Origin of the sequence: Methanobacterium subterraneum (assembly GCF_002813695.1) — an archaeon.
Lineage (GTDB): Archaea > Methanobacteriota > Methanobacteria > Methanobacteriales > Methanobacteriaceae > Methanobacterium > Methanobacterium subterraneum.
The window spans coordinates 634,387-865,072 of the sequence record NZ_CP017768.1; the positions used below are offsets into that span (position 1 = coordinate 634,387).

The 230,686-nt window shown below is 36.0% G+C and carries 214 protein-coding genes and 3 pseudogenes (2 of these 217 running past the window's edge); 114 read left to right on the forward strand and 103 right to left on the reverse strand.

Going from position 1 to position 230,686, the window contains the following annotated elements; translation table 11 throughout:
* From BK009_RS03035 to BK009_RS03065, 7 genes are all read left to right on the forward strand, one after another.
* A protein-coding gene (locus BK009_RS03035; protein ID WP_100908997.1) for a hypothetical protein crosses the window boundary here: on the forward strand, positions 1–553 show its 3' portion. The gene continues 305 nt to the left of window position 1, outside the view; the window shows 553 of its 858 coding nt (coding positions 306–858); its start codon lies off the left edge, out of view; its stop codon occupies positions 551–553.
* A gap of 222 nt (positions 554–775) precedes the next feature.
* Positions 776–997, forward strand: coding sequence for a TRAM domain-containing protein (locus tag BK009_RS03040; protein WP_100908998.1), 222 nt, complete (start codon positions 776–778; stop codon positions 995–997).
* A gap of 451 nt (positions 998–1,448) precedes the next feature.
* A complete protein-coding gene (locus BK009_RS03045; protein WP_100908999.1) occupies positions 1,449–2,135 on the forward strand; it encodes a cobalamin B12-binding domain-containing protein in 687 nt (228 codons plus the stop codon).
* Positions 2,136–2,139: 4 nt separating this feature from the next.
* A complete protein-coding gene (locus tag BK009_RS03050) occupies positions 2,140–2,568 on the forward strand; it encodes a hypothetical protein (RefSeq protein ID WP_100909000.1) in 429 nt (142 codons plus the stop codon).
* Between the two features lie 32 nt (positions 2,569–2,600).
* Positions 2,601–3,719, forward strand: coding sequence for a sensor histidine kinase (locus BK009_RS03055; RefSeq protein WP_100909001.1), 1,119 nt, complete (start codon positions 2,601–2,603; stop codon positions 3,717–3,719).
* Positions 3,720–3,774: 55 nt separating this feature from the next.
* On the forward strand, positions 3,775–4,323 hold the full coding sequence (locus BK009_RS03060) for a hypothetical protein (protein WP_100906363.1): 549 nt from the start codon (positions 3,775–3,777) through the stop codon (positions 4,321–4,323).
* Between the two features lie 143 nt (positions 4,324–4,466).
* Positions 4,467–4,628 (forward strand): AbrB/MazE/SpoVT family DNA-binding domain-containing protein, encoded by a 162-nt coding sequence (locus BK009_RS03065; protein ID WP_157809686.1) that lies wholly within the window; start codon positions 4,467–4,469, stop codon positions 4,626–4,628.
* Between the two features lie 46 nt (positions 4,629–4,674).
* Here BK009_RS03065 and BK009_RS03070 read toward each other — a convergent pair whose 3' ends face one another.
* On the reverse strand, positions 4,675–6,702 hold the full coding sequence (locus tag BK009_RS03070) for a cell surface protein (RefSeq protein WP_232728013.1): 2,028 nt from the start codon (positions 6,700–6,702) through the stop codon (positions 4,675–4,677).
* A 741-nt stretch (positions 6,703–7,443) separates the two neighbouring features.
* Here BK009_RS03070 and BK009_RS03075 point away from each other — a divergent pair.
* Positions 7,444–9,837 carry a DUF362 domain-containing protein gene (locus tag BK009_RS03075; RefSeq protein WP_211290141.1) on the forward strand — a complete coding sequence of 798 codons (2,394 nt, stop codon included), beginning with the start codon at positions 7,444–7,446 and terminating at the stop codon, positions 9,835–9,837.
* A gap of 222 nt (positions 9,838–10,059) precedes the next feature.
* Here the strand turns inward: BK009_RS03075 and BK009_RS03080 are convergent, their stop codons facing one another.
* The 3 genes from BK009_RS03080 to BK009_RS03090 all read right to left on the reverse strand — a co-directional run bounded on the left by BK009_RS03080 (position 10,060) and on the right by BK009_RS03090 (position 16,957).
* Complete coding sequence (locus BK009_RS03080) at positions 10,060–12,153, reverse strand: beta strand repeat-containing protein (protein ID WP_100909003.1); 2,094 nt, start codon at positions 12,151–12,153, stop codon at positions 10,060–10,062.
* 380 nt (positions 12,154–12,533) lie between these two features.
* Complete coding sequence (locus tag BK009_RS03085) at positions 12,534–16,259, reverse strand: COG1361 S-layer family protein (RefSeq protein WP_100909004.1); 3,726 nt, start codon at positions 16,257–16,259, stop codon at positions 12,534–12,536.
* Between the two features lie 302 nt (positions 16,260–16,561).
* Positions 16,562–16,957, reverse strand: coding sequence for a TIR domain-containing protein (locus BK009_RS03090; protein WP_232728014.1), 396 nt, complete (start codon positions 16,955–16,957; stop codon positions 16,562–16,564).
* 163 nt (positions 16,958–17,120) lie between these two features.
* On the opposite strand from BK009_RS03090, the gene BK009_RS03095 reads away from it, so the two are divergent.
* Entirely contained in the window at positions 17,121–18,023 is a 903-nt protein-coding gene (locus BK009_RS03095) for a succinylglutamate desuccinylase/aspartoacylase family protein (protein WP_100907733.1), read from the forward strand.
* 98 nt (positions 18,024–18,121) lie between these two features.
* Here BK009_RS03095 and BK009_RS03100 read toward each other — a convergent pair whose 3' ends face one another.
* Positions 18,122–18,337 carry a hypothetical protein gene (locus tag BK009_RS03100; RefSeq protein WP_100909005.1) on the reverse strand — a complete coding sequence of 72 codons (216 nt, stop codon included), beginning with the start codon at positions 18,335–18,337 and terminating at the stop codon, positions 18,122–18,124.
* A gap of 243 nt (positions 18,338–18,580) precedes the next feature.
* Between BK009_RS03100 and BK009_RS03105 the strand changes: the two genes are divergently transcribed.
* Both BK009_RS03105 and BK009_RS03110 read left to right on the forward strand, forming a co-directional pair.
* A complete protein-coding gene (locus BK009_RS03105) occupies positions 18,581–19,408 on the forward strand; it encodes a carbon-nitrogen hydrolase family protein (protein WP_100907735.1) in 828 nt (275 codons plus the stop codon).
* Between the two features lie 98 nt (positions 19,409–19,506).
* Positions 19,507–19,980, forward strand: a complete 474-nt coding sequence (locus tag BK009_RS03110; protein WP_100909719.1) for an N-acetyltransferase — start codon at positions 19,507–19,509, stop codon at positions 19,978–19,980.
* Here the strand turns inward: BK009_RS03110 and BK009_RS03115 are convergent.
* From BK009_RS03115 to cofH, 8 genes and pseudogenes are all read right to left on the reverse strand, one after another.
* Positions 19,938–20,948: a transposase gene (locus BK009_RS03115; protein WP_169923151.1), complete on the reverse strand. Its 1,011-nt coding sequence runs from the start codon at positions 20,946–20,948 to the stop codon at positions 19,938–19,940. The two genes, BK009_RS03110 and BK009_RS03115, sit on opposite strands and share 43 nt — an antisense overlap.
* 313 nt (positions 20,949–21,261) lie before the next feature.
* The gene (locus tag BK009_RS03120; RefSeq protein ID WP_100907736.1) at positions 21,262–21,837 is read right to left on the reverse strand and encodes a HEAT repeat domain-containing protein; all 576 of its coding nucleotides are present in this window, start codon (positions 21,835–21,837) and stop codon (positions 21,262–21,264) included.
* Between the two features lie 203 nt (positions 21,838–22,040).
* Positions 22,041–24,770 (reverse strand): PAS domain S-box protein, encoded by a 2,730-nt coding sequence (locus tag BK009_RS03125; protein ID WP_100909007.1) that lies wholly within the window; start codon positions 24,768–24,770, stop codon positions 22,041–22,043.
* 272 nt (positions 24,771–25,042) lie between these two features.
* Positions 25,043–25,462 (reverse strand): annotated as a pseudogene (locus BK009_RS03130) (IS1595 family transposase); the annotation flags it as partial.
* Between the two features lie 13 nt (positions 25,463–25,475).
* Positions 25,476–25,934 carry a transposase gene (locus BK009_RS03135; protein ID WP_100905792.1) on the reverse strand — a complete coding sequence of 153 codons (459 nt, stop codon included), beginning with the start codon at positions 25,932–25,934 and terminating at the stop codon, positions 25,476–25,478.
* Between the two features lie 89 nt (positions 25,935–26,023).
* Positions 26,024–26,890, reverse strand: a complete 867-nt coding sequence (locus tag BK009_RS03140; protein ID WP_100907738.1) for a response regulator — start codon at positions 26,888–26,890, stop codon at positions 26,024–26,026.
* A 205-nt stretch (positions 26,891–27,095) separates the two neighbouring features.
* Positions 27,096–27,932 (reverse strand): NAD(+) diphosphatase, encoded by an 837-nt coding sequence (gene nudC / locus BK009_RS03145; protein WP_100909009.1) that lies wholly within the window; start codon positions 27,930–27,932, stop codon positions 27,096–27,098.
* Positions 27,933–28,058: 126 nt separating this feature from the next.
* Positions 28,059–29,108 (reverse strand): 5-amino-6-(D-ribitylamino)uracil--L-tyrosine 4-hydroxyphenyl transferase CofH, encoded by a 1,050-nt coding sequence (gene cofH / locus BK009_RS03150; protein ID WP_100909010.1) that lies wholly within the window; start codon positions 29,106–29,108, stop codon positions 28,059–28,061.
* Positions 29,109–29,380: 272 nt separating this feature from the next.
* Between cofH and BK009_RS03155 the strand changes: the two genes are divergently transcribed.
* Entirely contained in the window at positions 29,381–30,391 is a 1,011-nt protein-coding gene (locus BK009_RS03155) for a transposase (protein ID WP_169923151.1), read from the forward strand.
* 264 nt (positions 30,392–30,655) lie between these two features.
* Here BK009_RS03155 and BK009_RS03160 read toward each other — a convergent pair whose 3' ends face one another.
* The 4 genes from BK009_RS03160 to BK009_RS03175 form a co-directional block, all read right to left on the reverse strand.
* Positions 30,656–31,411, reverse strand: coding sequence for a transposase (locus tag BK009_RS03160; protein ID WP_100907740.1), 756 nt, complete (start codon positions 31,409–31,411; stop codon positions 30,656–30,658).
* 6 nt (positions 31,412–31,417) lie between these two features.
* Positions 31,418–31,852 carry a hypothetical protein gene (locus BK009_RS03165; protein ID WP_157809687.1) on the reverse strand — a complete coding sequence of 145 codons (435 nt, stop codon included), beginning with the start codon at positions 31,850–31,852 and terminating at the stop codon, positions 31,418–31,420.
* 14 nt (positions 31,853–31,866) lie between these two features.
* Positions 31,867–32,208: a transposase gene (locus tag BK009_RS03170; protein WP_100909012.1), complete on the reverse strand. Its 342-nt coding sequence runs from the start codon at positions 32,206–32,208 to the stop codon at positions 31,867–31,869.
* A 214-nt stretch (positions 32,209–32,422) separates the two neighbouring features.
* The gene (locus tag BK009_RS03175) at positions 32,423–32,665 is read right to left on the reverse strand and encodes a hypothetical protein (protein ID WP_100907743.1); all 243 of its coding nucleotides are present in this window, start codon (positions 32,663–32,665) and stop codon (positions 32,423–32,425) included.
* Positions 32,666–33,032: 367 nt separating this feature from the next.
* On the opposite strand from BK009_RS03175, the gene BK009_RS03180 reads away from it, so the two are divergent.
* The 4 genes from BK009_RS03180 (at position 33,033) to BK009_RS12770 (ending at position 36,316) form a co-directional block, all read left to right on the forward strand.
* Positions 33,033–33,242, forward strand: coding sequence for a DUF1697 domain-containing protein (locus BK009_RS03180; RefSeq protein ID WP_157809688.1), 210 nt, complete (start codon positions 33,033–33,035; stop codon positions 33,240–33,242).
* Between the two features lie 243 nt (positions 33,243–33,485).
* Positions 33,486–34,124, forward strand: a complete 639-nt coding sequence (locus tag BK009_RS03185) for an MBL fold metallo-hydrolase (protein WP_236951020.1) — start codon at positions 33,486–33,488, stop codon at positions 34,122–34,124.
* Positions 34,125–34,730: 606 nt separating this feature from the next.
* On the forward strand, positions 34,731–36,062 hold the full coding sequence (locus BK009_RS03190; protein ID WP_100907745.1) for an ATP-binding protein: 1,332 nt from the start codon (positions 34,731–34,733) through the stop codon (positions 36,060–36,062).
* 122 nt (positions 36,063–36,184) lie between these two features.
* On the forward strand, positions 36,185–36,316 hold the full coding sequence (locus BK009_RS12770) for a hypothetical protein (RefSeq protein ID WP_257790622.1): 132 nt from the start codon (positions 36,185–36,187) through the stop codon (positions 36,314–36,316).
* A 248-nt stretch (positions 36,317–36,564) separates the two neighbouring features.
* Here the strand turns inward: BK009_RS12770 and BK009_RS03200 are convergent, their stop codons facing one another.
* Positions 36,565–37,224, reverse strand: a complete 660-nt coding sequence (locus tag BK009_RS03200) for an MFS transporter (protein WP_100909015.1) — start codon at positions 37,222–37,224, stop codon at positions 36,565–36,567.
* A gap of 417 nt (positions 37,225–37,641) precedes the next feature.
* Between BK009_RS03200 and rnc the strand changes: the two genes are divergently transcribed.
* Positions 37,642–38,307: a ribonuclease III gene (rnc, locus tag BK009_RS03205; RefSeq protein WP_100907748.1), complete on the forward strand. Its 666-nt coding sequence runs from the start codon at positions 37,642–37,644 to the stop codon at positions 38,305–38,307.
* 569 nt (positions 38,308–38,876) lie between these two features.
* Positions 38,877–39,221, forward strand: a complete 345-nt coding sequence (locus BK009_RS03210) for a hypothetical protein (protein WP_100907749.1) — start codon at positions 38,877–38,879, stop codon at positions 39,219–39,221.
* Positions 39,222–39,632: 411 nt separating this feature from the next.
* Here BK009_RS03210 and BK009_RS03215 read toward each other — a convergent pair whose 3' ends face one another.
* Both BK009_RS03215 and BK009_RS03220 read right to left on the reverse strand, forming a co-directional pair.
* The gene (locus tag BK009_RS03215) at positions 39,633–40,634 is read right to left on the reverse strand and encodes a magnesium transporter (protein ID WP_100907750.1); all 1,002 of its coding nucleotides are present in this window, start codon (positions 40,632–40,634) and stop codon (positions 39,633–39,635) included.
* Positions 40,635–41,041: 407 nt separating this feature from the next.
* Complete coding sequence (locus tag BK009_RS03220) at positions 41,042–41,248, reverse strand: hypothetical protein (RefSeq protein ID WP_100906343.1); 207 nt, start codon at positions 41,246–41,248, stop codon at positions 41,042–41,044.
* A gap of 884 nt (positions 41,249–42,132) precedes the next feature.
* On the opposite strand from BK009_RS03220, the gene BK009_RS03225 reads away from it, so the two are divergent.
* On the forward strand, positions 42,133–42,666 hold the full coding sequence (locus BK009_RS03225; protein WP_100909016.1) for a hypothetical protein: 534 nt from the start codon (positions 42,133–42,135) through the stop codon (positions 42,664–42,666).
* A 12-nt stretch (positions 42,667–42,678) separates the two neighbouring features.
* On the opposite strand, the gene BK009_RS03230 is transcribed toward BK009_RS03225, so the two are convergent.
* The 3 genes from BK009_RS03230 to BK009_RS03240 form a co-directional block, all read right to left on the reverse strand.
* Positions 42,679–45,492 (reverse strand): DEAD/DEAH box helicase, encoded by a 2,814-nt coding sequence (locus BK009_RS03230; RefSeq protein ID WP_100907752.1) that lies wholly within the window; start codon positions 45,490–45,492, stop codon positions 42,679–42,681.
* 83 nt (positions 45,493–45,575) lie between these two features.
* Positions 45,576–46,058 carry a DUF488 domain-containing protein gene (locus BK009_RS03235; RefSeq protein WP_100907753.1) on the reverse strand — a complete coding sequence of 161 codons (483 nt, stop codon included), beginning with the start codon at positions 46,056–46,058 and terminating at the stop codon, positions 45,576–45,578.
* 118 nt (positions 46,059–46,176) lie between these two features.
* Positions 46,177–46,500 carry a hypothetical protein gene (locus tag BK009_RS03240; protein ID WP_100907754.1) on the reverse strand — a complete coding sequence of 108 codons (324 nt, stop codon included), beginning with the start codon at positions 46,498–46,500 and terminating at the stop codon, positions 46,177–46,179.
* Positions 46,501–46,966: 466 nt separating this feature from the next.
* Between BK009_RS03240 and BK009_RS12335 the strand changes: the two genes are divergently transcribed.
* The 3 genes from BK009_RS12335 to BK009_RS03250 are packed head-to-tail and all read left to right on the forward strand — an operon-like array spanning position 46,967 to position 48,481.
* On the forward strand, positions 46,967–47,815 hold the full coding sequence (locus BK009_RS12335; RefSeq protein ID WP_157809689.1) for a PQQ-binding-like beta-propeller repeat protein: 849 nt from the start codon (positions 46,967–46,969) through the stop codon (positions 47,813–47,815).
* Complete coding sequence (locus tag BK009_RS12855) at positions 47,764–48,012, forward strand: PQQ-binding-like beta-propeller repeat protein (RefSeq protein ID WP_100909017.1); 249 nt, start codon at positions 47,764–47,766, stop codon at positions 48,010–48,012. Before BK009_RS12335 ends, BK009_RS12855 begins: the two co-directional genes overlap by 52 nt.
* Positions 47,972–48,481, forward strand: coding sequence for a PQQ-binding-like beta-propeller repeat protein (locus BK009_RS03250; RefSeq protein ID WP_100909018.1), 510 nt, complete (start codon positions 47,972–47,974; stop codon positions 48,479–48,481). Before BK009_RS12855 ends, BK009_RS03250 begins: the two co-directional genes overlap by 41 nt.
* Before the next feature lie 527 nt (positions 48,482–49,008).
* Here BK009_RS03250 and BK009_RS03255 read toward each other — a convergent pair.
* Positions 49,009–49,533 (reverse strand): phospholipase D-like domain-containing protein, encoded by a 525-nt coding sequence (locus BK009_RS03255; RefSeq protein ID WP_100907756.1) that lies wholly within the window; start codon positions 49,531–49,533, stop codon positions 49,009–49,011.
* Between the two features lie 186 nt (positions 49,534–49,719).
* On the opposite strand from BK009_RS03255, the gene BK009_RS03260 reads away from it, so the two are divergent.
* Positions 49,720–50,910, forward strand: coding sequence for an AAA family ATPase (locus BK009_RS03260; RefSeq protein ID WP_100909019.1), 1,191 nt, complete (start codon positions 49,720–49,722; stop codon positions 50,908–50,910).
* 375 nt (positions 50,911–51,285) lie between these two features.
* Entirely contained in the window at positions 51,286–52,752 is a 1,467-nt protein-coding gene (locus tag BK009_RS03265) for an MFS transporter (protein WP_257790626.1), read from the forward strand.
* A 323-nt stretch (positions 52,753–53,075) separates the two neighbouring features.
* Here the strand turns inward: BK009_RS03265 and BK009_RS03275 are convergent, their stop codons facing one another.
* Positions 53,076–53,516 carry an Hsp20/alpha crystallin family protein gene (locus BK009_RS03275; RefSeq protein ID WP_100907760.1) on the reverse strand — a complete coding sequence of 147 codons (441 nt, stop codon included), beginning with the start codon at positions 53,514–53,516 and terminating at the stop codon, positions 53,076–53,078.
* A 1,120-nt stretch (positions 53,517–54,636) separates the two neighbouring features.
* Here BK009_RS03275 and BK009_RS03280 point away from each other — a divergent pair.
* Both BK009_RS03280 and BK009_RS03285 read left to right on the forward strand, forming a co-directional pair.
* The gene (locus tag BK009_RS03280) at positions 54,637–55,413 is read left to right on the forward strand and encodes a peptidoglycan-binding protein (RefSeq protein WP_236951022.1); all 777 of its coding nucleotides are present in this window, start codon (positions 54,637–54,639) and stop codon (positions 55,411–55,413) included.
* A gap of 289 nt (positions 55,414–55,702) precedes the next feature.
* The gene (locus BK009_RS03285) at positions 55,703–56,488 is read left to right on the forward strand and encodes an AIM24 family protein (RefSeq protein WP_100907762.1); all 786 of its coding nucleotides are present in this window, start codon (positions 55,703–55,705) and stop codon (positions 56,486–56,488) included.
* A 396-nt stretch (positions 56,489–56,884) separates the two neighbouring features.
* Here BK009_RS03285 and BK009_RS03290 read toward each other — a convergent pair whose 3' ends face one another.
* On the reverse strand, positions 56,885–57,952 hold the full coding sequence (locus BK009_RS03290; RefSeq protein WP_100909022.1) for a nuclease-related domain-containing protein: 1,068 nt from the start codon (positions 57,950–57,952) through the stop codon (positions 56,885–56,887).
* A gap of 320 nt (positions 57,953–58,272) precedes the next feature.
* Here BK009_RS03290 and BK009_RS03295 point away from each other — a divergent pair, with 320 nt between their 5' ends.
* Positions 58,273–58,920, forward strand: a complete 648-nt coding sequence (locus BK009_RS03295; protein ID WP_100909023.1) for a SatD family protein — start codon at positions 58,273–58,275, stop codon at positions 58,918–58,920.
* Between the two features lie 112 nt (positions 58,921–59,032).
* Positions 59,033–59,383, forward strand: a complete 351-nt coding sequence (locus BK009_RS03300) for a hypothetical protein (RefSeq protein ID WP_100909024.1) — start codon at positions 59,033–59,035, stop codon at positions 59,381–59,383.
* A gap of 254 nt (positions 59,384–59,637) precedes the next feature.
* Here BK009_RS03300 and BK009_RS03305 read toward each other — a convergent pair whose 3' ends face one another.
* Positions 59,638–60,123 (reverse strand): TspO/MBR family protein, encoded by a 486-nt coding sequence (locus BK009_RS03305; RefSeq protein ID WP_100906327.1) that lies wholly within the window; start codon positions 60,121–60,123, stop codon positions 59,638–59,640.
* Positions 60,124–60,515: 392 nt separating this feature from the next.
* On the opposite strand from BK009_RS03305, the gene gdhA reads away from it, so the two are divergent.
* Positions 60,516–61,850, forward strand: coding sequence for an NADP-specific glutamate dehydrogenase (gene gdhA / locus BK009_RS03315; RefSeq protein ID WP_100909025.1), 1,335 nt, complete (start codon positions 60,516–60,518; stop codon positions 61,848–61,850).
* Positions 61,851–61,899: 49 nt separating this feature from the next.
* On the opposite strand, the gene BK009_RS03320 is transcribed toward gdhA, so the two are convergent.
* The 3 genes from BK009_RS03320 to BK009_RS03330 form a co-directional block, all read right to left on the reverse strand.
* Positions 61,900–62,595, reverse strand: a complete 696-nt coding sequence (locus BK009_RS03320) for a methyltransferase family protein (RefSeq protein WP_100909026.1) — start codon at positions 62,593–62,595, stop codon at positions 61,900–61,902.
* A 99-nt stretch (positions 62,596–62,694) separates the two neighbouring features.
* On the reverse strand, positions 62,695–64,461 hold the full coding sequence (locus BK009_RS03325) for a helicase C-terminal domain-containing protein (protein ID WP_100909027.1): 1,767 nt from the start codon (positions 64,459–64,461) through the stop codon (positions 62,695–62,697).
* A 188-nt stretch (positions 64,462–64,649) separates the two neighbouring features.
* Positions 64,650–65,471 (reverse strand): HEAT repeat domain-containing protein, encoded by an 822-nt coding sequence (locus BK009_RS03330; RefSeq protein ID WP_100909028.1) that lies wholly within the window; start codon positions 65,469–65,471, stop codon positions 64,650–64,652.
* A gap of 209 nt (positions 65,472–65,680) precedes the next feature.
* Between BK009_RS03330 and BK009_RS03335 the strand changes: the two genes are divergently transcribed.
* From BK009_RS03335 to BK009_RS12345, 4 genes are all read left to right on the forward strand, one after another.
* Positions 65,681–67,003, forward strand: a complete 1,323-nt coding sequence (locus BK009_RS03335) for an ATP-binding protein (protein WP_236951023.1) — start codon at positions 65,681–65,683, stop codon at positions 67,001–67,003.
* A gap of 148 nt (positions 67,004–67,151) precedes the next feature.
* Positions 67,152–67,364 (forward strand): hypothetical protein, encoded by a 213-nt coding sequence (locus tag BK009_RS03340; protein ID WP_211290142.1) that lies wholly within the window; start codon positions 67,152–67,154, stop codon positions 67,362–67,364.
* The gene (locus tag BK009_RS12775) at positions 67,354–67,476 is read left to right on the forward strand and encodes a hypothetical protein (protein ID WP_257790623.1); all 123 of its coding nucleotides are present in this window, start codon (positions 67,354–67,356) and stop codon (positions 67,474–67,476) included. The genes BK009_RS03340 and BK009_RS12775 overlap by 11 nt, the downstream gene beginning before the upstream one ends.
* A gap of 198 nt (positions 67,477–67,674) precedes the next feature.
* Positions 67,675–67,815: a hypothetical protein gene (locus tag BK009_RS12345; RefSeq protein ID WP_157809690.1), complete on the forward strand. Its 141-nt coding sequence runs from the start codon at positions 67,675–67,677 to the stop codon at positions 67,813–67,815.
* Here BK009_RS12345 and BK009_RS03345 read toward each other — a convergent pair.
* Positions 67,812–68,261, reverse strand: coding sequence for a hypothetical protein (locus BK009_RS03345; protein ID WP_100909030.1), 450 nt, complete (start codon positions 68,259–68,261; stop codon positions 67,812–67,814). The two genes, BK009_RS12345 and BK009_RS03345, sit on opposite strands and share 4 nt — an antisense overlap.
* A gap of 422 nt (positions 68,262–68,683) precedes the next feature.
* On the opposite strand from BK009_RS03345, the gene BK009_RS03350 reads away from it, so the two are divergent.
* Positions 68,684–70,567: an SWIM zinc finger family protein gene (locus BK009_RS03350; protein WP_100909031.1), complete on the forward strand. Its 1,884-nt coding sequence runs from the start codon at positions 68,684–68,686 to the stop codon at positions 70,565–70,567.
* Positions 70,568–70,753: 186 nt separating this feature from the next.
* Here BK009_RS03350 and BK009_RS03360 read toward each other — a convergent pair whose 3' ends face one another.
* From BK009_RS03360 to BK009_RS03370, 3 genes are all read right to left on the reverse strand, one after another.
* Positions 70,754–71,089, reverse strand: a complete 336-nt coding sequence (locus tag BK009_RS03360) for a nucleotidyltransferase domain-containing protein (protein WP_100909033.1) — start codon at positions 71,087–71,089, stop codon at positions 70,754–70,756.
* Between the two features lie 499 nt (positions 71,090–71,588).
* On the reverse strand, positions 71,589–72,497 hold the full coding sequence (locus BK009_RS03365; protein ID WP_236951024.1) for a Fic family protein: 909 nt from the start codon (positions 72,495–72,497) through the stop codon (positions 71,589–71,591).
* A gap of 696 nt (positions 72,498–73,193) precedes the next feature.
* A complete protein-coding gene (locus tag BK009_RS03370) occupies positions 73,194–73,643 on the reverse strand; it encodes a hypothetical protein (protein ID WP_100909035.1) in 450 nt (149 codons plus the stop codon).
* A gap of 374 nt (positions 73,644–74,017) precedes the next feature.
* On the opposite strand from BK009_RS03370, the gene BK009_RS03375 reads away from it, so the two are divergent.
* Both BK009_RS03375 and BK009_RS12350 read left to right on the forward strand, forming a co-directional pair.
* Positions 74,018–74,341: a hypothetical protein gene (locus tag BK009_RS03375; RefSeq protein ID WP_100909036.1), complete on the forward strand. Its 324-nt coding sequence runs from the start codon at positions 74,018–74,020 to the stop codon at positions 74,339–74,341.
* 371 nt (positions 74,342–74,712) lie between these two features.
* Positions 74,713–74,874 (forward strand): hypothetical protein, encoded by a 162-nt coding sequence (locus tag BK009_RS12350; RefSeq protein WP_157809691.1) that lies wholly within the window; start codon positions 74,713–74,715, stop codon positions 74,872–74,874.
* Between the two features lie 107 nt (positions 74,875–74,981).
* On the opposite strand, the gene BK009_RS03380 is transcribed toward BK009_RS12350, so the two are convergent.
* Both BK009_RS03380 and BK009_RS03385 read right to left on the reverse strand, forming a co-directional pair.
* Positions 74,982–75,161, reverse strand: a complete 180-nt coding sequence (locus BK009_RS03380) for a hypothetical protein (protein WP_100909037.1) — start codon at positions 75,159–75,161, stop codon at positions 74,982–74,984.
* 279 nt (positions 75,162–75,440) lie between these two features.
* Positions 75,441–76,430, reverse strand: a complete 990-nt coding sequence (locus BK009_RS03385) for a nuclease-related domain-containing protein (protein ID WP_100909038.1) — start codon at positions 76,428–76,430, stop codon at positions 75,441–75,443.
* Positions 76,431–76,690: 260 nt separating this feature from the next.
* Here BK009_RS03385 and BK009_RS03390 point away from each other — a divergent pair, with 260 nt between their 5' ends.
* The gene (locus BK009_RS03390; RefSeq protein WP_100909039.1) at positions 76,691–77,113 is read left to right on the forward strand and encodes a YkvA family protein; all 423 of its coding nucleotides are present in this window, start codon (positions 76,691–76,693) and stop codon (positions 77,111–77,113) included.
* Here BK009_RS03390 and BK009_RS03395 read toward each other — a convergent pair.
* Complete coding sequence (locus BK009_RS03395; RefSeq protein WP_100909040.1) at positions 77,110–79,707, reverse strand: hypothetical protein; 2,598 nt, start codon at positions 79,705–79,707, stop codon at positions 77,110–77,112. The genes BK009_RS03390 and BK009_RS03395 overlap by 4 nt on opposite strands.
* A gap of 376 nt (positions 79,708–80,083) precedes the next feature.
* On the opposite strand from BK009_RS03395, the gene BK009_RS03400 reads away from it, so the two are divergent.
* Genes BK009_RS03400 through BK009_RS03420 form a run of 5 tightly spaced genes read left to right on the forward strand, consistent with a single transcriptional unit; the run spans position 80,084 to position 86,618 of the window.
* On the forward strand, positions 80,084–80,638 hold the full coding sequence (locus BK009_RS03400) for an EVE domain-containing protein (RefSeq protein WP_157809692.1): 555 nt from the start codon (positions 80,084–80,086) through the stop codon (positions 80,636–80,638).
* A gap of 10 nt (positions 80,639–80,648) precedes the next feature.
* The gene (locus tag BK009_RS03405) at positions 80,649–81,896 is read left to right on the forward strand and encodes a BREX system ATP-binding domain-containing protein (protein WP_100909042.1); all 1,248 of its coding nucleotides are present in this window, start codon (positions 80,649–80,651) and stop codon (positions 81,894–81,896) included.
* Positions 81,886–84,054 carry a DEAD/DEAH box helicase gene (locus tag BK009_RS03410; RefSeq protein ID WP_100909043.1) on the forward strand — a complete coding sequence of 723 codons (2,169 nt, stop codon included), beginning with the start codon at positions 81,886–81,888 and terminating at the stop codon, positions 84,052–84,054. Before BK009_RS03405 ends, BK009_RS03410 begins: the two co-directional genes overlap by 11 nt.
* Positions 84,023–84,244, forward strand: a complete 222-nt coding sequence (locus BK009_RS03415; protein WP_100909044.1) for a hypothetical protein — start codon at positions 84,023–84,025, stop codon at positions 84,242–84,244. The genes BK009_RS03410 and BK009_RS03415 overlap by 32 nt, the downstream gene beginning before the upstream one ends.
* Positions 84,234–86,618 (forward strand): AAA family ATPase, encoded by a 2,385-nt coding sequence (locus BK009_RS03420; protein ID WP_100909045.1) that lies wholly within the window; start codon positions 84,234–84,236, stop codon positions 86,616–86,618. The genes BK009_RS03415 and BK009_RS03420 overlap by 11 nt, the downstream gene beginning before the upstream one ends.
* Positions 86,619–86,629: 11 nt before the next feature.
* On the opposite strand, the gene BK009_RS03425 is transcribed toward BK009_RS03420, so the two are convergent.
* The 3 genes from BK009_RS03425 to BK009_RS03435 all read right to left on the reverse strand — a co-directional run bounded on the left by BK009_RS03425 (position 86,630) and on the right by BK009_RS03435 (position 91,205).
* On the reverse strand, positions 86,630–88,729 hold the full coding sequence (locus BK009_RS03425; RefSeq protein ID WP_100909046.1) for an endonuclease NucS domain-containing protein: 2,100 nt from the start codon (positions 88,727–88,729) through the stop codon (positions 86,630–86,632).
* A 152-nt stretch (positions 88,730–88,881) separates the two neighbouring features.
* Positions 88,882–89,913 carry a hypothetical protein gene (locus tag BK009_RS03430; RefSeq protein WP_100909047.1) on the reverse strand — a complete coding sequence of 344 codons (1,032 nt, stop codon included), beginning with the start codon at positions 89,911–89,913 and terminating at the stop codon, positions 88,882–88,884.
* A 338-nt stretch (positions 89,914–90,251) separates the two neighbouring features.
* Positions 90,252–91,205, reverse strand: coding sequence for a DUF4268 domain-containing protein (locus tag BK009_RS03435; RefSeq protein WP_100909048.1), 954 nt, complete (start codon positions 91,203–91,205; stop codon positions 90,252–90,254).
* 185 nt (positions 91,206–91,390) lie between these two features.
* On the opposite strand from BK009_RS03435, the gene BK009_RS03440 reads away from it, so the two are divergent.
* From BK009_RS03440 to pglX, 4 genes are read left to right on the forward strand one after another with little or no spacing between them, the layout of a single operon-like run.
* On the forward strand, positions 91,391–91,978 hold the full coding sequence (locus tag BK009_RS03440; RefSeq protein ID WP_157809693.1) for a DUF1819 family protein: 588 nt from the start codon (positions 91,391–91,393) through the stop codon (positions 91,976–91,978).
* 13 nt (positions 91,979–91,991) lie between these two features.
* Positions 91,992–92,573 (forward strand): DUF1788 domain-containing protein, encoded by a 582-nt coding sequence (locus tag BK009_RS03445; RefSeq protein WP_100909050.1) that lies wholly within the window; start codon positions 91,992–91,994, stop codon positions 92,571–92,573.
* 59 nt (positions 92,574–92,632) lie between these two features.
* Positions 92,633–96,226: a BREX system P-loop protein BrxC gene (gene brxC, locus BK009_RS03450; protein ID WP_100909051.1), complete on the forward strand. Its 3,594-nt coding sequence runs from the start codon at positions 92,633–92,635 to the stop codon at positions 96,224–96,226.
* Positions 96,227–96,237: 11 nt separating this feature from the next.
* Positions 96,238–99,807: a BREX-1 system adenine-specific DNA-methyltransferase PglX gene (gene pglX / locus BK009_RS03455; RefSeq protein WP_100909052.1), complete on the forward strand. Its 3,570-nt coding sequence runs from the start codon at positions 96,238–96,240 to the stop codon at positions 99,805–99,807.
* 60 nt (positions 99,808–99,867) lie between these two features.
* Here pglX and BK009_RS03460 read toward each other — a convergent pair whose 3' ends face one another.
* A complete protein-coding gene (locus tag BK009_RS03460; RefSeq protein ID WP_169923152.1) occupies positions 99,868–102,702 on the reverse strand; it encodes a tetratricopeptide repeat protein in 2,835 nt (944 codons plus the stop codon).
* 634 nt (positions 102,703–103,336) lie between these two features.
* Here BK009_RS03460 and BK009_RS12610 point away from each other — a divergent pair.
* The 7 genes from BK009_RS12610 (at position 103,337) to BK009_RS03495 (ending at position 113,853) form a co-directional block, all read left to right on the forward strand.
* A complete protein-coding gene (locus BK009_RS12610) occupies positions 103,337–104,305 on the forward strand; it encodes a transposase (protein WP_236951025.1) in 969 nt (322 codons plus the stop codon).
* Positions 104,306–104,459: 154 nt separating this feature from the next.
* The gene (gene pglZ, locus BK009_RS03470; protein ID WP_100909054.1) at positions 104,460–106,973 is read left to right on the forward strand and encodes a BREX-1 system phosphatase PglZ type A; all 2,514 of its coding nucleotides are present in this window, start codon (positions 104,460–104,462) and stop codon (positions 106,971–106,973) included.
* A 25-nt stretch (positions 106,974–106,998) separates the two neighbouring features.
* Positions 106,999–109,071: a protease Lon-related BREX system protein BrxL gene (gene brxL, locus BK009_RS03475; RefSeq protein ID WP_236951026.1), complete on the forward strand. Its 2,073-nt coding sequence runs from the start codon at positions 106,999–107,001 to the stop codon at positions 109,069–109,071.
* Positions 109,072–109,106: 35 nt separating this feature from the next.
* Positions 109,107–111,230: a tetratricopeptide repeat protein gene (locus BK009_RS03480; protein ID WP_100909055.1), complete on the forward strand. Its 2,124-nt coding sequence runs from the start codon at positions 109,107–109,109 to the stop codon at positions 111,228–111,230.
* Positions 111,231–111,328: 98 nt separating this feature from the next.
* Positions 111,329–111,844 (forward strand): DUF1802 family protein, encoded by a 516-nt coding sequence (locus BK009_RS03485; protein ID WP_100909056.1) that lies wholly within the window; start codon positions 111,329–111,331, stop codon positions 111,842–111,844.
* 11 nt (positions 111,845–111,855) lie between these two features.
* Positions 111,856–112,860 carry a restriction endonuclease gene (locus BK009_RS03490; RefSeq protein WP_100909057.1) on the forward strand — a complete coding sequence of 335 codons (1,005 nt, stop codon included), beginning with the start codon at positions 111,856–111,858 and terminating at the stop codon, positions 112,858–112,860.
* Positions 112,861–112,902: 42 nt separating this feature from the next.
* On the forward strand, positions 112,903–113,853 hold the full coding sequence (locus BK009_RS03495; RefSeq protein WP_100909058.1) for a DUF2400 family protein: 951 nt from the start codon (positions 112,903–112,905) through the stop codon (positions 113,851–113,853).
* Here the strand turns inward: BK009_RS03495 and BK009_RS03500 are convergent.
* Positions 113,835–115,670, reverse strand: coding sequence for a DUF2357 domain-containing protein (locus BK009_RS03500; protein ID WP_100909059.1), 1,836 nt, complete (start codon positions 115,668–115,670; stop codon positions 113,835–113,837). The genes BK009_RS03495 and BK009_RS03500 overlap by 19 nt on opposite strands.
* Before the next feature lies 1 nt (position 115,671).
* Positions 115,672–118,656 carry an MrcB family domain-containing protein gene (locus tag BK009_RS03505; protein WP_100909060.1) on the reverse strand — a complete coding sequence of 995 codons (2,985 nt, stop codon included), beginning with the start codon at positions 118,654–118,656 and terminating at the stop codon, positions 115,672–115,674.
* Between the two features lie 78 nt (positions 118,657–118,734).
* Between BK009_RS03505 and BK009_RS03510 the strand changes: the two genes are divergently transcribed.
* The 5 genes from BK009_RS03510 to BK009_RS03530 all read left to right on the forward strand — a co-directional run bounded on the left by BK009_RS03510 (position 118,735) and on the right by BK009_RS03530 (position 123,982).
* The gene (locus BK009_RS03510) at positions 118,735–119,787 is read left to right on the forward strand and encodes a hypothetical protein (RefSeq protein WP_100909061.1); all 1,053 of its coding nucleotides are present in this window, start codon (positions 118,735–118,737) and stop codon (positions 119,785–119,787) included.
* Between the two features lie 32 nt (positions 119,788–119,819).
* A complete protein-coding gene (locus BK009_RS03515; RefSeq protein ID WP_100909062.1) occupies positions 119,820–120,611 on the forward strand; it encodes an exodeoxyribonuclease III in 792 nt (263 codons plus the stop codon).
* Between the two features lie 33 nt (positions 120,612–120,644).
* Complete coding sequence (locus BK009_RS03520) at positions 120,645–121,946, forward strand: ADP-ribosylglycohydrolase family protein (protein ID WP_236951027.1); 1,302 nt, start codon at positions 120,645–120,647, stop codon at positions 121,944–121,946.
* A 422-nt stretch (positions 121,947–122,368) separates the two neighbouring features.
* Positions 122,369–123,025 carry a double zinc ribbon domain-containing protein gene (locus BK009_RS03525; RefSeq protein ID WP_100909063.1) on the forward strand — a complete coding sequence of 219 codons (657 nt, stop codon included), beginning with the start codon at positions 122,369–122,371 and terminating at the stop codon, positions 123,023–123,025.
* Between the two features lie 21 nt (positions 123,026–123,046).
* A complete protein-coding gene (locus BK009_RS03530) occupies positions 123,047–123,982 on the forward strand; it encodes a M48 family metallopeptidase (protein WP_100909064.1) in 936 nt (311 codons plus the stop codon).
* A 259-nt stretch (positions 123,983–124,241) separates the two neighbouring features.
* Here the strand turns inward: BK009_RS03530 and BK009_RS03535 are convergent, their stop codons facing one another.
* Positions 124,242–125,444, reverse strand: a complete 1,203-nt coding sequence (locus tag BK009_RS03535; RefSeq protein ID WP_100909065.1) for a hypothetical protein — start codon at positions 125,442–125,444, stop codon at positions 124,242–124,244.
* Positions 125,445–125,680: 236 nt separating this feature from the next.
* Between BK009_RS03535 and BK009_RS03540 the strand changes: the two genes are divergently transcribed.
* Positions 125,681–126,781 (forward strand): hypothetical protein, encoded by a 1,101-nt coding sequence (locus BK009_RS03540; RefSeq protein WP_211290143.1) that lies wholly within the window; start codon positions 125,681–125,683, stop codon positions 126,779–126,781.
* A gap of 529 nt (positions 126,782–127,310) precedes the next feature.
* On the opposite strand, the gene nikR is transcribed toward BK009_RS03540, so the two are convergent.
* Positions 127,311–127,724 (reverse strand): nickel-responsive transcriptional regulator NikR, encoded by a 414-nt coding sequence (gene nikR, locus BK009_RS03545; protein WP_100909066.1) that lies wholly within the window; start codon positions 127,722–127,724, stop codon positions 127,311–127,313.
* Between the two features lie 348 nt (positions 127,725–128,072).
* Here nikR and BK009_RS03550 point away from each other — a divergent pair, with 348 nt between their 5' ends.
* Complete coding sequence (locus BK009_RS03550; protein WP_157809695.1) at positions 128,073–128,642, forward strand: hypothetical protein; 570 nt, start codon at positions 128,073–128,075, stop codon at positions 128,640–128,642.
* 20 nt (positions 128,643–128,662) lie between these two features.
* Here BK009_RS03550 and BK009_RS03555 read toward each other — a convergent pair whose 3' ends face one another.
* Entirely contained in the window at positions 128,663–130,114 is a 1,452-nt protein-coding gene (locus tag BK009_RS03555; RefSeq protein WP_100909068.1) for an ATP-binding protein, read from the reverse strand.
* 170 nt (positions 130,115–130,284) lie between these two features.
* On the opposite strand from BK009_RS03555, the gene BK009_RS03560 reads away from it, so the two are divergent.
* Together BK009_RS03560 and BK009_RS03565 are read left to right on the forward strand one after the other, a co-directional pair.
* Positions 130,285–130,773, forward strand: a complete 489-nt coding sequence (locus BK009_RS03560) for a helix-turn-helix domain-containing protein (RefSeq protein WP_157809696.1) — start codon at positions 130,285–130,287, stop codon at positions 130,771–130,773.
* Positions 130,774–131,036: 263 nt separating this feature from the next.
* Positions 131,037–131,594, forward strand: coding sequence for a transposase (locus BK009_RS03565; protein WP_100906223.1), 558 nt, complete (start codon positions 131,037–131,039; stop codon positions 131,592–131,594).
* Positions 131,595–131,713: 119 nt separating this feature from the next.
* Here BK009_RS03565 and BK009_RS03570 read toward each other — a convergent pair whose 3' ends face one another.
* Positions 131,714–132,946: an LL-diaminopimelate aminotransferase gene (locus BK009_RS03570; RefSeq protein ID WP_100909070.1), complete on the reverse strand. Its 1,233-nt coding sequence runs from the start codon at positions 132,944–132,946 to the stop codon at positions 131,714–131,716.
* A 532-nt stretch (positions 132,947–133,478) separates the two neighbouring features.
* Here BK009_RS03570 and BK009_RS03575 point away from each other — a divergent pair.
* Positions 133,479–134,879, forward strand: coding sequence for a Mur ligase family protein (locus tag BK009_RS03575; protein WP_100907839.1), 1,401 nt, complete (start codon positions 133,479–133,481; stop codon positions 134,877–134,879).
* 331 nt (positions 134,880–135,210) lie between these two features.
* A complete protein-coding gene (locus BK009_RS03580; RefSeq protein ID WP_100909071.1) occupies positions 135,211–136,638 on the forward strand; it encodes a HEAT repeat domain-containing protein in 1,428 nt (475 codons plus the stop codon).
* Positions 136,639–136,731: 93 nt separating this feature from the next.
* Here BK009_RS03580 and BK009_RS03585 read toward each other — a convergent pair whose 3' ends face one another.
* Complete coding sequence (locus tag BK009_RS03585; protein WP_100909072.1) at positions 136,732–138,222, reverse strand: MBL fold metallo-hydrolase; 1,491 nt, start codon at positions 138,220–138,222, stop codon at positions 136,732–136,734.
* Positions 138,223–138,839: 617 nt separating this feature from the next.
* Here BK009_RS03585 and BK009_RS03590 point away from each other — a divergent pair.
* The gene (locus tag BK009_RS03590; protein WP_100907836.1) at positions 138,840–139,754 is read left to right on the forward strand and encodes a 3'-5' exoribonuclease YhaM family protein; all 915 of its coding nucleotides are present in this window, start codon (positions 138,840–138,842) and stop codon (positions 139,752–139,754) included.
* A gap of 235 nt (positions 139,755–139,989) precedes the next feature.
* Positions 139,990–140,151, forward strand: a complete 162-nt coding sequence (locus BK009_RS12355) for a hypothetical protein (protein WP_157809495.1) — start codon at positions 139,990–139,992, stop codon at positions 140,149–140,151.
* A gap of 486 nt (positions 140,152–140,637) precedes the next feature.
* Here BK009_RS12355 and BK009_RS03595 read toward each other — a convergent pair whose 3' ends face one another.
* Entirely contained in the window at positions 140,638–140,853 is a 216-nt protein-coding gene (locus BK009_RS03595; protein WP_100906230.1) for a TIGR04165 family Cys-rich peptide, read from the reverse strand.
* A gap of 963 nt (positions 140,854–141,816) precedes the next feature.
* Between BK009_RS03595 and BK009_RS03600 the strand changes: the two genes are divergently transcribed.
* From BK009_RS03600 to BK009_RS03620, 5 genes are all read left to right on the forward strand, one after another.
* Positions 141,817–142,527: a peptidoglycan-binding domain-containing protein gene (locus BK009_RS03600; protein ID WP_232728026.1), complete on the forward strand. Its 711-nt coding sequence runs from the start codon at positions 141,817–141,819 to the stop codon at positions 142,525–142,527.
* A 401-nt stretch (positions 142,528–142,928) separates the two neighbouring features.
* Positions 142,929–143,429 (forward strand): NUDIX hydrolase, encoded by a 501-nt coding sequence (locus BK009_RS03605; protein ID WP_100907835.1) that lies wholly within the window; start codon positions 142,929–142,931, stop codon positions 143,427–143,429.
* Positions 143,430–143,624: 195 nt separating this feature from the next.
* On the forward strand, positions 143,625–143,918 hold the full coding sequence (locus BK009_RS03610; RefSeq protein ID WP_100906232.1) for a hypothetical protein: 294 nt from the start codon (positions 143,625–143,627) through the stop codon (positions 143,916–143,918).
* A 632-nt stretch (positions 143,919–144,550) separates the two neighbouring features.
* Entirely contained in the window at positions 144,551–145,381 is an 831-nt protein-coding gene (locus BK009_RS03615) for a peptidoglycan-binding domain-containing protein (RefSeq protein ID WP_335645300.1), read from the forward strand.
* Between the two features lie 412 nt (positions 145,382–145,793).
* A complete protein-coding gene (locus BK009_RS03620; protein ID WP_100907833.1) occupies positions 145,794–146,285 on the forward strand; it encodes a hypothetical protein in 492 nt (163 codons plus the stop codon).
* A gap of 130 nt (positions 146,286–146,415) precedes the next feature.
* Here BK009_RS03620 and BK009_RS03625 read toward each other — a convergent pair whose 3' ends face one another.
* Complete coding sequence (locus BK009_RS03625; RefSeq protein ID WP_100906235.1) at positions 146,416–146,946, reverse strand: PsbP-related protein; 531 nt, start codon at positions 146,944–146,946, stop codon at positions 146,416–146,418.
* Positions 146,947–147,191: 245 nt separating this feature from the next.
* Between BK009_RS03625 and BK009_RS03630 the strand changes: the two genes are divergently transcribed.
* Positions 147,192–147,692, forward strand: coding sequence for a HEPN domain-containing protein (locus tag BK009_RS03630; RefSeq protein WP_100906236.1), 501 nt, complete (start codon positions 147,192–147,194; stop codon positions 147,690–147,692).
* Positions 147,693–147,730: 38 nt separating this feature from the next.
* On the opposite strand, the gene BK009_RS03635 is transcribed toward BK009_RS03630, so the two are convergent.
* The 3 genes from BK009_RS03635 to BK009_RS03645 form a co-directional block, all read right to left on the reverse strand.
* Positions 147,731–147,934 carry a hypothetical protein gene (locus BK009_RS03635; RefSeq protein ID WP_100907832.1) on the reverse strand — a complete coding sequence of 68 codons (204 nt, stop codon included), beginning with the start codon at positions 147,932–147,934 and terminating at the stop codon, positions 147,731–147,733.
* Positions 147,935–148,181: 247 nt separating this feature from the next.
* Entirely contained in the window at positions 148,182–148,412 is a 231-nt protein-coding gene (locus BK009_RS03640) for a hypothetical protein (protein WP_100906238.1), read from the reverse strand.
* Positions 148,413–148,890: 478 nt separating this feature from the next.
* The gene (locus tag BK009_RS03645) at positions 148,891–149,628 is read right to left on the reverse strand and encodes a zinc ribbon domain-containing protein (protein ID WP_100909074.1); all 738 of its coding nucleotides are present in this window, start codon (positions 149,626–149,628) and stop codon (positions 148,891–148,893) included.
* A gap of 694 nt (positions 149,629–150,322) precedes the next feature.
* Between BK009_RS03645 and BK009_RS03650 the strand changes: the two genes are divergently transcribed.
* Positions 150,323–151,918 (forward strand): sensor histidine kinase, encoded by a 1,596-nt coding sequence (locus BK009_RS03650; RefSeq protein WP_169923153.1) that lies wholly within the window; start codon positions 150,323–150,325, stop codon positions 151,916–151,918.
* Positions 151,919–152,051: 133 nt separating this feature from the next.
* Here BK009_RS03650 and BK009_RS03655 read toward each other — a convergent pair whose 3' ends face one another.
* The 3 genes from BK009_RS03655 to BK009_RS03665 all read right to left on the reverse strand — a co-directional run bounded on the left by BK009_RS03655 (position 152,052) and on the right by BK009_RS03665 (position 154,098).
* A complete protein-coding gene (locus tag BK009_RS03655; protein WP_157809698.1) occupies positions 152,052–152,537 on the reverse strand; it encodes a hypothetical protein in 486 nt (161 codons plus the stop codon).
* Between the two features lie 308 nt (positions 152,538–152,845).
* Positions 152,846–153,133, reverse strand: coding sequence for a hypothetical protein (locus BK009_RS03660; RefSeq protein WP_100906242.1), 288 nt, complete (start codon positions 153,131–153,133; stop codon positions 152,846–152,848).
* Positions 153,134–153,438: 305 nt separating this feature from the next.
* The gene (locus BK009_RS03665; protein WP_100909077.1) at positions 153,439–154,098 is read right to left on the reverse strand and encodes a DUF998 domain-containing protein; all 660 of its coding nucleotides are present in this window, start codon (positions 154,096–154,098) and stop codon (positions 153,439–153,441) included.
* A gap of 365 nt (positions 154,099–154,463) precedes the next feature.
* Between BK009_RS03665 and BK009_RS03670 the strand changes: the two genes are divergently transcribed.
* A complete protein-coding gene (locus BK009_RS03670) occupies positions 154,464–155,831 on the forward strand; it encodes an MFS transporter (RefSeq protein ID WP_100909078.1) in 1,368 nt (455 codons plus the stop codon).
* A 114-nt stretch (positions 155,832–155,945) separates the two neighbouring features.
* On the opposite strand, the gene BK009_RS03675 is transcribed toward BK009_RS03670, so the two are convergent.
* Both BK009_RS03675 and BK009_RS03680 read right to left on the reverse strand, forming a co-directional pair.
* Positions 155,946–156,629, reverse strand: a complete 684-nt coding sequence (locus BK009_RS03675; RefSeq protein WP_100909079.1) for a hypothetical protein — start codon at positions 156,627–156,629, stop codon at positions 155,946–155,948.
* A 108-nt stretch (positions 156,630–156,737) separates the two neighbouring features.
* Positions 156,738–157,187 (reverse strand): hypothetical protein, encoded by a 450-nt coding sequence (locus BK009_RS03680; protein WP_100906246.1) that lies wholly within the window; start codon positions 157,185–157,187, stop codon positions 156,738–156,740.
* Between the two features lie 140 nt (positions 157,188–157,327).
* Between BK009_RS03680 and BK009_RS03685 the strand changes: the two genes are divergently transcribed.
* Positions 157,328–158,017: an MFS transporter gene (locus BK009_RS03685; protein ID WP_236951029.1), complete on the forward strand. Its 690-nt coding sequence runs from the start codon at positions 157,328–157,330 to the stop codon at positions 158,015–158,017.
* A 71-nt stretch (positions 158,018–158,088) separates the two neighbouring features.
* Entirely contained in the window at positions 158,089–158,307 is a 219-nt protein-coding gene (locus tag BK009_RS03690; RefSeq protein WP_100907824.1) for a hypothetical protein, read from the forward strand.
* Positions 158,308–158,315: 8 nt separating this feature from the next.
* On the opposite strand, the gene BK009_RS03695 is transcribed toward BK009_RS03690, so the two are convergent.
* The 8 genes from BK009_RS03695 to csa3 all read right to left on the reverse strand — a co-directional run bounded on the left by BK009_RS03695 (position 158,316) and on the right by csa3 (position 164,872).
* A complete protein-coding gene (locus BK009_RS03695) occupies positions 158,316–159,221 on the reverse strand; it encodes a M48 family metallopeptidase (RefSeq protein ID WP_100906249.1) in 906 nt (301 codons plus the stop codon).
* Positions 159,222–159,233: 12 nt separating this feature from the next.
* Complete coding sequence (locus BK009_RS03700) at positions 159,234–159,788, reverse strand: LemA family protein (RefSeq protein WP_100906250.1); 555 nt, start codon at positions 159,786–159,788, stop codon at positions 159,234–159,236.
* Between the two features lie 426 nt (positions 159,789–160,214).
* The gene (locus BK009_RS12360; protein WP_157809493.1) at positions 160,215–160,352 is read right to left on the reverse strand and encodes a hypothetical protein; all 138 of its coding nucleotides are present in this window, start codon (positions 160,350–160,352) and stop codon (positions 160,215–160,217) included.
* Positions 160,353–160,388: 36 nt separating this feature from the next.
* Positions 160,389–162,200 carry a DUF2207 domain-containing protein gene (locus BK009_RS03705; protein ID WP_100906759.1) on the reverse strand — a complete coding sequence of 604 codons (1,812 nt, stop codon included), beginning with the start codon at positions 162,198–162,200 and terminating at the stop codon, positions 160,389–160,391.
* Between the two features lie 40 nt (positions 162,201–162,240).
* A complete protein-coding gene (locus BK009_RS03710; protein ID WP_100906251.1) occupies positions 162,241–162,792 on the reverse strand; it encodes a LemA family protein in 552 nt (183 codons plus the stop codon).
* Positions 162,793–163,050: 258 nt separating this feature from the next.
* Entirely contained in the window at positions 163,051–163,392 is a 342-nt protein-coding gene (locus tag BK009_RS03715; protein ID WP_100906252.1) for a hypothetical protein, read from the reverse strand.
* A gap of 52 nt (positions 163,393–163,444) precedes the next feature.
* The gene (locus tag BK009_RS03720) at positions 163,445–164,152 is read right to left on the reverse strand and encodes a PsbP-related protein (protein ID WP_100906253.1); all 708 of its coding nucleotides are present in this window, start codon (positions 164,150–164,152) and stop codon (positions 163,445–163,447) included.
* A 126-nt stretch (positions 164,153–164,278) separates the two neighbouring features.
* Entirely contained in the window at positions 164,279–164,872 is a 594-nt protein-coding gene (gene csa3, locus BK009_RS03725) for a CRISPR-associated CARF protein Csa3 (RefSeq protein WP_100906254.1), read from the reverse strand.
* A 264-nt stretch (positions 164,873–165,136) separates the two neighbouring features.
* Here csa3 and BK009_RS03730 point away from each other — a divergent pair, with 264 nt between their 5' ends.
* The 4 genes from BK009_RS03730 to BK009_RS03745 all read left to right on the forward strand — a co-directional run bounded on the left by BK009_RS03730 (position 165,137) and on the right by BK009_RS03745 (position 167,352).
* On the forward strand, positions 165,137–165,472 hold the full coding sequence (locus BK009_RS03730; RefSeq protein ID WP_100906255.1) for a hypothetical protein: 336 nt from the start codon (positions 165,137–165,139) through the stop codon (positions 165,470–165,472).
* Between the two features lie 30 nt (positions 165,473–165,502).
* On the forward strand, positions 165,503–165,913 hold the full coding sequence (locus BK009_RS03735; RefSeq protein ID WP_100909081.1) for a hypothetical protein: 411 nt from the start codon (positions 165,503–165,505) through the stop codon (positions 165,911–165,913).
* 67 nt (positions 165,914–165,980) lie between these two features.
* Complete coding sequence (locus BK009_RS03740; protein WP_100906257.1) at positions 165,981–166,355, forward strand: response regulator; 375 nt, start codon at positions 165,981–165,983, stop codon at positions 166,353–166,355.
* Between the two features lie 19 nt (positions 166,356–166,374).
* Entirely contained in the window at positions 166,375–167,352 is a 978-nt protein-coding gene (locus BK009_RS03745) for an ARPP-1 family domain-containing protein (RefSeq protein ID WP_100907823.1), read from the forward strand.
* A 51-nt stretch (positions 167,353–167,403) separates the two neighbouring features.
* Here BK009_RS03745 and BK009_RS03750 read toward each other — a convergent pair whose 3' ends face one another.
* Entirely contained in the window at positions 167,404–167,637 is a 234-nt protein-coding gene (locus BK009_RS03750; RefSeq protein ID WP_100906260.1) for a hypothetical protein, read from the reverse strand.
* 345 nt (positions 167,638–167,982) lie between these two features.
* Between BK009_RS03750 and BK009_RS03755 the strand changes: the two genes are divergently transcribed.
* Positions 167,983–168,321 carry a hypothetical protein gene (locus tag BK009_RS03755; RefSeq protein WP_100906261.1) on the forward strand — a complete coding sequence of 113 codons (339 nt, stop codon included), beginning with the start codon at positions 167,983–167,985 and terminating at the stop codon, positions 168,319–168,321.
* A 52-nt stretch (positions 168,322–168,373) separates the two neighbouring features.
* Positions 168,374–169,303, forward strand: a complete 930-nt coding sequence (locus tag BK009_RS03760; RefSeq protein WP_198517186.1) for a DUF4405 domain-containing protein — start codon at positions 168,374–168,376, stop codon at positions 169,301–169,303.
* A 229-nt stretch (positions 169,304–169,532) separates the two neighbouring features.
* Here the strand turns inward: BK009_RS03760 and BK009_RS03765 are convergent, their stop codons facing one another.
* Together BK009_RS03765 and BK009_RS03770 are read right to left on the reverse strand one after the other, a co-directional pair.
* Positions 169,533–170,711, reverse strand: coding sequence for a PD-(D/E)XK nuclease family protein (locus BK009_RS03765; protein WP_100907821.1), 1,179 nt, complete (start codon positions 170,709–170,711; stop codon positions 169,533–169,535).
* A gap of 18 nt (positions 170,712–170,729) precedes the next feature.
* Complete coding sequence (locus tag BK009_RS03770) at positions 170,730–173,081, reverse strand: ATP-dependent helicase (RefSeq protein ID WP_100909082.1); 2,352 nt, start codon at positions 173,079–173,081, stop codon at positions 170,730–170,732.
* A gap of 311 nt (positions 173,082–173,392) precedes the next feature.
* Here BK009_RS03770 and BK009_RS12365 point away from each other — a divergent pair, with 311 nt between their 5' ends.
* The 5 genes from BK009_RS12365 (at position 173,393) to BK009_RS12550 (ending at position 175,011) form a co-directional block, all read left to right on the forward strand.
* Positions 173,393–173,566: a hypothetical protein gene (locus BK009_RS12365; protein ID WP_157809699.1), complete on the forward strand. Its 174-nt coding sequence runs from the start codon at positions 173,393–173,395 to the stop codon at positions 173,564–173,566.
* The gene (locus BK009_RS03775; protein WP_100909083.1) at positions 173,556–173,813 is read left to right on the forward strand and encodes a type II toxin-antitoxin system RelE family toxin; all 258 of its coding nucleotides are present in this window, start codon (positions 173,556–173,558) and stop codon (positions 173,811–173,813) included. Before BK009_RS12365 ends, BK009_RS03775 begins: the two co-directional genes overlap by 11 nt.
* A 223-nt stretch (positions 173,814–174,036) precedes the next feature.
* Positions 174,037–174,606: a nucleotidyltransferase domain-containing protein gene (locus tag BK009_RS03780; RefSeq protein WP_100909084.1), complete on the forward strand. Its 570-nt coding sequence runs from the start codon at positions 174,037–174,039 to the stop codon at positions 174,604–174,606.
* The gene (locus tag BK009_RS12545; protein ID WP_198517185.1) at positions 174,596–174,781 is read left to right on the forward strand and encodes a hypothetical protein; all 186 of its coding nucleotides are present in this window, start codon (positions 174,596–174,598) and stop codon (positions 174,779–174,781) included. The genes BK009_RS03780 and BK009_RS12545 overlap by 11 nt, the downstream gene beginning before the upstream one ends.
* A gap of 8 nt (positions 174,782–174,789) precedes the next feature.
* Entirely contained in the window at positions 174,790–175,011 is a 222-nt protein-coding gene (locus BK009_RS12550) for a hypothetical protein (RefSeq protein ID WP_204249864.1), read from the forward strand.
* A gap of 20 nt (positions 175,012–175,031) precedes the next feature.
* On the opposite strand, the gene BK009_RS03790 is transcribed toward BK009_RS12550, so the two are convergent.
* On the reverse strand, positions 175,032–177,731 hold the full coding sequence (locus BK009_RS03790; protein WP_100909085.1) for an AAA family ATPase: 2,700 nt from the start codon (positions 177,729–177,731) through the stop codon (positions 175,032–175,034).
* The gene (locus BK009_RS03795) at positions 177,728–178,927 is read right to left on the reverse strand and encodes a metallophosphoesterase family protein (RefSeq protein ID WP_236951049.1); all 1,200 of its coding nucleotides are present in this window, start codon (positions 178,925–178,927) and stop codon (positions 177,728–177,730) included. Before BK009_RS03795 ends, BK009_RS03790 begins: the two co-directional genes overlap by 4 nt.
* Positions 178,928–179,213: 286 nt before the next feature.
* Here BK009_RS03795 and BK009_RS03800 point away from each other — a divergent pair, with 286 nt between their 5' ends.
* The 5 genes from BK009_RS03800 to BK009_RS03815 all read left to right on the forward strand — a co-directional run bounded on the left by BK009_RS03800 (position 179,214) and on the right by BK009_RS03815 (position 182,003).
* A complete protein-coding gene (locus BK009_RS03800) occupies positions 179,214–179,933 on the forward strand; it encodes a hypothetical protein (protein ID WP_157809701.1) in 720 nt (239 codons plus the stop codon).
* 21 nt (positions 179,934–179,954) lie between these two features.
* Positions 179,955–180,410 (forward strand): hypothetical protein, encoded by a 456-nt coding sequence (locus BK009_RS03805; protein ID WP_100909088.1) that lies wholly within the window; start codon positions 179,955–179,957, stop codon positions 180,408–180,410.
* Between the two features lie 501 nt (positions 180,411–180,911).
* On the forward strand, positions 180,912–181,511 hold the full coding sequence (locus tag BK009_RS03810) for a nucleotidyltransferase domain-containing protein (protein WP_100909089.1): 600 nt from the start codon (positions 180,912–180,914) through the stop codon (positions 181,509–181,511).
* The gene (locus BK009_RS12370; protein WP_157809702.1) at positions 181,477–181,653 is read left to right on the forward strand and encodes a hypothetical protein; all 177 of its coding nucleotides are present in this window, start codon (positions 181,477–181,479) and stop codon (positions 181,651–181,653) included. Before BK009_RS03810 ends, BK009_RS12370 begins: the two co-directional genes overlap by 35 nt.
* A gap of 68 nt (positions 181,654–181,721) precedes the next feature.
* On the forward strand, positions 181,722–182,003 hold the full coding sequence (locus tag BK009_RS03815) for a hypothetical protein (RefSeq protein WP_157809703.1): 282 nt from the start codon (positions 181,722–181,724) through the stop codon (positions 182,001–182,003).
* Between the two features lie 237 nt (positions 182,004–182,240).
* Here the strand turns inward: BK009_RS03815 and BK009_RS12375 are convergent, their stop codons facing one another.
* A complete protein-coding gene (locus BK009_RS12375) occupies positions 182,241–182,378 on the reverse strand; it encodes a ribbon-helix-helix protein, CopG family (RefSeq protein ID WP_157809489.1) in 138 nt (45 codons plus the stop codon).
* A 200-nt stretch (positions 182,379–182,578) separates the two neighbouring features.
* Here BK009_RS12375 and mntA point away from each other — a divergent pair, with 200 nt between their 5' ends.
* Together mntA and hepT are read left to right on the forward strand one after the other, a co-directional pair.
* Positions 182,579–182,998, forward strand: coding sequence for a type VII toxin-antitoxin system MntA family adenylyltransferase antitoxin (gene mntA, locus BK009_RS03820; protein WP_100909090.1), 420 nt, complete (start codon positions 182,579–182,581; stop codon positions 182,996–182,998).
* Positions 182,995–183,420 carry a type VII toxin-antitoxin system HepT family RNase toxin gene (gene hepT, locus BK009_RS03825; RefSeq protein WP_100907811.1) on the forward strand — a complete coding sequence of 142 codons (426 nt, stop codon included), beginning with the start codon at positions 182,995–182,997 and terminating at the stop codon, positions 183,418–183,420. The genes mntA and hepT overlap by 4 nt, the downstream gene beginning before the upstream one ends.
* Before the next feature lie 72 nt (positions 183,421–183,492).
* Here hepT and BK009_RS03830 read toward each other — a convergent pair whose 3' ends face one another.
* The 4 genes from BK009_RS03830 to BK009_RS03845 form a co-directional block, all read right to left on the reverse strand.
* On the reverse strand, positions 183,493–184,530 hold the full coding sequence (locus tag BK009_RS03830) for a virulence RhuM family protein (RefSeq protein ID WP_100907810.1): 1,038 nt from the start codon (positions 184,528–184,530) through the stop codon (positions 183,493–183,495).
* 397 nt (positions 184,531–184,927) lie between these two features.
* A complete protein-coding gene (locus BK009_RS03835) occupies positions 184,928–185,632 on the reverse strand; it encodes a hypothetical protein (protein WP_100909091.1) in 705 nt (234 codons plus the stop codon).
* Positions 185,633–185,642: 10 nt separating this feature from the next.
* Positions 185,643–186,341 (reverse strand): pseudomurein-binding repeat-containing protein, encoded by a 699-nt coding sequence (locus tag BK009_RS03840; RefSeq protein WP_100909092.1) that lies wholly within the window; start codon positions 186,339–186,341, stop codon positions 185,643–185,645.
* 3 nt (positions 186,342–186,344) lie between these two features.
* Complete coding sequence (locus BK009_RS03845) at positions 186,345–186,962, reverse strand: zinc ribbon domain-containing protein (RefSeq protein ID WP_100906276.1); 618 nt, start codon at positions 186,960–186,962, stop codon at positions 186,345–186,347.
* 218 nt (positions 186,963–187,180) lie between these two features.
* Between BK009_RS03845 and BK009_RS12380 the strand changes: the two genes are divergently transcribed.
* The 6 genes and pseudogenes from BK009_RS12380 (at position 187,181) to BK009_RS03870 (ending at position 191,517) form a co-directional block, all read left to right on the forward strand.
* Positions 187,181–187,366 (forward strand): hypothetical protein, encoded by a 186-nt coding sequence (locus BK009_RS12380; protein ID WP_157809704.1) that lies wholly within the window; start codon positions 187,181–187,183, stop codon positions 187,364–187,366.
* 223 nt (positions 187,367–187,589) lie between these two features.
* Entirely contained in the window at positions 187,590–188,279 is a 690-nt protein-coding gene (locus BK009_RS03850) for an endonuclease/exonuclease/phosphatase family protein (protein WP_100909093.1), read from the forward strand.
* A gap of 169 nt (positions 188,280–188,448) precedes the next feature.
* Positions 188,449–189,037 (forward strand): annotated as a pseudogene (locus BK009_RS12835) (DJ-1/PfpI family protein).
* Positions 189,038–189,196: 159 nt separating this feature from the next.
* Entirely contained in the window at positions 189,197–189,760 is a 564-nt protein-coding gene (locus BK009_RS03860; RefSeq protein ID WP_100909094.1) for a YdeI/OmpD-associated family protein, read from the forward strand.
* A 442-nt stretch (positions 189,761–190,202) separates the two neighbouring features.
* Positions 190,203–190,595, forward strand: coding sequence for a GNAT family N-acetyltransferase (locus BK009_RS03865; protein WP_236951031.1), 393 nt, complete (start codon positions 190,203–190,205; stop codon positions 190,593–190,595).
* Between the two features lie 148 nt (positions 190,596–190,743).
* A complete protein-coding gene (locus BK009_RS03870) occupies positions 190,744–191,517 on the forward strand; it encodes a class I SAM-dependent methyltransferase (RefSeq protein WP_100909096.1) in 774 nt (257 codons plus the stop codon).
* Positions 191,518–191,747: 230 nt separating this feature from the next.
* On the opposite strand, the gene BK009_RS03875 is transcribed toward BK009_RS03870, so the two are convergent.
* Positions 191,748–192,305, reverse strand: a complete 558-nt coding sequence (locus BK009_RS03875; protein ID WP_100909097.1) for a transposase — start codon at positions 192,303–192,305, stop codon at positions 191,748–191,750.
* Between the two features lie 263 nt (positions 192,306–192,568).
* Entirely contained in the window at positions 192,569–193,057 is a 489-nt protein-coding gene (locus BK009_RS03880) for a helix-turn-helix domain-containing protein (RefSeq protein ID WP_157809705.1), read from the reverse strand.
* 68 nt (positions 193,058–193,125) lie between these two features.
* Here BK009_RS03880 and BK009_RS03885 point away from each other — a divergent pair, with 68 nt between their 5' ends.
* On the forward strand, positions 193,126–194,172 hold the full coding sequence (locus BK009_RS03885; protein ID WP_232728027.1) for a site-specific integrase: 1,047 nt from the start codon (positions 193,126–193,128) through the stop codon (positions 194,170–194,172).
* Positions 194,173–194,355: 183 nt separating this feature from the next.
* Here BK009_RS03885 and BK009_RS03890 read toward each other — a convergent pair whose 3' ends face one another.
* Genes BK009_RS03890 through BK009_RS03900 form a run of 3 tightly spaced genes read right to left on the reverse strand, consistent with a single transcriptional unit; the run spans position 194,356 to position 199,092 of the window.
* Positions 194,356–194,757 (reverse strand): hypothetical protein, encoded by a 402-nt coding sequence (locus BK009_RS03890; RefSeq protein ID WP_100906220.1) that lies wholly within the window; start codon positions 194,755–194,757, stop codon positions 194,356–194,358.
* Positions 194,754–195,362 (reverse strand): hypothetical protein, encoded by a 609-nt coding sequence (locus BK009_RS03895; RefSeq protein ID WP_100906219.1) that lies wholly within the window; start codon positions 195,360–195,362, stop codon positions 194,754–194,756. The genes BK009_RS03890 and BK009_RS03895 overlap by 4 nt, the downstream gene beginning before the upstream one ends.
* A gap of 4 nt (positions 195,363–195,366) precedes the next feature.
* On the reverse strand, positions 195,367–199,092 hold the full coding sequence (locus BK009_RS03900; RefSeq protein ID WP_100906218.1) for an Ig-like domain-containing protein: 3,726 nt from the start codon (positions 199,090–199,092) through the stop codon (positions 195,367–195,369).
* 888 nt (positions 199,093–199,980) lie between these two features.
* On the opposite strand from BK009_RS03900, the gene BK009_RS03905 reads away from it, so the two are divergent.
* The 3 genes from BK009_RS03905 to BK009_RS03915 are packed head-to-tail and all read left to right on the forward strand — an operon-like array spanning position 199,981 to position 200,842.
* Positions 199,981–200,205 carry a hypothetical protein gene (locus tag BK009_RS03905; protein WP_157809497.1) on the forward strand — a complete coding sequence of 75 codons (225 nt, stop codon included), beginning with the start codon at positions 199,981–199,983 and terminating at the stop codon, positions 200,203–200,205.
* Between the two features lie 48 nt (positions 200,206–200,253).
* On the forward strand, positions 200,254–200,502 hold the full coding sequence (locus tag BK009_RS03910; RefSeq protein ID WP_100906216.1) for a tetratricopeptide repeat protein: 249 nt from the start codon (positions 200,254–200,256) through the stop codon (positions 200,500–200,502).
* Positions 200,486–200,842 (forward strand): tetratricopeptide repeat protein, encoded by a 357-nt coding sequence (locus BK009_RS03915; RefSeq protein WP_100906215.1) that lies wholly within the window; start codon positions 200,486–200,488, stop codon positions 200,840–200,842. Before BK009_RS03910 ends, BK009_RS03915 begins: the two co-directional genes overlap by 17 nt.
* Positions 200,843–201,027: 185 nt before the next feature.
* On the opposite strand, the pseudogene BK009_RS03920 reads toward BK009_RS03915, so the two are convergent.
* From BK009_RS03920 to BK009_RS03970, 11 genes and pseudogenes are all read right to left on the reverse strand, one after another.
* Positions 201,028–201,447 (reverse strand): annotated as a pseudogene (locus BK009_RS03920) (IS1595 family transposase); the annotation flags it as partial.
* Between the two features lie 13 nt (positions 201,448–201,460).
* Positions 201,461–201,919 (reverse strand): transposase, encoded by a 459-nt coding sequence (locus BK009_RS03925; protein ID WP_100905792.1) that lies wholly within the window; start codon positions 201,917–201,919, stop codon positions 201,461–201,463.
* 95 nt (positions 201,920–202,014) lie between these two features.
* Entirely contained in the window at positions 202,015–202,851 is an 837-nt protein-coding gene (gene rfbD / locus BK009_RS03930; RefSeq protein ID WP_100907841.1) for a dTDP-4-dehydrorhamnose reductase, read from the reverse strand.
* A gap of 192 nt (positions 202,852–203,043) precedes the next feature.
* Positions 203,044–204,237 (reverse strand): bifunctional ornithine acetyltransferase/N-acetylglutamate synthase, encoded by a 1,194-nt coding sequence (argJ, locus tag BK009_RS03935; RefSeq protein ID WP_100907842.1) that lies wholly within the window; start codon positions 204,235–204,237, stop codon positions 203,044–203,046.
* A 166-nt stretch (positions 204,238–204,403) separates the two neighbouring features.
* The gene (locus BK009_RS03940; protein WP_100906210.1) at positions 204,404–204,730 is read right to left on the reverse strand and encodes a hypothetical protein; all 327 of its coding nucleotides are present in this window, start codon (positions 204,728–204,730) and stop codon (positions 204,404–204,406) included.
* A gap of 106 nt (positions 204,731–204,836) precedes the next feature.
* Positions 204,837–206,045, reverse strand: coding sequence for a hypothetical protein (locus BK009_RS03945; protein ID WP_100906209.1), 1,209 nt, complete (start codon positions 206,043–206,045; stop codon positions 204,837–204,839).
* Positions 206,046–207,068: an NYN domain-containing protein gene (locus tag BK009_RS03950; protein ID WP_100906208.1), complete on the reverse strand. Its 1,023-nt coding sequence runs from the start codon at positions 207,066–207,068 to the stop codon at positions 206,046–206,048.
* A 4-nt stretch (positions 207,069–207,072) separates the two neighbouring features.
* Positions 207,073–207,819 carry a metallophosphoesterase family protein gene (locus tag BK009_RS03955; protein WP_100906207.1) on the reverse strand — a complete coding sequence of 249 codons (747 nt, stop codon included), beginning with the start codon at positions 207,817–207,819 and terminating at the stop codon, positions 207,073–207,075.
* Positions 207,820–208,173, reverse strand: a complete 354-nt coding sequence (locus BK009_RS03960; RefSeq protein WP_100906206.1) for a nascent polypeptide-associated complex protein — start codon at positions 208,171–208,173, stop codon at positions 207,820–207,822.
* Entirely contained in the window at positions 208,173–210,140 is a 1,968-nt protein-coding gene (gene tgtA, locus BK009_RS03965) for a tRNA guanosine(15) transglycosylase TgtA (protein ID WP_100907843.1), read from the reverse strand. Before tgtA ends, BK009_RS03960 begins: the two co-directional genes overlap by 1 nt.
* A 117-nt stretch (positions 210,141–210,257) precedes the next feature.
* Positions 210,258–211,523 carry an MnmC family methyltransferase gene (locus tag BK009_RS03970; protein ID WP_100909099.1) on the reverse strand — a complete coding sequence of 422 codons (1,266 nt, stop codon included), beginning with the start codon at positions 211,521–211,523 and terminating at the stop codon, positions 210,258–210,260.
* Positions 211,524–211,808: 285 nt separating this feature from the next.
* Between BK009_RS03970 and BK009_RS03975 the strand changes: the two genes are divergently transcribed.
* From BK009_RS03975 to BK009_RS03985, 3 genes are all read left to right on the forward strand, one after another.
* Complete coding sequence (locus BK009_RS03975) at positions 211,809–212,390, forward strand: flavodoxin family protein (RefSeq protein WP_100906203.1); 582 nt, start codon at positions 211,809–211,811, stop codon at positions 212,388–212,390.
* Positions 212,391–212,439: 49 nt separating this feature from the next.
* Complete coding sequence (locus tag BK009_RS03980) at positions 212,440–213,165, forward strand: glycosyltransferase family 2 protein (RefSeq protein ID WP_232728028.1); 726 nt, start codon at positions 212,440–212,442, stop codon at positions 213,163–213,165.
* A gap of 128 nt (positions 213,166–213,293) precedes the next feature.
* Positions 213,294–213,635 carry a DUF2304 family protein gene (locus tag BK009_RS03985; RefSeq protein WP_100906202.1) on the forward strand — a complete coding sequence of 114 codons (342 nt, stop codon included), beginning with the start codon at positions 213,294–213,296 and terminating at the stop codon, positions 213,633–213,635.
* A 16-nt stretch (positions 213,636–213,651) separates the two neighbouring features.
* Here BK009_RS03985 and BK009_RS03990 read toward each other — a convergent pair whose 3' ends face one another.
* Positions 213,652–214,386, reverse strand: coding sequence for a glycosyltransferase family 2 protein (locus BK009_RS03990; protein WP_100907845.1), 735 nt, complete (start codon positions 214,384–214,386; stop codon positions 213,652–213,654).
* Between the two features lie 431 nt (positions 214,387–214,817).
* On the opposite strand from BK009_RS03990, the gene BK009_RS03995 reads away from it, so the two are divergent.
* Positions 214,818–215,990: a glycosyltransferase family 4 protein gene (locus tag BK009_RS03995; RefSeq protein WP_100907846.1), complete on the forward strand. Its 1,173-nt coding sequence runs from the start codon at positions 214,818–214,820 to the stop codon at positions 215,988–215,990.
* Positions 215,991–216,011: 21 nt separating this feature from the next.
* On the opposite strand, the gene BK009_RS04000 is transcribed toward BK009_RS03995, so the two are convergent.
* The 3 genes from BK009_RS04000 to BK009_RS04010 all read right to left on the reverse strand — a co-directional run bounded on the left by BK009_RS04000 (position 216,012) and on the right by BK009_RS04010 (position 218,694).
* Positions 216,012–216,896: a glycosyltransferase family 2 protein gene (locus BK009_RS04000; RefSeq protein ID WP_100907847.1), complete on the reverse strand. Its 885-nt coding sequence runs from the start codon at positions 216,894–216,896 to the stop codon at positions 216,012–216,014.
* Positions 216,893–217,900 carry a glycosyltransferase gene (locus tag BK009_RS04005; protein WP_100907848.1) on the reverse strand — a complete coding sequence of 336 codons (1,008 nt, stop codon included), beginning with the start codon at positions 217,898–217,900 and terminating at the stop codon, positions 216,893–216,895. The genes BK009_RS04000 and BK009_RS04005 overlap by 4 nt, the downstream gene beginning before the upstream one ends.
* 83 nt (positions 217,901–217,983) lie before the next feature.
* Positions 217,984–218,694 carry a hypothetical protein gene (locus BK009_RS04010; protein WP_100907849.1) on the reverse strand — a complete coding sequence of 237 codons (711 nt, stop codon included), beginning with the start codon at positions 218,692–218,694 and terminating at the stop codon, positions 217,984–217,986.
* A gap of 491 nt (positions 218,695–219,185) precedes the next feature.
* Here BK009_RS04010 and BK009_RS04015 point away from each other — a divergent pair, with 491 nt between their 5' ends.
* The 5 genes from BK009_RS04015 to BK009_RS04035 all read left to right on the forward strand — a co-directional run bounded on the left by BK009_RS04015 (position 219,186) and on the right by BK009_RS04035 (position 224,338).
* Positions 219,186–219,884 carry a (Fe-S)-binding protein gene (locus BK009_RS04015; protein ID WP_100909100.1) on the forward strand — a complete coding sequence of 233 codons (699 nt, stop codon included), beginning with the start codon at positions 219,186–219,188 and terminating at the stop codon, positions 219,882–219,884.
* Positions 219,877–221,091 carry an LUD domain-containing protein gene (locus BK009_RS04020; RefSeq protein ID WP_100909101.1) on the forward strand — a complete coding sequence of 405 codons (1,215 nt, stop codon included), beginning with the start codon at positions 219,877–219,879 and terminating at the stop codon, positions 221,089–221,091. Before BK009_RS04015 ends, BK009_RS04020 begins: the two co-directional genes overlap by 8 nt.
* A 92-nt stretch (positions 221,092–221,183) precedes the next feature.
* Positions 221,184–221,897, forward strand: coding sequence for a (5-formylfuran-3-yl)methyl phosphate synthase (locus BK009_RS04025; RefSeq protein ID WP_100907852.1), 714 nt, complete (start codon positions 221,184–221,186; stop codon positions 221,895–221,897).
* 180 nt (positions 221,898–222,077) lie between these two features.
* Positions 222,078–223,568, forward strand: a complete 1,491-nt coding sequence (gene guaB, locus BK009_RS04030; protein ID WP_100907853.1) for an IMP dehydrogenase — start codon at positions 222,078–222,080, stop codon at positions 223,566–223,568.
* Between the two features lie 146 nt (positions 223,569–223,714).
* Positions 223,715–224,338 carry a molybdenum cofactor guanylyltransferase gene (locus BK009_RS04035; RefSeq protein WP_100907985.1) on the forward strand — a complete coding sequence of 208 codons (624 nt, stop codon included), beginning with the start codon at positions 223,715–223,717 and terminating at the stop codon, positions 224,336–224,338.
* Between the two features lie 233 nt (positions 224,339–224,571).
* Here BK009_RS04035 and BK009_RS04040 read toward each other — a convergent pair whose 3' ends face one another.
* From BK009_RS04040 to BK009_RS04070, 7 genes are all read right to left on the reverse strand, one after another.
* Complete coding sequence (locus tag BK009_RS04040; RefSeq protein ID WP_100906191.1) at positions 224,572–224,811, reverse strand: pseudomurein-binding repeat-containing protein; 240 nt, start codon at positions 224,809–224,811, stop codon at positions 224,572–224,574.
* Positions 224,812–224,937: 126 nt separating this feature from the next.
* A complete protein-coding gene (locus tag BK009_RS04045; RefSeq protein WP_100909102.1) occupies positions 224,938–225,705 on the reverse strand; it encodes a hypothetical protein in 768 nt (255 codons plus the stop codon).
* A gap of 192 nt (positions 225,706–225,897) precedes the next feature.
* A complete protein-coding gene (gene cbiT / locus BK009_RS04050; protein ID WP_100907855.1) occupies positions 225,898–226,458 on the reverse strand; it encodes a precorrin-6Y C5,15-methyltransferase (decarboxylating) subunit CbiT in 561 nt (186 codons plus the stop codon).
* Complete coding sequence (locus BK009_RS04055; protein WP_100906188.1) at positions 226,455–227,015, reverse strand: UbiX family flavin prenyltransferase; 561 nt, start codon at positions 227,013–227,015, stop codon at positions 226,455–226,457. Before BK009_RS04055 ends, cbiT begins: the two co-directional genes overlap by 4 nt.
* A gap of 132 nt (positions 227,016–227,147) precedes the next feature.
* The gene (locus BK009_RS04060; protein WP_100907856.1) at positions 227,148–228,311 is read right to left on the reverse strand and encodes an HD domain-containing protein; all 1,164 of its coding nucleotides are present in this window, start codon (positions 228,309–228,311) and stop codon (positions 227,148–227,150) included.
* Positions 228,312–228,498: 187 nt separating this feature from the next.
* Positions 228,499–228,939 carry a molybdenum cofactor biosynthesis protein MoaE gene (locus BK009_RS04065; protein ID WP_100906186.1) on the reverse strand — a complete coding sequence of 147 codons (441 nt, stop codon included), beginning with the start codon at positions 228,937–228,939 and terminating at the stop codon, positions 228,499–228,501.
* Positions 228,936–229,460 carry a nicotinamide-nucleotide adenylyltransferase gene (locus BK009_RS04070; protein WP_100906185.1) on the reverse strand — a complete coding sequence of 175 codons (525 nt, stop codon included), beginning with the start codon at positions 229,458–229,460 and terminating at the stop codon, positions 228,936–228,938. The genes BK009_RS04065 and BK009_RS04070 overlap by 4 nt, the downstream gene beginning before the upstream one ends.
* Positions 229,461–230,113: 653 nt before the next feature.
* Here BK009_RS04070 and BK009_RS04075 point away from each other — a divergent pair.
* A protein-coding gene (locus BK009_RS04075) for an ATP-binding cassette domain-containing protein (RefSeq protein WP_394340092.1) crosses the window boundary here: on the forward strand, positions 230,114–230,686 show its start. Its footprint extends 1,125 nt past the window's final position; the window shows 573 of its 1,698 coding nt (coding positions 1–573); it begins with the start codon at positions 230,114–230,116; its stop codon lies off the right edge, out of view.

Sequence of the window (230,686 nt, forward strand, 5' to 3'; positions counted from 1 at the left end):
TACCAACTCCAATGCTACTGCCAGTAAAAAAACCATCGCTGTCATTACCGGCATGCATCCCCGTGAGAAGCTTTCTATTAAAACAGCTTCCGATGTGGTTGATCAGTACAGTTTATCATCTAACCAGGCTATTATCCATTACACGGTTAACGTCACCAACAAACCGGAAAACTATGTCACCGGACGTGCCAATGGTGAGGAATTAGTAGCTAACTATGTAATTCCTGATATTAAAAAATCTAACGTAGATGTGGTTATTATATGTCATGATCATGCACCTGGTTATGGTAGGGGATACTATGTGGCCACACCGAAAATGGACTCCCCTTCCGTGGCACTGGGAGAAGTAGTTGAAAAAAACCTCCCAGAATTCACATATTACCGGGCAACCGCGCATTCTGAGCATGGTTCTTCCACATTAACAGTTTCCAATCCTTTAGCCTCTGCAGGTATCCGAACCCTGGTTTATGAGATGCCAGAATGGGCTAGCTACAACCAGGCCTACCAGGAAACCAAAAAACTCATTGGCACAAGTTTCCAGGTGATTAATTAAACAAAGTTGCAATAAACTGAGGATATTAAATGTAAAACCACCTTATTGAATTATTTTTTGCACTGGCAATACTATTTTATCTCAAAACAGGGAAGTAATATGTAAAAATTTGAAAAATGGATGGAAAAAATATTTTCTAAAATAAATAATTTATAAGATACTATATATGCTTTAAAAAACAATAGTTAATTGCCCACGAGGCAAAAATTGGAAGTGATAAGTTTGTTTGGAAGTAATAACAGTAGTGATAGAGGAAATTCGTCTCCTATAAATGAAGGTGGAGAATACGATGTACACATAGAAGATACCGGTAGGGACGGAGACGGAATTGCCCGTATTGAAGGTTTTGTGGTTTTTGTTTCAGGTGCAAAAGAAGGTGAAGAAGTAAAAATTAGAATCAATTCTGTTCGCAGAAACTTCGCCTTTGCTGAAGTAGTAGACTAATACATTACTAAAAAAAATAGGATAGTAAAACCAAATCCGGATTAAAAGATCCGGTTTATCTTCATTTTATAAAATACTTTTAATTTTTACTTATACTATTCAATTTTCTATTTACTTTTCTATCAAATTTCAAGTTCTTTTTTTTCTATAATTACTCCCATTATTATTAGGTAACTCATTTTTATTGCTACTATCAGCATAATTTTATTTATTCCATTGAATCGAAAAAGTAAGAAAAAGTAACTATTCTAACACTGAAAATACTCAGGACTAGTCAAATTATATGGATATGAATAAAAAGAAAATAATTGAACCATTATTAAGCACTTAAAAAGCATTATGTATGTTCGTGTTGCTTAATTAAAATGCAAATGGATTTATCTTTATAAAAACAAATATAATTATTAACATATTATATTATGGTTTTATTAAAATTATATCTGGGGGAAAAATGACGGTATTTGAAGAGGAATCTGGACCCTTCTTAGAAATTGCAAAAAATTTCATGGATGCTTTGCTAAATGTTCAGCGAAATGAAGCAAGCAGGATGATACTCAAAGCTGTGGATGAAGGTATGGATATTAAAGATATTTATATCCATGTTTTCGAATCATCACAGCATGAAATTGGTCGCCTGTGGCAGACCAATAAGATAACCGTGGCACAGAAACACTTCTGCACCGCAGCAACCCAGATGATAATGTCCCAATTATATCCTTACATCTTCAGAACTGATAATAATGGCCACCGTTTGGTGGCGGCATGTGCTGCTGGTGAGATGCACGAAATGGGGGTGCGGATGGTGGCGGATATCTTTGAAATGGAAGGATGGGACACTTACTATTTAGGGGCGAATACTCCCAATGATAGCATCACACAAACCATAATCGATCTAAAACCTGACATCGTTGCTCTGTCTGCATCCATCCATTATAACTTAGGGGCGGTGAAGGATTTAATAAAATTAATTAGGAATACACCGGATATATCTAATATTAAGATAATGGTAGGGGGTAGGCCATTCCTCCTGGCACCAGAACTATGGAAAAAAATAGGAGCCGATGGATGCCCAACTAATGCAATAGAAGCTCTTTCCCTTGCTGATGAATTGATCTCATCCAAAAAACAGGCGGAGTAATCCCATGTCTGATAATAAATCCAATTCAGCTAAAAACGAATTACCACCAATCTCTCCAGAGGCACTGTCATCATTCCAGGAAAACAGTGCATCCCTAATTAAGGAAACAGTGTCCCGCTCCCTTAAACGCGACCATGAGGTGGTACATCATGGTGAAAAGGCACCGGAATTATTAACCACTGGTTTAGAATTTACCACTAAAATGCTGGAAGCAGCCATGTCCATGGGTGAGGTTGCATTATTGGAGGATGAACTAAAATGGGCCAAAGAGCGTTTACCCCATGATGGGGTGAAGATGGAACACGTTCTCCATCGCTTTAAGATCTACCGTGACGTGGTTCAGGAAATCTTACCCTCAGAATATGCTACTGAAATCACAGCCTTCATGGATTGGATGATCAACTATCAACAGGCTATGATTGAATCAGATTAAAGAAATACCTATTTTAAACAGGGGGAATAGTCATGCCTCAGAGCGCAGTGGAAGCCTTTGGATTATCCTGTGATTTTAATGGAAAAATCATTGAAATTTTGTACGATAATTTGGGAATAGATTCTTTTAAAACAGGAAAACCATTTCCTAACATCCTGGATGAGGGGAGCACTGAAAAAGCATTAGATTTTATAAAAAAAATCAAAGAAGAAGATGCTGTTCACGACTGGGAATTCAATTTGGGATTTAGGGGAGAATTAATAATTATACACGTATCTGGGTTATTAGTAAACCATAATATACTGATTTTTGGTGCAAAAACCGTTGATGATGCATTTTATTTTATGGAAAACATGGCAAGAATTAACAATGAACAAACCAACGCCATTAGGGGTGTTATAAAATATTTCACAGCCCATCTCCATGAACAGGAAGCTAAAGAAAGTCAAATATATGCCGAGCTGGGACGTCTTAACAACGAGCTCACCAATGCCCAGAGAGAGCTAACTAAAAAGAACATCCAACTTACCAAGTTAAACCAGCAGAAAGAAATGCTCATTAAGGAAGTACACCACCGCGTTAAAAACAATTTAATGATTATATCCAGCCTCTTAAACCTCCAGTCAAATTACTTGAAAGACGAAGAATCAAAAGAAATCTTCAAAGAAAGCCAGAATCGTGCTAAATCCATGGCTTTAATTCATGAACGCCTTTACAGGTCCGCAGATCTCAAAAATATAGACTTCAAGGAATATATAACTACCCTGGCCAATGATCTCTACCGGACCTATGTGAAGGACCCCAGTAGAGTCGCTTTAGAACTGAAGATCCAAGATGTGAATATCGATATTAACGCAGCAATCCCCCTAGGCCTAATCTTAAATGAGTTGATTACCAATTCCATGAAACACGCATTTCCCAATGGTAAAGAGGGTGCTGTTTCTATATCCTTTGGAAAAAACGATGATGAATTTATTTTAAAGGTGAGTGATGATGGAATTGGATTCCCATCTGATCTGGATTATACCAAAACCAATTCACTGGGCATGCAACTGGTAAACAGTTTAACCAGCCAGATAAATGGAAAAATAGAACTGGATAAGGATCATGGAACTAAATTTACCATAACTTTTAAAGAATTGGGATTATAAAAAAAACTTTAGTTCGAGGGTTAATTTTAGTTTTTTTAATAATGAGGTGTCTTATATGACGGGACGAAACCAGTACAAAACCTTGGATCAGTGGTGGAAAATAGATGATGAACAACTGAAAACACCCGAACACGATGAATTGCTTATTTGGTTACTTAAAAAAGAGAACCTGAAAAAGATAATCACTGCAAAAGACCCTGAAGCTCTTAATTGGGATTGGATAAACGTTAAAATTCATGCAGAGGAATACATCATTGCTGAAAATGGTTACAGGGTTGGTGCACCAGATATTATATTCTCAATCCCCCGTCATCCAACCAATGAATGTGAAACCAATCATTCCAACAAGAATATCTCTCCAAGTTGTGGTAGTGACCATAAGTATAATCCTCATGAGCATTATCAACATTATTCCAGATATTTCATTGAAATTAAACCGGAAATTACAAATTTCGGGAGCACATTGAGACAACTGAAATTATATATATCCTACGGATACGAGGGTAAGGCATATCTCCTCACTGAAGACCAACGTTACAAGGAAGAGTTTGAAACCCAGGGAATAAAAGTAATATATCCTCCAAAAATACAATCAAATCTTTAATACCAAAATTTATATAAAATTCTTCATTATTATGAGGTTATTTTTTACATAAAATAGAATTTTTAATTAATACTATACACAAATATATGGGTAATAGACTTCATTCAAAAATTTGGTTCTAATTTTCTTGGAGGATGAAAAAGATGAAAAAACGCAAATTAGTTCATTGTAACGGCAAATATCATGTAATTCTTCCATCAAGGTGGGTTAAGGCTGTAGGTATACAAGAAGGAGATGAAGTCACTTTAGAAATAGACGATGAAGATTTCCACAGACTTATAATTAAACTTGTTAAAAAAAGTTAGGAATGACCATTCGGAATGTTAGTTCTAATCAAAATATCGATTTCCCTTATTGGTTTTTTGGGATGCTGATAAATCCGCCCAGTACCATTAAGATGGCTAAAACCATTCCTAAAAGTTGTATTCCCGTGTTTTGCATTTCTATAGATTGTGCACTTACCGCTGCTTTGGATGTTTCTGATGCTCCCAGGATAGTTACCATGGTTTTTACTATTTGATAATCCGCTGCTGTCACTGTAGCGATACCAAAACCCTCATCTGCTCTTAAAATAGCAGTAGCAAGGCCATTAATCCATTGGACTGTTACAGATTTACTTCCCACATTTCCCAGGTTGGTGGTAAATGTGACTTGAGGACCACTGAAGAACATAGCTGCATCAGCACTGTGATCACCACCAGCTGCATCCTGATAGACATCAGCAGTAATGGTGGAAGTTTGACCTGTTGTTATTGTGGAGGGGTTGGCGTTAATAGTTAAAACCAGCCATGGATAATAGTTTATAGTTCCATTTCCCACAAAGAATTTAGCCTCATCTGGTGTATTGGTACCATACCAGTTGTAGGTGGCTGTAGTGTTGCTGTTTTCCAAGGAATGGAAAAGCTTATCCAGATCATCGCGGATGGGCTTTAAAATGGGTTCCAGTTCAGGATGGTTCTTGATGGCATCATCAATGGGCTTTAGCATTTCATCAATACTGGGTCCGAAAGAGGAGAATTTAAAGTTCTGAATGTAATATTCAAAATTCACAATTCGATTGTAGTTAATTGTTCCATTGGGCGAACAAATAACAATACCATTCCCAGAACCGTCTCCTTCCAGGTTATTTCCCATAACCGTGGTGGTGTTAAAACCAGCAGTTACCATAGCTACCGTATTAGCTCCGTTTATTCCCATAACTGTATTAAAGAACATGTTAAGATGGGCCAAAGCAGTGCCAACAATTCCTGCCGCTATACTGGGTGAGGTGATATCAGAAACAATGTTATTGGTAAGGGTTGCATTTTTGAATAATCCCAGGCCTAACATTCCCACTGCTGCCTTGGCATTACTAATATCAGTAACCCTGTTATTTTCCATTATTAACTCACCTAAAGCCACAGCTACAATCCCCACTGCCTGTTCATCTGAAATTATTCCAGATATGCTATTGTTAGAAATAAGAACCGTTCCGTTCCCGATAATAGCAGCTTCAAGAGCATAAACAGAGCTACCAGGCCCTGCTTGTAGTTGGGATATGACATTTTCCAGGATCAACGCATTAATACTGCTGGTGACTAATTCCATTCCCATGATAGCGCTGCTAGCACTGATACCGGTGATTATATTATTAGTTACCACTAAATTGGTGATATTGGCCACCTCTGGATTTCCATCAGCACCCTTGGACTTTCCTAGCTGAACTGCAAAGGCAGTGCCACTAACACCAACTGCATTAATGTTAGATATGGTATTTCCAATGAAATTAAAATCAGTCACTGTTCCATTAATGGAAACAGTGATACCACTACTGGGCCCGGAACCAGTTATATCGGATATGTAGTTATGGTTAACAGTGAAAAAACCTCCGGTAAGATTTCCAATAATTCCATTTTCTGATTGACCGGATATCACATTATCCATTACAGTGGTGTTATTTCCTGAAACAATGATTCCTGTTAATCCGCCATTAATTTGATTATTTTGAATACTACAGTCATTTGCAGTGATATTGATGCCGGTTCCAGAGAAAGGAAGAGTTATCCTGAATCCATTTATGGTGGTTCCACTCCCATCACCACTCCCATCGTTAACCACAGTAAATCCAGTATTTACTGGTTTTACTTCAACATCAGCCCCGTTATTAGTCTGGAGTGTTAGGTTTTTATTTACTAACACATCTTCAGTGTAGGTTCCATTATAAACATTGATTACATCACCATCAATGGTGTTAACATTATCTATAGCGCTCTGAATGTCATTGTAAGTCTGCCCGGTTCCAACATTCCATTGAGCTGCGGTTACATTACCCATTATGAAAAATAAAAATCCGATAGAAAATAAGACCTTTAAAATATTATTATTTAGATTTTTTTCCAAACTCCCACCTTCTAACCCTCCCTCAAAGTTTTGAGGGTGTCATATAATAGTTAATAATAACCAACTGCTATTATAATTTTTCCCATATAATTTATACCTGCTAATTTAGCTCAATATAATGGAATAAAAAAAAGGATCTATTTTTACTCACCGAAGACCAACATTAACAAAGAATAGTTCGAAACCCGGCAGATAAATAAGTAATAACCCTAACGAACCTGAATTCTAAAATTCTTTAATTAAATATGAGAGGGGATGAAATCTGAATCAAATCTGAACCTGGAAAGGTATTTTATCCATTGAAATTTGATTTAACTTTTTAAATATTCTAATGACTACCTTTCATTGAGGGGTCACTCATTATTCAATCACATCGTTATTTAACAGACATATCTATTAAGAGATCAGGCGTTACACTCAGAAATTAGCATGCATCACCATATAATCCAAAGTTTTAAGATGATTCAAATATAATATTTAACGAGGATTAATAGGGGTTTTGTATGTTCATGCTGAATAATAAACCTCAATTTCTTAAATAACAGACCATTTTAGGGGAGATGTGTTAGTAAAAATATTGAAAACAATCAGAAAACAATTATGGTCCTAGACCAGTGAACTACTTGAAAATAATACTTATAAAAAGTTTTGAACAGTTTTAAAATCCCACTTTGTATCCATAGATAGCAATTGAAATAGAAATAGAGTTTCTGCCGATTTGATTTATCTAGAGTTGATATTATGAAGACCAATAAAAATTATATGAGGGGAGAACTTGTAGATTCTGAGATTGGGAATAAAAAAACCGACTCTGAAGGCTCACCAGTAAGTGGTGTCCGGATGGATGCTTCGCGTGCCTATAAGGATATTCCTGAATTGCTCCAGAAAGTTATTGATGAGGATGATGATGCAGCATGGGCAGCCATCATCAACAAAATCAATTATATCTATGACCAGGTTGATATTTCCCTGGGAAGCCTTGACCAAGAGACTGGTTTTATCAGTGAGGTTCTTAAACATATAAAATCTGGGAAAAAATTACTTTTCAAGCCTAATTTAGTGGGGCCGCAAGTTATTGACATTGATACTCATGGTGAAGGATTGGGTGCTCCCATATGTACGGACTGGTCAGTTATCGCAGCACTGATGAGATGGTTCCATGATAAACTTAGCATTGATTATAACCAGATGGCCTTGGGTGAAGCTTCCACCTCATCCATATTAATGGAGTTAATGGCCAGCAAAATAACCGGAAAAACCATCACTGCCGAAGCGATTTTTGAAGGACGATCCGGAGATTTCTATGGCGGTTGGGGTTTTTACTTCGTACGCAGGTACCTTGAAGAGCACCACCCTCCATCCCATACCGATGATCCTATGAATGGATATGAGGACAGTGTGGCCGGTAGATACTTTTCACCAGGCATGGCAGGGAACCGGTTAATGGTCTATGATTTGAACCAGATCGCAGATCTATCCCGTGGAAGAACCATAACTGTCCCTGAAGGTGATAACTATTCTGAGATCACCCTGCATAAGGTAATTGTTGGTGGGGATCCTGATGATAATGTTGACCGGAATGATTATCCTGGCTGCGTCCTGGTAAACGTTCCTAAAATGAAGATCCATGCCCAGGATCTACTCACTAACGCCATTAAAAATATAGGTATAGGCCTTTACCCAACACAATGCGCTATTAACTCGGATGATGAAAATAAATGGAAATACGCAATGCCCCCATCATCAACTCCCAGTTTTAAAGGTAAGCTACCCCACTGTCCATGGGTTGTGGAGATAGATGATGACACCGACCTGCCCCTGAAGGACGAAAATGGGGAATACATTGTAACTCGGACTGCAGGAATGCCAGGAACCCAGGCCGATGTTATCAGAGCGGTGCAGGAGCAGGGTGTATACATGGTTCATGTATCTGATTCCATCGACATGATCAATCTTAACCATAACCCTGAGGGCATCGCGGTTAGGATCCCAGAAGGATACCTCTGGTCATCGCTGGATTGTGTTGCCCTGGATCTGTTATGTGCACGATACTGTTTTAAAACCATTCCCATGTCCAAAGGAATGAAACTTAAAGAAGAAAACAGTTGGAACACCGAGTTTGTTCATCAGGTCCCTGTGGCCCAGATTGAATACAAAAACATAATCACAGTTGAAGGACTTGATTCACCCCTTTTTAGATATAATCTGTATTCCTATGCTGAAAATCGGGGCATAGGACAACAACCATACTACGTCACAGGCTGGGACTCAGTAACTGACACTCCCTTAACATCTCTGGCCGGTCATCTGGGTAGGGTGGAGGAGAATAAGTTCATTGAATTAATGACCGATAACATGTATTACAATCCCAGCTGCATGATCTGGGACATGCAAAAAACTATTCTAAGTTATGCCGAAGCCCATGATACCTTAAATGGTACATCCATCGTCAAAGAGTTCATGGATGGGTTTGATGAGAATGGTGATGGTGTTATTGATTACGATGAACGGGGGAGGAAAGGGTTTGACACTCATAATTTTCTAATAATGTCACAGTCACTGGATATTCAATTAACTGAAGAATACGGGACGCTAAAGGGGAACTTTTATAATATGGTGAATGTTGGGAAACATTCTGATGAAAAATGGAATCCCGAGGGCTATGATTTCACCAGGGAGTTCAACCTGGTTGGAATTGCTAATCAAGCCTATGAGATGTCCAAGTATGAAAATGTAACCCCTGATCCATTTGTTCCGGGGATGAAATGGGGAAATGGTATGTGGCCCAGCTGGGAGCTAGCTAGATGGGCAATGTTCTCTGGCATGCTTTATGGTACCCTATCAATAGATCAGGTGAGTATTTCCTCGGTTTATGGGATGGTATTCAGCTATGCTGATAAAACACTAAACAAGGGCCAATATACTGGAAGTGTTGATGAAAAGATTTCAGATCCACAGGCAGTTCATAAATATTTTGAAGCACTTTCAAAAGGGGTAGATATCCTGGATTTTGTTTTTTATGTACCCTCAGGATTTGGTATTCTGGGTGAAGTGAAGATACCCAATGTAGAAGAAACCAATGATCCGGGTAAGACATTCACCGCTCACTTTAATCAGGGTCAGGAAGTCTGGTAGGTAAGCGGGACGTAATTCTCCTCCTTTTTTTTATTGGGAGTAGTTGTTGGTTAGTATAATTGGATAAATCAATACTTTAATTGGATAATCAAATTTTTCCTTAATTTAATATTATTCCCTGGGGAAACCTAAATAGTAAAAATTGGGGAATGGAGTATAATAATATATTATTCTAAAAAATGTATTCCTTAAAAAAATAAGGAAAAGGGATATTAAACCCCTCTATTCTTTTTTCCGGGTTCTGAAAAATCCACTAAGTACCATCAGGGTAGCTAAAACTATTCCTACGGGAGGTGTTCCGGTGTTCTGCATTCCAACGGTGTTTGTGGTTACCGCATTAACTGTAATTGGTGTTACGGGCACTGTTAAATACATGGTTTCCAAGTCCAGTGCTGCAGATGTTAGTGCAGTGCCGGCTGCTTCATCTCCACGTAGTAGGATGGTGGCAACACCATTTATAGTTAAAGCAGTGGCAATTTTACTACCCACATTTCCGAGGTTGGTGGTGAAAGTCACCACAGTCCCGTCAGGAAGATGTCCTAAAGCCGGGTCATGGAATGTTCCATCTGAATCATAGCGGAAGTAAGCAGTTAAAGTAGAAGTACTACCCTGGGTTATGGAGGTGGGGTTGGCGGTGTATCTCATAACCAGCCATGGATCGTAGTCCATGGATGTTCCGGTGATGATTTCGCTAAATTCTGGATTGCTGGATCCCCACCAGTTATATTGTAAATCTGGAACTGATTGTGCATCATTATGCACGGCGCCAGGCGAATTATTTACAATACGGTTGAAATTAGCCACTATCACACCAAAATTGCATACTCCACCACCAACAGGTGCATATTCACCCTCATTTGTAACGGTGACGGTATTAAATGCTATGGTACTGTTGGTGATAAGTAGAACATTCTCGTTGTAGATCCCACCACCAACTGCAAATTCATTTCCATCTATGGCTGCCACGCTGTTATATTGGATGTTGCCCTTGTCAATAAAAGTATTCCCTGCAAAGGAGTTGCATATTGCTCCACCCCCAATACGGTTTATGCCGGGAGTAGTGGCAGTGATAGTGTTGTACTGGAGGGTGCTGTCTGTGATATACAGATTTCCACCATTTTGTATTCCCCCACCATAGGCACCCACCCCGGCATTGGTGGTAACAATGATGGCGTTGGATTGAATTTTACTTCTATTTATGGCCATATCCCCATTGCTGAAAATTCCTGCACCATTGGCAATCACATCCTTATCAGCATTGGCAGTGACCGTGTTGTTTTGGATGATGCTGTTGTTGATGAGGAGGACTTTATCATTGTAGATTCCTCCACCGTCGGCAGACACAATATTTAGTTGTGATGTTGCTGTAGCCGTGGCACAGTTATTCTGGATGAGGGAGTTGTTAATAATCAGATTTCCCACATTGCATATTCCCCCACCAGCAGCAGAAATGTTTACACCTTCGCCAGAAGCGGTGGCAGAGTTATTTTGGATGATGCAGTTATCAATGGCCATGGTACTATCATTATCATTGTAGATTCCAGCACCAGCTGCAACCACGTCCACAGTTGTACTTGTAGCGTTAGCAGTATTAAATTCAAGGGTGCTATTATTCAAGGTCAAAGTACCTTCCTTGTTGTAGATAGCCCCACCCCTACCGGCGGTGTTTCCCTGGAAGTTGCTGTTGTTGATGGTACAGTTACCAAGGTAATGGAATACTGCTCCTCCTTCATAGGCTGTGTTGCTGTTAAAGGTTGAATCAATGATCGTAGAAGTACCGGTATTGGCTATAGCACCTCCATAGGCATGATTAGGTATGTTTGCGGTGTTATCAGTAAAGGTACAGCTTGTAACCTGTAAAGTTCCGTACCAGTTCATGATGGCACCTCCGGCATTGGATGCCCGGTTACCGGTGAAATTACAATCCTCAACTGTTAAATTACCCCGATTTAGAATACTACCTCCATAACTTCCAGAACCGTTTTTAAATGTAATTTGCAGTATGTTAACAGTTGCCCAATTCTGAATTACGACGATATGGTTATGGTTTCCAGCATCGATTATGGTGTTGTCCTGTCCAGATCCAATAATATTTAAGGATTTGTTGACCGTTAATCCATAGTCACCTGCAGTATTATAAGTCCCTGATAAGAGGTATATGGTTCCTGTATTGTTATTAGCCGTTTCTAATCCTTTATAAATGGTCTGGTAAGGTTTTATGTTACTACCATCACCATCGGTATCGTTCCCATCGGGGGAAATGAACACGTTATCTGGATCTATAGGATCAGCCGCTGTAACTGCTCCAACAGTCAATGAAACTAAAATAATAAGTGATAAGAGTATTAATATTTTTTTTATATTTTCACCTCCTTTTGTCCACTATCTCAAATAATCTCATCAAAACATTGTTTAATTTCAAGTATAAATAAAGATGCACACTTTAATCCAATGGAAAAATTTAAATGTAAACCATTATCCCTTAAAAAGAGATTGATCAATAATTCTATATTATCTGTTCATAAAGGGAAAATAGAAAAATATAGGAGTATTATTTCTTCGTTATATGTGCATGAATCGTCTTACCAATAGGTAATATGCTCTTGAATCATCTTACCAATAGATATTATTAAAATTCAATACTAAGATTGATTGAAATTAAAATAAAAAAAGTGGGGAAAGGTAAAATAAATCCCTTATTGTTTTTTCCGGGTGCCAATAAATCCGCCGAGTATCATTAGGATAGCTAATACTATTCCTGCGAGTGGTATTCCTGTGTTTTGCATTCCAACTGTGTTACTGGTTACGCTTGCTGCATTTACCGGTGTCACTGCATTTAAACTTAGGGAATTAACTCCCATACTGTTTATACTGAAGGTTTCTGATGCTATTGATGCTGTGAATAGGTAGATTCCGGGTCCTGTGGTCCATCCGGTGATGTAGAGGTAGGGGTCGCCTACGGTGACGTTGTTGAATGTCCAGGTTATGGTGTTCCCGTTCTGAGTCCAGGTTCCATCACCCTTGATTTCGGATATTACGAATCCTTCGGGTATTGGTATGGTTATAGTAACGTTTTGTGCATCGTCTGGTCCGTTGTTTCCCAGTTTGTAGGTTAAGGTGAATGTTTCACCGGTTCGGGGATTGTTTTTGTTGCTGGTTATCTGGATGTAGAGGTCTGATTGGGGCACGTAGATTGTAGCGTTGGTTGTGTTGGTGGTTCCTATGAGAGTTGCTGTGTTTGTGGTGTTTTTCCCTGCAAGTAGACTTGTTACTTCTCCAGTGAGGTTTAAGGTAGCATTTTCACCAGTGTCAAGGTTGAGTGTCCATATTCCAGTTTCAAAGTTGTAATTTCCTTTAGAATAAGTTATTGCAACATTATTGAATCCGGCTGGCATTATGTCTTGTATCTGGATGTTAATAGCGTCGCTGGGTCCGTTGTTGTGCACAGTTACTGTATAGGTGATTGTATCTCCTACGTCTGGCCGTGGGTTGTTCACTGTTTTTTCTAGTTCAATGGCCGATTCTTGTTTTACAGTCGTGAATACAGTATCAGATGTATTATCTGGGTCTGTTATATAGGTAGATGAGGTTATGGCCACGGTATTGGATAGTATGGTATCTGCTGGTATTGATGATAAGACTGTTCCATTTACAGTTATAGTGCATGAACCACCTGTGGGAAGAGTTCCCAGGTTTATGTTCAAATTTCCAGTTCCGGATGTGGGTCCAGAAGCTCCTCCAGAATATTCCACGTTCCATGAAATATTCGATATACCCATGGGGAATGTATCAGATATGATAACATCGGTAGCAGTATCGGGTCCATTATTAGTGGCGGTTATGGTGTAGGTGATTTGATTTCCGGCAATAACTGTGCCAGGAGCGGTTTTGCTGATGGTTAAGTTGGCTGCGGGTATGATGTTAATATACGCAGCTTCAGTGTCAATGGTTGTGTATCCGTTGGCAGTGGCATTGACTCTAACCGGGTTAAATAAAGGATTAACAGCTCCTTCAATGGCATAGAAGGTGGCAGTCAAAACACCGGCAATTGTGTTACCTGTGAATGAATGGCTAATTACTGAACTATTAAAGCTTCCCCAAGGCACATCCAGTTTTATACTCCCGTCAGGTATATAACCACCAGTTAAAGGACTCCCACCGTTGATGTGGTTGAAATCTGCAGTGATATTTGATGTTTCTCCGTTGTTTATGTTGTTAGGAGTTGCATTTACCGATAAAATTATCCATGGATCTGATAACACATCACAACCAGTGTCCATCACTATGAGGTTGTTGATGGTTGAAGGATCAGTGTTGGATCCCCACCAGTTCAGCGTGGCATTTAAAGACCCATAGGCAATATATATGGCATTGCCTTCTGGTGCGATGTTTCCCACGATCCTGTTGAAATGGATGAGGTTGTTGGTGTAATTTCCATCGTAGATGTAGAATGCCCCACCATAATTGCTGGCATAGTTCTCAGAGAACACACTATAATTAACTGTTACCAGGAAATTACTCATGTAGTTCTGACTTAAGATGGCTCCTCCACTTCCTGCTGAGTTTTTTGTGAAAGTTGAGTTGGTGATATTCATGTTAGCCATGTTACAGATGGCTCCACCACTGTAAAAAGAGGCACTGTCAGGAACCCAGTTTCCCATGAATACTGTGTTGGAGATGGTTAGATTTCCGTCACTGTAAATTGCCCCACCAAAATAATCTGCATAGTTATTGGAGAATGTGCAATTCAGGATATTCAGATCTCCCTGGTTCAGAATAGCTCCGCCAAAACCAAACCCTGTCCCGTTGGTCAGGGTAAGGTTTCTAAGTGTGACACTTACTCCGGGGCTTATAATGAATATTCCGCCATTACCATCGGCATTGATAATAACACCAGTTCCAGTACCTGGTATCCAAGTGTCCTGGAAAATGGTCATGTCTTTATCGATACTCAGTCCACGATCTAATGGGTCTTTGTATTCTCCGTTGGCGATGTGTATTCTGCCATTTGATCTAACTTCGCTTATTGCCCTATTTAATGTGAGGAATGGATAACTTGGACTACCGTTTCCAGTAGTATCGTCTCCAGTGGCGGCAACGTAGATATCATCCCTGTCCATTATTCTTATTGTGGTCTTTAAGTTTTGTCCATCAACAGTGGCATTTACGGTTGCAAATCCTGGTGTTAAACCAGCAGTGAAGGTAGTTGTAGTGTTTAAACCATCACTGATAATGTCATTTAATGGGTTTAGATCTCCTAAACTGTTAACATCAAAAACTACATCAACAGGAGGAACAGCACCTAAGGGGGAAGTGTCATCACCGTTTGAATTGTATTTCAAACTAACACTTACCACGGAACTTTCACCGCTTCCAATTAACTCGGAAGTGGGGGTTATGGTAAGTATAATCCATGGATCAGCATATACTGAACCTCCATATACATAAATCAGGTTAGAGATGGTCATTGGATTGACATTGGAACCCCACCAGTTATTGGTGGCATTCAAAGTGCCCGCATTATTCCAAATGGCAGTACCATAATTTGCAATGTTTCCATAAAATCTATTGAAATGAACTTCAACAATATTGGAAGCACCTACATTATTGTAGATCGCACCACCAAAGTATGCGTAGTTATTAAGGAAAGTACAACTGGTTACTTCCAAATTAGCATACATGTTTTCAATAACACCACCCAGTGGGGTGTAATAACCGACTTTTTGTCCATTGTTGGTGAAAGTACAGTTAGTAATGTTCATAGCGCCATATATATTATAAATGGCACTATCACTACTTCCATAATTACCACGGAAGGTGCTGTTAGAAATATTACTGGTCCCTTGGAAATTGGAGATGGCCCCACCACGATCTTCGGCAACGTTACCATCGAAAGTACAACCAGTAACATCCAAAGTACCAAGGAAACTACCAATTGCCCCGCCGTAATGGTATAAACCAAGTGTTCTATCGTTAGTGAAAGAACAATTGACTACTTTCAACGTACTCTGATAATTATAGACAGCACCACCGCCTCCAAGACTTGATTGGCAGTTTGCGGTGTTATTGGTGAAACTACAATTTTCTAAAGTTAAAGTACCCTGATTGTAGATAGCACCACCAGAACCAGTTGTATATCCATTGGTTAGGGTTAAGTTACGGATGGTAACCGTAACTCCTGGTTGAATATTGAAAACCCAACTGTTATCGGTTCCGTTCATAATGGTGCCACTCTGGCTTTCACCGGTAATGTTCATATTCTTGTTTATGGTAATGTTGGTGTTGCCAGTTCCAGTGTATTGTCCATCAGCGATTTGTACTATTCCATTAGAGTCTACAGTTCCGGTTGCATTTCCAATAGTAAGTTTGGCATGTTCCCATGAAGAACCATCATTGGCATCATCTCCACTGGAACCATTCACATAAATGGTTGCAGCCGAAGCAGAACTAACACAAAAAAGTACTGTTAAACCGACTAATAGTGAAGAAATGAGTATTTTAGTTGTAATTTCTTGTTTTCTTATCTTTTCACCTCCATTATGCCTAATAATCTAAAATAACCAGATATTGGTTAGTGTTAATAATTAATAAAGCAGCACTTTTACGATTAAAAGGAAAAATTTATAAATAATAACAAAATTCAAATATCAGCTTAAATTTGCTAATTTAGTTTATTCAATTGTTTCTTAGGAGTATAATGGTATAAGAAAAAATAAAGCTTTCATTATTCGTTTATGGACTCTTGAATCATCTCTACAATACACACCCTATTCCAACCAACCACACCATCAGCAATCTCCTCCAAGTCACCTGGCACCTCTTCCATACCGTAGGGGCGAATAAGGATTATGGGTTTTTCTAATTCTTGGGCAATTTTTACCTGAGTTTGGATTAAATCATGGTGGCGGGAGTAAAGACTGGTGAGAACAACCACAATCTCCGCGGGTTCTATCTGATCCCTTAACTCCTGGAAGCTGTTTTCACCAGGCACTCCATGGTCTTCCCATTCAAAGTCCGGAGCTTCAATTAACCTCTGAATAAAGGTAAGGTACTCTTCATTTCCTTCCCCATTATGACTGATGAATAAATGATAAACTTTTAAGTCCTCTTCAAACACCATATCCACCTCCTTAACATTTCGGAACAAGTTTCAATCCCTTAACTTTTCTTAAATATATTCTTCTTAAATTTGGATGATAAGTATCTATCTATTTATAATATCAGACATAAATATAATAAATAATCCAGTAACGATAACTTCTAAAAACTAATTGGGGGGTTTAATGAAGAAAAGACCATCATTACGTCCTAAGAAAAAGTCCAGGTCGATTCCGAAAACTTTGATGGTCAACCGGAAAATACTGATAATAGCCCTATTGCTCTTTTTAGTCTTAACCTGTTTTATTATAATAAATAATGGAACAACAACACCCTACACATATGTCAATGGATATCCGGTGCAGGGATCTTCTAATTATAAAATAATACTTATTGATAACTCTACTGGTGGGGATGTATCCAATAACACGGTGCTAATGGAAAACATTAACAAAACCCCGGTAATATCTGAACTCATTGAAACTGGCAAAAAAGGCACACCCCTAATTGTTTTAGGGGATGGAAGCCAACCCCGGGTAATGGTGGTTGCCGGAGTTCACGGAGCAGAGTTACCATCACAGATTGCTGCAACCAACATCATCAACCACCTTAATGGAAAAAAAATAAATGGAACCGTATATGTAGTTCCCTTTGCCATTCCCCACAACACAGCAAGCTCCACCAGGATAAACAATGGCACTGACCCAGATAGAGTGGCCCATAACAATGGAACTCCATTAAACAATATCAACAATGTATCCGTAACGAGTAACATCACCCTACTGGCTGATTTCCATTCAGCACAACCCAATGATATCCCCGGTAAAAACTGTATTATATATGATCCTACAAATCCTAAAAGTCAGGAATTAGCAGGATACATAGGCAATAAAACTGGATCTCCCCTGATGGAAGTGGGACCCTACCCTGGTGTTCTATCCACAGTTAGTAACCGTAATGGAATACCCTCGGTGGTGTGTGAAGTCCTATCAGCCCACAATAAAACCGACCAGGCCAGTGTTGAACTCTCATACCAGTACATGCTGGCCTTTTTAGAGTATTCCGGAGTTTATAAAAACACTGGTTAAAGCCAATGATCATCAGAAAATAGGTTTAAATCCTGATTAAAATGGGATTTTATTGATTTGATAGAAATAAAATAATTTATAAAAAAAATGGGTAAGGTTTAAGCAGCCTTAAGCTCAGCGGTTAATTGATTATTTTTATCCTCATCCTGAAGCCATACTTTAACTTCCTTCCAAACCACGTTGCACCTGTCTTCGGGTTTCATACCCACCAATTCTCTTATGGCCAGGTCAACTTCTTTTCGTTCTTTCTTATCTTCCGGATGCAGATCTGCTGCTTCCAGAACCTCTTTCATATGTCTCAGGTAACAACTCATATCACATTACTCCTGTAAAACTATCCACTGATGATAATCCCCAACTAAATTGAGCATTACCACTTCTCATTCATTTAGTATGGGGTAATACGCTTAATAGTTTTAATGGAATGAAAATAAACACATCCCTTGAAAAGGAGATTTAAATAATGATTAACAACATAATACTTTCACTCTTAAGAATAAATCACTTTAATAAAGCTAATTTATAAACTAAATAAGTATTAATGGCGGGATGCTAAAATGGGAGATAATTTCACTGTGGCTCTATGCCAGATGAAGGTAGTGGAGGATAAGGCTCAAAACATTGAACATGCATTGTCCATGATTATTGAGGCAGCGTCCCAGTCGGATCTGGTGATACTACCGGAGATGTGGAACTGTCCCTACCAAACCACTCTCTTCCCGGAATATGCTGAGGAAAAAGAAAAAAGCACCACCTTAAATGCCATATCAGGGGCTGCAAAGAGGGAAGATGTTTATATTGTAGCGGGTTCCATCCCTGAAAAACATGAAGGAAAGATATACAATTCCAGTTTCATCTTCAACCCCCAGGGGGAAATTCTGGATGTGCATCGCAAGGTTCACCTTTTTGATATTGACGTGCCCGGCAAGATCAGTTTCAAAGAATCAGAAACCCTGACTGCTGGTAACCAGATCACAGTAGTGGATACGCCACTATGCAGGATTGGGATATGCATCTGTTATGATATTCGATTCACTGAACTATTACGTCTCATGGCACTGGAAGGAGCCCAGATAATTATCGTACCTGGAGCTTTCAACATGACCACCGGACCAGCCCACTGGAAACCATTAATCCAGGTTCGAGCCGTGGATAACCAGGTTTTCATGGCAGCTATTTCACCAGCCAGGAACCATGATGCTTCTTATGTGGCATATGGTCATTCCATGGTTGTTGATCCATGGGGGACTATTTTAAAAGAGGCCGGAACTGGTGAAGAAATTATATACGTCCATATTAACTTGGAACTTATTCCTAAAATTCGCCAGGAACTACCAATTCTAAAAAACCTACGAACAGACCTTTACCAAATTAAGAGAAAATGAACTGGTTACCATTCCCATTGTAAAGTAAAGTTAAAAAAAAGATTAACATGGTAAAATTCTTTTAAAAGTTAATATTAAGAGAATAATTGTTGAAAACCATGATTGAAAAATTAGAAGATCATGAAATAAAAGATATCATGGGCATATGGTTAAAGACCACGGTTACTGCTCACAGTTTCATACCTGAAAAATACTGGATTGAAAGTTATGATAAAGTAATAGAGGGATATATACCCTTTTCAACAACCTTTACCTATAAAGAAGATGGTATAATTAAAGGATTTATAAGTACAAGGGATAATTCGTTTATTGGTGCATTATTTGTTTTAGAAGATTATCAAGGGAAATCCATTGGTAAAAAACTATTAAATTACTGTAAATCATTATATTCTAGTTTAGAATTATGTGTTTATGTTAAAAATGAAAATGCCGTAAACTTTTATAAAAATTGTGGCTTTGTGATTAAATCAAAACAACCCAATGAAAATTCGGGATTTATGGAATATGGAATATTAACCCCCTCCATTTTTCACCATTCGGAGAGGCATTGTATGGCTTTTTTAGAGTTATAACCGAGTAGTGTGATGATGCCTGCTAAAAGTACATTTAGAGAAACGTATTTTACTACTGATCTGTAGGTAAATCTGTGTATTTTCTTCATAGAAAAAGCTTCTTTTGTTAATTTATTCCAGTCTTCGATCATGCCCCGTATAGGTTTTAATCTCTTCCAATTGGTGATTTTTCGTTTAAAATCACGCACTAATCGTTTGTAAAAACTTTTATTCTTATATTTGCTAGTATTTTTATTAAAACAATCCAATGGATAGCTTAAACTATCTAATATCTTGTTTAGTTTGAAATAATATTTGGGGAAAATAATTGGAACAATATTATAACCTAAAATACCATTAATATAATTATCCTTACTGTAATATCCTTTATCAAAGATAAAAGTATCTCCTTTCAGTATTAAACGTCTATTTTTCAGTTGTTCCATGATTTCTGTGAAGATTGGAGCATCATTTGGAGATCCCTGGTGAATAATAAAGGCTAATGGCTTCATTTTAGGGTATTCTAAAGCTATTGTGAGTTTATATCCAATATAAAATCCCTTAGAAGAACTGCAACCCCATTTAAACTCTTCATCTTCCAAAGATTTTTTAGATCTTTTTTTCCGATTCCAATTTATATCCACCTGCAAATCAGTACTATCCACCAAAATAGTGGTCTTTCTTCGCCTTTTACTAGGATTTTGAGTGTTCAAAACACCATTAACCAGTTTTACAAACTGATTTTCTGAAAACCTTGACATAAAACGATAAAAACTGTCAACATCAGGCACATCTTCCACACCAACAAATTTCCTAAGTTCTTCTCTCTCATTAAGCTCCCTTAACACATATGAAACATCCACAGAAAAAAACATACTAGTAAACATAACTCTAAACATAATTCCAGCTTTATCAGCGGGTTTAATGCCGTGTTTAGCTATTTCCTGCTTTACTCTACGGGAACCGAAAATTTTAAGTATTTCACCCAACAATTTCCACTTGGAGTCTCTTTGGTCACAGATCAACGGAGATTTCATGTAAACACCAGGAGGAAGTATATACTTCCTCCATATTAAATTTATCGATTCAAAAATAGTTAAAAAATCATTCAAAGTAAAATAATAATGCACTTTTAGAAACCAAATATTATCACTATACCAAACAATGAAAATAAGGGTTCATAAACCCCCACTAACCAATGAAAAATGGAGGGGGTTATGGAATATACAATGTCATGGGTAAAAGAATAATTTGTAATAAATTAATAGTATATGATCCATGAATTGATTCATTGAGTTATTTCTAAATCTTCTTTAAGGCCTTATTACATGCCTTTTTAAACTCTTTATCTCCAGTGGCTGCCCGCCGTGCTTTTTTAATAGGATCAATAGCTCTCTCGTCCCCTATATCGCCCAGTGCCTTAACTGCAGCCACTCGAACACCCCAATCTTCATCTGTAAGGGTTTCAATTAGAGGGTCCACTGCCGCTTCACTACCAATCTCCCCCAGTGCCTTGGATGCGAACTTACGCACGCTCCAATCCTCATCAGAAAGAGCTTCCACCAACTGGTCAACCACAATATCGCTTTTTATATCTTTAAGGGCCAGTGTAGCGTATCTGCGTATGTTACCTTCATCATTTTTCAGGATCTTCACCAGAGGTTCGATGGCAGGTTCACCAATTTTACCCAGAGCCTTGGCAGCTGCGAATCTAACCTGGGGATTATCATCTTCCAATGCATTGATTAAGGGTTCAATAACATCCGGATTTTTAATTTCTCCCAGATTCTCAGCAGCTTCCCTCCTTTTTTCAGCATTGTCATTGGTTGTTAAATCTTTCAATAATACTTCTAATTGATTATTATCATCAGTTGACATTTTTAATCCTCAATATTAGTTACTCAAAATTTTTTTATTTTTTCTCTAATATTAAACTATTTACTCCTTTATTTAATAACTGTAAAAAGGGGATAAAACAAGAAAAAAAATATTAAATAGGGAAAATATCTTCCAATAATTACTATTTTATGATGTGGATATTGTATCTGGGGCGTTATGTTATACTATTTATATGGACTAATTTAGGATAGATAGTCATCTTCCTGGAATTGGGTGGTAATATTAGTTCCACTATCGCGTTTAACTGATATTATTCCTTCAATCTGGCCAATAAGGCTTTTAACCAGTTGTAATCCTAGAGTATCTGTTTTTTCAATATCCAGATCGGCTGGCAGTCCAATACCATCATCACTTACAATCATCACATATTTTTCAGCTTCTTTGAAAAATTTGATGGTTATAATTCCATGTTGTCCATTGGGAAATGCATATTTCATGGAATTGGTTAAAAGTTCGTTTAGTATCAGGCCTAATGGTATGGCAGTGTTGATATCCAAGTTAAGATCCTCCAGTTCCATAACCAGCTCCACCCTTTCCTGATCCTCCAGAAATGAGTTAAATAAATCCCGGGCCAGGTGACGGATGTAGTCCCCGAAGTTAATCTGTTTAATATTATTAGATCGGTACAGTTTTTCATGGATAAGAGCCATGGATTTGGCCCTGGTCTGGATCTGATGAAATATTTCACGGGACTTTTCATCTTCAATATCCGCTGAGGTTAAATTAAGTAAACTGACCATAATCATCAAATTATTCTTGGTGCGGTGATGAATTTCCCTTACCAACATCTCCTTATCATCCAAAGCTTTTTTTAATTTTTCTTCGGCTCGTTTGCGTAATAAAGCCTCAACAATAGTGGTTGAAATGTTTTCCATGGTTTTTCTATCATAAAAATCAAAGTCTGACTCCTTATTACACAATCCAATCAAACCCATGAATTCCCCATTTCGCAAGAGGGGACTAATTAGCATATTCTTAATAATGGGATAATTTCCGAGTAAAATCTCCAATTCCAGGGGGTTAAGATCATTATATATAACGGGATATGGTTTTTTTTGCAGATGTTTCCATAGATTTTTAATCTTGAGTTTTTTGAGAATGGGATAAAAATCATATTCTTTTAACTTACATTCTCCAAGCATGACTGGATTAATTGCCAGGTGGTTAACTTCCCCATTCCCATCCCTTTCGCAGATAAAACCAAACTCACTATGGGTGATATCTTCACAAACCCGGAGGCAGGTTTGGGTGAGTTCATCTTCATTTTTGGATACAATTGCTTCGGTTAAAATAGTTCCCATGGCTTTGTGGATTTCATTCTGTCTGCTTAAAAGCAGCTCATATTCTTTTTGTTCAGTTATATCCCGGGCTACACCTAGAACTTTTTCCACATTCCCCTCCTCATTTTTAAGTGGAATGAGTAGAGTGTCCAGCCACATGGATTCAGGTGACATGGTTAGCAGGTTTTCCCCCCGCAATGTATTTTTAATTTCAAATACTCTCTTCAGATATCTGCCCTGTAATTCATTGGTTTCAGCGGGGAATAGTTCACATCTTGGTTTCCCCAGTACTTCATCAGGGTTTAGTTTCCATTTGCGTGCTGCATACTCATTGATATATTCCAGTTGATCTTCCTTGTTTATGATAAATACAAATTCTTCAACAGCTTCAGCCAGAGTTCGGTATAGGGTTTCACTTTCCTTAATTCGCGCCATTGCCTGGTTACGTTCAGTAACATCCATAATTGAAGCTAAAGTTCTTCGTGTTCCGGGTATGAGGCAGATATTTGCGTAGATATCTTTTATTTGCCCATATTTATCAATAATACGGAATTCATAGTTTTCAGGGGCTGAAGTTGAATTAGTGTACCTTAACTGTTGGTATTCCATCATTTGGGGAAGGAATTCTGGTAAAACAAAATCCATCCAGGTTTTTTTACCCATAATCTCTGAAGGATGGTAACCGAATATATTTTCTATTTCAGAATTGGCCAGTGATATGGTATTATTCTCGTCCACGATGAGAGTGGCTGTTCCACTATGTTCAAATATAGTCTTATAGTAAGCAACAGATTTCCTTAGTGAGTCTTTAGTCTTTTTAAGATTGGTTAGATCAGAAAAGCTCCATACTCTCCCGGTAACCTCGTTTCCAATCAGTTGGGGCTGTGAGTAGCGCTGGTAAACACGTCCATCCTTAAATTCCAGGATGTCAATGCTTATTTTACGGGGATTATCATATAATTCTTCAATCTTTTCCCTAAACGCCACTGGATCCTTTAAACATCCAGTTATGTAATCCAGGAGTTGTTCATCATAACCCGGGTTAATCATTTTTGAGGGAATATCCCACATTTCCAGGAATTTCTGATTGTAACTGGTTACTATGCCCTTCTGGTTAACTACCATTACACCACTGGCAACAGATTCCAGTGTGGCCTTATGCAGTGATAGGGATTCCCTTAATGAATCTTTCATTAGTTTAAGATCAGTAATATCTGTGGCAAAAATAGAAACAGCAATTATTTCATTTCCTGATTTAACTGGTGAAATATAAACTTTAACATGCCTATATTCCCCACCTTTATCTAAAAAATAGGATTTAAAAGGACGATTCTTTTTATTATTAAAAATGATTGCAATGCAATCAATATATTTTTGATATTCTTCAGAAGGGATAATTTTAAGGTTTGATATTTTTTCAGCAATGCACTGATTATTAACCCTGGAAATCAGTTTTTTCGCGGCATTATTAACTTCCAGAATCTCCCCATTCAACCCCAATAATATAATGTAGTTAGGAGATAATTCAAAAATCTCCTCTTTAAATGCAATATCCTTTTTTAACCGGGATATTTCATCTTTTATAGTTTTAACATCATCGAACTCTTTCAAACCCGCATTATTTTTTGTCATTAAGTATCCCCTTTAACCCCTAACAGATACTGGGATATCCCCCCAATAATAATATACGCCATTATTTTTTTTATAAACATTAATGAATACCTATCACAACACCATATAATTAATTCACTATTCCTGTGATGCATGTCACCGGAAACAGTTTATTTTGTGAAAACAGTCTGCATCAAAAAAAAATCTATATTTAAGGATTATTAAATGAAATTTTTTTATATTGATAAATTTAGAATAAAATTGAACGCTCATCTCCCTGTAAGTGTACATTTTTATAAAATGGTTGCAAGTGCTTTTTGAAACCAGTTTATTCCATTGTTGAAAGTGAATTGATAAAATTTTACATAGGTGTTTAGCTTTTTCTTGGATATGCCTCTAAAAATGTTCAAATAGGGCCTTATTAGTGAATGTCGGTTTTCACAGTTGTTCACGTGATTGTCACCATCAGCATATTCTTTTGCAGAATGGTTGATTATAGGGTGTTCTATGACCTGCGGATGTTCTTCTAGTCCACTGTAAATTGTATAGTCATCCGTAAAGGCCTTAATGGACCCATTACAGTGAGTTTCTATCTTTCTATGTATTAAAACCTTGGAAAGGTTCTTTTCAACAACCAAAATGGTGTTTCGACTTCCTCTTTCAATCATGGAGATTATTGGGGGCTTATCTTTATCATAAGTGCCTCTTCCACGTTGTTTAAGTCCTCTAGTTCTCGGATGTTTTTTTTAAACCTTTGGTGCCTGCTGATTGGTACATTTCATCAAATTCAATTTCCCCTGACAAAACTGGATCTTTGGCTTCATCAACCAAACATTCCCTGAACTCCTGAGCTAATCTATAAACGCTGTCCCATTTATGTCCTGATTCATCAGCTAAACGTTTAATGCTTTTTTTATCTAAGTTCAGGATTATGTAGAACATATCACCCAGAGGTAATTTTTTGTTGGAAAAAATGGTTCCAGTAAAGTCAGTGAAATTTTTCCCGCAAGTCTTACAAGAATATCGCTTAATGTGAGTTTTATTCAAATATCCGCGATTGTACACTTCAAAAGACTTGCATTTCGGACAATAAACCCCATCAGACCATCTTATGCATCTGAAAACCTGTAAAGCTTTATCATCGTCCGGAACCGACAACTCGCATGCTAAACTTCGATCTTTCATACATTATTATTTGAACTGCAAACTACATATACCTTTGTACACTTTCCGGGAGATGAGCGAAATTGAATTATTTTTTAGGGGGGGTAATATCATCCCATATCATAATCGAACTTGCACACTGATTGCAGGACACCAGTGGTGGGTTCTTCCTTAACTCTTCCCGGTAATTTGGTCCAGGAATAGGTTAATCGCATAATTCCCTGGCAGATAAGGCATAAAAAAACATCATTTGGCCTACCTGGAGACCATGAACATTTTTTAACGGTCATCATTCCATTATTTACCTTAACACGAGTTAATACCTTAAAACCCAGGTTTTCATATAGGTGGGAAATCCAGGAGAGATACAGTCTCATTTTCTCTTCATCATTTAGTTGATCATAGGGTTCCTGACTGTTGTCCTTGATGTACTGGAAGAATAAGGGCTTCATATTTTGTTCGAACAATCTCATGAAACGAGAAAGAAAAACACTTCTTTCCGGGATGTGCATGTTTCCCACCAGTTCCGGAAGAACACTACGCATGAATATCTGAACATCTTTTAAACCCGCCTTTTTTTCATCATCAAGTTCTTTTTGTCTGGTTTGATGATTTTTTAATGCTAATTGGACGTTGTTACGTAATTCCGCTTCTTCAATGGGTTTGATTAGGTATGCGCTGGCGTTGGTTTCAATCATCCGGTTAAAGGTTTCCGTATCGTCCAGTGCAGTTAAGTAGATGAGGGGAACATCAATGAAACTTTTAATAATGATAGCAGCGTCTATCCCATCCATTTCTCCCTTTAAAGTGATATCCATAAGAACTAAATCGGGCTTAATGTCGAATGCTATCTGTATTGCTTCGTTTCCTGTTTTGGCCGTGGAAGGCACCTGATAACCCAGAGATTCCAATGATTCCTGTATTTCAATGGCACTGATTCCCTCGTCTTCCACTACTAGAATTGTCTCCCCAGCCATTCTATTCACCACTAAAACCCTGATTTCACATAATCTATAACTTCATTATATGCAATATTGTTAATTTTAACATATAAATCTTGTAGGTACTATTATTTTACTGCAACCTTTTTTTAAGGATTCATTTTCATCCAAGTATTATATATTCCATTTATTTTTAACAGAACTGTCCAGTTTCTAATTATTATTGAAAATGGATAAGGTTTTAGATTGAATAATTTTCAAGATACCACTGGATAAGTTCCCCGGCAATGCTCATCCTTGATGGAACCTGGGGGAGTTGGTCAGAATCAAACCATTTAGCATCAATTATCTCTTTACCATCCACTTCTATCTCACCACTATCATAATCTGCAGTAAAACCGATCATCAGCGAATGGGGGTAGGGCCAGGGTTGGCTTCCGAAGTATTCTATATTCTTCACCTTCAAACCCACTTCTTCCATGGTCTCCCGTTGGACGGCTTCAGTTAAGGTCTCACCAGGTTCCACAAAACCAGCAATAAGTCCGTACATATTTCCAGAAGTGCGGGTGTGCAGGGCCATGAGTAGTTTACCATCCTTGATGATTGCAGTGATCACTGCGGGTGATAGGCGGGTGAAACTGGTGAAACCACATTCCGGGCATAACTTAGCCATCTCATCATCTTTAGTAATGGTTGGCGCTCCGCACTGGCCGCAGAACTGATGACTACGGTCCCAATTTACTATCTGGGACGCACGTCCTGCTAAAAGATACAGATCTTCTTCTATAATATCATAAAGTGAACGTAGATCCTTAAAAGCCATTCCCCTAGGAACTTGAATTTCGGAGGGTAACTCTCCAGAGTAGCAGGGATGACCATTGAAGGTACCTAGATATTGTAATCTTATGGGATTAATCTTCAGTTCTTCTAAACTCTTGGTGTAAGGAATCTCAGGTATTTTACCCATTTCTACCAGTAATTCATTTGAATTAAAAAGAAACCAGTAAGCATTTCCGTTATTTTCTTTATTAGGAGTAAATTCTGGTTTATATCGTCTGTAAATACTTTCCCGGTGCATAAACAAGGGATATGTGAATTAAGATAAATAATTATTTCCCTTGATTGATGGTAACTGGAAGATTTAAAAAAAGAATTGGATGTTATACAATATTTAAAGTAAGCGTTCATTTTTAAAAGGAGGGAATTAGTGTACCCGTTCATAACGGGTGTTTCTTTCTGCTGGTATTCTGCCAATTCCTTCAATGACTTGGTGCATCTCCTGCCGTGAGAGGTATTCTCCGTGGGCTGAACCAGCAGCTATGGAAATGAGATCTTCCATCATGGTACCACCCAAGTCATTGGCACCGCAGCAGAGGGCCATTTGAGCCATTCGGGTTCCAATTTTAATCCAGGATGCCTGAATATTGGGTATATCTTTTCCCAGGATTATCCTGGCCAGGGCATGTAGTTTCAGGTCATCCAGTCCACTGGCACCATTGGATTCCTGCCCCATGAGGTTGTTTTCCCCAAGAAAGGTCATGGGTACCAGTTCAGTGAAACCACCAGTCTCCTGCTGAATATCCCTCAGTATGAATAGGTGGTCTATACGATCTTCCCAGGATTCTATACTACCGTACATAATGGTAGACGTGCTGGGTATCCCTAGCTGATGGGCTTCAGTGATGATATCCACCCATTCCTGGGTTGAAACCTTATTGGGGCAGAGTTTAGCCCGGACACTATCCACCAGTATCTCGGCTGAAGCTCCAGTTAAGGTGTCCAGCCCGGCATCTTTAAAAGAAGCCAGTGCTTCTTCAGTGGTTACATTGGATGCTTTAGCAGCGTGATACACTTCTACTGGTGATAAACTGTGGAGTTCGATGTTGAATTGTTCTTTTATTGCCCTGAAGAGGTCACTGTAATACTCAACAGTCATGTGGGGCATCACACCACCGAAGAGGCATATTTCAGTGGCCTTCACATTCACTGCTTCTTTAACACTTTCCAGGATTTCTTCGGTGGTCATCTCGTACCCGATGTTATCCCGGAATGAGCAGAAGGTGCATCCAATTATGCAGTGGTCGGTGATGTCGATGTTTCGGTTGGCCACAAAGGTAACTTCTTCTCCCACTATTTTTTGCCGTAATTGGTCAGCAATATCAAATAATTGGAAATGATTGGAGTCTAATAGTTTTATTGCATCTTCTCGGGTAATCTCTCCATCAAGAGAACGCTGGTAAATATTTTCCATCATTGTCTTTTAACCTCTTAATTAAACATTGTTGTCATAATTATTCTAACCCCCTCCATTTTTCATTGGTTAGTGGGGGTTTATGAACCCTTATTTTCATTGTTTGGTATAGTGATAATATTTGGTTTCTAAAAGTGCATTATTATTTTACTTTGAATGATTTTTTAACTATTTTTGAATCGATAAATTTAATATGGAGGAAGTATATACTTCCTCCTGGTGTTTACATGAAATCTCCGTTGATCTGTGACCAAAGAGACTCCAAGTGGAAATTGTTGGGTGAAATACTTAAAATTTTCGGTTCCCGTAGAGTAAAGCAGGAAATAGCTAAACACGGCATTAAACCCGCTGATAAAGCTGGAATTATGTTTAGAGTTATGTTTACTAGTATGTTTTTTTCTGTGGATGTTTCATATGTGTTAAGGGAGCTTAATGAGAGAGAAGAACTTAGGAAATTTGTTGGTGTGGAAGATGTGCCTGATGTTGACAGTTTTTATCGTTTTATGTCAAGGTTTTCAGAAAATCAGTTTGTAAAACTGGTTAATGGTGTTTTGAACACTCAAAATCCTAGTAAAAGGCGAAGAAAGACCACTATTTTGGTGGATAGTACTGATTTGCAGGTGGATATAAATTGGAATCGGAAAAAAAGATCTAAAAAATCTTTGGAAGATGAAGAGTTTAAATGGGGTTGCAGTTCTTCTAAGGGATTTTATATTGGATATAAACTCACAATAGCTTTAGAATACCCTAAAATGAAGCCATTAGCCTTTATTATTCACCAGGGATCTCCAAATGATGCTCCAATCTTCACAGAAATCATGGAACAACTGAAAAATAGACGTTTAATACTGAAAGGAGATACTTTTATCTTTGATAAAGGATATTACAGTAAGGATAATTATATTAATGGTATTTTAGGTTATAATATTGTTCCAATTATTTTCCCCAAATATTATTTCAAACTAAACAAGATATTAGATAGTTTAAGCTATCCATTGGATTGTTTTAATAAAAATACTAGCAAATATAAGAATAAAAGTTTTTACAAACGATTAGTGCGTGATTTTAAACGAAAAATCACCAATTGGAAGAGATTAAAACCTATACGGGGCATGATCGAAGACTGGAATAAATTAACAAAAGAAGCTTTTTCTATGAAGAAAATACACAGATTTACCTACAGATCAGTAGTAAAATACGTTTCTCTAAATGTACTTTTAGCAGGCATCATCACACTACTCGGTTATAACTCTAAAAAAGCCATACAATGCCTCTCCGAATGGTGAAAAATGGAGGGGGTTAAATTATTCTAGATTAATATTTCTATATCATTTTTTCAGTTATGTAAATAAATTAGTTTCTAAATCAATTATGGCGTAATGGTTGGTCCAGTGTATTCTATTTCAGTGGATAACCCCGAGGCCTTAAATAAATTTCTATTGAAAAATTGACTGGAATTGATTTGTTGAGAGTTGAAAAGGAAAGAAAAAAAGTAGTCTAAGAGGTTGTCTCATAAAAATATATTTTAATTTTTGGTGATATCTTTCCTTTTATGTGTTTGAAATGTTATTTATGTTGATTTGATTATGTATTTCGTTATGAATTCTTTTAATATTGTGTACGGTGTTTATTAGGTTTATTTCTGTGTTTGTTTGTATTATGCCGCGTGTTATGAATTCTATGTATTTTAAATTTTGTTTTATGTTTCCAAATTGCCATTCAACGGCTTCTTTTCGTTTAGCAAACTCCAACTTTCCATTCGTACTTTCCATTTTAAGGGCCATTTGTTTAGATAAAACATCCCCATAGTCGGTTATTACTCTTACCCTATCTTTACCAACACATTTTTCCTGATCTGAACATTTTAAACAGCCATTACAATAATATTGGTGCATTACAACCTCTTCATATTGATAGGTCTTCTTATAATTCAATATTTTATTATTTAGACAAATATAAACGTTTTCAGAGTAATTGTATTTGAAATTGTGTTTAGAAAACATTTTATCTTTTTTAGATCTGTTTTTTGTTTCATGTGCTTGTTTTCTGTTGGGTATGTAACCATCAAGTTTGTTTTCATTTAGATATTGTAGATTTTTCTTTGTATAATACCCATTATCTGCGCTAATCTTAGTAAAACTTGGTAATGGTCCTAATATTTCATTTATTTGTTCTATTTGTGGTGTTAATTGGTGATGGTCTGTAGGGTCTTGTGTTATGGTGCTTGCTAATATTATTCCTGAATCATGGTCCACTGCTATTTGCATGTTATATGAAAGCTCCATTCGACCTTTTTTATTTTTCATCCAGCGTTATTCAGGGTCTGTTAGACTAACAGTCTGTTGTGGTGTCTTTTCCAATTCTCTTTCGCAGCGATCCAGTTTTTCCAAAACATGACTTTTTCCTTCCAAACTTCCCAGTGCCTGTTCAAGGAGCTTAATGGAAGATGAACGGAGTTTATTTACGTTATAAGTGTCTTTGTTTTCTTTTCTTACATTTTGGATTATCTCGTGAACTTTTTCACGAGAAGTAAGTTCAGGTGGTACTTCATCACCCCTCAAATCACCGTGAAGCTTGTCTTCTTCCTTGTCTGTTTCAATTCCCTTTTTTAATATTTCACGAATAGTTTGTATTTCTTCTTGGTCGATTAAATTAGCATTCGATGCGTTAGCTTTGATTTTAGTACCATCAATAGCGATATGGTTCAATTTGACTAGTCCCATATTTTTTGCAACGTTTACCGTCATTTTAAATGCGTCTTCTATTTCTTTCCTGCATTCAATTTTAAACGACAAATTGTCCTGAAATCAGGTTTATCCATCCCCGAAAGATACACATAAACCACATTTTCCTCTGTAAGCCTTGTAACACGCCTAGAAGAAAACACACCATCAAATCCAGCCATTATAACAATCCTAAGCAACATTCGGCGAGAATAAGCACCTTTACCCCGTGTATGCCGATATTTCCGGCCGATAGTTTTAAAATCCAACTCCTCCACCAGATTAGTGATAAAATAACAAACATGATTCTCCGGAATAAAATCCGTGACACGCCGGGGCACCAACCAAGTCTGACCAATACGATCCTCCCTCAAAGCCATGAAAAACACCACCAAAAAACTACAAACAACTAAATAAAATATAGTAACACCCTAAATATAAATATAACCATTATAAAATAAGATCCAAAAAAAAGTTAACTATGAGACAGCCTCAATATAAAATAAATTGAGAATCATTATAAAAAGTTTTTTTTGGGTCAGATGGTCCTTTGCACGATTAAAGTTTTTTTATTCTGGAAAGAGGGAATTGATTTTAACCTTCAATTCGGTCCACTTCCAATAAACCGTAACTATCAACCAACTCTTTAAACTCATCAGTACTTGAAACGGTTTCTAATGCTTTTTCAATGTCTTGAAGAATGTTAACATTGCGGAGTTTTTCTTCAACATCCGAGTAATCCTTTTTAAGTACAATGGTCACTGCAATTTTTTCATCCTCAAATTTACAGACTTTATTGCCGTTGATATCCGTTGCAAAATTTATAATTACATCCATTTATACCACCGATCCCCTATTTTTAATATAAAATTCTAAAATGAACAGAGATACTCTCTATTAATTTATTTTTCGGTATGCTCTTATATTTTAATTTATTTATTTTCCAACATATAATTCATCTGGTAAACTCTTTCCTACTTAAATTACAAAATTAATAATGGATGTTCTAAAATAATAATACTGGACATATATATAACTCTCTGAACTTCAGGATCTCTTCCGTGTTGGGAGAAATAATATAAGATGGAGAAATTTGATGACCAGTTATGTGGCTTTGTTAAGAGGAATCACTCCTTCCAATCCTAATATGCGAAATGAAAACTGCGAGCTGTTTTTAGAGATTTAGGATGTGGGAGTTCAGAGAGTGATATCCAGTAGAAACATCCTTTTTGAAACCAGTTCCAAAAATAGGGGAGAAATGGAAGAAATCATAGAAAAATCACTCACCCATAGTCTGGGTATTGCCAGCACAGCCATCATTTACAGCAAAGAATATCTAAAAGATATAATCAAGGAAAATCCCTTTAAAAACATTGAAGATAACCCTCAATATAAACTGAATATTACCTTTTAAAAAAATAATCCGGTTAAACATGTTGAATTCCCCGATAGTCCTGAAAGTAAGGTATTCATATCCAGGGAGATCTACAAACGTGCAATCTACAGTGCAGTTGACTTATCCAAGGGCAGAACACAGGAATTGATTCGCTGGTGGGAAAAGTTTACGGCAAAACCTTACAACCAGAACCTGGAAAACAGTAACCTGATTCTTAAAAAACTTGATTGAAATGATATGGTGTAATGGGGCTTTAAAAAAATGCAGGAGGGATTTTTTCTGCGAGTAACTGATGAAGTTTATGCACTGGATTCAACCCAGGGAAACTACACCTACCTGATCACTGGTGAAAAAAACATCTTAGTTGACACCGGGCGTCATGGGCAGGGTAAAGGTATTTTAAAGGATTTGAAAGCCATCGGTATTAAACCAGATGATGTTCAACATATCCTAGTAACCCACCACGATGTGGATCATGTGGGAAGTCTTGCTTCCCTGGAAAAGTCCACTGGCGCTAAAGTCTGGGCCTCTGAAAAAGATATCCCCTATATATGTGGAATAAAGGGTCGTCCTGGAATCAAATGGCTAATATCGGTACTCATGCCCCTTAAAAAACCTGAAAAAATAACTCCCTACCCTGAAGACCAAAGAATTGGTGACATTGAAATCATTCCCACCCCTGGACATACACCAGGACATGTTGCCCTGCTTTATAAGGATGTTTTAATGGTTGGTGATTTAATAAAAACGTCCAGAGGTAAAATAGCTCCCATGAGCTCATTTATGAACTGGGATGATGAGATAATAAAAGAATCAATCCACAAAATTAATAATTACAATTTTAGATGGATCTGCCCAGCGCATGGAGAACCGTTAATGACTCAAGAAATACGGATTTAATATTATACTGATTGGGCAGGGGTAGACAATTATAAGATTTGGGTCAATTCTGTAGACACTAATAATTATCAGGGTTAATTCTGGTAGACACTTTAGGGATTTTAGCTTATTTCTGCAGGACACCCTGAAGGTGAAAAAAACTATTTAAATTATTTTCAACCAGGAAATTGGAATTATAAAGATAGGATGCACTGGCAGGAATATCTTGAGGTAGACATGAAGTACACCAGTGCATCAATCTAATATTCATTGATTCTATTATATAATGTTGCCTTGGTATCCATAACTCGTTTGCATCGGTATCCATAACTCATAATCAATGCTTTTACATCCCCACACACACAATTAATAAATAATTAGAACTGTTTACAAAAAATTTTATTGATCATTCCATTGAAATAACACCATTCCCCTCTATTGATTGTTTTATTTCAAGATATAATGGTAAATTCTCGCTAAATACCCATAATGGCTTTGGAGATAGATACCTATAAAAATAGCCTTTAATAAAAATATTTGAATCAAATGGATTATTTAACCATGGAATTATTTAATGGAAACCATAATCAGAATCATTGAATTTGACTTATAAATATGGAGATTAATATGAATTTTTCCAGAATCCTAAAAAAAGGCCAAGGACTACAAGTAGAGTTTACAGATTTCATGAGTGAAAACGGATTCAAGACCATATCTGCTTTTTCCAACAGTGAAGGAGGCACATTATTCTGTGGTGTCTCTGATGCCGGTGAAATTGTTGGATTCGATTGCAACGATCAATTGTTGCGGACCATCACCCATAAAATAATGGATAAAATGGGAATTCATCCCACTTTTTCCTGTTTTGACTGGGATGATAAGGAAATTTTAATGATCATTGTTAAAAAAAGTCCCAATCCCATTTCATACAATGGAAGATATTATAAAAGGGCGAACAGTATAACTACTCCCATACCAGGGGATGAATTAAAGGATTTCTTTTTACAGGGGAGTAACTGGGATGGTCTGACCAATGATTACAGCGTGGATGAAATAGATGAAGAATCAGTAGGCAGATTCATAAGAAGAGCTGTAAATAAAGGCAGATTAGTTGCAGATGATACAGAAGATATATCGGAAATACTCCTTAAACTGAACCTCTTAGTGGATGGTAAGCTCACCAATGCAGCACTTATTCTTTTTGGTAAGGATCCTCAGAAATATTTCACCAATGCCCTGGTAAGGGTGTTACGATTCAAGGATGAGGTTAATGTTTCGGATAGACGAATCAAGGGTAACCTGTTCAGGCAGGCTGAAGAAGCTGAAGAGGCCATAAAAAATTCCATAAATGTGAAATTGGAGATAAAGGGTAAATTAACCCGGGATGAAATTTGGGATTATCCTCTGGAAGCCATACGTGAAGCTCTCATAAACTCCATAGTTCACAGGGACTATTTTAAATACTCAATTCAAAGTCAAATCAAGATATTTGATGATCATATCTGGTTCTTTAATCCTGGGGAACTATTTGGGGGAATAACCATTGAAAAACTTAAAAACACCCATCCTTCCTCAACTCGAAATCCTTTAATCTCAGAAATGTTTTTCAAGGCAGGCCTGGTTGAAGTTCACGGATCCGGGATTCAGCGGATGATTCAATCTTTAAAGGGCGCAGGGCTTCCTGAACCTGACTTTAAAGAAGAGTTCGCTGGTTTTTCAGTTTACATGAAGAAAAACGTTTTTGATAAAGAATATTTAAAGAGTTTGGGCTTGAATAACAGTCAAATCCAGGCAATAGCTTATATCCAGGATCATGGTTCATTAACCATGTCTGACTTCCTGCGTATTTCCCATGGCATAAACGAAAGGACACTCCGAAGGTATTTGGCTGATTTAGTGGATAAAAAACTTATCAGGGCTATTGGGGAGAAGAAGGGAAGGAGATATGAACTTTTCTGATAGGGGTCAATCGGTGTTAACGGACATATAACGGACATAACGGACACTCAGTATACTTATAAAAGTAAACTTCATTTTGCAATCTCACCATTAAATTATCAGATTGCAATGGTTTATGATTTTTGAAGAGGTCATGTTTTGGAGTGGTACCCTGCACTGGTAAGGTTAAAGGGATCCCTTCAAAATGGTTACTCTCCCAAGTGGTGTGCCTCATGCAAAATGTCAATAATGAAAAAACTGAGAAAATGGTGTAAATGATTATTTACATATACCCTTGCTCATATAAATATGGCTATTTCGGTGATTTTTATATTTACCATTATACCAATCAGTTAGCCAGACCGTGTTAATCAGGATTATTATTTTTTCACGAAAATTTAATAAATTTACTTCGCTAAACCAGACTATAACGAAGTAATCAATTTTCTTCATTTTTTTGTTGAAAATTGATTTACTTTTCGAAAAATTTTCAAGTTTTTGGTCCTGGGCATGATAGTCATACTTAAATCCGTCTTTGAGACCTAATATTTCTAAGGTATCCACCAATCCATCCGCAAACAGCACCATTAATGACTCCTAACAGAGTATAAGGTATTAGAAGTAGAAATGAACCTGAAAAAAGACTTCCCAATAAGAAAGAAATTGCTCCGGCTATTAATGCATTTTTAGCTCCAATAATCTGGTTATTGAAGGTGTAACCCAAGGCTACTAACAATACAAAAGTTAACAGGGTTAAAATACCCGGTACAAATGTTAATATAAGGGTTATGGCCATTATTACCGGTATAACTAAGGTCCAGCGAATGTTACCTAAATTAAGCTCATTTTTAATAGCATTTAAGGGGTTCATACCCGTATCATAATAAGTGTGGTTATCCCAGTTCTGGGTACTCTGCAACCGGTACCTGCATTTATTCCAGAAATCATTCAGGCGAGTCTTCAAATTCTCCAGAGAAAATACCTCTATCTTTTCTCTTAAAACCTCACCTTTTGTCCTTTTCGGGGGGATGATGATTTGCATCCAGCGGGGATCAACAATGTCCAAATTTTCCACATATCTCAGTTTACCACCGCAGGGGCAGTGGTCCCTTAAATCTCGGGGGGACTCGCCAGATTGAAGTTCATGGTAACTTTTACATTTACTGCAAATCAGATAACCCATTTAATCACCAAATAACAAATTTTAAGATACAACATTTAATAGTGGAAGTAAAACAACTAAGGAGTTAACATTAATTCGTAGACCTAATTATATAACCAGTAGGTCTGAATATTCGAATATCCAATTGGTTAATGCATTTTCTATATAGAACTTTGTGGTTTATGTTTAATGATATTTAAAGGTGAGGTTCTATTCAATAAATTATATGATCATGATATTCATTATACTCGCTATAATCTTGAACTGGACAATTAGGAAATGGCAATTATTGTTGTGTTAATTTTTTATGGATAAACTTTTCATCTGACAATCATTATTTTATTTTTCAGCTGTAAATGGATAATAACTGATAATAGTTTTAAACTAGCATTATTATATATATTAGTATTCAATATACCAGCTTAATTAAGTGATAACATGAAATTACTGGAAAATTTCTCAATTGAACCCAATGACACCCATATTTATGACTTGGCTTTTCTCCATGAATCCTATTCCAATGAACAGAGTATAGATGAATGCTATGAGCGATTGGAATTTTTAGGGGACGCGGTTTTGGATCTAGTGGTGTCTGAATTCTTATACAAAATGAACCCTGACTTGAATGAAGGTGAACTAACACGTATGCGTGCAAATTTCGTGTGCAAACAGGCACTCCATGCATATTCTCTAGAATGGGGATTGGATGAATATATAAAACTTGGTGTGGGGGCAGAATTAACCAGAAGAGAAGTTGATTCAGTGGTTGCTGATGTTTTCGAATCCTTCATCGGAGCTCTATACCTGGATCAGGGTATGGTCGTCGTGAAGGATTTCCTCTCCAAAACAGTTCTACCTCACATTGAAAATGGAGAAATCTTCTTCCACGATTACAAATCAGAATTAAATCAGTTATGCGATCAGGAAGATCTTGTTTTAAGTTATGTGCTCGTTCAGGAGGAAGGAGAACCCCATAACAAAAAATTCACCATGGCTGCCATGATCAACGGTGAAAACTATGGAAACGGAATTGGTGGGAGTAAAAAGGAAGCACAACAAAAATCTGCAAAAGTAGCCCTGAATAAACTAAAAGGTACGGATTAAATGGATTCATCTTTCCACTTAGGGATAAGTTCAACAATATCAATCATTTTTAAATTATGGTGATTTTTTTCTATGTGGTAGAGTATTTTTCAGTATCTAAAATTCCCCGAACATTAAACTATCATGGGAAAATAACAAATTGTTGGAATAGTGCTATTTAGATGGTTTAGGGATATATGTGATGTCATCAATTGTCCATTTTCATGAATAATTTTATGAATTAAAATGGGCACAATAAAAATCCTACTACCAATGTTATTGAAAATATTCCAATTATGATTGCTGTTTCTTTGTTGTTCATTAAAACTCCCAGAGATTTATCCACACAAACTTTATTGTATTCTTATAACATTATAATATTATATAAACATTATTCATTTATATGAACAATAATGATTTGTAATCCAAAGAATTTTTTTTGGACAGGTTATTGGGGGAAAAATTCGGCCTGTTAATTTGCTATTAGAGAAAAAAGAGGAATGATAATTAAATTTGAATGATAAATGAATTTAAAAAGTAATTTCCAGATTTATTTAGAAAATCGGTTTAAAGTGGTCTGGTGGGGGAGGATGATACTGGCCGTTCTGGTGATGCTGATAATGGTCTTACTGGTGATGTTGAAACTGGCCTTTGAGGATACTGGGAGCAGATACGTTCCGGTGAAGCAGAAACTGGTCGACATGGGGATGGAGAAAGCATCCGCTCAGGTGAAGATGATAGGATCCGTTCCAGAGATTCTGATAGGGGTCTTAAGGGTGAACATGAAAGCAGTCGCTCCGGTGAAGTTGAAATTAGTCTTAATGGTGACGAAGATAAAATTCTCTCAGGGTATGATGAAAGCAGTCGCTCTGGGGAAAGAGATAAAGCACGGGTGGGAGATGAAGATAAATAACGTTCTGGTGCATTTAAAGTAAACACACAAAGATCAACAGGTTCTGCATTTACCCATGATCCAGAAAAAGCTGCATAAACCTGATTATTTGATTCAGTAGAATGATAGGAAGAATATTCCGGATTTATACTTCCCCCTAACATAATTGTAGAAGTTAAAACAGTTATTATTAGTATTAAAAGGAATTTTTTCCCTATAAATCATCCCCCCATACTTCCACTATGTAAATTTATTACAAAGTTTACATCTATCATTATTAACTTAAAATTTTTTCCCTTACTTCAATTAGGATAACCCCATCAAAAGAAACCTCCTTACTCAAATATTACTATTTAGCTGTTGTTGAAATAATTAAACCCTAATTTTCAGTGGATTTAAATTTAACATCTATATTTTTATATATTAAAAAGAATAAGCCGGTAAATAATTCAATTCAGGTTCCGCCCAGTAATGTTATGGCTACCGCCAGATAAATGGCCAGGGTGGCAATATCACTGAAGATAGTGGCCAGTGGTCCAGTGGCCAGTGCTGGATCGTAGTTGAATCTCCTTAAAATAAGGGGTGCTACGGTATTGATGGTCACCGAGGCAATAATACTGAAAAACAGGGCCAAGAATATGATTATTCCTAGGATAAGATTTTGGCGAGTGAGATAGGCCAGTAAGGCAGCAAAAGCACCAGAAACCAGTGCCAGTGCAGAGGCCACCAGTATTTCCCTGGTTAAATATTTCCTCACGTTGAGTTTGGTGTCAAGGGCCATACTCCTGATGATCAGGGCTTCAGTCTGGGCCCCGGCAGCATCACTCATGTAAACCATCACTGGTATGAAACTGGCCAGAGCAATAAAACCGGCTAAAAGCTCTTCAAACTGGGCAATCAAGGTTGCAGCCAGTGTCCCCCCAATAACTCCAATAATTAACCAGGGGAGGCGTGAACGTATCATGTGGATAGCTGAAGAATGGATACTGGTGTACTCATCACCCACCCGGTGGAAGATACCTCCAAAGTTGAATATATCACTCTGCACTTCATGGTTGAATATCTGCAGTATGGTGTCGTAGGGTACTGCTCCCAGTAGTTTACCTGCTTCATCCACAACTGGTATGGCTTTAAGACCATTGGAAAGAGCCAGGTACACCACTCTTTCCTGGTCAGTGTAGGGGTCAACAGTAACCAGATCTTCCACCATAATTTCACTGGAGGGTAAAGTTTTATCCCTGGCCTTAACTAAATTTTTAATGGATATAACTCCTTTAAGAACGTTTTTACGGTTGGTGAAATATATATAGTCCATGGTACAGTATTCACAGGAGTTATAGAGCAAACCTTCTTCTACATCTTCTAAACTATCCTGAAGATTGTAAACCGGCACACCAGTTACCATATTTGCCCCGGCAGTCTCCAGAGGATATTTATTTTGATTTTTGCTGTTCATTTTATATTCCTCTAAAAATTCCCCTTTGATAATCTTTGTTTATATTCAACATTTCTGTTGTATTAATATAACAAACCTTTTTTTTATCCAGAATTTATTCTATCTTAGTAATAATAATCTATTTAATATCCAATCTAAATTCCCATATCTCGGAATATCTAAATTCCTATTCTGAGAATAATACCCTATGGCTATCTAACTCTATAATTATTATTGGTTATAAAATATAATCCGGGGAACTGATTCTTCTTTAACCACAAAGTTACGGTAAATAACTGGGATGGGCCATTAAATATTTTCTTTCAGGAAAAAAATTAGTAGAGATCCCATGAAAACATTAGGGTGGCTTAAAGAGAATAAATTTAAGTGACAATTTAAAAAGAAGTAATAATAATTTAATTCGATATTTATGAATGTCCTTTAGATTGGAATCCCTGATACTCATCTGAAACCTGGGCTGCAGTCATGGATAAAAAACCACCCTGATATGAATCATCAGTATCCATGTCATCATCGTCACTGTCACCCTCATCTCCACCCATGGTGCATCCAGAGATGAAAACAACTGACAACATAATGGCTAAAAGTAGAATGGCCATTTGTTTTTCTTTCAATTTTCTCCCTCCTTATGCTGTACCTCCTAAAAAAATTAAAAGGAAATTAGACCTTATTTATTCTTATTTGTTTACTGCTCTGTAATTCCTAAAAAGCAAGGTATCGCATTGAATTGATATATGGTTTTCATTTTAGTTATAACTTACTATAATAATGTGACTTACAGCTTCCATGGCTGATGCAACGCCACAGTAAGCCACATCGATCTGACCCCTTCCATGGCCCAGATTATATCCCCACCAGATCTAAAAGGTAATAATTAACTCTTAAATCTGCTTTACTGAACATATTCATTTCAGCAGCTACAAAAGCTGCGGCATGATGATTTCTGGGAAGATAACCTACGAATATATCTTTTTACTGCGTTTGAATGTAATTATATGTATTGTAGGCTAGAAAAATAATTACGAAAACAATTATTAACACTTCTAAATATTCTTGATTTATTTATGGATATAGCCTGCAGGTTAATTCAACAATATAAATCAAATATTTACCTAAACCTGTATTAATTTTTATAGTTTATCTTACATTATGATTGTATAAAAAATCGGATGGTCAACTTCATTTAAACTGTTAAAAAAATTCCATAAGTCATCTGATTAAAATTTTGTATGGTTTATTATAAGACCTAACTGAAAAATTTTGATACAATTGGTTTTTAAATGGAAAAATGATTTTATAATAATTTTTGAATACATCAAATTTAATAATGGATCATTTTAATAGTACCACAAATCAATAATAATATACGTACTGAATTATTAGGGTAATTTAACTTGCTTTTTTTTGGTATTATTTAAAAAATTAATTTATGGAGCTGATTTTTACGTTAAATATTACAGGATATATTCCTATAATCTCCACCATTTTAGGTGTGATTATGGGATTGGCCTCTAGTGAGGTAAGTAACTTGCGAAGGGATAGAAGGTCAAAGAGAAGGAAAATTAATTCCACTCGTACATTAATTTCCCTTGAAAATGAAAGAAATTTGGAATTACTAAAGGATTTCTGGTTTAAAATAAATAAGGTAGAAGAAGATGGAGCTTCTGATGCGGAATCAAAGATCATTCTCTCCCATCGGCTGATTAAAATGCCCATGCCCTCCTGGAATGATCTGATGTGGAGAAAACAGGCTTCTTTCCTACCAATAACCTTCAGTGATAAGGAGATAATAACAATATCATCTTTTAATAATTGTTTAGAACTTCTCAAATCTATTTATTCCAAGTTAGTAGATTTAGATACTAAAGATAGGGAATACAACAGTACCTACGCTTCAAGTGGAGTTAAATTATCTGCACTCCCCCGGTCCAATCGTTTCCATGAGGAAGCATCCGGGCTCTGGGATGAATTTGGAGATATAACCATTAAATTAATAGAAAAGGGTAATCCTCTCACTAGGGATAACAAGTGAATATTATTTTAATCAATCTAAAAGTTCATTCAAATTATCTGCAGCATCCTCATTCAAGGGATTGATGCTTAACGCCTTTTGGTATGCTTTAACTGCTTCTTCTTCATCCCCTAATGCTTGGAGGGACATGGCCAGGATACACCAGGCATCATCCCAGTCTTTCCTTCTTTTTATGAGTTTTTTGGAAGTATTTTTACACTCATCTAAGTCACCGTTATTGTAATGAGAAACTGCCAGGTAATAGAAGGTTTCATCATCTTCTTTATGGATTTCAAGGGCCTTCTTAAAGGATTCTATTGCTCCCTGGTGATCATCCTGATGTTCAAGTATCATCCCCCTATACTTCCAGGCAGTGAGATTATTCTCATCCATCTCAATGACCTTCTGGAAACATTTCAGGGCTTCCTGGTGGTTACCGTTGAAGTAGAAAGATTCACCCTTCTTAGTGAGATTACGGGGATTTTCAAATTCCTGGTAACCTTCACCACCGATAGCCTGGGTTTTAACCGGACCAGTAATATGTGGGGGATGTTCCAGGATGGATTCAGTGGGCAGATCCATCTTTTCACACTTAATCATCTTCAAAATAGCATCCAGAAGGAAGATGGTACCATTCTTGTGTAATGGTTTGTTATCATTACCACACTTAGGGGAGTAAATACAGGTAGGACAGCCTTTACTGCACTGGCAGCTTTTAACCATGTCCCGGGTGACCTCCACCAGCTTCTCCATAACCTCCACTGCCTTCTCTGATAATCCAATACCCCCCTCATAGGCATCATAGATAAAAATGGTGGCTTTACCAGTTTCGGGATGGTAGTTGGTGGACAAACCACCTATATCGAAGCGGTCACATAGCACCAGTAAGGGGAACATGGATATAAGTGCGTGTTCAGCACCGTGCAGACTCCCGGCATAGGCATCCTTCTTGGTGAAAATGTTCTCCAGACTGTCAGCCACCATTCCGGGGATGGTGAACCACAATCCACGGGTATGGTACTTAAGTGGTGGTAATTCAAGGTTATGGGTGGACAGAGTTTTACCGTAGATCATGGTCTTGTACTTATAGAAATCCTGGGTAACCTTAACCTCACCAAAATAGACCTCGAAGTTACCTATTTTTCTCTTATCAAGTTCCTTGACAATGGAAACATCCACGTTTTTAAGGGCCTGGGTATGGTAATCCACATCCATCTTCTTCACATTAATAGACCTCTGGGGGAGGTTGAATGAGTCCACAATATAGGTTTCACCCTGATTTATCAGGACAGCTCCTTCATGGGCTTCACTGTAGGCATGCTGCCGGTCCATGGTCTCCATTAAACGTTTATCATGGAATACCTTGAAGTGATCACTGGATATCTGGTCCAGGCTGATACTGAAAGCCGGATCCTTACGTCCCACGTAGGTCAATCCATTATCAGTTTCTTTAAGGAGTCCCTCCTGACGTAATCCTTCCAATGAGTCAAAATCAGCATCAAAGTATCGTTGGAAGTCATCCAAAGTTAAGGGTAACTCCTTGGTTGCACATAAAAGGTGACCATTGGTGATTTTCTTATTGTGCAGGTCGATAACTGCGTTTTCATGTGATTTGTGGAATAAAAATTCAGGGTGCTTCATCAGGTACTGATCCAGGGCGTTTTCAAAGGCCACCATTATAATTAATGATTCGTTTTCACCCCGACCTGCCCTTCCAGCCTGCTGCCAGGTACTGATCATAGTACCAGGGTAACCACTGATGATAACCCCGTCCAGACTACCAATATCCACCCCTAACTCCAGGGCATTGGTACAGGTCACACCCACCAGTTTACCGGTTTTAAGACCAGTTTCGATCTTCCTCCTTTCACTGGCCAGATAACCCGACCTGTAAGCGGTTATACGATCAACTAACTCGGGGTTATGCTGGTTTAATTCCTTTTTCGCCCACATGGCAATGAGTTCGGCCATTTTCCGGCTGATGGTGAAACACAGTGTTTGCATATCATTTAGAACCATCAGTTGGAACAGGTTACTGGTCTCCTGGTGAGTGGAAAGATCTCCCCACTTGGCAAAGGGGTTGTAGAGTATGAAATGCTTCTTTCCACTGGGAGAAGTGTCCTGGTTAACTTCCTGAAAATCCATACCCACCAGGTTACGGCTGAACTCATCCGGGTTGGCCAGGGTGGCTGATGAGAGGATGAACTGGGGGTAGCTACCGTAATGGTTGCATATTCTCCTTAAACGGCGGATGAGGAAGGCCACGTTGGATCCAAAAACTCCCCGGTAATGGTGGGCCTCATCAATCACCACGTACTTGAGGTTGCGATAGAAACGAGCCCATTGATGGTGCCATCCCAGGATGAGGTGTAACATGTAGGGATTGGTTAGAATTAAACGGGAGTTTTCCTTGATCCAGGGTCTGATATCCCGGGGTGTGTCCCCATCATAGATGTTGGGTTTAAAATCAATAGTGCACGAGGATTCCAAGTGTTTCAGGACACTTAACTGGTCATTGGCCAGGGCCTTGGCCGGGTAAATGTATAGGGCGGTGGCCTCTTCATCCCTGGAGAGTGCTTCTATTATGGCCAGGTTAAAGGCCAGAGTCTTACCAGAGGCAGTGGGAGTGGTGATTAAGACATTCTCCCCCTCCCGGATACGCTGGGTGGCCAGGACCTGGTGCTGGTAAAGCCTGATGCGGCTATCTGCCAAGTATTTCTGGATGGGTTCAGGGAGATCTTCCACTTCCCCATACTCTGCCTTCCGTGGATTGAGGGTTTCAATGTGCTCCACTTTCCGGCGGAAGATCCGGTTTTTCTCCAGGGTTTCAAGGACGTTTTTAAGCATTTAAATCTGGTTATATCTATACTAATATGTAATTATTTCTAGAAACAAAATCTGGTTATTCTTTAATTAATATTCTTCCTTTATTAAAATAACCGGGCCTGATAATCACTTCTAACCTTCTCCAGATCACCATTACCCCTTATATGGGTGATACTGAACCCATGTTTTAAGAGTGATTGACAGATGAGGTGATGGCGGTGACAGTGGAAGGGATCTTCCTCACTGCACATTACAACCACTTGATTATCCCCGGCTAGCTCCAGTAACTGTTTTAGTCCTTCCTGGTACTTAGCATCATCCTCTATGAGGTGGTAGAGGAGTTCCCCATCATGGTAGAATCGGGGATCATCGGGTTTGCCACCCATCTTTTTCCCCAGATAAACGTACTCCAAGTGGTATTCTTTCAGTCCTTCTTCCAATGGCTTTTTACTGTAGTAAGGCGTGAATTTACTGTAGGGCCGGGTGCGAACATCCACCACCATCTGGACCCCCTGTTTCTGGATTAACTCAATGAAACGGCTGAATGGGTGATTGCTGTGGCCAATGGTGAATACTTTACTGGTCATGTTAATCATTTAAGGTTTTTAATGTTAATAAAATAATTTTAATAAAATATGGGTTACTAATTTAAAATTTAATTATTAAATTGGGGAAAAAAATAAATATTGCAATTAAACTTTTTTTTTAATCTACTTTTTCCCGGTATTCCACTTTAAAATCCTTCCAGGGATTTTTACCACTTTTGGAGGGTTGTTTACCATTGAAGGTTATACGGACCTCATTTCCCAGGTCCACCTTTCTCATTAACTCATCCAGGACTGTGGAACCCCAGACCTTGACTTCTCCTTCACTGGTTCTGACGGTGTAAAGCTTGCTCTTGTACTGACCTACATCCTCTTCCAAGTCAATGTATTTACCCTCTAATGTTTCTCCCAGGGCTGCTGGTTCCCAGAAGGTTGGTTTTTCAACTTCCTCTTCATCCCTTTTAACTTCTTTCCACTGGCTCATAACTAGATCCCTCGCTTATCATTAAATAATTTTAAATTTCTTAATTACTCCAAATCCTACTTCTTTGAATTTTATTTAACAATGAAATGATTTATACTTACCATCTAACCTTAAAAAATAGGTTTAATTTATTGGTGTATCCAGTTTAATTATTGCTGTATCCATTCTTAAACAAGGTTTCAATAAAATAATTTTTGGGCTACTATAATAATAATTATAGTTTAATTAATAATAATAGTTTGTGGATTGGGGAAAAATTGGGGGTGATTAATCACTGAACAATAAGATAAATGATTTTATGATCATACAACAATATTATACTTGCAGTTTGACATTGTCCGTAGAAAAAACAAATTGACATCTATGCAATCTTCAATCTTTCAATCGCCTAAAGTTTTACAATTATTTGCAATGATAAAACCGGACAAAAAAAACTCTTACCATTGTAAAAGGAGGTGAAAAATAGTTGATCACAAAATTACACAAATTCAAACACTTAACGCTTCTTCTGGCTTTGATTGCACTGATTATTATATCAATTAGCCCGGTTATGGCTGATTCATCAGATGCACTGGCTGACAGTCAGTATCCCAAAGCCATGAATGACAACCAGAACACTGGACAGTCCCAGTATGTTGGCCCTCAAAACAACAGCACCAAATGGAACTATACCACTGGAGATTCCAACAGCCAAATAATGTACGCACCATCTATAGGACCCGATGGTACCCTATACCTAGCAACAAGATTCAATAATGGTACCAATGACCTGGCTAATCTATACGCCCTGAATCCGGATGGTACTAAAAAATGGAACTACACCATCTTCGATGGAATCCTTTATGAGTACTATTACAGTGATTTTATAGGATCACCAGCCATAGCCCAGGATGGAACCATATACATTAATGGACATTTCAAGGATTATAGCATGAAATACGGTTTTTTATATGCTTTAAATCCTGATGGAACCGTTAAATGGAAATATTTCCTCAACGACAACGAAGGATTTACAGTTTTTCCAACTGGATTTCCAGCTGTAGGGGCTGATGGAACCATTTATTTAAGCAGCCAGTATTACGAGTCTGGATGGATTGCTAAATTAAACGCGATAAATCCTGACGGCACTAAGAAATGGGAATACGCTGTTTCCGAAGGACAGTATGGTAGTGATGTGCCATCTCCAGCCATAGCTCCCGATGGAACTATCTACTTTGTATATAATTATCATTATTCAAGTAGTAGGACGCTCATCTATGTGCATTGGACCAGAATGGCGGACTTATCTGGAATTATCTTATTAATGGATATGTAAAATCACATCCAGCAGTTGCCAGTGACGGAACTATCTACTTAGCAGCTAGAGATGGGAAATTATACGCAATAAATCCTAACGGGACACAAAAATGGGAATATGCAACTGAAAAAGGTGTTGGCACTGATTTTATAACAGCTCCTTCAGTAGCAAAATATGGAACCAACCATATACGTGGGAGGTTTATTCAAAGATGATGATCAGTATCCGGGTATCCTGTATGCCATTAATCCAGATGGAACCTTTAAATGGAGTTTTACCACTCCCCACGCTGTGGGTATTGAAGCAGTGATTGGTGATGATGGAACCATATACTTCGGTGATGGTGCTGCCGTAGGCACTTTCTATGCATTAAACCCTGACGGAACCGTAAAATGGTCATTAGAAGTAGAACCAACCACCTCTGCAGCCATTGCCAGCAATGGTGATCTGTACTTAGGACTGGTTATGGGACAAACCTATTATCTCTACAGTGTTCAGGGACCAAGATTTAATCCAAACCCAGACCCCAACCCTAATCCCAATAATACCGCCAGCGCTGCAACCACAACCAGGTTCTCTGGAAACACCATTGGAATGCAAAACACAGGAATACCCATGGCTGGTATTATTATGGCTCTTTTCATGGTTGCAGGTGGATTCATCAGCATCCAGAAAACACAATAATGATTCAATCCATGAGAAACCAATAGTTCAATCCATTAAAAACCAATAAGGGATTAAAATCCCTATTTAATTTTTTTTAATCTACATAAGATTCTAATTAATGTCCTAGTTACCCACAAATGCTATTTTTTAGTTACAGGAACCCCTACTACCTTATTAAACCCCGTTAACTTAAATTAATAATAAGTAATTAATTTTATAGGCCTTGTATGGGGAATGTTTAATTATTGGAGGGGGGAGTTATCAGGTGATCAGGTTTTTTATCGTAACTACCTTAATTTAAATACACCGAACAGTTCGGGAATATAACTGAACAGTTCGGAAAATGCATAATTATTAGTATAATCCAAAACAAATCACATACGAGCAGGGGTTAACCACTATATCTTACAAAATATGCTTTGCCGGTACCATATTTCATAGTACAAACCCCTTCTCAACCCTCTACATTTCCCTCTCAATTTTTTAAGGATTTAATGTTTTTTCCTTATCTTAGGAACTTAATAGCCTTAATTAATGGGATTTCCTTACCGTGGATAATATGCAGTGATGGGATCCAGGTCATGGAATCCTTTCATATCTGCACTCCTCAGTGGTTGGGCCATATTCCAGTAACTTTCTATTTTTGATATTAATTCAGGTAGAACTAGTGATTTACCAGTCACAGTTAGCTCCAGTGATTCGTGAAGACTATACCAGTACCAGTTGGTACTCCCCAGATAGAATAGGTCTTTATCAATGAGGATAACCTTGGAGTGAAGGTTCAGGAGGGATCTGGCATGGTAATTGGGCATGTTTTTGCGGGCTAAATTAAGTGCAGAAAGGGTCTTAGAATCAATGATACCCTCATCATCTATACGGACAATAAAGTGAACTTCTATTTCTGGATAACTAATTGAATCAATGACTTTACCTACAAAATAAGCATCAAGCCAGGGTCCAACTATACATATACTTTCAGTTGCCTGGGATATGCTGGTTTGGAGGTGGGGAAGTAACTGTCCCTTTCCCAGGATTTCCAATTCCCCTGATGGTGATATTTTTGATTCCATATTATCTTATTAGTTTATTTGATTATTAATTATAATTATAATCATACTATATTTGTATTGTAATAAACATTATATATTGTAAAAGGGAATAACAATGATTAATATTGTAATTCACAATATGTATTGTAAAATACAATACAAAGTATTTGTATTGCAAAAAGCATTACAAAAATTAGGGTGGTAAAAATGGAAGATATGGCATGGGGAACTGATGCTGAACTAACCGATGAACAGTTTTACAACCGGGAGCAGGAAATCGTAGTATTGAAAGCCGTACTTGAATCCACAGCTAGTGGATCTAGTCCAACAATCATGGTTACCGGTATAAGGGGGATTGGAAAGACAGTCCTGTTGAAAAAAATAATTAAAGAATTGAAAGATGATTACTTCACCTGTTACATTGATCTATCCGCCACATCCAGTTACCAGATGGGTAAGCTGACTGAAACTGGTATAATGGAACACCTCTATGAAAGTTTCATGGAAGAGTACCAGGATAAAAAGTTTTTTTCCACTTTTAAGAAGTTAAGTAAATATTTCAGGACCAAAGATTTCAGTTTAGGAGATATACTGGATGCCGGGGGAATACCAGTACCTATCCCCAGATCTGTGAATAATTATAAAAAACTATCCAGCTTTGTGATGGACTTACCCCAGGTGATATATCAGGAACACCAGGATCAAGTTAAAGGTACCATCCTAGTTATAGATGAGTTCCAGGTGCTCAAAGATCTGGGTGACCGGCTGGAAACTTTTTTATGGTACCTCCGAAGCGTGATACAGAGCCAGAAAAATGTCACCTACGTGTTTTCAGGGTCATTAACCTCCTCTGATTTAATTATAAGTAAAATTGCCGGAGCTGATGGGGCATTTGGGGGGAGGATGTTAAATGTGGAAGTACACCCCTTCAGCAAATCTACCGTGAAAAACTACCTGAAAGATAAATCTCCATCCCTGATTTTTGATGAATCCGGATTTGAAAGATTCTACCAATGCACCAAGGGCATACCCTTCTATGTGAACACCTTTGCCAAGCTACTGGAAAGGGATGTACAGCTGGACCAGGAGAAGGTTAAGGATGAGTTTCAAAGAACCCTCCCTTACCTGGCAATTCATCTCATAAACCAGTGGAGCAGGATAACCTTACAGGAACAAAAAATAATCACCCAACTCCTGGAAGGTCCCATGAGGAGGAAAGATATCTCCCAAAATTTGGGGGTGACCAGTGGATCACTGAGTAAACCCCTCAGCAAATTACAGGACACTGGGCTCGTGAAATTAGAAGAAAATCATTACCTTATATCCGAACCAATTCTGGAAGCATGGTTAAAAAAGGAATACAATGAAAAGAGAGTTTATCCCTTCAGGAGTATGTAATGCCTTCAGGAGGTAATTGTTCCCCCTTTTTGTTGTAAATGGAGTATGTGATTGTGTTCCTCCTTTTTGGTGTAAATAATATAATCACCACCGATATTAAAGAATTGGTTAGAAACCTTTATAAGCGATTATTAACTTATCTATTAATGTACTAATAGTGTGTTATGAAGGTGTATTTTTAATTGAAATTAACCAGAAAATTTATTTCTAATACTAATAAAACGCAAGCCCAATTTTTGAATTATGTTAACAGGTTATTTTTAACTGTTAAAACTGAAATATTAAATGGACATAAGGGATTATCCAGAAATTATTCTTTAAATCCCCTTTCCAGGTCATGGTAATATTTCTGGTTTTGACAAAAAATGGCAGATCCTGCTAGCACTATCTCTGGGAACCATGATGGTTCCCATCAACGCCAGCATCATCAACGTATCCCTACCCACCATATCCACCTACTTTGGAGTGGGTCTTTCCACAGTACAATGGGTTTTAACTAGTTATCTTATCACCCTCCTGGGATTCGTCCTATTCTTCTCCCGATTCGGAGATTTTTATGGGCAGGAAAGAGTGTACCTGGCAGGGTTAGCCGGATTTGTGACCACATCCCTACTTTGTAGTCTATCACCATCCATTGAATGGTTGATCCTTTTCCGAGGATTGCAGGGACTGGCAGCCGCCATGATGATCAGTGTATCCATGGCCCTGGTTAGAAAGTCATTCCCCTCCCAGTACCTAGGCAGAGCCCTGGGAATATATGCAGTGGCCATCGCTGCTGGACTGGCACTGGGCCCAGCCATTGGAGGGATACTCTCCGGATTCCTGGGATGGAAATCAATCTTCCTGGTAAACCTGCCAGTGGGAATCCTGGACTTCATCTTCTGCTACATGATCCTTAAACGCAGTCAGAAAACCAGAGTAAAATGGGACATACCAGGAACAGTACTCCAGTTTATCTGTCTTTTTTTAACGGTATACACACTGAACATGGTGGAAGAGGCCAGTTACACCACCGCCATAATAACCGGAGTTATGGCTTTAATCACACTTGGACTCTTCATCTATCAGGAACTCCGTACTGAGAATCCGGTTTTGAATCTTAAACTATTTAAAAACAGGAAATTTAGTGCATTCAGCCTAAGCTTACACTTCAACTACATGTGCATGTACATGATGTTCTTTGCGGTTCCATTCTACCTTCAGAAAGTATTGCACCTTGATCAGGCCACCACTGGACTGGTTTTAACTGCCTCACCAGTGATAATGATGACTGTAGCACCCCTGAGTGGTATGGTGGCTGATAAATTCGGATCCCGGTTCCCAGCCTTCATGGGAGGAGTGGTCTCCACAGTAGCCCTCCTCTCAATGACCCAGTTAACCGTGGATTCAAATGCCTGGGACGTGTTTTTCCGCCTGGCCCTCCTGGGGCTAGGAGCAGCACTCTTCCAGTCCCCTACCAACAAGGCCCTCATGTCTGAGTTACCATCTGAAAATGCAGGTATGGCCTCTGGTATACTGGCCACCACCAGGAACCTGGGAATGGTCTTTGCAGTATGTTATGCAGGGTTACTCCTGCACAGTGCAATACCTGCCGAACTCATAGAATCCAGTGCACTCTACGGGGCAGACGCTGCTAATTTAACCAGTGGACTGCATCTGGTGGTTATCTTTGGAGCAATTCTCAGCATAGGCATGGCCATCTTATCCTTTACCGGACTTAAAAATAAGAAGGAATCCATTATTGAATACGAAAAGGTGGCTGTAGAGAAGACCATACAGGTGGAAAGGAAGGTTGTTGGTACCATCAGTAATTTAGTTATGGTAATGACTAAGCACCAATAGTGATTTGCTTATTTAATGAAAGCACTATTAGTAATTGGTTATTTGATGACTGAGCACATTAAATTAGGTAAAATTTTACATTTACCTGCAGAAATAATTCTAAATTTAATGGTACAGATATACTGGTTTAGTGTAAGTACAAATTTAACCTGGATTGTTGTTATAACCAGGTTTACTGAGAATACAGGTTCCTCGGGTTGAACTTGAATCTGGGTTTATTTAGTTATACTAGTTCATTCATTTATGAACTAAGTTTTTCAATGTCTAAGCCGGTGTTTCAAGGTGGGGTAAAAAATTAAAAAAAAAGAGAAATAATGTAGATATTATTCCACTTTAACCTCATAGGTTTCCTTTTTCTCCAGTTTTGGCATGGTTATGGTCAGGACTCCGTCTTTGAAGTGGGCAGTGACTTCGTTGATTTTAACCCTGGCTGGTAGTATGAGCGTCCGGGCAGCAGAAGTTACCCGTCTTTCCTTCCGGTGGTAGGTTGTTCCCTCTTCTTCCCTTTCTTCTTCAGTTTCCTCAGAGTGTTTAGCTCTAATCTCCAGGGTGTCCTCGGTGAGGTCGATCTTTATATCATCCCGTTTGAAACCAGGTAGATCAGTCTTTACCACTATTTCTTCCTTGGTTTCCTTGATATCAGCGGCAGGTTTAGCCGGTCCCCCGGTGTACTCGGCAATGGCATTGTCCAGATCCACCTGTCTTTCCTTAATGGTCTGGATCATGTCATTGAAGATAGTGTCTATCCCCTTTTTCTCTACCATAAAATAATCCCCCCATTAGTTTTGTAGATCCTCCATTCTTTCATAGATTTTAAAATACACCACAAAACAACCAATTAAAGTGGAAGATGGTGGTGATGATCAATTTTTAGAGGATATTTCTAAGTATATTTTATGTTGATAATTGTACTTATTTTTTCATATTACATCATTTTTGGGAATTTATCAAAAATATCAATGAAGTGAACAGGACTTATTCAAAGTAGGGAGAATTATGGAAACGGATCTATTACTAACCAGGAAGAGTTCCAGGAGCAAACCTGGGATATAAGTCCATGAATGAATATTCTGATATTGGCTGGGATCTTTACTGGTTTTGTTGAGGAGTAATCTACCCAGTTTTATTTAATCTCTGATTTACCCGGGTACGGACTACAGATGAAGGATATTTATTCAGTTTATGGGGATTCTGATAATCCTAAAATCCTTTGCTTTTGGACCCTGATATTGATATTGTTTCTATGGAACTGTGAAATATAAACTAGGATTGGGAGTTGGGTTGAAAATCTGAAGAAGAAACAATAATAAAGATGTATTTTTGGATTTTCTGGAATAAGTTCTAAATGAATGAAAAAAATAATAATTAATCAATAAGTGCTTAAATTCATTAAAAAAAATCAATTTAAAACGTTAAATTCAATTTAACATCTTTTTTGAAGGAAGACCCCATAATCTCTTAAATTCCATTAACCTTAATCATCACTTATTTTGATTAAAATGGTTGATTCAAAGTTATTTATAGGTAAAACACCTCATTCATTCCTTTTTAGGTTGTGTAAGGGAAGGTCTTGCACTGATATGTGTGAATCGAATATGCCTATTTAGGGTAAATGGGCTATTAAATGAGTTCATATACTTAAAATAGCAACGGAAGCAGCCCAACCTTATACAGTTAATTCAATACCTGTAAATCAGGTCTTAAATTTAAAAAAAGGACCTCTACGTTCCCTTTTTTGCCGTAAAATTCCATACCTTTATAAGAGATGTTGTTTCCAGTTAATGTAAGTCAAAGAAAGTCCATTAAAAAAATTCTAATTTTTTCGGGCGCGGAGGCGGTATAATTAATAGATATTCTAGCTATGCTATCCTATGTATGATAAGCATGGTTATCGCAGTAGTCCCTATTGTGGGAGCTGTAGATGGCCAAAATTCAAATTCAAATGATGGAATTAATTACGATGGTTTACAAATTGGAGTTACTGGTGCTGATGTAAAAGCAACAGAAAATGTGCTTCAGAACAATAAACCCTTCGGAGAGAACACTCCTAAAATTATTGGTAACAATACTACTAATAATTCCACTAACCAATCACAGATAATGGAACTTGGAGCCTCTGGTGACCAGGTTAAAAAAATCCAGCAATGGTTAACTGATTACGGATATTACTCTGGAGACATTGATGGTGAATTCGGTGCCAGCACTGATAAAGCTGTCAGGGATTTCCAGACAGAAGCCGGATTATTAGTTGACGGAGTTGTGGGTAAGGACACAGAAAAGGCTATGGAAACCTGGGACAAACAAGTAGCTGATGTTCAGGCTGCATCTGGTGAAGATACCAGTACTGCCAGTAAAGAAACCTCAAGCAGCTCAACAAGTCCAACATATTCCAAGAAAACCTATGCAACAGCTGTTCGAACTTACAGTAGCAAGGGTTACAGTGGTGATTGTTGGGATGTTAGTAATGCAATGTACAGTCAACTTACTTCCTCCGGTCAAAGAGCTCGGATTGTTCAGTACTCAAACAGATACTCATCCAACCACCGATCTGTAGAGGTCTGGAATGGTAATGGCTGGGTTGATGCTGACTACTCTGGCCAAGCATGGGTAGGTCAACCTACTGCTCATAGTAGCTCTGCAAAAGTGATAGCCGGTAGTTAAGCGTCACAACCTTAGAATTAAACCTATACCAACAGTTTAAACGTAACTGTTGGATCTTACATATTTTTTTTAAATTTAGTTTTATTTGGTATTTTCTGATCCTAATATTAACCACCATTTTCCCCTATCATTGGGTAACCTTTTCTAATTCCTGATATTTTTTTATATTGAGATATGTTTCATTTTACCATTAACCTTAAATCACCCTTTTTAATTTTTCCTTTTAGAATTATTATGGTAAAATATTAATATGCACTGGATTCACCTAAGACTAAGCAGGTGAAAAAATATGATAAAACACAATATAATCGGCAATGCCATGCAAATGCTTGTAACCGAACTATCCCCTGGTGATGAAGTCTACGGGGAGGCAGGTAAATTCCTGTGGAAAACCTCCAACGTGGATATGGACACCCGATTCGGGAGCCAGAAACACGAAGGGAAAAGCTTCCTGGATAAAGCCATAGGCACCGCCATTGATATGGGTAAAAGAACCCTGGCTGGTGAGAGTGTGGCCTTCGTCCATTTCACACCATTAGGTGGGGATGGAAAGGCATCCTTTGCCCAGATGATTCCTGGTGAGATACTGGCCATGGAACTGGATGGATCCAGGGAGATGTTTGTACAGTCTGATGGGTTATTAGCAGCTGAGAGTACCATTGACTTTGACATTGCCTTAACCAAACGTCTAGGTGCCGGTGCCTTTGGGGGTCAGGGATTCATTCTGGAAAGATTCTCGGATAAGGGTACTCTGTTCGTAGGTTCCTGTGGGAATTTCTTAGAGCTAAACCCTGCTGACTATGGAGGAACTCTACACGTGGATACCGGTTGCCTGGTGGCCTTTGAGGATTCAATTGATTACAACATAGAATTCATCGGTGGCCTGGACCAGAAGGGGCTTAAAAATATCATGTTTGGTGGTGAAGGAATATTCTTTGCTAAATTAACTGGAAATGGAAAGGTATGGATACAGTCCATGAATGTTTACTCCCTATCCAAAACCCTCTTTAAGTATTCCGGTCAAAGATCCGCAGAAGACCGCACTGATCTAGGTGGGCTTTTGAGTAATTTTTAGAACTTGGGTAATTTTTAGAACAAAAAGTAACTTTTAGGATAAATCTTTCATATTTTTTTTAAATTTGTCTGATGAATTTCATTTATTATCAACGTAATTTTAAGTTTAATTTTACCTGCACATCACTGGCTGGTTTACCCGTGCTGGTTCGTATGTTTTCACTGTATCTATAAATTCAAAACACCTATAATATAAATACCCAGGGCGTATCAGCCATCACAGTCATCGCGCAGAACATGGTGGAAGCAAAAACTATCAGAATGCCGGAAACAGGTAGAACCTTCACCTATCCTCCGGGGAATATTAGTGGTGATTGGCGGACTACTGTTGCCATCAAGGAGATAAACCTCCTCACACATTTTCCTTTTTTTACATGGTTATGGCGTTAAGGTAAAGCTACACACAGTATGGTTCCAGTTCCAGGGCTGCTCTTCTCAGTAAATCCATGTTGGTTTCTTTTTTACCATTCATTATGTACTCGGGGACTGTCTGGGGTATGAGAACCTTATAATTCCTGGGAGTTTCCAGTACCTGGAAATCCTGGCAGATGAAGGCCACCAGGCCCGTAATCCACGAACTATTGGTGGAGATCCCCTTATCCTGGAGAAAGTTAATGAGATCCAGGGTGTTCTTACGAACCTGGGTACCGGGGTTATTATCAATCACCATGGGAGCACCATTTTTGTAGTATAACCACTGGTTACCTTTTATACGGTACTTTCCAGAATAGTTCTTGGTTTCAATAACAAAGATACCGGTGGGGCCAATTACAATGTGGTCGATGTTCCCACCCTTACCGGGTAAATTCACATCTTGGTAGACGTAGTAGTCCTGGGGTAGGGTGTTAAGGTACTCAGCTACCATGTTTTCACCTTCCAATCCATTCTGCCAGCTGGAACCCTCAGCTTTACCATTCTCAATGAGGGAGTTACCATAAACTCCCAGGAATACTCCGACCAGGGTTAACAAGCCATAAAAGAGATTCAGGGTACTGAATATGGCGAATAATGATAGGATAAAAAGAATAACCCCGGCGTAAGTCAGTAGTTGTCCATGTTCCTGGATTTCAAAGTACTGTGAGGCCTTCTCCGGGGTGAAAGTGGTTGTGGTTTCCATGGTATGCTGGTGGTGTGCACTGGGTTCCTGGTCAATGGTGGTTCCAGGTTGTGGCAGCCTGGTAAACTCCACATGATCATCATAGCCTTTACCGTATTCCGGGTCATCATATTCATCAGGTTTACCATCACCTCCATGTTTTCCATTATCCGGATGAACAAATACTCCATCAGCTACATTTAAGGCTTCATAGAAAGATTCACCACCCACATCATCTGAGTATGAATCCTCCAGATTCATAAAATAAATCAGTTTCTCACCACATTCACAGTGGGTTAACTCCATTATTTCCTCTTCAGTCTCCACCTCGTAGTAGACATCACACTTATAGCAGACCAGGTATGGCATTTTTCACTCCAGTATAATGATGAAATTTAATTGGTTAATAATCCTGCTGGATTTTTTTAATTAATAAATTTTAGCATAATTCAAGTTATTGCTTTTTTCATTTAGAGGTTTAGTAAACACACCGGGTTACACATCACCTTTTTTTTATCTGAGAGTTTCATCCATGATTATTTTTGTATTAATACAACAAAAAGATTGAAGACTCTTTTTACTGGTTTAATATTAAGAAAATCTAAATTTATATATGTTAAAAAGATATTAAATTTTAATACACAACTAGAATTAAAGATCCATGGTGAATAAAGAGCTTAGTGGATATCATGTACATTGTTTTAACCGGTGATCTTAGATCATCCAAAAAAATGGAAGATCGGAACCTCTCCCAGGAGAAACTGAAAGGGGCAATAAACTATGTTAATTCCAGATTCAAGGATTATTTAATATCAGATTTCCGGATAACTGGTGGGGACAGTTTTCAGGGGATGATATATCAGCTTGACGTATTAGTTGACCTTTATTTTGCCCTTTACGGTCGGATTGGTAATCCATTTTACCTGGGGGTGGGTGTGGGGAGTATCTCCACCAGTCTGAGTGAATTTGTTCAGGAAATTGATGGGGAGGCATTTCATCTTTCAGCCGATGCCCTGCGCACTGCTAAAAAGAAGAAAAGATGGATTGTAATGGAAAGTCCTTCGGGTGATGATTTTGAAGTGGCCGAGTGCATCTTAAACCTACTATTTGATGTAGTGTGGTCCTGGACTGATAGGCGTGCTGATATTATACTTTACTACCGGGAGAATGGTGAAAACCCCCAGGCCATTGAACAGGCCTCCCAAAAATTCCAGACCGGCACCAGGAATATTTATAAGGCCCTAAAGGCTGGTAATTATTCCCTGTTCAAGTACGGTGAAGGTGTTTTGGATAAACAGTTAAAGAAACTACACCATAAAATAATTGATCCAGATTAGGTTCAAAATCATTATTGAACTGATTATGGTTCAAATTTGTTGTTGATCTGGATGGGGTTCACAATCCATAGTGAGAAAATCAGTGTAAAAAAATAAAGTTTGGCGGTAAGAAATGCTTTCAACACTACTTATTTTAGTTACGGGATACTTCCTGGTAACTATCATGGGGATTGCCATAAAAATATTCCTGAAACCCTACAGTTCCAGCATTGAAAGCAGTGGTATTAAAGGGGCTGGTGCCCTGATCGGTGTTTTTGAAAGAATCCTTGTTTTCACCTTTGTTCTCACGGACCAGTATGCCGCTATCTCCATTATCTTTGCGGCCAAGTCCATTGCCCGGTTCAGCGAGTTAAATGACCGGAACTTCGCAGAGTACTACCTCCTGGGAACCTTCACCAGCATCACCATGGCCCTGATAATAGGTATAATCTTCAAATTAGTCTTTGGTGATATTTCCTTTTAATGAGGGGCCGGGCACTACCTGATTCCAGGCAATCTTTAGACGTTCACTTTCTGAGATCCTTCCAGTTCAATCTCTGAGGGGAATATAGTGATAAGCCTAACACAATCACTTTAGTAAAAGACATTAAATTTTAAAATACAGTTTCGATGACTGAGAACTTGAATGAAATTGTAGTAGGAAATGTAACAGGCAATGATTATGGCGTTTCAGTAAAATTTTTCGGAAAAAAAAGAATTAGTTAAAAACGCATCCTATTAATTCAGAATGTAAATAGAGTAGTTCAAATAGGTAGCTATAGTCACCCATATAATGTAGGGTAAAAGAATCAGCCCAGCCCACTTGGAAATCCGGTAGAATACGATAATATTAGCGATTATAGCTAGCCACATCAATATTATGATCACCAGGCCGCCCAGGATGGAATGGAGTCCGAAGAATACCAGGGACCATAACAGGTTCAGTCCCAGCTGAACTGCAAAGACCACTATGGCGATTTTAGCCTCTTTAGTTTCCAGGCCTTTCCTCCATACCATGAAGAGGGACGTGCCTATCAGGATATAAAGAATAGTCCAGACCACTCCAAAAAGCCAGCCTGGTGGTGCCCAGCTTGGTTTAATAACATTAACATACCAAAGGGGAATTTGGGGATAAGTAGCTATACTACCAATACCACCTACAATAAAAACAATCAATAACGCTAGAGCCAGTTTCGGGATTTCATTTAGTTTAAAACCTTCCATTTTTATGCCCCCATAGTAATTAATTGTTTTTTCTAAATATTAAATTTGTTGTTGATACTATCTGGGACTTAACTAGCCATTATGGTTGGATAATGAATAATTCAAGCCTTCACATATCCAAAGCGATGACATCATTTGGTTCTGATGGTGGTATCGTCTCAACATCAGCCGATATGCTCATATTTATTGAAGCATTTTTTACGGGTAATTTATTCCCAACCGAATACATTAACAAATTGTATCAGAATTTAGTAAAGGTAAATTAAAATAAAAGGTATTAATAAAGGAAGAATAGACCCTAAAGATATGGATTTTCTGGCTAACGAAACCTTTAATATTTTATTAGAGGTGGAATATTGATGATTACCATCTGAAAATTAGGAGATGAGGGTATGACATACGTAGATGATGTATTAGAAGAGCTGAAGAGAAAAAATCCTTATGAACCAGAATTCATACAGACTGCAACTGAGATTTTAAGATGTCTTAATGTAGTGTTTGAAAGGCATCCTGAATTTCAGGAAGCAAAGATTTTAGAAAGATTTTTAGAACCTGAAAGAGTGGTGATGTTCCGGGTACCATGGGTTGATGATAATGGTGAAGTACAGGTGAATCGAGGTTTTCGTGTTCAGTTCAACAGTGCACTAGGCCCCTATAAGGGAGGGCTTCGTTTTCATGAGACGGTTAATTTATCGATTCTTAAATTATTAGGATTAGAACAAATTTTAAAAAACAGTCTAACCGGTATGTCAATTGGCGGTGCAAAGGGTGGAAGTGATTTCAATCCAAAAGGCAGATCCGATGCTGAGGTTATGAGATTCTGCCAGAGTTTCATGACTGAACTTAGAAATTTTATAGGGCCTGATGTTGATGTCCCTGCTGGGGATATTGGTGTGGGTTTAAGAGAAGTGGGGTACCTATTTGGGCAGTATAATAGAATTGCAAACAGACATACATGCGTATTAACTGGAAGTGGGATAGAATATGGAGGATCTCTTGTAAGAAGAGAAGCCACAGGTTATGGCCTTATTTATATATTAGAAGAAGCTTTAAGAGCAAGGGGAGAATTTTTGGAAGGTAAAAAGATAATAGTTTCTGGTTCGGGAAATGTGGCTATATATGCAGCGGAAAAGGCTATACAACTTGGAGCAACAGTTATTGCTATGTCTGACTCAAAGGGTTACATTTATGACGAAAATGGAATATCTATTCCATTTGTAAAACATATCAAAGAAGAAGAAAGAAAATGTATCTATGAATACTTAAATGATTTTCCTGATACCATTTATAAAGAAGGTAGTTATGGTCTTTGGAGTATAAAATGTGATATAGCTCTTCCCTGTGCTACTCAAAATGAGTTAGATGAAGATTCAGCAAGAAAACTTATAGATAATGGAGTTAAATATGTTGCAGAAGGAGCAAATAAGCCTTCAACTCCCGAAGCTACTAAATTATTCTTAAAATCTGGATTAATGTTCTTACCAGGAAAAGCAGCTAATGCTGGAGGAGTTACAACCAGTGTACTAGAAATGGCACAAAGAAGCTCAAATATGCACTGGTCATTTGATGAGGTTGATTCCCGATTAAAAAGAAACATGGTTGAAATATATAGAAATATTGATAAAATGGCCAAAGAATATGGATTTGAAGGCAACTATGTGGTTGGAGCTAATATTGCGGGATTTATTAAAGTTGCAAAGGCAATGATGGCTCAGGGAATTGTCTAATTGTTTCTTTAAATCATTCCATGGGGGTTTAATATATTTCATGGGGAAACTACCATATTCCAGGTAATATTTTGTATTTCACTTCCCGGGTGTACTCGGTGTATCCTTCCAGTTCATTCTGCAGGGTTTTATCTTCCATTTGTGTGCGGATGATAAGGAGTGCCAGGGATATCATTACTGGGATCAAACCCCAGAAGGAGCCCAGTATGAGTGGGGTGGCCACCGAGTAGATGAGACTCCCTAAATATCCGGGGTGTCTTACCCGGCGGTAGGGACCGTCTTTGCAGACGGTTTGACCCCGGTCCGTTTGGATGCGGACCACGGATGAAAAGTAGCGGTTAACCTGTTTAGCCCGTAAAAAGATAATCTGTCCAGTGATGAAGCCCAGGATGCCGATGATGATTACATAAAAAGGAACCTGAGGATACCAGTTGAAACGTCCCCCGTCCAGGGATGATATAACTAAAATAGCAATGAATATGGGCACTGAAACCTTTTGGAATATTTTATCCCAGTTTTTCACGTCACTGTCAGGTTTCAATCTCTCGTGGATTAACTCTGAGGACAGTAAAAGGTAGGACAATATGAGGAAAAGAATGCTCAACCCAACATAAGCCCATCCCTGCCAGTAATCCAGGCGACCTGCCGATATGAAGATTACTGCAATTATTAAGGCCAAGAACAAAATGGTTCGAATGATTATTTTTACGCTTACCTTTCCCACGGGTTTATCTGGGTTATTCATACTTTCAATCCTCTTATATATAAAAAAGATATTGATTATTAATTTAATTCAATTCATCAGATAAATCATTCACTAATTTTATGTATTTACTAAATATTTTCAGAAAATAGCTTCTTCAAAATATTCAGGGATGAAATATAAACATTTACGCCATCTCTCGCGCAGGACACCGTAAATATCCTGGTCCAAAATATAGGTGTTGCAGTAATCATCCTCGTTACGCATGCCACGACCATAAGCCTGGACTAAACTAGCCACAGTCTTATAGGCATACCAGTAGCCATCCCTCTTCATACGGGTCATGATCTGCTTATCACCCAGGTAGGGGAAGGGCATTTTATAGATAACCTGGAAACGGCACAGATCATCCGGGAAGTCAACCCCTTCATCCACACTGGGAGCCACCAGTACCAGTGGTTCCTCGGATTCTACGAATTTTCTGATGACCACCTCTCTTCTAGGGCTTCTTTTAAAATTACGTTGGGGACTGTAAATGATTACCCGTGGATCCTGGAGGTTTTCACTGATGTAGGTGGCTAACTTATGACTATGGGTATGGATCAAACCCTTATCTTCAGGGTGTTTATCCAGGATCTTTTTAAGGATGGGAATGGAGCGGGATTTGGTTTGGTCAATATATTTACTGGACATTCTACCAGTGGTTTCAAGATAGATAGGCCTATTTTCAATTTTAAAAGGGCTTTTAACCTGGATGTACAGGGCATCATCTGGGTTGATACCGTGCCATTTACAGAAGTGCTCCTTACTGAGGATGGTGGCACTCATCAGGAGACAGTAATCAGTATGGCCTAGTAGGTACCTTTGCACAAAGCGGCTGACCTCTACTGGTTTGAAGGTAACTGATTTTGCTTTCTGGTTGGCTTCAATCACCCACTCCGTGGGATGATCATCCAGTTCACTTTCCACCATTGATAACCGGTTAATAGCCCGGTGGACAGATTTACGCTTTTTTAATGGTACGTCAGGTACTTTGAGTATGGATTTGTAGGCATCATTATATTTGACGATATGTTTCCTCCAGAAATCCACGTCCTCAGTGAAGGCCTCCTCACTTAACTGGGGTATGGTATCCAGTTCATCTATCTCCCTTAATTTTTCCAAGTATTCCTCAAAATCCTTCTTCAAGATTTTATTGGATAGTTCCAGGCTTAACTGGTCCATGACCTGGTTTTCCATGTTATGTACCTCGTCAAAGACCGCCAGCACCCTTTCCCCGAAGTGGTCCATGTAATTCATTTCCGGGAAAAAGGAGGAGTAATTCATTAAGGTGATGGAGGATCGAACTGATCTGCCCTTCTGCAGCCAGTAATGGCAGGGGTCTTCGCTATTGAAGTACCATCGTTGGCCCCGCATGTCACTGAAGCAGATTAATTCTCCTTTACTGCTGATACCATGGTCACAGACAAGATCTGCGGTCTGGCAGAGACCATCATCACAGGTGGTGTCCTTGAATATCATGCCATCCATGCAGTTAAAGTTATTCCTGCCCTTTAAAACCTGGAATTTGAAGTCATTATGGTACTGGTCCTGGAGCTGTTTGGTGATGGTCACCAGGTATGCGGAGGAGAAGTAATTGGCTAATGTCACGGCAATGGCTGATTTACCTATCCCGGTACCGGCATCCAGGAGGATGTAATGGTAGCCATCTTCCAGTCCCTGGGCTATTTTCTGGAGGATGGTTTCCTGCTGGGGGCGGGGAGTCATCCAGGAAGGGAAGTTTTCTAAAAGAGCAGAATAGGTGTCCACGTTTTGATCTTTAACAAAAACACCCCTTCGACCACACTCCGGGCAGGTGATTAACCCTTTTTCGAGTTTTTCCTTACATTCTGGACATTGAAGTGGCATTTAGCTCTCCTTTAGATTATATTATTATGGTTAAGGGTTGAAGTTATTAATAAAAATTTCATTTTTCCAGGGTATTAAAACCGATTTATTAGTTTAGATTTAAAGATCGCTCTGGGAGGTGGTAACAGATATTATTGATGTTGGAGAGAGCTTAGTGAGGAAATATCAGTATTATTTTTGAATTTTATTTAAATATTTGAAGTTAATTTTTCTCTTATTTTTTTAATGGCATTTTGGGCGGAATCCTTGACGTAATAAACAGGATCCTGGCTGGTTTTTAAAAGGTAGGGTAAAGCCCTAACATCGCCAATCATTCCTAAAGATTTAGCTGCATATTGCCGGACCTGGTGTTTATCATCATCCAATAAAGAAATTAATGCATCCAAACCATTGGGATTCTTAATTTTCCCCAGTGCAGAAGCAGAAAGTCTTCTTACATTACCATTTGCGTCATGAACAGCCTCACATAAGTGGGGGATATAAGCAGGGTCTCGACTTTCACCCATTAAATAAGCTGCATGGGCTCTTTTTTCACCCCGAGTACTATGTTTAAGTTGATATACAATATCATTATTATTATTATTATTTTCTGATACTTTCACTTTCCCATGCACTTCATCAAAATATCCGGTAACTATAGTATCATCACTGTAAATGAATTTTCTACCACGCGGACTAAGTATCAATTTTGAATAATAGGAATACTTCCGGGATTCAAGAAATCTTTCTTTTTTCAAGGTTCTTATGAATCTTTTCAATCTTTTCCGGGAAAAATTAACTAAAATTCGGTAACTGGTGAGATTGGATAGATTATTATCCCTTACAAAACGAGCATTAGAGCCTTGAAGTACCTTTATTAAATTGGTTTCTGACACCGGGAAGGGAAGTTCATCTACACAGTAAAGAATGATCCGAGCGGTAACAGATTCATAGGAAACTATTAAATCATCGATAATTTCAACTTTAGATGGAATAATTGAGTTACTATCTTTATCAGGAAGATCATCCATTGATTCATAATACTCAAAAGTATTTCCACAGTCACATGTACCTAGTTCAACAGGTTTGTCAGGAGAATGTACCTCATAATAAAGATTGCAACGCTTACAGACAATAAATGGAAATTGGATCACCTCTTTTATGGTAGATAGAATAATATTATTAATAATATTATAATTAATATTACTTGTGGTGTAAAAAAATGGAAATTAGGGATATTATGAAAATAGATGAGGGGACCAAGGTAGAATTCAAGGAAGAAATGAATGATTCTGCCTATAAAACACTGGCTGCATTTGTGAACACTGAGGGAGGTCATCTCTTCCTGGGAATATCAGATGATAAAAAAATACGAGGAGTTAACTGCTCAGAACCGTTTTTCAGGGATCTTACTGATAAAATTGTAAATAATATTGGTGTGCATCCTCGAATAAATTGTTTGGATTATAATGGGAGGAAAGTTTTGGCCATAGAAGTTAAAAAAGGAAATCTAAGCTCTTATCGGGGTAAATATTATCAAAGAGTGGGAAGTACCACCCGTCTTATGCATGAGGAAGACTTGAAGAATTTATTTCTACTGAAAACTAACTGGGATTCAATGACTGGTGATTATGACCTGGATAAGATTGATGTAGAAACCGTTAATAAATTCTTTTCCATGGCAAGAAAAAGTGGTAGGCTAAAATCAGCCGAATGTTCGGATGATATTTCACTGACACTGGAGAAACTTAACTTAATCATAGATGGGAAATTAACCAACGCAGGGTATATTTTATTTAGTGAGGGTCCTCAGCAATTCTTTACCAATACAGTGGTAAGGGTGGGGAGATTCAAAGATGAAATAACAATCATTGGAGATCGTTTGATTGAAGGCAACCTTTTTAATCAAGTGGCTGAGGCTGAAGAGGCCATAAAAAATTTCATCAATGTTCGGTACGAGATAACTGGTGAAGAATTGATGCGTAATGATGTATGGGATTATCCTCTCCCTGCGATTCGAGAAATTTTACTTAACGCCATAGTACATCGCAATTATCATCTGCATAATATGCAGACTCAGATTCGTGTCTATGATGATCGTATATGGTTTCATAATGCAGGGGGACTTCCGGAAGGAATGAACATGGATCTTTTGAAAAGTTCCCATCGGTCTGTGGCTCGAAATCCCCTTATATCCAAGATATTCTACTTGGCTGGTTTAATTGAAGAATATGGGACCGGGATTAAACGTATTATTGATTCAATGAAAGAAGCAAATCTGGTTGAACCAGTTTTCAAAGAGGAAATGGGAGGATTCTCGGTTTATATTCGGAAAAATTTATATGATGAGAGTTATTTCCAGGAACAAGGTCTAAATAAAAGGCAAATTAGGATAATGATGTATGTGATGGATAAAGGCAGTATTAAAATTGAAGATTGCCATAAAATATCACCTGCTGTTGGTGAAAGGACACATCAAAGGGATTTGAACATTCTAATTGAAAGACAATTATTGATTAAAAGAGGGGGATCAAAAAATATCCTTTATGAAAGATCAATATGAACCGTATTATTCCCGACATTTTCCCGACATTTTCCCGACATTTTGTCGGGAAATTTTTAACCAATCACATAATAGATGATCAGATCAGGATAAGAATTGATACATAAGCTAATAAAATTACTTGTAACATCGATAGTGGGGTGTATATATGGGCATTATGGGAACCTGGCATATTTATGAAATGGAGTTGTGGGATGAGGATTATTTTAACACGGAAGTTCAGGCTTATATTGAGATAAACTCAAGCAACCGTGGATATTTTCATTTTGGTTTAGTATCGGGCCGTATTGATGGGGAAGTTATGTTTTATGCAGGTGGGGAGAGGTTCGAGTTTACCTGGGATGGAAATGATGAAATGTAACCCAGCTTCAGGTAGTGGTTGGGTTCGAATGAAAGAGGAAGATTTTTTGGAGGGAGAATTCAGAATTCATCTAGGGGATGATTCTACATTTTTAGCAAAAAGGGCAAAGTGATTCAAGTTTAAATCCGATTCAAAGGAAATCTAAAAATTTTTTATATGAAATATTTCCATACTACCTAGTAAACTTAAAAACTGGTACCTCGAAAAACATTAATAAAATATAAGTGCATTATAGTAACTGTTATTTCCTGCCATAGACACTATTACTCTGTGGACTAACATTATATGTTAAAAGACCATAAAGTTTAGTATGGATGCAGAAACCAAAAAGCTCAGGAAAGAATTAGGTCTAAAACATCGGATTAGACAAGATGATCTTATCCCTGAAGCCAGGGGTAAAACCGCTGCTGAGATTATACGAATCCAAAGGGAAAAGATGGATAAATCTTAAACCATATCAGCTGGATGTATTGTTTTTATTAAATCATTTAGTTTACTACTTTTCAGGATTTGTTCATCAATGGTTATGAATGCATTGCAATCATCGCCTAGGGCTTCTCTCAATAGTTTCGAATCGGGTATTCCTAATCTAGAATCTGCTTTTTTTATCTTTTCTATGCAGGATAGATAATAGGGTAACTTCAAAGTCACAAATCCTAAATTTAAATGATCAATTACACTATTTATATTTTGAAAAGCGCCAGTTCTTTTGATGTTATCATTTATATTTTCAAAAAGAGATAGGTAAAGCTCCCCCAGGACTAAAAGACTTATATTTCCCTGGTATATTTTGGGAACTCGTTTAAGATATCTTAAGCATTCCTTTTCATAATGATCTTCAAGAGCTACACTAGCAAAAATAGACGTATCAATGAAATGGGTGGCTTTCACTCTCATGAATTTCCTTCTTTCATCACTTAATCTTCGACTTATCCTTATAATATTACTTTTCTATATAAATATCATAATATATATTTGTCCCTAAATTTTTCAGATCAATAATTCCATAACATATTCTTAATCAAAAAATATGAATACAGTTAAAGTAGATTTATATTATTCTTTAGGGGAATTGGTAAAATTAAAGGGGATAATCAAGTTCATAGATCAATCTTAAAAGATATCCCAGAATAAAACCTTCCAAAAACTGGAAAAAGGGGAAGATTTTGAATTTTTATTTGAACTCCGTAAGCTTGCTTGGAAGATTCAAAAATTTACTTAAGATCAGTGAAGTTGGAAAAAAACGTCAAAAGCGGCGAAAGGTTAAAAATTCCCTTAATTAAGATATATTCATATTATAAATAAAAAGGTGCATTAAAATGAATAAACCCTCTTTAGAAGAATTAAAAAACGTATTTGGTAGTAAAAGTTATAGTAGGGGTTTTAATTATTATAAAAATGGCCATGTGTGTTTAGGTGTCAAAAAAGATGATAAATTATGGGGTAAAGTTTATGGTACCGGATCTGCTCCTTACAAAGTCAAGGTAGATGTTAGTGATAAAATATATTCAAGATGTAGCTGTCCTGTGGGGTCTATGTGTAAACACGGTGTTGCGCTCCTTTTAAAGTGGATTAATTGTAAAGAAGATTTTCTAGATATTGACTTATTTAAAAGCAATTTAAGAGATAAAAGGAAAGATGAACTTTTAGATATGATATTATCAGTTGTAGTTGATGATCCATTTAAAATTACATTGTTTACATCTTCAAAAATTAAAACTGAGAAGGTAGTAGATTTAGATGCAATAAAAAAACGTGTCAACTATACTAACTTAGATTACTATGACCACAATCCAGCTTATAAGGTAGTTAATGAACTTGAACCGGTAAAAAATTTAGCCCAAAACTTAAAACCAGAGGATGCAGTTTACGTCTATATTATTTTAATAAATAAGTGTTTAGAGCTTTACCTGGAAATACAAGATGCATATGATTTGGAAGATCTTATTGAAGAATGTGTAGAAGATTGTTGTAATTCTTTAAAGCTTTTTGATGGTGAAAAACCGATATATCTAAAAGAGATAATTGATTTGGTGCTTTTAGAAGATTACGGTTTTGATGTTGAAAATATGCTATTTGCCATGGCCACAAAAAACAACATCCAGATCATAGTTGAAGAGTTACAGGCAGAAATAAAACAATTAGAGGGTGCAAAATCATCTAATCAATATAATCGTGGAAAATTAATCAACCTCATTTATCACCTCTATTGTTATTTAGGTCTTAATGAGGAAGCAGTAATTGCAATCTCCAAGATGGAACTTGAAAATAAGGATGATTATCTAAGGCTGGGGAAAGCATTAGTATCCGCAAAGCGATATGAAGAGGCAGCAAAGTATATTCAAGAGGGCGTGATGCTGGAAGATGTAGACTTTAGATTGGATGTACTATTTTTTAACACTTTAAATCAACTAGATGTGGATAAATGGAATGATATAAATCTAGATTTACTTAAAACAGTAGCTGTAAGATTGTTAAATACAGTGAATGGTTCAGATAAAACTTATACCTCTATAAAGGAGGTGTTTAAAAAGGTGAATAAATATGATGAACTCATCAATATCATAAAAACAGATTGCTCGGATGATAACAAAGTCTCAATTCTATTATATGATGGATATCTTGACGATGCAATAAAATATGCAATATCTTCAACCAGTATAAGTTCTGATACTTTAATTAAAACCGCCAGATCTGCAAAAGATAATCAAAAAATTGAAGATGCCATATATTTAACCATAAAAGCCATGAAAAATCCCTGGATAGATGTGGATGATGCGTTAATTGAACTTATAGAATTAACTGTTGAATTAACAAGTGAAGAAAAGCTAAAAGATATGATCGATCACGTAGAAAAGGTGGATGTAGCTAAAATACTAGCCCTGAAACTTTTAAATCGAGATGAGGAATACGCCTATGAGTTACTTTTAAAAATATTAAATCATCTCCAAAAAGCAGAAATAAAAAGCTATGCAAAAAAATTAAGCAAGGAACATACCATCAATCTTTCTCAAAAATGGATACAACAAAGAGTTAACCGTTCACATATCCACTATAATGATGCCATTGTAATGTTAAAGATGCTGGAACAGTTGATGGGTGAAAATGAGTTTAGAATTTACTATTATAATTTTTCCCGGAAAAATCAGGGAAAAAAGAAATTAATAGATAAAATAGGGTTTTTAGAGCCAGAAATTGTATAAATAGCTAGGAAACAACCCCACTAGAGATGAAAATTTTAAATTTTTCGTTAGTAAAACCGATCTGCGGCGTAAACGTAGCATAATAAGATCTAGAAACAGCAATGTCATGATAATCATTAACAATAAGTAATTGGATAGATTCCAGATTATCATCGGCTCTTTCAAGTAAAAATTCGATTTTACCCTTCAAACTTTGACACCCTCCTTCTGAATATAGTAATGAAGGGGCCATTCTGTATCTTTAAGATCCTCTTGAGATATTGGATAAAAAGAGATAAGTTCTCCATATTTTAGTGCTAAGTGATAGGTCTCTTCATGTAATCGGTCCAATTCCTGAAACTTATCTACGCTGCCTTTGAGGACTATGGCAATGTCGATATCAGAATCCGCCTTTGCTTCATCCCGGGCAAATGAACCATAAAGGATTATTTCCATCAGCCTATCCCCATAAAGTTCCTTTAAAACCTTTTTAAGGTCAGAGGTAAGTGCTTTAATCTCTCCTTTTGAACGACTATTAACCATAAATAATCACACCCCAAACTCTATATAATCCTTTTGTTACTGATTATAAATTAAATTAACTGAATAATTTCTATTCTATACTCTTAATATACTAACTATTCTAGCGAATTAAAAAAAATTAAGTTTAATGTGTATTTTTATAAGCAATTAACTCAGGAGAAACTTAAAGAATTGGGCCTGAATGAAAGACAAATTAGGGTTATGGATTATTTAAAATCTCACAATATCATATCAACATCAGAATATTCAAAAATTATTTCTGATGTTACAAAAATGACTACGTAGAGACTTAACTGATTAATAGATAAAAAACTAATTAAAGCCGTTGGAAACAAAAAAGGGAGATATTATGAATTATTATAATAAATTTAACGAACATATGGAACATTTAATGAACATATGGAACATTCAACCAATTCTCCCAATAACCTAAACCGATATTTTCTTAATATTAACACCTCTTAACCACATTCGACAACTAAAACGACTACCCAGATGACTACCTTAAAATATAATAGGTGGACCGGCTTCCACCCTTCTTCTCTATAATACCCTTATCCATTAAGCTCCGTAAATATTTATAAGCTCCCTGGCGAGAGATATTTAAGAGTTTCTGGACTTCTGAATTGGTGATGCTTCCGTTTAAGTGTAGGTATTCTAAGATTTTCAACATTTTTTCGGTTAATTTTATTTTCGTTGGTGCACCTGGGGGAAACAGCATTATCCTATCCTTAATTTCAGATAAAGAAGTTAAAAATCCTTCCAGGAAATATAAGAGCCAATCAGTTAGATCCTGAGTCTTTTGATCAACTGAGTTCAGGGCATGGTAGTATGCCTGTCGGTCACTATGGTAGTATTCATCCAGGGTAAAATCAACATCAAATCCCCTCAGGTACAGGTAAATCGCTGCAAGTGCCCTGCCTGTTCTCCCATTACCACCAGCAAAGGGATGTATCCTTACAAACTCATAATGAATTATACCTGCAGAAACAACTGCATTTAATTCACCAGATGAGTTATTGATCCATTCCAGGAGGTCCTCCATTTGGCCCGGCACCAGATTAGCATTGGGGGGAGTAAAAACAATATCACCTTCCCGGTTTACAACATAAACCGGTTCACTCCGGTACTGGCCTTCAAGATAAGTATATTCCAGGGTGTAATGAGTTATATTCTCATGAAGCTTTAAAACGTTCTTCTCTGTAATTTTCCCGTCTTCAATATATTTATCCATATTTTTAAGCACATTTAGATAGTTTAAAACTTCCTGCATAGCCCTCTTCTGTCCCTGTATTCCAATTCCCTTAGCCAGTTTATCCACCTGATCTAAGGATAAGGGATTGCCTTCAATTGCAGTGGAGTGATGTGCTGATTTAAGAAGCGCATCTTTTTTAAGTGATACTTCCATTTCCAATACAACCGGTGCGTTGACAATAAAATCCCTTATGGAATTAATTTCGAGCAGTTTATTTACTAATTCGTGGTTATATGTGAAACAGGGATTGAACATATTTTTTAAATCCTTGGAAATCTTTTGTTTAATATAAACTCTTTTATTTTATCTACAAAATCGATCTATATATTCGACTACTTTCATGACTACTATTTTGTATTTTATATAATAAATATTTGACTCCTTTATGACTACCGATTATATTTTTTAGAGGAGTTTTAGAATGGTAATAAAAATGCATAAGGTTTGTAAAAATATATCATTAAAAAGATCTGTAATTTTCATAAACCAAACATTTGAGTGCTTATTTGATGAAAATATAGGTAAATTTCAGTTCATAAATTAATGAAAAACGAAGTATATAATCATGGTTTATCTATATGAAAAATCAAACCTTGGTTAACATTAACCCTTTTAAAGTTTGGTAGTGGGTTTTTGAGAAAGTCCCCCTGCTAAAGGGTTTAAAGTCCACAGACAACTAACATTATATGTTAAAAAGATCATAATATTTAATATGGATGCTGAAACTAAAAAGCTCAGGGAAGAGTTAGGAATTACTCATGTCCTTAATAAAGAAGCTTTAAGGCCCGAAGCTAGAGGGAAAACAGGTGCGGAGATTATAAGAGATCTTCGTAATAATTTGAAACGTTTTTAGATCATATCATCTGGATGGGCTATTTCAATGAGCTCATTAAGGTTTTTACTTTTTAATATCTTCTGATCAATGGTAATGAATGCAGCACTATCACTCCCCAGAGCTTCAGCTAATAATTTAGTATCAGTTATATCCAATCTAGAATCAATTTTTCTTATTTCACTAATACAACACTGGTAATGTAATACTTCCAGAGTTACATATTGGAAATCTAATTGTTGGATAATATTGTTTATCATCTGAAAAGTACTTGTCAATTCCAGATTGTCGGTTATATTATTTAATAGGGATAAATAGAGCTCTCCCAGTACAAGAATGCTAATATTGCCCTTGTATATTTTTGGAACTCTTTTTATATATCTTAAACATTCTTTTTCATAGGTGTCATTGAATACAAGGCTTGCCAGAATTGAGGTGTCTATGAAATGGGTGGCTTTCACTCTCATGGAATTTCCTATTCTTCTTGATCTAAACTAAATTTACATTATTACTTTTCTATAGAATGATCATATATAATTTTCTTAAACTCAACTGTTACATATTCAAGTTATAATTAACCATCTAATCAAAAAAATATGAATACCAGTAAAAGGCAGAATAAATATTATTCTTTTAAGGGGAGCAGGAGTAACATTAGGGGGTAGAGCCAAGTTTTTAAATCAATCTAGAAGAGATAATCACAGAAACCTTCCGGAAACTGGAGAATAATGAAGATTTTCACTACATTTATTTCTTTATTATTATAAATCAAAGGCCCCTACAATCATATTTGAGTAGATACCAAACTATATCATAAACAACATAAAAAGGACGTAAATACATGAGCTTTATTGGAACCTGGCATATTTATGAAATGGAATTGTGGGATGAGGATTATTTTAACATGGAAGTTCAGGCATATATTGAGATAAACTCTAGGAACCGTGGATATTTTCAGTTTGGATTAGTATCGGGGAAGATTGATGGGAATGTTGTGTTCTGTGCTGGTGAAGAAAGGTTCGAGTTTACCTGGGATGGAAATGATGAATGTGACCCAGCTTCAGGTAGTGGTTGGGTTAGAATGAAAGAGGAAGATTTTCTGGAGGGTGAATTCAGAATTCATCTAGGGGATGATTCTACCTTTTTAGCAAAAAGGGTAAAGTGATAAATAATTCAAGTAAAAATCAGATTCAATGAAAATCTGAAATTTTAAAATGAATGTAAAAACATTTGGCAGTGGAAGGCTATGACTATTTGAAGACTAACAAATTCATTACCTCAGTTAAATATGGAGAACTCTTTAATTGTACTGATAGAACTGCGCGTATTGATCTTAGAGGAATGTGTAAACTAGGAATAGTTGAAAAAAGGAAAGTAGGGGATATCAAATACAATACATTCTTAGTAATACTTTCCGGAAATTTCCGGCAATTATGGTTAAATGATCATTGTTATTTCATATAACAAAACAGGGAATTATGATAATGGGGAAACCAATCAATGAATAAAGCCCTTCAGTCAATTTTGTAGGAAATAGTGGAAGAAACCTTCCAGAAGTTAGGTGATAATGAAGATTTTCATTCGGATCTCATTTTAGAACTTCAACAATTTGAAGATATTCTGCAAAATGAAAATTTACTTGTTTCTATATTAAAAGGGGTGAATCTCCATGAGGATACAGGAACTGGATATCTGTAACTTCAGGGGTGATAAAAGAGTTGAAGTTAAAAGAAAAAGGGTAAAAACTTCCTAATTTCTGGTCCCAATTATACATGAAAAACCAGGAAAATTAGTTCATACATGGTCTAATCTTCATCAAAAAACTGGTCAATATCCTTTATTTTAACACGATCTTGTTTCATTATCCTCTGGATTTTTTTAACATATTCCGGACGGATATTGCCCTGATCATCACTCTTTTCAGGAGAGATAGTGGCCTTTTTTAATAGATCCTGTTTTTTATCCATATTTTTCATTACTTCCATATTTGTAACTCCTTGAATATTAAAATTACTTAAAAAAAGGTATTATAATAATTATTATATAAAAGTTATGATTTAATATTTTAATTAGTAAAAGGGAGAATGAAATGGTTATGATTTTAATCTAAAGCTTCTGTTAATAGTTTGAATTGGTTATCCCTAATTTTCTTAACTGATCAAAGGGTCAGGATTTAATAAGTTATCTGCCAGGCCGGGTGGTGGACTGACGTGGTTAAAGTTATAGATGTTTGTCTATAATTATCATTGTTTAAATTTAAATGGCTAACGTGCTAGACTAAGCTCCACACAGCATGATTCCAGTTCCAGGGCAGCTCTACCCAATAAATCCATATTATTTTCTTTTCTGCCATTCAATATGTACTCGGGTACGGTCTTAGGTAATAGAACTTTATAATTAGTAGGAGTTTCCAGTACCCGGAAATCCGGGCAGATGAATGCCACCAGACCAGTTATCCATGATCCATTGGTGGATATACCTTTTTCACCCAGAAAGTTAACTAGATCCCTGGTGTTTTTTCGAACCTGGATTCCGAGATTATAGTTAATCACCATGGGAGAATCATTTTTATAGTATAACCATTGGTCACCCTTTATGCGGTACTTTCCGGAGTAGTTTTTGGTTTCAATGACGTAGATGCCAGTGGGTCCGATTACAATATGATCGATGTTTCCACCCTTACCTGGTAACATCACATCGTTGTAGACAAAGTAATCCTTGGGTAAGGTATTTAAATAATCAGCCACCATTTTTTCCCCTTCCAGTCCCTTTTCCCAGCTGTAACCATCTTTTTTGCTCTGAGTGGTTAGGGAGTTACCGTAGACACCCAGGAATACACCGGCCAGTGTTAACATGACATAGAAAATGTTCAATGTTAGGAAGATGGCAAAGAGTGATATTAGAAAAAGTATAACCCCGGCATAGGTTAGTAGTTCTCCATTTTGATAGCTTTTTTGATACTGAGATGCTTTCTTCTCAGTGAAGGTTGTTCCGTTGGATATGGTTTCCCGCACATGCGGGTTACCCACATTTTCGGGTTCCTTATGTTCACTGTGTGCTTCTTCAAGATCAATATATGCATCATCTGCCTCTTCTAAAGCTTCATAAAGAGATTCTGGGTCAGTGTATGAGTCTTCTAAATTTTCAAAGAAAACCAGTTTTTCACCACATTCGCAGTGGGTTAATTCTTGGAGTTCTTCTTCAGTTTCCACTTCGTAGTACACATCGCATTTATAGCAGACTAGGTATGACATTTTAACCCCACTTTATTACTGTTGGAAGGCAATAATCCCAAATTAAATGAATATTTTTATTAAGGAGCAACTTATTAATAAAAATTACAATTTAACTACTAGTAATGGGGTTTTCTTATGAGGAAAATGAAGAATAACGAGATTTTTTTAAGTTGTTCTAGAGGAAATGTTAAAGAAACATTCCAATAATGAAAAGTAATGTTTTTATTAGATTTGATACAATATGTAACATTAAGTTGATGATTTAGAAGGTGTTATTAATGGAAAATGAATTTAAAGATTTCTATGATGTATTATCCGATAACTTAGAATCATATCAAGGGGAGTATGCTTCATTCATTGATCATGGGCCTCATCTTTTCAAATTACTCACCGAAGTCTTAAACGATGAAAAAGTAAACCAGAATTTAAGACTGGAAATCAGTGCAGCCATCGCCTACTATGTAGTACCCATGGACGTGATTCCCGAACAAGTTTACGGACCCTACGGTTACATTGACGATATATTCATCACCGTATATGTGATTAAAAAAATAGAAGAAGCATTCGGATATGAATTCTTAGAAAAACATTGGGAAGGAACCGGAAATCTTGAAAAAGTAGTTAATGAGTGTTATGAGCGATCCCTGGAAGTTCTTGAAGACAAAAAAGAACAAATCCTCAGTTATGTGGGATTGATCTAATCATTTCCATTATTGGTTTTATCAATCCATTTTTCTCCTTGAAGTAGATTTAAAGCTTCATCCATTGACTCTTTTTTAACAATTAAATCAATAATTACTTCTAAATAATCATCTATATGGCGATTCACAAACATTTTATTGGTGTTAAAGTTGAGAAGTGTTTCTAAATCATTTAAAGTTTGTATTAAACGATCATTTTTGATAATACCCTTTATCATTATATTTGAAGGTGATCCATCATTTGATATGTAAATAATCTCTTTTCGAGTAACATCATGGCCAACTGTGGCTACTTCTAGAACATCCTCCACTTTCTCAGGTTTAATTTTACAACTGGACTGAATTTTAACTTTTTCTAAGGGTGCATCTTCTTGAGCTTCCTCAATAGATTCAGCTTTTAGGATATCTTGATAAACTTTGAATTTATCATTATCTTCTAGGACATAGGTGTCGGTTCTTTCATTATAACTGATTAAATCCTGTTCCTGAAGAGTCCAGATATAGTAATTAGCTCGAGTTTCATTTTCAATCTTTTTGGAGAGGTCATTTTTCGTGAAAGGTATACCAATTTCCACATGTTCCTGTATTTCCAATACTATTTTACCAGCATTTTTAGTATCTGCACAGTTTTTACAGTTATCCACCAATCCATCTGTATTATAGGATGATTTATAGAAATTAGATATGGGTAAACTCTTACCACAAGTAAGACAAATTTTAACATCCGGGTCAGAATTTTCAAGCTGAAATACATCTGTGTCCTTTACTAAAGGTTCTGGTGTTTCAACAAATTCAGCATCTTCTGGAGGAACCTCTTCTTCAGGTGGTTTTTCACCATATTTATGGAGGAATTGATTTAACACATCTTCTTCCTTCAATGAATATAAATCAGTTTTTTCATTGTATTCTAATAGATCAAGTTCCTGTAATGTCCAGAAATAATCTCTAAACTGTAACTGGTTTTCACACTGATCCAACAAGTCTTTTTTATAAAAAGATATCCCTGGTTCAACACATTCTAGTAATGCTTCTAAGGCACGTGCTGCGTAAGATTTTCTGGAACAATCTTTGCACTTATCTGAATAACCATCATCATTTGCTTGTGATTTATAAAAATTGGATATGGGCAAAGTTTGCTGGCATATTAAGCAAGTTTTTGCCAGTTTAGGAGCTGCTTTTTTCTCAGGTGGCTTTTCTATAACTGTTTCTGTTATTTCAGGACTTTCATCCCCATATTTAGCAATGAATTCATTGAGTATGTCTTCGCTTTTTAACAAGTAAAAGTCAGGTTTTTTATCCTCTTCTAAAAGGTCAAATTCTTGAAGTGTCCAGAAATAATCCAAAAAAACCATCCGATTATTGGATTCTTTTAAAAGATCATCCTTGTTAAAGGAAGTAGCGGGTTCAACAAACTTTCTAATTTCTTCAATTGCTTTAGCTGCATGAGATTTCCGGGAACAATCCTTACACTTACCAGTTAATCCATCAGGAGAATCTTTGGATTTGTAGAAATTATCCAAGTCTAATTTAGCACCACAAACTTCACAAACTTTAATTCCATCCGCTAACTTTGTTGATGGAATTGTATCTGGAATATCATCAGTAACTTCTTTAGAAATACCACTGGGAACTTCCAAAAACTCAGAATAAGTATTAATATATTGTTCGACATTTTGTGCCTGGTTGAAGATATACACGTCTTTACTAAAATCTTTGATAAGTTTAAGCTTTTTCAAGATTTTAAAATAATTTTGTAAGGTTTCAGGATCATCAACAACCTTTAATAAGGTTTTTTCATTGAATAATTTGATGGATACATGTTTTTTTATTTCCGATATTCCTCGGGCAGCCTGTATTTTTCCCATACAATCATAGCATTTATCATTATCATTCTCTTTGAAGGAGTTAACTTCATCTTTTAGATCTAACTGGGAATTTGAAAGGGATTCTCCGCACAAAACACATTTCACTTTTTCATCTTCTACGAACTCATTATTATCTTCTAAAGAAGTTGGATCTTTAGATTCAGTTAAATCAACATGAATTTCACCATCATTATCGGTTATTCTTCCCATTTCCTGGATGAATTTCATGAGATTTGGTAAAATATCAGGTTGGTTAAGCTGGCCTATAGTGATAAAATATCTTTTTTTACCATTTTCAGTGGCCTGTACGCGTTCAGGGCTTGTTAAAATATTATTAGTTGGTATTTTCCTTAATTTTTGGTAGTTGACTCTGATCAGAATAGATACATTACCATTCTCATCACCATAGGCCCCTATACAATTATTATCTATTCCTTCTGTGGGAAAATCAATCACACATACGGGCATGTTGGAATCATTAGTTTTTGGTGTTACAACTCCAAAGGCAAATAATGACTTGTTATTTCGGTGAAGATGTGAAAACCATAGATTGGAATTTTTGATGGAATAGATAGTAGTGTTTTCATAGAATATTTGAATAATTCCATCAAATAATTGGTATACTACATTATGTTCCCCCAATTTATCCGAATTAATGAGAAGTAAATTAAAAAAGTCATCATCAGCCAGTTTTATCCGGTAACGGTTTTCTAGAACATCCAATGTCATATTTATCCTCTTTTATATTGATTGATAACTTGATTATTATTACATCACATTATTATTGTCAATCAATAATATTTTTATTATATGATATAAGTAGATAGATATTATATTATCATATGATCTATAGCACCAATCCCACGGAGGGGGCAACATAAACCAAAAAAAACTAACTAATAAAAAAACCGCCTTCAGTGAATCGAAATTCTGGATTCATAAGTTTGATAAAGACTTTCTAAGACAGTTAGATGATACCCGAGTTTTGGGGGCTGAAAAAAAGCGCAGCGTAACCCTAAAAAATATTGAACCCAATGATAAAATAATCCTATTTTCAACTCTGGATCTGGATAGACAGAAGAAAATAAGTTTCATTGCCTATACCATGGTTGATGAAGTCTATCAAGACAAGGAAACCCTTTATGATCATTACTGTTCCCCTAAAAAGCTTAAATTAAAGGGAATTAAGTATTTCACTGAGCCTGTGGTTGCTAGAGATATAGCTGCTGATTTAGATTTTATAAAAGATGAACAAAAATCCGCATATGATTTGAAATCAGAATATAAAGAAATTAGTGAAATGGATTTCAAAAAAATTATCCGTAAAACTAGTTTAACTAAGGAATATCCAGCTTACTTTGAAACTGTCTCATTTTCCCTTGAAGATTTCCTATTAAGTTCAATTAATGGATTATATGCAATTATTAAAAGAAGTGAGAAACGAAATCAGTTTGAAATCAAAACTTTCCTTAAACTCTTACATAAATTATTGAAAGAATATGGTGTTTCTAAAAGTTATGATGAGGTGGAAGAGTTCTATGCGAGGAATGTGTGGAAGTTAGGTTTCAAACATAATCCCTCAAGAGATCCAGATAAATTTGTGGTTTTATACAATCGATTTGGTAAAAAAAACAATTTCAGTTATATAAGCTTAGAATAGGGGGCATTCTATGGATTACGAAGATATAATTATGGCTCTGAAAAATGGTAACGTACCCGCGAGTGGTGCTGCAGAGATATGTATTGGCCGAGAAAACGAAATTGCCGAATTCCAATACCTACTTAAAAAGGTCGACGAAGGAAAAGCAATCACCAAATTTGTTAATGGTGAATTTGGATCAGGAAAATCTTTCTTTTTGAAGGTTATAGAGGAGATGGCCTTTGAAGATAACTTCGTTGTTTCCAAAGTAACTCTGAGTCGGGATGTTCCATTTAACAAGTTTGAAGTGGTTTATAAAAACATAGTAAAGTCCTTAAGATGTAAGACTGGAACATCACTTGAGCATATCATTGAAAGATGGATTACCAAGCTTAAAATGATGGCTTTTGAAGAGACATCTGATCCTTTGAAACAGAATCTAATTGTTAATGAGAATTTACACAATGACCTTGAAAGGGCACGTCAACATTCCAATCCATTTGCAGTGGCCATTGAGAACTATCATAAAGCCATGAATGCAGGTGATTATGAAACTGCAAAGTATGCACAGGCCTGGTTAAGGGGAGATTCTAACATTCCTTTCACGGAAAAAAGGAAATTCGGTGTTAAAGGAGATATTGACCGTGAAAATGCATTTAAATTTCTAGAGGCACTAGCTGCATTTTTGAAAACCATTGGATATTCGGGATTAGTGGTTTTAATTGATGAAACAGAGTTTACGATGCATTTACAGAACAAAAAGCTTCGTGACACGGCATATAATTATATAAGGGACATATACGATGAATGCAGTTTAGGAAACTTTCAAAATACATTATTTGTATTCGCAGGCACCCCTCAATTCTTTGATGACCCTAAACTGGGCGTACCATCTTATCAAGCTCTATCTGATCGAATTGAAGATACATTAGATACATCTTTAAAAGACCTTAGAAAACCGGTCATTAAACTGGAAGGTTTCACTAAGGATGAACTCATAGAAATTGCAGGTAAACTAATGATAATGCATGAGGAAGTATTTGAATGGAATGGTAGCGATCAAATTAGTCCAGTCCTGGAAAGTATTGTGGATCTTCATGAAGAAAACGCGGCCTTAACTGGTGGAAAAGTCACCCCCAGAATGTTCGTAAGGTCTTTTATCAGTGTATTGGACACAGTTCAACAGAACCCTGATGAATTCGACACTGACAAAGATATACTGAAGGTCTTTGAAGAGAAAGAAACCGAGTTTGAAGAAGAGTTCGACGATGACTGGTAATGATTCGGCAGCCGATATTTTAAATCCTCGGCTTAAAGGATTCCTTGCACACAATTTAAGATGGAAGAGCCTGAACCCTATACAGGAACAGGCCATTCCCATCATAAAAGACAATAATGATACATTAGTCATTGCCCCCACTGCTTCGGGTAAAACCGAAGCAGTATTAATTCCTATTTTTGATGATATTTTAACCAAACAATTAGAACCTCTAAGTGTTATCTATGTCTCTCCATTGAAGGCCTTAATTAACGATATGAACGATCGAATGGAAAAATGGTGTGAGAACTTCAATTTAGAAGTAACCAAGTGGCATGGTGATGTTCCCGGAACCAAGAAAAAACAGTTCATAAATAATCCATCTGATATTCTTCTAATAACTCCCGAGTCATTGGAAGTTATCTTTATGAATAAGACCTCTGAAGAGAAGGAAAGAATTTTCAAAAACTTGAAGTATGTTATTGTTGACGAAATTCACTACTTCGTTGAGTCTGATCGGGGAACACAATTGAATTCTCTTTTAAATCGTATGAAAAAATATGTGGATCATCCAGTTACTATGGTGGGTTTATCAGCAACAGTTGGTAATCCTGAAACCGTTTCAAAATGGTTAAAACCTGAGAATCCTGCCCAGATTGTTACTGATCCTTCTAAACGACCATTCCAGTATAAGGTGTTCTGTGGATCAGATCAGGTGATTTATGAACAACTGAGTAAATATGTGGGTCGTAAAATACTAATTTTCGTACATTCCCGGAAAGATGCGGAAAAATATTACAACTTCCTGCGTAGGATGCTTAAATTAAAGAATATTTACGTGCACCATTCTTCCATTGACCGTGATCGTAGGGAAGAAAGTGAGGACAAATTCAAAAATCTTAAAGATGGATTCATGATCAGCACCAGTACCCTAGAATTAGGTATAGACGTTGGTAATATTGATATTGTAGTCCAAATCCGACCACCCCATACTGTGAGTTCTTTTCTCCAAAGAATTGGACGTAGCGGTCGCCGATCCAAAAATCAACGTTCCATTATATTCTACAATACTGATCCACAGATCTTCATAACCCTGGCTGAAATTAGTTTAATTAATGAGGGCCATATTGAGGATATTAAGATCCCTGCAAAACCTAAAGATATTTATTTCCATCAAATCCTAAGTTCCATCTTTGAAAATGGCAAAATGAAACAAGGAGAATTATTTAATAGTCTGAAAGGTAGTTACGCATTTTCCAAGATGACCAAGGAAGATTTTACTGCCATAATTGAAACCATGGAAGAACTGGAATTCGTGAATAACAACAGTGGTCACCTTAGTCTTGGTTACAATTTCGAGAAGAAATTCGGAAAAAGGAATTTCCTAGACTTTTTCAGTGTCTTTTGTCCTAATTTTGAATATAAGGTAAGGGAAGGAACAAAGAGTATTGGAACTCTTGATTTGTTCTTTGTGGTGAATTTCCTTAAAGAGGGAAGCCAATTCATCTTAGGCGGGGCACCCTGGAAAGTAGTGGATATTGATCATAAACGTTTCTGGGTTAAAGTTCAAAAGGACAAAGCAAAAAAGGGAGATGTTCCCGATTGGACCTCAGAAGGAGGGGTTATTGATTCATTAATTAGCCGAAAAATCTACGATATTCTTTTAGGAAACTACGATCCTGACCTTTTAAAAACCTTTGATGACTTTTCACAGGAAAAGATCCTGGAATATGTGGAACATGCCCATGATGTGGGATTTAGAGAGGGAATTATACCGGTGGAGATAGATGAAAAAACCCACCGAGTTTACATTTATACCTTTGCCGGTATGAGAGCCAATGCACTTTTATCATCTATTTTCAGTTTAGAATATGATATATACGCACAAAATGACACTGCTTACTTTTCATCATTCAAATTCAGGGGTGAAATGAACTTTTCTAATATATCCGATGTGATTTACGGTGTTGAGGATATCCTTAAAGAACCTGAAATCAACCATTTAATTGATGAAAAAACCGGGAAATTCGTTAAAAACAAGTTCATTAACTTCTTACCTTACAAGGATAATGTAAAGCTTAAAATGGAACTATTGTATGGTCCAGATGATTTAATTAATGTGGTGAAGGAGAATTCTGTTTCTTTAGTTGGCAGTACTAAGTTTAAAATTTGGAGATGATTTAAACAGGGGTGTGTTAATGGGGGTTGAAGAAGAAATATTTGAAGAATTCTTCAAAAAATTAGATGAAAATGTCGATTTTCCTAAAATTGTTTTAAATAACCTAAAGAGTAGTTTTAAAACTGGTAATCTTGATTCTAAACGTGAAATATTAAAAACTATAAAATTGGGTGATTCTGATGAAGATTAAAAGTATAAAAATTGATGCTTTTCGAGGAATTCCCCAGAACTTAGAACTAGATCTCCAAGGTAAAAGTTTATTATTGTTAGGTGAAAATGGAACGGGTAAAAGTTCTATTATTGATGCTATTGAATTCTTTTTTACCGGCAAGATTTCTCATCTCAAATCAAAAGGGACGCTTTCACTTAATGAGTATGGTCCCAATACCAAAAATCCAGATAAGGCATCAGTTGGAATTGAGTTCAAATCTGGAGCTCATTTTACCAGCAGAACCTTTAGTTCAAATCCATCTTTTCCAAAAAACTTCAATGAAAACATTGAACTTGCCAAAAATGGTAAATTCATTTTAAGAAGATCTCAAATTTTAAATCTGATCAATACCACCCCCGCTCAACGTTATGCTTTTATTAGCGAGATTATTGGTGCTAATGAATTAGAAAAGACCAGTACTGCAATGGATCAAGCCAAGAAATATTTGGACGATGAGGTTAGAAAAATAGAGAATAATATTAAAAAAAATAATGATGATATAAAAAATATCCTTCAAGTTCAAGATTCTAATAATATTTTACCCACTATAAACGATTGGCTTGGAAAAGAATACTTGAATAATATTAATTCACTAGAAAAACTAGAAGATTGTATAAATCACCTTAAAACAATTACTAAATCTTCAGATAAAGAGTTAATTGGTGCTTTAGATAATATTTCTGTTACTATTAATGAAATCTTATTAATTGTCAAAGATGTAACTCAAGAATTTTATGATGCAGAAACCTATAAAGAACGGATTAATCAAAGCCATGCCCAATCTGATTTATCCCTTATTAAACTATTGAAAAATTCCTTGGAAATCATTAATAAAGACACCGCAAATTGTCCTTTATGTGAAAATAAAGTGAACAGTAATGAACTCCTGGAAAAAGTTAACAAACGTTTGGAAAGTCTCGAATCACTTCAAGAAATTAATGATAACATGAATAATTCTTTAAAACGTATTAAAGGGAATATTCAATTAATTAATAGGGATTTAGCAAATTTATTATCTAAAATAGATTATTTTGATGAATTAAAGGAATTTAAAGATGAATTGGAACAACAAATCATATCTTTAAATGTTTTTCAAGAACGTATTAATGCTAATTCATTCTTACGAGAGGATGTTTCAGGCCATGATTTTGAACTACTACATATTCAATTAGAAAAAAATTTAAATAATATAATTATTGGATCTGACGGATTAAGTGATTCTATTAAACCTTCTGAAAGGGATAAGCGCTTAAATGTCCTTATTAAACTGTTTTCTGATCTTGATGAGAACCTTAAAAAACAAGAAGAGAATCGGCGTGAACTTAAAGTAGCAAAAAATCATGCTAAAATCTCTGAAATAATGTATGAAGAATTTTCTGCCATTAAAAAAAGAAAAATTCAGGAAGTCTATGACACGGTTAAGGAGAATGTGGAACGTTATTATGCTATTTTACACCCAGATGAGCCCTATGAAAATTTTAATCTTGATGTAGATCTTAATCCAAAGAAAAAGGGTAGTACTGATTTAAGGATGACGATTTTTGGAGAAGAAAATCAAGATCCAAGGGCTATCAGTAGTGAAGGTCATCTAGATTCACTTGGTTTATGCATTTTTTTGGCCTTATTTGAAAAGTCACATGGAGATTTTCCCCTACTTGTTTTAGATGATGTGGTTACAACAATGGATTCTAGGCACCGCGAAAACGTTTGTCAACTTTTATTCCAAGAATTTAGTGATAGACAATTCATTATTACCACTCATGATGCTATCTGGTATGATCAGTTAAAGGCTGCTCAAAGAGTCCATAATTTAGGTAACAATTTTAAAAATTGTAATATAATTAAGTGGGATAACGAAAATGGTCCAGAAATCAGACCGTATAAAGTTAGATGGGATAAAATAACAGAAATTATCGCAAATGGGGATAAACAATGTGCGGGTAATGAAGGACGACGATATTTGGAATGGTTATTAATGGATTTATGTAACCGAACCCAAGCTAAGATACCAGCTAAATATTACGGAAAATATGAGGTAAATGATTTACTTAAACCTGCTAAATCAAGATTATTAGAACTTATAAAAGATGAAGAATACAATCAGAAGCTAGAAAGCTCATTTGATAAGTTAGATCAAACAATTATGATGGGAAATTTATTATCACACGAAAATCTGATGGCAGGTAATGTATCAATTGATGAAGTGGAACGATTCTGCAGGTCAATTAATCATATTCATGAACTTACATTATGCTCTAATTGTAAAGCACCTTTGGGTTATTATCAGAATCTGAAGATTTTAAGGTGTAGTAATAAAAAATGCAGTGATCCATTGGAAATTAAAGCTAAATAATTTATAGGGTGTTAATGTAATTTCATCCCTAATTCCCCTAAAACATCAGCAAGTTCTAAATGATTAATATCATTATTGGTTAATAGAGCCATATCAAAAGCATTATCATATCCTTTACTGATAACTAAACCTTTAACATTACGGCCATTAGCTTTCCTTTTAATTGCCCAACCAACATAGTTTGATATTTGTCCAAAGGTGTTTCTGGTTGCTTTTACTATTTTTAATTCAATGATCACAATAGAACCATCTTTATTGTCCTCACAATAAAGATCAATGCGGCCACCTTGCCCTACACACCTGATTTGTCTTCCTTTGAATTTAAGATCATAACCAAACTTTTTTAATACACCTAGGTTATCAGATAACATATCTTCTACACTTTTTTCAGATTCAGCAATTTGTTTAACTTTTTTAGGTTTAAACACTCTCAAAAAATCCATATAATCAGGATTTTTCTCTTTCAGTAATTCTTGAAGTCGTTTCCAGTGTCTTTCTTCGGTCCTAAATGCTATTCCCTGAAACCTTATTCTTAAAGCATTCCAGTCCTCAAGATAGGGATCTTCAGTTAATTCATGGTAACTAATGGAATTATCAAATTTGAAGAGTGGCTTATAGTCACACCCATATTGCCATCCATGCTCAAAGGCATATTCATCGTAATCTATGGTGTATGCATCGCTCTGGGCTTGAATAAGATACTTTATGTCTTGATAAGTTACACCATCTTTTTTCCCAGCTCTATAAAGCAGAATAAGATCTCCTATTCTGGTATCTTTATGACATGTCCAGTACCCTCCCGGTTCTGAACCATGAGCGGGATCAAGTGATTTTCGTTCACTGCCATCTGCTTCAAGGAAATACTCTGCTTTGGTGACCCATTGCCAGTATTGAGTTTTTTTAGGGGGTGAAACAGATACAACTTCACCTTCTTTACTCATGCGGATGTATTCTTTAACTCTTTTCGCAGTTAGTTTATCCTCAGAAATATCATTTTTTTCAACAATTTCAACAAATCTCTGATATGCCTCTATAGCCTTTTCTTCAAGGTTCAGCTCGTGTAGAACATTTCCTTTAAGATACCAAGCATCAGCATAATCTGGAAATATTTTAATTGCTTTTCCAAAACATTTTAATGCTTCTTGAGGTTTTTTAAGTTGACGTAGCATAACACCCTGATTATACCAAGCTAAATCATTTTCAGGATTTATTTCAATCATTTTCTTGAAACTAGACAAGGCTTCTTTTTTATTTCCCTGCCTATCATTTATTAATCCAATTTCTAACCATACATCTTCATAGTCAGGTTCTATTCTAACTATTTGGTGGAATAATTCCAAAGCAAGTTCAGGGTTTCCTTTTCCATTAATGGCATTGGCTTTATGAAATAGAGCATCAGTATTTTCAGGATCTGATTTTAAAGCTTTGTCAAATAATATTATAGATTCATCAATTTTTCCAGTTTCCCCTATGATTCTACCTTTAGAAATCAAAAATTCAGATTCATCTGGTTTGAGTTCTAATGCATGATTATACATCTTTAGTGCTTCATCATATTCTCCAAGGAGTTCCAGGGAAAGTCCTTTAAAATACCAGGCATCATAATAGTCCTGATCTAATTCTAAAGTTTTATCAAGAATATTTATTGCTTCATCATAATTATCTAAAGAAAAAAGGGTAACTCCATAATTATACCATGCATCAGCATAATCTGGATCCAATTTAACTGTTTTTTTATAATATTTTAAAGCTTCTGGAAATTTTTCTAATTCATATAATAAATTTGCTTTATTATACAAACCTAAAACATGGTTTTGGTCTGAGTTTAGTACTCTGTCAAAACATCTATCAGCATCTTCCAGTTTTCCGAGGCCCATTAAGGCAGCACCTTTATCATGAATTGCATCAACACAATTTCTATCCCTCTTCAGAACCTCATCAAAAAGAGCAATGGATTCCTCAAAATCCTCATTTTCTAGAAGGGCAGATGGTTTCCAATATAGAAGTTTGATATTTTCTGGATCGTCACTTAATAATAAATCTAAACAATCAATGGCTTGTATATAGTCTCCTTCTTCAAAATAGTCTAAACATTTTTCTTTAGTAACCAATATTAATCCCCCAATTGTTATTAGATGTTAACATTAATAAAATTTATTTCTCCATCAAAGTCTCCATCAATAAGATTTCTTTGATTAAAGGACATATAATTTGATATTATGATCAAAGGACTTGTAGGTTGGATTTTAAACTAAATTATTAATCAGGGCATACAGAAAAAGGAGGCAATTAGTAAAAATACGGAAAAAATAATTGAAGGAATAATAATCGAATTAAAAGGAATTTCATAATTTTCACGTCTTAATGAAAGATATAAAGTTAAATAAGATACTTGAAGAATTAAATATGTGAAAAGGAATGAAAAAATAAGATTTACTGTACCCGAATTAGAGTTTTTAACAAAATTAAAGCCTTCATAACCAATAAATAAAAGTAAAAATCCGAATAATGGAATTAAATAAAATTTATGTTTATTAACAACTTTATAAGATAGTTCTAATTCTACAGATTCTTCATTTAAATCATTTAAAATATTAGTATATGATTTTTTATTCAAAACAATATTGTAACTCTCTTTACCATCCATTCTAACTACATGAGGTTTACCAATCTTTAGTTTATTTTCATCTTCCAATGTTAAAATACCTAATTTTGTGCTGGTAAAATCATTAATTAACCTCATACCTCTAGGAACTATTACATTAAAAACAGGTTGAGTGGGCCCTTCAGCGATTACCCTGCTTTGGTAACCCGGCCGCCTCCATAAACTAATTGGTGATACTTGATAATCTTTACAAGTAATAATGGAATTCTTATTTCTAAAAGAATCCCATTTTTCTAAAATACGTGTTTGAATATTCAGATCCCATCTTTTTTCAAAAAATGGACATGGATCAATGTATTCAATTTCGATTTGAACATGATGTAAGTCCTGTTTTTCCCCTTCAACAGTTTCTTTTACACTAGGAAATCGATTTAAGGGATCTAAATTTACTGCAATTACAATAGTTTCATCTTGAACATATTTTGCAGGAATGCTTTCAGTGACATCAATGAAAGGAAGAGATGTTCCTGAATTCCTATCTTTTATTTTAAGATTTACAAACCGGTTAATTAAGTATACATACAATATATCTTCATCAGTATAAAAATCAGTGATTTTTTGGTAAATCTTCGCATCGGCAGGCGATAACAAGTCTTCTATGTTTAGATAAGACTGTTTAATTAAAATCATACGCCACGCAAATTTAAAAATAGTAATTGAAAAAATTAGTTACCTTTAGGGGACTTTTCCCCTTTGTGAACGTTTTCTTTTGAGGGCACACTTCGAGCTGTCCCTATTCTATGAACCCTCGCATTAAGAGCAGGCATTGAATTTCCGTTTCTAGTCATTAGTTTAACCCCCAATTGACATTTAAATTTATTATTATTCAATTATATAAATCTTGTTTGAAAAAATTTGAATCGATGACTTAAATTATATCTATAAAAAAATTAGTAGTACTTTCTTAAATATATTTCGGATCTAAGTTAGCATACTAATTAATTTAAGCTTAATGAACCTACTAAATTTCATTCAATGTCACGTTTTATTTTTTGAATAGCATTTTTAAACTTTGGCAACCATTCTATACTCCATTCAATTAGGAAATCTTTTTCTTTTTCTGAAAGATTCAATATATCTGCTTCAGCATCACAATATAAATTAATTCTAGTTGCTTTAACTCCTTCTTTTTTATCAAATTCAATCTCTGCACCTACATCTTTTTCTATAAAGTCTTTTTTGACGACAATCCTGTCGAAAATTTCGTGTGGGTGCATTTTAGCATTCCCTTTTATATATAAATTTATTAAAAATGACCCGTGACTGAATTTTAAAATATATTCTAATCCACTTCCCCCAAAACACATGATCAGATAACTTCTATTTACTGACCACATTCCCGGTTTAATATTGGGATAAACTTCTTTAAATCGATTTACAAGCTTAATCCAAAACTTTTCATATTCTATTTGCCTATCAGATAATTTGGTTTCCCTTTTAACTTGTTTTTCCCATTCATCAGGTTTAGCAACTACTAGAAATTCAAGGGCAGGATCACTATCCCCAACTCTAATCAATCTAGGTTTTATACAGAAAAAGGCAATATTTTCGTTTGATATCTGGTTTAAATGGTTAATTGCAGTTAAGTGTTCGTTGTTAAAGTTTTCTGCTATCCAAACAACAACTTCTGCATTAATACCGGCCATGTAGGTCATTAATTGACCAAGATGAGTGTGATTAGTGGTGCCGTATTGGTTTTCAATGGCGATTTTCCTGTCTGTACCTGCTTCATAGGCTAATATATCCAGGCGATAATTACCAATGGGTACTTCAGTTTCAGCATCAGCAATATCGATTCCTATTAAATTACCCAAATAATCAATATTCTTTTGAAGCCAGGGAGTAAAATCACGGTCTTCAAATTGGAACAGATCGTTTAAGGGAAATTCATTGATAGTTGCTAAATTGATTTCTTTTGCCATATATTCACCTTATTTTAAATATTAACAGCAGTTTGAGTCATTTTTTTATTAATTTTTATAATAGTACTATCTAGAAATTCTATATACATTGAATAGCATTTATAATTTTGAAAACCGTAAACACAAACATTATTTATGCTAAATACAAATTAATTTCATCACAACTTTACTTGGAGTATTAAATGATGAAATATAGTGCCGGATTGATTTCAAAGTCATATTGGTATTTAGAATCCAAAAAAACAGCCAAGTATATGTTAGATGGATTAAGTAGGAAACAAATTGTGGAATTAGCTATTTCTGATAATATTTATCAAGTTGAGTCTGAGTATAGATCAAAAACTATTGCTAATTCTATCTATACACGTCTGATCAGTTTACCTGAGGATATCCTTGAAGCCATTGTTAACTCCGACATAACTACATCAAAAATTTTAGTTTTAATTTCAATTATGAAAACTGATCGCCTTTTCTTTGAATTTATGCACGAAGTTTTCCGAAATAAGGTTATAACTGGTGACTTAACGATTGAAGAAAGAGATCTGAATATATTTTTTGATGGAAAGAAAATTCAAAGTGAAATTATAGATAAATGGGTTTACACAACTATTAGAAGTTTAAAATCAGGATATCTCAAAATGATAACTGAATCCGGACTTTATAATTACGAGTCAAAGGAGATAAAACTCCCCATATTCGATTACAAAGTTCAACAACTTTTACTTGAAAATGATCTGGCACCCTACTTGTATGCAATAACCGGAGAAAAATAGTTTGGTGATTTAATTGGATTCTATTGATGAACGATTGAATAGAATTGAAAGTATAATAAAAAAAGATTCCTTTCGAAAGAATAAAGGATTAGGGAATGAAGTAGGCTATTATATATTTGATTACGATCCCCAAAATGAAATAAAAGTACGTGAATATATTGAACATTTGAAAAATAAGGTTAACGATAGTCCTAATTCATCTTTTAAAATACTTGAATTTGATTTATACAATATTATTATCGAAATTCTCAGTGAAAAGGGATACTTAGATAAAATATTTGAATTTGAGAAGGAGAAAGGTAGGGAGTTTACTAAAAAAGCTATTAATAATTTATTGAAGTTGAGTAGTGAATCTAACTTAATTGTAAACTATATCAAAGAAAATACAAGTCTAAACTCTGTGGTTTTCATAACTGGGGTGGGTAAAAGCTATCCTTTACTTAGATCACACAATGTTCTCAATAATTTACACCAAGTTTTAGATGAAGTTCCAGTGGTTATGTTCTTCCCAGGAGCATATTCCGGCAATGATTTAATCCTTTTTGGAACCATTCATGATAATAATTATTATAGGGCTTTCCCTTTAGTTGAATGAGTTTAATAAGCCATTATTAACGTTGAAACAAATTAGATAACAAAGGTAGGGGAGTAAAAATGAATATCAGTCAAATGTTTGAAAAACAAATTGATAGGGATATTAAGGGAGTTATTAAAGTAGGTCAACATGATCAAGAGAATATCTATCAAGAATTAAATGAATACGTGGTTACCAATGAGTTATCTAAACACTTCAGGGAATTCTTTGAGAATTATAGGAAAGGAATTGAAGCACCTACCGATGATATGGGAGTATGGATTTCGGGGTTCTTTGGTAGTGGTAAATCTCATTTTCTAAAAATATTATCCTATATCCTGGAAAATAAAGAAGTTAAAGGCAGAAATGCCATTGATTTTTTCAAAGAAGATAATAAGATTGATGATGCTTTAATAATAGCGGATATGAGCCTGGCAGAGAATGTTTCCACTGATGTTATATTATTCAATATTGATTCAAAGGCTGAATATAGTAACGAACCCATATTAAATGTTTTTTTAAGAGTTTTCAATCAAATGCAAGGTTTTTGTGTAGAAAGTCCTTTTTTAGCAGATCTTGAAAGAAACCTAACCAAGAAAGATCTTTTCATTAAATTTAAAATAAAGTTCAAAGAAGATAATGGGGATGAATGGGAAAATAAACGATCTGAATTCATATTTATTCAAGATGAAGTTATTAAATCCCTGGTTGACATAGAATTCTTTAGTAGTATCGATGCTGCCAAAAACTGGGCTGGCAAAGTAAATGAAGATTATTCTATATCAATTGAAAAATTCGCCACTTTAGTAAAAGAATATTGTGATAGTAAAGGCGATAACCATCATGTGGTCTTTTTAGTAGATGAAATTGGCCAGTACATTGGAGATAACTCCAAATTAATGCTTAACTTACAAACTGTAACTGAAGACTTAGGAGTCATGTGTCAAGGTAAAGCCTGGATCATAGTCACCAGTCAACAGGATATTGATTCTCTAATGAAAGTCCCTGGAAATGACTTTTCCAAAATCCAGGGAAGATTCAAAACCAGATTATCCTTATCATCAGCTAATGTGGATGAAGTAATAAGGAAAAGAATACTTGCTAAAAATCCAACTGCAACTCAAACCTTAGAAGCATTATACGAGGAAAAAGAAGCTATATTAAAGAATTTAATTTCTTTTTCATCAGACACTGCTGAGAAGAAAATGTATAGTAATAGTAAAGACTTTGCAGCAGTATACCCCTTCATACCCTACCAATTTAACTTACTGGGAAATGTTTTAACCTCCATCCGGGAACATGGTGCATCAGGTAAACACCTGGCAGAAGGTGAAAGATCCATGCTAGCCCTATTCCAGGAATCAGCCATATCGTTAATGGATAAAGAATTAGGGATTTTAATGCCATTTAATATCTTTTATAATGCTTTGGATAAATTCATAGATCACACCCACCGTTCTGTGATTGTCAAGGCCATGGACAACCAATTCCTTGATGAATTTGATGTGGAAGTCCTTAAAGTCCTATTTATGATTAAGTATGTTAAGGAGATCAAAGCCAACCAGGAGAATCTAACTACTTTAATGGTCAGTGATATTGATGAGGATCGGGTTCTTTTACGGGAGAAAATTGAAAAATCCCTGAAAAGATTAGTGGGACAAACCTTGGTTCAAAAAAACGGGGACATATATTCATTTTTAACCAATGAAGAACAGGAAATCACCATTGCCATTAAACATGAGCACGTGGATACTGGGGAAACCTTAAATGAAGCTTCAAATGTCATATTTGAAGATATTTTTCCAGATAAAAAATATAGACATAGTACCCGTTACAATTTCCCCTTCAACCAAGTGATAGATGATCAGTACCGGGGAAACAGGCAATCAGCTGATATTGGAGTTAGAATAATAACCTCCTATCATGAATTAAAAGACTCAATTGAAGGATCCCAAACAGTGTTATCAGAGCAATCTCAAAGGGAAAAAACTTCAACCATTCTTAGAGGATTATCCGATAACAATAATGAAGTTATCATCCATCTAACCGATGACATGACTGTTTTAGATGAAATTGAAGAACTACTCCAAATAAATAAATATTTAACCAAACACAGTGCGGAATTATCCCAACGTTCCAAGACCATTCTCATAGCTAAACAACAAGAAGTCTCAGAGAAAAGGGAAAGAATCAAACTATTTTTAGAAGAAGCACTTAAACATGCTGATATCTATGTTAAAGGGGATAAAGTAGATATTAAAGAAAAAAATCCCACAGATAGGATCAATGATGCTTTAAATAAACTGGTTAAAAAGATTTATCATAAATTACATTATATGAAGACTGCTCCGGTCAAGTCAGACATAATCAATATTTTAAGAGATACTTCCCAGGAGAAGTTTGGTAAATCTGATAATGTGGATAATCATTTAGCAATTGATGATCTGGATCGATACATTGAGCAGGAAACCAATGTTCATTCTAAACCATCAATTAAAGCTATTTTAAACAGGTACAATAGGGCACCTTATGGTTTTGTTGATTTAGATATAGAATGGTTAATTGCCACCCTGTTTGCCCAAAAAAGGATTTATCTAGTGAAAAATGCCCAGAACATTTCACTTAAAACTAATAGTGCCGAAGATATCTTGAAGTTTATAACTGAAAGGAAGTTTCAAGATAAGATCCTGATTGATAAAAAACAGGATACAAAACCTCGTCAAATTAAAGATGTTAAAGAGGTTTTAAGAGACTTCTTTGATGTGGTTCATACTACCGATGATGATGAAGCTTTAATGGAACTTTTCCAGGATAAATCCATCATCCGACTTAATCAGATTAAGGATATAAGTCTGGAATATAAAATTGAAGAGAGATATCCTGGGAAACTGGTTATTGAAGAATCAAAGGATCTTCTGCGTGATGTTACTGCCATTAATTCATTGAATCAATTTTTTGATTTTGTTAGTGAACATAGGGAAGACTTTTTAGGTATTGCTGAAGAATTCGAGTCAGTTTTGAATTTCTTTGAAGGTACTCAGAAGGATATTTTTAAAAAGGCCTGTGAAGCCACAGATCTTTACAATAAAAACAAAAATTTCATCAAAGATGCTGAATTGAAGAAAATTGATGGCCAACTTAAGGATATAATTGAGATGCCAAGTCCATTTTCCCATATTCATGAGCTTCCAGAATTATATGATAATTTTGATAATTTACACCAAACAATTTTGGAAAATGAATCAGAACCTATAAAACAAAGCATCGACACGGATTTAAATCATGTTGTAGAAGAACTTGACTCTGAAGAGTTAAAAGAAGAATTTGAAGAAACATTCAAACAAAGATTCCATGAACTTCTAGATAAACTAATTAATTCCCAGGAGATTTCAGTTATTAAGGGAATTCGTGAAGAAAGCAATAATTTGGTTATTGGGTGTTTATCGGAAGTTGATAAATTCCGAGTGGAAACTGGTAATGAAGGAGGGGAAGTTACAAGTCCCACACCTCCTAGACCCCAAAAGAAGAAAAAATATTTGAACATAAAGACTATTTCTCATACTACCAGGGTTTCGATTAAAAATGAAGATGATATTGATTACTTTGTGGAAAATCTGAGAAAGGAACTTAAGAAAGAATTAGAAGATAACGATGAAATTGATTTAAGTATTTAAGGGGAGTCTTCATGGATAAAAAGGCCATCAAAACATTTGCTATTGAATCAAGGAAGAAATTGATCGAAGAAGTGAAGTACCAGGCAAGTTTATTGGGAATAACTGCAAAAGGTATTGCCGAACCTGTGGAAAAAGCAGAGGGAATTGAAGTATACGATATAGGGGCATCCAATCCCAACACCATTTATGACGAGGCCATCAAACAACGTAAAAATTTAGTTAAACGAATAAATGAAAAAGGCTTTGATAATGTTGTAGAAGAAGTGGCATACACCTGGTTTAACCGGATAATAGCCATAAGATTCATGGAAGTTAACGATTATCTCCCCACCAGAGTTAGAGTTCTATCCAGTGAAACAGAAGGAAAAATAGAACCAGATATAGTTACTGAAGCATCACACATAGATTTAGACTTCACCGAAGAAGAAATAGAACAAATCTACCTGCTAAAGAATAATAATAAACTGGATGAGCTATTCAGATTACTATTCATTAAACAGTGCAACAAACTAAACGAAATATTACCTGAATTATTTGAAAAAACCACTGATTATACAGAATTATTATTATCAATCTCATTTACCAATGAAGAAGGTGTTGTTAGACAATTAATCGATAATATCTCTGAGGAAGACTTTAATGACCAAGTTGAGGTTATTGGTTGGTTATATCAATATTATAACACTGAATTAAAGGATGATACTTTTAAACAGCTCAAAAAACGTGTGAAAATTAGTAAAGAGAGAATACCTGCAGTTACACAACTTTTCACTCCAGATTGGATTGTACGATACATGGTTGAAAACTCCTTGGGAAGGTTATGGTTAGAATACCACCCTGATAGTAATCTTAAAGATAACTGGATATACTACCTGGAAGAAGCTGAACAAGAACCAGAAGTACAAATAGAACTAGCAAAAATACGAGAAGAATCCAAAAACCTCAAACCAGAAGACATTAAAGTCATTGACCCTGCTATGGGCAGTGGGCATATACTTATCTACGCCTTTGACGTATTAATGCAGATCTACACCTCAGCTGGATACTCAGATAAAGATGCAGCTGAATCCATACTAAAAAATAACCTCTACGGACTAGACATCGATGATCGAGCATACCAATTGGCCTATTTCGCAGTAATGATGAAAGGGAGATCATTCAACCGAAAAATATTCACCAAAAACGTAGAACCACAGATCTGCGCCATACAAGAAAGCAACAAAATAACTGATGAATTAATTAACTTTGTGGCAGATGGAGATCTAAATATACAAAAAGATCTCCGATATCTAGTCGAAACATTCAAGGATGCCAAAGAATATGGAAGCATAATTGATGTAAACCAATTAAATTTTAATTATATTTTAAATCGTGTTAATGAGATTAAAACTGATTATGGTGCTGATTTAAAAACTATGAAATTAAAAGAGAGTGTTATTAATATTTTATTACCTATTTTAAAGCAATCAGAAATATTTGCTAATAACTACGATATTGTAATTACTAACCCTCCATATATGGGCAAAAATGGTATGGATAAAAATTTAATAGATTATTTGAAGCTTAATTATCCTAAAACCAAATCTGATTTAAGCACTGTTTTTATTGAAAAAACATTGAACATGTGTAAAAATGGGGGATACATGAGCATGATAAATATCCCTGTATGGATGTTTTTATCAAGTTATGAAGATTTACGAGAAATTATAATTAAATTTAAAACTTTTATTAATATGTTACATTTTGGAAGGGGAATCTTTGGGTCTGATTTTGGTACAACTTCATTCATAATTAAAAATCAATATATTAATGGTTACAAAGCCACTTATAGGCAGTTATTTGAAAAAAAAAGTGCTGTAGATTCAATAAAGCAAAAAAAATCCTGGTTTTTTGAAGAACGTGACGATAAATACATAATAAACCAAAATAATTTTTTAAAAATTCCTGGTAACCCCATAGCTTATAGAGCAAATGAAAATTTATTAGATGCATTTGTTAATGGAAAAGAACTTTCTACTTTAGCTGATGCTAAACAGGGTCTTGCAACAGCTGATAATAACAGATTTTTAAGGTTTTGGTATGAACTGGATATATTTAAATGTGGGTTTGATTTTAAAGATCCAATATCTGCGAAAAATAGCCAAATGAAATGGTTCCCATATAACAAAGGAGGAGATTTCAGAAAATGGTATGGAAACCAAGAATACATGGTAAATTGGGAAAATGATGGATTTGAAATAAAAAATATTTATGATAAAAAAGGTAAATTAAGATCTAGACCTCAAAACACACAATTTTATTTTTTGGAATCTTTAAGTTGGTCTAAAGTAACCATTGGCACAATAGCATTTAGATATTACTCATATGGGTTTTTATTTGATGTTGCAGGGTGTTCAATATTTTTAAAACAAAACAAGTATTATTTATTAGGATTTTTAAACTCTAAAGTATGTGAAGAGATTCTGAGTTTTGTTTCTCCAACAGTAAATTATGAAGTTGGACATATATCTGCATTACCTCTTATTCAGTCAGTTGAAGAGGAAGAAAGTATTATAAAAATTGTTAAAGAGAATATTAATATAGCTAAAGAAGATTGGGATTCATTTGAAACTAGTTGGAACTTTAATATTCATCCTCTTCTAACATTTGATAGACACCATATTGAACGTGCATTTAACGAGTGGAAATCATTTAAACAAGACATATTTTCAAAACTAAAGTCTAATGAAATCAATATCAATAAATCCTTTATTGATATTTATAATGTTAACGGGGACATATCTCCAGATGTTGAAGATAAATATGTTACTTTAAATAAAGCTGATCTTTTAAAAGATGTTAAAAACTTTATTTCTTATTCTGTCGGATGCATGTTAGGCCGCTTCTCCCTGGACGAACAAGGCATAATTTACGCGGGTGGTCAATGGGACCCCTTGAAATACACTATTTTTGTTCCTGATGATGATAATATTATCCCTATTTTAGATACTGAGTACTTTGAGGATGATATTGTAGGTCAATTCGTGGAATTTGTTAAGGTCACCTTTGGTGAGGAGACTTTAGAAGAAAACCTGGACTTCATTGCCCAGGCCCTAAAAAATAAAGGAACCACTAGCAGAGAAGTTATTCGGAATTATTTCTTAACTGATTTTTATAAGGATCATGTGAAAACTTATAAAAAACATCCTATTTATTGGTTGTTTGATAGTGGTCGTGATAATGGGTTTAAGGCATTAATTTATATGCACCGTTATGAACCAGATTTGGTAGCTCGTATTAGAACTGATTATCTGCATAAAACTCAGAAGGCCCTGGAAACTACCATAGCTCATAATGATAGGATCATTGAAACTTCTACCAGTGCTTCTGAAAAATCTAAAGCAGTTAAGGCTAAGAATAAACTGGTTAAACAATTAGAAGAAACCAAGAAGTATGATGAAGCATTAGCCCATATTGCTAATCAGAAAATAGAAATAGATTTAGATGATGGAGTTAAAGTGAACTACGCTAAATTCCAAGGTGTGGAAGTGAGTAAAGAGGGTAAGAAAATTACTAAGATCGATTTGCTTAAAAAACTTTAAGAACTTATTTAAGGTATTTTTAATATTTATCATTCCTTTTTTAAATTTTATCTGACTTGTTTAATCACCTAGATCTCTATAATTTTTAAGAATTAACCTGTCTAAATTATAACGAATATTACAACTATTAGGATGATTTTGTCCTAAAACTTTAGTACTATTCTCTAGTGCCTGAGCAAATAATGGTATTGCGGCATCTACATCTCCTTTGTCTTGGAGTAACATTGCCATGTTATTAAGATTAATTGATGTTTGGGGGTGATCTGGCCCTAAAAATTTTTGATTAATTTTTAACGCTCGTTTTAATAAGGGTTCGGCAGCATTTAAATTTCCTTTGGCTTGAAGCACCATTGCCAAATTATTAAGGCTATTTGCTGTATCCGTATGTTCTGATCCAAAAATCCTTCTTCGGATATTTAAGGCTTGTCTGTGAAGTGATTCTGCACCATCTAAATCTTTTTTATCTTGAAGTAAATCTGCTAAATTATTTAGGATATTTGCGGTCTCAGAATGTTCTATTCCTAAACATTTCTTTTTTATTTGTAACACCTGCTTGTAAAGGCGTTCAGCGCCGCTTAAATCACCTCTACTATGAAGTACTAACGCCAAGTTATTAATACAAGATGCTGTTTCTGAATTTTCGGGACCGTAAATTTTCTCATGGATTTCTATTGAACGTCTTAGAACCAATTCAGCACCATTCAAATCCCCTTTAGATTGAAGCACTAATGATAAGTTATTAAGAATAGTTCCTATAGATGAATGATCTGGGCCAAAAGCATTTTCATTAATTTCTAGAGCACGTCTAAAGAGAAATTCAGCACCATCAAAATATGCATTTTCAGCAACAAAATCAGCTACTTGAAGATAATAACCACCAATTTCTTCTTCAGTTGTGTTTTTTTCGTGTTTTTCAAGCGCTTTTTTATATTCATCCACCATATTATATTTTGTTTTAATATGGTGCCAGTAATAAAATAATTCAAATTTTTTAGACTTTTTTATCATATTTATGAACATTTCAAGATCAACAATGGATTTTTTAAGTCTTTGCCAAGATTCTGCTTTGTCTAATTGATAAGGAAGTTCATCGATTCTACGATCATCAAGTTCTCTGGATTCAAAATAATCTGCTAATTTAAGACGTGAATTATTTTTTAAGTTATTATTAGGTAGATATAATTCATTTACAGCTTCTAATAATTCTCTATGGTAAAAAAATACTAAATTATCTACATACATTAAATAAGGTCTTAAAAGACGCATTAGTGCTGCTATATTTCCCTTAGGATCAGTTGGATCAATAAGATCTACTAATTCATTTTCTAAAAGTCCCTGTCTACTGACAGCGACCAGTGAACTAAATTCCGGTATTATTTTCGAACCTACTAAATTTCCTTCATCATCTCTAAATCCATCATCATTCTCTAAACGTTTTAATATCCATTTGAATAAAGATTTTACTGTTTCTGGTAATTTTGATATTGTATCTGTAATTTCATTATAGTGGCCTAATGTCCTAAGTTCTTCTAAAGCCATGAGTAAATAAAGAGGATTATTAGAATTTTTTTTGTTCATTAACGCTTTTTTTTGTTTTTGATCAAACATTTTACGGTATCTATTAAGAAATTCATCTATAATTATTTCAGTATCTGAAGATTCAAGTGGTGGAAGATATAATTCCTGAGAAATCTTTTGTTTTCTTAATAATTCTAATGTCGGACCAGACATTGTAGAAATTAAAATATGTACATTATTGGGTAGTTTATCTGGAAGCCATCTCAAATTATCAATATGATTAATCTGATTAATACCATCGATTAAAATAACTATGGGCTTTACATTAGAAGCTTGAAATAAAATTGAATAAAAATTATTCTTCAATTCCCCATAATTCTCAGTGATTTCTCCATCATAACCAATTACTTTATATAATTCATAGCTAAATCTACGCAAAACCTGTTGTGGATCAGTAGATCTAATAGTAGATCCTACAAAAAGAGGAAGGATTAATTCATTAGGATGATTTGTAACATACTCTTCGTAAAATTTCGCCATTATAGATGTTTTACCAATCCCAGGTTCCCCATATATAATTAGATAACCATTAACTTTCTTATTTTCAGTAAAATTTTTAAGTGTATCTATAATGTTTTTTCGGCTCCCTACAACGTAATTTTCAGTTTTTTTATTTAAAAAAGAATCTATAGCTACTTTTTCATCATCAAATTCATTGGAAGATATAATTTCTCCTAATCCAAGTTCTACATTTATACTGCTCATTATATCATTGTAAACTTGGTTTCCAAAAGATTCTAAATCTACAATTCTCTTTAAGTTATTATCCCACTTGCAAGGATAAATAAAATAAGATAAGCTTTTACATTCTACTTCATCCGGTTTAATTAATACTTTTCCTTTGATCTCAGGATTCATAATTTTTTCTTTGAGATATTTAAGCTGTTTTTCACTTTCACTATCTTTAAGTTCTTTATAATCATCATTAAATTCTGCAGGAATTGAATTAGTAATTTTTGCATCTCTTAAATAAAAAAATCTAAAAGTAGGAATATCTAATTTATCTAAAGCACCATAATAAATTTCTGATTCAGTTATAGAAATTTTTTTTTCTGGTGGAATCCAACCATATCTTCCACCGAGCATACACATAAAATAAGGATGACAATTATCTATTTCATCCATACATACGTCATATGCATCTTGGTCACTTGTTATACCCCATCTTAAATCTACATCAATCAAATATATTTTGTACTTAATCAAATCTTCCCTCAATCTTGGAAAAACAAATCTCACTAAATGATCTCTTTCTGCTTGCATATCTTTAAATGTTGAAGAAATGAAAATTTTAACAGTTTTCCATGAATTTTTCATAAAAATCCCCTTTATTGTGCAAGAATAACATTTTAAACCATTATATTTTTTTGCATAAACCCCTGATGTATCTAGCATTAATTGTTTTAACAAATCTTGTTTGTTTAGTGGAGAAATATTTCATAACATCATCATTACATAAAATAAATCAATTATACTTAAACCTTTTTCATCAACTTATAAAAGTACTCATTACCACTTAATATTTATTTTAAAGCTTTAAATATGAACAAATTTATGTTAAAACTAAAGAATTCAAAATATAATGAGTTTAATAATTATTCAAGGAGTTATTTGACTTATATGCATCAAAGAAAAATTTTCATTAATCATTAACTTTTTCCGCAACTTTTCATCAATCTGCTTCAACCTATAATAATGTTGATCAGTCAAATTAGTATTACATGATTTATTAATATTTTGGAAATTAATCGTAAAATCTTACTAAAAATAATGGCTTTGTAGAAACCCTTATTTTTTTTTATTTGAAGTTGAGGTTTTTTGTAGATTTTTTTATAAAAAAAATTTTTAAGTTTTAAGTTTCGTTTTTCCTGTTTTCACTTGAAATTACAGCTACATATTTTTAAAACAGGTTGTTAAAGTATTTATAATGAGAAAGGGGAATAATATTATTATGATTAGCGAAATCTATTATTCCCCTGTTTATAGTGGAGTTTCAAAGCAGTTAAATCTTTTGGATTTTAGTTTTAAAAATTCTAATATTCAATGTTTAAAAAGTGTTTTAAACAAGAATAGTGAATTAAAAGAAAATAAACTGGTGAAATTCATCGAAAGAACGTATTATTATGTTAAAATAGCGATAAATAAGTATTCTAATGCTTTTTCAAATCATTTATATTCACAACATGCTTTATTCACAATATTGGCCATGAAAATTTACACAAAATCAACATATCGTGAAATAATTGATTTTATTGATGTTTCAGACATAATTAAGAAATATTTGAGAATAAAAAAGGTTCCACACTTTACAACGATCCAAAAATTTTTTAAAAGACTCCCTTCAAAACAAATTAGAGAAATTAACCATTTAATATTATCATTAAACGATATTAGAGCAGATATAATAGCATTAGACGGCTCTGGTTTTACTAATGATTATGCAGACAAGTATTATGCAAAAATACGGCAAAAAGAAAGAAAAAGCTACATAAAAAACCACTTAACAATAGACGTAAAAACACGCCTTATTTTATATTATCAAACATCACGTGGACCAAAATACGACACACAATTTGCAAAACCCGCATTAAGACAAATCAAAAAGTATAAACCACATTACATAGTAGCAGACAAAGCATATGACACAGAACCAATAAGAAAATGCATAAATGAAGAACTCAAAGCATTTGACCAAATACCCCTCAAAAAAAGAGCAAAAAAAGGACAATACAGACTAAAAAGCCCAACAATATTCCGACACAAAATATACATAAACAGAAACAATATAGAAAGCATATTTTCAGTAATAAAAAGAAAATTCGATGGTACAAACCACAGCAGAAGCACACAACTATCAAACAAAGAAACCAAACTCAAAAACACAGTATACAACATCTACAGATCAACACAAATCAACTAAAAAAAAGGGTTTCTACAAAGCCAAAATAATTAAATAATCCTATTAAACATACTCTATGATAATAAATAGAATTTAACCATTTTCATACATATAGAACTATAATTTAATAGATAATCATAAAATGTGTTGAATTAAAGATTCAAATGGTGCACTCATGAATTTAAAATACATTCAACAAAAACTCAATGAAATGTTCACTGATGATTCCAGACAACTTGTTTTTTGGTACGATGACAAGGCCGAGTTTGGCGAAGAAATCAATAATTTACAACTTGATAATGCCCAAGTTTACCATTTAAAACAAGATAACTGGTTACGCGCTAAATATTTACTGGAAATTGAAGACACTACCCACAACTACTTGATCTATGCACCATTCCCCCAACCAGAAGACAAAGATAACTACCTAGCAGATATGGCCTATTTTGCTACACCATTTAGTGCTGATAAAATCTCACTCATCACTCAGGAGTTAAATATTCCAGATAAGTATAAATCTGTTTTAAAGAAATATCCTAAATTTTGGAATGCTAATAGTCGAGTTAATAGCTTTAAAGATTTGAATATTGAAAAATATTCAGAAAGAAAGATTAAAGTTGCTATTTTATGTGTTTTAGCCAGAGTAAAAATCGTTAGTTTTGATGAACTCCTAAGAAAAGTGCTCATGGAAGATAATTTAGATAAAAATAAATATTTAATTGAATTTGAGAAGATGGGTATTTTAGATGATTTCTGGGAACTTTCTCGTGAAAAATACGGTTTTGAAGATAAAAATCCAACAATTGAGAAGTTTTTAATTTCCTTAATAATTACTTACACATCTACCCAGTTTAAAGGAAACATACCTAAAGCCTGGGAAAAACTTTTATCACCTAAAAAGAATAACATTTCTGTTTTTATAAATAATTTAATGAGTAACACTAATTATAAAGACCAGTACAATACTGTTTCCAGTTTAATAGCTAAAAAAATGAATTTAGAGAGTCATCTGAAAAGAATCAATGTGGAGAACTATTTTGATTGTGATAGCTTTGAAATATTTGATGAAAATATCACTCTTCACCTGACTGATTTACTGGTAAGTAACCAGGAAGAACTTCCCATACTTTATGATCTATTACCTGAAAGACAAAAAACTCACTTTTATAAAAAATATGCTAATCATTATGAAGTTATAAAATGGGCTAATTTTCTAATCAAACAGGTAAATGAGTTTTCGGGTGAACCCTACCTGGATAAAATTGACGATATCATAACTAAATATTGTGATGAATGGTCCTTTATCGAAAGATCATACCGTAAATTCTATTATTCCTATGATAAAATCCATGATACTAACAGATTCCACAAACTACGGCAATTAATTGAAAATATGTATACCAATACATATCTTACGAAAGTAGCCATGTTATGGTCTGATAAACTGGAAGAAATTGGTTCTATTAAGGATTTACCCATAGATAAGCAGTATAATTTCTATAAAAGTAACGTTTCTCGTGCAGTGAAAAAACAAAAAACTGCGGTTATTATTTCTGATGGATTTAGATATGGATGTGCATCTGAATTAAAAGATGAATTAAACTTAGATCCAATGAGAAAATCAACAATAAAACCTATGATCTCATCCATCCCTTCAAAGACAGATTTAGGAATGGCCTGTTTACTTCCCCATGACAAGATAGAATTTAATACTAAGTATAATGTCTTAGTGGATGGTAAACCGTGTGCAAGCACACCGGATAGACAAAAAATCTTAGAAAAATATCATCAGGACTCATTGGCCTTGACATATGACGAAATAATGTCTTTAAATCAGGAAAATCTTAGGAAAAAACTGAAAAATAAAACTCTTATCTATATTTATCACAATCAAATTGATGCTAGAGGAGATAAACCTGCCACTGAAAATGAAGTGTTTACAGCTTGCGAAGAGGCTATTTGGGAGATAAACAGATTAATTACCAAATTAACCAACGAAGCATTTTTTGCCAATTATTTCATTACTGCTGATCACGGTTTCATTTATAAAAGGGACAAGTTAAATGAAAGTGATAAAGTTGATCTAACCTCTAAAAGTGTTGTTGAAAAAAATAAAAGATATCTATTATCCAAAGAAGAATTAAATATCGAAGGAACCATCAATTGTACTTTAGATTATTTAGATATGGACGAACTTTATGTTACCGTTCCTAGAGGTGTTGATGTATTCAAAGTTCAGGGTGCAGGTCAAAATTATGTTCATGGAGGGGCATCCCTGCAGGAAATGATTGTCCCTATGATACATGTTAAATCTAAAATGGGTAGTAAAAATCAGGAATTTGTTGAATTAAACCCTATTTTACTTAATAATAGGATTACTAACTTAAGCACAATTTTAACTTTTGCTCAAAAAGAAAATATTTCAAGTCGTATCCTGCCTTTAGAAGCTAAACTTTACTTTGAAGATGAAGATGGCGAGAAAATATCCAACGAAGTGATTATTTATGCCAATAAGAAAGTAGATTCAGCTAAAGATAGGGAATTTAAAGAGAAATTTACTTTAAGGAATAGAACCTACTCTAAAAGCAGTAAATATTATCTGGTAATGAAAAATTTGGAGAATGATGTTGAAATCAATCGCTGGGAATTTATTATAGACATTGCAATTTTAGATGACTTTGAATTTTAAAATTTGATCTACTTGGAGGGGTATGATGGATGATTCTAATCAAATGGAAAATTTTCATGATGATCTAAGTGAAGATTTGAATACCAAATTAAATGATAACTTTGCAGGAAGAATTGTTCGAAAGGATTTAACTAAAAAGATTAAAGAAGGGGCCAATGTCCCAGTATACGTTCTGGAATACCTTTTAGGTAAATATTGTGCCACCACCGAAGAGTCACTCATCCACCAAGGAGTGGAAAATGTTAAAAAAATACTCGCAGAGAATTATGTAAGGCCTGATGAAGCTCAAAAAATTTTATCAAAACTAAGGGAATCTGGTAGTTACACTGTAATTGACACTGTTACAGTGAGGTTAAATTATAAACTTGACCGATATGAAGCTGATTTCTCGAATCTTGGTTTATCAGGTGTACCCATAGCTAAAGAATACCCATCCAAATACGAAAGATTATTAGGTGGGAATATTTGGTGTATGATTAATTTCGAATACTTCTTTGATGAAGCTGATCAAAGAAGGAATCCATTTATTATAAAAAAATTATCTCCTATTCAAATGCCTAATCTTGATTTAGAAGAAATAATTGTTGGTAGGGATAACTTCACCAAAGAACAATGGATTGATGTGCTTCTAAGATCCTGTGGTATGGAACCAACACAATTTGATGAAAGGGTTAAATGGTTACTCTTAGCCAGACTCATCCCTCTAGTTGAAAATAACTTTAATCTATGTGAATTAGGCCCTCGTGGAACTGGTAAATCACATGTTTACCGGGAAATATCACCTAACAGCATATTAGTTTCTGGTGGGCAGACAACTGTGGCTAATTTGTTTTACAACATGTCCACCAAGTTAATTGGTTTAGTGGGTATGTGGGATTGTGTGGCCTTTGATGAAGTTGCTGGGATCCATTTTAAAGATAAAGATGGAGTTCCTATAATGAAGGATTATATGGCTTCTGGTTCATTTTCTAGAGGTAAAGATGAAAAGAATGCATCCGCTTCCATGGTTTTTGTGGGAAACATTAACCAAAGTGTAGATGTTTTACTTAAAACTTCAAGCCTTTTTGATCCTTTCCCTGAGGATATGGGTAAAGATACTGCATTTTTTGATCGTATGCATTGTTATGTTCCTGGTTGGGAGATACCTAAATATCGTCCAGAGTTTTTCACTAATGATTATGGTTTTATTACCGATTATTTATCTGAATTCATGCGGGAAATGCGTAAAAGATCCTATGCTGATGCATTAGATGATTACTTTAAATTAGGGAATAATTTAAACCAGCGAGATGTTGTGGCGGTTCGAAAAATGGTCTCAGGATTAATTAAACTAGTTTATCCCAATGGAGTATATGATAAAGAGGATATTCGAGAGATACTAGTTTTTGCTTTGGAAAGCCGGAGAAGGGTTAAAGAGCAACTGAAAAAGATTGGTGGTATGGAATTTTATGATGTCAACTTCTCATACATTGATAATGAAACATTACAAGAAGACTTTGTTTCAGTTCCAGAGCAAAGTGGGGGTAAATTAATCCCAGAGGGCATTCATAAACCCGGACATCTTTACACTGTTGGTCAAGCCGATAAGGGAATGATTGGAGTCTTTAAAATTGAAACTGAGATGATGAATGGTACTGGAAAGTTCAACTGCACTGGCATTGGCTCTAAAAAAGAAGTCAAAGAAGCAATCAACACTGCTTACAGTTACTTGAAGTCCAATAGTTCAAATGTTAGTGGAACCATTAGCACTAAGAATAAAGATTATTTAATGCAGGTCCAAGATTTAAATGGTGTGGGGATGACCAAGTATTTAGCTTTAGCCTCATTTGTAGCATTATGTTCAGCAGCATTAAATAAACCAGTCTTAGCAAGCACAGCTATACTAGGTAGTATCAGTATTGGTGGAACAATCCTAAAAATTGAAGAACTAGCTAATATATTGCAGGTCTGTTTAGATAGTGGAGCTAAAAAAGTTTTAATTCCTATTAGTTCTAGTGCTGATTTAACTAATGTTCCCCCAGAATTGATAGGTAATTTTAGTTTGATTTTCTATCAGTCAGCTGAAGATGCTGTTTTTAAGGCGTTGGGTGTTGAATAATTGAATATTATAATTAATTTAATGGGGTGGGGGATATGTCAACAGAACAAGATTTGCATCAATTATTAAATAATGCAGATAAAGAATTTATTTCAATAAAAAATAGGAAAAAATCAAGGCCACTATATGAAAAAGCACTTGATTTAGCCATAAAACTAAGTAAAAAAATAGAAATAAATTATATAAAAGCTAAAATTGCGTTAATTGACGAGGACCCCCAAAAGGCCCTAAAATACCTGGATAATATTAAAAATAAAAGATTTGACTTATTTTTAAATGTTATGAATTATAAGGGTGTTGCTCTTGATAGCTTAGAAAAATATAATCAAGCTATAGAATGTTATGAAGTTGTTCTTAAAAATGACCCTGAATTTGCATTAGCATGGAATAATAAAGGAATAGCATATGATAGTTTGGGAAATCATGGAGAAAATCCTATTTGCCATAAAAAAGCCATTGAATGTTTTAATAAAGTTATAAAATTAAATAAATCTATTACTGATTTAACTGCTTCTGCCTGGAATAATAAAGGAATAGCATTCGATCATCTAAGAAACTATGAGAAGGCTATTTACTGCTATAATAAATCTCTTGAACACAATCCTAATTACCATAAGGCTTGGAATTATAAAGGCATAGCATTTTGTAGTTTAGGAAAGCACAATGAGGCTATCCGATGCTATAATGAAGGATTAAAAATTGATTCTACTTACCAATGGTTTAAGATAAATAAAGGTCGCGCATTCCATCTAAAAGGTGAATATTCAAAGGCAGTGCAGTGTTTTGATGAGGTACTTGAAAGTGAACCTGATAATGAAGATGCTAAACTAAATAAAATTTTATCAACGATTTATTTAGGAAGTTTAGATAAAAAAGAGATAGAAGAGTTATACAATCAAATATTGGAAGATTTTGAAATAATTAGTAATAAAAAAATAAGGGATGAAAAAGTTTTAGAATTAGAAGCCCATAAAGCAGTTATACTTAAATTAAAAGACCAATATAAACTAATATTAGACAAAAAAGATGATTGCCAAGAAGTTTTAGATAATTACCTAAGTCCAAGGGATAATCCTATGGATGACAATTTTTTAATGGTTTTAAGAAGATGGAATTCTTGGACACCTGCAATAATTACTGATACTGAATCTAATATGGGTGGCGGTTATTTCTTATTTTGGGAAGGTAAAGGCATTGTAATTGATCCGGGATTTGATTTTCTGTATAATTTCCTTCATAAAGAAAAATTAAGGATTTATGATGTTAATGCTGTAATTATTACTCATGCACATATAGATCACTGTGTTGATTTTGAAGCACTCCTTACACTCATATATGAATATAATGATTCTTTAGAACATAAAAAGAAGTTCATGGATACAATTGATGATAAAATAGATCATGAAATTGAAGAGCTTGAAATTGAAGAATTTAATAAAGATTTAGATGGGAAAAAAAAGAAAATAGATGTTTTTTTAAATCTGGGGGCCATGAAAAAATTTTTAGGCTGGATACCTGTTGATGAAAAAGATAAAAACGCTAAGATTAAGAGAATATATCCACTTGAACCTGGCATTACACACGATTTAGAGGATTATAATCTCAAATTAAAGATTAAAAAGGCAATACATAACGATATTTTAACGAAAACATACTCAACAGGATTGCTAGTTGAATTATATGGTAAAGCTGGATATGATAAGAAAAACCCTTTTAAAATCGGATTCACAAGTGATACTAGACATGCTGATGAAATTGTAGCTCAATACAAAAATGTGGATGTTCTTGTTCCCCATTTAGGTTCAATCGATGAAAACGACTTTAATCCATTGTCCAAAAAAAGAGATCAAAATCACTTGAAACTTAAAGGTGTTATATCTGCCATATCTAAATCACAAGCAAAATTAGCTGTAATTTCCGAGTTTGGCGAAGAATTAGGTGAATCCAGAATTGATTTAGTTGATGCTCTCAACGGAGCATTTGAAATTACTAGGTGTTTAACAGGGGATATAGGTCTCAAAGTTAAAATTCCAGAATTATCAATTAAATGCCAGGGATGTAATATATTTGTGAACAGAAATAGAATCATTGAAGGAATAGACCATAGTTCTGAAGATAAAGGTGTTGTATACTATTGCCCGGATTGTAATCAAACATAAAAACATTTTTTTCAACAGTTATTGAGCTATTGAAATTCACAAATAAGAGATTAAAATAATAATAACTAAAGTTAAATATAATTATTGGGGGATTACAAATGGCACAAATAACTAAATGTCTAAACGAATGGAATGCCACAGTGGAAGCATTAGGGCAAGGAAAACAAACAATCCTTATTAGAAACTATAACACTACTTTACCTAATTTTATTCTTTATCCAACTGTTAGTTATGCCCTTAAAGATAACTACTTAGAAAGTTTCCAACCGAAATACAGGGATTTTGTGGAAGAAAACGCCCTTCCTCTAAAAGAAAACAGTAAATTCCTGGTCAAATACTTTGCAAAAGTTGAAAAAGTCATTGAAAAACCTGTTTCTCGTGTAGGATCTTTAAAAAACTATTATATCTGGACCAGTGAACATGTTAAGTCATATATGAATACTCCAAAGGCAAAGGTCTGGATTTTGAGAGTTTATGAACTTAAAGAACCTGTTATGGCTGAGCGTACTAGGGGTATGAGGTATGCTAATTTATTAGAGCCTGTGTCGCTAGAAGGAATTAAACCTGTTCTAACTGACTCTGAATTTATAAAGATTATGAACAAAATTGAATGAGGGTGTTATTTTTGACTGTTTGGTTGGTACGTGCAGGTAAATTTGGTGAAAGAGAAGATATTGCCTTAAATAATAATTTAGCAGCTATTGGGTGGGTAGAAATGCCCGATATGTCCAATATAAAATCTAGGGATGAACTTAGAGATTTATATCAAAAAACATATCCCGATAAAAAGAAAAATGCTGCATCAAACCAAATTGGGCAAATATGGGCCTTAATTAGTCGCATTAAACCCGGTGATCTTGTAGTAATGCCTTCCAAAGCCAAAGCATCCATCTCTATTGGGGAAGCTACCGGCCCTTACAAATACCGTACTGATCTTCCTGAAAATTCCAGACATACCATTCCCGTAAACTGGATAAAAACAGATATACCTAGAACCGCCTTTGATCAAGATCTACTCTATTCATTAGGTGCTTTTATGACAGTTTGCCAAATAAAACGTAACAATGCCGAAGTACGCATTAAAAAAATTATGCAAGGAAAGACTCCTGGAGGAAATGGTAATGGTGGAGGACAAGAGCCAGATGAGTTTGATATTGAACAAGCTGCCCGAGACCAAATTACCAACCATGTTAAAATCCATTTTAAAGGTCATGAACTGTCGAGATTGGTTGAGGCAGTTTTACAAGCTCAGGGTTATGTGACTGAAAATGCCAAACCAGGACCAGATGGTGGTGTTGATATACTTGCAGGTACAGGTCCCATGGGGTTTGGCGAACCTAAAATGTGTGTTCAGGTTAAATCTTCAGAGTCCCCTGTTGATGTAACTGTTCTTAGAGGTCTTAAAGGATCTATGACTAACTTTGGTGCTCAACAAGGGTTATTAGTTTCATGGGGAGGCTTCACCAGAGCAGTTTTAGAAGAAGCCCGGAAAAGTTTCTTCAATGTCAGACTATGGGATTCAGATGATCTCATTAAATCCATACTCAAAAATTATGATGATTTATCAGATTCCTTCCAAGCGGAATTACCCTTAAAACGTATTTGGGCATTAGTAGTTGAGGAAGAATAATTAGGTTACTAAATATTCATTAACACCGAAATGGAGATTTCTATGAATAATAAAGATTTCGCCAGACTTTTAATGGAAGAAGTTGTAGATAGTAATCCACCTGATTCAAGAGGATTTATAAGTGAAAATGGAATTGATGATTCCAATCTTAATGATGCAGATGAAATATGGAAAGCCTTTGTAAGATATAATATTGATGCATACGGCGTGAGATCTGGCACAGTATGGAAATATTGGAATCTAACATCTGATGAAGCTATTCTCAAACAAAGGACAAAATTAATAGAAAAAATTCAAAAACTTCAAGGCCTTAAATGCTATTCTAATTTTACATTTCACTGCCCAGTAACCTATGCTAGTGGAGAATTTTTTAATGGTGATAAATGTTATTTGAAAGGTTCTTTGGAATCTTGTCCAGTTATTGAGCTTATCAAGGAACTTAAATGGCACAGAGCACATTATAGAGTTGCAAAAATATTAGTTGAAGATGCCAAACGCTTACTAATTGAAGATGAATTTGGTACTAAGAATCAAAACCTAAATGATATTCTCCATGGAATATTTCAAAAATATCCGAATAATGAACAAGGAAGGACTCTAGCAACTAAAGAATTGCTATCAAAATTTGATGATATTAAAGGATACGGAAATCCGCCTAAAGTTATAACCTGGTTTTTCTCTGAAATGAGTAGCCCTGTCCATCAGGTTAATCATTGGCCTAATCTAGATCACCGGCAACTTTCACCAGTTGACACTCATGTGCAACGTTTAATGGTTCGTTTTGGTTTCATTGATAGTAAAGATGCTTCGAATAAGAATATAGAAATTGAATTATCAAAACTTTACCCGGATGAACCTAGAAAGCTTGACCATGGATTGTATAGGTTAGGTGCAGATTTAGAAGAAGGAATATGTGCAAAAACTCCTAATTGTGAACTTTGCAAGGAAAAACATCCTAAATTATTTGAAAATTGTCAGGCTAGGCAAATATGAATTAAAATTTCTTTAATAAATTTTTCAATCTTCTCTTCTTCTTTTGAATCCATCGAACCTGGTGTTAGAGGAAATGCACCAACAGAAGGAACAATATATGATTGATTTTTCTTGAAAATTTTACATTCATGTCCTGGATACAGAACATAGGCTCCTAATGTGTTTTTAATAGCGTCTTTGTAAGTATGCATTTTATAAATATCAGCATATTTGTATATACGCTTTTCTTGCTCTTCCTTATCACGTATATCCACATCAGTATCTTCTATTACAATATCAGAACGATACTTAGCATCAAAATGAATAAACTTAATTCCATCATCTGTTTCGATGTGCAAAGTGTAATCTGGTTGCAAACCTAAAGAATAAGATGAATAATCACCCTTACTTTTCTGAAATTTTCTATTATAAAGTAATTTAACAAATACTACTTCTCCTTTAACATCAATTTCAAAGGTTTGTACAGAATTAACTCCCCTCTTAAATTCAATTTTCCAGTCTTTATCCTCTTCTATGTCAAATATATTATCGTATTCAGGATCTTTTAATGCTAAGCTACTTAAAATTTTAAAGAGTTTAATATAACACCAGTACTCATAAAGTTCATATAAACGGCGTTGGTATCCTTCTATTAATTCATAAATTTCATCTAAATGATGATAGAATGATGATTCGAGCACTGTAAAGTATCTTAAAATATCCCTGTATCCTTCCCTTTTTTGCAGTACCTGTGAATTTGAAGGGAAATATTCAAGTTCCCCCACATCATCCAACCAGTTATCAAGAAGATAATCACGTATAATTTCTTGATATTCCCTTGTTTTATCAAGGGGGTATCCTCTAATGTCATTTTCATCCATATAGGCGACCATCTTATCAATTAGATTTTCCAATATTTCCAGAAAATACTTAACAAAACGATTTTCAGGAGTATCTAATACATCATAGTAACTAGTCTGGCTAATTTTATATGGCAAATAATTATTCATGACTTCTGGCCAATTATCAGGAGTTTTATCAGTTTTAAATAAATTTGCCGAATCTGAAACCATGTTTAAAATATCGTTTCCACCTATAGTCTGTGCTAAAGATAGGGGAACAGTTTCTCGGGATCTGGCAAGAACCATATTAGGGTCTCGTCTTATATGTTCATATGATGTGAGAAGGTTTTCAGGCCTAAACAGATATTCTAGAAATAGAAAATCTTCGTATAAGGTTGTTCTTAATCGTTCTGCGATTCTGTATGGATCGAAAAATGGTAAAGAAGAATTAAATAGTATACCTGCAGCTGCTTCACAGATATCAGCAATCATAGCGGGGTAATGAGGTTCATATCCAATTTTTTTAGAACGTATCTCAAAGGGAACACTTTGAGATTCAAGCCCATCTAATTCAATATCAAAAAATGATTTACCAACATAACTTCCAGTGTTTAAGGTTCCCCCGTAAAAACCTTTTTCATGAATAAATTGATCAAAGATTAAATTTTTAATTTCATTTGATTCATTATTTTTAAAAAGCGAAGGAAAAATAAGGTTCTCATAGGAAATTTCAGGTTCAAAAAATAGCTTATATTTAGTTTCTTCCAGTAAAATTATATTTGCGGATTCATTAGACGGATTTACTTTATATTGAATAGCAGTTTTGTTATTATCATCCTTGGCTTCAGGAATGTTTTTAAGAGTAACATTTTGAGTATTATGGATTAAAACACAATCGGATGGGATCATGGTTTTGTAAATAGGTTTCAAAGTCAAGGTACCCATAACCATACCTTCTTCTGATTTAAAACAAATTTTTATTTCTTGTTCTGTCATTTTAACCAGTAAACGCTACATATCGTTTTTCAGATAATCTTTTCAGCATTTTATCAAGCTTTTGAGCTGAACAGGGGAAAATGATTTCATCAGATTCATTGCAAAGTTCCCTTAAATTTTTAAGAACAGAGTCTAATTCCCGCTGAGAACCATGGAGCTTTGGCAACATCTTTTGTAGTATTTGTGTGTCAAAGTAACGTTCCCAATTTTCCCAAACATCAGGTTGGCCTTCATATTTCCAGGAGACTACCATGAAACGTATGATCTCATTTATGGTACGGAAACCAAAATCAAAATCTGCTTCTTTTAAAACTTCCTGGAATTCATTGATTCTTGAAGCTAGTAAATCCCAGATTAGTAGATCATTCTGAGTTCGTACATGATTTATTATATTTTTAAGATTGTTGATGTTTTGATCACGTAATTTAACGTCTGATAATGGATTTAAAAGATAATCCATATCTCCTTTAACGTTATACTTTGGAGAATTTGACATATAATCTGCAGCTGGTTGCGTGAGGAATTCTAAAGTGTTTGCCCGATCAAGTACTTTAGGACTGAACATATAGGTTGTTTCATCCACATTAACCGTTCCAATCACGAATAGGTTAGACGGAAGTTTGATTTTTGTAGGTGGGGTTGTTAAATTCTCATTGGAATGTAATTCTATGTCTTCATCACTTTCCATGGCTGATAAAAAATCCGAAAAATATCTTTCAACATGTGAAAGGTTCATTTCATCTAAAATCAAAAAGTATGGTTCATCCCCATCTTTTTTTGCTGATAAAATAAGATTTAGAGCACGAGTATCATTGTATTTTCCGGTGATAACATTATAAAATCCAATAATATGACGATTTTCTGTCCAGTTAGCTCCAACCGGGACGATTTCATATTTAACTTTATCATTAAACCCACTAACTTCTATAATTCCTTTTTCAATCAAGTCTGGAAGTAAATCTCTTACTTGATCATTAGGATAGGTACCTACACTATTCATGATAGTAGATAAATATTTGTTAGCTTCTTTTTTAGTGAGGTATTTTTCAGCCAATTCCTCATTAATAACTAAAGGAGTATCATTTTCATCTCTAAGATATTGAGCAAAAAGCTGCGCTACCTTCGTTTTCCCAGTTCCAGAATTACCAGTTAAAATAACGAATGGTTTCACTTTCAATGAAAGAAGAAAATTCTCGACTAGTTTATAATCGAAAAAGTACCCCTGTTCTGCTAAATCTTCAAAAAATGTTGTTTTCACAGCCGTACCCCCATTCTTATCAGGTTCTAAAAGTAAATACATTCCAAATAATTCTTTAAAGTCTGAAATTATTTCTTGGTTAGATGGTAAGTTGTTTTTATTGTATTCTTTTCCAAAAATAGTTCTATTTCCAAAATCTTCATCAAAAACATCTAAGTTTCTAATTAAACCCGATTTTTTTATTTGATGTCTCACATCTTCTACATGGCTTTGAATGTATTGTTCAAGGTCTTCATCTGAATATTCACCTAATTTATTAATTAACAATTTTTGGGCGTAAGTTTCTCCCTGTTGTAATGAAATGCGAACACTTTCTAAATCTTCATTAAACCAGAAACCGAGGAAATGCTGATCCCACGGACCATTAATATCTTTATTATCCTTGTTTTCAACGTAAATGTAAGGTTTTCTGTACCAGTTGCCATGATATTGATAATAAGCAACAGATTTATACTCATTTTCTGGATTAATTAAATTAATTATGTCATCCAGAGATCGAGAAATGTCAAAAAAAGCTTTACCCACATCATGACCTTGAACTGGCTGGTTTCTAGACTTGGCCACAGGTAAATTATTAAATATAAACTCAAGAGGTGTTCTAATATCCACAGATGGTTGGCCTTTAATATCTATCAAATTCTCAATTTCATCAAAAACTACGGAATATTCAGCATTTTTTTTCAGATATGCGTTTTTGATGCGATTCCATCGGTCTTCGTTTAGTGCAGCTAATGTTTGTCTATAAAATAATTGCTGAGTAAAATTAACATCTTCTGTTATTAGCCATTCAATTTCTCTTAAATGCCAGAAATATTCGAATATACCTGGATTTTCAGGATCTAGGGGACTTATATAATCACTTTTCACGATCCCTATTCCTTTTGATTTTCGAAACCCGGCATTAGCCACTATAATATCGCCTTTTTTTAAGTTGTGAGTGAAATCCCATACCATCCGCGCTGCCGAGCTTGGGTCTGTTTCTGAATTTGAATAAAAGTTGGTCAATGCATTTTTCAATTCATTAATATTGGCAAAGTCTAGGTAACTTTGAGAATCATGAAGCCATCCTATACCAATAAATCCATTATCTCTAAAAAGTGGCCATAATTTGTCTTGTTCTCCTGTTGAAACACTTCCTGGAGTTATTTGCCAAACTTTGGGTAGTTTATGGATGAGCTCATTATACAAATTTAACATTTGATTTAAATCTGCAATTAATAGATCTTCAGTAGGTAAATTGTTTGAATAATAAGTTTTAGAACAAATATTGCCTTTTTCCAAACGTTTATACCTATGGTCTGGACCTAAATCAGATAATTCATCTGTTTCAAAATTTTCTGGAATGCTTAACTTACTTTGTATTTTTAATGCTCTATTCAATAATTGGGTTCCAAGTTCTTCACTTTTAAGGTTATTTAGATTTCCTATGCTCTGATTTAGGGTTAAGTAAACTTTTTCTGTGTTTTCTGAAAAAATATATAGTACATAATATCCTGATTCTAAACCTTTGCTAATATCAGGATTAAATATATCCACATAAGGTGATTCGGCCCAATTACCTGAACCAGGATATCCAATACATTTATAATTATCTATAACTTTAATATTATTTGATAAATTATCTGGAAACTCTTTTTTTATCAGCTTTACCAGTGGGTTATCGACATAATTTTCTTTTCTAGCTGATTGATAATCACTAAAAATTTTTTCCATGAACTCTTTTAACATCACTAATCCCCAATATTTATGAACAATCACATGATAAATAAAGTTAGGGTTTTAATATAAACATATATTGGGGATAACATGGCAAATTTCACAGAAATGCTTGATGAAGTTTATGAAAAAATATCTGTTAATTTTAAAGACGAAATTATTTATTGTCAAGGAAAAAATGGGGTTAAAACACTTGTATTGTTTGATGAACCTGAATTAATTCCAAATAAAATGTCGAGATATAGAATTGGAACTGTTACAATTCTGGTTTTAAAAGATAATATTCCATTTCTATCAGTCGAAGTTATTAGTCAAGGTCCAACACCACCCAAAAGTATTGCAGGAGTACTTCCTGTAAATATGGTTACTCGTTCGATTGGGGTTAATCGTGAAGGTGCTGAAAATCTAAAATATGACCTAGATGAACTTCAAAATAAGATGTTACTCCTCATTGTTGTTCCTGATCAATCCGAATCTGTTAAAGAAGTTCAATTTGTTGATTTAGACGAAAAATTTAGAGGCGTGCTTGATTTAAGTCAATATTCTAATGTCAGAGATTTTGCGATTGCTCCTCTTAGAAAACTAATTCCTACTTTGGATGATCTCCTGAAAAGGAATTCGATAAATCTGCCAGAAATAAATATAAATAATGATGAAACTGCTGAAAATCCAAATACCGAAGATGTTCTTATAGTAGCGGCTAAAACTGCGCTTCGTGAGTTTTTCGAACATTCAGCATATATTTGCCAACCTAATCGATCATTTCGACCTGTCAATTATTTGGGCTTTTACTCTGAAGGAAAGATAAACCAAAATATTCCTAAAATTTTAGGTCAAGTTGAAGATGTGATGCTAACAAGAGAAGGCATACAAAATACTAATTTGGATAAAAATACTCAAAATAGACTTTTTAAGCTAATTGAAAGCCTTGAAAGAGTTGATGAACGAGGTAGATTAGGATCAAATCACAAAGTACTTTTCCTTTCATCGAAAGACTCTAAAGAGACATTAAAGTTAAATAATGACATTATTAATGATACTACTTCTGTTAAAGGTGATATTATTGCATTTACTCAAAGCCAACGTTATGTTTCATTGTCAAAGTTAAAAAATAACCCAAAAAAGACATCAGATATTGTATAGTATCTTATTATAATTTGCAATTAGGAGAACAAATGACGATAAATATTTTATCATGGAACGTAAACGGTCTTAGAGCACGATATAGCAAAGGACATCTTGACTGGTTACCAGAAGAAACCCCAGATATATTCTGTCTTCAAGAAATTAAGGCCACAGAAGATCAGGTAAAAGAAACTTTAAACGGATTTGAGGATTACTATTCCTTTTATTCATCTTCAACTGTAACTCCTGGTTTTAGTGGAGTTGCTATTTATTCTAAAATTAAACCAAACAAGGTTATTGATAGTTTTGGAGATGGAAAGTACAAAGACGAGGGAAGGATCCTGAAAGCAGAATACGATAATTTCATCCTTTTAAACATTTATTTCCCCAGTGGAGCTGCTGATTCAAATAGAAACAATTCTGAGACCAAACTTCACAATAAATTAATGTTCTATGAAAGGTTTTTAAATCTCACAGAATTTTTAGCATCATCTGATAAGCAAGTATTGATCTGTGGGGATTTCAACATAGCCCATGCATCCATTGATCTGGCCAACCCCCAAAATGCATGTAAAAAACCTGGATTTTTACAAGTTGAAAGAGCTCTCCTGGACCGATTAATTGCCCAGGGTTATACCGATACCTTCCGTGAATACAATAAGGAGCCTCATCATTATACTTGGTGGAGTAACGGGTACAACCTTCGGGAAAATAACATTGGAATGAGATTAGATCACTTCTTCGCCACTGACAATCTCAGATATAACATTAAATCAGCCTACACCCGTCCTGAAATCATTGGATCAGACCATTGTCCCATAGGAGTTGAAATTCAACTCTAATATCTAATGCAAAATAAAATCAAATGTTCCAATATGTCTCCCATAGTACCCAACATCCATGATATTGACGCATTACTAGAATACTTACCCTACTTCCAGGACCAGAATAACCAATCCTATCAGGTAATTAACAAACCACCCCAGTTTCCGTACCTAAGCTATTCAGAAACTGTGGGTAAGTTTCATCATGACCTATATCACCTGAACATGATTATTGATTTTGATTGGACCCAGTGGATTGGAGAGGGGAAAAAATACATTGATAACCGTGAATTACTGGCCACCGCGGATATTACTGTATTGCAGAAGTTATTCACTTCCATCGTAAGGGCTGAAAGATTCAGCGAGGGATTGCTGGGAGATATGATTGATAATGGAATTATCCTGGATCTTCTGGTGAGGTTGAAGGGTATCCGGGGAGAAATTGAAGACCGATTCCACGGTGCTATTATTGGTTTGGCAGTGGGGGATGCTATGGGTGTTCCCCTGGAGTTCACTGATCCAGGGACCTTCCAGCCAGTAAAGGATATGATCGGTGGAGGACCCTTCAATCTGGACCCGGGCATGTGGACTGATGATACCTCCATGGCCCTTTGCCTGGCCGAAAGCCTCATCAAGACCAGGGATTTTGACCCGGTTGATCAGATGCAACGATACCTGTGCTGGTACCAGGAGGGACACCTCTCAGTTACCAATGAATGCTTCGATATTGGTAACACCACCCTCCAGGCATTGATGAAGTTTGCAGAAACTGGGGAACCCTACTCCGGACCGGACCATGAATACTCAGCAGGCAACGGTTCACTGATGCGCCTGGCACCAGTACCACTCTTCTACATGTCCCAACCCTTAAAGGCACTGGAAATGTCAGGTAAATCTTCACGAACCACCCACAACCATCCCCTGGCAGTGGATGCCTGCCGCTACATGGGAGGATTAATCCACGGGGCACTTATGGGTAAATCCAAGGACGAAATCCTCTCATCCCACTACTCCCCGGTACCTGGATACTGGGATGAAAAACCACTCTTAAAGGAGATTAACGAGGTGGCCAGTGGTTCCTTTAAATGTAAAGAACCACCGGAGATACGTGGGCGTGGTTTTGTGGTTAAATCCTTGGAAGCAGCATTGTGGGCATTCCATAAATCAGATACTTTTGAGGAAGGCTGTCTATTAGCGGTGAACCTGGGTGAAGATGCCGACACCACTGGTGCTATTTATAGCCAGTTAGCAGGAGCTTATTATGGGAAAAGTGGAATACCTAAAAAGTGGATAAACAGCCTTAAAAAACTAGATTTGATTGAATTTATAATTGATAGATTGTTTAAGATTTGAGTCCCGGGAATCAATCATAAATAATTAATTTGGATTTTCGAATGATTTTATGAAATTTTATTCATTAAATAATTAATCTCCTTATTTTTCGCATGGAAAGTTCTATAAATCCATTTAATCCCAGGACTGAACCAAAACATTAAGAGATCAGTAATATTTATCTCCAATAAGTATATACCTTGATAACAACAATACTGGATTAGGATAATATCGTATCACATCTTATAGATGTTATGAATCATTGCAGCAATTAAGAGGTATTTAAATGGGGTATCTTTATTGTAATAGAGGTGGGGGTTCCTACGAGCGTCTGGATGGATTGTCACCTGAAACCTTTTTTTATTTGATATTACTTTTATACTCATTTGATCTTGACAATTTTCCGTTTTTAAACATTATTAAACGTAATCAGGAGTGTATACATGGAGGGAAATAAAAACCAAAAAATTCAACAGATTACATGCCCTAAATGTAATTCTGAAAATGAATCTGGACTAAAATTCTGCACTGAATGTGGATCTGAGATAAAACAGACTATCCAGTCTGATCACTCTACCACTTGTCCTAAATGTTATGTAGAGATGGAACCGGGGATCAGGTTCTGCACTGAATGTGGTGCCGAAATAAAAAGGACTAGTGATCAGGTTACTACTTGTCCCCAGTGTTATGCTAATGTAGAGCCGGGATTAACATTTTGCACGGAATGTGGAACTTCACTAGTGGTGAATAAAGTAACCAATCAAGCTATTAATGAAGAACTTGCCAAACGCCGCCCCAAAAGAGCCAATGGAACAACTTCTAAAGATGAAACAATGGATAATATCGTTGAATCCGGGAAAGGATTAATGAAGGGATTGGGCGGATTCCTAAATAAAGCAGCCGAAAGTATTGATAATACCATAGAAAAAAATCGTCAACCCCCAAGTAAAGGAATTCCACCAGAAGCTACGAATCCGGGTTATTTAGTCTGTGATTCTTGTGGAGGCTACTACGAGCTACAACCAGATGAATCAGTGGATGATTTTGATTGTGAATGTGAATGTGGTGGGAATTTAGAACATAAATTAACATTGAATTAGCTGGACTTTGGGGGAAATGAAATGGAACGTAAAAAATTATTATTGCTTAACCCTAGTGAATATGAACATGAATTCGATCGAAAGGCTCTTAAAACCTTAGAAGGCACTCCAGGATTAGAAAAATTAGCAAGACAAATCAATAAACACGGTATTGAAAGAGCAGAAAGATTGAAACAGACTGGTAGTCATTTAAGGGTAAATAAAGAAAACTTTCCCGAAATATATGAATTGTTAGAAGAGGCTTGCCAACTTCTCTTTGTTAAAGATATCCCTGATTTGTACATAATGTGGGATTATAATGTTAATGGATTTACCACTGGTTCGGAAAAACCACTAATCGTTATTCATTCGGGATCATTGGATTTGTTATCCAAAGACGAACTCTTATGGTTAATCGCCCATGAAGTGGGACACATTAAAAGTGGACATATGCTGTATCACATGATGGCCCAAGTAATACCCATTATTGGTGCCATTATTGGTTCAGCAACATTAGGTATTGGATCATTGGTATCTACTGGTTTAGAAATAGCTTTAATCTACTGGTACCGAATGTCAGAGTTTACCGCGGACAGAGCTGGACTTTTAGCTTGTCAAGACATAAATGTGGCTATAAGTACTCTGATGAAAATGAGTGGTGTTCCCAAACATTACTATGATAAAATGAAAACAGAAGACTTCATAGAACAAGCTAAAGAGTTCAAAGGTTTCGATTATGATACTGTTGACAAAGTAGCTAAAGCACTTATCATCATGGACAAAACCCATCCCTGGACAGTAATGAGAGCATCAGAGCTACTTAAATGGCATGGATCTGGAAAGTATGATGAACTAATTGAAAAACATGGCAAAGATAGTATTGAAGAATTAGATTTATGCTGTGTGAAGTGCGGTCATAAATTAAAGGGAAATGAAACATTCTGTGGTGTTTGTGGGCAAAAAGTATGGAAAAGATAACACCACATATCTTTATTTTCAGAATTACAGAATATTTCCAAGCAAACACCAGAACAATGTTTATGTCAGATGATTGTGGTTAATTGCGATGCTGATAAATAAAAATCTTTTTGTATCCAGACTTATTTCCATGGAAATACTTTTTAAGAACATGAAAAGTAATTAAAATAGATTTTGATACCTAACATTAATGTATTATAAATTCATAGAATAAAAGATTAATGTATTTGTTACCATGGCTCTGTCAAAAACTTGGGGGTTAAGAGTCAAAAACCTTTATCTGGTTTAGGATTTCTATTCTGATATTTATTCGCGACATTGCACCTTTTTTAATCTTCATTATTCTTTTAATACTTTTAGGAAAGGTTTTTTGGAATTGGTTTTCCAATTTATTTGAAGTTCGTTCAATATTTTCATCTAAAAGGTACGAAAAGTATGTTTTGAAGTAAGGCATTAACGAATCCATGATAATTGATTGAATAACCTTTGAATAATCTTTTATTTGATTTAATATTTCATCCATTCGAGTTCTAGCTTCTTTAAATGATTTACTGTTAAATAAACTGAATATTTCTAGTTTTTCTTGCCTTATATTCTCTAATTCATCATCAGACAATTCATTATCTCTTATGTATTCTTTTATTTTCTTATTTATGTTTTTAAACACATGAAATAAACACCACTGATGCGTAAACTCTAATCCTTCAATTATGGGTTTATATTTTTCATCTAAATCGCTTGTTATTGCTATTTTCTTTTGATTTCTGGTGGATTCCTCTAAAAACTTTTGTATGTTCGTGGAATTCTCTTTGGAGTATATTTCATCAGCAACGATAATATTCTGTTTACTGTCGAATAAAGCGAAACGGTAATTCCAAAAGCCGTTAAGCTTAATCCACTCCACGTCAAAAATGTAATAACCACTATAAAGATTTTTTACTTCTTTTTTAGGGATTTCATATCCAAGTATCCAGTTTTCAATTGTTTGCCTTGAAACACTGATCCCCGTGTCTTTTTTAATTTTATAAGCAATTTTACGGATTGATCCCAAGAATAAACCAGCTAATTCAACGCATTTTTCTTTGAATTCATTTGAAAAGTTACTATTATCATCTACAATGTCTGATATATCTGTTTTAAACTTTTTACCACATTTTTTACACTTGTACATTTGAATTTCAGCGTTAACAACTCCTTCATCATAAAAATAAAGTTTTCTTTCTTTAACTCCATTTTTAATCACAGATTTACTGAAACACTCCGGACAAAAAGAAACCAGCACCTCAATATGAAAAATATCCTTTTTATACCAAGTATTCAACGAATTAAATACATTATCATCTCTTTCAATCGATTTTAAATGATTTTCCTCATATTTCGATAAATCTTCACAAAAATAGGAAAGTTTATAACTCTGATCAAACAAACTATCAATTGGAGCAAGTATTTTTCTGTTTAGCATAGAAAATACTATGCTCCCCTTATTATAAAAGTTTTTAGTTTTTTATTTCAGGAAATAATGAGTTTAAACAAGGATAACCAAATTGTTTATCAAAACACAAATTTCAAAAACCCCCAAGTTTTTGACAGTGTCGTTACCATTATTATCTTTTTTCTTTATTATTTTTTCCCGTTAGGGATAAGAATATAAAAAAACATTTATCATTAGAATTATTGTTTTAATAAGGAGGGGGTAGTTTGGATTCTGAGAAAGTAAAGGAAATTATCTGTAATGCAGTTAAAACGACGGAACCTACTTGGAGCACTTGGGGAGTGCATTGGAAAGAATTAGATGAAGTTTTTTTATCACGGGCTTATGATCAGCTTGGTTTTGATGATTGGATATTTGTTAATTTTTTAAGGGATAATGATATTCTTTCGATTAAAAAAGTTGGCTCTATTCTGGATAACGGTTGTTTTGAGAGAAAGTATGACCGGGAAATAGCTGGTGGATTAGAAATGCCCTTTTATATCTTTCTTAAAAAGGGGATTTTTGGGAAGGAAGGAAAAGGTTTTTATAATTCTGTTAAGGCTTTTGATGGCCGTAAAGGGGCTGCTTTTTGGAAACTGTTGTGGCAAATGTTAGTTTGTTGTAATTATCTGAAAAAGAATTATAATTCTAGTTTTTCTTACTACTTGAAAGAGAAGTATGCTGAATATGAGAACATAGATAAGGTAACAGATGCGGATTTTCTTCACATCACTCAAAAAGAATGGGATTCATTTAAAGAGAATAAAAAACCGTGGAATGAATTATATGGTGTTGGTTTGAATGTTTTTGATTACATAATGGGGGATGTTTTAGAGCTAGAATTTGTAAAAAATTCATATAAGCTTGATTCAGCTAATCAACGCTTTTTAACTATTACGGGTATTTTTGAGTGTAATTCAAAGGATTTGAATCATGAGGAAGTAGTGAATTTTTTAAGTGGATTGAATTTACCTTATAGTTTAAGGGAGATTAATAGTGGACTATATGCTTACTGTAGTAAGTTAGGCTGTGATAAATATTGTTTTTGCCGCTACCCTCAAAAATGTCATGAATGTAAGGTCCATAAGATTTGTAAACAGGATTTTGATAAGTTTAAAAAGCATGATTGGATTAAAAAGTCGCCTGAAGAGATGACAGAAGAGGAACGGAAAGTATATGAAAGTTCAGTGAGGGATAAATTCACTTGGAAAGAGGGTGATCTAGAATTTGTGGGTTGGGAACCTCTGACCGAAGATGAAAAAAAATTAGTGGAGTCTATTGATAAGGCAGATAGGGAAACTGAAAACAGAAATATTAATGATGATTAATTGATTTTTTAATAAATAGTCAATGCTAAATCTGACTTAAGAAGATAATCGAGCAAAAAATATTGGGATAAGATTAGATCATTTTTTTCCATCATAAAGCTTGAAAAAAGATTAAAATCTACCCTTATCCGTTCGGAGATCTTGGGATCCTACAACTGTGCGATAAGTATTTAAATCAATATTTAGAGGCAAAAATAGTCAGATAAAATAGAAAAACAATCATCCTATTGGACTTTAACTACATCTAGTGGGGAACTCCAAAGGCATAAAAAACGTGTTAAGCATAATAATGACTCATCATTTTTATATAAAATGCATTGTTAGTTCACCTCACCTCTGGCAAAAGCAATAATTTGAGGGGCGTCTTGAGCCGGCCCCACTTGAAATTATACTTATTGGGATTTTTTAGTTTGAGTAATTTAGCGCTTTGCACAAAAAGTAATTGGGGGATACCCCTGGACCACCTGAAGCAAGTAGATGGGATTTTTTAAAGAGTTTGATGGTCCTGAGGGAGTAATTATTCAATAATCTATTTGTTTTTTTCCGTACTGACAGTTGTGGTTAGTTTAACGTGCTCCACACCATTGAGTCTCATTAGTTGTTCAGTCAGGTCCCGGATCTGGTTGGCATCTCCTTTAACCACTATTACTTCCAGGCAGTTTTTATCACTCATGTGGATGTGCATGGTGGCATTTATCTCCTCAAGGAAACTGTGCTGGATATCCATTATGTTTCCCAGCACATCGGTGTAGTGGGGGTCATATATAACTGATACCACACCCATTCGATCACCTTCTATTTCTTTCATCCACTGATACCTTATTATGTAATCTTTAAGAGCGTCTCTGATCCCATTGGATCGAGAATTATATCCCCTGTCTTTTAATACATCGTCAAATTCGTTTAATAGTTTTTTAGGTAATGACATGCTTATTCTCATCATCAACCCACCTCGGATATTTTTTATTATTACTATTATAACTTTTATTAATGTGATAAATATTTCCATTGGTATGCTTAAAGTAGGGGAAACTATTTTCCCAGTTACTGAGATGACAACTAAAAAAAATGGGTTTTTGAAATATTCATGAAAATTAAGCGATTTTATTGTTTTTAATTAAAACATGAACTCCAATTTAAGGTATAATTATTAGATTTATAGTAAATTACTGGGATATTACCGTAAATTTACTATAATTCTTTTAAACCCCATATTTACCATTGGAAATAAGTATTATATACTAAAAAGAGCCATAATAATAAATATAAGAATCTTTATTGGATATTAGGGGTGAAAAAATTAAGGGTTGATTATAAAACTACTATAATAATGTTAATTTTAGCTCTGAGTGTGGTCATGGTATCTGGATGTGCCACTCTAGACTATAAAACCTTTGATAAAGCGGGTCTGTCATTGCAGTATCCTGGAAACTGGACTGAGATCAGTGCTCCAGCCACTGACCAGCAACTGGCAAACCAATCTGGTTTTAATATAATCGGAGTTTTCATTGATGGTAAATCCATTGATAATTACAGTTTCATCATGGAGATTGGTGTGGGCAACATCACCAACAGCAGTCTCACCGCCGCCGCTGACAACCTGAACAACAATTACATAATAAAAGAAGCAAATCAGGCACCATTCGTTAACAGAACAACCCTTAAAAACGGTTACGATACCATAATTTACACCTATAATGCCACTGGAGCATCTTCACACCTTACAGTATTTGCAACCACCTATGTATTCACCAAAGACAATAAAACTGCTTACTACATTATATTCGCAACTCCCAGTAACAATACTGCCGAAAGTCAGAAAGTAATACAGAATATCGTGGACTCCATCACCATAAAGTAAGGGTTTCCCTTACTATTTTTTTATAAAAATGAAAACATGATCACGGGAATATAAATCACGTCCCCTTCACGGGTGATCTTTTTGTGTTTATTGGATATTACTATGCCGTGCTGGGAATTATATTTATTTATTGCCTTTTTTATCTGTCTTTGGTCTTTATGGCCAATTCCTACTTCCACCGGTATGATTTCACCATTTATATCACTTAATAAGAAATCAACACCCTCTTTTTCTGCTGCATAAAATATTCCATGGGGGGTGTTCATGGTTTTTTGGAGTATGAAAAAATATGAAGCCACCATGTTTTCTGCAAGTTCACCTAGAAATTCTCTTCTTTTAGGATTGTATTTGCCCAGTTCGAAATTTATACTGGTCTTTATTGATGGAGATAAAAAATAATACTTCCATGCCTTTCTTACCAGTGTCCTGGCACTTCCAGAATATGGTTTAATATGAAATATTAAATGAGTTTTTTCTAAGATTGAAAGTATGTCTTTAACCAGGGATGAAGAAATTCCTATATCATTGGCTAATTTACCCTCAGATGTTTCACCTGCTCTTTGAATAGCCAAAAACATAAGTATCCTAAAAATCGAGCTCCGGGTATCCGATCTAAATGATCTAATGAGAGATACATCCTTTTCAATCACACGATCCAACATGTCAAAGGTTTTTTCATGAATATCATGATTGTCTAAGGAAATTCCAAAGGGAAATCCTCCACAACACAGATAGTCTTCCCACTCCTTTTCAAGTGGTTGTGGGAGTCTCAACATTCCCCTCATTAGTTCATTTTCTCGTTGGCATGCATCCTCTATATCTCCTGTGAAAATTAACTTTCTAATGCTGGTTGATGTTCCAGGGGGAGGATTAATATCATGTTTTAAAAGCAAGTATTCTGAAAAGTTTAGGGGGAATATTGATTCTTTTTTGGATCTTCGGACCGCATCAACATTTAATTCCAAACTTAATGCTGAAGAACCGGTAAAGATCATGAAAATATTTTTACTCTGATCAAATAAAATTTTACCAGCATTTGACCATTCTTTATCATGTTGTGCTTCGTCTATCAGGATAAAGAGTTCTTCATCCAGGGTTACCGGGGTTTTCCGGTGAACTTCTCCAATAAAAACATCTACGGCATCGATTATTTTACCACCTAAATATTCACTCAGGTGATCAGCGGAAATATACAGGACTTGATCCTGTTTGATACCCTTTTCCTTTGTTAAATATTCATAAATTTGGAATAATAATGTAGTTTTTCCAACACCTCTTAAACCGGGCATGATTAAAAATCTGTTTTCATCCTTGCCTTCTAGAAAATTATCAACATGCGTTTTTAGTTTTGAAAAAGCATATCTATGTTTAAATTTTTTATCATTTCTTTGAATTTGGTCCTGGGTAAATCTGGGACCTTCTCTTAATCTTGCCAGGATGTAATCTAAAAGATCACCGGTGCTTGGTTTCATATTATCACCTTTACTCTATTTTATGAGTAACCACATATAAAAAGTTACTCAACTTTAAGAGTGAATACCTATAAAGAATTGCTCAAGTTTTAGAGTAAATATCCGGAAGGTAAAAATTATAGTTAACGACATAGAAAATTTTATATATGGTGGGTTTTATATTTATTTATATGAATAGAAAGCCAACTATAAATAAGGATTTTACGAGTGTTGAAGAGCTTCAAATTAGAATAAAGAAGTTGGAACAGGATGTAAAAGTTTTAAACAAGTTGTATTTCATAAATGATATTTATCATGATGTTTCTATCACAGAATCTTGTAAAAAACTGGGAATTACAAGAGTTACTGGGCATAATTGGTTAAATCAATGGAATGAAGGTGGATATGATTCTTTAGGCAGAAAATCTGGTAGTGGGGGTCAATCGAAACTTACTCCTGAGCAAAAAAAAGAATTATCTGAAATTATCATTGATAATAAGATTTATAGCTCTAAACAGGTTTTAGAATTAATAAAAGAAAAATTTAATGTTGAATACAGTATTAGACAGGTGGAAAGAATTTTAAGAGATTTAAAATTTGGATATGGTAAACCTTATACGATATATTCAAAAATGCCAGAAGATGCTGAAGAATCACTTAAAAAAAACTTCAAGGAATAAATCTTGAAAATAGCATAATTGGATTTTTAGATCAGACAGCATGCCAAAATATTGGTAATTCAGGCCGTATTTGGTATAAAAAAAGAACTAAAAACATTTTAAAGAAAAATCCAGATAAATTTTCAGTTACAGGAATAGGATTCCAGTCAGCAAACGGCAAATCATTAATAGACTTTCCCAAAGGATCTAAAACATTTGATTTTATCAATTTTCTAGTTAAAATTAGAATTCAAAACTCAAACAACCCATATTGCAAATCTAAATTGAATTCCATTTTAAATAATATTAACATTGATGAAACACATCTAAAAACGCTTTTAGAAGCAGATTTCCATGATAAAACTGAATTTAAACATATTATTGACGATTTTTTCACACCTCAAAAAGATTTAAATATCGAACAAATCAAGAAAAAAATGAGGATTATCTTAGAAAATGAAAATAAAAAGAATCAAAGAATAATTGACAAATTACAAAGGGAAAATATTGTTAAAAATTTAGAAAACTCTGAAATTATAAGTCAATTAAAAAAAGAAACAAAAATTGTAATAATTTTAGACAATTATCCAGTTCATAAAGCACAATTAGCTAAAAAAGCTTGTGAAATCCTTAATATCCAATTAATACTTTTACCCCCATATTCTCCAAAACTAAATCCTATAGAACAAGTTTGGAGAATAATAAAACGTGAACTGTCTAAAATCTATATAAAAGATGAAACATTCTTAATTCAAAAATTTAAATCTTACTACAATGAAATAGTCGGAAATGAAACATTATACGAAGGATGGATAAAAAAAATTATAAAAACAAATTGTTAAATTTTTAATGTTGTAGACTATAATCAATATTTTTCAGTTCTAAAAATAGATTATCACAAAATAATTACCAAAAAAAGGATTTAAGAAAATTAAAAAAAATAATATTTTTCCCTCTAAATTCACAGGGAAAGTTTAGATATTCTATCCATGGCTTTTTTGGTATTTTCCAGGGTGTTGAAGGCAGTTAACCGGAGGTAACCCTCACCACTAGGGCCAAAACCAACACCAGGGGTTCCCACTATATGTGCTTCATTCAGGAGGAAATCAAAGAATTGCCAGGAATCCATACCCTCAGGGGTTTTTATCCAGATGTATGGTGAGTTAACCCCTCCATATATACTTAAACCAAAATCTTTCAGGCTTTTCCTTATTATGGAAGCATTCTTCATGTAATAATCAACGGATTCTCTGATCTCTTCCTGTCCTTTGGGGGAGTAAACTGCACTGGCTGCCACCTGTATAGGATAGGAAACACCATTGAACTTGCTGGTCTGTCGGCGGTACCAGAGATTGTTTATTGAATGAGGGTTTCCTTCACTATCATAACCCATTAATTCTTGGGGAACCACAGTATAGGCACAGCGAGTACCAGTGAAACCAGCATTTTTTGAGAAACTACGGAATTCAATGGCCACTTCACGTGCACCTTCAATCTCATAGATACTGCGAGGGATGTCATCTTCCTGTATGTAAGCTTCGTAAGCAGCATCAAATAGAATAATAGAATTATTCTCCCGGGCATATTCCACCCACTTTGCCAGTTGTTCTTTGGTAAGGACAGTGCCAGTGGGATTGTTGGGGTAACACAGGTAAATTAGATCCACCGGTATTTTAGGGATTTCCGGTACAAAACCATTTTCTTCAGTGCAGGGAAGGTAAACCAGTTTATCATAGCGTCCATCATCTCCCATGGGTCCTATTCTACCAGCCATAACATTACTTTCCACGTAAACTGGATAAACAGGGTCAGTAACAGCAACGGTACTGGTTACATCGAATATCTCCTGAATATTCCCGGTATCACATTTGGCACCATCACTGACGAAAATCTCCTCATTGGATAATTCAATACCCAATGGATTAAAATCGTTCTTTATAATCTCATCAATTAAAAAGTCGTATCCACGATAGGGGCCATAACCCTGGAATGTTTCAGCTTCTCCCATTTCCTTCACAGCTTCAGTGAACTTTTCAATCACTGCCTGAGGTAAAGGCCGGGTTACATCTCCAATACCCATACGTATTATATCGGCATCTGGATTGTCATTCTGATATTTTTCAACCCGCTGATCTATTTCAGCGAAGATATAGTTGCTTTTAATTAACAGATAGTTTTCGTTTATAACTGCCATATAGAAACACTCCTCTAGTTATTTATCAATTAGATAACACTAATTTAAGAAAAGCAATTTTCAGATATTTACATTTTCAATACATGTACTCCGTAATTAATTTAAACTTGCCTCTATTTATCCTTTTTTTTAGATATGGATGTTGTGAATAATTTATTATAAAATGATTAAAATTTATTATATGCTGAAAATAATTTATTATAGTCAATGGTTATACTAATATTAACCAATAGGATGTTTTTCAACTTAGTTTAAAACAATAAGTTGCAGCGTTAACTGAAAAAAATCATATTTTGTGTGTGCTATATAAAAAGAGACTTACTATACCATATTAAAGATATTTAATGATGGTAAAGGTTAATAAGTGACAGATATAATTGATTTAGTAATTGTGTTTGATAGTATTTTGAATCAGTGAATATGGATGATAATGGAATATCATCGCATTCTAGAACCAGTTTTAAATCAATTGTCATTTTAAAGACTTAAGTTTATTTATCGGGAACAATAATTTAATTGTGGAGAATTTAACATGAAATGTGTTGTAATAGGTGCAGGTAATGCTGGGCGACCAGCAGCCCGGATATTAAATTATGCAGGTCACCAGGTTCAAATAACTGATGAAAAGGAAATGGAGGAATTCCCCGAGAATGTGCAAAAAACCCTCAAGAAAATGGAAGGGGAAGGAGTGAATCTTCAGCTGGGATGGGATGACCCCACCAATATTGAAGATGTGGACGCAGTGTATATTTCTCCAAACATACCTAAAAACTCCCCTATCAGACATTATCTTATTGACAATGAATTAAAATTATTAATTAATCAGGATATTTCTCAAATTGTTGACAATACCATCAATATTGATGTAATAGGAGTGACCGGGACTCTGGGGAAAACCAGTACCACCCATATCATTTCTGATATCTTTGAAAATGCAGGGTACAAAGTATGGACATGCTCATCCCTTTCAGGTAATTTATTAAGTGAAGTAATTGTGGATGGAATCATAAGCGGAGACCATCTTAAAAGTGATATTGCAGTTTTGGAATTACCTCATGGTACAATCCGACTTCTCTCGGAGTTAAAGTTGAAGGTGGGACTGATAACCAACATCTACTCTGATCATTTATCAGAATTTGAGGGGTCCCTGGAAAAATACACCAAAAGAAAGATGATGATTATTGGATCCAGTGAAATACTGGTATCCAGCTCACAGTGCAGGGAGATTCTCAACCAACACAAGACATTATATTACTGCTCCCAGGGTAGTGACTGTGATATTTATGGCTATCTTAAAAATGGGGATATAGGAATCAAATATAAAATAAAGGGTCGTGAAGGAGATTTTAAAACTGAATTCAATCTCAGGGGTTATTACTTTGAAAACTCGGTTGCCGCAGCAGCTGTTGCTCTGGCATATGGTCTGAAAGAAGAATCAATAAAACATGGCCTGAACAAGTTTAAAGGAATTCCAGGACATCTGGAATATATAGGAAATTATTCTGGTCGAAAAATACACTTTGATGCAGCATTTGTACCAGAAGGCATCATTTCTACTTTAAAACAATTTTCACAGGATGAATCTGATTTAGTGATTTTAATTGATAACCCGGACAGTACCAATCCCCGGGACAAGTTTGAAATAGGGAAAATACTGGGAGAATATGCTCAGGTGATCATAGCCAGCGGATACAATGAGACCACCGGTATCCTGGACATGAAATCAGCACAGGAAGTACTGGAGGGGGCTAAAGACTCCAAAGCAGTTAAAATAACAACAGAAAACATGATTACAGCTGGGGAATATGCTATTAAAAATTCTAAACCCGGAGATATCATATTACACATTGGCCCAGGGGCCATAACCAATTATGAAGATTTAAAATCCAAAATGATGAGGGGAATTGAGAAAGGATGCAAAAAATATCCATAAGCACCGATTTTAGAATATTTTTTCTGATTCCAATCATAAAAACCCTTTTTTAGGAAATAAATCGTATTTTTTTGTTATATCGAACGTAATCATATAAAATAAACATTTTCAGGGCTAGGAATATAAAAAATATTTATTAATTATGGGGAAATATGCAATCTTAATCCTAATTAATTAATTGTCCACATGATAATTGTAATTTGGTGGTAGTAGTAATTCAAGTAGTAGTAATAAAACCTAGAACATATGTTCTTTGAAAACAGTTATTTTAAATAGAAAAAATATCATTTTTAAAATATTCAAAAATTTTCTTATCAAAGGTGTTTATAAAATGGGATATTTAATATGTCAGGAATGTGGCGGTTATTATAAACTCGAAAACGGCGAATCAAAAGAAGATTTTGTCTCATGTGAATGTTACGGTTCATTAACCTATGTCGAGGATATTGATGGTTATTTAAAAGAAAATAATAAGTCAGATCATCATCCTCCAATTACCCTAAAAGATAACACCACTAGAACTGAAAATCTTGACTCAGAAGCGGATTCTGATAATCTTGAGGAGGATGTTCTGGAAGATGAGCCATCTCCAGTAAATCAAAAATTAGAAACCTTTAGTTTCCCATCCTTTAAGGGATCTGATAATCCCCGGGTAAAGGATAGGAATTATTATCGGAAAATAAACTCCAAAGAGGAAAAACCAGACATAGGAAAATTAAAACTTATTAAAGATGTCAATGGCATCATTGAAGCCCTTAATTACAACGATGCAGTGGTTAAACTTGAAGCAGTTAAAACATTGGGAAATCTTGGTGATGAAAGGGCATTGACCCCCCTGAATAAAGTTAAAACCGAAAAGAAGGGCATTCTTAAAACCTATGCTCAAAATGCAATTTTCCACATAGAATCCAAAAATAGGGGACTAAAATCCCGAAACCGGGCCTATTATCGGAAAGAGTATAATAATGCAATTTCATCTGAAAATAATAAAAATAAACCCCTTAATCAGAGTGTAAATAAAAATACAGGGGCAATTACGTTCAAATCTCCCAAAAAAACTAAAGAGGTTTTCAAAAACAATCAAGTAACCAGTATGGGGGCAAGTGACACTCTTCAAACTGACATAGATAAACAGACAGTAACCCATCCCAACCATTCTGAACCCAGAAGTAATCCTGGAAACCAAAAACATACTCCTGAACATAAATCTACGAGTATGAATAAATCTCAAGGTAGTGATAAATCAATTAGTGAGGTTAAGTCTTCAAGTAAGGATAAGCCTTCTATTAAGTCTAATCTTAGAAATGTTCTTTATGGAAATAAAAAGGAAGTTGAAGATGGTAATGGAGTTGAAGTTATCTCTGAAGGTGTTAAAACCCATAAAAATGTTTCTAAACCAAATTATGGGAATTTATTTTCCAAATCAAATAACTTTCCTGAATCCAAAACTAAAACCACAAACAGATCAAATGGCCCAAAAGGACATGAAGATTTTGTTAAATATTCAAATTCCACTCAGGCCAATGAACAATCCAACTCATCATTAGGTGCTTCATCAGTTGTCAAAAGAGATATAACCATAACAACCACTCCAAACAATGGTGGGATCAAAGAAGCCCCATCAACTAAAGTAATGGATGGCGATTACTTCATACAGTTTTTAGGTATTAAAAACACAGATAAACCTTTAATAGGTTTTATTTTTTTGTTTGCAGCATCATTAATTTTTGGAGTTCTTCTAACAATGGGTTATAATTGATTAGATCAGATATCTAAAATTATAATTTCCTCTATATAAATATCAAGGGGATAAGTAGACTATCTATGGAAAAAATTAATTTTATTGAGGGATTTATCCACTTAATTCGGGATATATAACTTCAATCCCATCTTCTTGGAGTTTCAGGAATTTGTCGGGGTGAGTGGTGTGAACTGGATATAACTTATCTGGATTTATCTTACGTATCATCTCCAAAATCTCCCGGCCATTGGCATGGCCAGATGCATGGAAGCCTCTATTTAAAAGGGGTAAATTGAATAACTTCAACCAATTTTCCACTTTCTTTTCATTTATTTCCATCTGTTCATCAAATGGTTCAGTACTGGACTTGATATATACACCATTTGTTGGTTTTATGTCAATTAGTTCCTTTAACTCGAAAAAATCACAACGGAAAATATAATCCTGGGGATCTTCCTGGAGATCATGATAAGTCAAGACATTGTCATTTTCCAGCAATTCCCTTTCCCATTTCTTGTAGTCCCTGAGGCACTGGTCCGAGGTAATGTCACTGGCACATAACCATTCATCCTCTACGCAGGCAAAACTATCATCTCCCATGAGACCCCAACCCTTACGGGGTTTGTAAATCATAACATCACCCAAACCAGGATATTCATAACCTTTTCCACTAAAAAGGTTCAAAATATAAGCCTGCTTAAGACTCACCACCAGTTTTCTCCCTGTATCCTCTGCAACTTTATAAAAGGTTAAAAGCCGATCCAGATCTCTCACTGGATAGTTAACCACCACCAGACCTTTACACATACTTACCGTATCAACAGCAAGCTGTTCAATCTCGATTTCAGTAACATTATCCTCTTTATCAATACGAGTACCTTCACTGATCATAATAGAGGGATTGGCTTTCCTAGCTTCTTTTATGAATTTATGGGTAAGTTCCGGGTGCCTCCCATGGAAACGAAGATCACCAGTATATATAATAGTTTCTTCATCATTTTCCCCGATAAATGCTGAAGCTCCCGGCAGAGAATGATCAACCGGGGCAGATTTCAGGTTAAAGTCCCCAATCTCAAACTTCTGGTATGGCTTCACAATCTGGATATCACGGTCAACCACATTAGCCCGGGAACGAATGTAACCCTCACCACGCTTTTTAGGCTCCAGATAAAATGATTTTTTCAAGTGGAGATACTCAGAAAATGATGCAGCCCCAGTATCTTCTAAAGCTTTTAAAATCAAGTAAGACTCGTTGGAAAGATAAATGGGAATGTCCTCCCGTAAATGATGGACATAGGCCACATGATCCACGTGGGAGTGACTAATTAAAACACCATCAACTGAAGGTTCATTAGGGTAGGGAAGACCCACATGACGAAGGTAATCCTCCCGGTATATTCCATCTATATAGGGTAATAAGCCCAGTTTTATGAAGTCACAAATCCCGTTGGCTTTACGTGGTTGCAGGAACTCTGACAAATAATCATTGGCATGAGAAAATCCCATTCCAAAGTCTAGGAAAAAAGAAGACTGATTCCCATTAATCCGGATTTTGTTACCACCAATTTCACCCACACCACCAAAAAAATCAATACTGGTCAAAGAAACACCCCACAATTTTAAATCCTTACCCGGTCAAAGACCCGCTATTTTAGTCTTATTACTCTGGGAATCATATTCACTAATTTTATTATTGAACTAGAATTTCAGTATATTCGCATTTATTTTTAATTAAAAAAATCCTGGTTGTACATCAAATCGTTGATAGATAACCCTGTCTATAATGCAATTGGATTTCCAATATTAAAAGATTTTTTTTATTTAAATAGGATAACCCCTATTTTTTTAAATTTATTTTCTTTAAATATTACACTTTTTTAAGTTTGCATTTTGAATATTTTAACTAAAATATATTTGTTCTTATAATAATTATTCTCAATTTGTTCTTATAAGAATTATTCCTATTTTTTCAATTGGAATTTTATCCAATCATAAATAGGATTAATTTCTTTTTAAAAATTTTTTAAAAACGGGTTTCAAGTGAAAATTCACGATTAATTAAACTCTATTTTAAACTCTATTCTGGCAACCCATTGATCCCAAAGGTAAAATAAAAATAATCCCTTAGAGATAAACAAATTAAGATAAATTTCATAATCATGCCATCCAGTTATCAATTATTACTGTCTAATGAATATATTATAGGGGCTAGAGCTGCCATGTTAAAAAAAGAAGATGACTTCATAGAAAAATTAAACACTGTCCGAAGGATTAAAACTTCATTTGTAATTGCCAGTGCAACTATTAAAACAGCTAGAAATGGTAAAGATTACCTTGAATTTAGTTTGACTGATAAAACCGGTGAAATAACTGCTCGCATGTTTCCAAACCGAGATGCTCAGGATATCTTTGAAAACATCAATCAGAAAAGTATCTACCTAATAAATGGTAATGTTGATGAGTTTCCCCGCAATTCCCAGAACTTTAGTATAAAAGTAGATAGTTTCCAGCCACTGGAAGAAGATGAGTACCACCTTGATGACTTCATCAGAACCTGCCAAAAAGACCCTGAGGAACTCATCCAGGAAATCATAACCACTATTGATCATATGGAAAATCCTTACCTAAAAAAACTCCTCCAGGAATTTTTCAATGACCCAGAATTTGCTCAAGCATTTTCCACAGCACCGTCTGCTAAAATATACCATCACAATTACCAGGGAGGATTACTGGAACATACCGTGGAGGTATTAAAGATATGTAAAACCGCCTGCCAATTATTCCCTCAATTGGATAAGGAACTACTTTACACTGGGGCAATACTGCATGATGTGGGTAAATTAAGGGCCTATGATTATGATCTTATAAGTATTGATATTTCCAATGAAGGAAAAATGTTGGATCATCTTTTCATATCTGCAAATATGGTGAAAGAGAAAATCGATTCACTGGATGAAGATATGCCTGAAAATCTTCAAACTCAACTGTTACACTTGATATTAAGTCATCATGGTGAAGTGCGAAATGGTTGGGGATCCCCTGTTGATCCCAAAACTCCAGAAGCTGTGGCCTTGCACCATGCCGATAATTTAGATGCTAAGGTCAAAGGTTTGCTACAGAAAATCAATGGTTAATTAAAGAATAAACTCTTTATCTTATCTTTTCGATATATAAAGATATTGAAATTATGCTAATCAGGTTCAAATGATTATAAATTGGTAAAATGCTTATAAAATGATAAAAAAAGACGTTTATTAATAATGGACTCTTAAACCCTTGAAGATTACAAAAGACCAATGCGAGTTTAATATTCTGAATCTTTATTAAATACTATGAATCTTAAATGGAAGATATTTAGGGGGATTTTTATTGGCTATGGATGATATCGATCGGGAATTAGAAAAATATCAAAAAGCAGCGGAAGACCAAAGGAAGAAAACTGCCAGTATAAATAGGGCCTTATTTCTTATCCTGATTTTCATAATATTAGTATTCGTATATTCATTATGGCGTTATCAGGCCTTAAATTAATAGAAATTCAATTACCATTAAAAAAAAATTCCAGAAGCATTTAATCAGAAATGTAATTATTATTAAAATTATAGCAAAATTAATAAATTATTCCACATTAACAAAATTATGCCAACTCTTTTTATCAAAACCAACCTACTGGCATTTAGATTTGAATTCATTAAGTTTTTCTTCAATTAAATAATCAAACAACCTTTCTAACTTGTCATCTGAACAATCATAGATAACTTCATTGTTAGCCATTGCCCCACCACCTATACCTATATTACTTTAATGATCAATGAATGTGCCTACAATATAAACTTTGTGAATAAATTCATAAAGCCAGAAAAATAAAAAACCCAAATAACAATATCGAAATATTAAATCTGGAAAAAATTTTATCAATGTAGAAAAAAAATCAGTTATGAATCTCCAATTATTCTCCTTAAATAATATTATATCAATATTTTGTTATATAAGGGGACTTGGTAGGTTTAAAAAAATCTACAGTTGTATTTTCTTTACTTCTTGTTTTAGCTTGCGTTCTTTGCAGTATTCAAATACATGTCCACATTCACTACAAATTATTACTCCTACATTACCATCTGGAATATGGGGGATGTAGCAAGTGTCAATTGAAGTATCCTTCTTTCTCTGGGAAACAGTTTTATCTTTACAACCACATTTGGGACATTCCTGGTTAAGATCTTCAGTTTTCATTTAATTCCTCCTTATCTTAAGTATTTTTGAATCCTTCCGAGAAATGACAATGAACCTAATTTTTAATGTTTATCAATCCTGGCATACCAGTCATTGATTAATAATTTATTTGGTTCGTGCATCTTCGAACGTATGGTATTATGCGAACCAATGTATATAAAGTTTTTCATGGTGAAAAAATGTCCAGTAATATAAATAGACAATTTTTTTATTTCTGTATCATTTTATTAACACTCTAAATAAATTTTTATATTTACTCCCAAGTCTATGCAAATCTTTTTTAAGATTAACAACCATTGGTTGTGTTTTGGTTAGAATCAATAGAATTGGCTATAACTCATAGCATTTCAAATATCATAAATACATAGGTTTTCCAGCTTCTGTTAAAAAACATCCATCATCTAAAAACACCATTAATCATTTAAAAAATTAATTTGTTGTATTAATACACAAATATAATTGAAATATTTGTTGTATCAATATGCAAAAAAATCAAGGAATACTCCACCTAAAATCTGAAAACACTTTAGATTAAAACAAAGATTATTTATCTGTTAATTTAAAAATATAGCCATTTTATATTCTAAATTCTAAATTATCACTTTTATAACTGGAAACAGCCATCTTCTGATAGGTAGTTCTAGGTAATGGTTAAACCAATTACTGAGCTTGGATAACAACTGCCACAATGGACTGTTATTTTTTAGAATTAGACATGATTTGATGATTTTTTGGGGATTTGAACCTTATTGGGCCTATTCTGATCAACGCTCTAAAGAAAACCTCTCAATACGCTTTATTTAAAAAAATAAGCTTAGAAATGGCCTTAATAAACAAAATAAACCGAAACCTTTATATAACATGGCCAATGAACTGTTGGTGTTAAAAAATGTCCTATATCATTTATTTTAAGATTTAGGACACGGAGGCGATAAAATTAGGCGAAAATTCACACAAGCAATAGTGGTTGCATTGTGTGCACTTTTCATGGTAATCCCTGCAGTGGGAGCCGTGGAAAGTTCAGATACTGAAAACACGGTCGTGACTAACGCAAGCGCAGACCAAGACATGAAACTGGGAATGACTGGAGATGAAGTCACAAAATTACAGACCTGGTTACAAACCCAGGGATTTTACAAGGGTAAAATCGATGGTGAATTTGGTACCTACACTGAACAGGCTGTAAAAGCATTCCAGCAGTACGTTGGAATAAAAGATGATGGAATTGTGGGAAACATTTCCCGTCAGAACATGAAAGACCTGGTCAATGGAAACATTTCCCCATCCAGCAGCAGTACCTCAACCAGTACCTCAACTGGTACATATAGCAAAACTGGTAGTTCAACAAAAACTGGTAGTTCAACATCATCAGCTAAAGCTGCATACGGAACCAGCAAATCCTATTCTAATTCTTACAGATCCACCAGTAATGGTTGGAGCAGTGGAAAAGGAACTGGTGACTGCTGGGATAACAGTAACGCACTCTATGGTGAATTAACCTCATCCGGTCAACAAGCAAGAGTCGTACAGTATGCCAACAGCTATGTTAACAACCACCGATCCGTTCAGGTGTACCAGAACGGTGCATGGGTGGACTACAACTACAAAGCTAATGGATACTCAAACCGATACTACGCCCAGAGCAGTAAACCTGGAATGACTGTGATAAAGTAGGAGCCTAATAAAGGTTTAAATTAAGGCTGGAGATAAAATCTCCAACCTAAAATATTTTTTTTAAAATAATATGATGATAACTATCAATTTAATTACTAATCCATATTTATTCTCTTCTAGTTCTTTCCATAGAATATCTTTTAAATAAAGATAAATCAAGACTTATACTCCCATAATCCATAGAGTTAAATCTCTAAAATCTATAAATAGTTTTACCGGGGTTAAAATGATCATTCAAATAAAAAAAAAATAAATTAATTTAATATTAACATTAGTGATGTGAGATATTATAAAAAAATCATCAGAAATGGCTTACGGAAACATTCAAAACAAAATAAATTGTATAAGAATAATTTTAATTAAGGGATTAATTATTAGGTATTATTAGGGAGAATTATACCATGATCGATTTTGTATTCGGCCTTTCAGTGCGTGTTTTTTTAACTAATGATGAGGGTAAAATTCTAATTCTGAAAAGATCCACTGATTCAAAAACCAACCCAGGTAAATGGGAGCTCCCTGGAGGAAAGGTTGATCAGGGCGAATCATTTGACCAGGCCCTAATCCGGGAAGTATACGAGGAAACCCAACTAAAAATCTCACTGGAACATGTTGTAGGGGTGTCAGAACAAAACTTACATCTGATAAGGGCAGTGCACATCATACTATCTGGTGAAATAGTTGAAGGCGAACTAAATCTTAGCAGAGAACATGAAGGTTTCGCATGGGTATTTTTCGAAGATTTACCCGAATATGAGCTGGCTGACTGGTTAGAGGACTTTGTGAACAATCAAGATACACCAAAAAACTTTGAAAGTGATGATAAACATCAGTTTACCCGTACAGTTAAACCATGGTTGAAATCTATCCAGAGTTCCATGGATAAAATTATAAAAAAGTAGTGCTATCCATGATGGAATTCTGTTGGATGAAAATGATTCAACACTTAGAACTAAACTGATAATAAAAACATTTAAAACATTTAATATAGGATAGTTTTTAATAACAATCCCATCAAATTCTAATAATGTAAGAACTAAAGTTCTAACATAATTAATGGTGGATTTTGTTAGTAAAAAATTGAGGGGAGATTGCTAGTGACTTTAGAGAAACTGGTCAGTGAAAGGAACAACATATTAGGGGAATTGAAAGCATATGAAGACCTTCAATTAGCACTGGAGAAAATTAAAAGGTTTAATATGGAAAATTATGGTGAAACCACCCTGAAAGTCTATGACACCAGTAATGATCCGGAAATGGAAGAGATCACGGAAACAGTAGTTGCCATTAGAATAGATGAACTAACAGACTATCTCTTGAAGATATCAGAAAATATTAATCAAATAAAAATGGCCGAACAATCTGAAACATCTATTAATGATTCAGATTAACATGATAAATGTTTAAAACTATTATTTTTTAATAAATTTATTTTTCACTGGAAAATATTAAAATATTTTTCTCCAGTAGTGTTCAGAACATTATCCATAGGAAATTTTTCTTTTCAATTTTATTTTGGGTTTCTCACTTCCATGACCCCTATTTTATTATTAATAATATTTTCCATTAAAAAGGGTGGATGTTATTAATAATTAAGGATATGGCCTCATTAATGAAAAAATGGATTAAAATCGTTTAAATCACATTAACTTGTATAATAATTATTTTTAATTAATAAACTAAATTTAAAGGTCTTTATTGATTTAAATGCTAGTTACTGATGTTTTAGCTTTTATACGGGATAATATGTCATTGAAATAAAAGAATTGGAAATACTTATTTTCCTTAAACAAGGTTTAAATTGAGCTAGTTACGTGAAAATACTAAAGGAAATAAACTATGGTTAAATGCTAAAATCAAAAAGCTTAGAATGGGTTTTAAATTAAAAAATAAGCTCTTAACATCCGTTTTTTGAAGATTTTTTTCGAAAGCTTTATAAAGGATGTTGTTTCCATCATTGTCTATAGAAAATAGCCCTGTAAAACAGATTAATAAGGGGCGCGGAGGCGGTATAATTAAGCGAGTGAAGCGAAACTCTACCTATGCAGTATTATGTATGTTGTGCATGTTGGTCGCGGTTATACCAATTTCAGGTGCCGTGGATGATCAGAATAATAATGCAATAGGTGAGAATCCTGCCGATGGTTTGTCCATTGGGGTTACTAATTCTGAGATTCAAGAAACTCAGGACGTACTTCAGAAGAACAAGCCTTTTGGTGAGAAAACAACAGAAATATTAGGAAATAACACTACTGATGGTTCATTGAAGCTTGGATCTACCGGTGATAAGGTCAAAGAACTACAAAAATGGTTAACTGATTACAGCTACTACTCTGGTGATATTGACGGTAATTTCGGTGCTGACACTGAAAAGGCTGTTAAAGCTTTCCAGGAAGAAGCAGGTTTGATCGTTGACGGTGTTGTGGGAAAGGACACTACAAAGGCCATGGAAAACTGGGACAAGTATGTTGCAGAAGTCCAGGCTGCTGCCGGTGAAAGTGATACCAGTTACTCATCAAAGAGTTCAAGTTCAAGCAAATCATCCTATTCCTCTTCTAAAAAATCCTATGCTACTGCAGTAAGAAGCTACACTAAGAGATCTTACAGTAGTTACGGTCGAAAAGGAGTTGGTGACTGCTGGGATAACAGTGCAGCTTTATATGGTCAGTTGACTTCATCCGGACAGAGAGCCAGAATTGTACAGTACGCAAGTAGCTGGGCATCCAATCATCGTTCAGTTCAGACCTGGAATGGTAACAGCTGGGTTGACTACGACTACAAAGGTAATGGTTATGCCATGAGATACTACGCTACCAGTGGAAGCTCATCTGGAAAAGTGATTGCAAGCAGTTAATCCTAAAACAAAATCTTTCAACAGTTGTAAGCAACAGCTGTTGACTCTACATTTTTTTTATCCAGGAAAAAATTAAAGAAGAAAAAAAAATTTACTGGATGTTTAATAAACCGTCTTGATGTTTATTTTATTTGAATAAATGTTATATTTCTCATAAAAACGTAGAATAAACCTGAATAATTGGAAATAAGATATTATGTAGATTAGATTGGAAACACTCAGGTGATATTGAATTTGATACCATTAAAATTAATTCCCTGTAATGGAATAACAGGAACAATAGATAATGTTAAATTCAGGTTTTCTATAAACCAGTATTTAAATTAGTTCATATAAAAAAATTTATCGTAATACATGAATTAGATTTTTAAACATTGAGTAAAAATAAATGTAGCAACTTTCACGGTGAGGGATGAATACGAAAAACTACCAATCCATAATATTAATTCTTATTTTAGGGACGGTTACCGTGAGTGGATGCACATATCTCACTGGAACTACCGCCACTATTAATAAAACCAGCACTGGGGGAAATTTTGAAAATGAATGGGTGAAATTCCAGTACCCTCCAGAACTGGTGATTCTAGACCAATCTAACAGTACCCAGTGTAAATTAGAGATTTATAACAGCTCTACCCCCAACATTGAAAACATGGTCGGTGAAGTATTCTATTGTAAGAGTAACCGGACAGATTTATCCTGCTTTACTAAAAGAAAAAGCATAACCATAGCTGATAAACCCGGGATAAAAATTGAAGACGGTTTACAAGTCTGTAGTTATGTTTTCCTCAACTCGGAATATACCGATGTTAAAACCATGATTGTGAACTTCGATGCCCAAAAATATCGAGATGCCTATCAAAAAGTTGCCGACACTGTGGTTGTAAAAAAAATATCCAGTTAGTATTTTAAAGTGCATAACACCAGATTTGACATTAATCATTATTTAAATAAGATTAATGTCTTTTCATTCCCCCTAATTGTGACTGTTATTGGTGGATAGGATGAAAAAATAATTAATTAAAAAAATAGAATTAATTTTTGGTCTGGAAACTGTTTAATATATGATCAATATCACCTTTCAGTTTTTCCAGCGATCCTCCAGTTACAAAGGATATAGTGTAGATGTAGTTGTCTTTACTGTAAAGTACCAGTTTTACTTCACCTAATTTTCCTCTTTCTGGACCTGCCATTTCTTCAATGTCAATTACCGAGGCCTTAACACCATCCACAGTACGGTTGGTTTCATTAAATACCTTCCCAGTCTTAATGTATATGTTATTATTTTTAACCTGATCCAGTGAAGTTCCATTTAATGATATCTTGTTAATGGTAACCACCGAACGGTTAGTGGAATTGTCAGTACTGTTTTTCTCACCCTGAATCAATTCACCAGGAGTACGTTCTGAAAAAGACCATTCATTGGGGTAATTAAAGGAAATTTCTTTTCCCTCATTATTTTTACTACTAAAATGTGTTCCCGAGGCCATTATACTAAAAACCATGGCCAATAATATGATAAAAACTACTGTGATTATTGTGATGAACCTTTTATCAAAATTCATAATATAACACCTCAACAAGTTAACATGGCATATATGATTATCTCCTAATAAAAATATGACCCTATTTCCCTGCCGGTTTTAATCTTAAAAAAAGGGATGGAATAACAATATTTTTAAGAAAAAAGTATTAAAATTCTCCATATTAAGAATCATATCTAAAGATAACATTTAATATAACCTTCTAACAACATTAATACCAAATTGCAATTTCACTAATAAATTGATAAATATGAAAATCCCAAAGAATGGTGGTTTATTTGGAAAAAATTGATGAATTATACTATCAGGGGCATCTCAAAAAAGTTGAGCCTTCTCCTTTAAAAAGTGCTTTATCCCTTAAAGAAGCAAGAATATGGTTAAAAGAAGCTGAAGAAACTTATGAGAATGGTTTTTACCGTTCTTCTCGTGTTTCAACTTACTTCGCTTGCCTTCACGCTGTGCGTTCTGTTACCTACAGGGATGGTGTTTCAGTTGAGAACCCTCAATTTTTAATCGATTACCTTGAAAGATATCGTGCAGGTGGCAATATGGGAAGGGAATGTCTTGATGTGTTGACTGTTATTTTTAACCTCCACTACCAGGATCAACATCACTTCCAGTCAATACGGAATCCTGAAGAATTACGAGAAGCCATTGAATTTGGCCAAGAATTTATAAATTGTATTAAAGTACTTCTAGAGAAAACAGGGAAGTTGCCCCGTTCTTTAATAAAAAATTCGCTACGAGGAAATGATTTTGTTGAATAAAAAGAGTTCTTCAATAGTATCAAATTAATAAAAAAAATCTATTCCTTATTTTCCTTACTTTTTTTTAGATCCAACACATCATGGTAGATCTCTGCCCATATATTATCCATGGAATCAGTAACTGGTTTATTCTCAAATGAATCAAGGTTTTTCTCAATGGCTTCAATTTCACCCTTTCTTTTCAGTTCCTTAAATTTTTTATTAACCCTTTCAAAGTCTTTTTTAAGATATTCTAAGGACATGACCGGTCTCCTGTAAATTGTAATGGATCTACAATTAATATTTATTATAACTAATTTTATATCCTTTTTTTCATTTTTAGTTACAATATAATTACAGATGAATAAAATAATAAAAATTTATTTTATCAATTAAAAAAAGCCAATAAGCTTATATCTGCTGATTAAATAAATATAATGTAAATTATACGGTTTATTTAATCAATGAAAACCATAAATTGAATTAAGATGATTTAATCTGGAATATAGATTAAATCTTAGAAAATTTTACTTTAATCTCTAATTTATCTCCCTCAGCCGTGACCCTGAACTGTTTGGTACCTCCATAAAACTGGTTACCATTAACATACCACATTTGCACCTGATAACCTGGTTCAGGTAATGCATGAAGATAAACATGACTTGATTCGGATACTACAATTTCTCCATTAGGAATGATTTTACCATGTTCCCCCGCTCTAATTGTTACGTGACAAGTCACACCATTAACCCCCTATGATATGCTTATGATATCATAATTAATAATTAATAAGAAGGAAAGGTATATACTTTTCGTGTTATACAAACATTTATCTTACCAAGGAATGTGAATCATCAATGATTTATGGTTTTTTTATTCAAGAATTTAATGCAACTTTCATCATCAAATTTAATGGTTTTTAACTAAGAAAAATAAATGAACTTTCATCAAATCAATTGCTAACTTTATTCAGTGTAAAGGGTTATATATTCGATAGAGATGATCCAGTGCTTAAAATATAATGAAGGCTTCCATTAATTATATTATGGGGGTGCAGGTGGAGTTATCTATGGGTGCAATCATACCCCTCCCATATGTTGGTTGTAGATTGATATTTGGATAATATCTTAAAAAAATAAAAATAATAGTACTTGATTTATCAGTAATTAGCCATAATATTGGTTATTGACATAATCTTAATTTCCAGGGTTCTAAATATTCAGGGATGTTGATTTCTATATTCTAAATGACCACCACAATCACATTCCTGGGAGAAATCATCAGGAGATTCTCCCTTTTGGAGTTCATAGTACCCACCACATTTATTACATACCAAAAATCGTTTTTCATTTTCAGCTGGTTTTATAATCTTTTTAGAACTACTACCCGATGATTTACCCAGAAAATTTCCCAGATCTTTCATAAGGCCCTTTCCAGTTTTCTCCACATCCCTCATTAGATCCTGACCTGTTTCCTTAATCTCATCCAGGGGATCATCCCTGGATGTTGTGGTTTTACTGGGGGAATTGGCAGTACTTGTGATTTCAGTTTGGGTGGCACCGGTTTGAACAGTGGTGACGGATTCTAGAGGTTCATATTCATAGGCATTGCTACCGCATTCAGTGCAGAATCTGGTTCCTGGTGCAATGGTAGCATTACATTTAGGGCATTTGGTAATGGGTTCCCTATTCTCCTCCCCTATACTCCCTAATCCTTCTCCCTCCATATCTCCTTTTAGCTTTGCCCCACACTCAGTGCAGAACTGGTTCTCTGCTGTCAATTCCGCATTACACTCTGGACAGTTTAAAGTGGATGCAGCCATTTCATTATCATGGATTTCTTTTCCCTTAGATTCATGACTTTGATCCTCGACTGGTTTACCACATTCTGTACAGAATTTTGATCCAGGCTTAATCTGAGCATTACATGTACTGCAAACTTCTAAACCATTTTCCATTAATAAAACCCCTGTAAATATCTTTTTTTCTCTTATAAGATTATTTGATATTATCTGATAAAAGATTATCGAAACTAACCATCACTATGATAATGATTGTTTCAAATATAGGCGTATATTGTGATTAAATCATATTTTTTCCATCTCAGGGAAATCTTGCAAAAAACTTGATTAATAACTTAAACCATATCAGTATAAGAGTATGAATAAAAAAATTCTAGTTGTTCTGATGCACATACTTTATTGTTTAATCGGTGGATGACTGATGAATACCTCAAAATCAACAAGCAGATTAAAATCAGGTGTATTATTATCTTTAGCCATTTTCATTTTTTTAACCTTACTACCCATAACATTCTGGGATAGCAGTATCGCACCATTATACATAAATCTTTTAGTACCCCTAATGAGTTTCCTGGTAAGTTTATTAATGATTTACTCTACATGGTGGTCTTATAAAAATAATAAAAAGCTATTAAATCCCTGGATAATGATAACCACGGCAACGGTACTTTATTTCATTGGCAATCTGTTAAATTTCTTTTTTAGAGATTATTGGGGGGTAATATCTACCCCCTCCTTCGTTGACATTTTGTTTATGGTTTCTTATCCCTTATTGATTCTAGGTATATTCAACTTTCTCCAAAAGCCATACAAAACAAGATTAACACCCTTGTTAGATGCGATTATTGTTATGGTGTCCTTGTTATTCATAATATGGTTTCCCCTCATCTGGCCGGTAATTAAACCCAGCCAACCAGATTCTCTTTCCATGATACTATCCATATCCTACCTTTTCCTGGATCTTATATTTTTATTGGGTGTAACCATAGTTCTATTCAGTGAAAACAAAAAGATCAATGTATTACCCATTTTGTTGTTGGCTCTGGGCATATTCCTACAAGTATTGGGGGACATGGCCTATGCTTACCATGTGGTAGTTCCCAATCTAGAATATTTATATTTTGCAGACCTTCTGTATAGTTCAACATCTTTCTTTGTTATCCTGGCCATAATATCATATTTAAATAAAATTAACATTGATATACGGGATTATTTATCAATTTACAGGAAACCACTTCTTTATAATGATTGGATTTCCTATTTGCCATTGATACTGGTACTTTTTACCTACAGTCTCCTACTAGTTACATCCCCAGACGCTGCTCTAATATGGGGAGTTGGAATCATTGTGACCCTGGTAATATTACGGCAAGTTATATCCTTAAATGAAATAAGAAAAGCCCAAATTACTCTAAAACGAAATAAAGAAATAATATCACAGAGGAAAGCACAGCTGGACTTCATCACCTCTAACATGCTAGATCTCATCAGTGAATCTGATGAAAAAGGTGTTTACAAGTATGTCAGTCCCTCATCAAAACAGTTATTAGGCTACTCCTCTGAAGATTTACTGGGCAAATCCATGTATGACTTCATACATCCCGATGATTCTGAAAAGGTAATTGAAAGCCTTAAAGAATCACAGGGAATTGCAGAAGGGATGCGAATACAATATCGATATAAAAATGCCGATGGAAACTATGTATGGCTGGAGACAACTGGAAAACCCGTTTTTGACGAAAAAGGTTTTCGGGGATTTATTTACAGCAGCAGGGATATTAGAGACCAGAAAAAAGCTGCTGAGTTTGTTAAAAAATCACTTAAAGAAAAAGAGGCCCTTCTCAGGGAGATCCACCACAGGGTGAATAACAATTTACAGATTATATCAAGTTTATTGAGTTTACAATCAGATAACGTGGTGGATGAGAGGGATCATGAACTATTTGTGGAAAGTCAAAACAGAGTCAGATCCATGGCCATGATCCATGAAAAACTCTATCAATCTGATAGTTTGAACTCAATAAACTTCTCAGATTATATTGAAACCCTCCTTAATAGTTTAATCTATGATTATACCAAAGATTTAGGGCATATTAAACTTGATCTGGATATTGAAAAAGTAGATTTGAACATTGAAACTTCTGTCCCCTGTGGTCTTATTATAAACGAACTGGTTTCCAATGCACTGAAACATGCTTTCCCCAATGGTAGACCAGGTAAAATCATGGTAAAACTACACCAGGATAATGATCAGTTCATACTAGAAGTGGGTGATGATGGAATAGGATACTCTGAAGAAGAAGTCCCTGAAAATGAAAAAAAGTTGGGTTTCAACCTGGTTAAATCATTACTACAACAGTTAGATGGGTCAATGGAAATTCAGCATGGTAATGGGACTGTGTATCGTATTGTCTTTTCTGAATTAAAGTACCAAAAACGGTTCTAATAATGGAAAACGGTTTTATTAAAGAATCGGTTTTGATAATGGAGAAGGGTTCTGATTAATGGTATTAATATTAAATAAGCAAGTTCAGGCTTAATTTTAAACAAATTTTTTAATCATTATACACTACTTTTTTCTAGTTAAGGAAACTGTTTTTAATCCTTAGGGATTTTACCACCACATTAACTGCTGGTTCCACTCTGGAATAATAGTTATCGGGCAGTGTTTCCCGGGAAGTGATAATGTAAGTTTTGTTATCCTTACTAAAGGCAATCACTGAACTTATGTAATCTGGACCCAACAGGAGGAAATCATTCTGTGCAGTGTTTTTATAGACCAGTTTTTCACATTCCCGACCATCAACTTGCACTGGATCCCGGCTAATAACCTGAAAACGGGGATACTCTACCGGATAGTTCTGGATATAACTTTCAATAATTTCAGTTGGATCCACATCACTGCTTTGAATGTAAATCCATTGGTTATCCCAAGTTTTTAAACTGGCCAGAGAATCACTGGAATTAGAATTATCCACTGTCCAGTTTTCAGGAATTGTAAAACTTAAAAGACTGTTCTCATAGCCTCCTTCAAGTGTGCTACACCCGGATATTGCCGTTATCATTAATACAGTTCCCATTATCAAAATAAAATTCTTGTTAAAAATCTGGATCACTTCCTGAAATAGATTTATTGGATCAATTCATATTTATTATCAATGGAGTTTATTATCAATGGAGTTGGTTACCAATAGGAATTGAGGTAATTGTCAATGAATTGATGGTCACGTACATGATGATAAACCTTTTCTTGATATTTTTAGAGGATAAATTGACTATTTATTTATGATATTGGAGTAGAACTACTGGGATACGTTAGAAAAAGCAGAAAGGGGAATTTAATTAAATAATGATGCTATCAAATTTAAAGTTTTTATTTAGATGCAGGGTTAATTAACACGGTAACTGGCTTTTTGCTGTGGGAACTTCCTTTTAGAATAAGATAGAATGGTCGGTTTTCTTTAATTCTTTCCATTCTCAAGGGACTTAAAAGAGTTTTAAACGATTCACCCACATCTTTTAATTCAATTCCCTGTCTTTTTAACAGTGGCATAATATTTTTATTTAAACTGTTAAGCTGGTCTTTCTTGAGCAACTGGGGTTGTAAAGTCATTTTATATGGTTTTGTATGTATTTGAGATTCAATTATATGTTCATTCATAAGACAAGTCCTCCCGAGTTTATATGATAACATGCATCTAATCTAAGAAACATATTCTTAATTCATAAAGTAAAAAAGTTAAATTCAAATCCTCAACCAAAACATATTTTAAAAATAATAAATATGTTAACACTGGAGAAATGAAAAAACAATTTATCTATATATAACATTGGTGTAGGGATCTAATTAAATCTTCGGTTTTATATTTTCAGATAGATATCCTTATATTTCCTTAATCTCCAATATCTCCTATTATTTTTAGAATAATCCCTGGATTTTAGAGACGGAGATACAGATTTTTGTTCCTAGAAATATCCCCTGGTAAATCTTATCCTAACCCAGTCCTCTCCCCTGCTGGTGAGATAACCTCCCATTGCAAGGAGATAAAATAGAATAGGGTATACTACGAATCTTTCTGCACCTCCCAAACCCAGATAGATTATGATTGGATTATTCAGCCCCCATAACAGTGCTGAGATGATAATAGTTAAAGAAGTGAAACCAGTGAATATGGACACAATTACCATGGGAATGTTCAACCCCAGGCGATAGGAGAATAGAACTGTTAAACTACCAAAAATGAAGGTTAAAATGGCAAAAAACATGTGAAAACTACCGGTGTAACTGGGAAACAATCCCACTCCCACTGCACCAACAGCGGAAATGGCCAGGCAGGAAGAGAAAAGCCGGCAACCTCCACTCTTCAGAATTAAATAAACACTGGCAAGACTTAAAACTCCTAATAATATCACACTAACATTGAATATGGTGGCTGAAGGCTCAATGGGTGGAATGGCACCTCCAAGGTGGCTGAGGGTGTCAGTGGTTGAGCTGTACCCTGGAAACTGTGTTTCTGCAAGGTTGATGGCCATGAAAAACTGTAGAGCAGCAATTAAAAGTAATATACCTGCAGTGCGGTAAAAATCATTCTCTGGACGGAAAATACTCCCATTCTGAACTTTCATAAACTCCAAACCCCCTCTCCAATGTTAATTTAGTACTCAGGATACCAAGTTAATATGCATGAAATAAAATTGAATTAAATGTTACCCGGTGTACGCATGTAATTAAAACCTATACTTTATTAAAATATTTTTATAAATTTTAAAGTATATAAAATCAGTTTTTGTTGTATGGATACAATCAAATATTTTTTGTTATATTCATACAAAATTATAATCAATAGACTGGTTTAAGATTAAAATAAGTATAATACGATTTTTTCATGTTCATTAATAAAATAATTATGGATATCCATATCAATCCATTAAAGCTTTAGAATGAATGGTAAAAGGATACTTATTTACATTATAAATCAGTATTTCATTTTATGGTAAATCAGGGCCAGAATCGCATACTCATTCTTCTCTTTGTGGGAGTGTTCATGGGGTCCCTTGATATCGGTATTGTAGGTCCGGCACTACCCAGCATCCAATCATACTTCACAGTGAACGAACGACTACTCTCATGGGTTTTCACAATCTACATCTTATTTTTCATGTTAGGTACACCATTAATGGCTAAATTATCAGACATATATGGTAGGAAAGCAATTTACATCCTGGATATCCTCCTTTTCACCATTGGTTCAGTGGTGACCATAACCTCCTTCTCATTTGAAATGCTCCTTCTAGGAAGAGCAATACAGGGTTTAGGTGCTGGCGGGATTTTTCCAGTGGCCAATGCCTTTATTGGGGACATATTCCCACCGGATAAAAGGGGAGGTGCCCTAGGAATCCTCAGTTCAGTATGGGGGTGGTCCAGTGTCCTGGGACCAATACTAGGTGGTTTATTACTCCATTATGGCTGGCAATGGTTATTTATTATTAACCTGCCCATAACCATGGCAGTCATTGTGGGAAGTCTTTATATTCTCCCTTGCAGTGAGAGGAACCATAAAATTACCTTTGACTGGCAGGGGTTAATGGTATTGGGTTTTCTGGTAACTTCCCTGGCCTATGGGATCAACCAGATAAACACCAATAACATCACCAGCAGCCTCCTTTCATGGGATGTACTACCCTACCTAATTCTAAGTGTGATAATGGTGCCAATTCTATGGAATGTTGAAAAAAAAGCTCAAAACCCTCTCATACAGGTTGATCTTTTGAAAAGTCGAGAGGTTAAACTGGTAAATAGTATAATGGTGGGCACTGGCCTGGTGCAGGCCTCCACAGTATTCATCCCGGCCTTTGTAATTGTGGCCCTGGCATTTTCCTCACGTCAGGCCAGTCTAATGCTAGTCCCCCTGGTTCTTACCATGGCCCTGGGCGCTCCCCTAATTGGAAGACTCCTGGATAAATTTGGTTCCAGGAACATAATGCTCATCGGATCCCTGGCAATGGCAGTGGGACTCTTTACCGTCGCCCTGTTTTCAGAAAAATTTTACATAGTAATTGCGGCCAGCATACTAATTGGAGTGGGCATGAGCACCACCATTGGCTCCCCTCCCCGTTATATTATGCTGGTGGAAAGCCCACCTCAGGATAGAGCATCAGGTCAAGCTCTCCTGAATATCATCACCAGTGTGGGGCAACTGGTAGGTGGGGCACTGGTGGGAGCATTCATCGGCTCCTATGCCGGAGAACTTTTAGGATACCAGTATGCTTACTTGTTCATAGGTCTGGTTGCGTTGATTATGACTATACTGGCCATTGGACTTAAAAGCAAGGAAGAACAGATTAAAACGAGCTATTAATAATTGAAATATTCAGTTTCTAAGAAAAAAATGAACTCTTTATTCTGTATCCAGAATAACGTAACTTTATGTACTTTAAACTTTCTTTTGCAGTCTAAACAAAGAAAAAAATGGTCACTGATGATCAACCGATGGCTCTAACTGGTTGAGTTCAACCAGAGCATTTTGAAATGCATTTTTAGTTATAACCCCATCATCCAGGGATGATCTGAGTTCAAAGGTAATGTTCTTCACAGTAATTCGATCGCCCTTATTCCGTAGATTAGCGTAGGCCATGAGGATTATAGGGTCCTTTTGTGCCAGATCGTAAATAGTTAAGGATTTATTCTTTTCAGATTCAGTTTTAACCACTGCATCAGTCACCTGTAAATTAACAGTCCTGGCATCAGGATTAACTGGAGGAACTGCTTTCACTTTAACTGAAGATAATGATTCGTTCACTGTTTTCCGGAACTGGCTGAAATTCACTGAATAATTATCCTGCCAATTTAGGGGTGTTTTATTCACCACATGGTTCAAACTATCTATAAAAGTGTAAAATAAGCCACCATTTTCACCATAAATGTTATCTGTTTCTGGATAGTAGGGGGTTGTGAATTCACTAACCCATTTGGTCCGATTTTCACGGTTGGTTATTATAACATAAAACTCGGCAACTTCCCTTTTTCCCTTGGGCACCTTTTTGAACTCTCCCACAACAATTTCACCACATATCTCATTGCCAGGGCTTAGCTCATTTAAAAATTTGGTATTATAATCTTCCATATCTCCATATTCAGTCAAACCAAAATCCAACATACACCTGAACCCCCATTGGTTAATTAATTTTTTCTATAAAATATTATAAAAACTTCCATCAGGATCTTCAATGGTAGGAGTTAAGCCCTGAATTTCAAAAACCGGGAATCAGTTAATATGTTCATCTCCTAAAATGTTCCAGGTTCTTAAAATCCGCTTAACACCCCTTTCAGTGCTCATCACCCTTCCCATCATGGTGCCTGCTGTTAAACTGAACACTAATCCCATTAACGGAGGCCCCTGCAACCAGTAGGAGAGATAATGGGTTCTGGTAAATACAAAGACCAGGTAACAAATCAGGATTATGGCACCAATCCAGTCCATCTGACCAATAACATTACTGGTTTCATCATCCCAGCTCAAACGATACACACGACTCACCAGTGTACCAATGCCCAGACCAATGAGTACCCCTCCCAGAGCCCATGAAATACTAAATGTACCGGTTATGACTTCGTATATTATCACCAATAACATGACCACCATAACTATGGTGTAAATTCGCAGGCGCTTTATAAGTCGTTGATCTAAGTATTTAGATAACTGTTTTTGGCTCATTTACTCCCTTTTCCCTAATTTTTAACAACTTCAATAATCCTCTATTGAATTATTAGTTATCATTCTTGAATAATGTTTCCGAATCCTTAAAAGATATGTTTTTAAAGTGAAGTAATAAAGAATTAGGAACATGGATGGTCATGGCCGTGTTTTTATTACCTGTATTGGTTAAGGTAGAGCTGGAAGAACTGGATCCGGTTATCCAGATTGACTTATACCGGAGTTTTGAGGTTAAACTAGCCACCAGCATTGCCATTGGAACTGGTTATTGCCAAACTGCTATTGTGTTCATGCCTTCTCTGGCAGTGGTTGCCCTATCTCTGACCACTTCTCTGGCTAGTTTAATGGTCATCCCCCTGGTTCTGGCCCTGGGAGTGAGTGCCCCTATTATTGGAAGATTGCTGGATAAGTTCGGTACCAAAATAGTCATGCTTTTTGGTATTTTTATCCTGGCAGTGGGTCTTTTATGCTTAAGTTTATCGGCCACCAGTTTTTATCTGTTCATAGTATCGGGAGTGGTGGTCGGTCTTGGTCTGGGAGCTGTGCTGGGCTCACCTCTTCGTTATATCCTGCTGGGTGAGAGTCCACCTGATAAACGTGCCGCAGGACAGGCTATAATAAACTTCAATGCCAGTGCTGGGCAGCTGGTGGGAGGTGCACTTATTGGTGCAGTGATAGGTTCACAGGGAGGTAAACTGACTGGTTACCAATCAGCTTATATTTTAATTGCCTTTATTGCCATTGTTATGATGCTATTAACATTAGGGTTGAAGAATCGTGCTGAGCAGTTAGAAACCATGAAAACAATTCAAACTAAAAGTTCAACCTGAATTTAACATCCCTCCTTTACTTAAAAGAATATTAATAATGCATTAAATATCAGGTAGAGCATTATAACGATGTGGGACAAGCCATAATTGAAGAGGCTCAAAAACTAACTGGAAGCACTTATGGTTTCTCAGCTGCTGTAAATTCAAACACTCTAGAAATTATTGAGGATACAGAAGCCATAACAGTCCTTGAGGATTACCAGGGAAATATCAACATAGAAATACCCACCAATTCAGATAGAGATTCTGATGGGATTAATTCAGTAGATGGCGGAGACACACTGCTTTGATCCATGAACTACATTTCACGTAGCCTTTTAACTCGTTCATCTGTGGGAGGATGTGTGGAGAAAAGGGTGCTACCCCTATTACTGCTTTTAGCCCCTAAAGCCGGGTTTATAATATATAGGCCGTTAAGTGCATCGTTTCGGAGTTTACTTTTACTTTTCTGCTGGTCGCTGATTTTTTCCAGGGCACTGGCTAATCCCTCAGGGTATCCGGTGTAATTGGCCCCAGTAGCATCTGCAAGGTACTCGCGTTGTCTGGAAATGGCGAATTTGAGTAATTGTGCGAATATTGGGGCGAGGATTACCAGAACTAGAAAGACAACTAAAAATATTAACTGACCCTGTCCCCCTCCCCTGTCTCGACCCCGGAATAAACTTCCATATGAAGAATACCGAGCCATGTATCCTAAAAATACGATGGTTCCTACCAGAACAACTGCTACCGTGGCCAGTAGAACATCATAATTTCTTATATGGGCCATTTCATGTGCTATTACTCCTTCAAGTTCCAGACGGTCTAACCTTTCCAGTAAACCCCGGGTAACAGTGATACTGGCATTTTCAGGATTACGACCTGCGGCAAAAGCATTAGGAACCTCGGTATCAATTATGTATAGCTTGGGCATTGGCAATCCTGCAGCAATACTCAAGGCTTCTACAGTATTATGAAGATATGGTTCTTCCGGTTTAGATACCTCCCGTGCCCCGGCCATGGTGGTTACAATATTCTGGCCTCCGTAATAGGTGACCAGCATGATAATGGCAAACAGTACAACTGCCATTAACAAACCCATTATGGGCGACCCAATGTATAACCCAATTAAATATCCAATGACCCCTATTAGAACTGCGTAGAGCAAAAAGAAAAAATAGGTCCATCTTTTATTAGCGGCTATGTTCTTGTATATGGGATCCATTAATATTCACCTTTAAAAATCAACTTGGGGTACTTCCCGTACTTTATCTGATTCAACTTCAAAAAATTCCCTGGTTTGGAATTGGAATGCCTGGGCTATGACATTAGTGGGGAACTGTTGTACGCTGTTATTCAAATCCAGAACGGTTCTATTGTAGCGTTGTCTGGCGTAGGCTATCTTATTTTCTATACCCACCAGTTCTTCCTGAAGCATTAGGAAATTTTCATTGGCTTTAAGGTCAGGATAATTTTCTGCAACGGCAAAGATGGATTTAAGGGCTTTTGAAGCCATATCATCTGCTCCAGCATTTTCCTGGACTGTGGAAGCATTCATCCAATTACTTCTGGCCCGTGTAACCTCTTCCAGAAGTTCACGTTCATGGTCCATATACCCTTTGACTGTGCTTACCAGGTTGGGAACCAGGTCAAACCGCTTTTGCAGGAGGGTGTCAATGTTGGAATAGGATGTGTCCACTGTATTTCGCATATTAATAAGTCGGTTGTAACTATAAACAATGTAGATTACTATTAATATTAAAATTCCCAAGATTATGTATACATAATTCATTTTTTTTATCCACCCTAAGTATAATTTCTTCAAATCTTACTGTGATATTAAAAGCTATGATCGTTAAGTATTTATTCTTAATTACTTTCCAATGATAACTCTTTTAGAGGAAACTCAGGGAGTGCCCTTCTCGGTATGTATTAAACCAGAGAAATGGGATGGGAACCAATACTATAATCTAATAGCTCCCCAATGTGATTACATTGTCCCCATGCTCTACCTGGCCGACTATGAAGTGGGAATAAGTCATTTGAAAAGTCTGATAAATTTTATAACTACATCTATCAGGGGAAAATTGTGGCCGGACTTCAAACTTATGAATCTGACCAGAATCTTACTCCTAAGGATGCAACACTATACTCGTGTAGTGATTCGCTTCAGGTATGGGTTGAGTAATTTTCATAGGTAGTTAAACCAGATCTTATTCTAGTCAAAGAGTCCACTACCAAAAAAGCAATCAATACAGTATCCATCAGCACCCATATGGTTAAGGCAGTAGCACCGGCCACAAACTATGCATTCATCAAGTCCCGGGTTTCCACAAAAGTCACACTTTTCACACATTTATTATAACTCCTATTTACGAAAGTGGATGGAGGTTTAGAAAGCTCCACCTCCACCTCCACCTGATCCTCCACCTACTCCACCAACTCCTCCACCACCTCCACCTTCTCCCTTGGTGGCGGTGGTCATTCCAGTACTCAGACTGGATGATAGGATGGCGTAACCGCCGTAGTAGTGGAAGAGGTATATGTCACTCTGGTTCAGCTGGTCTTTTGGTAAGGTCAGGGACATGGATTTTCGAACCTTATCTGCTACTCCCAGGGCAGTGGCGTAGACCAGGTATTTATTCCACACCACCACTGATTCTGGAGGATACTCTTTTATTAAAGAGAAGTCCTGGAGATATTTTTTGAATGCTTCCCATTTAGCATGGTAATCAATACCTTCCTGGGTCCATCGGCCGGCGATCTTCTCTGGTAGGATCAGGGAGATAATAGCCACCAGGCCCAGAACAATGGAGGCAATAAGAGCATTTGAAGATGCAGGTATGGGACTGAATACTGAAACAAAAAACACTATTACCGCAATTACTAATCCTAAAACTCCGTAGACCTTCATGTAGGTGTCTCCAGTCTTAACGAAGAATTGATCAGTTTTCTCATTGAGGAATGTGTTCCTTAGATCATCCTCCCAGGCATCGTAGGAGTGCTTAAAGGCCTTAGCATTTTCCTGGTGTTTGAAATCCCTCTTCATCTGCTTAAGGTCCACAATATTATTGGTTGCTATCCGTTTAAAGAAGTGGATAACCTGTTTTTCAAAGGAATAAAGATCACTGATACTCTTATTTTTGATCTCAAGGTACACTTTCTTATCCTTGCCCTCTTCCTCAGTGTAGACTCCTAAATATTCCCGGTCTATAAGATCCATAATTGTGGCCTGGAAACCATTCATATCTGGAGTTCCAACTATTTTGGTGAACCCTTTACCGGATATGGCATTGACCACTGCTGGTGGGTCATTGCTAGGAAGCTCTCGCTCATACTCTCCCTGGTAACTAGTTTTTGGCTCCCTTCCATATTTAAAGTATAATATTAAGGGAGTAACAATACTTAATAGCATTAAAACTGCTAGTAAGGAGAATAAGTTGTTGTAAAAATTTATCTGGTCCTGGTATTCCTGCTGGATCTTCTCCATTTGAGGCAGCCCATCCTGGTTTATCTGCTGGGCCAGAACTGGATTGGTAAACTGGTCCTTGGGAATAGCCAGACGCACCTCGAAATAGTTTCCAGTGGATATGGTTTTTGTTGCGATTTTCAGGATGGATTCATTTAAGATGGGGTAATCATCCCAACCATCACTTAAAACATAGTATGGTGGGTTTAACCAGTATTTAACACCCTCTTTGGATTTAAGGTGCACGCGGGTGGTTAGATCTCCCACATCCACATCCCATTCTTCACCCCACGCCTTAAACTGTAATCCAGCAATATCATTGTAGATCTTTATCACGTTAATCATGTCGTACTCAATGGTTATTTCAACGTTCTTACTGGTAACTGGGGTGGTTTTCTGACTATCAGAGAACAGGTAAATCTTTAAAGACTTCATGTCACTCTTATTAGTGACCTCTAAAGTGGAGTAGGCTCCTTTGGTAGATACATTCAGGTTCTCAATTCTTTCCCCAGGTTTAAGGGGAATGTCACGGTAAACCCCATTGTAAGTACCTAAAAATGAGTAGTAAAGGGTTTCTTTAACCCTTAAGTTCCCATTTTCCTGAACATAAAGATCAACACTGGCCCGGGGAATGCTGTAACTCCGGTCATCATCTGCAGCGAAGCTAATTGCCGGGAGAACTGACAGTACAAGGATCGAAAGCAAGATCAGGGAAGAAAATTTGATTTTATCCATTATATCCTCTCTTTTGATCTGGGGGAATTTTATATCGGGTTTAGAATTCCACTTTAGGCACTGTTCTTGCAGATTCTTCAACTTCAAAGAACTCTGCTTCCTCAAAATTAAAGGTGCTGGCAATTAGGTTGCTGGGGAACATCTGACACTTGTTGTTGTACATTAATACTGTGTCATTGTAAAACTGACGGGAGTAGGCGATTTTATCCTCAGTTTCAGCCAGCTGCTGCTGTAATTCCAGGAAATTCTGGTTAGCCTTTAGATCAGGGTAATTCTCAGCCACCGCAAATAAGGATTTAAGGGCACCAGTTAACATGTTGTTAGCTTCCTGGCTTTCCTTAACAGTTTCAGCACCCATTACTGCAGAACGAGCCTGGGTAACCCTTTCAAAAACACCCTTCTCGTGGCTGGCGTAACCTTTAACTGTTTCAACTAGGTTGGGTATTAAATCTGCTCTCCGGTTCAGCTGCACATCTATCTGAGACCAGGCATTTTTAACCCTGTTTCTAAGCTTCACCAGACTGTTGTAGAGCCCGACTATCACTCCTATAATTAGGAGTACTATTATTAGAATTATTATATATAACCACATAGTTTCATCTCACAATGGATTGTTACTAAATATTATAGGTTTAACGATAAGATGTTTACCATTCCTTTTATAAACAAAATAGGGTACATCAAAGAATTTTTACGTAGAAAAAAAGGGCATTTGAGGTAAATAATTAGAAAATCATCATTTACAATTAAAAACACGTTTTTTACCATTTGACAATGTATATTCATGGATAAATTCAAAAAAAGGAGTAGGGCACTATCGTACCCTCAAGATTAATTGGTTCTAACTTTTTCAGGCGGTAAAATGGACACTTAGTGTGACATCCCCGTTGGGTGCAAATGTACTCAATGAAGTAACGTTTTTATCGTCTCTCATCAAGGATGCAGTTAAAGTATCTGAACTGGTATCTTTTTTCTGTACTTGGACTTTTACACTACCAATAATGTTACCTAAATCTATGGTTTTATCACCAGTACCATCGATGGTGCGAGTCCCTGATGAATCGGTTATGGTACCATTCCAACTACCCTGATAATTCACCACCAGCTTAACCGATGAGGACATACATCCAGATACCGCTATTACCATACACACGAATAGCACCAGCAAACCTATTTCCTTTTTGTTTAACATGTTAATTTTTCCTCCCTATTCCATGTTTTTTTCATTAAGCATGTTTTAACCTTTATTTTGATTTAAAACTGTTGATGATGGTGTCGAGGTTAGCTTTTTGGCTGTCTAATGTATTCCCCAAGTCTGATCCTCGTACTACGCAGGCAATAATATACATCATGTCTCCTTTCTCCCAGTTTATTATTTTGTACTGTGATTTATGGCCCTGGGCATTATCCCCTTCCACAATGTTCAGTGTTGCTGAAACACCATCCACAGTGACTGTGCTCTTTTGTGTTGTTACCTGATTGGTGAGGGTGTTGGTAAGATCATCTACTATACTATCTTGATTAACCCCTTCTGACTTGCTTAAAGCAAACAGCCCTACGCCGGTTACTTTCAGTCCATTGGGATCAGCTGCAAATTGGGGGTCGATAATGTAAACTGCACTACCGGTTGAGTCACTCTGGCTGTTGTTAATGGTCCAGGTTTTAGGGTAGTTCAAGGAAAAGTCATCATTACTGTAGGCCGTGGTTTCCACTTGTGGTGTGATAGATGGTGTGGAGGAGTTGGATTGGGGCATAAAATATAAGGCATATGCAGCAATTCCAATTCCAACGATAATAACTACACCAATGATAATTAAAATAATCGGTAAACTGGAAGATTTCTTTTTATCAGGTGCAGACTTAGTTGTTTTGGTTTCTGTTAATCTGCTACCGCAAGTTTCACAGAAAACAGCACCGTCCTGGTTTTTTGTTCCGCATTTTGGGCAATACATTTAAAAAAACTCCTTCTTATTCTTTCTAAAAACTCCCTATTCTTTTAATGTAATTATTTATGTGTAAATCATTAAGGGTATTCATAGTTTAAATTGTGGAAGTGATTGCATCAGGTGATTACACACCTATATTATGGCCAGTTCACCGGCACTGGTAATTTTAAATGCTTTGGGGTCGATTAAACCCATTTCTCTCAGTTCACGGATGTGATTGTAAGTCATTCCCCTGCTTATGCCTATCTTTATGGACAGGTTTTTGACGTTGTTTTCACCGGCATACAATTCCTCCAGTATGATCCTTTTGGTCTTGGATATTCCGAAGTTGAGGATGGGTAGGTCGATTATGTTTTTATCTTCCTCGGTGATGTAGACGATCTTTTCCACCATATTGTGACGGGCGTAACTTCCAAAAAGAGCTCCCAGTGCCTGGGGTTTTCTACCGCCACTGATATTTACCACGATATTGCGTCCGTGGGCGTATTCTTCTTCTATGATTTCCACTGTGTCCTGGGCAACTATCACCACGTTGTATACACTGGTGGGTATGGATTTGATTTCCAGGATTTTGCCCACAGTTTCCTGGAGCATACGCTCTGCTTCCACGATCTTATCTGGAGGATTCTCCTCTCTCAGTAGTATGATCTTATTAGGTGAGAACTGGGTAATGCAGGCCATTACCGGTTCCAGGGAATAAATAGTTGATATTAAAGTATTTTCCATTTTACCACAGGGTAGTTTTTGTTAAGGTTTTTTATTGATTAATACATTTAATTCTCCTTTAACCTCTATATTAGTGTTTTGATGTTATCTATTGAATTTAGTAATGGAATAACTCTTTTTTTATTTAACTTATCTGGTTTACTATGGTGTTGTAATTAATATAATTAATTTGTGAATGGTAAACATTAACATTTATATACAATAATGATTATATGAATGATATGTACCCACTGTGGTAATGTTAAGTATATTGGAGATTTTAATATGGGTGAAAACGTTGTAAATGAAACAAATCTAACTGATTTAACAGAAAATAAAAGATCAAGGACCATTGAACTAGCATTAGGTATTGTTGGAGGAATATTTGGATTATTTGGCGGTGTTTTTGCTTTACTGTTTATCCCTGAATTGGGATTCAGCGCCATCTTAGCTTCAGTTGTTGGGATCATTGGGGCAATATACGTTACTCGAAATCCAAAAAGGGGAGGTTTAATTCTAATAATAAGCTCAGTATGGCTTTTAATTAGTATATCATTTTTTGGTGTATTGGGTTTTATCCTACTCTTAATAGCTGGTTTAGTGGCCATATTTAGAAAATAATTTGTATAAATGATGGATTTGGAGGATAATATGAATAAAAAAGCAATAATATTGGGAATTTTAGTTTTACTTGCCGTGGTAACCATTAGTGGTTGTACAAGTTCTGGAAATAAGAATTCTGTTAATGTTACTAATTTAAAAGTGTCCAGTGAAGGCTATGGAATGTATTATGTGACCTGTGATATCGTGCCTATACAGGATACAAGTTACCTGGAAATGGTACTGGTGTGGTACGATGCAAGCGGTGCAGTAATAGAACGCAGCCCACTTGCCTGGAACATAAATGATGCCAAAGCAGGTCAAACAATTAAAGCAAGGGGTACAGCATCATTATATCAGAAAGGTTATCCTGCTAAAGTACAAGTTTTAATCTTTGACTCAAGTTTCTCCGGAGGAAGTGACAAAGGAAATATTTTCAACCAGACTATACCGGTTGGATAGTCCCTTAAACAAATATTTTCTTAATTATTTTTTCTTTTTTTTCAAGAAAAATAGGGGGAGGATTAAAATGGTTAATTTTAGGGTAATGGTGGTGGAAGACGATGGGATCATTGCCCTTGGTCTTCAATACAAGTTAGAATCATGGGGTTACACTGTGGATCCCATGGTCTTCTCAGGGGAAGATGCAGTTGAGAAATCATTCCAGCAAAAACCCGATCTCATATTAATGGACATTGGGGTTAAAGGGGAGTTAAATGGGATAGAAGTGGCTCATCAAATCAAGGAATTGAATATCCCAATTATTTACATCACTGGTTTGGATGATGAGATTGTAACCCAAAAGGCAATGGAAACAGTTCCCTATGCCCTCTTAAAAAAACCAGTGAACAATGATGTGTTAAAAAACACTATTCAATCCGCTCTGGAAGAATTAGATAAATGAAAAGGGAGTAGGTGATTTAATGGAGGAATTAATTGCTAATTACTTGCAACACATGGAGTTGGGAGAAATCCAGGAACATAAAAGCATGTCAGTATTCCCTCTCTACAATAAGGGAGACAATGGACTGTACATCACCCTTAAGGAAGCATTAGAGGCAGATCTTTTAACCATCACTGAAGTGGATAACTACGGTTCAGTACCAGAATTGAAGGTGATAAACCAGGCCACTGTCCCGGTTTTGTTATTGGACGGGGAGGAACTGGCTGGCGCCAAGCAGAATCGGGTTTTAAACACCACCATACTCCTTAAAGAGAAGTCAGAAACTATTATTCCAGTAAGTTGCACTGAACAGGGGAGGTGGAGTTACAACTCCCTGAAATTCACAGAATCCGGGAATCTGGCATCCCTCATGGTACGCCGACATAAGTCCGCCTCAGTGAACCAGTCACTAAAAAAAAGCGGATTATTCCGTTCGGACCAGAGAATGGTGTGGGATGGTATAGATGAAATAAGTCTCAAATCAGGTGTAAAAAGCAGGACACGGGCAATGCAGGATGTTTACCAATCCCTGGAGGAGGATCTGAGGGAATATCACCTATCATTCCCGGTACGGGATGGGCAGAAAGGAATCCTGGTGATGGTTAAGGGGGAGGTTATGGGTCTGGATATTGTATCCTGTAGTATTGCCTACCTTAACCTCCACCGTAAACTACTGAAAAGCTATGCCCTGGAAGCAATTCTCATGGAGGGGGAAGATGAAGATGGATTCAATGGATTGGATAAGGCTAAGTCATTCCTGGATGAAGCAAGCCTATCCATGGATGAGAAGCATGAGTCAGTGGGTTATGGATGGGATCATCGTCTGGAAGGCCCAGGAATACTGGGTTCATCCTTAACTTATCAGGACCAAGTGATTCACACTGCACTGTTTAAGAATATCCCTGATGAAAACCAAAAAATGTCTATTTACCGGCAACGGAGGAGTTTTAGGATGTGAAATTTTATAACTCATCCTAGAACTTTATTTTGAATAATATTTTTATCACCATCAGTCCCTGATTAGAGTTAAAAGAATTAGTAAGGGTAAGATTCCACTTATCAGATTCAAAAGGCAACTGGCCACGTCTCCGGCTATGAGGTTACCAATTACCAGGAAAAAAACCCCAATAAAATAGAGGACCAGAAAGTAGGGATTTATATTTTTATCCTTCGAAACTGCGGTTTTGTAAAACTGAATTATCCATCCAATGGTGACCAATATTAATCCGGCGATAAAATACATATAATTCCCTCTTTAATGATTGTTTAATGTTAGTTAGAAGTTATTTTAGTCAATTAATTAATATTTCTTTTTGATTTAATCTATGTAATGTGGTTAGTCAGATTTATTTTTTCATTTCAAAGATTTTCCATTTACAAATCACATTTGGTAGAGATTTGGGTGTAAACTTGGAATAACTACTTTTAAGGTAAATGCTTTATTTAGTAAACAGAGCCTTAAAATAAGGTAAAACAGAACAGTTGGTAAATGAACAAACTGTTCGGATGCTTATATTTTTAGGGGGATTATCATTTTTTAAAGAGCCCCTGATTTATTGAATTCTAAAACAATTGGAGTATTTCTAAAATGGTTTATGATATAATATTACCGGCCATACCCTTTATTGGAGGGTATGCATTGACTTACAGTCTTTACAAAATGAATCTAATTAAAAGATCAATCCATATCAACTTGTGGAACCTGATCATTCTATTATCCTTTATCATATCTGGAGGAGCGGGTTTCCTTCTCCTTATATTTATGGAACTGGGCATTAAACTGCCCATTAATCAGCCTTTACTTTACTGGCATGTTGAGTTAGGGGTGACCCTGGCCCTGGTCACTATTTTCCACTTCCACATTTACTGGAAGTCAGCAAAGACCATGTTCATAGCGGCAAAAAGGAGGTCTAAAAATAAAACTTAAGGAAAAGTTTATCACCGCACTTACCTCTATCCCCCTTATTGCCGGGGCTACCATGTCCGGTGCATGTGCTCTAAGCTGTCCCTATGGTATAAGCTGCACTGCTCCGGGACAATGCCCCAGATACGTAGATGCAGGTGGGGATGGTATATGTGATCTGGGACAGCCCACTACTTCCAGTTCCAGTGCAGAAAGCACATCCTATGATAATGATGGCAGTTCAGCTTACACCCCCCTGGATCAAACTGACACGTCCAGTAGTGTGTCATCAGAATCCGTGCCAAACAGTTCTGATAATATCAGTGCAGTGGCTGACCCTGGAAACGGTATGGATAACGGTAGTATACCCGATGAACCCCAGTATTTCACCCTCCCTGTAAGTATGCTTCTTATTGGACTTTACCTAATAACTCATTTCCTATTCAGTAAAGGTATACTCAGCCGACAGAAACACCGCAGAATCTGGAACCTTCTAATCACCGCTGGAATGGCAGGTAGTGGAATTACCGGCATATTATTAATACTATTCATAAATCTGAGTATAAAAACTGCTTTAAATCCCTCACTGACTTTCTGGCATGTGGAACTATCGATACTGATGGTTATTGCCACAATAATACACCTGCATCTTTACAGAAAACCATTCAAGAACATGTTCCGGGTTCTCTTTGGAGTGAAAAATTTTAAAGTGTCTAAAAAACCAGCTTCCATCCTGGCAGTGGTGATCTTAATCACTGTGGTAGCGGTATCTGGACAGTATTTAAGTTCATCCCTGGATGAAGGTGGGAAAGTTAACACCGCTGCTAATATTACCTCCAATAACACCACTAACAGTAATCAGGAACAGGACTCACAGGAAACATCCACCAACAGTGTTCAAAGTCCATCTACCAGTGATGTTCAAACCTACGACACATCTGGAGATTTAGAGGAGACAACCACTACTACCAAGTCTGGTGGGGGTAAAGGTAAAAACAGGTCTTGAAGCGGAAAGGGTGTTTTAATTCACTTTTCCATTTCTTTTTTTATTAAATAAATTCCTTTTTCAGATATCACTTTTTTTAAATTAAATTTCCTTTTCTTAGGTATCACCTTTTTTTGAATTCTCCTTTTTAGGATTAAAAAAATTTTTCATTAAAATTTTTCAATCCTATTCCAAAGGATAATATTAGTGTCCTATGAATTGGTATAACAGTGATGGGTTTAAAAAATAATCAGGGTACCGTAGGTTTGGTTCCCCCTGCTGGATTGGAGCAGAATGTTCTGAAATCACAGGCATCACAGGTTCTTCGTTCAGGTTGTGGATTCCAGGAATTTTGAATACCACACCCATCCACTTCACAGTTAATGTTTTCCTCAATATCTCCCACCACACTATCAAAGGCCCTTAAAGATTCATGTAAGGAGTCATCTTCAATGGGTATTATCCGGATTGAACGCAGGTTCTGATAGGATTGAGATAGATCAGGTGGGCTTGTTCTGGATTTCCAGTTCATCAGTAATTCTAGATCGTCACCATCCGGCATGATATCAGTTTGATGGTTTATAACTTCCCCTTTAAGTTCCTCCAGGTCCTTTTTAAATCTGTGGAGTTCGTTGATGTAGAAAAGTATTCCCACCAGAACTGGTTTAGAATCTGGTTGTAGGGAACGGAGCCAGGCATAGGTCTGTACCTGCCACTGGTGATGTAACCATGATGGAGACCCAGGGACCGGTCGGTTCATACCCTTGTAATCCACAATGATCTCATAGGAGTCCAGTTTCCGGATCTTCTTTTTAAATTCAGGGTTACGGTGGAGATATTTTATTATAAGATTATCCGGGGTGGCCTCCTCCAGCTGCACTGAACTTAAAACATCCACAATACCAGTGACACCGTAATAATTGGAACGGCTGACATCCTTCTGGTAACGGGGCATGTCCCGTATACCCTTAAGCCTTACCTCGGCATCATCAATTAATGGGAATAAATGAGGTCCCCAGGTGTTAATGGCCTTCTCCGCTCGGATGCTGGCCACCAGTTTATGAGGATGATGGTGGTCTGGGCAGAGTCCAGGGTTATCATTTCCACCTTCAAAGGTACAGAACAGGTTTGGTGGAGGGTTCAGTCCCCTGGATCTCATTCTCTTATTGATTTCCAGTTCTACCGGGCGGATCTGGGTTTCCCAGTCCCAGGGGAAGTCCTTCCAGTGGTGTTCATCCCAGCGGAGGTAAGCTTCTTCCATAACCCCGTGGATGAAGTTACCGAACCATAACTGAACTGGCATGGAAGGGGGTAGTGTGGCCTTATTCTGGTAACGGTACTGTAAAGGGCATGTCAGATAGGATAACAGGTCCCCGGTGAGACTGTATTCTGGTATAATATAGGGTTTGGAGCGTACAGATAAAGACATGGGATACACCTTTTTTTTTTAGATATGTTTTATATTTTCCAAACGTGGCCAGTGCCATTTACCATCTCGGGACCAGCCTGTAGCCACGTTTGCTATTCTTCGAGGTCCCTGCTTGGTATGATAACCATCCTTGACACTCTCTAATCCCACCAACAAAAGAACATCCTGAGGGCGGCTGAAGGCCACAAAATACTGTCTTATAAGGTCATCAAAGGCCCGGTCACGAGGGGATCTATCAGGTTCCTCCAGGGGTGAGCAAGTTCTGAGTTCATCTTCCATGTTGCAGGGTTTCCCACCCTCACGGGGGAATCGTTTGAATTCCTGGGCAGGGTAATTTTTTGAAAAATCCGAACCAACATCCACAATAACCAGGGGAAATTCCAGTCCCTTGGCCTGGTGGATGCTCATAATGTTAATCCGGTCGTCAGGAAGAGTTTCCAGTAGCCCCTCATCCACCTCTATGGCACCAGTGGCTAAAGGCACCAGTATGTTCCATATGGCCTCCCTCACCGAGGCCTGGTTCAATTCTTCATCATCATAATGGAGTATTTCACCCCCGAAATTGTTGAAGATACCAGTCTGGGACATGGTACGGGTCACCGCCTCCAGGTACACCAGACTCTCCACATCATTCTTAAGGTGAGGTATCCAGGTTACCAGTTGATAGGTCAGTTCAATCAGGGGTACATTGCTCTTCCATTTACTCCTACCAATGGGTGTTCTGTTTTGCCAGGCATCAACAAATCGTTTAAGGGATAATGGCTTGACTGGTTCCGGGTCTTCTTCCCAGTATTCCCTGGCTTTATTCCTCCATACAGCGAAGTTGTGTTTAGCCTGGCTGGGTAACTTCTCAATGGTATCTTGTACCTGGCACTGGGGGTCAATACATTCCATGATCAACCCGCAGAGCAGGGCAGTTTGCCAGGCTCTTTCCAGGTCACTTCCCCGGGGATTGAAAACATTAAGGTCATATTTCTGGAGATTTTTTCTTAAAAGTAAGGGTAATCGGGGTTTACCACTACTGGATAATTCTAATGGTGAGCTCATGAGTACTGATAAATCAGCAGGACTTCCTTCATCGGGATCTGCCTGGATTATGAATTTTTCCCCTTCGTGGGAGAAGGTGTATCCATCATTCAGTACTTTATGGATGAACTCGGATAGATCATGGGCCAGGGTGGGAAGATCATCACGGAAGAGTCCCATCACCGGGAAGTCAATGTAATCATTTTTCCTTCCAGCTTCAATGGATGGTTTACCCTTCACCCGGGCTGGCTGGAACCTGGGATCTAACTGGCAGAACTGGTTGCAAATTTCCACAATGGTCCTGGTGGACCGGTAATTCTGTTTCAGGTAGATGAGCTGTGGGGTAATGTTAAGTTTTTCAGTTATCCTGGTTTGGTAGTTGGTGAATAGATCCACAGTGGCTCCTCTGAATCGGTAGAGGGACTGGTCATCATCCCCCACAACAGTAAGGCTACCACCATTATTTAGGGCATGTTTAGCCAGCTGGAAGTATATCCTTTCCTGGAGAAGGTTGGTGTCCTGGTATTCATCCACCAGTACCATTTTTAGAGTGGTGGTGAATTTATCCAATTTTCCCTTAATGAGCTGGTCCAGGAATTCAGCTTCCAGGGAGGCAAAGTCATAGAGCAGGTTATCTCGGAGGTACTGGGTGTAGTAGGCCACTGATTCCAGGGCCAGTAGAAAGCCGGGGTGGTCCTTGTTTTCCAGGAGCTGGTTCCAGTATACCTGGTCATAGTATAGCCGGTCCTTTATCTCCAGGAGGTTGCGTGCCATTTCTGGAGTGTTAAGTCCCCAACTGGTACCCCGTAATCCTTTAAGATATTCTCGTAAGTCATCATTGTGGTGTTTATCACCATCGAATAATCCGATTCTGAGCATCAATCCACTGGCCACGAACTCTTCAATAACCACGGGTGGTGGTGCTCCAGGGTCGCGGTGGGTTCTGAGCACATCCTCGGAGATACTGTCCAGGGTCCCGGTTATGATCTGATTGAAGTCTAACCCCCTTAGATCTGGATGTAGGTCTTCAAGTTCAGGATCCTCCAGGAGAACTTGTCTTATCTCGTCTCCCCATGAAAGGATTCTGGAGCGTAACTCGTTAGCTGCCTTTCTGGTGAAGGTTGTGGCTAATATGGATGAAGGGTGAACATCATCCACGTAGATGAATTTCAGTATCTTCAAAACCATGACCGTGGTTTTACCACTACCCGGTCCAGCCACCAGAAACTGGGATTGGGTGAGGGGTGCACTTATGGCCTGGTTCTGGTCCGGGTTGTCCTCTGCCCTTATCCGTCGGTTTAAGTGTTTAGTAACAATGTCCTGGTATGTTTCCCATAAAATCAATTGATAACTCCCCATTACCAAGTTCTAATGTAATATGTAGTATTGATAGGATCATATTTAACATAAAATTGTTTTGGGGAGAAATATTATTCAAAAGTAACCCTCCCTAAAAAAAGCTTATAAATGATTCATTGTTTATTCTAAAAATTGTTAATCCATAGGAAGAAAATTAGCATTAAGTGAGTGAGTTGTATTTATCCACATCACAGGTTATCACAATGATCTGCTGGCTTATTGAGTATTTTCCAGTATAAAACTCAATTTTCGATAGAATTAAATAAACTAAGAACTGATCTATACATGGTGAGGGTATGACCGAGATTGACAAAGAAATCATCCAAATAAAATTTCTGCTTGAAAAAATAGAGGGTATTATTGATTCCCGGCTTATCGGAGAGGAAGATCCTGAAGAAGATGAGATTAAAGAAATCATTGATTTCGAAAGTAGGAAAAAAGCCGGAGAACTTGAATTAAATGAGATATAAAGTTTTTCTAGATAGAAAAGCCCTCAAAAATTTGGAAGATATTGAGTCAGATATTTCTGATTCTATTATGAATCGAATTATTAAACTAAAGGATGGATTTTTGCCAGATCTTGATATTAAAAAGCTTAAAGGGTACTCTAACCATTACCGTTTGAGAATTGGCAAATATAGAGTTCTTTTTCAACTACAAAAAGATCACGTGATCATCATTTATGCTATTTTACCCCGTAAAAAAGCTTATAAATGATCTCATTATTTATTCTAAAAATGGTTAATCCATAGAAATAAAATTAGCATTAACCACTGAGTTGTACTTATCCACATCACAAGTCACCAGCAAAATCTGTTTTTCTTATATTGTTAATAGTGACAATTGAATAATATTAAATACTAAAATATTAATATTATATTGCAATTAAGCCATGATAAAATGAATAAATTATTTATACAATTGAATACATTTTTTATTCATGTTAAGTAAGTTATTCACTTCCAAAACCAGGACCAAAATTATCACCCTATTCATGTTAAATCCAGGTGATGAATTCTATGTACGTGAAATAACCAAAAAAATCCATGAAAACATAAATTCAGTACGGAGAGAACTGTCCAATCTGGAAGATATGGGTCTTTTAGTAAGCAAGAAAGCTGGTAATCTTAAATATTACACGGTAAACAAGAGTTTTTATCTTTACGATGAACTTTATAGTATGGTTATGAAAACAGAAGGTGTAGCTAAACTATTAAAGGAAAATACGAAAAAATGGGGTCAGATAAGTTTGGCTTTCATTTATGGATCCTTTGCCTCCAAAAAAGCTAGTCATAGTAGTGATATTGATATTTTCTTGGTGGGAACTGTAAGTGAAGATGTTTTAATTAGGGATTTAAACTCTTTAGAAAGAAAGCTGTCGCGTGAAATAAATTATGTAATATTATCCCAAGGAGAATATCAGGAAAAAATTGAAAATGATGATCCATTCATTAAGGAAATACTACGAGAACAAAAAATCATGATTATAGGTGAAATGGATGTTAAATAAGCTGGAAGATGAAGGTTACATAAAAAGGTTACCAACCGATCCCCGGAGGGTTGAAAATTCACTTAATTTAGCCAAAAGAGATTTTCTAACTGCTAATAAAATGTTAACTGATGAAAATTATGACTGGGCTTTTAACATTGCATATAACTCCATGCTGCAATCTATTAGAGCCTAATGTTTCACATGGGATATAGACCATCCAGCAGAAATTCACATATAGCGGTGGTCAAGTTTACAGAAACCGTCATGGGTGAAGATTATTCAATTTGTATGGACCGGATGCGCCGTAAAAGACATCGGGCAGTTTATGACCGGACTGGATTCATATCAAAATCTGAAGCTCATAATGTGGTTACTAAGGCATCAATACTAATTCAAAAAGTTAAAAATAGGATAAATCCGTGAATAGGATATCGATTAAGATTTTACTCTACCGAAATAAAGTTAGCATCCTTCAATGAATTATATTTATCCACATCACAGGTCACCACGATTATCTGCATGTTTCTTGCATTCTCCTCCAGTATTTCCAGGGCATGATGCATCCGCACCGGGTCAGTGTTCACCAAGGGGTCATCCAAAACCACCAACTGCTGCTCATCACCACTTAAAATATTCCCCAGTGCCAACCGGAACAAACACCAAACCTGTTCCTGGGTACCGAATGATAAAAGATCAAGGGGTGCCTCCTCCCCACAAACCTCAATAGAATCCGGTTTCATCTCTCTACTAAAGCTTAGTGAGTATTTGGGTCCTAAAAGTTTCTCCAAATCACCAGTGACCTGTTGACGGATGGGTTCCGAGAGTTCACTGATAGTATTCTCCCGATAGAAACTGGTTAGATCAAATAACAGTTCCAGGGCCTGGGCCTCGGTATCCAGTTCACGTTCTCTACTTTTGAGTTGTTCCAGCTTTTCCTCAAGCAGGTTCGTATCTCGGGATTGATTGATTAAGATTTGGAGCTCGCTATCCCAACGTGCCATTTTAATTTTCTGGTTTTGGATATCTTCTTCCAGTCTTTGCACCTTGGTTTTAAGTCCTTCATATGCACCGAGGGGTTGTTTTTCCTTTTCATCTATTTCATCCTGGTAAACCTGCCAGGCCCTCTTTTTCTGATCAAGTGTTACTGATAACTGGTTCAGTTGTTGTTGTCTTTCTTCCTGGCTGATACCATCCGATTCTAAACGTTTCAAACCTTTTTTGATCTGGTCCAGGATCTGGGCTTTACCATGGATATCAGTTTTATACTGGTGGATGTTTTTTTCCAGTTCCTGAACCAGTGTTCTATTGGCATCCATATCATTATTTAACTGGTCCCTTTCCTGGCCCAGTGTTTTTAATTCCCCTTCCAGCTGGATGATTTTACGGGAAAGATCCTCCCTTACCTGTGCTTTATCCCTACTTTCACATTCTGAGTAGGGAGAATCATCTGGGATTTTACTCCACTTTAGTTTAATCGTATTTTCATATTCAATGATCTCCTTTTGAAGTTCCTCCCTGTTCTTATCTGTTTTTTTAGACAATTCGGATTCAATCCTCTTTATATCATCTTTTTTGGTTTTTTTCCTGATGATTAAACTTTTCAGTTCATCAATATCCTCACTACCAAAGGGAGCTACCAGTTCCTGGTAAAGGAGTTCCATTTTCTCCAGTTCCGCCTTCATTACCCGGACATCTTCACTGCCACTTTTAACCTCCAATTCCCCCAAGTGATCAATTTTTATCTTCAGGGATTGGTTGGCAGTCCAGGAAAATGATTCATCCTTTTCCAGAAAGAAAGGAGTGATTTCACTGTCCAGGGTTATATCACCAGACATCTCCACTTCCGGCGAAATATTTAAAACCAGACCCATGGCCTCCAGGCTGATCTGGGTTTTTTCAATATCCTTTTGGAGTTTTTCAATCTTCTCCATCTGATTAGTTGTAGGGGCGATGATGGTGCTTAATTCTTCCTGGGTTCGGTACAGATTCTGGTATAAATCGTCTATTTCCTGGAAGCGTTGTTTGAGGGATTCCAGGGCCTGTTCATCCATTACCGTGGTGTGGGCAATACCCACAATACTCTTCTCCCCATTGGCCTGGTCCATCTTCTGGGTGATTTCACTCAGGCTGTTCTTTTTGACCTGAATCATCTCCTTTAAGTTATCCAGTTCAGTCTCCAGGGGATTCAGTAAAACTTCCATTTCATCCTTTTCTTTAGTTACCTGGTCAATTTCCAGGTAACTATCAACGATGTCACCAATTTTCTGGTTAAGGGTTTCAAATTCGGTGTTGATTTCCTTTATCTCCCGTTCCAGTTCTTCCCGATTATTCTGGTGTTCCTGGGCAGCTTCCACTTCCCCGGCAAGTTTATCCCGTTCCCCAGTAGCGGCCTGTAGGTTGGCCTGGTTCCGGTTGAGTAGAAACTCAGTATCTTCAATTTGACGGATCAATTCATCCCTTTTAGTGTTTTGGAGTAGGGATTGAGATAGTTCCCCCTGCAGGTTGTTAATCTCGTCCTGGACTTTTTTCAGCTGGCTACCCTTTTTCAGGGTCCTGGTTTTCTCGGTGTAGATCTCTAAAAAACGGGAACGAATACTGGATAAGACTATTTTTTCAGTGTCTGATTCAATTGTGGCACCCACCATGGCCTGCAGGGATGAAAGGGTTTCATCATTTAGGTCATCACTGATGATTGGTTTTCCCTGAACCATCCACAGGGTCTGTCCCAAACCCCACTGCTCTGGTCTGGTGTCACCCCTACCGGGTAATGCTCCGCCCACCAGTTGGATCAGTTCCTTATCAGCACGGTCACCTTCGGCGATCTTCTTCCAATTGTTTCCATCCATTTTTTCCAGGATGCTACGTTTTTCCTGGAATCCTTTGCTGATCCGGTATTTTTCCCGGTTTTTGGTGAAGGTTATGGTGGATCTTGGTTGGAGTGATGTTCCCCATGGTTTCAGGGATTTGATACGGGCCGAGCTACTGGTGTGCTTGGAGTAGAAGGTGGTGATCAGGGAGTCCATAAAGGTGGTTTTACCACTTTCATTGGCACCGTGGAGGATGTTCAAACCGTCCTGGAGCTGGATTTCCCGGGGTTCGGCAAATTTTTTCCAGTTTTCCAGGTGGATAGTTTCCAGTTTCATGGTGAAGCCTCCTTGATCATCTGGTACATTAAAAGAAAGGCCCGGTTAAGGACTTCTGGGGATAAACCCTCCACCAGGTCCTGGTCCCTGAGCTGGTTGAATATCTCCTGGGTTCTGAAGCTGCTGATATCAGCATAGTCCTGGATTTCAGGCTGGGTTTTCATCAATGCGGTGAGGGCCTCGAAGGTCTGGTTAACCACCACCCCCTCGGGTAGCAGTGCTTTGAGTTCCAGGAGGTTGGGTTTAAGGTACAGTTCATCCAGGGAAACCTGGAGTTTTAAAAAATAATCATGGTAATGATCCTCTAACTGGGAGAGGTAACTGATGGTTTCCTGGTCAGTCACTCCCCTGAGTTTGAGATAGATAACTTGATTTTCTGGTTCGGTGATGCTTTTAAGTTCTGCTTCCAGGTACTGGGCATCAGGAAGACCAGTGATCTCTTCTCCACGTTTCTGCCAGATGAGAGCACCCACCCTTATAGGGGTTATCTTTGGAGTGCTGCCTGGTGCATCGATCTCCACCAGCAGGGTCTGACCACTCTGGTCTTCCCCGAATTTAGTGGTTTCCGGGGTTCCAGGGTACACGGTACGGTTGATTCCATTCTTATCTGGATGCTGGAATAGTGAGTGCCATTCACCCAGGGCCAGGTAGTCCAATCCGGATATCTGGGTTCTATCCGGGGGTATGGGGAAGTTAGCCTCGTCAATGAAACCTACCTGGAGGTTGCCATGGGCCACTCCAATGTTTATCTGGTTGGATTCATCTTGAGTTTTAATCCACTTTGTGGGGTCTTCCTGGGATTGTTTTTGACTCACTGGGCAGGGGTAGAGGGTGTAGTTACCAGTAATCACTGGTTTGTTCTCCTGGAAGATGGTCAGGTTGTCCACACTTTCCCATACTGGGTCATAGAATAGGGAGTCCCTGGTGAGGGGGTCGTGGTTACCGGGAAGTACATAAACCGGGATGGGGGATACTTGTTGGAACATCTGGCTAACTTCTCCCACTAAGTTACGGTCCACCTGGTTACTGTCCAGGAGGTCCCCGGCAATTAAAACAAAATCAACATCATTATCCCTGGCAATTGTTAGAATTTTTTGGGCGGTTTTTAACCTTATATCCCTTGCCTGTTGAGCTTTATCCCCTAACTGTTTGTATTTTAACCCCAGATGCCAGTCGGCAGTGTGTAAAAATTTCACCAAAGACAATCCCCCAAAGATCTTATCATACGTTATTGATTAGTTGGTATTATCTAGGTATATATTTATTGGTACTGGATATTGTGATGATCTGTTTTTGGATTAACTGAGTTATGTGGTAAAATAAAAATCAACAGAATAAAAGATAAATTCATAAATAAGAAATAAATCACATTAAAGATAATAATAAATACTTCACGGAGTGGTTAAAATTAAATATAAAGGGATAATATCATTTTTAATACTCACTCTGGTACTTTCTGGTGTGGTGGCCGCAGCAAATTCTGTGAAGTCTTTCCCTACCACCGAACCAGCACCAGTACCCTACACTAGCAGTGTAACCTCCACCTATCTTTTACCCCCTTCGGGGGCTGGTTTTATTGTGGGTTACTATATAAACCCCAGTGTCACACCCCTGTCCAAGATCAACTTCACTGAATTGGAAAAATCTGGAATTACCGATATATACGTTCGAGTTAGTAATGATAATTATGCATCAATACTGCCTGATGCTAAAAAAAGGGCTGATGCCGTGGGGATAAAAACCCACGCCTGGGTATTCCCTGGATTTAGGTATGCTCCAGAGGTGGCGGGTATGAATATCGGGGTTCACCTGGATGTGGAAACCTACGATATGCCCTCATATATACCAGAGATCAAGGCTATGCAGGAAGCCACCCAGGGAGTGACCTTCTCCCTATGCGTGAAACCGGAAATATGGGATGGGAACCAGTATTACAATCGTATAGTGCCGTTGTGTGACTACATCGTCCCCATGCTCTATATAGGTGATTATCCCCATGGATTGTCTGGTTTGAAATACTGGGCCTGGATATACAACATTCTCTATCCCCGGAAAATAGTGGCCGGACTGCAAACCTACCAGTCCTACCAGAACACAACCCCTGTGAGTAAAGGCACCTTGTATTCAGAGATCAGGGCAGTGCAACCCAATACCCGTGGGGTTATCCTGTTCAGGTACGGTTTATCCAATTTTAGTGATTAGTTTAATGTAGAAGTGGATAATATGAAACCTTCTCCCGGAATGAGTAACACTACCCGGATTCTGATAGTGGTGGTGATTATCTTAGTTGCAATCATAGGTATTGCTGCGGCAATGATACTCTTAACTAAAGAACCCCTTGCCAACAATACCACCAATAATACTAATAAAACTGGTAACTTCACACCACAGAGTACCACAACTACCAATAACCAGACTAAATCCTCAGAGTCTTCAGATATTGAAAATTCAGGGTTTAATGGTGTGGATTTGAATGGTTACCGGTTGGTGGATGTGAGAAGATCCAGTGACACCGGTAATGTACGTTGCCGGCTCTGTGGAGAGTGGGCTGTTTTGAGGACAGTTTATGAATACGAAAACAGTGCCGGAGAGAGGATAATGATTGGAGAAAATTATTGTACAGGCTGTGGTGGGACCTGCAAGGACTACTGGCAGAAGGGAAAATGGTCTGATCTTTAATCCTTAAAATATCTAAAAATAATCCCTACGTGGGAAGTCTGGATGTAAACGCCATTACAGGTGAAACCGCAGGGTAGCGGTAAAGGTAGTAAAAAATAAAATATTTATTTTCTTTCTTTTATTTTAGAGGCTCTCTGTTTCCAAATAGTAATCATTGGCTTTAAGTTTGTAAATCTTTACATTAACTAAATAATCCCCTATATTATGTAATTAGGTTGTAAATTTAATTTTATCAATAAGTAAATTTCCTTGAACCGATTATTCGTTGATATAAACTTTATATTAAGTGTTTTTATTTATATCGGCGAAATAAAATGGTTAAATGATTTAAAAACTGAAAATAACAGGATTAATGGTGTTTAAAAATTTATTTTATGAGGAGTAATTCACTAATTTTATTAATATGTAAATTAAAATAAGTAATAATTACTTTCAAGGCACCGAAAGATGTATAGTAAGTTTACTATAATATTATAGTATATTTACTATAATGGTGTTGTTATGAAAGACAATAAACTGGAGATACTGATAAAACTCATTGAACAGGGCGATAATCTTCCAACTATCCGTAAAATATCCTTGATGACAAGTATTAGGTATACTAATGTTTATAACATAATTAAAAAGCTTGAAAAAGAAAATATAGTAGATTTAGAAAAAACTGGTAATGCATACCGTTGTAGGCTACAGAAAACCCCTAATCCATTAATATTCAGTGCAGAGTATGAAAGGAGAGAGTTATTAACAGAAAATAGTGATTTTAAAGTTCTTCAAGAAAAATTAAACAATCTACCCTTCCCCTTCATTGCCTTGTTGTTTGGTTCATATGCCAAAGGAAAGGCTTCGGAAAATTCTGATATCGATCTGATGGTTATTGCAGAAAGTGCTCGGGAAAAAGAGATTGAAAGAACATTATCCATTCTTCCCCTGGATATTCATTTAATATTTTTCACCTATGAAGAATTCATGATGATGATTAGTAGTAATGAATTCAGTGTTGTTTTGGAGGCGACCAAATACAACGTGATCTTAGTGGGTATTGAAGATTACTACCGGGTGATGAGAAATGCTGGACGAGGAACGAATAAAAGAAGCAAATAACAATGTAAAAAGATATTTTAAGGAAAAGTTAATCATTAGGAGAGATCCAGAAACTGACATAATTAACACCTTTAGAATCAACTCTGAAGACAGTTTAAAGGTTGCTGACTATATTTTTAGAGAAAATTTATCATCTTTGTGATTATTGTGACTTCGTATTATTCCATGTATTACATTGCTAATGCCGTGCTTTTTAGTTTGGGATATAAAGTGGGTGATAGAATCTCTCACAAGGTAACTAGTGATGCTTTAATTGTGTTCATAAGGGATAAATTGGCAAAAAACATCTTAGAAGATTATGAAACGGCTAAAAGAGAGGCAATGGATCTAAACAATTTGAGTGATGAGCTAATAGAAAGTTTCGATTACGAGAGAAAGAAGAGATCGGCATTTCAATACGATATGAATACAGTTGTAAAAAGAACCAAAGCTGGAACTTCCCTAGAAAGGGCTAAACAATTTAATTTTCAATTGACAAAGCTTCTAGGATAATCATATAATCTTAATAAATCCATTTACTCCCTCTTATATCTCTGATTTATTGTACGGGTAATTATGGGGATTGGTTTATGTGTAAGATTTTAATTAAATATTAAAGTCTAAAAATTAGGAAGTGGATGATTATCATAATTTCACAAAAAGAGGAGGTGGGAATGTCATCATTCGCCTTTGAATGAGTATCCATCTATATCAGGTCTCAAATCAGTGAATACGATCCCGATACTAGTATTACTCCATTTTATGGTGGTCAACATACTCTTGTAAGGCTTCGGCAATCCCTTCAGACCGTACCTGGTATCCTTCTTTCTTTAACACTTCATCCAAGTTATTTACAAGTTCATCTGGTAATGTCATACTTATTCTCATATGGTCTCCCTCCTTGCTTAATATCTATTATATAATAATTAATAAGTTAATAAATATTTCGATTAGAAGGCATAATTGTATAAAAAAATATTTTTTTGATAATGAAATATTAGAGAAGTAAAAAATCAGAATAGTTCTATTTTTTCAGGAATAGTATTGTCTCTAAACTTATAAATAATCTAAAATATATAATTTTTAATATGAAAAGGGAGATTAGGGAACAAGTTGAAAAATTCCTGGAAAAACAGGATGCAGTTGTACTGTCCTACCTTTTTGGATCTGTTGCCCAGCAAAGAGCGGGTAAACTTAGTGATGTGGACCTGGCGGTCTACCTTGATGAAACTCTTAATAGCTATGAAAAGTTTGATCTGGAACTTGAACTCTTATCTGACCTGGGAGATATCATCTGCACTGACCGGGTGGATCTGGTGGTGATGAATGATGCACCCATTTCACTCAATTTTGAAGTAATAAAGGCTAATCATCCACTTTTTATCCGAGATAAGGATCTTAAAGTTGATTTTGAACATTATATTATGTCCAGATACTTGGATCGTCAGTTCTACAACCTCAGATGGGCTGATGATTTAATTAGAAAAACTGCTAACCGAATCAAATGAAAACCAGAGAAAAGGTTGCCCGGAAAATAAAGAATATGCAGAGATATGTTAAGTTCTTAAGGGAGCACTCTGCCAGTGAAGATGATTTATTAAAGGATTACCTCTTAAAATCAGCCATTGAACGTAATCTTCAACTGGCCATTGAATCTTCTCTGGATATAGGAGAAGTTATAATATCCTCTGCTAATCTGGATAAACCCGAAGATTACCCTAGTATAATATTAATTCTGGGGAAAAACGGAGTGATTCCCATGGACTTTGCCCAGGAGTTTCAAGAGGCAGCAAAACTCAGGAATATACTGGTACACATGTACACTGATGTTGACCCGACAGTGATAGCCAGGATATTAGAGAAAAATCTGGATGATTTTGATGAATATGCACGTTATATTGCCATTTATTTGGAATCCGAGCATGAATGACTTGTGATATTGATGTAAATAAAAAAAATCACGTGACTCGTAATCATGTATTGTGTATCTTAATATGAAAAATTAAGTGTTTCCATTCCTGTTTTTATCCAGATATTTCCTGGTAACCTCTTTATCAAAATCAGAAATATAATCATTATCCTGGATTTTTCGGTATTTTTCAAATTCTTTGGAGGCAATCTCTTTAGCTACTGCTTTTGTAACTTTACCCGGATTTTTTAGGATGTCATATTCGTTGAATTCTAAGAATTTATCTAACCTTGATACCCAGTCCTCCATGGACATGAGTTTATGTCTCGTAGCTTGATTCTCTGCATAGTCCAGGTACATGTAAACGATACGATTCAATTCTGAAATCTCTTCCTGGGATAAATAGTTTTTAGCAACCCCAGTGTCTGATTTTAAGATTTTACCTTCTGGTGCATTCTTCCAGGTGGTGAGGCCCATATTCTTTTTGGTGCTGTCAGCTCTTTCTGATATGATTTCTGCTGCAGTGTGGTGAGTTATGGCCCAGTGAAGTTTATTTTGAACAGTTGCATAAAAGGTTCGGGTAATCTCAGCATCTTTATTATAATCAAAACTGCACTGTGCATAAATGTCAGTTATTTTCTGGTAAAATCTACGTTCACTGGCCCGGATTTCACGGATCTTTTCCAGTAATTCATCAAAATAGTCTCGACCAAAACGGGTCCCGTTTTTTAAAAGATCTTCATCCAAAACGAAACCTTTAGTTATAAATTGATTTAAGACGTTAGTAGCCCAAATACGAAATTGCGTAGCCTCTTTAGAGTTCACCCGATAACCTACAGCAATAATTGCATCCAGATTATAAAAATTAATATCTCTACTAACTTCTCTATTACCTTCTTTTTGAACTATTAGGAAATTCCTAATAGTTGACTTTTCAGATAATTCACCGGTTTGAAATATATTTTTCAAGTGCTCATTTATGGTTGGTGTTGTCACATTAAAGAGTTCTGCCATGGTTTTTTGTGTGGACCACATGGTGTCATCTTTTAGGAGAACTTCGATGGTTGCCGCACCTTCATCACCCTTGTAAAGAATTATATTATTCTTTTGTAATTTTTGATCTTTGTCCATAGATCTCAACCCTAAAAATATTTACTCTTCTTTTGGAATAAATGAAACCCTCTTTATTCATTTATAAAGTTTTACCAGTTTTCCAGACTTTATCTTACACTTAATGGTTAGTGGCTGTGTGTATTTTACTATGATCATTAAAAGTTTTGATAGTTGTCCTAAGGAGTATCTGAGAAGTAAAAAGAATCAACCTTTAATCAAATAAAAAAAGCTTAAATAAAATAATGAGGCAACCAGGAAGTGAAATTAACATCTTCCCGTGGAAATTGATACCTTAAAGGACTTCCACAATTTTCCTAAATCAATATTTTTCCTCATTATTATACTCCTTATACAATACGTGAGGTTATTTGTATAAGTCTGCTGTTTCAAAGGATTATGACCTCTTATTTTAAAATTAGTTTAGTTTTAGATTATCTATGATAGATACCAGTTCAATGCTTTGTTTCCTGGTTTGTTCAACTGATTCATAGGTGTATGTTTCATATATCATGGCAGGAATTCCTGCTTGAATTAAGGGTATGGTAACATATGAAGGGCTGGTGGGTTCTGGTGGACTGTAGATAGTTAACCAATTTGTTTTATTTTTGATTTCACCAGCTATTTTAAGAGCTTTTTCTGAGCTGGCAGGAATAAACAGGAACTTTCTCACTTTATAGTTCCCTTCATTGGAGTGCACATCAATAACTAATTTTATAGAGTTGTTTTTAATGTTGGGAATTGCATATTTATTTGCCAAATTTTGTCCATTAGTTCTCCCTTTATTATAATTATCCGGGTTCTGGGTTACATTAATTTTGTAAATATAGTAGCAGTTTTTCAGGGATTTATCACTGGTTTTTATGGTTTCTACAATGGCGTCGTGGGATTGGTATTCTAGGGGATGGACTCCTACAACATAAGCTATACAATTTGGGGAGCTGGCATTTCCATAGGGACCATAACGGGTGACAGTGCCATATTCAGTTTGTCCTAAAACCACACTGCTGAAGGAGGGTGGTGTTGAATTAGTATTTTGGCTAGGATATAGGTAAAATGAGGAAATAAAAGTTCCACTAAACACTAAAACCAGAATGATTAATAATTTAAGGTATTTCCTCATTTGATCACATTTATGGTATTATTACAGTGGGTGGTAGTTGGTTTGTGGATTTATATTGGGTTAAAACATTTACATAGAGGTTTAATAGACTTTCTGGAGATAGGTCAGGTTGTCCGGCTACAGATATGCCAATATAGTTGGGAGATAATCCATTATTATCCATCCAGCTGTGGGTTCTTTGAGCCATATCCACATATTGGCTTTTAGTTATTGAGGCGGCAGTTATGGTTCCAAAGGGACTGTCAGGGTTCCCATAATTTCCAATGGGAATATTTCCGGTTTGACCACTATCTATCATAACAATACCTTTGGATAAGATGTAAAGGCATTGATTTTTGTCGAGAGTGACCCCCTTAAAGGTAATGGTATCAAAGCCAACTCCTATTTTAGATATTTCCTGTGCAAGGTTAGGTACCTGGGATACAGGGAATCCTGTGCTCATTGAAATCGGTTCATTATTAACCGTGCTGTTGGGAATAGTTGTGTTCGAGTCATTGGGTGCTTTTAGGAGAACTCCTGCCATTATACCAAGCACGGCAACCAGGGCGATGATTGAAACAATTAATATTTTGTTCATTTGTGTTAGACCTTCAGTTTCTTTTTTTGAACTTGTTGGTCTGGATAATGTATCTTTCCTTATTTCATTACCACATTGTTCACAAAAACTTGCATCCGAGTCATTTTCGTGTCCGCAGATTTTGCATTTCACTATTTAAGCCCCCCTGTTTCTTGCCTTTTTAATACCATTTTTTAAGAACACTCCAAAGGACCCTCCTAGGGCCCCTGCAACAAAAACTAGAATGATTATAATAATTCCTTTTAAGAATGTGTATAAAGGTTCTAAAGAGTTTGAATTACTGTTGCTGGCTGTGTTCAGATAAGATGGTGTTTGAGAAGCTGTAGAACTGGCAAATGGTTTAAGGGCACTGGCAATTGATGCTGCAATACCCATTGTTATTAATAATATAATGCCTAGGATAAATCCCAAAATTGTTAAAGCAATTAAACTCATGAACAGTCCATTTATCATTCCATCTTCAAAATCTCTACATCCAACTATACCGGTGGTGATCCCGCCCACAAAAACCATGGTTACTAAAACTAGGCCTATGTAAATGGTTAGATCTATGGCGCCGGAGACAGCTACTGAACCATATAAAAAAGAGCATAATATCAATATTAACGTTGAAATTGCTAAACCAGCAAAAACAGCTAATAGATTTATTTGACTGTTAAAACGCTCAATATAATTTTTCTTAAGATTTTTACCGCATTTTTTGCAGAACTTTACATTGGTCTTGTTTTCATGACCACATTCAGGACATTCCAATATATTCATCCCCATCAAATCTTGTTCAAAGCTAATGTTATATTCTCACATTATTTAAATTATTACATAATAGTTGTTAATGAGTATTGATTAATGATTTAAGGGCTAGAATGAATGTAGTGTCCTGTTTAAATAGTTTAATGTTAATAAAAAGCATTTATTAATCCTTTTTTTAGTCACCCCACACTCTTGTTTTAACCAACAAAAAATTGATTTTCATGGGATCCAAGAGGACTACCAACATTGATCTCCGTAAGATAATATCCATAACCGCCTACAAGGATTTATTGCATCTTCGAGAGAAAACAAGCAAAAAACTGATTACTTCACAGCTATTGACCGCCATACAGTTACTTTCACCATTAATGGAAGATCCCATACTGTTCCTTTTACTAGGCTTATAATGAAGGCGGCTGTTGAGGGGAAAATCAGGCAGATTTGATTCTAGTTGTGAAATAAATTATCAAAATAGCAAACATAAAAACATTTTAAGGACGGCTAAGTTTATAGGAAATGCCGGCTATAGTGAATTTGTTGGTTATGATTCATGGGCTAAAAATAGAAAAAAGTTTTAGAGCCCCTTAAAAAGTCAGAAATAGAAATTTAGTTTAAGATTGAAGGTGTATTATGAAATTAATATCTTTAAATTTACGTTTTGGTGGTCAAAAAAGAACACCCCGAATAATAGATTACTTGTTAAGTGAAGATGCTGATTTGATGGTTCTTACGGAATTTATGATGAATGAAAAGGGTAAGGAGATAATCCGAAAAATTAGCCAGAAGGGATATAACATTAAGCCATCAAATGATGATGGTAGCATGGGGTCCTTTATTGCCAGTAAAAGTGATTTTGTAACTAAAAGTGTGTTTGATCGGTGGATTGAAGTTTATATTCCTAAAAATGATTTATATGTATTGGGAGTGTACGTTCCTGACCAACCAGGAGCAGAAAAGAACATATTTTGGAAGAGAATTTTAGAATATGCAAAAAACAATATAGAGAAAAATGTTCTAATAACCGGTGATTTCAATAGCTGCACTAAAGAAGATTCTTCCAATGGTACTGAATATTATGCTAAGGAATTAATGGAATTAGAAGATTTGAAATACATTGACCTATGGAAGAACTATTCTAAAGAGGGTTCTCCTAGATATACTTGGTTTTATCATTCAGGAGAGGGCTTTAGATTAGACTATGCATTCATTTCCCCAAAGCTTGCTGCGAGTATAGATGAGATAATAGTATACCATGATTTTAATGTAAGGGAAGCAAAGATTTCTGATCATTCACCATTAATCCTTGAATGTTCATTCTAAAGGGATTCACCCTATTAATTAACCCATTTTTTGAATTTCTTCCTTGGTTTCTAGCAGGATTCTTTTAAATTCTTTCCCCACCACCGTTAGCGGTAATGCGGGGAGATATGACGGAAATATGTTGGATTGATAACTTTTTTGTTCCGGAAATAAGACACAAAAAATATTTTTGGATAAATTAAACACATTAGCAGATTGGGAAATCTCATTTTTAACTAGTGAATTAGTTAGTAAACGATATTTCAAAAATCAAAATGAAGATGTCACTATATTAAAGGTTGGATCTACTAAAGCACCAATTAAAACCATGGGTGGAATGATTATAAATCCAGATATTACTGTTAATGAGATGGATACTAATATAAATGATTTATTAATATTGCCTGGAGCTGATACTAATAATAAAAGTAGCAAAAGATAGAATTGAAAAAGGTTTAAAAATTGCTGCAATTTGTGGAGCAACTGGTGCTTTAGCAAAAGCTGGTGCCTTAAATAATAAAAAACATACAAGTAATGATATAGAATATTTAAAAATGTTCTCTCCTGAATATACTGGCGAAGCTTATTATGTTAATGAACCAGTGATTAAAGATGAAAACTTAATAACAGCTTCTGGATTAGCCCCAATTGAATTTACATATGAGATTATTAAACAGTTAGATTTATTTAGGGAAGAAACATTATCCGCCTGGTATAATCTATATATTAAAAAAGAACAAAAATATTTTTATGAATTAATGAGTTCATTAAAAAAATAATCGGCTAACAATGGTTTCAAGCGGACCTGCATCTGAAAATGTAGGTGATAAAAGTTTTTTTTGTGGTGGTAAAAGCTGGTTGTGGAGTGGCTCGCCGCTTAAACCTATGATAAATAATAGATGAGATGGAAGTACCAAGGATAGTATGGTAAGCCAATAATGGAAATAACTCAAACGTTGTACGTCACCAATCGAGATGATTGGCGAAATTGGTTGAAAGAGTATTACAGAAGTGAGCAAGAAATCTGGTTGATCTACTACCGGAAAGATGCAGGGAAACTGCGCATACCGTATAACGATGCAGTCGAAGAAGCACTCTGTTTTGGGTGGATAGACAGCATTATGAAAAATCTGGATCATGAGCGGTTTGTACAGCGGTTTAGTCCCAGAAAGACAAAAAGTGATTATTCGCAAACAAACAAAGAAAGGCTAAAGAGGCTCATTAATCAGGGCAAGATAATCCCGGAAGTCTTGGACAGTTTATCTGAAGTCGATTTGGATGATTTCGCTTTTCCAACCGATATCACAGCAGCCATCCGAGAGAACGAACAAGCTTGGGAAAATTATCAAAAATACTCTGAATCATATCGGCGGATACGAATTGCTTACATTGATGCGGGTAGAAAAAGACCGGGTGAGTATGAAAAGCGCTTGAAGCATTTCATCAAGATGACAGAGAAAGACAAGCAATTTGGCTTTGGGATTGAAGATTACTACTACTAAGTGAAGAATTGCTGAGAAATACTGTGCGGGCTAACCCCGGCTGCACAAGACCGGGATGATCGCCCGTTGAAACCGCGATACACATAAAAGCAATTTTAAAGAATATTGAAAAAATTTATTAACAAAAAAGTTAGTTCTATTTTATTAAAATTTTAAACGATAAAATTAAATTATCAAATAACGGGCGCGAAACCGAAACTTTTATAAAGAAAAGTAAAACTGGTTTAGCTAACATAAAGGGCATTCAAGTAAAAGTAAGCTTAAGTGTGCGGTCTATTAAATAAAATTGTTCTAAAGGTACTGCCGGCAGCTTAGCCGCAAGGTCGTTAGCGGTAATGAGGGGCGATACAACGGAAAATAAAACTTATCAAATTAGGAAACAACAGATATGGTTAAAATAGAAAAAATTATGGAAAATAAGAAACAGTTCCTGGACTTATTGTTGTTGGCAGACGAGCAGGAAAACATGATTGACAAGTATTTACCTGACGGGGACTTGTTTGCTTTATATGATGATGATTTGAGGAGTGTTTGCGTGGTAGTGCCCATAGATAGCAGGAACTGCGAGTTGAAAAACATAGCGACATATGAGAAATATCAGGGCCAGGGGTATGGTCGAGCATTGATAAATTTCATTTCTGATTTCTACAAAAAGGACTACCAGACAATGCTGGTGGGGACTGGTGAAACCCCGGCAATCTTGTCGTTTTATGAAAGTTGTGGATTTCGAAAGTCACATCGGGTGAAGAATTTTTTTACAGACAATTACGACCACCCCATGTTCGATGGGGACATACAACTTGTGGACATGATTTATCTTAAAAAGGATTTATAGGAATAACCGGAAATGTATTAACCCAGCATTTTAGTCTCAGGGGGATAGATGTGAGTTCCACCATTCGCATCGTTCTATATACGCGACCTTAGTGGCAATCATGAGCACTGATAATTGACAAAAATTAAAATTAAGGGGGATTAGTTTTATGAGCGAAAACCAGACCATTCACGAATTTGACTTGAATATTATTTATGATTACTTCGGGAATACCCAGCGACAAGGACCAGGAAGTCCGGAAATTACGCTCAAAGCACTGAGTTTTATAGGTGGTCTTACCGCTGAATCCAAAATTGCCGATATTGGTTGCGGGACCGGCGGTCAGACAATGGTGTTGGCCCAAAACACAGCCAGCGAAATCATCGGTGTTGATTTATTCCCGGAGTTTATCCAACAATTTAACCAAAACATCCAGAACCAAAATCTTATGGGTAGAGTGCAGGGTGTCACTGGTGATATGAAAGATCTTCCCTTTACAGAAGGAGAATTGGACTTGATCTGGTCGGAAGGTGCGATTTATAACATTGGATTTGAACGTGGATTAAGCGAGTGGCGAAAGTTTCTTAAAACCGGTGGATATATTGCAGTTACCGAAAATACCTGGTTTACCCAGGAGCGACCCGTGGAGATTGAGGACTTTTGGCAGGAAGCCTATCCTGAAATAGACACCATATCCCATAAGGTTGCTCAAATGGAAAAAGCAGGTTATCTTCCCATTGCTACCTTTGTGGTTCCCGAAGATTGTTGGACCTATTATTATGAAGTTCAGCATCCCCAAATGCAGGAGTCTTTACTGGAAAAGTATAAGGGCAATAAATCCGCAGAAGAATTCATAGCCTATCAACGGTATGAGGCAGAGTTATATCGTAAATACAAAGAATATTATGGGTATGTGTTTTATATTGGGAAAAGAATTAAATAAATGACTGCCTTTAACCAGTGGTCATATGCCCTAGGTTTTTAGTTGTATATCAATCACATCGAGGTTGGTAAAGGGGTGTAAGATGTCACTGGGAAATCCCCTACGGCGGGGTTTTTAAAGGAAAAATAATATTAGGGGGAGGGAATTATCACTGATGATTTTAAATTTATAAATAATCTTTGTCAAAATTACTTCTTTAAAGTAAAATTATAGTCTACGACATTAAAAATTTAACAATTTGTTTTTATAATTTTTTTTATCCATCCTTCGTATAATGTTTCATTTCCGACTATTTCATTGTAGTAAGATTTAAATTTTTGAATTAAGAATGTTTCATCTTTTATATAGATTTTAGACAGTTCACGTTTTATTATTCTCCAAACTTGTTCTATAGGATTTAGTTTTGGAGAATATGGGGGTAAAAGTATTAATTGGATATTAAGGATTTCACAAGCTTTTTTAGCTAATTGTGCTTTATGAACTGGATAATTGTCTAAAATTATTACAATTTTTGTTTCTTTTTTTAATTGACTTATAATTTCAGAGTTTTCTAAATTTTTAACAATATTTTCCCTTTGTAATTTGTCAATTATTCTTTGATTCTTTTTATTTTCATTTTCTAAGATAATCCTCATTTTTTTCTTGATTTGTTCGATATTTAAATCTTTTTGAGGTGTGAAAAAATCGTCAATAATATGTTTAAATTCAGTTTTATCAAGGAAATCTGCTTCTAAAAGCGTTTTTAGATGTGTTTCATCAATGTTAATATTATTTAAAATGGAATTCAATTTAGATTTGCAATATGGGTTGTTTGAGTTTTGAATTCTAATTTTAACTAGAAAATTGATAAAATCAAATGTTTTAGATCCTTTGGGAAAGTCTATTAATGATTTGCCGTTTGCTGACTGGAATCCTATTCCTGTAACTGAAAATTTATCTGGATTTTTCTTTAAAATGTTTTTAGTTCTTTTTTTATACCAAATACGGCCTGAATTACCAATATTTTGGCATGCTGTCTGATCTAAAAATCCAATTATGCTATTTTCAAGATTTATTCCTCGAAGTTTTTTTTAAGTGATTCTTCAGCATCTTCTGGCATTTTTGAATATATCGTATAAGGTTTACCATATCCAAATTTTAAATCTCTTAAAATTCTTTCCACCTGTCTAATACTGTATTCAACATTAAATTTTTCTTTTATTAATTCTAAAACCTGTTTAGAGCTATAAATCTTATTATCAATGATAATTTCAGATAATTCTTCTTTTTGCTCAGGAGTAAGTTTCGATTGACCCCCACTACCAGATTTTCTGCCTAAAGAATCATATCCACCTTCATTCCATTGATTTAACCAATTATGCCCAGTAACTCTTGTAATTCCCAGTTTTTTACAAGATTCTGTGATAGAAACATCATGATAAATATCATTTATGAAATACAACTTGTTTAAAACTTTTACATCCTGTTCCAACTTCTTTATTCTAATTTGAAGCTCTTCAACACTCGTAAAATCCTTATTTATAGTTGGCTTTCTATTCATATAAATAAATATAAAACCCACCATATATAAAATTTTCTATGTCGTTAACTATATCTCAAATTGAATTAATGGATAGAAAAGTAACTTTAAACTTACTCAGATACAAAAAATTCCTTATTGATGACGGGAAGGCTCCAAGCACTATTAATTTAAATTTTGCTGCTATCAAATCTTTTTATAAAGCTTTTCAGATTATTTTGCCGGAAATTGTAATGGATAAAGGGGATCTTGGTCTTGAAAAAAATCAAGGTAAGAGATTAAAGAAGAAAGATATTCTTAAAATGATTGGTGTTGCATCACCTCGCGAAAGAGCACTGATCTATTTAATGGCTTTAAGTGGTATGGGTCAACAAGAAGCTCGTAATCTTACTATAAAAGTCCTTTTAGATTCTGCCAGTGAAGCTATTGATGTTGACATGAAAAGTCTTGATGATCTTTATTCTCATGAAGAACTAGTTCTAAAAGAGGTTTTAATTCTTACAATTAGAAGAAAAAAGGTTAAATATCGTCACCAGACCTTTTCACCACCGGAAGTTACTCGTGAATTAATAAATTACTTAAAAGAGAGATGTTACGGGAGAAATGAAAATATCAGGGTACATAGTATCTATGATAAAATTTTTGTCAATAAACATGGTGGAGAACTTAGCTGTGATAGTATAGTAACAAATTTTAGAAGAACTGGTCAAGAAGCTGGTTTTACTAAAGAAAATGGTAGTTATTCTTTTTGGAGAAGCCATGCCATGAGAAAATACTTCATCAGTAAAATTATTAATAAAACCGGTGAAAAAATAATTGCAGATTACATGGCAGGTCATAAAATAAGTGAACAGGACCGTACTTACTGGATGGCCAATCCGTATGATTTGAAGAAACTTTATTTAAGAACATTGCCTCTTCTTTCCATTGATAATGCAAAAGTTAGGGATGTTGACAGTGATGAGCTTAAGATTGTGGAGGCAGATTCAAAAAGGAAAGATGAAAGGATAGAAGCTTTAGAAAAACGTCAAGAAGATTATGATAAACAGCAAGATTTTGTTGACCAATTATTGCATAATGAAGAGTTTAGAGAAAGATTTTTTGGGCATAGTAGTAGCAATGGAAATTTGAAATAATTTTAATTATAAATTGTAATAAATGTGTCACCTTTAAGGCTATTTTTGTTATAAAACATATTAAAAATTATTACTAAATTTCATCGTCTATTTTTGTTAAAGCCAATTTATATTCCTGTAATACTTTAAATTCGCTCCACACTCACATTCCTCAGTGAAGTCATAGGGTAAGTCTTTTTTATTCTAATTTTCCATAATATAGGTGGTGGCAGTGAATATTACTCCATAAATAATTAGTATCGAAGAAAATAAGGGGTCTCCGGTTAAGAAAATATTTAACAATGCCGTGATTGGAATAATTGCAGATATGAGTAAAATTAAGATAATAAGCATTTCTTTAGGGGCCGGAAGATCTTCTGTTCCTAAATTCTTTTTTAAAACCAGAAACACAGGGATCGCGCTCAAAGCCATTAAGAGGAGTACTATTTTTATAATCATCACATAAGAGAGTGTTTCTTGTTGTAGTTGGCTTATGGAGGTATTGACACCAACATCTGGGAAAAGATAAAGAGTAATTATCCTCTGAATAACTATAAAATAAAATAGGGCCAAGAAAACTATGATAAACTTTTTATTTAGTTTCATTTTTTCAGGAACCCTTCAAAGTTATTCTGTCCTTTTTTTTCATATATTAAACCTTCATAATCATCATGACGTAATTTAATAGGGAACATATCTGGATCTAAATTGTTGTCATTGCAAAAGTGGACTCCAAAGTCAATTAAGGATTGTACAGATTTTTTTAGATCTTCATCATGTCTTTCCCCTAAAACCCTTCTTCTTCGTGGAATCGTGACTGAAAATAATACATATAATAGAGGTAAACCAACTATAAACACCATTAAACAGATTTGTAATATACTTAGCGAATAAATAAATGCAATTCCAAGAGTAATTGCCACTATCAGAAATACAACAAAGGATAAGTATATAAAAGGAATTACCATCTCTTTTGAATCAATTTTAGTATCATTACGGTAATTATGCATTTCTTTTTTAATTTTTCGATTTATTTCAGGGTTATTTTTTAAAAAATAAGATTTATGGCCGGATTTAAACAGTAATTCTAAAGTCCCAGTAAAAGATAAAGTACTAACTCCCAACATTATTGGGGGGCGTAAGGAATCCAATTCCATTATATAACCTTCTAAACCATCCAACACTTTATTTGAATTAATATTTCCTGCCATTATATCAACCTTTTGGACGATTATACATATAATATGTGAGTATAATTACTAAAATTGGTCCTAGAATAACAATTGCAATTAAGAAAAATAGGAGTAGTGATAGCCCTAATCCTAATAATCCTATTACACTAAACAGTGCCCAGAATAAAAGACCAACAAACCCTATGCAAAAAAATATTGTAATTACATCCCCTAATATTAGTAAAATCTCCAAAATTAGTTTTAATAAAGGTGTCCCATCATTGGGATCTGTGGATTCATCTGCACTTCCAGTTGAAGCATCATTTGAACTTCCTGTTGATGATCCAGTTGATGAAGATTCAGTTGATGAAGATCCGTCCACTGGTTTATTATTTGAACTTTCTGGTTCTGAAGGTTTAGTTAAAGGATTTTTCACATTTAGATTTTGGTATACATAATATGTCAATGATGATTCAGCTTCATTACCAGCATAATCGAATGCTTTTAATTTTACAACATAGTTTCCAAGTGGGATAAGGTATGGGAAATTTAATTGCAGAATCCACTGATTATTTGAGTATTTTAAAATATTTTCAGAACCATCTTCTAAATATGCATGGATTTCTTTTGTATCAGATGAGGATTGAGCCATAACTGATGTAATTGGCCTAGAAAAGTCAATATACTTAAATTTATTTGGAGTTATTGCTGCAGTTATCGTCGGTGGTGTATTATCTATGGTTAAGTTGATTATTTTGGTGTTTTGGTTGTCTGCATCATCGGTAGCTGTTATTAAAACTGGATAGATTCCGTCGGGAAGGTTGGGGATTATGGTTTCAATATTCCATTCGCTACCCGAGTCCCATTTAAACCAGTCTGACCATTTATTAAACCAATTCAAGTTGAAGGTATTTCCAAAAACAGTGGCTGTAACTTTTACTGTATCGTCTGGCACGAAATATGATCCTGTGGTACAAGAAACCCCTATTTTTAGTGTGTCACTTGATTTTATAGGACTGGGTGTGACAAACACGGAAAAATTAGGTGGAGTATTATCCACAATAAAACTAATAGAGCTCTCTGCAGTGATTATGGTTGTATAATCTGGCCTAAACCAGCCAATTCCATATAAGCAAGTGATATAAATTGTTTTATACCCATCTTCTAAAGTGGGAACGGTGTAATTAAGGAGCCATGATCCATTGGTTTGTTTTTCTAAATTCATGGATTTTGAAGGTTTTGATACATAAACATAAACTTTCCATGGATCCGGATTCACATTAACTGTTAAAATTAAATTATCTCCTGACTTTAGTTTGGTTGGGGACACAGTGGGAGTTATGGTGGGGATTATGTTCACAACTGAGAAATTGATTGTTTGGTTTCCATGGTTTCCTGACCAGTCCTGAGCAGTTAATAAAGCGGTGTAACTTCCTTCTTCCAACCAGTCGAAATACCAGCTAGCCCATGTCCCATCTTCTTGGCGGTTGAGAATATAAACATTACCTAACACTGATGCGGTAGCACTGATAACATCAGGGTCAGAAGATGCTTGGAAATAAATACATGGTCTACTTGGAAATACCCTATTTATCATGTTGGTATGGGTTACAGTTCCGGAAACAACAGGTGCCTGGTTATCTAAAGGATTAAAAACATTAAAACTGAGGGGAAAAGTCATCATATTGCCTGAAATATCTTTAGCTGTTAATATGATAGAATAACTACCATCTGAAATATAAGGAACAGTGTATTGGAGAGTCCAAGTGCCATCAGCTAGTTTTGTTAAATGGTAGGTTTGATTCAGGATCAGAGCCGATACACTAGTGGTATCAGAATCAGAAGTGGCTGTTATGGTGAGATTATCGTATGTTTTCACGGTATCTGGAGTAACTGAACCTGAAAACACTGGAGGTGTGTTATCCGCTGTGAAATAGAGGGCGGTTGTGTTTTGATTCCCGGCTTTATCAGTTGCTGTTAAAAGAATTGGATAATTTCCATCGGAAAGTTGTGGAATCCAATAATAGAGTTTCCAACCGTTATTTTCTGGGTATAAGTCAAATCTTTCCCCCAAAATTAAAGCAGTTACATTTATGGTGTCTTTGCTGGTAAGTGCATCAATAGAAATGCGATCTCCTGATTTAACTAAAGTTGGTGTAACTGTGGCTGAAATCATAGGAGGTGTATTATCCACCGTAAAATTGAGGTTAATTTGTTCTTGATTATCTGCACTATCAGTTGCAATTACTAAAACATCATACACTCCATCTGTAACAGATGACACGACATAATCAAGATACCATAAACCATCTAGCCTTTTTCCCATTTTAAATGTATTACCTAAGATCCGAACATTTACACTGATAGAATTAGGACTATAAGCTTTTACTGTTATTTGATCCCCTGATTTTACTGTTTTAGGATATAATACTGCGTAAATAGATGATAAATTATTATTATTATAATAGACAAAAATGTTCCTATAATAGTTATCGTATCCCTGAACTAAGTTGTTAGCGTAAGAACTGAATGCCACGTAATGCCCATCTCCACTTATAGCAGGATCATCGCTATTTTCGTTAGCATCTTCACCTGTGCTGGAAACACTAACCTTTTTGGTGGTTTTGGATACACGGTCATGGACAAAGATATCTACAACATTATTATTATCTCCAAAGCTTAGCAACATTTTACAAACAGCTACTTGGGCATTACCTGATACAAATGCCACATAACGTCCATCTCCACTTATAGAAGGATTATAACTATCTTCATCGGATTCTTCACCGGTACTGGATACACTTACCCTTTCTGTAATTCCTAATATCTGGTCATATATAAATACATCTTCACCAGTGGTATCATGTTCTACCAGATTATTGGCCCATGATGAAAATGCTATGTAACGTCCATCAGAACTTATGGAAGGTTCATAACTAGGACCATCTGCATCTCCCCCACTAGAAATGCTTACCCTTTTAATGCTATTCTGATTTCGATCGAAAACAAACACATCTGACTCGTTATTATTATCATTCTGCACTAAATTATTGGCATATGATGTAAAAGCAATGAAATTGCCATCTGCACTGATAATTGGTTCATAACTATCGGAGTTAGCTTCATCACCATCAGAGTGAGTGTTAATTCTTTTAATAGTGTTTGAAATTCTGTCAAAAAGAAAAATATCACTGAAACCATTGGTATCATGTTCTACAAAGTTACTGGCAAAAGAATAAAAGGCAACATAACGGCCATCGGAACTGATTGAAGATCCATAGCTTTCATCATTTCCTTCTTCACCTGTACTGGAAACACTTAGACGCTGTGTAATATTCAGTAATCTATCCCGTACAAAGATATCTGCAAACTCACCAATATCATTTTCTACCAAATTAGAAGCATACGATGTAAAAGTCACATAACGACCATCAGAACTTATAAATGGCTCATAACTATCTCCATCTCCTTCTTCACCAGCACTAGGGACACTAATTCGTTCTGTAATGTTCAATAAACGATCCCTGACAAATATATCAGAATAATAATTAGTATCATCATCTACAAGATTATTCGCATAAGAAGAAAAGGCTACATAACGCCCATCCGCACTGATGGATGGCTCATAACAATAACCATTGGCTTCACTCCCATTATTATGGATACTAACCAGTTCAGTGGTATCATTTATCGCAGTAGCAGTTCCAGTAAAAAACGCTAATATTGAAAAAAATGTTAATAAAACTACGATTCCCCTAGAGTTGCCCATGAACGTTACTCCTTAATCAATTGATGTGTGTTAATAATACTGTATTAATAATTGCAATAAAAGTTGTATTTATTACTTTCTATTAGTATTATCCATCTAACAAAAATAGAAATAATTATATAATATTTACAGCATATTTCCTTAAAATTGCAATATACTCTAAAAAATACTTTATTTTTTAATATAAACTAAATTTTACAGTTATATTAATAAATTTTCCATTTGATACTATATTTAAAACAGTCGTTTCAAAAAAGGATAAGAATGAGTATTATTTCAATAATTTCATGTTTAAGAAATTATATTATTAGGGGGATATCTTAACGATAAAACGATGCAAACCATAAAGGTACATCAGAGGTAAATAAAATAATTGGAAGGATAATAGTAGGAATTGAGTGGGAAGTTCTTTATACGGGATTAGTAGCATTAGGACAATATGGGATCCCAATTCTTGCGATTGGGGTCATATTTGCAGGAACAAATGGTGATTATCCTTCGGAAGATAGCTCAAATGATAATTTCAGTTGGTAGTGGTTATGGCTATGGCTATGGTTACAGCTATTCATATCGTCACGGTTACAGACCCCGATTTTACACTCCTGTATATGCTCCGCTTGTAACAACTATTAGTTATTGGGGAATTGGTTCTGATGGTAGTTGGAGGCTTATCACAACTACCACTACTTGCAATCCGGATGATATAAAAATCAGAAGATAAATGAAGCGTACAATCAGAGAAAAGCCCTTGAACTTGCAAAAATAGCAGGAATCATTGAAATATATCTTAATGAAAAATTATCTTGGAATCCATTAAAAGATCAGGAAGAAGTAGATGAAAAAAGAGCAAGACTTAAAGAACAGATAGAAATAAATTACGCTTATGACGTGGTTAATGTTGGCGACCCTAAAGATCCTATGCTATTAAGGTTTAGGAAAATAGTTGAAGAACGCAAAGAACAAACTAAAAAAGGTTTAAGCCAATTGAGATCATTACAAATTAAGGATGGATTGAGAAATGTGTTAGTGGGAACTGCTGGAATAACAATAACAATACCTGTGGGTTTACTTGCCACATTTGACATACTTGCCACATATTATTTAAACAACTAAACAATCCTAAATTTAGAATCATGCCATTTTATTTGAAGGAGGGTATAAATGGGATTTTTGGGCGCATACAAACAGAAATCATTGATTAAAAAGGGAAATAAGTTTTATAAACAGAGGAAATATAAAGAAGCCCTAGAATGTTACGATAAAGCCCAAGATCTAGATTTATTGAATAATCTCCTTGTATGGTGGAATAAAGGCATTGTATTCAGTAAGCTTAAAAACTATCCTAATGCAATAGAATGTTACGATAAGGTCTTGGATTTGGATCCTAATCATTTTGCAAGCTTGGTTTAATAAAGGAAATGCTTTTAGAAAACTAGGTAATTATGAAAACGCTATTGATTGTTATAATATGGCCTTAAAATTGAATCCCCAGTTGGCCGATGCCTGGATGAATAAAGGTTTTGCTTTGGCTGAATTAGAATTGTATGAAGAAAGTGTAGAGGCACTAAACAAAGTTCTGGAATTAGATCCCGAAAATTTTGTTGTTTTACACGTCAAAGGCCTAATACTTGATCTCCTAGGGAAATATCAAGAAGCAATGGAATGTTTTAATAAATCATTAGAAATAGATCCTGATTTTGAACCTGCTGTAAAAGCTAAAAAAGGGATTTTAGAGAGTAAAAAAGAATAAACTTTTTTTCTATTTTTTGACATGTAAATGTGCAGAGATAAATAAAAAAGTAATTAGCAGCCATAATATTTGTAAAAAAGGAATTTTTTTAGGTTTTGTTCTCTGTGTGAATTTTCTAGAAATTTCAATTTTATTAAATGGTGAATGATTCAAAAGTTCGCTCATCTCCCTGTAAGTGTACATTTTTATAAAATGGTTGCAAGTGCTTTTTGAAACCAGTTTATTCCATTGTTGAAAGTGAATTGATAAAATTTTACATAGGTGTTTAGCTTTTTCTTGGATATGCCTCTAAAAATGTTCAAATAGGGCCTTATTAGTGAATGTCGGTTTTCACAGTTGTTCACGTGATTGTCACCATCAGCATATTCTTTTGCAGAATGGTTGATTATATGGTGTTCTATGACCTGCGGATGTTCTTCTAGTCCACTGTAAATTGTATAGTCATCCGTAAAGGCCTTAATGGACCCATTACAGTGAGTTTCTATCTTTCTATGTATTAAAACCTTGGAAAGGTTCTTTTCAACAACCAAAATGGTGTTTCGACTTCCTCTTTCAATCATGGAGATTATTGGGGGCTTATCTTTATCATAAGTGCCTCTTCCACGTTGTTTAAGTCCTCTAGTTCTCGGATGTTTTTTTTAAACCTTTGGTGCCTGCTGATTGGTACATTTCATCAAATTCAATTTCCCCTGACAAAACTGGATCTTTGGCTTCATCAACCAAACATTCCCTGAACTCCTGAGCTAATCTATAAACGCTGTCCCATTTATGTCCTGATTCATCAGCTAAACGTTTAATGCTTTTTTTATCTAAGTTCAGGATTATGTAGAACATATCACCCAGAGGTAATTTTTTGTTGGAAAAAATGGTTCCAGTAAAGTCAGTGAAATTTTTCCCGCAAGTCTTACAAGAATATCGCTTAATGTGAGTTTTATTCAAATATCCGCGATTGTACACTTCAAAAGACTTGCATTTCGGACAATAAACCCCATCAGACCATCTTATGCATCTGAAAACCTGTAAAGCTTTATCATCGTCCGGAACCGACAACTCGCATGCTAAACTTCGATCTTTCATACATTATTATTTGAACTGCAAACTACATATACCTTTGTACACTTTCCGGGAGATGAGCGTAAAAAAAATGGAAAAAAATTTAATATTTAAGCGTTTTATAGAAGTTCCATATATTCCTTTAAAGCATCTTTATAACTTCTGATCTCAGGGAATCCTTCCATTTTCCAGTTGTAGTTATCAAGTACCGAATACAGTGGGCGTGGAGCAGGACTGCCAAAGTCTTCAGTGGTCACTGGTGTTAACTCAATGTCAATTCCCGCATTTTCAAAGATATGTTGGGCGTATTCATACCAGGAACAATGTTCACTGTTGGTTATATGGTAAATACCATAAGCAGGTTTGGTTATGAGTTGATTTATGGCCTTAGCCAGATCCACAGTGTAGGTGGGTGATCCGATCTGATCACTCACCACTGAGATGCTATCCATCTTTTCGGCTAATTTTAGCATGGTGGTAACAAAGTTAGGACCATGGTAGCCATACAACCAGGCAGTTCTGACAATATAGAATTTATCCAAAATATCGCGGATGTATAGTTCACCCTGATGTTTAGTTTCACCGTAAACACTCAGGGGATTGGTCTGGTCATATTCCCGGTAGGGATTGCCCTTGGTGCCATCGAAAACATAGTCTGTGCAGATGTAAACCAGGGCACTATCCGCTTCCTGGCAGGCCACTGCCACATTCCTGGTTCCCAGTGCATTTACCTGGTATGCCAGGTCAGCACGGGTTTCACTCCCATCAACATCGGTGAAGGCTGCGGCGTGAACCACCACATTCGGGTTGATATTTTTCACAGTTTCAATGGTTTTTGCAATGTCAGTTATATCCAGGGTGTGGATGGTAGTGGTACTAACATCATGCTCCCCAGATAAAATATCTTCCAGATCGTGACCTAACATTCCTTCTGCGCCTATAATCATTACTTTCATTTTCTCAACCTGTATAAAAATTGTTTTAAAGTTAACTGAATATTTTTTTTTAATTTTAGATTCAAAGATTTTAATTTTGGATTCAAAGGCTAAACTGATTTAGTTTTTATTTGTTTAATTCAAAGGGCTAATCTCATATCAATGATTTATATTATTCATAATATCAATTTTAATTAAAAAAATTCCCATTTTTTAGGTAGAATACTCTGAATTAATACGTACGTAATCATAACTAAGATCACAGCCATAAGCAGTTGCTTCATAGTTTCCAAGAGCCAGATCAACAATTATTTTTATTTCTTCCCTTTCCATTATACTTTCGGCAAGTTCCAGTTCTTCAGTTCCTTCAAATCCCATTATTTTCCCTTTATCTACTATATCCACAATCCGATCCCCTTCTTCCAGGCGTACACTGATGGTGTTTTCATCCATCCGGGCTCCGGAGTATCCTACTGCAGCCACAATCCTCCCCCAGTTTGGGTCGGCCCCGAAAAGGGCGGTTTTTACTAGTGGTGATTTAACAATGGATTTAGCTGCCATTCTGGCATCATCCAATGCTTGAGCACCTTTAACTTCCACTTCCATATATTTGGTTGCTCCTTCCCCATCATGGGCCATCATCCGGGCCAGTTGACTGCAGAGGTAATCCAGAGCCTCCTGGAAGTTTCCATCAATATTTCCCTTTCCGGGTCTGGACATGAGGATTACAATGTCATTGGTACTTTCATCCCCATCCACAACCACCATGTTGAAGGTTTTTTCCACTGATTTCTTTAATGCTTCTTCAAGTTCTGCAGGGCTGGCTTCAATGTCAGTGGTTATAAATGAAAGCATGGTGCCCATGTTAGGGGCTATCATACCTGAACCCTTGGTAATACCACCAATACAAATAGTCTTCCCATTTTTAAGGGTAGTTTCAACTGCAAACTCCTTTGGATAAGTATCAGTGGTCATTATAGCTTCAGCAGCATTTCTAGACGCACCAGATGAGTTTTCCAATCTACGCAGGGCATCGGTGATGAGCTTACTGATAATGGGTAGGGGTAGCTGACGGCCGATGATTCCGGTGGAGGCCACTGCAACGTGATCTAAAGGCACATCCACACCTTCAGCTACTTGTGAGGCCATGAGCTTTGCGTGTTCAATTCCTTCTTTACCAGTGAAACAGTTGGCATTACCACTGTTGGCCACAATTACTGAGAGTTTCCCATCTTTTACTGATTCGCGGGTGATAATAATAGGAGCGGCCTGAACCTTGTTCTTGGTGAATACTGCTGCAGCACTGCTATCAGGGTAATGAATAACTGCAACCCCATAATTATCTTCACAGGCACCAGCTGCCTTCACACCCTCCACTGCACATATTCCACCTTCAATTTTTTTCATATTATCACACACATTTATTTAATCTAATTTTAATCTTAATTCGGGTATTAAAATTTAACAAATAATAATTCGATTAATTAGGTTTAAATGATTAGATCAACTATCTGTTCTGTGAATAAACCACTCATTAGGCAATATCTGTTGTCTAATTACCAATGAAACCACTTTATGGTTGTGGTGTCTGATTAGTGGTTTGATTGGATGTGGGTGTATTGTTAGGAGGGTTTGTTTTCGGTTCCTCGTAAATTTCTTCCGAAGTAGAAGGAGTTGATGGTGTCTGTACTGTAGTTTGGGTATTGGTGGTGTTGGGGTCTGTGGTATTTTTCACATTGTAAACAATCGGTAAATCACTGGGTGTGCTAATATTTAAACCAGGATATTCAGTGTTTTTTAGGTTAAAACCTGTTAACATGCTGGCCCCGGTTCCGAATCCAAATGCGATTAATGATATCACCAGGGCAACTACGGCTTTTCCCTTTAATTCTTCTCTCATGATAATCAAGCCTTAATTAAATCTTGAGTGAGGTTTTTTTAAGAATAACCTCACAAAGATGCTAATTCAATTAATGTGTATGGATATTTGAGGTAATGGATTTTTATCAGGCGGTTAGTGCGTAGAGCATTGCCAGTACAATGGCAACCAGTCCAAACTCCCAGTAACCAACATTCCAACCAATGAGGGTGACCAGGAAGACAAAGACAAAGATCAGTACTACCCGGCCAGTTTTTTCCTGTATGAATTCAATAACCGAACGGCTGAATTCTGAGGGTACGTAGTAAGCATATATTCCATCTGCCAGGTCAAAAACCATCACTGGTGAATTGTTCCAGATCTTTATATCATCGGCCATTTGGGCTCTTTCACCGGCTTCACGGCGACTTTTACCAATCCCCACCCTGAGTCTTGCGCCATTGTTTAGGGCATGCCAGGATGAGTCAATTCCTGCCCGGAGTGCAGCGTCCTTGGTGGGTAGGTTGGCGATTAGGTCATCTCCACCTTCACGGTAACCTTCGATTTTACCTTTACAATCCTTTTCAATGAAATCTTTGATTTCATTCATGATCTCCACCAGCCGGTCCCGGCCCTGTTCTTCAATGAACTGGGTAGAATCAAAGGCATCAATGAATAAATAATTATCATAAACTGCAGGGGTTCCTTCCAGTTTACTAATTTTACTGGAGAATACAATGGCAAATTCACCACCTAGTTTGGTGAATCCCACTCCTGATGTTTTTCCGATTTGTTTGTTTAGGTTGATGGATCTTTCTATGGATGCGGCTCCAGTCATTCCCACTGCTGCCCTAACATCTATCTCCGATTCCATCCCCAGCTTTATGAGTTCCACACCCACCCTGATTGCATCGTTTTTGGATAAAAGCCTGGAGACTATCTCAGTATTACTCCTTTCTACAATAATACCGTTTTCTTTCTTAATGAACTGGACGAATTGGTCGATTATCTGCTTGTTACCTCCAAAAACTTCCACGTAAAGGTAACGGTCACTTCCCATTATTATGTTACTTAAAAGGGCGTATTCATTTACATCGTTTTCAGCGGATTTGATTTCAACAAATCTGCGGTTTTCAGGTATGTTGCCCCGTCCAACTTCCTTTAAAAGGTTTTGAAAGATGTTTTCTGTTGTTATGTTGGCTCTTTCTATCTCTAGGAGCATGGTACGGGTGTAGTTAACCATTTCCACATATTCTGTTTCTTTTTCATTGGTGGGATAATATTTAGTACCAATACTTAAAACCCGGTGTTTTAAGAGGAAACCAAATAACGTTTTCAACAGGTAGTTGCCTGCCATCTACTTGTCTCCTCCCTTTTCCAGATTTATATCATAGTGTCCAGGTTTTTCCATGAGCATGCTCGGTTTTACCGATACTATGGGGAACTTCCATGTTCCTAGTCTTGCTGCGACTGTGCTGGCAATGTTTCGGGAGTTTTTCTTAACAAAGGAGTAGTCGTGATCATTGATGGTGATGTTCACATCAAAGGGTGATTCCTCCAGTATTTCATCTGAATAGATGATATTCAGTTCGAAGGTCCCTGGTTTGGTGAAGAGATCATTACGAACTGCAACTAGGGGGGCGTGGTCCAGTTTCAAACGATCCCCCACAGTCACCGCGATGTTACCTGCATTTCTCACTGCATCCCGGTAGTCTCGTGGGCTGACAAGTACAAAAATGATGAAATCACTGGTTTTCTCGGCATCCTCCACCATCTTCATTACCTTATCGAATAGGGGTATTTTCATGAATACTCCTTCTATTTTGGAGTCAATTCCCTCATCACTGGTTTTGGATATGCGATCGATGGCCTCTTTAGCCACTGCGATCCCTGAAAGTTTCTTGTTTTTCTTTAATTTGTATGAATCATAACCCTTCTTCTCAAATTCAGATAAGGTTTGGTTAGAGATTTTTTGGAGGATGTTCTTAATTTTTTTAGGCTTTGCAGAGCTTCCAATAACTATATTTTCACCTTTGAAGCTGTAGGGAATTCTTCGACTGTTAATATCTCTGAATTCATCGAAGAACTCACGGAAGGCATCGTTGGATAGTATTTTCGCATCTTCCTCTTCCGCCAGGTTCAGGATGTAGTGATCCGCGTTAGTGCCTGCAGGTACCTGGTGTACCTTTTCCTCATCCAGAAGTTTATTGAATTCTTCTTTCTCATCGATTTCATGTCTGAGTGATGCATCTGCGATGAGAATAGGATGATATCCTAACTTTTCAAGGGCCTCCACTGCTTTAAGCAATTTACTTAGGCTGGGTTTTCCATCCTTTTTCCCGTAATGGGCTACGTTAGATGCATCCACAATTACCTGCAATCAATCACCTACACCTGTTTTCATACTTTGCCAGAAGGCGGGTTTCGCCATCGGCAGTGTTCAAGAGGATATCTATATTTTCTTCATCTATATTAATGGTGTTAAAGGAGGGTGTATCTTTCCCCCTCAATTTAAAGGAAGAAACTGTTCCCGCCGTAGCAAAAACAGTTTCATGAACAATCCATGTATGGGGAACATGTTTATGACCTGACAGGACCAGATCAGCATGATTTTCAATTAAAGACATTAATATATCACCAGCATCACTTAAAACATTTCTTTCACGGCCGGTACGAGGTACGGGAATGATATGATGATGTAATGCAATGATTTTGAATAATCCTTCTTTTGATGCATTTTTCATCGCATCTACCATAAAACTTTGTTGGGACCGGCCCACCTTACCATAGTCCAGGTCCGGTTCACTGCTATCCAGTCCAATTACTTTAAATCCTTGATTTTTAACCTGGAGGGTGCCGTATCTTTCTTTGAGGAGTTCCTCAAAGCAACAGTTTCCCAGATGACGTGAATCATGGTTACCCGGTACCACCAAAAGTGGTGAATGAAACTGTTCCAGATAGGAGGCCGCTTGATTCAACTCATTGTAATAGCCATTTTCTGATAAGTCACCGGTCACTATGGTGGCATCAGGACCCATCTCATTTATCTGGTCAATGGCATCCAGAATCAGTTCCTCACGAAAGGATAATGAACCCACATGCATGTCAGAGAGATGGGCGATAAATGCCATTTAACTTAACCTCAAGATAGCCTCGGCCAGATCTCCACCAGTTTCTTCCAGGGCTTTCCTGGCTTCTTCAGGGGTGACTCCAGTTTGTGTGGCTACTAAATCCACATCATCATCAGGAATTATAAGTTCTGTTTCAATCTTTCTTTCTTTGGTTTTTCCAGATATTTGGTAGGTGTCCTGACCCATGAAGTTCATCCGGTTAACCTTGGGATTGGCAATTACCATTTCCTTGTTTTTAAATTTGATTACAACTTCAGTTACACCTTTAACATCTTTCATGTCCATGCCCATTTGTTTCATGGCTCTCTGCATCTGTTTTAACTGTTTGGGGTTCATGCCTGCGCTGGGTAACATTACAAGCCTCCTTTTCGTGTCTTTACTGCTTGACCAGTGTTAAAATCAAGTATCTCCCTTCCGTTTAATATTGACTTTCCAAATGCCAGGAGTTGGTCTTGTTCATTCACTATCAATACTTCTTCCTTTGCATGGATATCTATATCACAATTTATAACGAATTTAGCAAATATACTTTTTCCTTCCCGAGCAAATGGTTCTGCATCCTCATTAACCACAACCCTGTTTTTGGGGTAGGGGAGGTATCGGTGCAGTCTGCGAGCACCCTCCTTAGCCATGACAAAAACACCATCACTAGCCCTTAAAGTGGCAATAAGTTCATCACCATCATAAACATGACGTATTTTACCTGTTTTCCTACTTTTAACTATTTTTACCTCTTCATTGAAAAGACCTTCCCCTGCACCAGTACCGAACTGGTAATCAGCGATCATTTTTATTCTTTTATGGTCATTCACCATTATTTTCAGGGGTTCTGGAAAAATATACTCATCATTCACGGTGAGGCCAAATGTTTCAGCTACCCCTTCACTGACAATGATCTGGCTAAAACCCTGGAGATATTCCTGAAGAACACCATTTACCATTTTAATTGAATCCTCATCATAATCATCTGGAGATTCGTTTTGAGCCAGGGGATATACCTGATCCAATTCCAGGGGGATTATACCAAATGGCACATCAACTACCGTGACCTGCATATCTCCCAGTGGATTTTCAACAACATCACCAATACTGTAAAACTTCTGGGGAACCTCATAAAGACGTTCAGAGTAGGGTTTACTACTGCGAGGTAGAAGTAACACACTTTTTGAAAATGGGATTCTTTTCATCCTCTCCAAGTGGCGGTACACCTCTGGTCGGTTCAAAGATTCTGGTCCGGTGTAGAAAAAAGCAGACTTTTTGTAGGGAGGATCGTATTTTTCCAGATCCACAGAGTAGTTCTTGAGACTGCGCAGTGCTTCCAGAAGGAATGGATGAGCCCGACATCGCTGTTCAACAAGTTCCCAGAGACTCCCCTCCACTATAGCCTGTCGGATCAGTCTCATCTCAGCAAAGCTCACCCTTAAATTATGTATGGCCAGTAATTCTGTTCTTTTCTCTTTATCAATCTGGCGTAATTCTTCAGGAGTGTAACTGGTGCACACCTCACAGGAACAGGGCATTTCATAAAGGTTCTCAAGTTTTAAAGTTCCATGAGGCATTAAAAGCCGATCATCTTCAGCATACAATATGTAAGCCGCTGAGTCAAATAAATCACACCCCATAGCCACGGCCAGGGCGAAGATCATAGGATGACCGGCACCCATTAGGTGGCGGGGTCTTGAATCAGGCAGATGAGTCACTGAGGACATAACCACTTCCACCAGTTCCTGGTAACGGTAGGATTCCATGAGGGGGACTACTGCCCCTATGGGGTGAACCTGGAAATCCATCTTTCCCAGTTTCTGGGCACATTCACTGCGCAGATCCGGGTAGGTGGAACCCTGTACTACCGAGTTAAGCATCAATTCTTCCCGGACCTCCAGAGCTTCCTGTGCCCTTTTTAATGTTATTACCAATTCTCTTTCAGCACGTTCTCTTTTCACAGAAGGAGGGGTGGGTATATCCAGAGAAGTTCCAATATCCGTCCCTATCTTTTCCTGGAACTTCACGATCTCCCTATTGGATACCTGAACATCACCATACTCGGAAAGCTGGAATGATCCTGAATCAGTGACAATTGGTCCCGGGAAGTCTATTAATTTGTGAACTCCCTCAGTTAATGCCTTCTCCCTTAAATCCTCATTTTTATAGATGAGGTATGCATTGGTGATTACCACCTCCGCTCCGTAATCTGAAACCGGAAGGGTTTGTTTTCCCGGGTGTATGACTGGCATGAGTGCAGGGGTTTTTATAATCCCATGGGGTGTTTTAAGGGTTCCTACTCGTCCCCGAGCATCTTTATATTTGATTTCGAAGTCCAAATTTCTCACCTTTATTAAAATATAAACAATTAATTTAAATGAATTAATGTTAATCAATAATTAGCACGTATCTTAAACTTTTACAATCAATCTTAAGTTTATATCAGAATACTGTATTTAATGATTATTTAATCTATCATTTTTAAAATTACCATTGGTAATTATCTCCAACCTTTTTTCCATCTCTTTGATCCTTGCCCGGGAAGTAGATGGCCTCCCATGGCCACAATTACATATACAATTGGAAAACTGGGGGCAGACCAGGAATCGAGATTTTAATGAATTCAAATCGTCAATACCGAATTTTTTCAGGTGTTTTAGCACTCTCCTTTTCTGGCGTTCATCATCCAGATCAGTAACCAATTTTACAGGTGTTTTAACGGTTGACGCCATTTTAGTGACTCCCCTTATTGTTATTCTTTCTACTTGTCTATTTTCAATAATTTTTTCTGCTGATAGGTTTAACTCCGGATCCCTGTAAGGTATTCCAGCATCAGATAGAGCAATCATACGTTCATCATTTTCACTTAGATCATGGGGGATTTTATTTAGATCATATGAGGCTATGGTTCCACCAGACCTTCCAATTTCGGGTCCTTCGCCAACTTCCAAACCCATATCCATGATCGCGTATCTTACGGGGGCTGCCGAAGTGTAAGTTAATATTACGCCGTCAGCTTTAAGTAAAGAACTGATTTCAGACAGAAATTCATAGCTGTATAGTTCTGGCGACTTGGCTGGACTGAATGGATCTAGAAAGACTGCATCGTATCTTCTAGTTTTCGGAATCTCAGTAACCATTTCCCTAGCATCTTTACAGTATACACGAATATTAACATGATCTGGAATCTCTTTTTCCTCCTTAGGAAATTGAAGCATACCTTGTTTAATAAGATAATTTTCAATTGCTTTTTTGACTAAAAGATGTGATTCAGAGGGGCTAGGTATTATTAATGATGCGGCCAGGGTTTCCCAAGATATTTCCACCATATCTATCTCTATCATCTCTAGTTTTACATCACTTTCGGAATACAATAGATTTTCCAGTGCAGCTGATGCATTTATTCCCAATCCACTGCATATGTCAAGAATAGCAATTTTTTCCTTATTTTCAATGCCTGATGGATTGACAAATTTTTCATTGGCCTCATAAAAAGCACCATGTCTGGTGTGCATGGTTTCTGAACTGTTATCACGCACATCTGATTGCAAAGTGTAGGATCCATCAGCAGTTTTCATCAGGTATTTTTCTATTTTAAAAACTGCATCCTGACGGGCATTTCTATCACCTTTTTTTTCTCTTTCCGACCATTCTTTAACCAGAGATATAACTCCTTCTTCAGGAATTAGAGGATTATAAAAGGGATTTTTAATGGGATTCATATGAAAAAAACTCTAAAATGTTTTGAGATGTTGAGACTTTATTTGAAATATAGGGAAAATATGAACACTAGTTAAGAAGATGTTAATATTGAATTTTAAATATGACTTAGATTTTAGTTCAAATTCTTGCTTTGGGTTTTATAAATTATATATAATCCCCGAAGTATAAAATGTAAAATATAATTTAAACATACAACTACTTAAAACTAAGGATAATATGAAAATAATCCATCTAACGGATTTATTCAAAATTTACAATATTTAGAAAATTTGGGAGTGATTTAATTGGTAAAAATCATTGGAATTGTGGGAAGCCCTCGGAAAGGAGGTAACACTACTATTTTAGTAAAAGAAGCCCTTAAAGCAGCTGAAAATGCTGGTGCAGACACAGAACTCATAAATCTAGGAAATGCTGAAATCGAGCCCTGTATTGCCTGTGATATTTGCAAATCAACAGGTGAATGCGCAATATATGATGATGTGCCAAGTATACTGACTAAACTAATAGAGTCACAGGGTATGATCATTGGAAGCCCGGTTTACTTTGGAAATGTAACTGCTCAACTTAAAATGTTAATGGACCGGTCCCGACCTCTTCGCATGGATTTTAAACTAAAAAACAAAGTAGGGGGCGCTATTAGTGTTGGCGGATCCCGTAACGGTGGTCAGGAAACCACTATATCAGCAATTCACGAATTTATGTTAATTCATGATGTTATAATTGTGGGAGATGGTGCTCCCTTAGCCCATTACGGGGGAACTGGAGTCGGTGGGGCCAAAGAGGAAGCTGGAAGTGATGAAGTTGGATTAGAAACATCAAAAAACCTGGGTGGAAGAGTGGCTGAATTAGCTATTAAACTTAATTAACCATAATAATAAATATAGTGAAATTATTGGAAGATTTGGGAGAATTAAAGTGATTTCGGATTTTGAAGTCTCTGAAGGCATATTCAGAGAACATAAAAAAGGCATTTATATTGTTATGCCGGCTTATAATGAAGAGAAAACCATAGGAGGTGTTATGAGGGAGCTGTTTTCCCTTGACCTTAATTTAATTGTGGTTGATGATGGTTCATCTGATGATACCCCTATAGTTGTAAGGGACTTCATAAAACAACACCCTGACCATGTAAATTTATACCGGCATCCTTTAAACAGAGGATTAGGGGCAGCTATTTCTACAGGAATCGCAGCATCATTAACTCATAATCCAGAAATTATTGTAACTTTTGATGCTGATGGACAGCATCATGCCCTGGATCTTATCCCACTCTGCCTGCCAATACTGCAGGGCGAGGCTGATGTGGTAATTGGAAAGAGGAATTTTAGTGAGATGCCTTTCCGCAAAAAGTTCGGAAACATGGTTATGAACATTATTACCATTATATTTTATGGAAAGAATGTTGAAGATTCTCAGTCGGGTCTAAGGGCATTTAATAAGAAGGCCGCCGAGTCATTTGAACTCCATTCCCGTGATTACGGTGTTTCTTCCGAGATCATTGGAGAAGTTAGGAGGAAACATCTTCAAATGGTTGAGGTGCCCATAACTACTATTTACACGGACTACTCACTCTCTAAGGGCACTAACACCAAGGTGGGTTTAAAGATACTAGCAAAACTCATTAAGGATATTTTAAAATAATAAAATGGCCATAAGATTAAATCAACAGTAGAATTATGTTAAATAATATTGTTATATCATATTAAATTATAAAATAAATTATAAAAACGTAAATCAATTAAAGGACAAATAAGAGGGAGCATAAAATAATGATATTATACCAGTACATTGGATTATTTATTGGAATAATCGGCATTATTGTCACTTTTTTGAGGTTTAAGGATGGGAAAATGTCTTTTAATATGCTCCTAGTATGGGCTGCTATCTGGGTGCTTTTGATTATCTTCTCATCATATCCTGACACAACATCAATTCTGGCCAGAATAACTGGAATCGGGCGCGGGTTAGATCTAATATTAATTATTGGACTAATTGGTTGTTATTATTTAATTTTCAAAATATACAACATGATTGAGAATATAGAAGAGGAAATCACCCTGCTCAACCGTGAGATAGCTCTGCAGAGAAAAGTAGATGTAAAGAAGAAATAGCGTCTGATCTAGCTCTTCAAAGGTTTTGACTTCGACGAAACTTAACAAAGTAATAAATAAGGCGGTTGTAAATTTTTTGTAGAACCATTGGGCAGTAAGTATGCCAGTTGCCGTTAGTAGTGTAAATCCAATTGTAATTTTCCTTATGTTTATTAATTATTTTTTTTAATGTTGAGTAATATTCATCACCAAATGCATATCCTGTGGAATGGTGGTAACAATATTCAGGAATAACATAAACATCTAAATTATCAGCTAGAATAGTGAGACAGTAATCCACAGCGTAGAGATGCCAGTTATCACAAGTTAACTCGTCAAACTGGTGTTCCTTAAAAACTTTTTGTGGAATTATGAAAAGACATTCATCCAATGTTTGTACTTTTTGTGGTTTGCTAATGGGATTATTTCCAGAGAGTACAGGTGGTTCATCATGGGTCATATTAGAGACCTGATTGCGGTGGATTTTACCTGCCACTCCAGCTATACCCACATTATTTGAAGATTTTAAAGTGTTTTCAACTTCTTCTAGCCACTGAGGGTAAGTGAATAGCATATCTTGATGTGCGAACATGAAATAGTCACCATGTGCTTTACTAGCACCATGATTTAGTGCTTGGGCTGCTGATGAGAACTTATTTTGAGTATTATCAACTAGTATTAACTGAAAATCATTTTCCTGAATTTGCAAGCTTTTTAGTAAGAAACGTTCCAAGGTTTGTTTATTATTATAAACGCAAATTATAGATATCACTCATTTCACCTATTAATCACAATTATTCTACTTAATAAGTCTATAAATTAGCTTTTTCGCAACCCGAATTTAATTCTACCCATTAACTATCCTTAGAAATCATCTTTAATTAATAATTTTCTGATAACTCTATCTCTTTTTTTCCAAATAAATATCTAGCACTGGATTTTCATCAATAGGCAAAGTGGTAATATTCCAAATCCTTCAGCACCCAGATACCTAGTAGCTTACATCAAATACAAAAACCTATTAAATAACTAAATATGGGGGAGTCGGATAGTACACCTATATTAATAGTTTACCCATATTTTTTGCTGTTTTTTGGATTCTATTCATAATATATAACCATTAAAACAGTATGTATGAATTATATATATTTTAGATAGAATAAGTAATAAAATGAGTTTCAGAAAAAATGATAGGAGTTCATAATGAGAATTGGATACTTCATCGGTCACTTTCCATACCCCCATAGGCTACAAGATGACATTTATATCAAAAAATACGCACATGGGGGAGTAGAGATGGCTGCCTATCACTTGGCTAGGCACATGGTAGAAAAGAGTGAAGATGTAGATATATTCACAACAGCCATTGGTAAAAATGATGAAGAGCAAAGTAATGGATTAAAAATACACCGTTACGCCACCAGCTTTAAGGTAGCCAGTGCCAATGTTTCTTTTAAACTTTGGAGGGAACCTTTAAACTATGAACTGGATTTAGTTCATGCCCATTCTCCCATCCCTTATTCAGATTTACCTGCGCTACGTTATGCCAAGCGATATAAAGTACCATTTGTTGTGAGTTACCATTTTGATGGTCAGGAGACTGGGGGCAGTTTTTTAAGAAATAGTGGAGTTATCCTTTACAATCGATTATTTTTGAGTAAAGTCCTAGATCAGGCAGAGGTAATACTTGTGGGAACTAGGACCTATGCCAATGAATCTCCCCATTTAAAGGAGTTTCATGATAAAATCCGGGTTGTGCCCTATGGCATCAACCTTAAAGAATTTCAAATATCTTGTTCACCTAAGGAAGCACGGCAGAAGTTAAATTTACCCTTGGAAGGGGATTTAATACTATTTTTTGGAAGTCTCGTGCCCTACAAAGGACCAGAAGTTTTAATTAAAGCTTTGAAATTATTAGAACATAAATCAGCTCATGTTGTCTTTGCTGGACGAGGGCCCATGGAAATGGATCTCCGGCAGTTAAGCCAGGAATTAGGAGTCGAGAACCAAGTTATATTTGCTGGTTTTGTTCCCGAAGAACTAAAAAAGTATTATTACCGGGCAGCAGACATATTTTGCCTACCATCGGTTACAATGGCTGAATCTTTTGGTATTGTTAATTTAGAGGCCATGGCCTCAAGTTTACCTGTGGTGGCATCACGCCTGGGAGGACTTCCAGAAGTAGTGCGGAATGGTGAAAATGGTCTATTAGTAGAACCAAAGGTGGTTGGTGACTTAGCTAGTAAGTTATCTTTATTATTAGAAAATCCGACTCTCAGGCATAAGTTAGGTAAGAATGGAAGGAAAATTGCTGAAAACTACAATTGGGACCGGGTGGTTGATTTGATTCATAAAATCTATGAGGAAGTTTTATAGTGAAAATTATTTGATATAATTTCATGGCCCTTTAATACCATCCCTCATTCCGTGGTAAAGAGCAGATGTGAGTTTTCTAGATTTCACATAACGCAACATATGGTATAAAAAATATAAAAAGGATAATGAGATGAATATCGGGTATTGACATTTGTTGCTGTATTCCTTCATAAACCAAAAGCGGTTCCGGGTGAGGTAATAGACTCCCGTGGGATTTTTTGAAGTGGGAGATTCTTTATGATAGATCTTAGCTGCTGGTTGATAAATTATCCTGTAATCATGTTCTTTAACTCGGTAACACCATTCCACATCCTCATAGTACAAGAAATATTGTTGTTTTAGAAGACCTACATTTTCAATTACTGACTTTTTGATTAACAAGCAGCAGCCAGATATGTAATCAATTTCACTTTTGATCCCCGAGTCATGGGTGTCTAAATGAGGGTAATTAGTCCTTCCAGTGTATAAGTTTAGATTACCCCCAACAATACTAACCTTATCTTTTTGACCATAATAATAGACGGCAGGACCTATGATGGCATTCTTAGGGTTTTCTTCTCCGGTTTTTACCAGTTGAGCTAAAAAATTTTTATCCACCACTGTATCGTTGTTTAAAAGCAAAATATAATCTGGGTCTAGGTTTTTCAAAGCATAATTTATCCCTATATTGTTTCCTTGGGCAAAACCATAGTTTTTTGGATTTTTAATAAGAAAAATCCCCGACGAGTTTAGTCCAAGTTCTGATGAGTATTGTTCCAGCTTCTCTATAGAGTCATCTATGGAACCGTTATCAACCACTATTAAGTTAAAATGAGAATACTTGATATTTAAAACAGATTTTAAACACTCTATTGTGTCCTGCCAACTGTTCCAATTGATTATAATAATTGAAACCAGTGGGTTCATTCAAAGTCTCCTCTTTTTAATTTTTTGTTGTTCATTAAAATACCTTTCAAAAATCCCCAGCCAAATCCCATGTGTTCTAAAGGGAATACCAACAAAGTTTTGATTTGACCAAACTTAAAGGTGTAATATATATCAATTAGGAAATACATTGCTATTGGTGAAAAAATTATAAGAATAGTAAATTGAGTTATTAAACTATTTAAATAGGCGATTAAGGTTATCATGAATATTATAAAGTAGAATATAGTGATGGTTGGAATTATATGGTACCAATGGAAAGTTCGAGGATTTTTTATGGTAAAATTGGCTCTTCCCTCCCCATAATTAACCATTTGCTGCAAAAAAGCTTCTAAAGTACCGCGGCGATACTGGTAGACCAAAGCACGAGGATTTTGTAAAAGTTGGTATCCTTTTTTTATTAGCTGGTAGTTGAAGTCTGTGTCTTCACAATGACTCATTGTCTCATCATAGAACAAATCTTCTTCTTCCAATAAAAAACGAGGATATAAAGTGAATGCCACTGTTTCAACCTTTTTTATTGTATTTTCCTGAGCAAATGCCGTTCCAATACCACCGAAAGGTGTTTGTAATGCCTTAGCAATAATTTTACCCAAATCACTGTCATTGTCTGGGCTCGCGTAAGTGGAACCCACTCCACCTAATTTACACCTTTTTTCATACTTCTGATAAGTTTCAAGAAGTTTTTCCAACCAATCATGGTCAACATAACAATGACCATCAAGATATGCCACATATTCAGCATCAGAAGCTTCTAAACCAATATTACGAGCAGAACTTATAACTTCACGTGGATTTCTAAGTAATAGTACTCTGGAGTCGTTTTCAGCTATTTCTCGGATAATATCGGGTGTTCTATCACTGGAAATACCATCAACAACCAGAATTTTTATATCTTGAATAGTTTGATTCTGCAAACTCCCAATACATTTTTTAATATATTTTTCCTCATTTTTAACCCCAACAATAATATCTATAAAACTCATATACCACCATTGACTTAGATCAACTTGACGCTTAAGAGAAGATGTATTTGAATTACGTGCCCCTATTAAACTCCAGCATGTTTTTAGTTCTCTCTATTTTTTATTATTCGGTTTACAAAACTAACAAATCTCTGGGCATCACTCTTTTTAACCCCGTTAAATTCAAGTTCACCTTCATTGTAGATGATTTTAAAAGACCAGTTCTTGGATGAAATTAACGAATTAACAGAAGAAATTAAACCACCTATCCCTGATTTCGGGAATTTTGGATTATATCCATCCTGGATGGTAACAATGTCAGAATATCCTATAAATTGTCCACCATCAATCTCAATTCCGTCCCTGAGAACTCTAATATATTCACTAGGCCCTAATCCTTGAATAATATAATTCCCTTTAACTTCCAATATTTCCTGTAATTCTACTGCTAGTTTAAATTCTTTTAGTTCTGATTTGTCTAGTTCTGATTCTCTCGGAGGAAATTGGTCCTTTTCAAGGATTTCTTTGGATTCTATTAAAGTTTCATCTTGGTATTTTTCATCAACCTCAACAAGGTTTTTGGATTGATTTTCAATAAACACTGATTGGGGATCAAGATCTAAATCTGGATCCATATCCATGTCCGAAGCAGTGGGTTCTGTACTTTCTGAATCGTTTAAATCTTCAAAATATGGTAAAGATTCTGCGTAACGCAATTTTCCACCACATTCACATTCATCACTGAAATCTTCAACTTTTTCCCCTTCTTGAAGTTCGTAGTAACCCCCACATTGTTCACAAATTAAATATGTCATTTACAGCCCCCTTAGTTTAATTCAATATTCTAATTGGTTGTAAAGTATCTCTTAAATAATATTATCAATTAATAGAATAATTCTATTGTTATTTCAATTTTAATGTGAAATATAAATTCCGTTATATTAGAAGGTTTAGGCTTTTGTTGGTTGTTTTGTATTTCTAAACATTATGAATCCTGTCCCCCTTAAAAAATGTCTCTCATTTTAATAAAAATAACCAGCTATCTATGGATCATTATATAATCAGAAATCAACTACACATCTATTAATGAATATTGCAATTGGATCTTTATTGAAATTTTAATTGGTGAATGATTTGTGATACAATACTAAAAACCTGATATTTTAACTAAACTGGAATATATATCATATGATTTTACAATTGAAATGAAAAAATACTCTTTGAGCCTATTATCAGAGTTTAAAGATAAAACTATGGAATTTTATTGGGATGAATGGGATTGATTGAAGATTAATATGGTGACATTATGATTTACTTTAGAGGTTGTTTGTCACGGGAGAAAATGCCTGAAATCCCTGACACCACTGAGAAAATATTGGAAAAAACTGGAACCGATTACCGTACCTTGGATAATGAAGGATGTTGTGGTTCGGTGTTACTACGCACTGGTTTTTATGATGATGCACTCCAGGTTATGAAGGATACTTTAGAGGATATTAGGGGAGAGAAGATCTTGGTTTCCTGTGCAGGTTGTTATCGTACTTTTAAATATGAATATCCTGATATTCTGGGGGAAGATGTTGATGTGATTCACACTTCACATTTATTCTATGATTTGATTAAAGAGGGTAAGATCAAACCAGCGGCATCTCAAGAGAAGGTTACCTATCATGATCCCTGCCATCTAGGACGTCATATGGGGGAATATGAAATTCCACGCCATGTTATAAGTCATTTTGCTGAACTGGTGGAAATGGAACGAAACCATGAAAAAGCACGTTGTTGTGGGGCGGGTGGTGGTGTCAGATCTGCATTCCCTGAATTATCGATAGAAATAGGTAAAATGCGCCTGGATGAAGCTAATGATACTGGTGCCGAAACCCTGGTTACCTGTTGCCCATTCTGTATTTCGAACCTAGAGTTAGCCCAGGTAACATATTCAGGTAAGGGGATTACCATCGTGGATCTATCCCAGTTCATGTTGGGGAGGCTGAACCATGAATGACGCTGCCATGGAAATTATGAAGAGATCCTTTAATATACTGGACAAGCGAAGAGCAGACCTCCTCCAGGATGAACGTACTGTTAAGTTAAAGGAAAGGGTTAAAAATATTCGGGAAATTTCAGTTGAACATCTACCCCCACTCCTGGAAAAGGCATGTGAAACCCTTGAAAATAATGGGGTTGAAGTTATCATGGCCAAAGATGGTGATGAAGCCAGGGAGGCCATTTATCAGCTGGTGGAAAAGGAGGAGATGGTGGCTAAATCCAAATCCAACACCGCAGGGGAGATACAACTCACCGAATATTTGGAAAATAGGGGTATAAAAGTTCTGGAAACTGATCTGGGAGATAGAATTGTTCAATTTTCCAAGAGTCATCCCACTCACCCCATTGGACCAGCATGTCATCTTGACATGGATAAAATAGCAGAAATCGTGTCAGATGAATTTAAAAGAGAGGTAAAAGCCGAAGCAAAAGCCATTATGGGTGTGGTGAAAGATGATATTCTGGATAAAATATCCCAGTGTAGAATAGGGATCACCGGAGCCAACTCAGTTGCCGCCCATGATGGGTCACTGCTAATGGTTCATAACGAAGGTAATATAAGCCTTCTAACCATGATGGACCTGCATATCATACTGGTGGGCATTGATAAGGTAGTGCCCGATCTGGAAGATGCTGTATCAGTGGTGAAACTGGAAACTATCTATGCCACTGGAAAAACAGTTCCTGCCTATATGAATGTTATATCATCCCCTTCCAAGACCGCAGACATTGAACAGATCATATTAAAGGATATGTATGGAGCTAAACGAGTGGTTGTAATATTTTTAGACAACGGACGTAGCCAGGCACTCCAGAAACAAAAAGAATGCTTATGGTGCATTGGATGCGGCGCTTGCATCGTTAACTGCCCAGTTTACACAACTATTGGGCCTGATTTCGGATATTTACGCCATTTAGGAGGTAGAGGGGTGGTTTTAAGCAACTATATCCATAATGAGGCGGTTTGTTTTGATTCAGGGTTATACAAATGTACTTTATGCGGCCTGTGCACAGTGGAGTGTCCAGTGGAAATTCCCATTAACACTATGCTGGAAGATCTCCGCAAAGACTCGGTTAAAGGAGATATTTATCCAAAAAAACATGGCGAAATTAGAGATAATCTTAAAATAAGAAGGTCACCATTTAAACCGGATGAGAAATAAATTAATCTAAACAGTTAATTGCCATGATTTGAATCATAGGTTTTAAATATTAGTTAGAAGACTTGATAAATAATAAATAGGAGGAATCATATTTGCTTCTCTTGATCAGTCCCATAAACACACAAGAAGCACGAGAAGCCATAGACGGCGGTGCAGATATAGTAGATGTTAAAAATCCTAAAGAAGGTTCATTAGGGGCTAATTTCCCCTGGGTCATTAAAAAAATTCGTGAGATGACTCCCAATGACTTGCAAGTTAGTGCAACTCTGGGGGATGTTCCCTACAAACCAGGAACAGTATCCCTGGCAGCTGCTGGTGCAGTTGTCTCCGGTGCAGATTACATCAAAGTAGGATTATACGGAACCAAAAACTACTCCGAAGCTCTTGAAGTCATGGAAAACGTGGTTAAAACTGCTCATGAATTTAATGATAATGTAACTGTTGTGGCAGCTGGATACGCTGATGCCCACCGTGTAGGTGCCGTGGATCCCATGGACATTCCCCGGGTAGCTGCAGATAGTGGAGCCGATTTAGCCATGGTAGATACAGCAGTTAAGGATGGTAAAACACTTTTTGACTTCATGAATGAAGAAACTCTATCTAAATTCAATGAAGATACCCATAAATACGGCCTTCAATCAGCATTAGCTGGTTCAGTTAAAGAAGAACAACTATCATTACTTGCGGATCTTGGTTGTGACGTGGTTGGAATACGAGGTGCAGCTTGTATTGGTGGAGACCGGAATTCCGGTCACATACATCACGAGGCTGTTGCCCGGTTAAAAAAGATGGTTGAAAGCTTTTAATTCAGAGAATTAAATCTTTTCAACCTAATAAGATTTTAAATCTAATAAAGTCCCTCTCAAAGACTAGGAAGAGGTGATCATAAGTTGATCCCAGATAAGTGAGGAGTAAGTCACTGTTGGTGATTTTTAAATAATTAACTTTTAATTTTAATCCACCCTGTGGAATGGAGGAGAAATGTTATGTTTTCAGATAAATTAAAAAAAGCCCCGGAAGGATACACATTTGATGATTTTTTGCTGGTACCGTCCATATCCAACATTGAACCCAAAGATGTCCAAACAAAGACTAGGGTTTCTCGAAATTACAATCTCAACATCCCGATTGTGAGTTCGGCCATGGATACAGTCACTGAAGCTGAAATGGCCATTGCACTTGCCCAGGAAGGAGGGTTAGGTGTTATACACCGGAACATGAACATTAAAGAACAGGTGGCCGAGGTTGAAAAAGTCAAGCGTTCCGAGGATTTGACCATACGAGACGTTATAACCACTTCTCCAGATAGTTCTATCCATGAAGCAAGTATCATTATGGATATGGAAGACGTTAGCGGTCTACCTGTAGTGGATAATGGAAACGTGATTGGTATTATCAGCCGACGGGATATCAAACCTATCATCAACTCTGATGCTCAGAAAAAAGTACGTGAATTCATGACCGAGGAAGTGGTGACCATCAATGAATCCACCACGCCCGAAGAAGCTCTGGACATCGCTTATGATAACAAGGTGGAAAGATTACCGGTTGTTCAAAATAATCGAATAGTGGGTATTGTCACCATACGGGATATACTTGAACGTAAAAAACATCCCAATGCAGTGAGAGACTTAGATGGACGTTTCCTGGTTGCTGCTGCCACCGGCCCATTTGATCTGGAAAGAGCCATAGCCCTAGACAAAGCTGGAGCAGACATCATTGCCATGGATGTGGCCCACGCCCACAAACCCAGTATTATCAAGTCTGCCCGGAAAATGAAAGAAAACATCCAGGCTGATCTTCTGGTGGGTAACATTGCTACTGGTGAAGCAGCCGAAGCAATCATATCTGGTGTAGATGTTGATGGTTTGAAAGTGGGCATAGGGCCTGGATCAATATGTACTACAAGGATCATAGCTGGAGTGGGAGTACCACAGTTAACCGCCATATCCAGTGTAGCGGATGTCGCCAGGGAACATGGCGTGCCGGTTATTGGTGATGGAGGATTAAGATATTCTGGAGATGTTGCCAAAGCCATAGCAGTGGGTGCGGATGCAGTAATGGTTGGAAGTTTAATGGCAGGAACCACTGAATCTCCAGGTGAAGTGGTTATAATGAACGGCCGCAAATTCAAACAGTACCGGGGAATGGGATCACTCGGGGCCATGACTGGTGGTTCAGGAGCAGGAACTGACCGCTACTTCCAGGAAGTTAAAGGACCCATGAAGCACGCCAAACTGGTGCCTGAAGGTGTGGAAGGAGTTGTACCCTTCAAAGGACCGGCTGAAGAAGTGATATTCCAACTGATGGGTGGTCTTAAAGCATCTATGGGATACAGTGGTGCTGGTAACATCCCCGAAATGTGGGAGAAATCCAGGTTTGTCAGGATCACCTCCAGTGGTATGACTGAAAGCCATCCACATGACCTTTTAATAACAAACGAAAGCCCCAACTACCCCACAACCCGACTCATGTAAAAGGTTGTGGATAAATATTTTTTTAAATCTTTGGTGAAATACGATTTAAGAAATATAAAATTAAGAATAGAGTACTGAAATAAAATTTTTGGGGAAAAAATCTTATTTTACTTTTATGGAAAATTTTTTTGAGGGTTAAAAAATTCATGAAATCCTGTATAATACTTTGTGGTGGCAGAAGCCGACGTATGGGAAAGGATAAAGGATTGATGAATTTAGATGGGGACCCCTTCATAATCCACTTGTTGAAGATGGTTGTAAAAATTACTGAAGAAATCATACTGGTTTTAAGGGATAAAAAACAGGTAGAATTATATCAAAACTGTATTAATGACTTTAAAAGGCAAATACATAATCATGACCCCCACATCAAACTGGTAGTTGATATTGAAGTAGATCAGGGCCCCCTTCTGGGACTTTATACTGGCTTATCACACATAAAATCAGAGGGTGCATTAGTTTTGCCCTGTGATTCTCCTTTTGTCTCACCTTACTTTGTAGATAAAATGTTCGAATTAACAGAAGTTAGTGAAGCCTGTATTCTGGTTCCAGTTTGGCCAGATGGATCAACCGAACCATTACATTCTTATTACTGTAAAGAATGTATTCCTATAATTCAGAAACAGTTGGAAAATGGTTTTCGGAATGTTAAATCATTACTGGAAAAAATTGATGTAGCTTATGTTGGTGTTGAAGTTTTAGATCCAGGAAAAAAAAGTTTCATCAATTTAAACCGTCCAGAAGATGTGTCCCAATCCCTTAAGAAATAAAAAAATCATTATTCTAATAATTAACAATTAAAAACATAAACAAAGGGACGTAGGGGCAGGAGTAGTAAATAATAGTTCAAGATGAATCAACATCCCCATCTTTTTTTTAATTCATTTATTAAGCTGTTTAAGGTTATTAATTCTAGATAATCCAAGATAACTAATAAAAAAGGAGATTTTTTTATGGATTTAGAGAGATTTAATGAGGAAAATTGTGGGGTGATGTTCATAAATTATATTAAAACTGTTTCCACAACTGGAACATCTTCAAGGGGCGTAATGTCCACGCTTCCAGGGTTTCTTCCCATTTGGAGGAAGAATGTGTTAACCCTTTCAATCATATCTATATATTCTCTCTTGTGAATGCGGCAACCGTCAACAACCGCATATTTAGGCAGGTCTCCATTCAACCTTTTAAATTCTATTACCTTATCCACCATTTTTCTATACTGCTCGAGAGTTAGACTCTCCATTGCATCGACCACATTTAGTTTTTTAATGTTATTGGTAGCACCACTTAAAAAGGTTACGGAATAATCCCCATTTTAATTAATAAAGAATGAAATAAAAAAAAATTAAAGTGGGTTTTTATTGTCTAATTACTGAGTTATTTCCACGTGAGCGTGTTGATCAAAGGGATTGGTTCTAACTGCCAGTGAAAACAGGTAAGGGTAGTTTTTCATTAAATGTTCCATATACTGTAACCATTCAACTAATAAAAGGCTGTAAATCCGTACTAAATCCCCAGAAAGATGATCAAAGTCTGATTTTGGAAGCTTAGCCAGGTCAATACGGTTATCCAGTTCCTCCATGAGGTGGAATACTGCCCAGAGAAGATCAGTGAATGTTTCATGTTCCAGTAAGTTGGGGTTCTCCAGTAAAGCCAGTAAGAATTTCCGCTCATCTACCAGGAATTTTTTAGTATATATTAAAAACTGAATTGATTTGGGGTCATCCTTGATATTTAAGGTGTATTCAAATTCTTGGATGGCTTTTTTTGCCCTTTTGAAATCTTTTTCAGACCAGTTATTGTTGATCAAAAGATCGTCTTTTATGTGTTCAGCATCAGGGTCGAATTTGGTGATGGCTGTCAGTAGATCAGTTCCCACTTCACTGAAAAAGGCACCAATTACCATGTTTAGTTTTTCCATCATCTGCTTCTTTTCTCTGCTGCTGATGGCATTTTCAATTACCAACACCACGAAGAGTATCTCAATGGGTAAAAAGGCAATATCAATACCAATGTAAAATAAAACTCCATGGAGATCATGGAAGATGAAATAATTGGCCACGTAAAGTAAGGCAGAAAGTATAACCAGAAATATTCCCAGTTTAACCTTCCAACCAAAATATTCAGATAGTTTCATTCATTCACCTGTTTTAATCAATTAATAATTATATTATTTTAATTCTTTTTCCATATATAGGGGATTCACATCTTAATTAGAAAGTTTAAGAAATTAGTATTATACTGGAGTTTTACACTAATAACAGATTTTACCTCGTTTCTACCCATGTACAATAAATGGAGGAATATTATGCATTAAAATGTTACGATCTTATTTCACTGCAGAAATAATGGTGATTGGGTTTCTTCCCAGCATCATGGTGCCTCTTTCGGTTATTTTCCCCTTGGCAATGGTTACTTCCACCACATCGGGAGTCATTCCCAATTCTTTAAGGGTGTCAACCGCTTCAACCCTGGTTTCCAATAGGATGGAAGTTACCACTATTCGACCATGTTTATTAAGCTTTTCATATCCCTGTTTTATTATAAATGGGAGATCTCCACTGCTTCCACCTACCAGGAAGGTGTCGAAGGATTCAATGCCTTCCAATACCTCTAGGGCATCACCTTCCACCAGTTGAACTTTAGGGGTGAGACCATGTTTTTGCAAATTTTGACGGGTTAGTTCCAGGGCTTCCGGATTTTTATCCAGTGCAATCACTTTCCGGGCCTTACGAGCGGATTCCAGTGTTAAACCACCACTACCGCAGCCCACATCAACCACTGTATCATTGGATGCTATTCTGGCCTTGCACATTACCAGGCACCTTACCTCTTCCTTAGTAGGTCCGGGCACACCCTGGATCTGGACGAAATCCTCATCCGGGATCATGGGACCTCTCCCTGCCATCTCTGGTAGAGGTTATGGTCAATATGGAGAACATCCAGTATTTTACCCACTAGGAAATCAACCAGATCATCCATGTTCTGGGGTTGGTGGTAAAAAGCAGGCATTGCTGGGAGGATTATTGCACCTTCACGGCTGATACTTAGCATATTCTCTAAATGAACTGAACGTAAAGGCGTTTCGCGGGGCACCAGGAGTAACGTTCTTCTCTCCTTCAAAACTACATCTGCAGCCCGGGTAACCGCATTGCTGGCAAAACCAGTGGATATTGCAGAAATGGTCTTCATGGTACAGGGGACAATGACCATGGATTCAAAACGGCAGGAACCACTGTTAATGGCACTGGTAAGGTCTCCTGGATCATAAAACTTGTGACAAAGTCCCTTTAGTTCATCTTCATCCATCCCCATTTCGTATTTCAGGATGATACGTGCCGGGTCAGTTACCACCAGGGCAGTTTTCCTTCCCATTTCTTTCAATACTTCCAGGAGTCTGACACCGTAAATAACGCCGCTAGCTCCAGTTATGGCTACCACTATCATTTTAATCACTATTGTCTAAATAAGCTTATTTATCCACTTGAATACTATGTAATTAATGAATTAATTCTATAAAGTTAAATGTATATAGGAAAGTATTTGGTTAGAATCCAATAAATGGCTTTAGACGATGATTTAATCAGGGATATCTAGATAATCAATGAAATTAAGTTCAGAGGCTTTTTCTGAGTATTTTTCTGGAAGGTAGATGCATAAATCCGCATGATTGAAACGGGCATCTTTAAGTGCCCTAACCAGATTAGAAATATCACCTAGTGGGACAATATCCCCATTTACAGACACTGGAGTGGTCATTTCATGGAAAGATGGGTATTCTGGAATATCAACCATTATATATTCTTCACCAGCTCCTATGTCCAGGGCTATATCATTTTCAGCTTTTTTTATGGAAGTTATATTCATTTTAAAAATATCCTCTGGATTGGGTATGTCATTGAGTTTAAGGGAGTACACCCGTTTAAAGAGTTGCCTGTTGTCCAATCTTCTCATAATATCTCCGATGAAACCATTCACAGCTCTGGCTGATGAGATTATGTCAATATCATCGTAGCGGTAAATCTCGTGTTCATTGATTAGCTGTTTTTCCAGTAGTTTCCCCAAGCAGCGCCGGAACATGGAGTTAACAATCCTGGTGGTATGGTGCTGGTAAACACTTGGATACATGAAATAACGAGCTAACAACATGGATTCTGCTGCCTGAACACCTTTGCCATCCAGGAGGAGTAACTCGTTTTCCAGTTTCATATTGTAAATAAGGCGTTCCACATCGATAACACCATAAGCAACCCCTGTGAAGTATGAATCCCTTAGCAAGTAGTCCATACGATCCACATCCAGTTCACCTGAGATCATATGGCCCAGTGGCCCTTCACCACTGATCACCTTCAGTACTTCATTCACACTGAACTTTTCAGATAGAATGTCTCCCAGTTGTGATTCTTTAATGAGTTTGGAGGTGAGTTCCTCATGGGATGATTCAATACTGCCCTCTGATACATGAGAAAATGGTCCATGGCCCGCATCATGTAGAATGGCACAACATCGAATCAGGGAATGAGTATCTTCATCCAGCTGCAGGTTTAGGGCCAACCTGGAGGCCAAATACATGGTGCCAATGGAATGTTCAAAACGAGTATGATTGGCACCTGGGTACACCAGATAGGTAAATCCTAACTGTTTGATCCTCCTCAGACGCTGAATTTCAGGAGTATCCGTTAATTTAACTTCAAAATCATCTAACTGAAGATTTCCATGAACACTATCCCGAATAAACTTCATTTAGGACCTCCATGGAGCTTATAAATTGCTTTCCCCCTCTTGAAATGATTAAATTCAAGGTAAACCCCCATTTTGGAATATTCAGTTCAAATCTGACTCTTTAATAAATCGAACGCAATTTTAGCTCTGCCTTAAGTTCAAATCTGACATTAGTTCTAAATCTACCTAAGTTCAAAACCCGAATATTTTATCCTCCGGACATGATGATTTTACTACCAGCACTGCCCTTTTCCTCTTTTTTAAAGTCAAGTTCGTATTTTACTCTTTCTATAATCTCTTCCAGTGCTTCACGAGTTTCATGACGGTGGCTTCCAGCTACTGCCACCAGGAATAGAGGATCACCTGGTTTGAAATGGCCAAGGTAATGAACTACAGCAATTTCCTTTACTCCGTTTTTTTCCTGAACCTGGATTAAAATCTTTTCAAGTTCTTTTTCTGTTTTTTCAGGATCTGGAGATGTTAACACCATTTCATCCGTGGTTTTAGCCTCATCTTTCCCTCTTACAATTCCCTCAAAGGTGAATATGGCTCCACACTCCCCAATAGAGGGGGTTTCCTTGATTTTCTGGGTTAAATCATTCAGGGTGATTATTTCCTCATAATCTGGAATTATTCTGGCAAATATCATACTTCACTTACCTCCTTTCTGGCTAGTTGTTTAATTCTAGCAATACCATCAATTTCATTAATAACTTCTACTACTGATTCTGGGACTAATTTTTCCCAGTTATCACCAGCTAGCATTCTACGCCGAACTTCTGTCCCGGAATAGCTTTTTCTGTTAAATAATGGGGGTTCGGTAACCTGATAACCCTTTTCATGAAAAAGTCTCTGGACCAGTGGGTTGCCAGAGTAGACATGTTCAAATGGTGGGGTTAACATTTCCATATGGGCCACCCAGAGGGAGTTACACTCTATATCCTGCACTGGTATGATGTAGTAACAGGATGCTGGTATGTCATTTTCTGCCAGGGCCTTAGTGATCATCATCACCCTCTCTCCGGCGGTGAATGGATCTTTAAGACTGTGACTGACCTGCGCACTACCAATTCCAATGATCACTTCTTCCACATCATTCAGGATCCTTTCCATTACCTGAATATGTCCCCGGTGCACCGGTTGCATTCTCCCCACCAGAAGTCCTCTCATAATCAAACACCATATTTAATAATTGATTAAAATTTTAACATGATTGAAATTTTGTATTATAAATATTTGATTCTGAAGTCGAATTATTCAATCTAAGTTTTTTTTACCGTTTATTATATTACACTGCAAACCAAAATCATGAGTTTCAACTGACAATCCATTAAAATAATTTGAATTACCATTCTATTAAATATCACATAATCTAAATATTTCTCTCTTTTTGCACGCATAAATAATTAACCAAAAGATTGGAAAGATTGCTAATTTGGAGAGTTACCAATAAATCAATAAATAGGGAGTTATTTCAGAGATTAATGAGAATCTGATATAAAATATATTAGGATAGGGAGTATGAAGTGTTATTAATGTTTTGATGACTTTGTAACAAGTTTACTGAATATAAGAGGAAAGTGGTAAGGGGATAACTGGGGATATTCTGAAAGGTTAATATCCAAGTTTAGAATATTGAGGAAAAAATCACGATAACCTATATATCCCCATGGGATTAACAAGAGTTAGGGATTATAAAGACAATAACTTTATCAATAAATGCATAATAAATTTTTTGGGAGACTAATCCTTATTATGAAAAAATCAAAGGATAATGGTGATAAAGAATGATAAAGATTGAGAATCTATCAAAAACTTACCACATGGAGGAAGGTCTTAAGATCAAGGCACTGGATCAGGTTAACCTGGAAGTGGAAAAGGGTGAGATTGTGGGGATTATTGGGACCAGTGGTTCTGGTAAAACCAGTTTGCTCCGTGTGTTAAGGGGTGTGGAACCATTTGATGATGGGTCAATTACCATTGATGATGTGACAGTGACCCCTGAATCCACCACTTACTATTCCCGGAAACTGCGAGAGGCAACCGCAATTCACCTGCAGCGTTCCTTTGGATTATGGTCTGAAACAGCAATTAACAATGTTATAAGGAAGCTTTACGGGACTAAGTATGGGGATGAAGCATTAACTGATTTTGACTTTGCATTTGACGAGTTTGAAGAGGAAGCTATGGAAATTCTCCGTGTGGTGGGTCTGGATCATAAAGCCACTCATTTCGCACCAGTACTGAGTGGTGGGGAAAAACAGAGACTTATTATGGCCCGACAGTTAGCTAAAAAGCCCAAAGTTCTATTGTTAGACGAACCTGCCACCATGTCTTGCCCTAAGACAAAACAGGAAATTCTGGATGCGATTCGTAATATTAACCAGGACTTGGGA

Excerpts from the sequence above, each read along its gene's own strand:
- BK009_RS03630 (WP_100906236.1), top strand. The coding sequence starts at position 147,192 with ATGGTGGTTTATTTGGAAAAAATTGATGAATTATACTATCAGGGGCAT.
- BK009_RS12360 (WP_157809493.1), bottom strand. The coding sequence starts at position 160,352 with ATGTGTGAAAAGTGTGACTTTTGTGGAAACCCGGGACTTGATGAATGC.
- BK009_RS03790 (WP_100909085.1), bottom strand. The coding sequence starts at position 177,731 with ATGAAACTGGAAACTATCCACCTGGAAAACTGGAAAAAATTTGCCGAA.
- rnc (WP_100907748.1), top strand. The coding sequence starts at position 37,642 with ATGAAATTACTGGAAAATTTCTCAATTGAACCCAATGACACCCATATT.
- BK009_RS03985 (WP_100906202.1), top strand. The coding sequence starts at position 213,294 with ATGATATTATACCAGTACATTGGATTATTTATTGGAATAATCGGCATT.
- BK009_RS03175 (WP_100907743.1), bottom strand. The coding sequence starts at position 32,665 with ATGGATGTAATTATAAATTTTGCAACGGATATCAACGGCAATAAAGTC.
- BK009_RS03120 (WP_100907736.1), bottom strand. The coding sequence starts at position 21,837 with ATGTCAACTGATGATAATAATCAATTAGAAGTATTATTGAAAGATTTA.
- BK009_RS03710 (WP_100906251.1), bottom strand. The coding sequence starts at position 162,792 with ATGTGGTTATATATAATAATTCTAATAATAGTACTCCTAATTATAGGA.
- BK009_RS03960 (WP_100906206.1), bottom strand. The coding sequence starts at position 208,173 with ATGTTACCCAGCGCAGGCATGAACCCCAAACAGTTAAAACAGATGCAG.
- BK009_RS03660 (WP_100906242.1), bottom strand. The coding sequence starts at position 153,133 with ATGAATGAACATATAATTGAATCTCAAATACATACAAAACCATATAAA.
- BK009_RS03675 (WP_100909079.1), bottom strand. The coding sequence starts at position 156,629 with ATGTTGGATTTTGGTTTGACTGAATATGGAGATATGGAAGATTATAAT.
- BK009_RS03645 (WP_100909074.1), bottom strand. The coding sequence starts at position 149,628 with ATGGAAAATGGTTTAGAAGTTTGCAGTACATGTAATGCTCAGATTAAG.
- guaB (WP_100907853.1), top strand. The coding sequence starts at position 222,078 with ATGTTTTCAGATAAATTAAAAAAAGCCCCGGAAGGATACACATTTGAT.
- BK009_RS03775 (WP_100909083.1), top strand. The coding sequence starts at position 173,556 with ATGAGATATAAAGTTTTTCTAGATAGAAAAGCCCTCAAAAATTTGGAA.
- BK009_RS03860 (WP_100909094.1), top strand. The coding sequence starts at position 189,197 with ATGGAAATAACTCAAACGTTGTACGTCACCAATCGAGATGATTGGCGA.
- BK009_RS04010 (WP_100907849.1), bottom strand. The coding sequence starts at position 218,694 with ATGACATATTTAATTTGTGAACAATGTGGGGGTTACTACGAACTTCAA.
- BK009_RS03325 (WP_100909027.1), bottom strand. The coding sequence starts at position 64,461 with ATGCCACTTCAATGTCCAGAATGTAAGGAAAAACTCGAAAAAGGGTTA.
- BK009_RS03320 (WP_100909026.1), bottom strand. The coding sequence starts at position 62,595 with ATGAATAACCCAGATAAACCCGTGGGAAAGGTAAGCGTAAAAATAATC.
- BK009_RS03370 (WP_100909035.1), bottom strand. The coding sequence starts at position 73,643 with ATGAGAGTGAAAGCCACCCATTTCATAGACACCTCAATTCTGGCAAGC.
- BK009_RS03480 (WP_100909055.1), top strand. The coding sequence starts at position 109,107 with ATGTCAACAGAACAAGATTTGCATCAATTATTAAATAATGCAGATAAA.
- BK009_RS03695 (WP_100906249.1), bottom strand. The coding sequence starts at position 159,221 with ATGGATCCCATATACAAGAACATAGCCGCTAATAAAAGATGGACCTAT.
- BK009_RS03140 (WP_100907738.1), bottom strand. The coding sequence starts at position 26,890 with ATGGCTGGGGAGACAATTCTAGTAGTGGAAGACGAGGGAATCAGTGCC.
- BK009_RS03945 (WP_100906209.1), bottom strand. The coding sequence starts at position 206,045 with ATGGCAGGCAACTACCTGTTGAAAACGTTATTTGGTTTCCTCTTAAAA.
- BK009_RS03045 (WP_100908999.1), top strand. The coding sequence starts at position 1,449 with ATGACGGTATTTGAAGAGGAATCTGGACCCTTCTTAGAAATTGCAAAA.
- BK009_RS03170 (WP_100909012.1), bottom strand. The coding sequence starts at position 32,208 with ATGGCTTTGAGGGAGGATCGTATTGGTCAGACTTGGTTGGTGCCCCGG.
- BK009_RS03065 (WP_157809686.1), top strand. The coding sequence starts at position 4,467 with ATGAAAAAACGCAAATTAGTTCATTGTAACGGCAAATATCATGTAATT.
- BK009_RS03900 (WP_100906218.1), bottom strand. The coding sequence starts at position 199,092 with ATGGGCAACTCTAGGGGAATCGTAGTTTTATTAACATTTTTTTCAATA.
- BK009_RS04070 (WP_100906185.1), bottom strand. The coding sequence starts at position 229,460 with ATGAGAGGACTTCTGGTGGGGAGAATGCAACCGGTGCACCGGGGACAT.
- BK009_RS03495 (WP_100909058.1), top strand. The coding sequence starts at position 112,903 with ATGAATAATAAAGATTTCGCCAGACTTTTAATGGAAGAAGTTGTAGAT.
- BK009_RS03525 (WP_100909063.1), top strand. The coding sequence starts at position 122,369 with ATGGAGGGAAATAAAAACCAAAAAATTCAACAGATTACATGCCCTAAA.
- BK009_RS03530 (WP_100909064.1), top strand. The coding sequence starts at position 123,047 with ATGGAACGTAAAAAATTATTATTGCTTAACCCTAGTGAATATGAACAT.
- pglZ (WP_100909054.1), top strand. The coding sequence starts at position 104,460 with ATGAATTTAAAATACATTCAACAAAAACTCAATGAAATGTTCACTGAT.
- BK009_RS12375 (WP_157809489.1), bottom strand. The coding sequence starts at position 182,378 with ATGAGAATAAGTATGACATTACCAGATGAACTTGTAAATAACTTGGAT.
- BK009_RS03715 (WP_100906252.1), bottom strand. The coding sequence starts at position 163,392 with ATGTTAAACAAAAAGGAAATAGGTTTGCTGGTGCTATTCGTGTGTATG.
- BK009_RS12370 (WP_157809702.1), top strand. The coding sequence starts at position 181,477 with ATGCTGGACGAGGAACGAATAAAAGAAGCAAATAACAATGTAAAAAGA.
- cbiT (WP_100907855.1), bottom strand. The coding sequence starts at position 226,458 with ATGATCCCGGATGAGGATTTCGTCCAGATCCAGGGTGTGCCCGGACCT.
- BK009_RS03340 (WP_211290142.1), top strand. The coding sequence starts at position 67,152 with ATGGGCATTATGGGAACCTGGCATATTTATGAAATGGAGTTGTGGGAT.
- BK009_RS03075 (WP_211290141.1), top strand. The coding sequence starts at position 7,444 with ATGAAGACCAATAAAAATTATATGAGGGGAGAACTTGTAGATTCTGAG.
- BK009_RS04055 (WP_100906188.1), bottom strand. The coding sequence starts at position 227,015 with ATGATAGTGGTAGCCATAACTGGAGCTAGCGGCGTTATTTACGGTGTC.
- BK009_RS03345 (WP_100909030.1), bottom strand. The coding sequence starts at position 68,261 with ATGAGAGTGAAAGCCACCCATTTCATTGATACGTCTATTTTTGCTAGT.
- BK009_RS03555 (WP_100909068.1), bottom strand. The coding sequence starts at position 130,114 with ATGAAACCAAGCACCGGTGATCTTTTAGATTACATCCTGGCAAGATTA.
- BK009_RS03520 (WP_236951027.1), top strand. The coding sequence starts at position 120,645 with ATGTCTCCCATAGTACCCAACATCCATGATATTGACGCATTACTAGAA.
- BK009_RS03765 (WP_100907821.1), bottom strand. The coding sequence starts at position 170,711 with ATGTCTTTATCTGTACGCTCCAAACCCTATATTATACCAGAATACAGT.
- BK009_RS03745 (WP_100907823.1), top strand. The coding sequence starts at position 166,375 with ATGGAGGAATTAATTGCTAATTACTTGCAACACATGGAGTTGGGAGAA.
- BK009_RS03580 (WP_100909071.1), top strand. The coding sequence starts at position 135,211 with ATGGGATATTTAATATGTCAGGAATGTGGCGGTTATTATAAACTCGAA.
- BK009_RS04045 (WP_100909102.1), bottom strand. The coding sequence starts at position 225,705 with ATGAAACTATCTGAATATTTTGGTTGGAAGGTTAAACTGGGAATATTT.
- BK009_RS03380 (WP_100909037.1), bottom strand. The coding sequence starts at position 75,161 with ATGGAAGTAATGAAAAATATGGATAAAAAACAGGATCTATTAAAAAAG.
- BK009_RS04000 (WP_100907847.1), bottom strand. The coding sequence starts at position 216,896 with ATGAACCCACTGGTTTCAATTATTATAATCAATTGGAACAGTTGGCAG.
- BK009_RS03740 (WP_100906257.1), top strand. The coding sequence starts at position 165,981 with ATGGTTAATTTTAGGGTAATGGTGGTGGAAGACGATGGGATCATTGCC.
- BK009_RS03605 (WP_100907835.1), top strand. The coding sequence starts at position 142,929 with ATGATCGATTTTGTATTCGGCCTTTCAGTGCGTGTTTTTTTAACTAAT.
- BK009_RS03850 (WP_100909093.1), top strand. The coding sequence starts at position 187,590 with ATGAAATTAATATCTTTAAATTTACGTTTTGGTGGTCAAAAAAGAACA.
- brxL (WP_236951026.1), top strand. The coding sequence starts at position 106,999 with ATGGATGATTCTAATCAAATGGAAAATTTTCATGATGATCTAAGTGAA.
- BK009_RS03835 (WP_100909091.1), bottom strand. The coding sequence starts at position 185,632 with ATGAGGAAATACCTTAAATTATTAATCATTCTGGTTTTAGTGTTTAGT.
- BK009_RS03735 (WP_100909081.1), top strand. The coding sequence starts at position 165,503 with ATGAATAAAAAAGCAATAATATTGGGAATTTTAGTTTTACTTGCCGTG.
- BK009_RS03300 (WP_100909024.1), top strand. The coding sequence starts at position 59,033 with ATGCTTTCAACACTACTTATTTTAGTTACGGGATACTTCCTGGTAACT.
- nikR (WP_100909066.1), bottom strand. The coding sequence starts at position 127,724 with ATGATGAGAATAAGCATGTCATTACCTAAAAAACTATTAAACGAATTT.
- BK009_RS03410 (WP_100909043.1), top strand. The coding sequence starts at position 81,886 with ATGACTGGTAATGATTCGGCAGCCGATATTTTAAATCCTCGGCTTAAA.
- BK009_RS03440 (WP_157809693.1), top strand. The coding sequence starts at position 91,391 with ATGAAATATAGTGCCGGATTGATTTCAAAGTCATATTGGTATTTAGAA.
- BK009_RS03505 (WP_100909060.1), bottom strand. The coding sequence starts at position 118,656 with ATGTTAAAAGAGTTCATGGAAAAAATTTTTAGTGATTATCAATCAGCT.
- BK009_RS04005 (WP_100907848.1), bottom strand. The coding sequence starts at position 217,900 with ATGAGTTTTATAGATATTATTGTTGGGGTTAAAAATGAGGAAAAATAT.
- BK009_RS03125 (WP_100909007.1), bottom strand. The coding sequence starts at position 24,770 with ATGACAAAAAATAATGCGGGTTTGAAAGAGTTCGATGATGTTAAAACT.
- BK009_RS03295 (WP_100909023.1), top strand. The coding sequence starts at position 58,273 with ATGTACATTGTTTTAACCGGTGATCTTAGATCATCCAAAAAAATGGAA.
- BK009_RS03100 (WP_100909005.1), bottom strand. The coding sequence starts at position 18,337 with ATGAGTTGTTACCTGAGACATATGAAAGAGGTTCTGGAAGCAGCAGAT.
- BK009_RS03190 (WP_100907745.1), top strand. The coding sequence starts at position 34,731 with ATGAATTTTTCCAGAATCCTAAAAAAAGGCCAAGGACTACAAGTAGAG.
- BK009_RS03500 (WP_100909059.1), bottom strand. The coding sequence starts at position 115,670 with ATGACAGAACAAGAAATAAAAATTTGTTTTAAATCAGAAGAAGGTATG.
- BK009_RS03240 (WP_100907754.1), bottom strand. The coding sequence starts at position 46,500 with ATGAGCCAGTGGAAAGAAGTTAAAAGGGATGAAGAGGAAGTTGAAAAA.
- BK009_RS03620 (WP_100907833.1), top strand. The coding sequence starts at position 145,794 with ATGAATACGAAAAACTACCAATCCATAATATTAATTCTTATTTTAGGG.
- BK009_RS03090 (WP_232728014.1), bottom strand. The coding sequence starts at position 16,957 with ATGGTGTTTGAAGAGGACTTAAAAGTTTATCATTTATTCATCAGTCAT.
- BK009_RS03275 (WP_100907760.1), bottom strand. The coding sequence starts at position 53,516 with ATGGTAGAGAAAAAGGGGATAGACACTATCTTCAATGACATGATCCAG.
- nudC (WP_100909009.1), bottom strand. The coding sequence starts at position 27,932 with ATGCACCGGGAAAGTATTTACAGACGATATAAACCAGAATTTACTCCT.
- BK009_RS03680 (WP_100906246.1), bottom strand. The coding sequence starts at position 157,187 with ATGAGCCAAAAACAGTTATCTAAATACTTAGATCAACGACTTATAAAG.
- BK009_RS03755 (WP_100906261.1), top strand. The coding sequence starts at position 167,983 with ATGGTTTATGATATAATATTACCGGCCATACCCTTTATTGGAGGGTAT.
- BK009_RS03250 (WP_100909018.1), top strand. The coding sequence starts at position 47,972 with ATGGAACCAACCATATACGTGGGAGGTTTATTCAAAGATGATGATCAG.
- BK009_RS03515 (WP_100909062.1), top strand. The coding sequence starts at position 119,820 with ATGACGATAAATATTTTATCATGGAACGTAAACGGTCTTAGAGCACGA.
- BK009_RS03590 (WP_100907836.1), top strand. The coding sequence starts at position 138,840 with ATGTTAAAAAAAGAAGATGACTTCATAGAAAAATTAAACACTGTCCGA.
- BK009_RS03625 (WP_100906235.1), bottom strand. The coding sequence starts at position 146,946 with ATGAATTTTGATAAAAGGTTCATCACAATAATCACAGTAGTTTTTATC.
- BK009_RS03350 (WP_100909031.1), top strand. The coding sequence starts at position 68,684 with ATGAATAAACCCTCTTTAGAAGAATTAAAAAACGTATTTGGTAGTAAA.
- BK009_RS12545 (WP_198517185.1), top strand. The coding sequence starts at position 174,596 with ATGTTAAATAAGCTGGAAGATGAAGGTTACATAAAAAGGTTACCAACC.
- BK009_RS12610 (WP_236951025.1), top strand. The coding sequence starts at position 103,337 with ATGATTAGCGAAATCTATTATTCCCCTGTTTATAGTGGAGTTTCAAAG.
- BK009_RS03105 (WP_100907735.1), top strand. The coding sequence starts at position 18,581 with ATGGGAGATAATTTCACTGTGGCTCTATGCCAGATGAAGGTAGTGGAG.
- BK009_RS03750 (WP_100906260.1), bottom strand. The coding sequence starts at position 167,637 with ATGTATTTTATCGCCGGATTAATATTGGTCACCATTGGATGGATAATT.
- BK009_RS03955 (WP_100906207.1), bottom strand. The coding sequence starts at position 207,819 with ATGGCATTTATCGCCCATCTCTCTGACATGCATGTGGGTTCATTATCC.
- BK009_RS03420 (WP_100909045.1), top strand. The coding sequence starts at position 84,234 with ATGAAGATTAAAAGTATAAAAATTGATGCTTTTCGAGGAATTCCCCAG.
- BK009_RS03385 (WP_100909038.1), bottom strand. The coding sequence starts at position 76,430 with ATGTCATACCTAGTCTGCTATAAATGCGATGTGTACTACGAAGTGGAA.
- BK009_RS03635 (WP_100907832.1), bottom strand. The coding sequence starts at position 147,934 with ATGTCCTTAGAATATCTTAAAAAAGACTTTGAAAGGGTTAATAAAAAA.
- BK009_RS03285 (WP_100907762.1), top strand. The coding sequence starts at position 55,703 with ATGATAAAACACAATATAATCGGCAATGCCATGCAAATGCTTGTAACC.
- BK009_RS12775 (WP_257790623.1), top strand. The coding sequence starts at position 67,354 with ATGAAATGTAACCCAGCTTCAGGTAGTGGTTGGGTTCGAATGAAAGAG.
- BK009_RS03305 (WP_100906327.1), bottom strand. The coding sequence starts at position 60,123 with ATGGAAGGTTTTAAACTAAATGAAATCCCGAAACTGGCTCTAGCGTTA.
- BK009_RS04065 (WP_100906186.1), bottom strand. The coding sequence starts at position 228,939 with ATGATATTTGCCAGAATAATTCCAGATTATGAGGAAATAATCACCCTG.
- BK009_RS03880 (WP_157809705.1), bottom strand. The coding sequence starts at position 193,057 with ATGAATAGAAAGCCAACTATAAATAAGGATTTTACGAGTGTTGAAGAG.
- BK009_RS03360 (WP_100909033.1), bottom strand. The coding sequence starts at position 71,089 with ATGGTTAATAGTCGTTCAAAAGGAGAGATTAAAGCACTTACCTCTGAC.
- BK009_RS03925 (WP_100905792.1), bottom strand. The coding sequence starts at position 201,919 with ATGAAAGATCGAAGTTTAGCATGCGAGTTGTCGGTTCCGGACGATGAT.
- BK009_RS03885 (WP_232728027.1), top strand. The coding sequence starts at position 193,126 with ATGGATAGAAAAGTAACTTTAAACTTACTCAGATACAAAAAATTCCTT.
- BK009_RS03575 (WP_100907839.1), top strand. The coding sequence starts at position 133,479 with ATGAAATGTGTTGTAATAGGTGCAGGTAATGCTGGGCGACCAGCAGCC.
- gdhA (WP_100909025.1), top strand. The coding sequence starts at position 60,516 with ATGACATACGTAGATGATGTATTAGAAGAGCTGAAGAGAAAAAATCCT.
- rfbD (WP_100907841.1), bottom strand. The coding sequence starts at position 202,851 with ATGAAAGTAATGATTATAGGCGCAGAAGGAATGTTAGGTCACGATCTG.
- BK009_RS04015 (WP_100909100.1), top strand. The coding sequence starts at position 219,186 with ATGATTTACTTTAGAGGTTGTTTGTCACGGGAGAAAATGCCTGAAATC.
- BK009_RS03685 (WP_236951029.1), top strand. The coding sequence starts at position 157,328 with ATGGCCGTGTTTTTATTACCTGTATTGGTTAAGGTAGAGCTGGAAGAA.
- cofH (WP_100909010.1), bottom strand. The coding sequence starts at position 29,108 with ATGATGGAAAATATTTACCAGCGTTCTCTTGATGGAGAGATTACCCGA.
- mntA (WP_100909090.1), top strand. The coding sequence starts at position 182,579 with ATGAAAAGGGAGATTAGGGAACAAGTTGAAAAATTCCTGGAAAAACAG.
- BK009_RS03365 (WP_236951024.1), bottom strand. The coding sequence starts at position 72,497 with ATGGAAGTATCACTTAAAAAAGATGCGCTTCTTAAATCAGCACATCAC.
- BK009_RS03805 (WP_100909088.1), top strand. The coding sequence starts at position 179,955 with ATGAAACCTTCTCCCGGAATGAGTAACACTACCCGGATTCTGATAGTG.
- BK009_RS03095 (WP_100907733.1), top strand. The coding sequence starts at position 17,121 with ATGAAGAAAAGACCATCATTACGTCCTAAGAAAAAGTCCAGGTCGATT.
- BK009_RS03705 (WP_100906759.1), bottom strand. The coding sequence starts at position 162,200 with ATGGATAAAATCAAATTTTCTTCCCTGATCTTGCTTTCGATCCTTGTA.
- brxC (WP_100909051.1), top strand. The coding sequence starts at position 92,633 with ATGAATATCAGTCAAATGTTTGAAAAACAAATTGATAGGGATATTAAG.
- BK009_RS04035 (WP_100907985.1), top strand. The coding sequence starts at position 223,715 with ATGAAATCCTGTATAATACTTTGTGGTGGCAGAAGCCGACGTATGGGA.
- BK009_RS03670 (WP_100909078.1), top strand. The coding sequence starts at position 154,464 with ATGGTAAATCAGGGCCAGAATCGCATACTCATTCTTCTCTTTGTGGGA.
- BK009_RS03230 (WP_100907752.1), bottom strand. The coding sequence starts at position 45,492 with ATGCTTAAAAACGTCCTTGAAACCCTGGAGAAAAACCGGATCTTCCGC.
- BK009_RS03760 (WP_198517186.1), top strand. The coding sequence starts at position 168,374 with ATGTCCGGTGCATGTGCTCTAAGCTGTCCCTATGGTATAAGCTGCACT.
- BK009_RS03560 (WP_157809696.1), top strand. The coding sequence starts at position 130,285 with ATGAATAGAAAGCCAACTATAAATAAGGATTTTACGAGTGTTGAAGAG.
- BK009_RS03870 (WP_100909096.1), top strand. The coding sequence starts at position 190,744 with ATGAGCGAAAACCAGACCATTCACGAATTTGACTTGAATATTATTTAT.
- BK009_RS03510 (WP_100909061.1), top strand. The coding sequence starts at position 118,735 with ATGGCAAATTTCACAGAAATGCTTGATGAAGTTTATGAAAAAATATCT.
- pglX (WP_100909052.1), top strand. The coding sequence starts at position 96,238 with ATGGATAAAAAGGCCATCAAAACATTTGCTATTGAATCAAGGAAGAAA.
- BK009_RS03260 (WP_100909019.1), top strand. The coding sequence starts at position 49,720 with ATGGAAGATATGGCATGGGGAACTGATGCTGAACTAACCGATGAACAG.
- BK009_RS03330 (WP_100909028.1), bottom strand. The coding sequence starts at position 65,471 with ATGGATGATCTTCCTGATAAAGATAGTAACTCAATTATTCCATCTAAA.
- BK009_RS03290 (WP_100909022.1), bottom strand. The coding sequence starts at position 57,952 with ATGCCATACCTGGTCTGCTATAAGTGTGATGTCTACTACGAGGTGGAG.
- BK009_RS12380 (WP_157809704.1), top strand. The coding sequence starts at position 187,181 with ATGGGATCCAAGAGGACTACCAACATTGATCTCCGTAAGATAATATCC.
- BK009_RS03780 (WP_100909084.1), top strand. The coding sequence starts at position 174,037 with ATGTTAAGTAAGTTATTCACTTCCAAAACCAGGACCAAAATTATCACC.
- BK009_RS03895 (WP_100906219.1), bottom strand. The coding sequence starts at position 195,362 with ATGGCAGGAAATATTAATTCAAATAAAGTGTTGGATGGTTTAGAAGGT.
- BK009_RS03280 (WP_236951022.1), top strand. The coding sequence starts at position 54,637 with ATGGTTATCGCAGTAGTCCCTATTGTGGGAGCTGTAGATGGCCAAAAT.
- BK009_RS03665 (WP_100909077.1), bottom strand. The coding sequence starts at position 154,098 with ATGAAAGTTCAGAATGGGAGTATTTTCCGTCCAGAGAATGATTTTTAC.
- BK009_RS03335 (WP_236951023.1), top strand. The coding sequence starts at position 65,681 with ATGAAAATAGATGAGGGGACCAAGGTAGAATTCAAGGAAGAAATGAAT.
- BK009_RS03570 (WP_100909070.1), bottom strand. The coding sequence starts at position 132,946 with ATGGCAGTTATAAACGAAAACTATCTGTTAATTAAAAGCAACTATATC.
- BK009_RS03730 (WP_100906255.1), top strand. The coding sequence starts at position 165,137 with ATGGGTGAAAACGTTGTAAATGAAACAAATCTAACTGATTTAACAGAA.
- BK009_RS03235 (WP_100907753.1), bottom strand. The coding sequence starts at position 46,058 with ATGACCAGTAAAGTATTCACCATTGGCCACAGCAATCACCCATTCAGC.
- BK009_RS03810 (WP_100909089.1), top strand. The coding sequence starts at position 180,912 with ATGAAAGACAATAAACTGGAGATACTGATAAAACTCATTGAACAGGGC.
- argJ (WP_100907842.1), bottom strand. The coding sequence starts at position 204,237 with ATGAAAAAAATTGAAGGTGGAATATGTGCAGTGGAGGGTGTGAAGGCA.
- BK009_RS03050 (WP_100909000.1), top strand. The coding sequence starts at position 2,140 with ATGTCTGATAATAAATCCAATTCAGCTAAAAACGAATTACCACCAATC.
- BK009_RS04060 (WP_100907856.1), bottom strand. The coding sequence starts at position 228,311 with ATGAAGTTTATTCGGGATAGTGTTCATGGAAATCTTCAGTTAGATGAT.
- BK009_RS03655 (WP_157809698.1), bottom strand. The coding sequence starts at position 152,537 with ATGATAACGGCAATATCCGGGTGTAGCACACTTGAAGGAGGCTATGAG.
- BK009_RS03535 (WP_100909065.1), bottom strand. The coding sequence starts at position 125,444 with ATGCTAAACAGAAAAATACTTGCTCCAATTGATAGTTTGTTTGATCAG.
- BK009_RS03375 (WP_100909036.1), top strand. The coding sequence starts at position 74,018 with ATGAGCTTTATTGGAACCTGGCATATTTATGAAATGGAATTGTGGGAT.
- BK009_RS03185 (WP_236951020.1), top strand. The coding sequence starts at position 33,486 with ATGCAGGAGGGATTTTTTCTGCGAGTAACTGATGAAGTTTATGCACTG.
- BK009_RS03910 (WP_100906216.1), top strand. The coding sequence starts at position 200,254 with ATGGGATTTTTGGGCGCATACAAACAGAAATCATTGATTAAAAAGGGA.
- BK009_RS03435 (WP_100909048.1), bottom strand. The coding sequence starts at position 91,205 with ATGGCAAAAGAAATCAATTTAGCAACTATCAATGAATTTCCCTTAAAC.
- BK009_RS03485 (WP_100909056.1), top strand. The coding sequence starts at position 111,329 with ATGGCACAAATAACTAAATGTCTAAACGAATGGAATGCCACAGTGGAA.
- BK009_RS03060 (WP_100906363.1), top strand. The coding sequence starts at position 3,775 with ATGACGGGACGAAACCAGTACAAAACCTTGGATCAGTGGTGGAAAATA.
- BK009_RS03210 (WP_100907749.1), top strand. The coding sequence starts at position 38,877 with ATGATACTGGCCGTTCTGGTGATGCTGATAATGGTCTTACTGGTGATG.
- BK009_RS04020 (WP_100909101.1), top strand. The coding sequence starts at position 219,877 with ATGAATGACGCTGCCATGGAAATTATGAAGAGATCCTTTAATATACTG.
- BK009_RS03390 (WP_100909039.1), top strand. The coding sequence starts at position 76,691 with ATGGAAAATGAATTTAAAGATTTCTATGATGTATTATCCGATAACTTA.
- BK009_RS12345 (WP_157809690.1), top strand. The coding sequence starts at position 67,675 with ATGGATGCAGAAACCAAAAAGCTCAGGAAAGAATTAGGTCTAAAACAT.
- BK009_RS03135 (WP_100905792.1), bottom strand. The coding sequence starts at position 25,934 with ATGAAAGATCGAAGTTTAGCATGCGAGTTGTCGGTTCCGGACGATGAT.
- BK009_RS03395 (WP_100909040.1), bottom strand. The coding sequence starts at position 79,707 with ATGACATTGGATGTTCTAGAAAACCGTTACCGGATAAAACTGGCTGAT.
- hepT (WP_100907811.1), top strand. The coding sequence starts at position 182,995 with ATGAAAACCAGAGAAAAGGTTGCCCGGAAAATAAAGAATATGCAGAGA.
- BK009_RS03940 (WP_100906210.1), bottom strand. The coding sequence starts at position 204,730 with ATGAGAGAAGAATTAAAGGGAAAAGCCGTAGTTGCCCTGGTGATATCA.
- BK009_RS03890 (WP_100906220.1), bottom strand. The coding sequence starts at position 194,757 with ATGAAACTAAATAAAAAGTTTATCATAGTTTTCTTGGCCCTATTTTAT.
- BK009_RS03165 (WP_157809687.1), bottom strand. The coding sequence starts at position 31,852 with ATGACGGTAAACGTTGCAAAAAATATGGGACTAGTCAAATTGAACCAT.
- BK009_RS03110 (WP_100909719.1), top strand. The coding sequence starts at position 19,507 with ATGATTGAAAAATTAGAAGATCATGAAATAAAAGATATCATGGGCATA.
- BK009_RS03225 (WP_100909016.1), top strand. The coding sequence starts at position 42,133 with ATGGGATTGGCCTCTAGTGAGGTAAGTAACTTGCGAAGGGATAGAAGG.
- BK009_RS03595 (WP_100906230.1), bottom strand. The coding sequence starts at position 140,853 with ATGAAAACTGAAGATCTTAACCAGGAATGTCCCAAATGTGGTTGTAAA.
- BK009_RS03200 (WP_100909015.1), bottom strand. The coding sequence starts at position 37,224 with ATGGGTTATCTGATTTGCAGTAAATGTAAAAGTTACCATGAACTTCAA.
- BK009_RS03400 (WP_157809692.1), top strand. The coding sequence starts at position 80,084 with ATGGTTGATGAAGTCTATCAAGACAAGGAAACCCTTTATGATCATTAC.
- BK009_RS03405 (WP_100909042.1), top strand. The coding sequence starts at position 80,649 with ATGGATTACGAAGATATAATTATGGCTCTGAAAAATGGTAACGTACCC.
- BK009_RS03215 (WP_100907750.1), bottom strand. The coding sequence starts at position 40,634 with ATGAACAGCAAAAATCAAAATAAATATCCTCTGGAGACTGCCGGGGCA.
- BK009_RS03430 (WP_100909047.1), bottom strand. The coding sequence starts at position 89,913 with ATGATTTTAATTAAACAGTCTTATCTAAACATAGAAGACTTGTTATCG.
- BK009_RS03830 (WP_100907810.1), bottom strand. The coding sequence starts at position 184,530 with ATGGACAAAGATCAAAAATTACAAAAGAATAATATAATTCTTTACAAG.
- BK009_RS03650 (WP_169923153.1), top strand. The coding sequence starts at position 150,323 with ATGGTGTCCTTGTTATTCATAATATGGTTTCCCCTCATCTGGCCGGTA.
- BK009_RS03255 (WP_100907756.1), bottom strand. The coding sequence starts at position 49,533 with ATGGAATCAAAAATATCACCATCAGGGGAATTGGAAATCCTGGGAAAG.
- BK009_RS03160 (WP_100907740.1), bottom strand. The coding sequence starts at position 31,411 with ATGAAAAATAAAAAAGGTCGAATGGAGCTTTCATATAACATGCAAATA.
- csa3 (WP_100906254.1), bottom strand. The coding sequence starts at position 164,872 with ATGGAAAATACTTTAATATCAACTATTTATTCCCTGGAACCGGTAATG.
- BK009_RS03700 (WP_100906250.1), bottom strand. The coding sequence starts at position 159,788 with ATGAATTATGTATACATAATCTTGGGAATTTTAATATTAATAGTAATC.
- BK009_RS03720 (WP_100906253.1), bottom strand. The coding sequence starts at position 164,152 with ATGTATTGCCCAAAATGCGGAACAAAAAACCAGGACGGTGCTGTTTTC.
- BK009_RS12365 (WP_157809699.1), top strand. The coding sequence starts at position 173,393 with ATGACCGAGATTGACAAAGAAATCATCCAAATAAAATTTCTGCTTGAA.
- BK009_RS03055 (WP_100909001.1), top strand. The coding sequence starts at position 2,601 with ATGCCTCAGAGCGCAGTGGAAGCCTTTGGATTATCCTGTGATTTTAAT.
- BK009_RS03995 (WP_100907846.1), top strand. The coding sequence starts at position 214,818 with ATGAGAATTGGATACTTCATCGGTCACTTTCCATACCCCCATAGGCTA.
- BK009_RS04040 (WP_100906191.1), bottom strand. The coding sequence starts at position 224,811 with ATGGAGAGTCTAACTCTCGAGCAGTATAGAAAAATGGTGGATAAGGTA.
- BK009_RS12550 (WP_204249864.1), top strand. The coding sequence starts at position 174,790 with ATGGGATATAGACCATCCAGCAGAAATTCACATATAGCGGTGGTCAAG.
- BK009_RS03970 (WP_100909099.1), bottom strand. The coding sequence starts at position 211,523 with ATGAATCCCATTAAAAATCCCTTTTATAATCCTCTAATTCCTGAAGAA.
- BK009_RS03460 (WP_169923152.1), bottom strand. The coding sequence starts at position 102,702 with ATGAAAAATTCATGGAAAACTGTTAAAATTTTCATTTCTTCAACATTT.